Origin of the sequence: Aliivibrio sp. 1S175 (genome assembly GCF_001690985.1) — a bacterium.
Taxonomy (GTDB): Bacteria; Pseudomonadota; Gammaproteobacteria; order Enterobacterales; family Vibrionaceae; genus Aliivibrio.
Genome location: NZ_MAJS01000006.1, coordinates 20,145 through 250,830 on the forward strand (window position 1 = coordinate 20,145; position 230,686 = coordinate 250,830).

Below are 230,686 nucleotides of genomic sequence, written 5' to 3' on the forward strand. Positions count from 1 at the left end.
CCCTAGACCCTAGACCCTAGTTATGCGTATTAAATAATGCTAATTTGCCATTCTCTTTAAATGCCACTACTTGGTATATATCTTTCTTATCACCATACTCCATGCCTGGTGAGCCCATAGGCATTCCTGGAACGGCTAAACCTTTAAAATCACGAGGTTCAGCTAAAAACTGTTTAATATCATCGGCAGGGATATGGCCTTCAAATACATAATCATTGATAACGGCAGTATGGCAAGAAGCAAGACTAGGATCGACTCCTAGTCTTTCTTTAATTGGATTCATGTTTTCATGGTCTTCAATTTTTACGGTGAAACCATTTTCTTCCATATGTTCTACCCACTCAGTACAACAACCGCAGTAAGGTGATTTGTAAACCACTACTTCAGTTGAGGCAAATGCTGAAGTACTTAATAAAACAAACGAAATAAAAGCAAATTTAAGGTTTTTCATAGTGGGTATTTCCAAAGGTTATTTTGAATGGGGTGATAGCCAAAACCAGTAGATTATGGCAATGATTAGAGCGAAACCGAATAAATTAATCATGTGATGCTCCTTTTGTTTTTTCGTATGAATCTTGTTGAGAACGTGGGTTGAAAAGTCTTAATCGATTGGCATTAGTGACTACGGTAATTGAAGACAGTGCCATTGCTGCCCCTGCAACAACAGGGCTTAATAACATGCCTGTAAGCGGGAATAAGATGCCTGCGGCAATAGGTATCCCAATGGTGTTATAAACAAAGGCACCAAATAGGTTCTGTTTCATATTTTTCATCGTAGCTTTAGAAAGTTCAATGGCACTTACTGCGGTTTGCAATGAGTGATTCATTAATGTGAGATGCGCACTTTCAATCGCCACATCGCTGCCATTACCCATCGCAATACCTACCTCAGCTTGCGCGAGTGCTGGTGCATCATTAATACCATCCCCAATCATGGCGACTTTATGGCCTTGTGATTGAAGATCTTTTATTACTTGTGCTTTACCATCAGGTAATACACCGGAAACAACTTGAGTAATGCCTAATTGCTTGGCGACATGTTCTGCGGTTTCTTTGCGATCACCGGTTAGCATCACGACAGTAATGCCTAATTGAGTAAATTGCTTAATTGCGAGCGCTGAATCTACACGGATGGTATCACTGACTTCAATAACACCAATACATTGCTTGTTTACCGCAACAAACAAAGGTGTTGATGAAGGTGAGAGAACGACGTGGGGTACAGCAATGTCATTTTTTAATAAATAAGCCATATTACCAATAAATACGGTATCACTATCTACTTTTGCCGAAGCGCCAAGGCCTAGCTGAGCCGTAAAATTAAGGCCAGCTATCGCTTCCCATGAATGCTGTTTAAAATAAGCCATTACAGCCTTGGCAAGTGGGTGTTCTGAATGACTCTCAACGGCGGCGGCCAACGTAATTACCTGTTGTTCAGTATAGTTATTAAAGGTCGAGATCTTACTGACCGTTGGTTTTCCTTCCGTCAGCGTCCCTGTTTTATCAACAACAACAGTATCTATCGTGCTTGCAGTTTGAAGTACATCAGCATCTTTTATTAAAGCGCCAAATTCAGCCGCTTTACCAATCCCTACGGTAACTGACATTGGAGTAGCAAGCCCCAAAGCACAAGGGCACGCAATGATAAGTACCGTAGTGGCAACAACCAACATATAACTTGATGTAGGTTCTGGGCCAAAGTTATACCAAATGAGCGCTGAGAAAATAGCAATAATCATAACGCTTGGCACAAATACCGATGATATTTTATCGGCCAATTTTGCAATGTTGGGCTTACTGCTCTGTGCATTTCGTACCATGGTAATAATTCGAGCTAGCATGGTGTGCTCACCAACGTTGGTTGCTTTAAAAGTAAAGCTACCTTGTTGATTAATCGTTCCTGCATGGACAGTATCATTCGTTGTTTTTAAGCTAGGGAGAGGCTCTCCAGTTAGCATTGCTTCATCAAGGTAGCTTTCACCGCTAATTAATACACCATCAACCGGAATTTTTTCACCGGGTTTAATTTTGATGATCATTCCCTGAAGCACTTGAGATATTGGTAACTCAACTTCTTTACCATCCAGAATAATCATTGCGGTTTGTGGTTGAAGGTTTAATAGTTTTTCAATGGCACTAGACGTTCTATTTCGTGCTTTGGTTTCAATCAAATTACCAAGCGTGATTAAACCTAAGATCATTGCTGTTGCTTCAAAATAAACATGGCGTGCTTGTTCGGGGAAGAAGTCCGGTGAAATAACCAGAGCCATGGAATAAAGCCAAGCGGATCCTGTTCCTAGAGCCACAAGCGTATCCATTGTTGCTCTGTGGTGGGTGAAAGCTTTCCATGCATTAACAAAAAAATGTCTACCAGCAGTGAGTAACAATCCTAAACAAATTAATCCAACCAAACCCCAAGCAAGTTGATCGCTTGTCGTGTTGATTTGCATATTGCCACCAAATACGCCCCATAACATTAGTGGTGCCCCAATCGTTAATGAGACAATGGTGTTTTTCTTATGTGCAGCGGTCGTTTTTAGATATAGTTCTTTTTGTTTTTCCCGGCGCTGCTCTTCACTTAGACTAATTTCTGCACCATAACCGCCTTTTTCTATTGCTTGGATTACATCTATTTCATTTATATCACCAGTAACTAAAGCGGTACGTTCGGCTAGGTTCACGCGAACAGATTGAACGTTATTAGTGTCTGAAATGATTTTCTCAACAGAAGCAACACAACTGGCGCAAGTCATTCCGGATAAAATTAGCTGAGTGGTTCTTTTTGTATTTGGTTCTCGTTTTTCAGTGGTTTTAATCACTTCTTTATTACTTAATTCGGATGATGTGTCTTCAAGAATAAACGGAACGGAAGAGGCTTGAAATCCAATAGATTCAATGAGTGTGATTACACTTTTTATCGTGTGTGTTGTACTGAAACTAAGCTCTGTTTTTGAAATTGAAAGAACCGTGGAGTGAGACAGTGCTTTTAATGTCTCTGTGGTTTTCTTGACGCACTTACCGCAATTTAATCCTGCTAAATAAAGCGTTATTACTTTTTCTTGAGGGACAGAATAACCAAGCTGAGAAATTATCTCGATAATATCTGTTTTAGAAAAGCTAGTGGTAAGAGTCAATTCTGTTTTGGTAACAGAATATTGAGAGATACCAGTGTGGGTAGAAAGTGCTTGTTCTACTTTAGCGACACAGCGGCCGCAATTTAATCCTGATAAAGGAAGGGTGAATTCCTGACTCATAATAACCTCATTAACTATTCTTGATATTGCTAAGAATAAACCTTACAGTAAATGGAAGGTCAAGCAGTTAAATGAGTAAATTAAAATGAATATTAGCGAAGTGGCGAATTTAACCGGATTAACATCGAAAGCGATTCGCTTTTATGAAAGTAAAGGTGTGATCAGAGAGGCAAATCGAGGTGCGAATGGATACCGTCAGTACACAACAGCTCAAGTAGAAGAGTTACAGTTGATCCGACGTTCAAGGTTAGTCGGATTTAGTTTAGAAGAGTGCCAAGAACTATTAAGTTTATCAAATAATCCAAATCGCCGTAGTGCGGATGTAAAAAAGAAAACGCTAGAGAAAGTCACTGAGATAGAAGCCAAGATCCAAGAATTAGAAGGGATGAAGCAAACATTACTAGAACTAGCGAGTGCCTGTCCTGGAGATGAAAGTAATGACTGTCCTATTATTAAAGGGCTAACCTGTTGTCACGATAAAAAGTAACAACAGGGTTAATCCTAATTTTTATTTTTTAGTAAAGTAGAGAATACAACTGGCGACGGTATTTACCCGCAATAGGATTTCCTTGGCCAAGAGCAGAAAGAATATCCATCATTGTTTTCTTTACTTGTCCATCTTGAGCATTTAGATTTTTTAATAGAATAACCATTAAGATTTCGAGAGCTTCTTCTTGGCGATTTACTTGGCTATATTGAATAGCAAGTTCTAAAGCCAACCCATTGTTGCTTTTATCTGCATTATATTTATCTTCTAATGCTTGGATTTCAGGCGTATTTCCTGCTTGTTTATGAAGCTCTAGTTTTGCTATTAATTCTTTGTATTTACTGTCTTGATCTTGCATTAAAATTTCAGACAACATTGCTTCTGCTTGATCGTAAGCTTGAGTTTCAATATAGCATTGAGCAATATGAAGTTTAATTTGGCCATTACCACCAAAGTGTTCAAGTAAGGCAAGCAGGGTAGGAAGCGCAGCTTGAAACTCACCTTCTTCAACTAATTTAAATGCTTGACCTAATTGAAGTTCTTCTTGGCTAGGTAAATGCTTATTTAGCATGGTTTGAATAGCCTCTATAGTTTGAGGTCCACCCATTCCATCAACCGCTTGACCATTTTTAAATAACGCAATTGTAGGCAATGTTTGAACACCAAACTGTTGAGCAAGACCTTGTTGTTCTTCACAGTTAAGTAGTGCAAGAGTAACGGCATCGCCGTATTGCTGCGCTAACTGTTGTAATGTTGGGATAACAGCAAGGCTTTCTTGACTCATTGGTGCCCAGAAGTGAATTAGTACTGGGGTTTGCATTGAGCCTTCGAGTACTTGTTGGAAGTTTTGTTCGTTCAGTTCAACGCTATGTTCTGGCTGCATGGTCTTTTCCTAAAATCAGTATTGTCTCTGTATATATACAGTTATATGGGGTATTGCATTGATTTTCAAGGAGCCAGAGACGAAGAAAGCCACTATGCATAACATAATGGCTTTACTATCGTAAGCGAAAACAACCGTTAGATCAGTATGAATACCGCAACAGCAACACTCACACAGATCCAGTTGATTTTTCCTAGTGTCATATTATCTCCTAAAAAACACTTTCTACCAGATGTGAATAAATATACTTATTCAATATGACACTAATATTACATTTTTAGTCTTTTCTCATATTTCTTAATTATTACACTCAATCAACATGATAAAGATAAGTTAATCGCTCTTATTTAAGATCTTATCTAGGTACTTTGTTGGTAATAACCGTTTTAGAATAGCAAAGAGGTGAGTTGGAAAGGTGACTCGATAGCGAGCTTTTGGTCTTGATGAATTGAGAGCATGTAATAATGGAGGAATGATAGATTCAGGCGGTAAAACAAAGGCGCTTCCAGAGGTTTTATTTTCTAATCTTTTCTGTTGAGCTAAATACTTTTCTTTATGTGGACTATTATCAATACTTACCCATTTTTTGAATGATTTCAATGCATTGTATCGAAAATTCGTTTCGATTGGACCTGGTTCAATTAAACTTATTTTTATATCTGTATCGGATAACTCCAAGCGTAAGGTATCTGTCCAGCCTTCGATTGCAAATTTTGACGCGTTATAAGCGCCACGGTATTTCATCGCAACGATACCTAAAACAGAGCTGTTTTGAATAATGCGACCTTCACCTTGCTTTCTCATTATTGGAAGAATTTCTGTGATTAATTGATGCCATCCAAAGAAATTTGATTCAAACTGCTCTTTTAAGGCCTCCCTAGGTAGGTCTTCTAATGCTCCGGCTTGCCCATATGCTCCGTTATTGAACAATCCGTATAATTTCCCATCAGTTAAGAGAAGGAGTTGCTGAACTGCGGCAGAGATACTTTTTGGATCAGCATAATCCAGATGTAAACAAGTTAACCCTTCTTTTTGTAAGCGTTCAACATCTTTTATTTGTCGGCACGATGCGATGACTTGAAAGCCGTGTTGTTGTAATTGATGGGCTGCAGTATAACCAATGCCAGTAGAGCAGCCTGTAATAAAAATTGAACGTTGCATAATGTGACTAAGACTCTGTTTATGGATGTTATTTTATAATGGATCTAAAATAACATCATTGCAACAGAGTGGGTTAACTTAGCAGCTGTTTTAGTGCTGATTCAATTCGAGAGTAACGAAACTTAAAACCCTCATGGACTAAGCGTTTCGGGCGAATTCTTTGGCTATCTGTTAGTAAAACGGCTCCCTCTCCTAGTATGGCTTTGATTACTATTTTGGGAGTAAATAAGAAATGAGGTCGTTTGAGTGTTTTTGCTAAGGTTTGGCTAAAAATTGCATTAGTAACAGGGTGAGGAGCAACTAAATTATAAATGCCTTTACTCTCCTCGTGTTCCATTAGGTGCAATATAGCGAGCACCATGTCATCAATATGAATCCAAGACATATATTGTTTGCCATCACCTACAGGCCCTCCTAAACCGCACTGGTAAGGTAGATACATTTTTTTTAGGGCGCCTCCTAAAGGAGAAAGAACAACACCTGTTCGTAAAATACAGACGCGAGTTTGCTCACTCTCTGCTTGTAATGCTTTATTTTCCCATTGTTGACAAATTTGGTGAGCAAAGTCCGATGATAATATTTCTGTGGTTTCATCAATGTTTTGAGCACCATTATCACCATAATAGCCCACAGCAGAACCTGAAATAAAACAGCGTGGTGGGCTCGTTGATTTTAAGCAAAGTTGAACGAGTTTCTCAGTAAGTACACAGCGACTATCTGTGATGATTTTTTTTTGTTTTGTAGTCCATTTTTTGTCAGCAATAGGTTCACCTGCCAAATTAATAATTATATCTATATCATTAAAGTCGGTAAAAGAGGCGAGGTCGGGGATAAAATCAACATGAGGTAAAGCAAGGTGATTTAAGCTTGATTCTGCTTTTTTTGGGTTACGGGTTAAAAGAATTAGATTATGCCCTTTAAGGTGATCTAATAGGTGTTTTCCGATTAATCCAGTACTACCTGTAATAAGTATTTTCATCTCGTCTCCTGCAAGATATTAATCATATCTGATTAACTAAGTATAAATTGACTTCATTGATTGGCAACTTTGATGCTGTTTTTCCTTTATACTTGATGCTTGAAATATCTTTTTATAAGTTTAAGGGTTCTTCGTGAAGTTATTTTTTGCCTCAGATCTGCATGGCTCATTGCCTGCAACTCAACGTGTTATAGATACGTTTTTAGACTCTAAAGCGGATCATTTAATTCTGCTTGGTGATTTAATTAATTTTGGTCCTAGAAATCCATTACCAGAAGGGCATAACCCGATTGCGGTCGCTGAGTTATTAAATCAATACGCAGAGTCTATCATTGCAGTAAGAGGTAATTGTGACAGTGAAGTTGATCAAATGCTGTTATCGTTTCCTATTATGTCTGATTACAATATCGTGCTGTTACCTACAGGGCAAAAGCTTTTTTTAACGCACGGGCATATTTATAATGCTGAAAAACGACCTTTATTAAAAAGGGGAGATGTTATTGTTCATGGGCATACACATGTTTCAGTAGCTGAGTGGCAAGGAGAGCAAATTATTTTTAACCCGGGTTCAACTACGTTCCCTCGAAATGAAGGCGATAGAGCAAGCTATGGTTTACTTGATGAGACTCATTTATCCGTTCTAGACTTTGAAGGAAATATACTGAACTCAATTGATTTATAATTACCGAGTGATAAATCATGCATAAAAAATCCGAGACGATAATTATCTCGGATTTTTTTATAACGTTATTTATCACTGGTTTAATGAGAAAATAGAATCCCTGACCCGTAATTTAGGCTAGTCAGTAATAATGTTTTATCATTAATAACATCTACACGTTTGCTTTGTTGAGCATCCATTTGGAATACTCTCATTATTAATTTCTTCTGTGATCCAGTGAATTCTTTATTGTCACTTGATGTCACATCTTTAAATTCGATAGGGTCAATAAGAAGGTAATCACCGCTATATTCCCAGTTACCTGTTTCCATAACATTAATGGTTAATGGGTGCTGAGCGTTATCTAAAACACTATAAATTGTCAATTTTGACGATTTAGAGTAGGTTTTATTGGGTAAGTAAACCACATTAGATTTAATGTCAGCTCGTTTTAATGGCCCCATATCTTCGTAATCAACATTGCTGTCGATACGAACGGTGCTCATGCTTTGCCATTCTTTAGATGTCAGTAGTTGTTCTACTTTACTGTCACTTTCCCAATAAAACCAACCGCTACCAATCATTGAAATTAGAAGAAGAATGATCGGTAAAAAACGTTTCAATAGAGGTAATTGTTCGTTATTTAACCACATACTTTATCGACCTCTTTTTGATTTATCAGTAAACGAACGCTAATGCTTTGGTCGCTGTGTATTTCATTGTGAATATAATTCAATGTAATTTGATTTGCTTGCCCACTGGTTGCAATAATCTCAATTGGTTTTAATGAGTCAGTATGCTTTGAATTATAAAAAATGGTGCATTGTTCAATCAGAGGTTGCCATTGATCAATATTTGGGTGATTAATAGGAACTAATACCGGGGTCTCATCGTAAATTGCGACTTGAGTAAACGCGTCCGATTTTGGTGTGTGATTGAAATAAGCAATAACAGGTAAAATAAAAGCAATAATAAGAATGATTGTCCCTAGCAGAGATAGGTGTGCTTTAGGTTTATTTATACTGTTATTTTCTTTGAGAGTACCTTTCGATGCTTTTTCTATGTTAAGAGTATCACTAGCTGCATCTGGGGTAATATCTTCGTGGTTATTTAATGCCGTAGTTTCTAATTCTTCAACTAGATTTACTGTCATATCTTCTTCAAAAGCAGATTCCTGAGCAATGGCTGTTGAAATGAATTGGTATCCACGCTTAGGCACTGTTTTAACATAAACAGGGAGTTTTGTTGGATCTTGTAGCATTTTTCGTAGTGTCGAAATAGCCTGTGTTAAACTAGAATCATCGACTTCAAATCCTTGATCTCGCCATACATATTCATGCAATTCATGACGACTAACAACCTTCCCTGGCTCTTGAATAAGTAGGCTTAAAACTCGGCTTTCATTACCACCTAAACGAATGATTTCGTCATCATCTAATGTATCAATGAGACTGTTATCGTTTGGATCGAATAGAAACCGGTTGCCAATAATGATTTTGTTATTTTCTATATTCATTGGTTGTTAACTCAGTTGTAGTGATTCTTATTTATGATATCCAAGTATCATTTTAGAATGTCTATTCTATGTCAAAATTTCTAATAACGCATTTTATAGTATAAAAAAAGCAAAAAAACAGGATTTTTTACATAGCTTTACCTTGAATTGCCATTTTAAGACCTCATTTTAATTAATAAGTTAAAAATATTATACTAATTCGGAGTTTATTGATGAGCGAGCAAACAATTAATAATAAAGAAACACGCGGCTTCCAATCAGAAGTAAAGCAACTACTTCACCTAATGATTCATTCTTTATATTCAAATAAAGAGATATTTTTACGTGAATTAATATCAAATGCTTCAGACGCATCAGATAAATTACGTTTTAAGGCGCTATCAAATGGTGACTTATATGAAGGTAATGCAGATCTTGGCGTAAAGCTGTCTTTTAATGAAGAAGCGAACACGTTAACGATTTCAGATAACGGCATTGGTATGAGTCGTGACAGTGTTATTGAACATTTAGGTACGATAGCAAAATCTGGCACTGCGGATTTCTTTTCTAAATTATCAGACGACCAAAGTAAAGACTCTCAACTCATTGGTCAATTTGGTGTTGGTTTTTATTCTGCGTTCATCGTTGCTGATGCGGTAACGGTACGTACTCGTGAAGCAGGCGCTGCGAAAGACGAAGCGGTTCAATGGCATTCTGAAGGTGAAGGTGATTACACAATAGAAGATGTGACTAAAGAAACTCGCGGTACAGATATCATTCTTCATATGCGTGAAGAAGGTAAAGAGTTTTTAAGTGAGTGGCGTCTAAAAGAAGTGATTGGCAAATACTCTGATCATATCGGTATTCCTGTTTCTCTTTGGAGTGTTGAAAAAGACGAAGAAGGAAAAGATAAGGAAGGTAAGTGGGAGCAAATTAATAAAGCTCAAGCACTTTGGACTCGTAATAAGTCAGAGATTGAAGACGCGGAATACCAAGAGTTTTATAAGCATGTATCGCATGATTTTGCTGATCCACTAACGTGGAGTCATAATAAAGTAGAAGGTAAGAACGATTACACAAGCCTTTTATATATTCCAACAAAAGCCCCATTTGATATGATGAATCGTGATCATAAAAGTGGTTTGAAGCTCTATGTTCAACGTGTCTTTATTATGGATGATGCTGAGCAATTTATGCCGAGTTACTTACGTTTTGTTAAGGGTTTGATTGACTCAAATGATCTACCATTAAACGTATCTCGTGAAATTCTTCAAGATAATAAAGTGACTCAATCATTACGTGGTGCATGCACCAAACGTGTACTAGGTATGCTTGAGAAAACGGCGAAGAAAGACGATGAAAAATACCTAACTTTCTGGAAAGAGTTTGGCCAAGTATTAAAAGAAGGCTTGGCTGAAGATTTTGCTAATAAAGATAAAATTGCGGGTCTTCTGCGTTTTGCTACAACAGAAAAAGACAGTTCAGAGCAAGCAATAAGCTTAGCGAGTTATGTTGAGCGTATGAAAGAAGAGCAAGATAAGATCTTCTATCTAACGGCTGATAGCTATGCCGCGGCGAAGAACAGCCCACACCTAGAGCAATTTAAGGCAAAAGGCATTGAAGTCGTTCTAATGTTCGACCGTATTGATGAGTGGCTAATGAGCTACTTAACAGAATTTGATGGCAAGCAATTCCAATCAATTACAAAAGCAGGTTTAGACTTAAGTAAGTTTGAAGATGATGCAGAAAAAGAGAAACAAAAAGAGACGGTAGAAGAGTTTAAATCTGTTGTTGAACGCACTAAATCTTACTTAGGCGATCGAGTTAAAGAAGTTCGTACTACGTTTAAATTAGCAACAACACCAGCCGTTGTCGTTACTGATGACTTTGAAATGGGTACACAAATGGCGAAACTTTTAGAAGCAGCAGGTCAAGCGGCTCCGGAAGTGAAATACATTTTTGAAATTAACCCAGAGCATGCGCTTATCAAGCAAATGGCTGATGAAGCGGATGAAGAAGCGTTTGGCCGTTGGGTTGAAATGTTACTTGGTCAAGCAATGTTAGCAGAGCGTGGCTCTTTAGATGATCCATCACAATTCTTAAATGCGATGAATCAGTTATTATCAAAGTAATTGAGTCACAGCTGTAAAAATAAAATGAATGAGATCTTGGGTGGCAATCGTACACTAAGGTCTCATTGTTTTTTATTGGGATCCGTTACATTCTAGAACGGTTAGATTTCGCTATTTTCATCTCAAACTTGATAGCGTTAACAGTTACGTGTATCTTCACGGCTTATTTTTAGAAATAAAACTTATACCTAAATTTATAAATAGGAAAGTCATTCTATTTGTAAGGTTTGGTATAAATTCCAAGATTAAATTTTAAGGGGAAAACAATGCGTATCATCCTTTTAGGTGCACCTGGTGCGGGTAAAGGTACTCAAGCTCAGTTCATCATGGATAAATTTGGTATTCCACAAATATCTACAGGTGACATGTTACGTGCTGCGATTAAAGCAGGCACTGAAATGGGCAAACAAGCTAAATCTGTAATTGATGCTGGTCAACTTGTATCTGATGAGATCATCCTTGGTCTTGTTAAAGAGCGTATTGCTCAAGAAGATTGCGCTAAAGGTTTCCTATTAGATGGTTTCCCTCGTACAATTCCTCAAGCTGATGGCTTGAAAGAGAATGGTGTATCAATTGATTACGTTCTTGAATTTGACGTTGCTGATGAAGTAATCGTTGAGCGTATGTCTGGTCGTCGTGCTCATCTTCCTTCTGGTCGCACATACCACGTTACGTTTAATCCTTCTAAAGTTGAAGGTCAAGATGATGTAACTGGCGAGCCTCTTGTAATTCGTGAAGATGACAAACCAGAAACTGTTCTTGCTCGTTTAGGTGTTTACCATGAGCAAACAGCACCGCTTATTGCTTATTACACAAAAGAAGCAGAAGCAGGTAAAACTCAGTACCTGAAATTTGATGGTACTAAGTTAGTTGCTGAAGTTAGCGCAGAGATCGAAAAAGCACTTTCGTAATCTTACCTAACGAACAATTTATTGTTATATTGAAGGCGACCTTATTGGTCGCCTTTTTTTATCAAACATAATGGATAATGACAGTGAATAATAAAAAAGCAGGGGTGCTATTAGTTAACCTTGGAACACCCACAGCGCCAACGGCATCGGCAGTAAAAACGTTCTTGTCAGAATTTTTGCATGATAAACGTGTTGTCGATATGACTCGTTTTATTTGGTGCCCTTTGCTTCATGGTGTGATCCTTCCTATTCGAGCGCCTAAAGTAGCAAAGTTATACCAAAGTGTTTGGATGGATGAAGGCTCTCCCCTGATGGTTTATTCACAACGCCAAGTTCGAGCTTTAAAAGAACGTCTTTCAATGCCAGTTGAATTAAGCATGACGTATGGTGAACCAAGAATTAAATCAGGTATTGAGTCATTAGAGCAGCAAGGGTGTGAAGAGATTATTATTTTACCTTTATATCCGCAATATTCTAGAACGACGACAGCAGCGGTCTTTGACCAAATTGCTAAGCAATATAAAACCACACCAGTATTGCCAAACTTCACTTTAGTTCATAATTATCACGATCATCCTCTTTATATAAAAGCACTTGCAGAATCCATCCGTCGTTCATGGGAAAAGAAGGGAAAAGGTGATTTTGTATTATGTTCATATCATGGGATCCCTCAACGTTTTGTTGATAATGGAGATATCTATGCTGCACACTGCGAGCGAACTACAGAGTTACTTGCTCAAGAATTAGATTTAACACCTGAACAGATAGGTATGAGTTATCAATCTCGCTTTGGGCGAGAAGCTTGGTTGCAGCCTTATACGTCAGAGACCTTAAAAGAGCTGGCTCCAAAGGGCATTAAATCTCTCGATATTATTAGTCCTGCATTTTCTTCAGATTGTTTAGAAACTTTAGAAGAGCTATCAGAAGAGTGTAAAGAGATATTTATGGAATTTGGTGGTCAAAAATACACCTTTATTCCATGCCTGAATGATGATGAATTACACATTGATATGATGGCAGATATTGTGAACCAAAAGATTTCGCATTAATTAGGTGTGTTTTTTAGAAAAAAAGTATTTATAAGGGTTGAAAAGTACAACTCATTGCCCAATTTCTTATTAAAGATTATCAACGTGTGTAGTGAACCTCGACATAGATGAGTCAGGTCGCTACAATATCGCGTCTTATTTTGCCACTTGGCTAAATGTCGTGTTTTATTCAATGAAATGCGCGATCTGCTTATTTTTTAAATAAGTAGATAAAAGAAGGTACCCAATTGGTACCACGAATCATAGGGGTTACTGTTTCTATCTTATTAGGACTGTAACACAAGGATGCGACACGTATTTTTTGTCGCAAACTCAGATAACCTGAGTCGATTTTGAGGTTTATATAAACATGCAAGTTACTGTTGAAACTAAAGAAGGCCTAGAGCGCGTTCTAACTATTACTGTTCCTGCTGCAAACATTGAAGCAGAAGTAAACAAAGAGCTTCTTAATATCGCTAAAAATCGTCGCTTCGATGGCTTCCGTAAAGGAAAAGTACCAATGAAGATGGTTGCTAAAATGTACGGCAGCGCAGTTCGTCACGACAAAATGGGTGAAGTTATGCAACGTCACTTCATTGAAGCGATCGTTAAAGACAAAATCAACCCAGCAGGCGCACCAACATTTGCTCCAGTAGAATTTGCTGAAGGCCAAGATTTAGTATTCACTGCATCATTTGAAATCTACCCAGAAGTTACACTTCAAGGTCTAGACAAAGTTGTTGTTGAAAAGCCACAAGTTGAAGTTAAAGACGAAGACGTAGCTGAAATGCTAGAAACACTACGTAAGCAACAATCTACTTGGACTGACGCTGATGTTGCTGCTGAAGATGGTACTCGCGCTACAATCAACTTTGTTGGTTCTATCGACGGTGAGCTATTTGAAGGCGGAAAAGCAGATAACTTCCCTCTAGAAATGGGCCAAGGTCGCATGATCCCTGGTTTTGAAGATGGAATCAAAGGTAAGAAAGCGGGTGACGAATTAACTATCGATGTTAACTTCCCTGAAGATTACCACGCTGAAAACCTAAAAGGTAAAGCAGCACAATTTGCTATCACAGTAGTTAAAGTTGAAGCTCGTGAACTTCCAGAAATGAACGACGAGTTCGTAACTAAGTTTGGTGCTCAAGGTGGCGTTGAAGGTCTTAAAGCTGAAGTTCGTAAGAACATGGAGCGTGAACTAGCTCAAGCTGTTAAAAACAAGATCAAAGAACAAGCGATCAACGGTTTAGTTGAGCAAAATGACATCGACGTACCTTCTGCTCTTATCGATCAAGAAGTTCAAGTTTTACGTCAACAAGCTGTTCAACGTTTTGGTGGCAACGCTGATTCTGCTCCTGAACTTCCACGTGAATTGTTTGAAGAGCAAGCTAAACGTCGCGTAGTTGTTGGTCTTCTTCTTGGTGAAGTAATCAAGACTGAAGAGCTAAAAGCTGATGATGAGAAAGTAAAAGCACTTATCAATGAAATGGCTTCTGCTTATGAAGATCCAACTGAAGTTGTTGCTTACTACGAAGGTAATGAGCAAATGATGAACAACATGCGTAACGTTGCTCTAGAAGAACAAGCAGTTGAAGCAATTCTTGCTAAAGCACAAGTTTCTGAGAAAGCAGTAGGCTTTAACGAACTAATGAATCAACAACCAGCTTAATTTTAAATTAATTAAGTAGTTGACTTAGTTTCAAAAGATCTGCTAATAATGGTTCGAATGAAGCGTCATTCGGACCATTTATTTTATAAGGGATACGGTTATGAGCTATCAAGAAAACAATGCAATACCTTCTATTATGGATGCACTTGTTCCTATGGTTGTTGAACAAACTTCACGTGGTGAGCGTTCGTATGATATTTATTCCCGTCTGTTAAAAGAGCGCGTTATCTTTTTAACAGGTCAAGTTGAAGATCACATGGCCAACCTAGTTGTGGCACAGTTGCTTTTCCTTGAGTCTGAAAATCCTGATAAGGATATCTTCCTATACATTAACTCTCCAGGCGGCTCAGTTACTGCAGGTATGTCAATCTATGACACAATGCAGTTCATTAAGCCAAATGTAAGTACAGTATGTATGGGTCAAGCATGTTCAATGGGTGCTTTCTTACTTGCAGGTGGCGCACCAGGTAAACGTTATGTATTACCTAATTCCCGTGTGATGATTCACCAACCACTTGGTGGTTTCCAAGGCCAAGCATCTGATATTCAAATTCATGCTCAAGAAATCTTAACGATTAAGAAGAAATTGAATACATTACTTGCTGAGCATACTGGTCAACCATTAGAAGTAATCGAAAAAGATACAGATCGTGATAACTTTATGGCAGCAGATGATGCAGTGAAATACGGTCTTGTAGATGCTGTGTTAAATAAGCGTGACTAATTAATAAAAAAGCAGTAACGTTTACAGCAAAGAAGGTAAGTTAGTATAAACTTACAGCATAAGGCAACGTTTAAGAGGTTAGCAAATGACAGACAAGCGTAAAGACGAAAATAGTGGAAAGTTACTATATTGCTCTTTTTGCGGAAAAAGCCAGCATGAAGTTCGTAAGCTAATTGCTGGTCCTTCTGTTTATGTTTGTGATGAATGCGTTGATTTATGTAACGACATTATTCGCGAAGAGCTAAAAGATAATACTCTGTCTCCAAAAGAGAGCAGTGAAGAACTACCAACGCCGCAAAATATTCGTGGTCATTTAGATGAATACGTTATTGGGCAAGAACATGCTAAAAAAGTATTAGCGGTAGCGGTATATAATCACTACAAGCGTTTACGTAATGGCGATACTACAAAAGATGGCGTTGAATTAGGTAAGAGTAATATTCTACTTATCGGTCCAACAGGTAGTGGTAAAACATTACTTGCTGAAACGCTAGCTCGTTTCTTGGATGTTCCGTTTACTATGGCGGATGCAACCACGTTAACAGAAGCAGGCTATGTAGGTGAAGATGTAGAAAACATCATTCAAAAGCTACTACAAAAATGCGATTACGATCCAGCGAAAGCGGAACGTGGCATTGTATATATCGATGAAATTGACAAGATTTCTCGTAAGTCTGAAAACCCATCTATCACTCGTGATGTATCAGGTGAAGGTGTTCAGCAAGCATTATTGAAATTGATTGAAGGTACAATTGCATCAGTACCACCTCAAGGTGGACGTAAGCACCCACAGCAAGAGTTCTTACAAGTAGATACTTCTAAGATCTTATTTATTTGTGGTGGTGCATTTGCAGGCTTAGATAAAGTAATCGAGCAACGCGTTGCAATAGGAACGGGTATTGGCTTTGCTGCTGATGTTCGCTCTCAAGATGATAAAGCAACGATTGGAGATTTATTGAAGCAAATTGAACCTGAAGATTTAATTAAATTCGGTTTAATTCCTGAGTTTATTGGTCGTCTACCAGTAACCACGACATTAACTGAATTAGATGAAGATGCGTTAATCCAAATTCTAAGCAAGCCTAAAAATGCATTAACTAAGCAATACGCTGCGTTATTTGATTTAGAAGGCGCTGAATTAGAATTTCGTGAAGACGCGTTGAGAGCCATTGCTAAAAAAGCAATGAACCGTAAAACGGGTGCTCGTGGTCTTCGTTCAATTTTAGAAGCGATATTATTAGATACTATGTATGAATTACCATCAAAAGAAGGTGTTTCTAAGGTAGTTATCGATGAGTCTGTAATTAATGGTGAGTCAGAGCCACTATTAATATTTGAAAATACAGAAACGAAAGCAATATCAGCAGAATAGTCAATATCAGCTAATAAACAGTATAAAAAGGAGGCATTGGCCTCCTTTTTTATTTTTAATTGAAAATAATGTTGAATCTTAGCGACTTGCCCCCATATTATTTCTAAAGATACTGACGGAAAGAGAGAAGAATATGAACCTGGAGCGTTCCGAGCGCATTGAGATACCAGTTCTACCATTACGTGATGTAGTGGTGTATCCGCATATGGTTATTCCACTGTTTGTGGGCCGTGAAAAATCCATCCGTTGCTTAGAAGCAGCGATGGAGCAGAATAAACAAGTCCTACTTGTGGCACAAAAAGAAGCCGCTAAAGAAGAGCCGCAATTAGATGACTTACACGGTGTTGGTACAATAGCGACAATTTTACAATTATTAAAATTGCCTGATGGTACAGTTAAAGTATTAGTTGAAGGTCAACAGCGAGCTAAAATACATCAGTTTTTAGAAGCTGATTTTTTTACAGCGGATGCTGAATTTCTACTGACTCCAATTATTGATGATGCTGAACAAGAAGTGATTATGCGCTCTGCGATTAATCAATTTGAAGGCTTCATTAAATTAAATAAAAAAATCCCACCAGAAGTTTTGACTTCACTTAGCGGAATTGAAGATGCCGCTCGTCTTGCTGACACCATTGCTGCCCATATGCCGCTTAAATTGGTTGATAAGCAAGAAGTGTTAGAGTTAATAGACGTTATTGCACGTTTAGAGTTTCTAATGGGCATGATGGAATCTGAAATCGATTTATTACAAATCGAAAAACGTATCCGTGGCCGTGTTAAAAAGCAAATGGAAAAAAGTCAGCGTGAGTACTATTTGAATGAGCAAATGAAAGCTATTCAAAAAGAGCTTGGCGACTTAGACGATGCACCAGATGAATTTGAAGCGCTGCAGAAAAAAATTGCAGACGCTAAAATGCCAAAAGAAGCACAAGAAAAAGCAGAACAAGAATTACAAAAGCTGAAAATGATGTCACCGATGTCAGCAGAAGCGACGGTTGTTCGTAGCTATATTGATTGTATGGTTGCTGTGCCTTGGTATAAACGCTCTAAAGTGAAAAAAGATTTAGCCAAAGCCGAAGAGATCTTAAACTCTGACCATTATGGCTTAGAGCGTGTAAAAGAACGTATTCTTGAGTATTTAGCGGTCCAAAGTCGAGTGACAAAACTTAAAGGTCCAATCCTTTGCTTAGTCGGTCCTCCTGGAGTCGGTAAAACATCGTTAGGGCAATCTATTGCCAGAGCGACAGGCCGTAAATATACACGTATGGCACTTGGTGGCGTGCGTGATGAAGCTGAAATTCGTGGTCATAGACGTACGTATATCGGTTCTCTTCCTGGTAAATTGATCCAGAAATTATCTAAAGTTGAAGTGAAAAATCCACTTTTCCTATTAGATGAGATCGATAAAATGTCTTCTGATATGCGTGGCGATCCTGCTTCCGCACTTCTTGAAGTATTAGACCCAGAGCAAAATAATAAATTTAGCGACCATTACTTAGAGGTTGATTATGACCTTTCTGATGTAATGTTTGTTGCAACGTCTAACTCAATGAATATCCCAGGTCCATTGCTTGACCGTATGGAAGTGATTCGTCTATCTGGTTATACCGAAGATGAAAAATTGAACATTGCTAAAAATCACTTGTTAATGAAACAAATAAAACGCAATGGTCTAAAAGAACATGAGATTGAAATTGATGACTCGGCTATCATGGGGATCATTCGTTACTATACCCGCGAAGCAGGTGTTCGTAGCTTAGAGCGTGAAATTTCTAAACTATGTCGTAAGGCAGTTAAGCAAATCCTATTAGATAAATCGATTAAGAAAGTAACAATTAATCAAGATAACTTAAAAGATTTCTTAGGTGTTCAACGTTGTGATTACGGTAAAGTTGATGACGAAAACCGAGTAGGCCAGGTTGTTGGTTTAGCATGGACTGAAGTCGGCGGTGACTTATTGACGATTGAAGCAGAATCAATGATTGGTAAAGGCAAACTTGCTTATACTGGTTCTCTTGGTGATGTGATGAAAGAATCAATTCAAGCGGCAATGACTGTTGTACGAACGCGCGCAGATAAGTTAGGTATTAACCCTGATTTCTATGAAAAGCGTGATATTCATGTACACGTTCCTGAAGGTGCAACACCAAAAGATGGTCCAAGTGCAGGTGTTGGTATGTGTACTGCACTTGTATCAAGCTTAACGGGTAATCCGGTTCGTTCTGATGTTGCAATGACAGGTGAAATTACATTACGTGGTGAAGTACTGCCAATTGGTGGTTTGAAAGAAAAACTATTAGCAGCTCATCGTGGCGGTATTAAAACTGTCATCATTCCAAAGGATAATGAACGTGATTTGGAAGAGATCCCTGCAAATGTAATTGCAGATCTATCTGTTCATCCAGTTAAATGGATTGATGAAGTATTAACCTTAGCGCTTCAAAATGATCCACAAGGCTTTAGTCTTGAGCAATCTAAAAAGTGATGTGTAGCAAAAAACGTTGATATAACAGGGCTGACAGGTAGAAATGACTTGTCAGTTCATATTGATGTCGCTAAGTTAAGCTTTATTGCGTGATCATAACTTCACACATTTATTATCAAAATATGGACTCGTTCATTAATCATTGAATGAATAATTTAAAGGGGAATACCGTGAATAAATCTCAATTAGTTGATCAAATTGCTGAAAATGCAGATATCTCAAAGGCAGCAGCAGGTCGTGCTCTGGATGCATTAGTTGAAACAGTAACTGAGACACTAAAAAGTGGCGATCAAGTAACGCTTGTTGGTTTTGGTTCATTTGTTGTTCGTGAGCGTGCTGCTCGCACTGGTCGTAATCCTAAAACTGGTGAAGCGATTGAGATTTCTGCGGCAAAAGTACCTGCATTTAAAGCGGGCAAAGCTCTTAAAGATGCGTGTAACTAAGCGAAATATAGATAAAACTCTACACAAGCTCACGTAAGGCTAGTAGACTAGAGTTATGAGTCATAGGCGCATCCAATGATGCGCTTTTTTATTGTTAAAATTTTCTTTTATTGAACTATTTTACATTTTCACTATCAATAGAAATTGACACGCTATTTATATAAATAGTGTTATTCCACTTGGTGATTAGGAGTTAAAACATATTATGATGGATCGAATTCGCGAAGGCTCAACAGGCCTCGTAGTTAAGATCATTCTCGGTCTAATTATTTTCTCATTTGTATTTGCAGGTGTAGGTAGTTATTTAGTCGGTGGAGGTCAACCCCTAGCGGCTAAAGTTGGTGAGCGTGAAATAACGCGGAATGATTTTGAACAAGTTTACCAAAATGAACGTAATCGCATGCAATCTCAGCTTGGCGAGTATTTTTCAACATTACTTGGTGACCCTGCATACGTAGAGCAATTTCGTAAATCAGTTTTAGACCGTATGGTGAACGATGCGTTATTGGATAATCAAGCTCAAGATCTAGGTCTTCGCGTTGGTGATGAACAGATCCGTCAAGCTATCTTATCTATGCCTCAGTTCCAGAAAGACGGCAAGTTTGATGAAGAAATCTTTAATATTTCACTTCGTCGCGCAGGTTTCAGTTCAGACAGTTTTGCAGAATATTTACGACAAGATTTAGTGCGTAATCAACTTATTCTTGCTCTTGAATCAACAGAATTTACGTTGGATAACGAAGTAAAAGCACAAGGTGCTTTAGAAGCTCAACAACGTGAAATTCGTACAATCACTCTTGATACTGCAGCATTCTCAAAAGATGCGACAGTAACTGATGAAGAAGTTGAAGAGTATTACAATGCAAATAAACAACAATTTGTTCGCCCTGAGCAAGTAAAAGTTTCTTATGTTGAATTATCTGGCGATTCTCTAAAGGCTCAAGCCCCAATTACGGATGAAGAAATTCAAACGTATTATAATGAAAACCAAGATAAGTATTCTACTCAAGAAAAACGCGAAGTAAGTCATATCTTGATTAAAGGTGATGAAGCTGATGCTCAAGCGGTTCTTGCTCGCTTAGATTCGGGTGATGATTTCGCTACAGTAGCAAAAGAAGATTCACAAGATATCCCTACAGCGAAAGAAGGTGGTTCTTTAGGTTGGATTGAACGTGGTGTTATTGATCCTGATTTTGAAGATGCCGCTTTCCAACTGGTTAATGTAGGCGACCATTCGGGTTTGGTTAAATCAACATTTGGTTATCATATTATCCAACTTGACGGTATTGAAGCTCCAAAAACAAAAGCATTAGCAAAAGTAAGTGCTGAAATTAAAGCCTTTCTTGTTGATGAGCATGCTGCAGATGCATTCTATAGCTTACAAACAGAGTTAGCAGAAAAAGCATTTGAATCACCAGATTCTTTGGATGATGCGGCTGAAAGCGTGAATGTTAAGGTGATGACATCAGATTTCTTCTCTGAAACTGATGCTCCAAAGCTATTATCTAATCCATCAGTGTTACAAGCTATTTATAGCCCTGAAGTAAAAGAGGATGGTTTGAATTCAGATGTGATTGAAATCGCACCTGAGCACATTATTGTTGTTCGTGTTGAAGATGTTCGTGATGAAATAGTTCAACCGTTAAACGAAGTTAAAGAATCTGTAATTGCACGTTTATCTCAATCAAAAGGTGAGCAGAAAGCACTTGAGTTAGCTCAAGGGGCAATAAGCGCTTTAAACAAAGGTGAAATGAGCTATTTAACTGACAATGGTTTGAATTTTACTCAAGCAAGAATGATTACTCGAGCTGATGAGCTAGCAAATAATGTGTATCGTCTGCAAAAACCAGAGCAAGGTAAATCAACTTACGCCCAAATGATGGATCGTCAAGGTAACAACGTTATTGTTGCTCTTGATGGTGTATTAGAGCTAAGTAATGATGCAATGGCAGAACAAGTATCAACGCGTTTACTCAGAAGTCAGACTCAACAAGATCTAACTGCTACTTTAGATACCTTAAAAGTAAGTACTGATATTAGTTATCCATTATTAGAACAATAATCAATTTATTTGTAATTGATAAATAAGATAGACGGGCCCCTAATTGGGGCCCGTCGTGTTTTTAATGGAAGTATGTGTGTATCTATAGGATTTTTTGTTCATATTACTTATTATTTTTTGATGACAGATAGAGATCGTATTTCTGAAGTATCTGACATACTTATTTTAATAATGAACAAGGGATGGTCATGAAACGTATAATAGGTTTACTTAGTTCTGTTTTATTTGCTGTGATTCTATTTTCGAGCAGTGTAGTTAATGCTAAGGAAGAAAGCGTCGACAAGCATGAAGGAATAGAAGTTATTGTTAATATTAACGAGGCGCAAGCAGAAGAGCTTAAAACATTACTCATAGGTGTTGGTGACTCAAAGGCAAAAGCCATTGTTGATTATCGAAAAGAAAATGGGAAGTTTGTAGCAGTAGATGATTTATCTAACGTGAAAGGCATTGGTGATAAGTTATTAGAAAAGAATCGACATAGAATTGTATTGTAGATAATTACTTTATATGAAAAAGGCTGCCTTAATTAGTTAAGGCAGCCTTTTTATTTTTGTACATTTAAATTAATGTGCTTTCTCAGCTCCGTGCATCCAACGGATAAGAGTTCCAGAGATTGTTAGCAATAAAACACCAGAAATTGTTGCTGCAATTGCAATTCCGGCAAAAATATCTAATGCGCCAAGGCTTTCAACATGAGAGCCTACAACACCTGCGATGTAGTTGGATATTGCATTAAAACCAAACCATGTTCCCATCATTAATGATGCTAAACGGAGTGGAGCTAGTTTAGTTACTAATGATAGTCCAATTGGAGATAAACATAATTCCCCTAATGTATGGAAAAAGTAAGCACCAACTAACCAGTACATAGATGTTTTTATCGTTAAATCGCCACCTTGTTCCATAACGGCACCTACCATGCATAAAAAGCCGATAGCTAAGAAGAAAAGAGCGAATGCAAACTTAACCGGTGAACTTGGTTCTTTAGGACCTAGTTTTATCCATAGCATTGCAATGAGCGGGGCAAGTGTAATGATAAAGAATGGGTTTAATGATTGAAACCAAGCCGCAGGAACTTCAAATGAACCGATCATTCTGTCGGTATATTGTTGGGAATAAATGTTCATTAATCCACCAGCTTGTTCAAAGCCAGCCCAGAATACGATAACAAATAAACCCATAACCATGATTACTTTAAGGCGGTCGATTTCTATTTTACTTAATACATGGTGAGATGTACCTTTAGCTTCAGCATTTTCTTTTGCAATATGTGCTGCAGGGCGAACTCCAATATCACCTAAGAAGCGTTGAGCAAATAAAGTTTGGATGATTAAGCTAATAACCATACCAATACCAGCGGCAGCAAAGCCTGCTTTCCAGCCCCAAATCCCTGTTACAGAACCAGAAACGACACCAGCAAGTAATGAACCTAAATTGATACCCATATAAAAGATAGTGAAAGCGCCATCACGACGATTGTCACCTTCTTTGTACAAGTCTCCAACCATTGTTGATACGTTTGGTTTGAATAAACCGTTACCTGCAATAAGGAATCCTAAACCAACATAGAAAAGGGTCTCAATCGAAAATGGTAAAATATTATGAGGAAGGGCCAGTGTAAATTGACCTATGACCATTAAAAAACCACCAATTAACAATGATTTTCGTTGGCCTAAATAGTTATCAGCTAGCCAGCCACCAATTAAAGGCGTTATGTACATAAGGGCAGTATAAGTACCATAAAGGCTAAGAGCGTCTTTAACTGTCCAGCCTAATCCACCGTTAATCGTTCTGTCGGTTAAATATAAGACTAAAATTGCTCTCATTGCATAATAAGAGAAGCGCTCCCACAATTCAGTCCCAAAAAGTAAGAACAACCCCTGAGGGTGCCCCATAAGTGTTTTGTTGTTGTTTGGCATAATGCTCTCTTTTAAATAGAATTTTATTCTTTTTATATAAGATAAATTTATACCCTTCGAATTTACATACTGCAACGTTGTACAATTTTATGTGATTTACTTAACATTTTAAGCTGTTGAAATATTTAGAAACATTTATTTCATGTTACATATCTAGGTTCTGTTTATTTCACTTTATTTGGATTTTTATTTTGATTTTTAATTAACTGGGAGTTTTTAATTTTAATTTAGTCCTTATTTTTAATATTTAGTATTTCTTTTGTCTGTTTTTTGTCATTTAACATTCTAGGTAGATAGCTGTTGAGTTATTTAACCTATTTATTTAGTTGTGGTTTATGGCGTGCTATGCTTCTGTGTTGGTTAGCTAGGTATATAAATAATGAAAGAATGGTATTTACTCTACTGTAAGCGTGGGGAGCAACAGCGAGCAAAAGCACATTTAGAAAATCAAAATGTAGAGTGCTTTTACCCTGAAATAGAAGTTGAGAAAATAATAAGAGGTAAGAAAAAGGCAATTAAAGAACCTTTATTCCCTTGTTACATGTTTGTGCGGTTTGATTTTGAGGAAGGACCGACGTTTACAACTGTTCGCTCAACTCGTGGCGTAAGTGATTTTATTCGTTTTGGTGGAGAGCCTAAAGTCTTGTCAGGAGATCTGATTTATTCATTAAAATTGATTAAGGAAGATTGTATGAAAAGTAAGAGCTTAGCTGAATTCTTGCCTGAAATTGGCCAAAAAGTATCAATTAAAGAGGGGCCTTTTGTGGGGGTGGACGCTATTTATAAAGAAGCGGATGGTGAAAAACGTTCAATTTTATTGATTACTCTGATTAATCAAAAGGTTGAAATTAAAGTAGATAATAGTGAAATTGAATACTAAATAAAAAAGCGCCAAAAATGGCGCTTTTTTATTATGAACAATTTAGTTAATCATACGCTTCATTGTGAACCGCTTGTACCGCTCGACCTGATGGGTCAACACAGTTTTTGAATGATTCATCCCACTCTATTGCTTTTGCTGAAGAACACGCCACTGATGGGCCACCAGGAACACATTTAGCGGCATCTTCAAGAGGGAATAGCTCTTCAAAGATTTCACGGTATACATAGCCTTCTTTTGTTACAGGCGTATTGTAAGGGAAGCGGAATTTAGCTGATTCCATCTGTTGGTCTGTCACTTTCGCTTCAGCTGTTTCTCGTAATGTATCAATCCAGCTATAACCAACTCCATCAGAAAACTGCTCTTTCTGTCTCCATGCAATTGCGGGTGGTAAATCATCTTCAAAACATTCACGAAGGATATGCTTTTCCATTTTACCGTTACCACACATTTTATCTTGTGGATTTAAGCGCATAGCAATATCGATAAACTCTTTATCTAGGAAAGGTACTCGGCCTTCTACGCCCCAAGCTGCTAATGACTTATTTGCTCTAGCGCAATCAAACATATTTAAAGCCAGTAGCTTACGTACTGTTTCTTCATGAAATTCTTTTTTATTTGGTGCTTTATGGAAATATAAGTAACCACCAAAGATTTCATCAGCACCTTCACCAGAAAGTACCATTTTAATACCCATAGCCTTGATCTTACGACCCAGTAAGTACATTGGTGTAGAAGCACGAATCGTTGTTACGTCATAAGTTTCAATGTGATAAATAACATCACGAATAGCATCAAGACCTTCTTGAATAGTGTAAGTCATCTCATGGTGTACAGTACCAATTTGGTTAGCAACTTCACGAGCCGCTTTTAGATCAGGTGCACCTTCTAACCCTACAGCAAATGAATGCAGTTGTGGCCACCATGCTTGAGATTGTTCGTTATCTTCAATACGCATTGCAGCAAACTTTTTCGCAACTGCTGATGTGATTGATGAGTCAAGACCACCAGAAAGAAGCACACCATAAGGAACATCTGTCATCAGTTGACGTTTTACCGCGTCCTCTAATGCTTGTTTAAGTTCTTCTTTACTTGTTGGATTATCTTTAACTGCATCATATTCCATCCAGTCACGTACATAATAACGTGTTGGTTCTGCATCTTTTGATGAGTAAAAATGACCAGGAGGAAATTCACTGATTGATTTACAAACCGGTACCAGAGCTTTCATTTCAGAGGCAACATAATAGTTACCATGCTCGTCATATCCGTGATACATAGGAATAATACCGATATGATCACGACCGACTAAATACTCGTCTTTTTCTTCATCATAAAGAATAAAGGCAAAAATCCCGTTTAAGTCTTCTAATAAATCAGCCCCTTTCTCGCGATACAGAGCTAAAATAACTTCACAATCAGAATCTGTTTGGAAAGCGTAATCATCAGCGTATTTTTCACGTAATTCTTTATGGTTATAAATTTCACCATTAACCGCTAAGATGTGCTTCTTATCTTCGCTATAAAGAGGTTGAGCACCACTGTTTACACCAACAATAGCCAAACGTTCATGCGCTAAAATTGCTTTATCTGATGAATAAATACCAGACCAATCAGGTCCACGGTGGCGAAGTTTTTTTGACATTTCTAGTGCGGATTTACGCAGTGGTGTTGGATCGGTTTTAATATCCAGTATTCCAAAAATTGAGCACATAAGTTCCCTCTATCTCTTCTTAATTTTTATCATAAATTATTGTCTTGAATACAATTTGCCATCATCCCTAAAAAAATCAACCCAGAAATACAAATAAAATCACAAATAGATAACCTGAATAGATAATATTTAATATTTATGCTGTTTTGGTATGAGATCGTTAGTTGAAGATGTTTTTTGAACAGAAATGATGAGAAATTATGGGATATAAATAAACATCAGATTAGAACACTTTTAGATTCTAACCTGATTTATTTATCATACAGATGATTAATTAAGCATTATTATTTCATGTTTTCATTTTGTGGATTGAATTTCGGATTTAATTGTTCACTTACATGACGAGCAAAACCACTACCTGCTTCATGGTAAATATTAAATGCAGCATCAACACCTTGTTCGAGTAGCCCTTCAATTTGGTCATTATAAGCCGCAATTGCTGCGGTTTGGCCTTGATAATTTCGTGATTGTAATTGTTCTAATGCAAATTGATTACCTTGGTGGTTGGGCATGGCTAATAGCACGAGTTTCACGTGTGAAGTTGATAAAATACGTTCCCAAAAATCGGGGTCGGTAGCATCGCCAAGAATAACATTTCGCCCTAGCTCTTGATGGCGCTTAGCTGATTCTTCGCGTAGTTCTATCCCTAAAATAATATCGCCATATTTATCTTTTAATTCATCATAAGCGCCGCTACCAATTCGACCCATACCAAGAATTAAAATTTGTGCTCTACCTGGATTAATTAATTTATCCATTGGGTTTAAGCGTTCAGCGGTGTGTTCTTTTAACCAATGGCGTGACCGCTGATAAATTGAGTGTCCAAAATTATTTAAAGGCGCTGAAATAATGAAGGAAATGGATACAGCAATAGCAATGGCAACGAGAGTATCTCCTGGTAACCAACCCATTTTAAATGCTAATCCACCCACAATTAATCCAAACTCACTGTAATTAAATAAGGTCAGAGAGGTGAGTAAGGAGGTTCGAACGCGGAACTTAAATTTATTAATGATAATGAAGTATAAAAAACCTTTTACCGGTAGCAGTAAAATTAAAAATAGAGCCAGTGTTAACCCTGCAAATGTCGGTGCTGCTGATAGCCCTATATTTAAGAAAAAACAAATGAGTAAAATTTCTTTTAAATTAAATAAGGATTTTGATAATTCAGAGGCTTTAGAGTGACCAGCTAATAACATGCCTAGGATAAGAGCGCCAAGATCTGGCTTCATTCCAACGAGTTCGAAGGTACCAGCACCAGCGACCAAGGCTAAGAATATGCCATAAAGAACCAGCATTTCTCCGTGACCAGCCCAGTCTAATAGTTTAAAGAATAAAGGTCTAAAGAGTGGGAGTGCAAATAAAGCTAAGGCGGTAATTTCAGGTATTTTACCAGTAGATACGGTTAAGAAAACAACGGCAAAGATATCTTGCATAACAAGAATGCCAATCGCTAAAGTACCGTAAGTCGCGTTCATTTCGCCTTTTTCTTGCAATGCTTTAACTGCAAAAACGGTACTAGAAAAAGAGAGGGCAAAACCAAATAAGACTAATTGTGCAGTATCTATATCTGCAAGTATTGTTATCCCGAGAAGTTTGAGACCAAGTAGAGCAAATGTGAAGAACAGTGTTGAGAATACGTTATGGAGTGTAGCACCTAGCCAAATTTCTTTAGCTAATAAGGTTTTTATATCTAATTTTAAGCCAATAGAAAAAAGGAGCAGGGTAACGCCAAGATCTGCAAAGGTAGAAAGTGCATCATTAGATTGAAAGCCAAGCGCGTGCAAACCAAATCCAGCTAATAAAAAACCAACCAACGGCGGTAAGTTGATCTTTAATGCAATAAAACCCATTACAAACGCTGCAATGATAAAAAGTAACTCCATATACTATTGTCCTGAAAGTGTTAAAAAAAAGGCTGCAAAAGCAGCCTTAGAGTAACATGTTAAAAATTATTTATGATTATTCATCTAATAATTTTTGTAACAATACACCATTAAGCATAGCGCGCTTCACCATTGAAAATGCACCAATTGTTGGTTGTTCATGGAGTTCTGATGCAACAATAGGAAGATCTTTATGGAAAGCGGTCAATGATTGATTTTTGATACAATTACGAATAGCAGCAAATAGAATTTTATCTGATTGAGTAATAGCACCCGAGATAACAATTTTTTGTGGATTAAATAGGTTAATTGTCATTGCAATGGCTTTACCAAGTTGGTTACCTACTCGCAGCAATGTTTGTGTTGCAAGTTCATCACCATGATTTGCAGCATGACAAATATCTGCCATTGTGATGTTTTCTAGCGGTGAAAGGCTTGAAGGGTAACCTTGTTCAAGTAAAGACTTGATGCGTGCGATAATTGCAGGGTTTGCTGCTACGGTTTCTAAACAACCAAAATTACCACATTGGCATTTATCGCCAATCGGATCGATCTGAATATGACCAATTTCACCTACGTTTCTATTATGGCCTAAGAAAACTTTACCATTAACGATAATGCCTGCACCAGTACCACGGTGAACACTGACTAATATAGAATCATAGCAATCTTTAGACGCACCAAAATAATGTTCGGCTAGAGCTAAACCGCGCACATCATTGCCAACAAAACATTGAGTGTTGAAAGTGTCTCTAATGAAATCGGCTAGTGCCAATTTATCTATATCGGTATTTGGCATGTACTCTACAACGCCGGTCTCTGGGTTAACTAGACCAGGAAGGGTGATGCCGATAGCAATTAATTGCTTAATGGTATCTTGATTTTGAGTGATGAAATTTTGGAGTAATTTATTTAAGCCATCTAAAAGGTGTTCTTGATTACTATAATGAAATTCTTGATATTCACTGGCTAATTCTTTTGTGGAAAGGTCAAAAAGACTTAACTGGATATAATCACGGCCTAAACGCACTGCGATAGAGTGAAAAGGTTCCGTTTCGGTGGTCAAAGAGATCGCTCTTCGTCCACCAGTTGACGCTTGTTGCGCGACTTCTTTAATTAAGCCGCGCTCCAATAATTGACGGGTTATTTTGGTAACACTTGCTGGGGCAAGTTGACTAACATCTGCGATTTGAATTCGAGATATCGGTCCTTTTTGGTCGATTAAACGATAAACAGCCGCACTGTTTAATTGTTTTACTAGATCTACATTACCAATTTGTCCGTCAGTCATATTAACTTTGCTCGTATTGTCCGTTAACAACAGTCGCTTTTACATTAAAGTCACGATCAAAAATAGCAAGGTTAGCAACCATGTTCTTTTTAATTCGGCCTAGTTTATTATCCACGCCAATTGCTTGAGCTGGATATAACGTAGCCATACGTAGTGCTTCGTCTAAAGCGATTCCAACGTGCTCAACTGTATTCTGAACTGCTTCAATCATAGTCAGAGCTGAGCCGCCTAATGTGCCATTCTCATCAACACATTTACCTTCCTTGTAATATACTTTCTTACCAACAAAAATAAAGTATTCCATGTCAGCACCTGCAGGAGCTGTGGCATCGGTCACTAATACTAGCTTTTCTTTCTTTATTTTGTGCGCAATTCGGATATTTGCATAGTCTACATGGAAACCATCAGCGATGATGCCAGCATAAACTTCTGGTGTATCATAGATAGCACCAACAACACCAGGTTCACGACCAACCATAGGCGTCATCGCGTTAAATAGATGAGTTGCGAAAGTGATACCTGATTCAAAACCTTGGCGAGCTTCTGCATACGTAGCATTAGTGTGGCCAATTGATACAACAATACCTGCTTTACATAAACGTTCGATGTGTTCTGGATCATTTTGCTCTGGAGCAAGAGTTACTTTTGCAATTAAATCCGCGTTATCACACATTAATTGGATCATATCAGAGTCTGAATGACGGATATGGTCAACGCTATGAATGCCTTTTTTCATTACGTTTAGGTATGGACCTTCAAGGTGTAGACCTAAAGATTGGTTTTGATATTTATTGTGATATTCACGAGCAGCTTCAATCGAAGTTCGCATATCTTGGTCTGAAGAGGTAATTAGCGTAGGTAAGAAACTAGTACAGCCTGATTTTAAGTTCGCTTCATGCATGATCTGCATTGTTTCTGCAGTGATTTCATCATTTAGCATCACACCGCCACAGCCATTTAATTGAAGGTCGATAAAACCAGGGCTTAGAATGGCACCATCTAAATCCTTTAATTCAATACCATCGGGTAATTCTGATGTTGGGCAAACGGCTTCGATTTCTGTTCCATTAATGATGACAGAATGGTTAACAAGAACATCGTTACCAGTATAAACCTTACAGTTAGTTAGTGCATACATAGCTTGAATCCTTTAGTTATAATTTATGATACGAAAAAAGTGTAAACTTTTTTTCGTTTAAATTTTTAAGCAAGTAAAAATAGAACTGCTTACTGAGCGGTACACTCAGTTACCTAAATGTTACGTTCAGTAATGACAAAGTTTGGTCTTTTATAGACCAAATTTTATTCCGTATGTTTTATTCTTTCGAATGATAAAATAAGTTTTATGATCTCGCTAGCAAAATACCTTAAATATTCCCTCCGCAGGTGATAATGATCACAATTAGCTCGCTTTTAATTTGCGGGGCGAAATTAATCCCTTACACTGACCCTGTTAATAACGAGTAGCGAAATAAGTTTATAACGGACAAATTAAGCTATTCAAAAAAATCTAAAATCCTTATAGGGGGAATCTAAAGGTGAATATTTTAGGATATTTTCAAAAAGTAGGTAAAGCACTGATGGTACCAGTTGCTACATTACCTGCAGCAGCAATTTTAATGGGTATTGGTTACTGGATTGACCCGGTAGCTTGGGGCGGTAATAGTGCATTAGCAGCGTTTTTAATCAAAGCTGGTGCGTCTATCATTGATAACATGTCTGTACTATTCGCAATTGGTGTTGCTTATGGTATGTCTAAAGATAAAGATGGTGCAGCGGCACTTTCTGGTTTTGTTGGTTTCCTTGTTGTAACTAATCTTCTTTCTCCAGGCGCAGTAGCTCAGATTCAAGGTATTGATCCTGCAGCTGTACCTGCGGCTTTTGGTAAGATCAACAACCAATTTGTTGGTATTTTAGTTGGTATCGTATCTGCTGAAATCTACAACCGTTTCTCTGCTGTTGAATTGCATAAAACACTTGCATTCTTCTCTGGTAAACGTCTTGTTCCTATCTTAACGTCATTTGCGGGTATCTTAATTGCCTTCATTCTTATGTACGTTTGGCCTGCTATTTACGGTGGCCTTGTACACTTTGGTGAATCAATCCAAGGTATGGGTTCTGTTGGTGCTGGTATTTATGCATTCTTCAACCGTCTACTTATTCCTGTAGGTCTTCACCATGCACTTAACTCTGTGTTCTGGTTTGACGTTGCTGGTATTAACGACATCCCTAACTTCCTAGGTGGCGCTAAGTCTATCGCTGAAGGTACTGCAACTGTAGGTGTTACAGGTATGTACCAAGCTGGTTTCTTCCCAATCATGATGTTTGGTCTACCAGGTGCAGCACTAGCTATCTACCACACTGCAAAAGTTGAGAATAAAGAAAAAGTAGCGTCTATTATGATCGCTGCAGGTTTCGCATCATTCTTTACAGGTGTGACAGAACCACTAGAATTCTCATTCATGTTCCTTGCTCCTGCATTGTATGTAGTTCACGCGGCATTAACGGGTATCTCTGTATTCATCGCAGCATCTATGCAATGGATTGCAGGTTTCGGTTTCTCTGCTGGTCTAGTTGATATGGTTCTTTCTAGCCGTAACCCACTAGCAGTTAACTGGTACATGCTAATTATCCAAGGTATCGTATTCTTCGCAATTTACTACTTCGTATTCCGCGCTGTAATCATTAAGTTTAATCTTAAGACTCCAGGCCGTGAAGAAGATGAAGAAGAAGAAAGCTCAATCCGTGGTTCTAAAGAAACAAGTGAACTAGCTAAGCAGTATCTTAAAGCGCTTGGTGGTCATGAAAATATCGAAAATATCGATGCTTGTATTACTCGTTTACGCTTAACTCTTAAAGACACTAGCGTAATTAGTGAGAAGCAACTTAAAGGCCTTGGTGCAATGGGTGTAGTTAAACTTGGTTCAAACAATGTTCAAGTTATTCTAGGTCCTCTTGCTGAAATCGTTGCTGGCGAAATGAAAAAAATCCCAGCGTCGGAAGACCTAACAGCAGTTGCATTACCATAATTATTGAGTAAATTAACTCGATTTAATAAGCCGCTCTAATTAGAGCGGCTTTTTTTATGGAAATAAAGCAACTATTTGATTCTATATATTGAGTATTGCCCCATAATTGTGGATCATAGGGAGATATGAACAATCTGTTCTTTCTCTTAATACCAATGAGGTGCTTTAGATGAGTGAAACTGAAACTCGTCCTACCAACTTTATCCGTCAAATTATTGATGAAGACCTAAAGTCAGGTAAACATTCCAGTGTCCATACTCGTTTCCCGCCAGAGCCAAACGGTTATCTGCATATCGGTCACGCAAAATCTATCTGTTTGAATTTTGGTATTGCTCAAGATTACCAGGGACAGTGTAATCTACGTTTTGATGATACTAACCCTGAAAAAGAAGATATTGAATACGTTGAATCAATCAAAAATGACGTTAAATGGTTAGGTTTTGATTGGAGTGGTGATATTCATTATTCTTCAAACTATTTCGATCAGTTGTATGGTTACGCGGTTGAATTGATTGAGAAGGGCTTGGCTTATGTTGATGAGCTAACGTCTGATCAAATCCGTGAATACCGTGGTTCTCTTAAAGAGCCAGGTAAAAATAGCCCATACCGCGATCGTAGTGTCGAAGATAACCTTGCGCTATTTGAACAAATGCGCGATGGTAAATTTAAAGAAGGCACTATTTGCTTACGTGCAAAGATTGATATGGCTTCTTCATTTATCGTTATGCGTGATCCAGTTATTTATCGTATTCGTTTTGCTTCTCATCACCAAACTGGTGATAAGTGGTGCATTTACCCAATGTACGATTTTACTCACTGTATCTCGGATGCGCTTGAAGGCATTACACATTCAATCTGTACGCTAGAATTCCAAGATAACCGTCGTTTGTACGATTGGGTATTAGAAAATATTACGATTGACTGCCAACCACATCAGTATGAATTCAGCCGCCTAAACTTAGAATATACGATTATGTCTAAGCGTAAGCTGAATGAACTTGTGACTGAGAAGTTAGTAAATGGTTGGGATGATCCACGTATGCCTACTGTTTCTGGTTTACGTCGTCGCGGTTTTACTGCTGGCTCTATTCGTGAATTCTGTAAACGTATTGGTGTAACTAAACAAGAAAACATGATTGAATTTGGTTCATTAGAATCATGTATTCGTGATGATCTGAATGAGAATGCACCTCGTGCGATGGCTGTACTTGAGCCTGTAAAAGTAGTGATTGAAAACTACGAAGAAGGTAAGGTAGAAACGTTAAACGTTGCAAATCATCCTAACAAGCCTGAAATGGGCACGCGCGAAGTACCATTTACTCGTGAAGTTTATATCGAGCAAGATGATTTCCGTGAAGAAGCAAACAAGAAATACAAACGTTTAGTTCTTGGTAAAGAAGTACGTTTACGTGGTGCTTATGTTATTCAAGCAAATCGAATTGAAAAAGACGAAGCAGGTAACATTACGACTATTTTCTGTAGCTATGATGCAGAAACGTTAGGTAAGAACCCAGCAGATGGCCGTAAAGTTAAAGGTGTTATTCACTGGGTATCAGCAGATAAAGCGGTACCAGCGGAAATTCGTTTGTATGATCGTCTATTCACAGTGCCAAATCCTGCTACTTTAGAGGATTTCTCAGAGAGTATTAACCCTGAGTCGTTGGTTGTTAAAAATGGTTTTGTAGAACCAAGTTTAGCAACAGCAGAAGTTGAAGCAGGCTATCAATTTGAACGTACAGGCTATTTCTGTATTGATAATAAAGACTCTACACCAGAAGCTCTTGTATTCAACCGTACAGTAGGTTTACGTGATACTTGGGAAGGTTAATCCAGACTAAGTATTTACTGAATTGATAATAAAAAACCAGCAGAAATGCTGGTTTTTTTATGACTAAAATCTGTTAAATTGATGATTAACCGTTATGAGCATCATCATTATCAATGCAGTCATTAGTAATACAGTGGCCGTATAGATATAAACTGTGGTTAGTAAGTCGAACATTGTATTTTTTAGCGATATCTCGTTGACGTTCTTCAATCATTTCATCAGAGAATTCGATAACTTTACCGCAATCTAAGCACACAAGGTGATCATGGTGGTGTTGAGTTGCTAGTTCAAAAACAGATTTACCACCTTCAAAATGGTGACGGGTCACAATGCCGGCATCATCAAATTGGTTTAATACGCGGTATACGGTAGCAAGACCAATCTCTTCACCAATATCGATTAATTTTTTATATAAATCTTCTGCACTGATGTGTTGGCAATCTGGTTGTTGAAGTACTTCTAAAATCTTCAAACGCGGAAGAGTAACTTTTAAACCGGCTTTTTTTAGTGCTTGGTTGTTATCTGACATCGACTTTTCCTGTATTGACATTCTGCATCGATTTTTTGTGCAGTTTTAATAACTTAATTATAGGGAACATTCAATCTAGTTGATACCCTATCTGTACGATCTCTTACAAAAAAATAGATGTTGATCTTATGTTAAGAAAACATTTATTATGAGGTCAGACCAGATTTAAGGATGATAAATATGTATAAGTACTTTACCCCAAAAATAGTTAGAAGGGCATTGAATATTTGGCCACCATTTTGGGGGGCTGGGATCTCGATCCAAACTATTTCATCTGACTTTCAAGAAGTGAATGTTATATTGAAAGATCGGTTTTGGAATAGAAATGCCAATCGAACTCAATATGGAGGAAGTATTTTCTCTATGACTGATCCTGTATTTTCATTAATGCTAATGGGTATTTTGCGTGATGAGTACTTTGTATGGGATAAACAATCTGAGATTGACTTTATTTCACCGGGAACGACAGATTTACAGGCACACTTCTTGATTTCAAATGAGACGATTCAGGAGATAAAATGTCATACAGAAAATGGGGACAAGTATTTTCCAAAATTTGAAGTGTATATTTATGATAAAAAAGGAAAGGTGGTTGCGAGGGTGAATAGAACGTTATATGTGAGAAAAAAACCAGAATTTAGATGATGCTCTCAAAGAACAGAGAGCATCATAAATCAAAATTAGTCTTCTAATTCTGCAAGGCACATTTCTTCATGGATTTGGTTAACCCATTTAGTTACACGCTCTTCTGTAAGCTCTGGCTGGCGATCTTCATCAATACAAAGACCGACAAAGTTATTTTCATCAACTAAGGCTTTAGATGCTTCAAATTCATAACCTTCAGTTGGCCAATAGCCGATCACTGTACCACCTTTCGCTTCTACGATATCACGGATATTACCCATAGCATCACAAAAGTACTCAGCGTAATCTTCTTGATCACCACAGCCAAAGATAGCAACAAGTTTAGTTGAGAAATCAATGCCTTCTAGTTCAGGGAAGAAATCATCCCAATCACATTGAGCTTCACCGTAGTACCATGTAGGGATACCTAAAAGAAGAAGATCGAAATTATCAATATCTTCTTTACTGCTTTTCGCAATGTCTTGAACGTGAACGAGCTTTTTACCAAGCTGTTTTTGAATCATCTTGCCAATAGCTTCAGTATTACCTGTGTCGCTACCAAAGAAGAGTCCTACACTTGCCATATGATGAATACCTGTATTTGTCTGTATTAATTAAAAATAGATGTTATTAGATCAGTGGCTTAGCCTAGACCTGCACCTTCCCAGCTTAGCTGAATAATTCCTTTTGCAATGAAACCAGTACAGCCTAAAAAGAGTACTAGCCAAACTATTTTTCGGCCAAAAGTAGGTACATTTGCTTGCTTTAGTACATCTTTAATTGCCATACCGATAAAGAAGAATATCGAGGCAAACAGAAAATCTAATCCAATAGATTCAATGAGGTCAAAATGTTCATATAGCATAAATCAGCCTTATTTTAGTTAAGCGACTTAAATCTGATCGAATAATTTTGCAAAACTATATCATAGCTTTGACGTTGTTGATATGGATTATCGAGTACCAACTTTCTCTAAAAATCGATTTATTACTCGATATATGGTTTCAGGCTTTTCTGCATGAAGCCAATGACCTGTGCCACTTACAATATGTGCTTTAGCTTTTGGAAATTGCATCATAATTTCTTTTTGATGCGAAGCCTGAATGTAATCGGAGTTTTCTCCTTTTATAAATAAGGCATCTCCCATAAATGGCGAAATTTGATCCCAACCAATGATCTGATGATAGTTACTAAGTAAAGCCGGGACATTAAAACGCAAAGCTAAATGATCGCCTTCTTTATAGAGTGATTTACTTAAAAATTGTCGTACTCCTGGTTCGAGTATCGAGGTTGCAAGTAAATTATCGGCTTCTTTTCGGGTCTTTGGTGGTGTATTTATTATATGTTGCAGTCCAGAAAAAACGGTATCGTGTCTGCGTTCAGGGTAGGCAACAGGCGCCATATCTAACACAATTAATGAAGGTATTATTTCAGGCTTTTGAGAGGCGATAGCCATCGCAACTTTACCCCCCATAGAGTGACCGATAATAGCCTTAGGCTTAATTGCTAAATGTTCAATTAAATGAACGACATCGGAAGCGAGGGCTTGATAGCTATGATCGTCAGAATGAAAAGAGTGACCGTGATTTCGAAGATCAACACTGATCACTCGATACGATGATTCAAGTTGCCTAGCAAGAAGACCTAGGTTATCTAAATTCCCAAATAAGCCATGAATTAGGATCAAAGGATCCCCATTTCCTTGTTCTTTATAGTTAAGTAGCTTCATTTTTCTACGTTGTGTTAGGTTTGTCGTAGAGTATCACGATTATACAATGTATAATCGTGCCTTCATAAATAGATTATAGAATACGAACCATATAATGAAGACAATTGAAGTAGACGAAGAACTATACCGCTTTATTGCGAGCCAAACTCAACACATCGGTGAAAGTGCCTCTGATATTTTGCGTCGTCTCTTAATGCAGTCATCACCTTTAGACTCTGTTATTTCTGTTTCTGCTCCTGTTGAAGTACAGAAAAAAGGCATTGTAGTCAGTAAAGATGCAGGTAAAGAGATATCAATAGATCGTGTTAAAGCGGTGCGTACTTTATTAATCTCTGATGAATTCTCAGTATTGGATAAAGCAATCGATCGTTTTTTAACGGTACTTTCAGAATTATATAAAATTGACTCAAAAGCATTCTCTGAAGCGACGGAAGTGAAGGGAAGAACTCGAGTTTATTTTGCAGACAATCAAGATACATTGATTGCAAGTGGTAAAACAACCAAGCCAAGAGAAATCAATGGCACTCCATTTTGGGTTATCACGAATACAAATACTAATCGCAAGCGCCACATGGTTGAATTGTTAATGGAGCGTATGGGTTTCCATCATGATTTGACAGAAAAAGTGTGTGCGGCGATTTAAATTTTTGAGTTACGGCTCAAATAATAATTTGTCACAAGGAATCGTCAAATGGCTATACATCCTCGCGCTGGGCAGAAAGCTCAGCAAGAAGATTTACACAACATCCCAGCATTAGTTGCTAATTATTTTTTATTAGAACCTGATGCAACTAATCCAGATCAAAAAGTTCAGTTTGGTACCTCAGGGCACCGAGGAACGTCTGATAAAGCAACGTTTAATCAGCATCACATTTGGGCGATTGCTCAAGCTGTGGCTGATGTTCGTAAAGAGACTGGAGTAACAGGCCCACTTTTCTTAGGTAAAGACACACACGCTTTATCTGAACCTGCATTTACTTCTACCATTGAAGTGCTTGTGGCTAATGGTGTTGAAGTGATTATCCAAGAGGATAATGGCTATACACCAACGCCTGGTATATCTCATGCAATTTTAACGCATAATGTTAAATTTGATAATAAAGCAGATGGTCTCGTCATTACCCCTTCGCATAACCCTCCTCAAGATGGCGGGATCAAATATAACCCGACACATGGTGGTCCAGCGGAAGGTGAGTTAACTACGGCGATTGAAAACCAAGCCAATGCTTATATCGCGAATGAGTTAAGTGGTGTGAAGCGCATTGCGATCAATGAAGCAATGAAGTCTGATCTGGTTAAGCAAGTGGATTTAGTGAAGCCATATATTGATGACCTTAAAAACGTTATTAATATTGACGCGATTCAAAAAGCAAATCTTAAATTAGGTGTCGATCCACTTGGTGGTTCTGGTATCGAATACTGGCGTCAAATAGGTCAAGTATTTGATCTGGATTTAACTCTAGTAAGTGAAGCAATTGATCCTTCATTCCAATTTATGTCGTTAGATAAAGACGGTGTAATACGTATGGATTGTTCTTCACCTTACGCAATGGCAGGTTTGTTATCATTAAAAGATGATTACGATTTAGCGTTTGGTAATGATCCTGATTATGATCGTCATGGCATTGTTACGCCATCAGGCTTAATGAATCCAAACCATTATCTAGCCGTATGTATTGATTATTTATATCGTAATCGTCCTGATTGGAAGCCAGAGGTTGCTGTAGGTAAAACTCTAGTGTCCTCAGCGATTATTGATAAAGTCGTTGCTGATTTAGGCCGCGATCTATGCGAAGTACCGGTTGGCTTTAAATGGTTTGTTGATGGACTGTACAATGGCAGTTTAGGCTTTGGTGGTGAAGAGAGTGCAGGGGCTTCTTTCTTGCGTTTTGATGGCACACCTTGGTCAACGGATAAAGATGGTATCCTGTTATGTCTACTTGCTGCTGAAATCACAGCAATTACAGGCATGAACCCTCAAGAGTACTATAATAAACTTGCAGCTCAGCATGGCGAATCTAGCTATAACCGAATTCAAGCGGTTGCTAATAAAGCACAAAAATCAGTATTAAGTAAATTATCTCCTGAAATGGTCTCAGCAACAACACTTGCTGGTGATGAGATCACGGCTCGTTTAACGCATGCTCCAGGTAATGGTGCGGCGATTGGCGGCCTGAAAGTGACTACTGCGAATGGTTGGTTTGCTGCTCGTCCATCAGGAACAGAAGAGATCTACAAGATTTACTGTGAAAGTTTTAAAGGTGCTGAACATTTAGCATTAATTGAACAAGAAGCACAAGAAATTGTAAGCAATGTATTTAAAGACGCGGGCTTATAATTTAAACCCGTTAATTCTTTAATAAAAGCAGCGCATGTCGCTGCTTTTTTATTATTTAAAATGGACAGTAATAATGAATAATTTTCAGTTGGAACAGCTATTAAACCAAGAATTAAAACCTCAACTTATCAAAGATTACTGCCCAAATGGATTACAAATCGAAGGCAAATCTGAAGTCACAAAAATCATTACAGGTGTAACCGCTTCACAAGCATTAATTGATGTGGCTATTGAAAAAAACGCAGATGCTTTGCTCGTTCACCATGGATATTTTTGGAAGGGTGAAAGTGAATCAATTAAAGGAATGAAGGGTAATCGTATTCGTTCTTTAATTAAAAGTGATATTAATCTATTGGCTTATCATCTTCCTTTAGATATTCACCCTATATTAGGTAACAATGCAGAATTAGCTCGTTTATTCTCTATTTCAAATGTGGAAGGATTAGAAGTGACACCTCAATCTATTGCAATGAAAGGAGAGTTTGACGTTGCGTTATCTGGTAAAGAGTTAAGTGCACGAATTCATCAAGTATTGAATAGAGCCCCTCTACATATAGCACCTGATGTTGATAAAGAGATAAAAACGGTAGCTTGGTGTTCTGGTGGTGGGCAAGATTATATTGAATTAGCTGCACAGCAAGGGATTGATGCGTTTATTTCTGGTGAAGTATCTGAAAGAACGACGTATATCGCGCGTGAATTAGGTATTCACTATTTTGCTGCTGGTCATCATGCGACCGAGCGCTATGGTGTTAAGGCTCTGGGTGAGTGGTTAGCAAAAGAACATGGCTTTGATGTGGAATTTATTGATATTGATAATCCAGTTTAAGCTATTTTAAATAGTTATTGTTATTAATTAATACGTAATAAAAAAGGTTGATGCATGAGCATCAACCTTTTTTGTTTACATGTCTAATTACGTAAACTAGTTCTATTCACGCTCATGAAGAGGCTTGAATTCACGAAGCTCTTCACCAGTGTAAAGTTGACGCGGACGGCCGATACGGTTATTTGGATCACTGTGCATTTCGCTCCAGTGTGCAATCCAACCGACAGTACGAGACAGCGCGAAGATAACAGTAAACATAGAAACCGGAATACCAATCGCTTTTAAGATAATACCAGAGTAAAAATCTACGTTTGGATACAGTTTCTTAGAGACAAAGTATTCGTCAGAAAGTGCAATACGCTCAAGTTCCATTGCTACATCCAATAATGGATCTTTAATGTTAAGCTCTTTTAGTACTTCATGACACGCTTCGCGCATTACCGTTGCACGTGGATCATAATTTTTATAAACACGGTGACCAAAGCCCATTAGGCGGAATGGGTCATCTTTGTCTTTTGCTTTTTCAACGTATTCATCAATGTTGTCAAGAGAGCCAATCTCTTCAAGCATACGTAGACAAGCTTCATTTGCGCCACCATGGGCAGGACCCCATAGAGAAGCTATGCCTGCTGCGATACACGCAAATGGATTTGCGCCAGAAGAACCCGCTAGACGAACGGTTGATGTCGATGCATTTTGTTCGTGATCAGCATGAAGTGTGAAAATTTTATCCATAGCGCGAGCGACAACAGGATTTACTTCATACTCTTCACATGGGTTTGCAAACATCATGTGTAAGAAATTTTCTGCGTACGTTAAGTCATTACGTGGATAGATAAACGGCTGACCAATAGAGTACTTATAACACATGGCAGAAAGTGTTGGCATTTTTGACAACAGTCGGAATGCCGCGATTTCACGGTGTTCATCATTACTAACGTCTAATGAGTCGTGATAAAAGGCAGCTAAAGCACCTACAACACCACACATAACAGCCATTGGGTGAGCATCACGGCGGAAGCCGTGGAAGAAACTAGAAATCTGCTCATGAACCATGGTATGACGAGTAACAATATCTTTAAATGCCTCGTATTCTTCACGGCTTGGAGCTTGGCCATTTAGCAGTATGTAACAGACTTCTAAATAATCGGCATTATTTGCTAATTGATCTATTGGAAAACCGCGATGTAATAAAACACCTTTATCACCATCGATATAAGTTATTTGGGACTCACAAGATGCAGTGGCAAGAAAACCAGGGTCAAAAGTAAAGTAGCCACTTGCGCCTAATTTTCGCACATCGATCACTTCAGGACCGATAGTTCCATCCATGATCGGCATGTCTACTGGGGCTTGACCTTCGATGTGAAGGGTTGCCTTTTTATCAGCCATAACATTCTCCTTTTGTTATATTTTTATATTATCCCGGATATGAGAGTGACAACTTTGTACCCATTACGCGGGCTAATGTCAATTTTTGTGCGCTTATGTGTGCACTTGTTTATATTTTTAATCAAAAAAAAGTTAATTTTCTGTGGTGTGATGTAGGTATTATTTAACCGTTTGTAATCAGATGTTTCACATCGTATACTGCGGCTGAGTTTCTGTTCTGTCCCTTATATTATATAGGGTTAACGAGATATTCATCTACTTAAAAATAGAGTTTTATTTGTTAAATTACTCACATAAAGAGATGTTGCTCACAATGAAAGTTATTAAAATGTTAAATTTACATAGCTTTTGATAGATCAGAGGTATCTATAACAATAAAATGCTCAATGGAGCTGAGTGAGCCCCTTGTGAAAGTTAAAAAGTCTAGACCTGTCAACTTAGATCTACAAACGATCCGTTTTCCTTTAACGGCTATCGCCTCAATATTGCATCGCGTAAGTGGTGTGATTACTTTTGTTTCTATTGGAATACTACTTTGGTTGCTCAACCTATCACTTTCTTCACCTATTGGATTCGCACAAGCCGCTGATTATATCGATGGTTTTTTTGTGACGTTCATTATGTGGGGAATTCTGACTGCGCTTGCTTATCATATTGTGGTCGGTGTTCGTCATTTATTGATGGATATGGGCTATTTTGAAGAGCTTGAGTCAGGTACTCAAAGTGCTAAGGTTGCGTTTGCAATTACAGCGGTATTATCTCTTTTAGCAGGAGTATTGGTATGGTAGCTAACGTATCTTCCTTTGGTCGTAATGGCGTACACGATTTTATCTTAATTCGTGCTAGCGCGATCATTCTTACCCTCTACACATTCTATATTGTTGGTTTCTGTGCCTTTGGCCCAGATCTGACGTACCTATCATGGACAAACTTCTTTGGTGGTTTGTTCACAAAAGTATTTACGATGCTAGCGTTACTTTCCATATTAATCCATGCATGGATTGGTTTATGGCAAGTACTTACTGATTACATTAAACCTATGCTGTTGCGTGCTCTGCTTCAATTAGGTTTGGTGAGTGTTCTTTTGGGATATTTCTTTTCTGGTTTAGTTATAGTGTGGGGTGTGTAGTGAGTATTGCTGTTAGAGAATTTGACACCGTAGTGATCGGTGCTGGTGGTGCGGGTATGCGAGCCGCACTGCAAATTTCAGAGCAAGGCTTATCATGTGCCTTGTTATCAAAAGTATTTCCAACTCGCTCTCATACTGTATCTGCTCAAGGTGGTATTACCGTCGCTCTTGGTAATGCGCATGAAGATCATTGGGAACAGCATATGTACGATACCGTAAAAGGGTCTGATTATATTGGTGACCAAGATGCGATTGAGTACATGTGTAAAAATGGGCCTGAATCGGTTATCGAATTAGAAAAAATGGGTTTACCGTTTTCTCGTTTTGATGATGGCACAATTTATCAACGTCCATTTGGTGGTCAATCTAAGAATTTTGGTGGTGAACAAGCAGCACGAACCGCAGCAGCAGCAGACCGTACCGGTCATGCTTTGCTTCATACCTTATACCAACAAAACATTAAGCATAAAACGACCATCTTTTCAGAGTGGTATGCGCTTGATTTAGTTAAAAATGAAGACGGTGCAATTTTAGGTTGTACGGCACTTTGTATGGAAACCGGCGAAGTTTGTTACTTTAAATCGAAAGCAACCATCCTTGCTACAGGTGGTGCTGGTCGTATTTATGCGTCAACAACCAATGCACACATCAATACTGGTGATGGTGTTGGTATGGCTATTCGTGCTGGTGTTCCAATGCAAGATATTGAAATGTGGCAATTCCACCCAACGGGTATCGCAGGAGCCGGTGTTCTTGTAACTGAAGGTTGTCGTGGCGAGGGTGGTTACCTACTGAACAAAGATGGTGAGCGCTTCATGGAGCGCTATGCTCCAAACGCGAAAGACTTAGCGGGCCGTGATGTTGTTGCGCGTTCAATGATGGTCGAAATCCGTGAAGGTCGTGGTTGTGATGGTCCTTGGGGTCCTCATATTAAGCTTAAATTGGATCACCTAGGTAAAGAAACGCTTGAATCTCGTCTGCCTGGTGTGTGTGAGCTATCTCGTACCTTTGCTCATGTTGATCCAGTAAAAGAACCAATTCCTGTGATCCCTACTTGTCATTACATGATGGGTGGTGTGCCAACACAAGTGTCTGGTCAAGCAATTAAGCAAGATGACGCAGGTGCAGATGTTGAAATCCAAGGCTTATTTGCTTGTGGTGAGATTGCCTCAGTGTCAGTACATGGTGCTAACCGCTTAGGTGGTAACTCTCTACTTGATTTAGTGGTATTTGGTCGTGCAACAGGGCTTCATTTAGGTGAAACACTGAAGAAGCAAGCCGAAGCTAAGCCTGCTACTGATGCTGATATTGAAGCTTCTCTTGAGCGTTACAATCGTTGGGAAAACAGTACGGGTGGTGAAGATCCAGTTCAAATCCGTAAAGATTTACAACAATGTATGCAAAACAACTTCTCGGTATTCCGCGAAGGTGATGCAATGGCAAAAGGCCTTGAAGAGCTTAAAGTGATCCGTGAACGCCTTAAAAATGCTTACCTTGCTGATAAATCAACAGAATTCAACACACAACGTATTGAATGTCTAGAGTTAGAAAATTTGATGGAAACCGCATTTGCAACGGCGGTCGCTGCAAACTTCCGAACAGAGAGCCGTGGAGCTCATGCTCGTTTTGACTTCCCTGACCGTGATGATGCGAATTGGTTATGCCACTCAGTATATAACCCTGAGACAGAGTCGATGACTAAGCGTGGTGTGAACATGGAGCCAATCCATCGTGAAGCATTCCCACCTAAAGCACGTACGTACTAAGAGAGGGCAGAAAGATGAAATTGAATTTTTCAATCTATCGTTACAATCCAGACGTAGATAATGCCCCTCACATGAAGGCGTATACGTTAGAAGTAGAAGAAGGTTCTGATATGATGGTGTTAGATGCACTTATCTTATTGAAAGAACAAGATCCTACACTATCTTTCCGTCGCTCATGTCGTGAAGGCGTATGTGGTTCTGATGGTTTAAATATGAACGGTAAAAATGGATTGGCTTGTATCACTCCATTATCAGAGCTAATAGGTAAAGGCGATCTTGTTATTCGTCCATTACCTGGTCTGCCTGTCGTTCGAGATTTGATCGTCGATATGGCACAATTCTATGAAAATTATGAGAAGGTAAAACCTTTCTTAATCAGTGATGGTGCAACTCCTCCTTCAAGAGAGAACCTGCAATCTCCAGAAGAACGTGAGCACTTAGATGGGCTGTATGAGTGCATTATGTGTGCGTGTTGTACGACATCGTGCCCATCATTCTGGTGGAACCCTGATAAATTCATTGGACCTGCTGGCCTACTTGCCGCTTATCGTTGGTTAATTGATAGCCGTGATACCGCGACAAATGAACGTTTATCTAATTTAGATGATGCTTTCAGTGTTTTTCGTTGCCATGGCATAATGAATTGTGTAAGTGTATGTCCTAAGGGGTTAAATCCAACAAAAGCAATTGGTCATATAAAGACAATGCTATTGAAAAGAGCGGTATAACCTATATCACCTCAACTGATATGCAGAACTAATGTGTATTAGTTGAGTCTTATAAGCCCGGCACAAAAGACCGGGATAGACGTGAAACTACTGGATTAAGGGAAAATAATGCAGAATAGCGTGATGAAGACATGGTTTGAGTCTTCACATTTAGCTGGCGCTAATGCAACGTACGTAGAAGATCTCTACGAACTCTATCTCAGTGACCCGGAAATCGTTAGCGATGAATGGAGAGAAGTTTTTGATACGCTTCCAGTCGAAAATACTGGCGCATCAGAGCAAGCTCATTCCCCTGTACGAGATTATTTCCGTCGTCTTGCGAAAGAAACAAAGCAAGTTAGTGCTCAAGTTAATGATCCAGATGTAGATGCTAAACAAGTAAGAGTATTGCAGTTAATCAATGCATACCGTTTTCGTGGTCACCAAAATGCAAATTTAGACCCATTAGCACTGCAACAGCATGAATATGTTGCTGAATTAGAACCTTCTTTTCATAATTTAAATGACGAAGATTTTTCAGAAACATTTAACGTTGGTTCTTTTGCTTCAGGGCAAGAGACAATGAAACTGTCTGATTTGTATAACGCATTACGTGGCACTTATTGTGGCTCTGTCGGTGCGGAATACATGCATATTACTAATACAGAAGAAAAGCGTTGGATCCAACAGCGTTTAGAATCTGTAGCGGGTAATCCTGTTTTTACTGCACAAGAAAAATTAACGTTCCTTGAAGAGCTAACGGCTGCCGAAGGCTTAGAACGTTATTTAGGCGCTAAATTCCCAGGTGCGAAGCGATTCTCATTGGAAGGTGGCGATGCCATGGTTCCAATGGTAAAAGAAATTATCCGCCGTGCTGGTGAAAATGGTGGTCGCGAAGTTGTTATCGGAATGGCTCACCGTGGCCGATTGAACATGCTTATTAATGTTCTAGGGAAAAAACCGCAAGACCTCTTCGATGAATTTGCAGGTAAACATGGCGAATCATGGGGTACTGGTGATGTTAAATACCACCAAGGCTTCTCTTCAGATTTTGCTACCTCTGGTGGTAATGTTCACTTAGCCCTTGCGTTTAACCCGTCTCACCTTGAAATTGTTAACCCAGTTGTTATTGGTTCTGTTCGAGCTCGACAAGACCGTTTAAATGATTCTGCGGGTAATAAAGTTATTCCTATTACTATTCATGGTGATTCTGCAATTGCGGGTCAAGGTGTTGTAGCTGAAACATTCAATATGTCTCAGGCTCGTGCATTCCATGTAGGTGGTACGATTCGTATCGTTATTAATAACCAAGTTGGTTTTACGACATCGAATCCAAAAGATATGCGTTCAACGCAGTATTGTACTGATATTGCTAAAATGGTTCAGGCTCCGATTTTCCATGTGAATGCGGATGATCCTGAAGCCGTTGCTTTCGTTACTCGTATTGCTTTGGATTACAGAAATGAATTCAAACGTGATGTCGTGATTGATTTAGTTTGTTACCGCCGCCATGGTCATAACGAAGCTGATGAACCAAATGCAACGCAGCCATTGATGTATCAAAAAATCAAGAAGCACCCAACGCCTCGTAAGCTATATGCTGATACATTGATTGAGCGTCAAGATCTTGAATTGGAAACAGCAACTCAATTAATTAATGAGTATCGTGATGCACTTGATCATGGTGAAGTTGTAGTAAAAGAGTGGCGTCCTATGCAATTGCATAACGTTGACTGGACTCCATTTCTTGGCCATGACTGGAATATTGAATGGGACAACAAATTCGATAAAACTCGTTTAGTTGAGCTTGGTCAGCGTGTTTGTCAGTATCCAGAGAGTCATAAATTACACAGTCGTGTAAATAAGATGTGTAATGACCGTATTTCTATGGTCGCTGGTGAAAAAGCCATTGATTGGGGCATGGCTGAAACATTAGCTTATGCAACATTGGTTGACGAAGGTCAGCGAATCCGTATTACTGGACAAGATTCAGGCCGCGGTACTTTCTTCCACCGTCATGCTGTTCTTCATAATCAATCTGATGCAAGTACTTACGTACCATTAGCAAATATTCATGATAAACAAGGCCCATTTGAAGTGCATGATTCTGTACTATCAGAAGCGGCAGTACTTGCTTTTGAATATGGCTATGCAACAGCAGAACCAAGCGGCTTAACTATTTGGGAAGCACAATTTGGTGATTTTGCGAACTGTGCACAAGTAGTAATTGACCAGTTTATCTCGTCAGGAGAGCAAAAGTGGGGCCGTATGTGTGGTCTGACTATGTTGTTACCTCATGGTTATGAAGGTCAAGGCCCTGAGCATTCATCAGCAAGACTAGAACGATTTTTACAAATGTGTGCTGAACAAAACATGCAAGTGGTGGTTCCATCGACCCCTGCACAGGTTTACCACATGTTGCGTCGTCAAGTTGTACGCCCAATGCGTCGTCCACTGATTGTTATGTCGCCGAAATCGTTATTACGTCATCCACTGTGTACGTCATCACTAGAAGAATTAGCGGAAGGGAACTTCCAACCAGCAATTCCTGAAATTGATGACTTAGATCCTACACAAGTGAAACGTGTCGTATTTTGTTCTGGTAAAGTTTATTTTGATCTATTAGAGCAACGCCGCACTAATGAACAAAATGACATTGCAATTGTTCGTATTGAACAGCTCTACCCATTCCCGAAAGAAGACGTAGAAGCGGCAATTGCACAATACACGAATGTTGAAGATTACGTTTGGTGTCAAGAAGAGCCACAGAACCAAGGTGCTTGGTATTCAAGCCAACATAACTTCCGTTCGGCACTACCAAACAATGCAATCTTAAATTATGCAGGACGTCCGGCGTCTGCCTCTCCGGCAGTTGGCTATATGTCAGTGCACGTGAAACAACAAAAAGCGTTAGTTGAAGACGCTCTGACCCTAAATAAGAACTAGAAAGTATAGGAAAACGGATATGACAATCGAAATTCTGGTTCCAGATTTACCTGAATCTGTAGCAGACGCTACTGTAGCAACATGGCATAAAAAACCTGGTGATGCAGTTGAGCGTGACGAAATACTTGTAGACATTGAAACGGATAAAGTTGTTCTTGAAGTGCCAGCGCCTGAAGCTGGTGTATTAGAGGCTATTTTAGAAGAAGACGGTGCAACGGTTCTTTCTAAGCAATTACTTGCACGTCTTAAGCCGGGTGCAGTTGTTGGAGAACCAACGAAAGACGTAACAAGTGATACTCAACCTTCACCTGATAAGCGCCATACTGCTTCTTTATCTGAAGAGAGTAATGATGCGTTAAGCCCTGCAGTACGTCGTCTATTGGGTGAGCATGATATTGCTTCTTCTGATGTGAAAGGCACTGGTGTTGGTGGTCGTATTACTCGTGAAGATGTAGATGCCCACGTTGCAGCATTAAAAGCGGCACCAAAAGCAGAAAAAGCAGCGGAAGTGCCAGCAGAAGCGTTAGCACATCGCAGTCAAAAACGCGTGCCAATGACGCGTCTTCGTAAAACAGTAGCAAGACGTCTGTTAGAAGCGAAAAACAACACAGCAATGCTAACAACGTTTAATGAAGTCAACATGAAGCCAATCATGGAACTTCGTAAGCAATATCAAGAGCAGTTTGAAAAGCGTCACGGTACACGCTTAGGCTTCATGTCTTTCTATGTGAAAGCGGTAACTGAAGCACTTAAGCGTTACCCTGAAGTGAATGCATCAATTGATGGTGATGATATTGTTTATCATAACTATTTTGATATCAGCATGGCGGTATCTACACCGCGCGGTTTGGTAACTCCAGTACTAAAAGACTGTGATGCACTTGGCTTTGCTGATATAGAGAAAGGCATTAAAGAGCTTGCAATCAAAGGTCGTGACGGAAAGTTAGCGGTTGAAGATTTGATTGGTGGTAACTTTACTATCACAAATGGTGGTGTATTTGGTTCGCTTATGTCGACACCAATTATTAACCCACCACAAGCAGCAATTTTAGGTATGCATAAAATCCAAGACCGTCCAATGGCGGTTAACGGAAAGGTAGAAATACTGCCAATGATGTATCTTGCTTTATCTTATGACCACCGTTTAATCGATGGTCGTGAATCAGTAGGTTTCCTAGTAACGATTAAAGAGTTACTTGAAGATCCTGCTCGCTTACTACTAGACGTTTAATCGTAAACCTCTCGTAATAAACAAAGGCTACTATGCTCACGGTAGCCTCTTATTCAACTTCATTATTGGATAAAAATAGAAAGATGCCTTAGAGCGTCTTAGGACATTAAAAATTCCCATTAAAGGGAATAACTAAAATGGATAGAACATAATGAACCTACATGAATATCAAGCAAAGCAACTCTTTGCAGAATACGGCCTTCCTGTACCTGAAGGTTATGCTTGTGATACCGCTCAAGAGGCTTTTGAAGCTGCTGGACGTATTAGCACAGCGAAAAAAGTTGTAAAGTGTCAAGTCCATGCCGGTGGCCGTGGTAAAGCGGGCGGTGTTGAACTGCATGATACAAAAGAAGGCGTTAAAGAATTCGCACAAAAGTGGCTAGGTAAAAATCTAGTGACTTTCCAAACGGATGCTAACGGCCAACCAGTAACTAAAGTCTTGGTTGAAGAAGCATCAAACATTGCAAACGAATTATACTTAGGTGCGGTTGTTGACCGTGCGACTCAACGTATTGTATTCATGGCATCAACTGAAGGTGGTGTGGATATCGAGAAGATTGCTGAAGAAACGCCAGAGTTAATTCACCAAGCGGCGATTGACCCATTAGTTGGTCCTCAAGCTTTCCAAGGTCGTGAGTTAGCATTTAAGCTTGGCCTTGAAGGCGATCAAATTAAGCAATTTGTTAAGATCTTTTTGGGTCTTGGCAATATGTTTGCTGAGTACGACTTAGCTCTACTGGAAATTAACCCTCTTGTTGTGACAGCAGAAGGCAATCTTCTATGTCTAGATGGTAAAATTAACATTGATTCAAACGCAATGTACCGTCAACCAAAACTGCGTGAAATGCATGATCCATCTCAAGAAGATGAGCGCGAAGCACATGCTGCACAGTGGGAACTAAACTATGTTGCCCTAGATGGAAGCATTGGTTGTATGGTTAATGGTGCTGGTCTTGCTATGGGCACAATGGACATCGTAAATCTACACGGTGGTCAACCTGCTAACTTCCTTGATGTTGGCGGCGGTGCGACAAAAGAGCGTGTCACTGAAGCGTTCAAAATCATTCTATCAGACAGCAATGTTAAAGCCGTTCTAGTAAACATCTTTGGTGGTATTGTACGTTGTGACCTAATTGCAGATGGCATCATTGGTGCTGTTGAAGAAGTGGGTGTAAAAGTTCCTGTCGTTGTTCGCCTTGAAGGTAACAACGCACCACTTGGTTCACAAAAACTGGCTGAAAGTGGCCTAAATATCATTGCGGCTACTTCATTAACTGAAGCGGCTGAAAAAGTTGTTGCTGCTGCGGAGGGCAAATAATGTCTGTACTAATTAATAAAGATACAAAAGTTATCTGCCAAGGTTTCACTGGTGGCCAAGGAACATTCCACTCAGAGCAAGCAATTGATTACGGAACAAAAATGGTTGGTGGCGTATCACCAGGCAAAGGCGGTCAAGTTCATTTAGGCCTTCCTGTATTTAATACCGTTCGTGATGCAGTTGAAGCAACTGGCGCAACCGCTTCTGTTATTTATGTACCAGCACCTTTCTGTAAAGATGCAATTCTTGAAGCAATCGATGCAGGCATTAAGCTTATCGTAACGATTACAGAAGGCATTCCAACACTTGATCTTCTTGACGTTAAAGTTCGTCTAGATGCTGAAGGCGTAGTAATGATTGGCCCTAACTGCCCGGGTGTTATCACTCCTGATGAATGTAAGATTGGTATCATGCCAGGTCACATTCATAAGAAAGGTAAAGTTGGTATCGTATCTCGTTCAGGTACGCTGACTTATGAAGCCGTTAAGCAAACAACAGATGAAGGCTTTGGCCAATCAACGTGTGTTGGTATCGGTGGTGATCCAATTCCTGGTTCAAACTTTATCGATATCTTAAAACTGTTCCAAGAAGATCCAGAAACAGAAGCAATTGTAATGATTGGTGAGATCGGCGGAACAGCGGAAGAAGAAGCGGCTGAGTTTATTAAGCACAATGTAACAAAGCCTGTTGTCTCTTATATTGCAGGTGTTACCGCTCCTCCAGGTAAGCGTATGGGTCATGCTGGTGCGATTATCTCTGGTGGTAAAGGTACTGCTGAAGATAAGTTTGCAGCACTTGAAGCCGCAGGCGTTAAAACCGTTAAGAGCCTTGCTGATATCGGTAAAGGTTTACGAGAAGTGACTGGTTGGTAATGATTTAAACCAATACATGAATAAAGCAAAAGCCATTTATAGAAATATGAATGGCTTTTTTGTATTTGTAACGATTGGAAATATTTTCTTACATATAGGTAGACAGAAAAAAGTATAGGCAATAATCAATCCTTTGATAAGATTTGCCGCTTTTCTTTCTAAGGACATATCTAATAGAACTCAAAGAATGACTAGCACTATTATTAATGGTTATTTAATTTGAGAATACACATGCAACTTAATACTAAATCTAAGTATGTCATCATCTATTTAATTTTTTCTACAGCAATGTTTGGGTCTATTGTTATGGGCGCATACAATGTTAGATATACATTAGAAACAAATAACGTAACAAGGTTAGAAAACTTATTAACAAATGCTAAAAATACGATTTCAACCTTAGAGCAAAAAGTAGTTTCTGGCGAGTTAGATGAGATTAAAGCAAAAAAATTAGCTAGTGAGTTAATGCAAAGCTATGCATATTCAGATAATGAGTATATCTGGATGACGGATGAAAACTTGGTTTTCTTAGCTGCCCCCTTAGACCCGCAAATTATTGGTAAGTCGTTTGAAAGTATAGTTAGTCCTGAAGCAAAGAGTCATATTCTAAGTAACCTTACTGTTGCTGGACAGGTGATTACTTATTCTTGGTTTACTACTCGAGAAAGAATTACAACAGAAGTTAAATCTATAGCAGTAAAAACTAAATATTGGAATTGGTATTTAGGCAGCGGTGTTCAAGAGAAAAAAGTAAATGATACCTTCCGTTCATTTCTTATTGAAGGCTTAACTATTGGCTTTATTGTTAACCTATTTATTGGTTTTGTTATGTTTTTTGCCGTACAAAAATACAATAAAACGCTAGGCAATGAACCTGATATTATTTTAAATGTGGTTGATCGTATTTCTCGTGGCGATTTAACTCATATTAATGATACAAGCTTTAATCATGTTGGTATCTATGGGCGAATTCTTGACATGGCAAGAAATATTAAAGAATTAGTGACAGATATTAATCAATTAACTCTTGAGCTAAGTGAGTCATCACACCACCTATCGTCATCTGCTCATACAATGAATATAAGTATGAAAGCTCAAACTGATCAACTTGGACAAGCGGCAGTTGCAACAGATCAAGTGGTTGTTAGTATTGATGAAGTAACAAAAAGTGCGATTCAAGCAACGAATTCAGCTTTGGAAGTAAACAGTACGTCTGCGCATTGTATTGACACCATTGGTCACATGAATTGTGATATGCAAACCTTAGCGCTTAATATTAAAGATGTTGCGAAGGTTATTGGTAATTTACAAATCAAAACAGAAAATATAGGTAGTATTTTAGATGTGATCCGTAGCATTGCTGATCAAACAAATTTATTAGCTTTAAATGCAGCGATTGAAGCGGCAAGAGCCGGTGAAAGTGGTAGAGGCTTTGCCGTTGTTGCAGATGAAGTTCGATTATTAGCGAGTAGAACTCAAGATAGTACGACTCAAATATCTAATATGATTATAGAGCTGCAAGATGAAGCAATAAAGTCAGTTACCTTGATGCAAAGTAATTCGGATGATGCTCATCAAATTGCAGAGCAGACGATTGCCACTCAAAATACAGTGAGTTCTATTTTTGAATCTGTTGCTATTATACAAACAATGAACAGTCAAATCTCCGCGTCGACAGAAGAGCAATTAGTCGCTACATCTAGTGTTAACCAACTCATTACAGAGATTAATATTTTTGCGAATGAGAACGCGTCAGATGTTGATGCAACGGAAAGACAGTCAGAGAGACTAGGTTTGATGGCCGATAACTTAACTGCGATAGTGAATCGATTTAAGCTTTAAGTTAACGATAGATAAAGCAATACTACGATATGCAGTATTGCTTTACTTTATCACTCTAATTATGTGCTTTCTTTAGCTGACTTAGCATAAAGATAGCAGCACCAGAAACCACCACAGAAGGTCCCGCTGGAGTATCGTAGTGCCATGACAGAGCTAAACCTGCAATAACAGCAATACAACCAAAAATAGAAGCCAGTAAAACCATTTGCTCTGGAGAACGAGAAAAACGCCTCGCAGTGGCTGCAGGAATGATCAGTAATGAAGTAATGATCAACGCCCCAACAAATTTCATCGAAATAGCAATAACCAACCCAACCATTAGCATTAAGACTAAACGCATTAAATCTACATTTACTCCCTCAACTTGAGCCAACTCTTCACTAATCGTTGATGAAAGTAGTGGTCGCCATACGATGTATATCAAGCCTAAAACAATGATAACGCCAGTATAGATATAAATTAAGTCGTCATAAGTAACGGCAAGTAAATCACCAAATAAATAAGACATTAAATCGACTCGGACATTATCTAAAAAGCTGACAGCAACCAAGCCTAGCGATAGCGAACTGTGAGCTAAAATTCCGAGCAAAGTATCTGTTGCGACTAAACGCTGTTTTTGTAGGGTTACTAGCAGTAATGCTATTGCCACACAACACACAATTAAAGCTAAATTTAAGTTAATATCGAACAGAAATCCAAGAGATAACCCTAACAAAGAAGCGTGAGCCAGAGTGTCACCAAAATACGCCATTTTTCGCCATACAACGAAAGAACCGAGAGGCCCTGCAAGTAATGCAATGCCTAATCCAGCTAAAAGAGCCGGAAGTAAAAACTCAATCATGATGATGCCTTTTTATTTTTATTGCAGCACGAACCGCCACTCGGTTCACCAGATAAGTCATGGTCATGGCGATGGTCATGATGATAAAACGCTAATTGTTGGTCTCGTTGCTGACCAAATAATGCAATATATTTTGGGTGTTGAGAAATGGATGCAGGGGCACCAGAACAACAAATGTGATGCTGTAGACAAATCACTTCATCCGTTTTTGCCATTACAAGATGCAGATCATGAGAAACCATAAATACAGCACAATTGAAACGATGGCGAATAGATTCAATTAACGTATATAAACTGATTTGACCTTGAATATCGACACCTTGAGCAGGTTCATCAAGAACGAGTAAATCAGGGCGTTGCAATAGAGCTCTAGCAAGAAGCACTCGTTGTGATTCACCACCAGATAATTTATGCATATTTGAATTCAGCAAATGCTCAGCTTCAACTAATTTCAAAGCATCAAGATGTTCCTGCTGACTGTATTTTCCAGCTAATTTTAAAAAACCTTGTACCGTTAACGGAAGAGAGTCATTTAAATGTAACTTTTGCGGTACGTAGCCAATTCGTAATTTTCTTTCTCTTTTAATTTGACCGCTGGTTGGTTTTTGTAATCCGAGGATTGCTTTCACTAATGTGGATTTACCTGCACCATTAGGGCCAATCAGAGTAATAATCTTATTTGGTTCAATCGATAATGAAATATTATCGAGAACATGGCGGCCATCGAAGACCACACAGACATCTTGTAAAGTGAGTAAAGGAGTCATTTTTAAATAAGAGTCGTTTGCAATTAGTAAGTGTTATAATGTAACATTTTAGAAATCCAATCGCCATCACATTTTTTAAGAGAAGCAAATGAATAAAAAAACTCAATTTATCGTCTTATGTTTATGTTCCCTTTTTGGGATTCAAGCCCAAGCAATGACGGTCTTATCTTCAGTGAAACCAATTCATTTAATCGTACAAGAGCTTACGGATGGTGTCTCTGATTCGACCTATTTAGTCCCACAAAGTGCGTCGCCTCATGATTATGCATTACGTCCTTCTGATATTAAGAAAGTAAAAAAAGCAGATATGATCATCTGGTATGGAAATGACTTAGAACCTTTTTTAAGTAAAATATTAGAAGACCAAAAAAATGTCATCACCATAAGTCAGTTTAGTTCGGTCGATTTTTATCATTTTGATGAGCATGGGCATGATGATCATGCAGAAGAGGCGGGGCATCACCATAATACAGACCCGCATTTTTGGTTAGGTCCAAAGGAAGCATTAGGCGTCGCAAAAGAGATAACCGTACAGCTGATTAAAAAGGATCCATTGAATAAAGAGCAATATCAGTCTAATCTTGCCGTGTTTGAAAATAAGTTAACACAGGCAGTGAAGACGATTTCAGACCAATTAAAGCCTGTGCAAGATAAGGGATATTTTGTATTCCATGATGCATATGGCTATTTTGAACGTTATTTTGAAATGAATAACTTGGGGCACTTTACGGTGAGTCCGGATAGAAAACCGGGTGCAAAAACTTTGATTAATATAAAAAAATCACTTTTAAATCAGCAAGCGGTATGTGTTTTTTCTGAGCCTCAATTTGAGCCAGCAATTGTGACAACAATTACAAGAGGCACAGGGGTACATAAAGGTGAATTAGACCCTTTAGCTATACAGCAGAATGATGAAGAGGGTGCTTATTTTATATTTTTATCAACCATCAGTAATGAGTTATCACGTTGTCTAAGTCAATAAAATATAAAGAAATTATCGCAGCTAAAGTAGGTACATTATCCAAAAGACATAAATTTATGTTGTTGTCTTTATTTCTATTTACGTGTGGTATTTTCATTTGGAATCCAACACATAGTTTGCATACGTCATCTTCTGCTCAAAACAGGAATGAAGTTTCTCTATCGAGTGAAAATCTTCAAACATTAGCCGATCAAAATAGTGAACCTGTTGGGACTATTTTTGAACCTAATGATCCTGAATTTAATGCACCAAAGGATGAATTAGATCAGCAGTTAGATGCTAAGGATATTCTTCATTCACACACTGTTGCTTCTGGTGAGACATTAGGTGCTATTTTTAATCAATATGCACTGCCGATGTCAGACATGTATTCATTGCTTGATGTGAATAAATCGGCTGCGAATATGCGGGTGGGTGTTGGTCTTGAGTGGCAACAAGATGAAGATGGAAAATTAACAGAGCTTAAAATTCATCGAAATATTAAAAATACAGATGTGTATTCTTGGGTTGATGATAAATATAAATTCAGCCAGTTAGAGGAAAAAGGTGAAATTAAACCTGTTTTCCTTTCAGGAAGAGTATCGAGTAATTTTTATAATTCAGCGCGTTCTTCAGGATTAACGCCGGGTCAAATCCAGACATTGGCAAAGCAACTACAATGGAAGTTTGATTTTGGTAAAGAAGCGCGTAAAGGTGATAAATTTGCAGTAGAAATTGATAAAGAATTTATTGATGGCAAATCAGTATCATCTGGTGAAGTTAAAGCGGTTCTTTATGAAAATGGTAATAGAGACATTACTTTAATTAAGCATACTGATGATCATTATTATGATGTTCAAGGTCGTAGTTTAAACCGTGCTTTAGAGCGTTTTCCTACGCACCAACGTTTCAGAATTAGTTCTCCATTTGATCCTTATCGAAAGCACCCAATAACAGGGCGTATTTCACCACATAATGGAACTGATTTTGCAGCACCAGTTGGCACTTCTGTTTATGCAACAGGTGATGGTGTGGTTGTTCGAGCATTACATCATCCTCTTGCTGGTAATTATGTAATTATCAAGCATGGGCGAGAATATATGACTCGTTACTTACATTTGAGTAAGATTTTGGTTAAAAAAGGCCAAAAAGTGTCGATGGGAGATAAGATTGCTTTAAGCGGAAATACGGGTCGTTCAACAGGGCCTCATTTACATTACGAATTGATCAAAAATGGTCGAGCCGTTAATTCAATGAAGGTTCCTTTACCTCAAGCATCGCCAGTAAAAGAGTCGGAGCTAGCTCATTTTAAGCAACAAGCTAAATTAACAATTGAGGCGTTAAGAGATCAAATTTAAACTTGATTATTAACGTCTGCCTAAGCCCTTTTTATTGTAGATAATAAAAAGGGCTTTTTTCTTTTATTTCATCTCTTATTATATTTTTTGTTCGTTGCTATATAGACTGAGTTTTTCTATCATGTTGATACTTTTTCTCTTTTTATACTAAGGCGAGTAGATGTTTCATTTTAGAATACTTATTTTAAGTATCTTCCTTTCATTTTCTACTTACACTTATTCCTTATCCGATAATACTATTTTTTACCCAATGCCTATTCATGCTGATGGACAGTATATTACAGCACAGCAGCTATTTTTACGTAATGATGGTGCTCTTTGGATGTACGATATTTATGGACAAGTGCACCTATTTGATGGCTCTAATATATTTACTATTGGAAATAAATCAGACAAAGAACTACCAAAGAAAATTTCATTTCTTGATGATAAATTCTGGTTCATTAGGGACGGACAGATTAAATCGTGGTCTAACGTAGACGGTTTTAACATCGAATATATATTACCCAAAGAAACAGACCTTATTAATATAAATCAAAGTTCAGGGATGTTTTGGGGAAGTAATACTGAACAATTTTTTATTTATGAACCAAAAAATCATTCTTTTTATACTGCTAATATAAATGAAGCAAATACCAGTGCAATTCATGATGAGATAGAAATCACTAGTGCTATTTATGTTGATAACCGTTGGATTGTATCTACTTCTGAAGGGCTTTTTGAATTTGATATAACGACAGAAAGCTTTACGCCATTATATCTTGGTCAATATATTGATGCGATTTTTTATTCTAATGAAACAGATCAAATAATTTTAGGGACGCATGACAGTATTTGGCTAGCTAAGCTAAATGGCAATCAATTAGAGGTACATCATAAAATAGCAAATGTTCTGACCTTATTGTCTTTTGCTGAAACAGAACATTCTTTCTGGTTGGGGACGGAACATGGCTTGTATCAATGGGGTTTAGAAGAACAAAAATTAGAGTATTTTGAATCAGTTGTAAGAGATGATTATTCACTTGAAGGAAATAAGATTTATGCCTTATTAGCAGACAATAATGATGGTATATGGGTTTCAACTGATAATGGCGTGAGTTACTACTCTGACGGAAATCGTTTATTTTCACGTATCAAATATAAAGAGGCAAATGGTAGTTTAGATATACATGAAATATCAGCGGTGTTACAGACGTCTGGTGGAAATTCATGGATAGGAACGTCTTCTGGTTTATTTCAATTAAATAGCGTTGATTTAACCTCAGATCTGGTTGAGGTTATGCCTTATAACGTTAACGATCTTGCTAGTGATCAGCGCTTTGTATGGGTAGCAACAACATCTGGAATTTATAAAGTAGAGAATGAGACGAACAAGGTCAATAAGATCGCTGGACTCGAATCAGTAGCAAAAGAAAGCATTGAACATATATTAATGGACCGTTCTGGAACATTATGGTTTTCAAGCCATAAAGGGCTATATAAATATGATTCCGGTACAGATACATTAAGTTATTTAGGTTTTTCTTGGGCGTTAGAACAGAAATATTCAACAAAAATAACGCACATTTATGAACATGAAAATGGACAAATATCGATTGGGACTAATATGGGATTATATCGATATGAAAATGGCGCTTTAACCTTTGATTATGCATACATAAGATCGGGCAGTATTCTTGATATAGTTGATACCGAATATGGAGACTCTTGGATTGTAAGTAATTACGGCTTACAGATAAGTGACTCAAAAGGCAGTAGGAAAGACGTTGTTTTACCTGCTGAATATACAACACCTCATTGTGTTATATCTACAAGTCATGGGGTATGGTTATCATCAAGTAAAGGGCTATCTTTATATACACATCAAGGCCGATTAACAAAGCACTTTGGCAGTCAAAGGGGGCTAATTAATAATGAATTACTAACTGATTTATGCTCTATTTCTGATGATGGGACCATGATGTTTGTAAGTAAGGACGGATTGTTTTTTACGAATGAGCAAGAATTAATAGAATATCAAATTACCAAACCATATGCGGTTATTGGCCAAATCACAGTAGATCACAAGACGGTTGGTTCTGGTTCAGAAAAAAGACTAAAAGAGCCAGTTCCTTACGGCGCAAACATTTCATTTTTGTTTGGCATTCTCCCTGAATTTCAAAATAAATCATTATCTTATCAATTGGTCGGTTTAAATGATGAATCATGGCGATTCTTTAATGGCCGTTCATTAACATTTGATTCTTTGCAACCTGGTAGGTACATATTACGTATCAAACCTCGTAATAATGGTCAAAGAAGCAGTAATGTCACGGAGTTTTTATTTTATGTTGAAGTTCCTTGGTTTTTTTCTCCATGGTTTGTTTTGATATTGTGTAGCTTTGCTATTTTGATCATTCTTGCGGTGTATTCTTGGCGTTCAAAAGAAATTAAAAAAAGTAATGAAAAGCTTAAGAAGAGTGTCGAAATTAAAACACAGCAATTAAGAAATCAAGGTAAGGTTTTAGTCTCGAGTAATCGTCAATTACAAAAGTTACTGACAGTAAGGCAGCATGTGATATCTGAAATGGCAGAACAAGCACAACAGCCGATAAGAGATATTCAGCATAATTTACAAAAGAAAGGATCATTAACTAATCTATCATTAGCAAATCAATGTGAATATAGCCTGACTCTATTAAAGCAATTAACTCATATTGAACCGCTTGTAATGCACCAAAAAAACAATCGAATTAATCAGGTATTATCTACTTTATTAAGGGCCGCTGTGAAAGGGTGGGAAGCTGAATACCATTTCAAAGGTGTCAATATTAATTTAGAAGATGATTCTAAAAATTGTTCTATTTTTGTTCAGCCTTTACTTATTGATGCCATTTTTAATAATGTACTTTTGGATTTATTAAAAAGAAGTAAATTTGGCGAGCAAGTAGTTATAAAAACTCATAGTGACGAAGCGAGAGTAACTATCTGTTTTATTAGTGATGGTGAAAGTATTATAGAGAGTGATCTTGATAATCTAAACAGAGTCGATTTAACCCAAACGGTTGAGGTCATTCACCATGCTTTGGGACTTTCTTCTGTTAAGCAACTAACAATACAAAATGGAGGGCATTTCGATATAAAAAGAAATACGTTAAATAATAATGAGCTTGTATTGTCATGGCCGATAGCTATGGACAGTCAGAATGATAAAGTTCCATTGGCTAAATTTGGCGATCATATAAATGATGACGCCTATTTACATCAACGTTGGTTAATTGGTGTTTATAAAATAGTGGAAGATAACTATCACGATCCAGCCTTTGGTACGAGTGCTGCGGCAAAAGCATTATTTATTTCAGAAAGAAACTTTCAAAGAAAATTTAAGCAATTAACACAGCGTTCATTCATGGAATATTTAATTGAAGTTAAATTAGAAAAAGCGTGTGAATTATTGATTTCAGGCCATAAAGTAGCAGATGTTGCTTTTGAATCTGGTTTTAATGACCCATCTTATTTTAGTAAGCGATTTAAGCGTCACTATGGGTTGTCACCAACTCAATTTGTAAGTGAAAATGAAGATAAAGAAAGTGATGAATTGTAGTTACTAAGAAGAGAGTAAAAAAAGAAAAAAGATCGTGACGTAGCCGGGGGGACTACGCCACGGGTGTCAATGACACCTTCGCTTGCTGCCGAGGTAAGAAGATTACTCTTATTACCTCTATTAGAATAAAAGATTAAGAGGTCTCCCTCTCGATGAAATAACTATACCGTTACCATTCTTATTTCACATATCAAAATAACGACAAAGTATTAGTACAAAAGCGACATTCTTCAATTTTAAAATTAAGCTGTTGATATTAATCGTATTTTTGTTTCGTGTCGCTTTTGTTGCACTCCCTTCTTATTTTGACGTCAAATTTGACGTTTCATTAATTGACGTGATTGACGTTGGTTTGGAATGAGTCTCACAGAAAGTTTTTTCATTAAAATCTCTTATATCGCAAGAGTTTTGTCAATTTACTGACAAAAATTGATTTAGCGCAAGATAAAAGTAACAGTTAGTTATAAAATGAAACGAAATAATAATGATTCTCACTATCGTGGAGCTTTTAATGAACTTAGCGCAATTAGAAAGCGGCCAAAAAGCCGTTGTAACAGATATGTCTCTATTACCAACAGATACAAGAAAAAAGTTGATGGTAATGGGAATGCTTCCTCATACTGAAATATCTATATTGCGTAAAGCTCCAATGGGTGACCCATTACAAATTAGTGTAAGAGGGACTTCTCTTGCTATTCGTAAAAATCTAGCTGAACAAATTACAGTTAAGGAGTTATAGATGCAGTATCACGTATTAACTGTAGGTAATCCAAACAGTGGTAAAACAACTTTATTCAATGGGCTTACTGGCGCGAAACAACAAGTCGGTAACTGGGCTGGTGTAACCGTTGAGAAAAAAACAGGCCGTTATACTTGTTCGGGTGATGAGTTCTTATTAACCGATTTACCCGGTATCTATGCACTAGACAGTGGTAATGATGTAAATAGTCTTGATGAAACGATCGCGTCTCGTGCAGTATTAACACACGATGCTGATGTGATAATTAATGTTGTTGATGCATCGTGTTTAGAACGCAGTTTATACATGACATTGCAATTACGTGAGTTGGGTCGACCAATGATCGTAGTTTTAAATAAAATGGATGTATTAAAACGCCAACGACAAGTTCTCGATATTAAAGGATTAGAGAAAAAGCTAGGTTGTCCTGTACTCGCGCTTTCGGCTAATAACAATGGTCAAGTCCATAAGTTTAAAGAGAAGCTACATAAGTCTATTGCTCAAGGCATAAAAATGGTTCCGCTTGAGTTGACGTATGGTGAGAAAGTAGAGGCGGCAATAAAAGAAGCGTCATCATTATTTACAAGTGATTATGCATCAAGTCGTTCATTGGCAATTCGTGCATTAGAAAATGACGCATTAGTCCTAAATACATTGGAAGCAGATAAACGTAATTTAATTGCAAATATCGCAAATGTATTAACGACGCAAGTAGAAGCCGATTTTCATATTGCGGATTGTCGATACACATTTTTACATCAATTATGTCAGCAATTACGTCGCCAAGAAGGCGGTTTAAGCCACAGTGTTAGTGAGAAAATTGACCGTGTAATTTTGAATAAATGGATCGGTATTCCTTTCTTTTTCTTTGTCATGTACCTGATGTTTATGTTCTCTATTAACATTGGTAGTGCATTCATTGATTTCTTTGATATTGGTGTTGGTGCATTACTGGTTGATGGCAGCCATTATTTATTAGATGGTCATTTGCCGGTTTGGTTAGTCACACTTATCGCTGATGGTGTTGGTGGTGGTATTCAAACCGTAGCGACATTTATTCCAGTGATCGGTTGTTTATATTTATTCTTATCTTTACTTGAAAGCTCTGGCTATATGGCTCGTGCCGCTTTTGTGCTTGATAAAGTGATGCAGAAGATTGGTTTACCAGGTAAAGCGTTTGTTCCTTTGGTTCTAGGCTTTGGTTGTAACGTTCCTGCTATCATGGCAACTCGTACGCTAGAGCAAGAGCGTGAACGTAAACTAGCGGCTTCAATGGCGCCATTTATGTCATGTGGTGCACGTCTTCCTGTGTATGCTTTATTTGCTGCGGCTTTCTTCCCTGAAAATGGTCAGAACGTAGTCTTTGGTTTGTACTTCCTTGGTATTTTAGCTGCGGTATTTACAGGTTTATTGCTAAAACACACTATTTACCCGGGTCGTAGTGATACGTTTATCATGGAAATTCCAGATTATGAATTTCCAACAATGCGTAACATCATGATCAAAACCTGGCAAAAGCTGAAGCGCTTTGTTCTTGGTGCAGGTAAAACGATTGTTGTTGTTGTAACTATTTTAAGCTTTTTTAACTCATTGGGTATGGATGGTTCATTTGGTAATGAAGACAGTGAAAACTCTGTGTTATCAAAAGCGGCTCAAATCGTGACTCCAGTATTAGCACCAATTGGTATCCAAGAAGATAACTGGCCAGCAACGGTAGGTATTATTACCGGTATTTTTGCAAAAGAAGCCGTTGTCGGTACATTAAACAGCTTATATTCAGATCCTGCTGATGAAGGTGCTGAGTTTGATTTAATGGCAAGCCTTGAAGAAGCAGTGATGTCTATTCCTGATAACCTATCAGGCTTAAGCTACTCAGATCCACTAGGTGTAGAAGTTGGTGATTTAACAAACACGAGTGCGGTTGCTGAAGACCAGGGTGTGGCTGATTCAATCTTTGGTAATCTACAAGCTCACTTTGTAACAAGTGCAAGCGCAATGGCTTACTTAATATTTATCTTGCTATATACACCGTGTGTTGCTGCTATGGGAGCCTATATGCGTGAGTTTGGTCGTCAGTACTCTTACTTTATTGCTGGCTGGACGATGTTATTAGCTTACGTATCGTCAACGTTGTACTACCAAATTGCAAACTTCTCTAATGCTCCAATGACAAGCAGCATGTGGATTGCGATTTCATTAATTGTAATGGCCGTTACTTACCTTGCATTAAAACGTAAGAGTAGAGAAGTAGAACAACAAGAGGTTGCTTTAGTATGATCTTAACAGAGCTTAAACAGTACATTGATGAAGAAGGTCGAGTTGAACGTATTACTTTAGCTAAGAAGTTCAGTATGAGTGAAGATGGTGTCGATGCAATGCTTGAGCTCTGGGTGAAGAAAGGGAAGTTAACTCGTGAATTGATAGGGTGTGATAAAACTCAGTGCTGCCAAGAAGCAGAGCGTGTTTGGTATCGTCCGGTGTATAAAGATGAGTTAATGACCACTTACATACGATAGTCGCTTAACTTAGATTACAGTGATAAATAAAAGCGAGAGCCAATTGGTTCTCGTTTTTTTATGGGCGAAAGGGGGCTAGGGACGAGGATTTAGGGACTAGTCCCTATCTTATAAGCACAAAAAAAGACACGCAATTTGCATCGCGTGTCTTTCTATTTTCGTTAACTAAACTCTATGACTAGAGCATTAAATTAGTTAATTACTTTTTCAGCTTTCTCTGCTTCTTCAGCTTGAGATGCTTGGATAGCCGTTAGAGCTACTGTGTAAACGATATCGTCTACTAGAGCGCCACGAGACAAGTCATTTACAGGCTTGCGCATACCTTGAAGCATTGGACCGATAGATACTAGGTCAGCAGAACGTTGAACGGCTTTGTATGTTGTGTTACCAGTGTTTAGGTCTGGGAATACAAATACAGTCGCTTTACCCGCAACAGGAGAGTTAGGTGCTTTAGAAGCAGCTACGTTTTCCATGATTGCAGCATCGTACTGAAGAGGACCATCGATCATTAGATCAGGACGTTTTGCTTGAGCAAGTTTTGTTGCTTCACGTACTTTATCAACGTCTGCGCCTTTACCAGATTCACCAGTAGAGTAAGAGATCATTGCAACGCGAGGGTCGATACCAAATGCCGCTGCAGAGTCAGCAGATTGGATAGCGATTTCAGCAAGTTGCTCAGCTGTTGGATCAGGGTTGATCGCACAGTCACCGTATACAAGAACTTGATCAGGCAGAAGCATGAAGAAGATTGAAGATACGATAGAAGCATCAGGAGCTGTTTTGATGATTTGGAATGGAGGAACAATCGTGTTTGCTGTGGTATGAACCGCACCAGAAACAAGACCATCAACTTCACCCGCTTCAAGCATCATAGTACCAAGGAATACAGAATCTTGTAGTTTCTCACGAGCCACAACTTCAGTCATGCCTTTCGCGCCACGTAGCTCAACTAAACGAGCAACGTAGTTTTCACGTACAGATTCAGAATCGATGATCTCAACGCCAGCACCAAGTTCAACACCTTGTTGCGCTGCAACACGGCGGATTTCTTCAGGGTTACCAAGAAGAACACAAGTCGCGATACCACGCTCAGCACAGATAGCCGCAGCTTTAACTGTACGAGGCTCATCACCTTCAGGAAGAACGATACGTTTAGCCGCTTTACGAGCAAATTCAGTTAACTGGTAACGGAATGCTGGTGGGCTTAGACGACGGATGCCTTCAGTACCTTCAGATAAAGAATCAATCCAAGGGCCATCAATGTGGCTAGCAACGTGTTCGTTAACAAACTCAATACGCTCTTTATCATCTGCAGGAACTTCAAGGCTGAAGCTTTGTAGATTTAGAGAAGTCTGCCAAGTGTTACCTTGAGCTGTGAAGATTGGAAGACCAGCATCTAGTGCAGGCTTACAAAGTTCAGCGATTGATTGAGGGATCTCGTAACCACCAGTTAGTAAGATTGCACCGATTTCAACGCCGTTCATTGCAGCAAGACATGCAGCAACGATAACGTCAGGACGGTCAGCAGAAGTTACTAATAAAGAACCTGGTTTGAAATGCTCAATCATGTGCGGTAAAGAACGTGCACAGAAAGTGATGCTCTTAATACGACGAGTCGAGATTTCACCTTCGTTGATGATTTCAGCATTAAGGTGCTTAGCCATATCGATAGCACGCGTAGCGATTAGATCGATTTTCCAAGGCACGCAACCAAGAACACGAATAGGGCTAGAGTTGAAGATTTGCATTACTTCAAGATTAGTCTTAGTCGTAGCATCTGCATCATCAAAGATTTCAGATAGGTCAGGGCGAGTACGGCCCGCTTCATCAACAGGTGCGTTTAGCTTGTTGATGATAACGCCAGCGATTTGTTTGTTCTTAGTGCCGCCGAAGTTAGAACATGCTACTTCGATACGCTCTTTAAGTTGAGAAGGATTATCTGTACCAGGAGTAGCTACAAACACAATCTCAGCGCCCAGAGTTTTTGCAATTTCACCATTTAATTGGTTAGCAAATGGGTGCTTACGAGTAGGAACAAGACCTTCGATAAGCGTCACATCAGTGTCTTCACTGATAGACTTATAACGAGCAACGATTTCTTCTAAAAGAACATCAGTTTGATCGTTACGTAGAAGTTCTTCTGCACGAGAAACTGTAGTAGGTTCTGCTGCTTTAATATCGCTACTGCTAGTCACAATTGAAGTAGTTAGATCAGGTTGATCACCACCGTGACGAGGTTGAGAGATAGGTTTGTAAAAAGAAACGCTTACGCCTTTACGTTCCATAGAACGTAAAACACCCAAACTTGCGCTAGTTAGACCAACACCAGCACTGATTGGAACAAGCATAATAGTACGAGACATGGAAGATTCCTCTACACTATTGGGGCAAGAGACTTTAAATTTTTAAAGTCACAGAAAGAAAAAAGGCTAACCTAATGGCTAGCCTCTTAGGAGATATTATAGACCAGTAAGTTTCGCTGTGTCTTCTGCGATAACTAGCTCTTCGTTGGTAGAGATAACCATTGCAGGGATGCGGCTGTTTGCTGTAGTGATAGTACCTTCACCACCGAAACGCGCTTTAAGGTTAGCTTCGCCATCAACTTCGATACCGAAGATGCCTAGACGGTTAAGAACCATTTCACGGATTGGAGCAGAGTTTTCACCGATGCCGCCAGTGAAAGTGATTGCGTCTAGACGACCTTCTAGCGTTGCTGTGTAACCTGCAACGTATTTAGCTAGACGGTGACAGAATACATCCATTGCACGAGTTGCTTCTTCTTTCTCACCGTAGTTGTCTTCAACGAAACGACAGTCAGAAGTCACTTGAGTAAGACCTTGTAGGCCAGACTCTTTAGTTAGCATGTTGTTGATTGCTTCAACAGAGTAACCTAGTGCGTCATGTAGGTGGAAAATGATAGCAGGATCGATATCGCCACAACGTGTACCCATTACTAGGCCTTCAAGAGGAGTAAGACCCATAGAAGTATCTACAGATTGACCGTTCTTGATTGCACATACAGATGCGCCGTTACCTAGGTGACAGTTGATGATGTTAACTTCTTCAACAGGCTTGTTTAATAGACCAGCTACTTCACGAGTGATGAATAGGTGAGAAGTACCGTGCATACCGTAACGACGAATACCGTGATCTGTGTATAGGTTGTATGGTAGAGCGTATAGGTAAGACTCTTCAGGCATTGTTTGGTGGAATGCAGTATCAAACACAGCAACGTTTTTAAGTTCAGGGAAGTTGTGTTTAGCCGCTTCGATACCAGTGATGTGAGCTGGGTTATGAAGAGGTGCAAAAGTTGCAGCGTCTTGAATACCTTTAAGCACTTCGTCAGTAATAAGAGCTGATGAAGTGAATTGCTCACCACCGTGTACGATACGGTGACCGATTGCGCCTAGGTTAGCTTTAAGCTCTGGCTTAGAAGCAAGAATAGAATCAACCATAAACGATAGAGCTTCTTCGTGAGCTGCACCTTCACCTAGTTGAGCTTCGTGCTTGCCATCAAGTTTCCACTTGATACGAGCTTCAGGAAGACCAAGACACTCAGCAAGACCAGTTAAGTGCTCTGCACCAGATTCTGCGTCGATAACCGCAAACTTAAGAGAAGAACTACCGCAGTTTAAAACTAAAACCAGCTTAGACATGTATAAATACCTATTTATTCATCAGTAATTAAAGTTATATCGTAATGACATAACATGACAAATGTAGTCGTTTAATTGATAAAAACCACATTTGTACAAAAAAATTGGCTATCCTTAGAAAGAGCATTACAGCAGTCCTTGCCGATTTATCCTTTTTTAGCTTATAGTAGAACTACAGCAAAAAATAAATCAGCGCATAGGATAACGATTGTGCGCTAAGATAACAAAAATATTTTAAGATAATATTAATTCTAATCAAGTTTATTCTGTGTTTTTTTGAATATTTAAACTTTTGTTTAGAAATTAAGGGGGCAATATGAGTGAAAGCGGTTTTCTATTCCGATTTCGAGATGGCCAAGCCTACATGGACACGTGGCCAGAGCGAAAAGAGTTAGCTCCAATGTTCCCAGAGCAACGAGTGATTAAAGCCACTAAGTTTGCAGTTAAGGTTATGCCAGCAGTTGCTGTGATTAGTGTTCTGACACAAATGGCGTTTAATAACACCGCTGGTTTACCTCAAGCGATTATCATTGCATTGTTTGCGTTAAGCATGCCACTGCAGGGATTTTGGTGGTTAGGCAATCGAGCGAATACGATATTGCCACCAGCACTTGCAAACTGGTATCGAGAGCTTTATCAGAAAATTATTGAAACAGGGGCTGCATTAGAGCCAATGAAGAGTCAACCTCGCTATAAAGAGCTGGCTAACATTTTAAATAAAGCGTTTAAACAGTTGGATAAATCCGCGTTAGAACGTTGGTTTTAATAGTTTGTAACACAAATTTGTCATAATAAAAAAGGAGCTAAAATTAGCTCCTTTTTTGATCTTTATTTTTCAATATTCTGAATAAACAAGTATCAGAATATTGAAATAGGAATTACATACGCTCTAGCGTTTCAATACCTAATAAATCTAGACCTTGCTTGATTGTCTTAGCGGTTAATGCAGCTAGTTTCAGGCGGCTTTGCTTAACAGTTTCGTCTTCATTGTTAAGAATAGGGCACGCTTCGTAGAAGCTAGAGAATTGACCTGCAAGTTCAAATAGGTAAGCACACATTAAGTGAGGTTGGCCTTCACTTGCTACTGCTTGAACGGCTTCTTCAAATTGCATTAACTTAGAAACAAGTGCTTTTTCTTTCTCATCAGTAATCTTAATTTCGCCAGTTAACTCATCCATAGACAAGCCAGCTTTACTGAAGATAGAAGCAACACGAGTATAAGCATATTGCATATAAGGCGCTGTGTTGCCCTCAAATGCAAGCATGTTGTCCCAATCGAAGATGTAATCGGTCGTACGGTGCTTAGAAAGATCAGAGTACTTAACCGCAGCCATTGCAACAGTCGTCGCAATCTTCGCTTTTTCTTCAGCAGAGAGATCTTTATTTTTCTCTTCGATTAGCGTAGTTGCACGTTGTTCTGCTTCATCAAGAAGATCAGCAAGACGAACCGTACCACCGGCACGAGTTTTAAATGGACGACCATCTTTACCTAGCATCATACCAAACGCGTGGTGCTCTAAAGATACGCTTTCAGGAACATAGCCCGCTTTACGAACAATAGTCCACGCTTGCATTAGATGCTGGTGTTGACGTGAATCGATGAAGTAAAGAACACGATCAGCATTCAGTTCTTCGAAACGGTATTTAGCACAAGCGATGTCAGTGGTGGTGTATAAGAAGCCACCATCACGTTTTTGAACGATAACACCCATTGGGTCGCCATCTTTGTTCTTATATTCGTCAAGGTAAACCACTTGAGCACCATCACTCTCAACCGCTAGACCTTGTTTTTGAAGATCAGCAACGATTGGTGCAAGCATGCTGTTATACATACTTTCGCCCATCACGTTATCACGAGTAAGTGATACATTTAGACGATCATAGTTGCGTTGGTTTTGAATCATAGTTACGTCAACAAGCTTCTTCCACATTTCTGCACAGAACTCATCGCCGCCTTGAAGTTTAACTACATAACCACGTGCAGTTACGGCAAACTCTTCATCTTCATCGTATAATTTTTTAGATTCACGGTAGAAACCTTCAAGATCAGACAGTTCCATAGAAACTTCGCCTTTCTCTTTTTGTACACGTTCAAGGTTTGCGATAAGCATACCAAACTGAGTACCCCAGTCACCGATGTGGTTAGCACGAGTCACGTTGTGGCCTAAAAACTCAAGAGTACGAACAACAGCATCACCAATGATGGTTGAACGTAAGTGACCCACGTGCATTTCTTTTGCTACGTTTGGTGCAGAGTAGTCAGCAACAATGTTTTGTTGTTTTTCTTTAGCAACACCTAAGCGTTTGTCAGCTAATGCCGTTTCAGCTTGTTTTGCTAGAAATTCTTCAGATAAGAAAATGTTAATAAAGCCAGGGCCTGCAATTTCAGTTTTGCTAGCGATGCCATCAAGATCTAAAACATCCAGTACTTTCTGAGCAAATTCTCGAGGGTTTGTACCTAGTCGCTTAGCTACGCCCATTACGCCGTTAGCTTGGTAGTCACCAAATTGAGCTTTTGCAGATTGACGAACTGCGGCAGGGCTGCCCGCTGGCGCGCCGGCTGCTTCTAAGGCTTGAGAAACTTTGTCGTTAATAAGTGATTGAATATTCAAAGAGTTATCCTTCATATCGCTGTTAAACAGGAATGCTGTTGCATGGAAAGCAAAATAGTCGCTAATAATAGCAATAAAATAAGGGATATTTAATAGTTTCTGCTATTTTTTCTTTAGAGTCTAAACATCAAGTGAAGAGGTTGCTACAATTCGGTTTCTTTTCTTCAATCGTTAGGTTGCTTTCATGTCATTGGTATTATTAAAAGAACAACAATTAGAGCCTCAACAGTTAATTAATGCGTTACCTGCGTTTATGGATAGAATTCAAAGCTTACTTGATGTGTTGGGGTTAGATCTTACTGACTATCAAGCGGATCATATTGCATTACGAATTAATGATCGCGGTGTGGCTGAAGCCGCTCATAAAGTGTGGTTACAACAAGCTGAAGAGTGGTCAAATAATGAGATTAATGGACGCCCAATTATTGCTCTAGGCTTTAATCAACCTATAGAGGTTAGCGGTTGGTCAATTGAATGTTTAGAGCTACCGTACCCTGGAGAGAAAACTTACCCTAAACAGGGTTGGGAACATATTGAATGGGTGATCCCATGTGAGGTTAATTCACAAGAAGAGTTTCTTACGTATTTGTTTTCACTTTTCCCTGTATTAAAGGATAAGTGGGTAGAACTATCTTCTCTTGGAATTAAAGTAAAGCAAAGCTGCCCATCAGGAGAGGCTGAGCGTATTGCCAATTATACGGTTGCATTGAAATACCAAGGCGTGTGTATCAAATTACATCCACACAGTTTAAAAGCAGTTATTGAGAGTGAACAAGCATAAGTAGGCTTGATATCTAAAAATAGAAAAGGCATCCAATATAGAATTAGGATGCCTTTTTGGTCTTTAGCTATATATTATTTAGTCAATGGCTTGCATAGCTCCGAAATGACTTTTAAACGACGGTCTGGTTCAGCAACAAATGGATTCTCTTCATCCCATGCGTAACCCGCTAGAATTGCACTGATCATCTGCTTAATTTTTGGGTTCGGATTTTCGTGGAAAATGACATTTTGGAATGATCCTTCGTACCATCCCTCGACATAACAACGGAATGCATTAACCCCCGTCATTAGTTTATCTGAATAATCGGTTTGCCAATTAACGTCTTCGTGGTTGAATTGCTTAATTAATAGATCGACTGCTAACTCAGCAGACTTCATCGCAATGGTAACGCCAGAAGAGAAAACAGGGTCAAGAAATTCGCCCGCATTGCCTAATAAAGCAAAATTACGATCAAACAACCTAGTTACATTAGCCGAATAGCCCATTATCTCACCACATGAGTTTGGATATTCAGCATCACTAAGTAATATTTTAAGGTTATCTTCTTCAGCCGCTAATTGTTTTAATGCTGAGATGCTGTCTTTGGGATAGCTTTCAAAAAACTCAGGCTCACCAACCACACCAAAAGAGCAAGTTCCATTACTGAATGGAATTAACCAATACCAGACTTTTGTATTTTTTGGATGGACAGAAATTAATATTTTATCCCTGTCGTAATGGTCGTCTGAAATATTATCTGTAATATGAGTAAAAATAGCTTTTCGTGGTGGAAGACAAGAAGGCTCTTCTAAATTAAGTAATTTTGGTAATACGCGCCCAAACCCACTTGCATCTAATACAAAATCAGCTTCAATTTGGTAAGGGTTACCATTGGGATCTAAAACAGAAAGTAGAGCTTTAGTCTGAGAAATATCAACATCAGTAATTTCGTGTTGGTAACGAATGTCCACCCCTTGATCTTGGGCACTATCAGCAAGTACTTTATCAAAAGTACCACGCTGAACTTGAAAAGTGGTGCCAGCCCCTTCGGAAAACTTATCTGTGAAATCAAATGCCGTAAATATTCCATTGAAATGAAATGCAGCGCCATTTTTATATTGAAACCCCGCGCTTTCTACAGCGTCTAACATCCCTGCTTTTTTAATTGATTCCATACAGGCAGGAAGCAAACTCTCACCAATTGAAAAGCGAGGAAAGGTCGATTTCTCCAAGATTATGCAATCAATATTGTGTTTTTTTAATAACGCAGCAGCAATCGAACCCGACGGACCGGCACCAATAATAGCAACCTGAGTTGATTCTACGTTGATTGATTGTTTTGATAGCACAAGTGGCTCCTATTTAGCTCTAAGCTCAAGCAGCGTATGACCTAAACCAATATTATTAGTTTGTTCAGCAACCGCAAAGCCAGCTTCTTCAATAATTTCTAAGAAATCGCTGCAACGATAGAAACGGCTGTTACCGTTAGCTAAACACGTGAAGTACAGTGATGTTGCATTTAGGCTGTATGACGCGGCATCGTATTTTTGCTCATCCCAAAATAGTTCAAGAATATAAACTTTTGCATCAGCAGACATAGCAGCGCGTACACGTTTTAAAATACTTAAAATTTCCATTGGCGAGAAGCAATCTAAAAATTGGCTCATCCACCACACATCAGCGCCTTGAGGTAAGGGCAGTGTTTTATCCAGCATGTTGGTTGGATGACCACTAATACGATCAGCAAAGCCTTGTTGCTCTGCATTTATTAGTGCCATTTCGATCTGTTGTGGCAAATCAATAATCGTGACATTCACATCTTGATCGTATTTACAGCACTGCAGCGCCCATTTACCAGTGTTACCACCAATATCAAAAAGACGCTTAGGTTTTTTGCTTAATACTTTTTCTAATAAAATAGGGAATGAACGGTCAGAATAGAAATGATCAAACTTAAACCAGCTCTCTTTTGCTTTTTCTGGCAGTCGAGATAAGCCTTCATAAATAGTCGGCCAATCACCCAGTTCTTTCAAACCCGCAGGGGTGCCTTCTTGAATTGATTCTGTTAAGTGCATCATTGCTGCATAACAAACATCAGCAGTGAAATCTAAATTCGCATTAGTCATGCCATCGTGTAATAAAAAGTGCCCAAGATTAGCAAGTACGTAATTTGGCTCGTCCCATGTCACAATATGTGCGCTCAGTGCCATATCAAGAAGAACTTTAACGCCATATTCAGAAACGCCAGTATCTCGAGATAATTGAACGGCATCTAAGCCTTGATCATTTGCTTTATCTAGCGCGGCAAGAATACCAAGATCTCTGAGAGTACGAGCGGTTTGAAAAACGATAGGGGCAAAAGAGAGTTTCTGTGCTTCTGTTTTTGCTTCTAGTGCATTAAAAGGGTCATTTTTATATTGAGTCACGAAATTAGCCATATTATAAGAAGATGAAAATGATCATATCAGCGGTTGTGAGTGAAACTTTGTTCAAAAGCAAGAAACCACTGATATTTACTAAAGATCAATAGATTAGTCTATGATATTGGAAACGGTATTATCTTTGAATTCGACTTTAAACGTATTAAATCTATTCTTCCAATATAGCCATTCACTGTTATTTAAGTCAGGTGTCTTATGCTCTGGTGGGAAGCCGATCGCATATTTTACACCTTCCTTAGTCATTCCTTTTTTCACAACACCGTCTTTAATTCCTTGCTGATCTAAAGTACTGAGTTTTTTAATTTTTGAGCTATTACATTCAGTGCCAAAATAATTACTTAGATATTTTGAAAAATCAGGAGAAGACTTATGCTTAGTCAAAGTATATTGCTTATCTGTGCTGCTAATTTTAAAGGTTAAATTTTTATTAGTTACATCAACAATATTAACTTGAGTACAAAGTGGGATTAAACCATCCTGTTGAAAATTAACGGAATAAAGCTTCATTCTTTTTTCATCAGGGTGGAGGTTAACCAAGGTATAAACGGGTTTATTGGTTTGAAATAAATCTTCACCTGTTACTTTGTCGGTAAGGGGAATTACACTTGCACAGCCGGATAATATAAGAACGCTAGCGGAGAGTAAAAGTGGTTTGTAAAATGACATGTTTAGTCCCTTATTATCTGTTTTTATATTTATTTACCGTATGGCTTGTCGCATTTGTATTTGCGCCAAGTCACTGAATTCATATATCCTATACGAGTAGGGTAACAAATTGTAATGTTTTTACTACTAGATGGATATCATGGCATACGCAAATTTTAATATTATCGATTGGCACGCAATTTCTGCTGGAATAGCTACCAAAGCGGCTTGGCTACAGTGGCAAGAAACTAATTTCACTTGGCCTGAGGGAGAAAAAGCCCCTGTCGATAAAATTCCCGCGATGGCTCGAAGAAGAATGAGCTCATTAAGTAAATTAGCAGTGCAAACAGCCTTAGTGTTAATTGAAGAGCAAGAGGTTAATTATCTTGTATTTGCAAGCCGTCATGGTGAATTAACAAGAACCAGTGCCTTATTAGAAGATGTATTAACAGGGAATGATGCTTCCCCAATGGCATTTTCACAGTCAGTGCATAATACCGCCGCAGGGCTATTTACCATTACAGCGAAACAAGCCCTTCCTGTTACCTCAATTGCGGCAGGCGAGAATACATTTCACTCTGCATTAATAGAAGCCTCTGTTTATTTAAATGAAAATCCGACCCATAACGTATTAGTGATTGATTTTGATGAACCACTCTCCTCACATTATGAACAATTTGAAACTGAGACATATCAAGGTTATGCGTTAGGTGTAATATTAAGCGCAGGCGAAGAAATTCGGCTTGAGTGGAACAATAAACCATCAATCAGTTCTGAAGTTTTACCTCATGGGTTGCAATGTATTGCTAACTTAGTAGGATCACAATCTCACTGGAAAGTAGATAGCAAATCAACGCAATGGACATGGACTTATAATAAATAGAATGACGGTATTTTCACGGATAGATAAATATTGGCGAATAGTAGCAACAGGGCTTTGCTTCTCTCTTTTTGGCATTGGCGCGCTGTGTTTAACGTTTATTATTTTTCCTACGCTTACGTTTACCGCAAAAAATGCGCAACAACGAGAAATGCGTGTGCAATTAATTATTCAACGTAGCTTTTTATTGTTTTGTAAAACGATGCATTACAGCCGAGCTATTCGTTATCAATTTGACGGTGCTGAGCTATTAAAAGAGGATAAAAGTTGCTTAATTATCGCGAACCATCCTAGCTTGATTGATTATGTTTTAATTGCTTCACAATTACCGCAATGTGACTGCATTGTAAAAGCGGCCTTATGGCATAATCCGTTTATTCGCGGAATAGTGAGGGCTGCGGGTTATATTCCGAACCGTGAACCAGAAGCATTTCTAGAAGAGTGTTCAGATAAGTTAAATTCAGGAAATGTATTATTAGTTTTCCCTGAAGGAACACGGACAACACCTGGTATTAAATCTAAACTCCAGCGTGGCGCGGCACAAATAGCCGTTCGTAGTGAAAGTGATTTACGCATTATTCATGTCACGGTAACGCCAAGCTTCTTAACTAAAGAAGCCAAATGGTATCAAGTTCCAGATGTTAGACCGTTCTTTCATGTACAAGTGAAAGATAAGGTAGCGATAACGCCATACATTGAAGACGCTGATTCGTCATCATCGGCGGCTCGAAACGTAAATCGATTTTTAGATACAGCTTTGTATCCGCAAAATGAATTTAAATCATCAAAAGAAAATAAGTAGGTTATTGATGGAAGTATTACACAACGAAATTAAGCAATTAATTATTGAAGCGCTTAACCTAGAAGATATCTCAGTTGATGATATTGAAACGGATGCACCATTGTTTGGTGATGGATTAGGTTTAGATTCTATTGATGCTTTAGAATTAGGTTTGGCAATTAAGAAAAAGTACAACCTTGTATTGGATGCTGACGATACGCAAACTCGTGAACATTTTGCGTCAGTGGCAAACTTGGCTACTTATATTACTGAAAATAAAGCGTAAGAGAGTAAGTCATGACAGATGTAAATAGAGAACAAGTATTAGAGCAAGTAACGGCAGCATTGGTTGAGTTATTTGAGATTGATGAAGCTGATATTACCCTTGATGCTAAATTGTATACCGATCTTGATTTAGACAGTATTGATGCCGTTGATTTAGTCGTTCACTTACAAAAAGTAACAGGTAAAAAAATTAAACCAGAAGAATTTAAAGAAGTTCGCACTGTTGAAGACGTTGTTAACTCTGTCGCTGCCCTTCTAAAATAATGCGTTGGCTGACGGTATTGTCAGCCATTGCACTGCTTGCTTATCCGCTGGCGGTTTACTACGGTCTCCACTTTGGTGGGGTTACGACAGTAGCAGGCGTGCTAGCGGTGTTGTTTGTAGTGCGAATGGTCGGAGGCAAACAGGTTCCAATTCAAGAACTTAAATACATTGCAGTGATCAGTGGAGCAGCAGGGCTCATTCTTGCAGGCTTAGGCTGGTTATTTCGATCAGAAGGGTGGTTTACGTTTTACCCTGTGATCGTTAACGTAGTGATGTTTACTGTCTTTTTTTGGACGCTATCTCAACCTCAAAGTATGATTGAACGCTTTGCTCGCCTTCAAGAACCAGATCTTCCGCCGAGTGGCGTTGCCTACACGAGAACCGTAACCAAAGTGTGGTGTGTTTTTTTTGTAATAAACGGTTCGATTTCACTCTCTACTTGTTTTTTAGAGATGAAAGTATGGATGTTGTATAACGGTTTTATTAGCTATTTATTGATAGGGACTTTATTTGTCACTGAATGGCTAGTGCGTCAATGGATAAAGAGAAAAGAAGCATGAGCTACACAGCACTTTCCCATCTTATCAATCAAAAAGACCTAACTCATAATGTGTGTTTTGATGAGCAGCATACTTACGTGAGTTATGAGCAGTTTCAGCATGACGTGCAACGAGTGTGTGGTTATTTATCTCATCAACCAGAAAAAAAATGGGCGTTATGTTTTGACGACAGCTATCAGTTTGCCGTCTCTTTTCTTGCTTTAGCTCATGCTGGTAAGCACATTATTTTACCCGGTAATCATCAACCTGCGGCACTAACTGAATTATCTGAACATTTTGATGCCTTGTTGCATGATGACATAATACAAGTCATGCCTTGTGAACATCATTGCCATTATCAAACCATTACCGATAATGTTATAAGCGTATTATCCCCATTAGTGTTAAATGATATTCGCCTTACTTTATTCACCTCTGGTTCTACGGACACTCCAAAACCAATCGAAAAAACGTTGCAGTTACTGAGTAACGAAATCCAGCAATTGGAGCAGTTATGGGGTGACAAGCTAGACGCGACTGAAATTTACAGTACCGTTTCTCATCAACATATTTATGGGTTGTTATTTCGAGTGTTGTGGCCATTGTGTACTGGTCGTGCGTTTAGTCGAACAAATTTTATTTACCCTGAGCAAATTTTATCTCATCAACCTGAGCATAAAAAAACACTTATTTGCAGTCCTGCATTATTAAAGCGCCTTGCTGATCATGAAGGCTACAATCCCTATCAAATGGTTTTTTCTTCAGGTGGTCCTCTTGCTATTGAAGGGGCAGAGCAGAGTGAAATCAAACTCTCTTTACGTCCATTTGAAGTCTATGGAAGCACCGAAACCGGTGGGGTTGGTTATCGCCAGCAAATGGAGCCCACGTCGCTTTGGACATTCTTCCCATCTCATCAAACTCGCTTAAATATTGAGCATTGCCTAGAGTTGTTGTCTCCTTTTATTGATGAATCATTATGGTATCCGACCAGTGATTACTGTGATTTGTTGGATAATGGACAATTCATGCTAAAAGGGCGAGTCGATAGAGTCATTAAAATTGAAGAAAAACGCCTTTCACTCACTGAAGTTGAAAAGCGTTTGATGCAACTAGAGTGGATAGATGAAGCGGCTGTGATCCCAATGGAAGAAGTTAAACGTACCGTGTTGGGTGCGGTTATTGTTCTTTCAGATGCAGGGAACAAATCAATACAACAAGGCTCTAAAGGTAAGTTTTGGTTAAAGTTACGCTCTGAATTAAGAGAGTGGTTAGAACCTGTCGGTATTCCTCGACGCTTTAGAACGGTTAAAGAAATTCCATTGAATAGCCAAGGTAAGCGTCAAATGCACGACTTACAGCAGCTATTTAATGATGTTAATGATTAAAAGAAGTACTCATGACAAAACGTAAACCGACAATTATTTCCACTGAAATCTCGACTCTAGATGATAATCAATCTAGTGTGATTATCACTATGCACGTGGATGACGATATTCTTGATTTTTCTGGCCATTTCTCTGGTCATCCACTGTTACCAGGGGTAACACAAGTTGATTGGGCTATTTATTACGGTCAACAATACTTGCAAGCACAATCGAACTTTAAAGGAATGGAAGTGCTTAAATTTCAAGAACCAATCCTACCAAATACTCAAGTTGAACTAGAACTAAAGTGGGTTAAAGATAAAGAAAAACTCTATTTTTCGTTTAGTTCAATACATGGAGGCGGTGTAAGTAAACACTCTTCTGGCCGTATATTATTAGGGCAATAATTATGACTACCTTCCGTCCTTGTTTTCTTATTCCTTGTTATAACCATGGCAAAACTGTCCCTGCGGTTGTTGAGTCGTTATTAGCTTTTGGTTACCCAATGCTAATAGTAGACGACGGTAGCGAAATGGAAACGCAACAAATACTCATTGATATTGCAGCGAATAATAGCGATATAACGTTAATTACATTGGCTCAAAACCAAGGTAAAGGCGGGGCGGTTATTGCTGGTATTGAAGCGGCCTATCAACAAAGTTTTAGTCATGCAATTCAAATTGATGCCGATGGCCAGCATGATCTCAATGCACTACCTAAGTTAATTCAAGAATCACAAATCCACCCTGCGGCCTTAATTTCAGGCCAACCTGTTTATGATGAGAGTGTGCCTAAATCACGCCTATATGGTCGATATGTGACTCATGTTTGGGTATGGATAGAGACGCTTTCTTTTGCGATTAAAGACAGTATGTGTGGTTTTCGTTCTTACCCAATAGGTCCAACTATTAGCGTTCTGGAACGTGCGGTCTTAGGACGTAGAATGGATTTTGATACCGAAATCATGGTTCGTATGTACTGGAATGACACGGATATCCGATTTATCAATACTCGCGTTATTTACCCAGAAGATGGCATTTCTCATTTTGATGCTTTATGGGATAACGTCAAAATTAGTTGGATGCACACGAAGCTATTTTTTGGCATGTTGCTACGGATCCGACCATTATTAAAACGAAAACCAATACAGGATGATCATTGGTCGTCTCATGCAGAGCGTGGCACGATTTTAGGTATTCAATTCCTGCTTTGGATCTATTCAACATTTGGGCGTGGTGTTTTCTCATTATTATTAAAGCCAGTTATGGCGTATTACTACTTACGTGGTGGTCCCGTAAAACAAGCGTCTGATGATTTTATTCAACAAATAAATGCCTATGCTCGAGTAAAAAACATTACGTTGCCTGAGAAACTATCGTCATACCGTCACTTAGTTTCATTTGGTGAAACCATGTTAGATAAATTAGCAGCATGGCGTGGTGATTTTTCTGAGAAAAACTTAATAGTGCATGGTACTGAGCATTATGAAGCGTTATCCAAACGAGAAAAAGGCATCGTAATGCTAGGTTCTCATTTGGGTAATTTAGAGTTATGTCGTGCTTTAAGTCGACGACATAAGGACCTTAAAATAAATGCACTGGTATTTACTGAGCACGCAGAGCGTTTTAATGCAGTAATGAAAACGGTTAACCCTCAATCTGATGTTAATGTGATTCAAGTCAGTAAAATGGGGCCAGATACCGCTATTTTATTACAACAAAAGATAGATGCGGGAGAGTGGATTGTTATCGTAGGAGACCGTACCTCGGTAACCAAAGAAGATCGTGTTATTTGGGCTGATTTCTTAGGAAAACCAGCGCCATTTCCACAAGGGCCATTTATGTTGGCTTCTATTTTAAAGCAACCTGTTTATTTAATGTTTGGTCTGCGTGACGATACACAAAAAGAGTCACGTTTTGATGTGTATTTTGAACCGTTTTCAGAACAAATTATATTACCTCGTGGACAACGAGAAGAGGCTTTACAGGAAGTCGTGCAAAACTATGCTCGACGTTTAGAGCATTTCACACTGAAAGCACCATCGCAATGGTATAACTTTTTTAATTTTTGGCAGCTAACTGGAAAGAAAGATGACAACTAATTCAATTATATTTGGCAAGGGACGTCTGACGATTGAAGACGTTGTTGAAATCGCAAACGGTGCAGACGCACAACTTAATAATGCTGATGAATTCATTGCAAAAATTGACCGTGGTGTTGAATTCCTAGAACGTCTTTTAAAAGAAGAAGGCGTGATCTATGGAGTAACAACAGGGTACGGTGATTCTTGTACTGTCGCTATTCCAATGGATTTAGTGGATGAACTGCCATTACATTTAACTCGTTTTCATGGCTGTGGTTTAGGTGAAAACTTAGATGAACAACAATCTCGTGCGGTATTAGCTACTCGTTTGTGTTCTTTATCTCAAGGGGTTTCTGGCGTTACTCACGATTTGTTAAATCAAATTGTTACCCTAATTAATCACGGAATTTCACCGCGTATTCCTCAAGAAGGTTCAGTGGGCGCAAGTGGTGACTTAACACCGCTTTCTTACCTTGCAGCCACTCTTATTGGTGAGCGTGAAGTGATCTATAAAGGTGAAATCCGCGCAACCGCTGATGTCTTTAAAGAACTAAACATCACACCAATTAAGCTAAAACCAAAAGAAGGTTTAGCGTTAATGAATGGTACGTCAGTAATGACTGCGCTGGCGTGTTTAGCGTATAAACGTGCAGAATACTTAGCACAAATGGCAACGAAGATCACCGCAATGGTATCTGTTGGCATGCAAGGCAATGACTTCCATTTTGATGAAGCATTATTTGCGGTAAAACCGCATCCAGGCCAGCAAAAAATTGCGTCATGGTTGCGTTCTGATTTACACAATGAAACGCCACCAAGAAACAGTGATCGTCTGCAAGACCGATACTCTTTACGTTGTGCTCCTCACGTCATTGGTGTTCTTCAAGATAGCCTACCGTTCTTACGTCAAATGATTGAGAACGAACTGAACAGCGCTAACGATAACCCAATTATTGATGGTGATAATGAGCGTGTTCTTCATGGCGGTCATTTCTATGGTGGCCATATTGCGATGGCGATGGACATGCTAAAAACGGCTGTGGCAAACATTGCGGATTTATTGGATCGTCAAATGGCACAGTTAATGGATTATAAGTTCAACAACGGCCTACCATTTAACCTAACTGGGGCAACAGGCGCACGTAAACCAATTAACCATGGCTTTAAAGCGGTTCAAATTGGTATTTCAGCGTGGACAGCAGAAGCACTCAAAGGCACGATGCCAGCAAGCGTATTCTCTCGTTCAACAGAGTGTCATAACCAAGATAAAGTGAGTATGGGAACTATTGCTTCACGTGATTGTTTGCGTGTTCTTCAGTTAACCGAGCAAGTCACTTCAGCTTCTTTATTAGCGGCAACTCAAGCGTTAGTATTGCGTGAAAGACAAGGTGAACTAAGTGATAACGAACTGAGCGCTGAGTTAAAAACCATGCGTGATGCGGTATTGTCTGAGTTTGAATTTGTGAACGAAGATCGCCCACTAGAACAAGATCTACGTAATTTTATTAATAAAATTCAACAACAACATTGGACGCTATATTAATGTCAAACACTGTGATTAATGCTGATGGATCATCTAAATTGAACGTTCTGAGTTCAGAAGTGTTGATCACAACTGCTTTTCAAGATGCGGATCCAATGGGCATAATTTACCACGGAAACTATTTCCGATTTTTCGAAACCGCTCGCCACGAGATGCTAAAAAAAATCGGATATAGTTATAATGATATGGTTGACTCTGGTTATCTCTGGCCAATCATTGATGTTGGCGTGCGATACACTAAATCTATACGTTATGACCATACCATTCGAGTAGTGGCAACACTGACCGAGTGGGAAAATCGTATGCGTGTAGATTATGTTATTTATGATGCTGAATCTGGTGTCAGAATGACAAGAGGGCATACGATGCAGGTTGCTGTTGAAATGGAAAACGACGAAATGTGCTTTGTATCACCTAAAGCATTTACCGATAAAGTAGAGGCTTACCAGAATGCATAGTATCAAACGATATATCTCAACCTTGTTATTGTCATTAAGCGTCTTATTCAGTGCGAATAGTTTTGCTTTTGGTGTAAATGACTTACAGCAACAACTCGCTCAATCAACGTTAGTGCGAGGAGACTTTCAGCAAGTTAGAACCATGCAAATGTTTAGCCAACCGCTATTAACATCAGGGTCTTTTCTGTTGGATCATGAACAAGGGCTGTTATGGCAACAAACTAAGCCATTTCCAATTACGCTGACGCTAACGCAAAATAAGCTACGCCAGTTAATAAATGGCGAAGCCCAAGTAATAAATGACGCTCAAAACCCAATGGCATTCTACTTCACACGATTATTCCTTTCGTTATTTAAAGGGGATACTGACGCAATAAAAGAGAATTTTACGTTGCAGCTTTCTGGTGACAAAGAGACATGGACATTATTACTAACGCCTACGACATCACCAATTGATAGTGTATTTAAATCGATCAAAATCGAAGGTGGTACTTACTTAAATCGCGTTGTGTTAAGTGAAGTTCGTGGCGACGTAACAGAAATGCTTTTTACTAAGCAATCAACCAAACCTATGACATTAACAGAAGAAGAGTTACGTGCATTTACCTTCTAACTGGTTTAAGCCTCGACAGTTTGCTGTCAGTTGGTTATTGATAATCATAGGGTTAATCGGTCTTTTTGCTTATCAAGCTAATACAAAGGGCGTTCTCCCTGTAGAAACCAACATATTAGCGCTACTGCCTGATAATCAACAAGATAAGGTTGCCCAGCAAGCCTTTGATAGCATAGCAAATACCATGAGTGATAAAGTGGTGTTCGTTGTTCGCCAAACGGAGAATGACAATAAAAAGCTTATTAATGCCGTTGAGCAATTTAGTATTGCCTTAAAAGAACTGCCTTTGTTTGATTCAGTTACAGCAACAGTGAGCAAAGACCAACAGCAAGCGTGGGGACAATATTACTTTCCAGCTCGTGCTCAGCTATTAACGGAAAGACAACAGCAGCAATTAATCTCAGCACCAGAACAACAAGTACAACAAGTATTGCAGGCACTGTATAACCCTTTTTCTGGTGTAACAGGGGTTGAATTAGAAAATGATCCATTCCTATTATTTAGGGACTACTTGTCAGGTTTAACAAAAAGCTCCAGCAATATTAAAATAGAAAATGGTTACCTCACCGCAACGGTTGATGATGATAAATACATCGTGATTACCGCCGATCTTTCAGGATCATCTTACCAACTTTCTTTACAGCAGCAATTGCCTGATTTAATAGCATTAGAGCAAAACATACAGAAGCAATTCTCTGTTGATGTACAGCACACTGGCGTAATTTTCTATGCCGCTCATGGTACAGAAAGTGCGAAAGGAGAGATAAGTACGATTGGACTTGGTTCTCTGATCGGTATTCTTGTTTTAGTGCTTGTGGTGTATCGAAGTGCCATGCCATTAGCGCTGGCCTTATTGTCTATAACGACAGGCTTATTCTGCGCTTATGTGTTAACTATTGCCTTGTTTGGATCGATTCATCTATTCAGTTTGGTATTTGGTGCCAGCTTGATAGGCGTCTCTATTGATTATGCTTTTCATTTCTTAACTGATCGTCTAAATGCCGGCAAAAAATGGAATTCAGTTGAGGGTATAAAACAACTTTTTCCAGCAATAACTCTAGGGCTAATCACAAGCTTGATTGGTTATTTAGGTATGTTGATAGCGCCATTTCCAGGTTTACAACAATTATCGTTATTCTCAGCCATTGGATTAACTGCCGCCTACTTTACGGTCGTGTGTTGGTATCCGTTACTTGCAAGCAAACCAAGTAAATATCATGTTATTCCTGCTCAACGAGCATTAAGTCAATGGTTACTTGTATGGCAACAACCGTTGATCCGATTGGTGGTGCCGTTAAGCTTATTAGTTGCCGCTGTATTTGGGGTAACACAAGCTAAGTACGATGATGACATTCGTCAGCTTCAAGCCTTACCACAAGCGCTTCAGCAACAAGAAAGAGAGATAAAAAGCATTACAGGCGTTGGCGGTTCTCAACAGTTATTGCTAGTACGAGATAGCTCTGAAGAGGGGTTATTACAGAAATTAGAGTCAATCTCAAATGAATTAGAGCAAGGTAAGGGGTTTGGTGGTTTTCAATCCATTACCCGCTACGTGCCTTCGCAAAAAACACAGCAAGAAAATTACCAATTGGTTGATAAGTTATATAGAGATCAAGCGAGTACTTATCAAAAAGTAATACAACAAAAGCACGCTTTGTCTCAATTGCAGCCATACCATGCGCTGACCGTTGATGGGTTTTTAGCATCCCCAATCTCAGAGACAGTAGGTTTCTTGTGGCTTGGGAAAATTGATAACGTATTCGCATCGGTTATTACGTTTAACCAAGAAGTTGATAGCGCCGTGTTAAGTGAGTTTGCTCAAGATAATGGAGCAACTTATCTCAATAAAGCAGAAGAGATTTCGACTCTGTTTGCTCAATACCGCCAACGAATCACTGAACTGTTATTGATGGCTTATGCTGCGATATTTTTGCTGCTTCTGCCTCGTTATAAGCTGAAACAAGCGTTCTTAATTGTATTGCCTCCATTTATAGCGGGTTGTGCGGGGCTTGCGGTTACGGTATTAACAGGCGTACCATTAAATCTGTTCAACTTATTGGCCTTGATGTTGATACTAGGAATAGGGATTGATTACACCCTTTTCTTTGCAGAGCAGAATAAACAAAGTGACCATTCACATAAAGAGAGCACGTTACTCGCGATTTCATTATCTGCTTTAACCACGATACTTTCCTTTGGGTTATTAGCCCTAAGCGAAACTCAGGCTATTCACAGTTTTGGTATTACAGTGTTAACAGGTATTATTGTGGCTTGGTTATTAGCCCCATTAAGTCAACTACCTAAGTATAATTCACATCATAAAGGAGACAAATAATGAAGAGTCAGCCGTTAACATTACGTTATTTTTGCATCTTTATTTTGTCGTTTATCGTCATGGGATGTACATCAAAACCGATTAAGCTAGCCAATCAAGTTGAGGTTGCTCAGGGTAAATTTATTACGCTTCCTCAACCGGCACAATATGGCAGTGATTTATCATTGAGCCAATTAATCTCGGTAGAGTTTCAAGGGGGTAAACAACAGTTACCAGTTCAATTGCAACTAACGGGTAATGATCTTGTTCTCGCAGGATTTGCCTCATGGGGTTCTCGATTACTGAGTTTAGATTACGATGGTTTAACACTAGATACGTATGTTATGGCAGGGCTTTCCGATACATTACCTCCACCAGAGCAAGTATTATTTAATGTCATGATCACCCTATGGCCGATGGAAGCTTGGCAGGCATCATTAGATAATATTGGTTGGACGTTGAGCGAGAGCGATAATCATAGGGTGTTGGTTGATGAATCAGGTAAAACAGTATTAGATATTCGTTATGATTCAATCACCAATAAATTTGATGGTGATATTCTCTTAACCAGCCCTCATTTAGGTTATGTCATTACAATTAAAACGTTTTCACATTCATCAGAAGCGTAAACTCAACGAATAATGGATAAATAAAATGAGTGAATTTCCTGTATATATTCATGCCTGTGGTTCGCATTCAGCATTAGGTAAAGAGAGAAGTGATATTCATCAATCCCTCAGTGGAAATAAAAAATCATCAATGAGAGCTGAGGGTGGGTGGTTAAACGATGGTAAATCGACCGTTGTTGGTAAGGCTGAAGGTGAATTGCCTGCAGTACCACCGCGTTTATCTGCATTTAATACTCGAAATAATCAATTAGTGCTTTCCGCGCTACAGCAAATAGAGCCTAAAATCGAAGAGGCAAAAACAAAATACGGAGCAGATCGTATTGCGGTTGTTGTAGGGACGAGTACTTCAGGGATATCTGATGGGGAAATCGCACTGAGTGAGAAATTAAATTCAGGTATTTTCCCCGCTGATTACCACTATAGTAAGCAAGAGCTAGGAAACCCTGCGGAATTTATTGCCGATTACTTAAAAGTGTCAGGCCCAACGTATGCAATTTCAACGGCATGCTCATCAAGTGGCAGAGTGTTTTTATCCGCGAAGCGATTGTTGAAATCAGGCCTTGTTGATGCCGTTATTGTTGGTGGTACAGACTCTTTATGTAAGCTAACTCTTAATGGTTTTAATAGCCTAGAAGCGCTATCAAATGAACATTGCTTACCGTTCAGTCCTAATCGTAAAGGGATTAATATTGGCGAAGCCAGTGCGTATATGTTGTTAAGTGCAGACTCAAAAGACTCCGATAATCCAATTGCGTTACTTGGCGCGGGTGATAGCTCTGATGCTCATCATATCTCAGCGCCACAGCCAGAAGGAAAAGGGGCGATTGAATCGATGAATAAGGCTCTAAAAGATGCTGGCCTTGATGCCTCTGAGATTGGCTACATTAATGCACATGGTACAGCAACCCTGTTAAATGATGCGATGGAATCAAAAGCCGTTAATGCTGTTTTTGGTAGCGATACTCCTATCAGTTCCACTAAACCATTAACAGGGCATACTTTAGGTGCCGCTGGTATTATCGAAGCCTCTATCGCTTGGCATATTCTAACGTTTAATTTGCCTTTGCCAGTGCAAATTAATGATGGTGAAAAAGACAGTGAGTTAGCCGATATTAATCTTGTGACCAATCAAAACTTAGAAAAAAAAGCCATCATTAGTAATTCATTTGCTTTTGGTGGCAATAACATCAGCTTAATTTTTGGATATCAATCATGAGAACTATTCCTGATTTAATCGATCTTTTACCTCATGATATGCCTTTAGCATTAGTCGATAGGCTTATTGATGTTCAAGAACTGTCTATTCACAGCCAAGTAACGATTAGTGAGCAAAATATTTTCTTTAACCATGAAACAAAATCTATTCCCGCATGGGTTGGTATTGAGTTTATGGCTCAGAGTATTGCTGGCTGGTCAGGCTTCCATGCATGGGAAAAAGGGAATAAACCACCAATAGGTTTCTTACTTGGCAGTCGAAAATACCAAGCAGAGTGCAGTGAATTTCAGCAAGGCGACACACTCGACATTTTTGCAGAGCAAATCTTAGAGAATAATGGCATGGCGGTATTCAGTTGTTATATTGAATGTAATGGTCAAAAAATAGCGTCAAGCCAATTAAATGTATTTGTGCCAACAGAAGAAAAATTAGAAGAGCTTTTAGCTCCTAAGCAAGACAAGCAGTAGAGGGAATCATGATGAGACAAGTATTAGTGACCGGAGCCAGTAAGGGGATTGGTCGCGCAATTTCAGAACAGTTAGCAAAAGATGGTTTCTTTGTGATTGTTCACTATATGAGTGATAAAGCTGGAGCCGAACAAACATTAGCGACGATTGAAGAGAATGGCGGTTCAGGCCGATTAATTCAATTTGATATTAGTAATCGCGCACAATGTAAAGAGAAATTAGAAAGCGACATTGAAGCTCATGGTGCTTATTATGGTGTAGTGAGCAACGCCGGAATTACTCGTGATACTGCATTCCCAGCGATGACAGAAGAAGAGTGGGATGGCGTAATTCATACCAACCTTGATAGTTTCTACAATGTTCTTCACCCTTGTGTTATGCCGATGGTCCAGCTGCGTAAAGGCGGCCGTATTGTGACATTAGCGTCAGTCTCTGGCATTGTAGGCAACCGTGGACAAACCAACTACAGCGCGGCTAAAGCGGGTGTTATTGGTGCGACTAAATCGTTAGCGTTAGAATTAGCGAAGCGAAAAATCACAGTTAACTGTGTTGCTCCAGGTTTGATAGATACAGGTATGGTTGATGAACATGTAAAAGAACATGCATTACCACAAGTACCATTACGTCGCATGGGTGATCCAGAAGAAGTTGCAGGGCTTGTGAGTTACTTAATGTCAGATGTTGCGGGCTATGTGACTCGCCAAGTTATTTCTATTAATGGTGGTTTAGTATGATTCGTCGTGTTGTGGTTACAGGTATGTCAGGCGTGACAGCCTTAGGCAGCGATTGGGACACCGTCGGTGAAAACCTTCGTAAGTGTGAAAATGCAACGCAATATATGCCAAGCTTTGAAGTTTATGATGGCCTTAATACTAAGCTTGCTGCACCGATTAATGATTTTACATTACCAACGCATTATACCCGTAAGAAAATCCGTTCAATGGGGCGTGTTTCATTACTATCAACGGTTGCGTCAGAACAAGCATTAGAGCAAAGTGGCTTGATTGGTAATGATGTACTTACCAATGGTCAAACAGGTATCGCCTTTGGTTCATCAACAGGATCTACTGATGCGGTAGGCGCGTTTGGTATCATGTTGAGTGAAAAAAGTACCAAAGCAATAACCGCAACGACTTATGTAAAAATGATGCCACATACCGCCGCTGTAAACGTTGGTTTATTCTTTGGTTTACGTGGTCGTGTTATCCCAACAAGCAGTGCGTGTACTTCAGGTAGCCAAGCGATTGGTTACGCGTATGAAGCGATTAAGCACGGTTATCAAACCGTAATGGTTGCCGGTGGTGCAGAAGAGCTTTGCCCTACTGAATCGGCTGTTTTTGATACATTGTTCGCAACGAGCTTAAAAAATGATGCGCCTAAAACATCACCAAGTCCATACGATCAAGATCGAGATGGCCTCGTTATTGGTGAAGGTGCCGGTGTATTAGTACTTGAAGAGTATGAACATGCAAAAGCACGTGGTGCGACGATTTATGCAGAACTAATTGGCTTTGCAAGTAATTGTGATGCAGCTCATGTGACGCAACCTCAAATGGAAACCATGCAATTGTGTATGGAAATGTCACTACAAGATGCTAATTTATCTCCTGAACAAATTGGTTATGTATCAGCGCATGGAACAGCAACAGAGCGTGGAGATATTGCAGAGAGCACAGCAACAGAAAATGTGTTTGGCTCATCAATGCCAATCAGTTCATTAAAATCTTACTTTGGTCATACACTGGGTGCTTGTGGCGCGATTGAGGCGTGGTTATCGATAGAGATGATGCGTAACAATTGGTTTAGTCCAACCTTAAATTTAAATAAGGTTGATGAGCGTTGTGGCAAGCTTGATTACATTACAGGCACAGGTCGCGAGATTGATTGTAATTATATCATGAGCAATAACTTTGCTTTTGGTGGGATTAATACTTCGCTGATATTTAAGCGCTGGACAGAAAAATAATCCTAAATTGATATTCAAAAGCAATTAAAAGAGACAGATAATAAAAAACCGGTGAAGGGAATTCACCGGTTTTTTTGTATCTTGTGTTTAAGTGACAACAAAGATAGATAATTATGCAGGATTGATTAGTTTACCCAATCACGCAGTGTAAATGTTAACTCGTGATCTTGACCTTTAAGGATCAAGTTTTCTTTAGTAAGCGTAATGTCGCTCCATGTAGATAGAGTGCTTGATACGGCTTGTTCAGTCGTCATTGCATCGCCCATACACATTTTCATTGTCATTCCCATTTTCTCAATGCGGAATTGACCTTCTTCGTTTAGCTCACCTTGGCCAAAGAAGTTATTACAACCAGCGTTACCGTTAGCTGTCATTTTTTCGCCAATTTCAAGACGAGGCGCTTCTACTTTTTCTTCAGAAACAACATCTTTACCATCAACTTGCGTTAACTGCCAATTGTGGTGCTGAAGCATATCCGCTGAAACTTGAGCGTCAGCCATTAGATTATCGCTATTGCTTGCACATGCAGCCATTAATACCGGTAGAGATACAGCCACTAATAATTTTTTCATTTTAACTCCTAACTTGTTTATGAAGTTTAGCTTTTTTTAATACACAGAAGTATAGAAGAGAATACCCCAATATTGTCAGTAAAAAGTAAAAAACACTGTCCAATTACTGTTGTCTTATAAATTAGAATACAAAATGAGAAGGGGATCTTAGTTTTTATGCGGAAGAATATTGGGAGGTTCTATAATTGAGTACACCAGATAGATTAAAGCCCCGATACTGGTAATATCAGGGCTTTAAAGGGGTTGTTATTTCAATTGGTAAGAAAGAAATAACATAATGCAAAAAAGTAAAACAGACTCGAATTAGATGCGGATGAAGTCCATGTGCTCAACTTTAGGCTTAAACGCGTGACGTTGAACGTCTTGCGGTTTAACCTTAACAGTAGCGCCATCGATTACTAGCTCAATTGCTTCGTAAAATTCAGGCTTATCCATTTGGTTGATGATATCACTGTGGATTAGTTCGATTGATACTGGAGCTTCTGTGCCACCGTAAACGATTGCAGGGAATTTACCAGCGTGACGAAGGCGGCGGCTCGCACCCTTACCTTGTTCAGTACGTACTACTGCTTCAAATTTCATAGTCTTTACTCTCAAAATAGTAAAATAAAAAAATGCCATTAAGCTTAGCGACCTAACTTAACAGACTTTTCGTTTCGAAAAACGAGCGCGAATAGTACCATTCGATTATTTATCTAACAACCTATTTTCGTGTGTTTTTACGAGGTTTTTGTTAATGTGAAAAAACTATCGTAAAATTAAAACGATGAAAGCATAAACAATAAAATAACTGCATGGAGGCAAGTATGAAAAAAATAGGAATAGTGGCGTTATTTTCTGTTTCAGTCATTGCGGCAGATTACTCTACGGAGATTAAATCTCGTCAAAATAATTTTCAGCATCTTGATGCAACCGCTGATTTGTTAGATGACGCGTTTGATGAAGAGACGTTAGATTGGGATAAAATTATGCCGTTAGCGCAAAGTGCGCATTTAACGGTTGAAGAACAAAAGACGTTATTCCCAGAAGGCAGTGCAGACAATAGCCGGGCACGCACCAAGATCTGGGATCAAAAAGCAGAGTTTGAAGGCAAGTTTGATACGCTATCGCAGCAATTTATGTTAATCAGCGAAGCCGCAGTAGAACAAGATGAAGTAGCCGCACGAGCCGCACTTGATAAAGCTTTTTCGCAGTGCCGCTCTTGTCACATGAATTATCGTTCGCTGTGGTAATTTCCTAGATAATACCAATCATAATTCAAATTACTCTTCAAAGATCTTATCGCGAATAGACCAAAACTTACCTTGTTTACGAGCAATCACAAAACTCGGTGGACGAAAACGGTGTTGGTTATTCGCGATTTTAATTGCGGTTGTTTCTTCAAATGGACGATGTCTATCCACCAAATGAGGGCGAACAAAGTTATTTAAAAAGAGCTGCTTTTGTTTCTTTGTCACCATTTGCCACACTTCGTGTAACTCAGAATCATCATCGCCTATATAGGTTACTTTAATTTGTGGCTTATCGAATTGATTTTTTCCTGCTGTAAGCGTTAAATCAATACAGTTGAGAATACGAGCGTCTTTTAATTTGAGCGCTTCTTTTAGCTTTTTATCTGGATCAACTAAGATCGCATCACACTCATGACAGATACGTGCAGCAATATCATTATCTGCGCCACACTCGTTACAATATTTGGCTCTAAAGCGATAACCACACTCTTCACGAATGCCTTCATCATCTTCAAAATAGCCCTGACAACGACGACCAAAATGCTCAAGTAAAAAGCCATTACTGTCTAATTTACCCCAGAAGTTATTATTAAAACCGCAAGCAGGGCAGGGAATAGTAATGATTTCGCTGTTACTGTCAGGTTTAGGATCACCCACTTCAGGTTGATAGAGATCGTAGCAATTGCCTGCGTAATCCAAAATGGTACATTCCGTTTTCCCTTCCGCTAAACGTAGCCCTCGCCCAATAATTTGTTGATACAAACTGACCGATTCTGTTGGACGTAAAATAGCAATCAGATCAACATGAGGCGCATCAAATCCCGTAGTTAACACTGACACATTAACTAAAAACTTGGTTTGTTGTTTCTTGAAGCGTTGAATAATAGCATCACGTTCAATCACTTTGGTATCGCCAACCACTAACTCAGATTGCTCTGGTGGCAGTAATGACAATACCTCTTGAGCATGACGAACCGTGGCAGCAAAGATCATCACGCCTTTTCTGTCTTTTGCGTACGCTACAATTTGCTGAACAATTTGTGGCGTAGCACGTTTAGATTCTTCAATCACCAAATCCAATTCAGATTCTTTGTATTTACCTGTAGAAGCGGGTTTTAATTGCGAGAAGTCATAACTCAATACCGGAGCATCTAGCAGCTTTGCAGGGGTTAAAAAGCCCTCATCCAATAAATATTGAATAGGCAACTCAAAAATGCAATCACGGAAAAAACGAGGTGTGTCAGTTTTGACTTGACCGCGAGTGTGGTACTGGTAAATCCAACCAATACCTAAACGATAAGGTGTCGCGGTTAAACCAAGCACCTTAATGCCTGAGTTTTGGGTTTGTAGATGTTCAATCACTTTACGGTAACTGGTGTCTTTGTTATCTGGCACTCGGTGGCATTCATCAATCACTAATAATGAAAACTGATCTTTAAATGAATCAAGATTTCTAACCACAGATTGCACCGAGGCAAACACCACTTTTTTATCCGTTTCTTTACGGCCTAACCCTGCTGAAAATATAGAAGCCTCTTCACCATAGCCTTCGTATTTTTCATGGTTTTGTTCAACCAATTCTTTAACGTGAGCAAGTACCAATACACGACCTTTAGCAATACGAGCCAGTTCCGCAATCACCAAACTTTTTCCTGCACCAGTAGGTAGCACTAACACGGCCGGAGAGGCGTGCTTTCGGAAATAATGAATAACGGCTTTCACTGAATCTTGCTGATAAGGACGTAACGTATACATGGATATAAACACAGTGGTTGAGATAAGTGTGAATCATATCAGAATATAAAAGATTACTCTTCGTTTTCTTATTGCTAGTATTAAAAAAGAGAGAATGATTTAAGGATGAACATGATAATGACTCGAACGCTAATACTGCTATTTATTTCGTTGCTTTCGGGGTGCTCAAATTTCATGAACCTGTCGAATGAGATAGAGGCTATTAACTCTCTAACTAATCAATATACAGTCACTCTTTCTGAACCAGTCGTTGGTTCTGCCGTTATTATTGAGCAAATTACAGACATTAATGAGAGCGATATTGATGGTTATGATGCCATCATTGGTGGCTCTAGCATTGGGTTACAAATGTCGAATGAAATTCACTATTTACTGTTATTTGAAGATAAGAATAAGGATTTAACCTTACAGCCAGATGAAGCATTTAGTGTGATTAAACTGGATAATTATCAGGATAAAGACACGATCCAAGTGACATTACGCATAAATGAAGAAGAGATCCCCCACGCTTTTGTGAACCGCTCTCTTACCTCACTACTTAATATTGAAATTAATTTGGTTGAAATAGGGACCGTCGTGAGTTTAACCGATCCTCCTTTTGCGAAAGAAAACGCAGAATTAGGAATGTGGCAACCACTGACGTTTATGCTGAACAATAATACGGGTCTGTATTTCTTATCTGAATATGATCCTAATAAAATTCCCATTCTTTTTGTGCATGGCATTAACTCAACAGCCGCTGATTTTACTCCTTTGATAGACAAAATAGATCACTCTAAATACCAAGTATGGGTGTTTAATTATCCGACGGGTTTATCGCTCTCTTTGATATCGAAAGGGCTTGGCAATTTTCTATACACTATTACCAGTGATTATAATATTGAGCAAATGCACATTGTCGCGCACAGCATGGGTGGGTTAGTCGTTGAAAACTATATTCAACAATGCAGTGTTGGGAATTTATGTAAATCAGTGAATAGTATAGCGACAATATCCTCCCCATTTGGTGGGGTGAGTTCAGCAAGGCAAGGTGTTGAGTATTCCCCTGTAGTGATGCCAGCATGGGTTGATTTGGATCCTGATGGTCAGTTTATCCGAACCCTTTTTAATGATATTGGTAAGTATCAACCCCCTCACTTCTTATTATTTAGTTATAATTCTGGACAGTTATTTACGACAGGCAATAATGATGGCGTTATTGATTTATCAAGTCAGTTATCTCGGCCTGCTCAGTTACATGCAGAGCAAATTCGAGGGTATGATGAGAGTCATTTAAGTATTTTAGATAACGATGATCTATTTGAAGATTTATCGATTTTTTGGAAAAGTACTGAGCAGTCGCATCTTCAAGAGATAGAATTATATAATTAGTTAACATTAAAAAAGGAAGTTTAATCAATGTCTGTGCTTCAACGCATTAATATCACGCTATTTTTTGTCGCTATTCTTTCAGGGTGTGGTTCACTTCCTGATAAGGTTGATCACGCTAATGAGCCAGTAGTTACGCCATTAACAAGTACCTTATCTGAATTGAAAAACACCTCGTTACCTCAGAAATTAACACAAGAAACAAGCGCGATCCTGATACAAGATGCGGGGTGGGATGCTCTTGCTCAGCGATTAGCATTAATTGAAACCGCCGAACACACCATAGATATCCAATATTACATCTGGAACTCAGACGCATCAGGTCATTATCTTGCGAGTCGTTTATTAGCGGCAGCTGATCGAGGTGTAAAAGTTCGCGTTATGCTCGATGACATTAACTTAAACGAGCGTGAAGATCTTTTGATTGCGCTGAACTCACATCCTCAAGTCGAGATCCGTGTATTTAACCCAATTCCAACTCGTCGTGGTGTTACTAAATGGGTGAACTTCTTAGGGGACTTTTCTCGCCTAAATCGCCGTATGCACAATAAATCATTTACTGTTGATGGTGTTTTTTCGGTTGTCGGTGGACGCAATATTGGCGATGAATATTTTGATCTCTCTGATGACATTAATTTTCGTGACCGTGATGTGTTAGTCACAGGCTCTGTGGTAGCAGATATTCAAAGCAGTTTTATTCAATATTGGGACAGCACTTGGTCTTACCCGGTTGATTTATTGGGTGAGGCAACATCACCAGACCAACCCGTATTGGATGAGATAGCAGCGCCAATTTACACAAATTATCCAGCGTTACCTGAGGGCAATAAAATCGCACATCAATTCTTAAAAGACTTGATGAGTAAAATGACTTGGGTTAATGCGCGTTTTGTTTTTGATCGCCCAGTACCCGTTGATAAAAACAATACCAATGAACCGAAAGCTACCGCAAAAGAATTGGCCGAATTAGCTCGAGAATCGGATAAAGAGATCTTATTAGAATCGGCTTATTTAATATTTGATGACAACCAATTAGAAGAGTGGCAGGCGTTAAGTAATAATGGCGTTCAAATAAAAGCGCTAACTAACTCAATGGCCTCAAATGATCTGACGACCAATCACTCTGGTTATGCTGGTCGACGTCAAGAGATGCTTGAACATGGCATTCAGTTATATGAATTAAAACCAGAAACAGGCTTATGTGAAGAGTCGACCCGTGACGTGTCTAAATGTGCCCCAACACTTGCTTATGGTCTTCATGCTAAGTCTGCCGTTTTTGATGACCGTATCGCGAGTATCGGCTCTTTTAACTTCAATTTACGATCAACTTATCTGAATACTGAGTCGATTTTAATCATTGAAAATCAAAAAATAGCAGAACGTCTTGCGAGCGATATAGAAAAAGCGATGGATGAAAAGAACAGTTGGCATTTAAAGCTGCAAGAGGGCGAAGTTCGTTGGTATTCTGGTGATAAAAGCTGGGAAGATGAGCCAGAAACAGGGCGATGGGAACGTTTTGAATCCCAATTTTTGCAGTTGCTGCCAATAGAGAAGTATCTGTGATGCGAATAATCTTAATGTGCTAAGTTGTGATTTAGCACTTACTACAAATTAAGCGATAGATGCCTTATTAAACATTCAATTGCTCACATAGAAAAAGGATTGGTATTTCTACCAATCCTTTTTTAATGCCGCTTTTACTAGAGTTCGATTACTCGTAATCGGCAGTGTATGTTTCTTTATATGTATGAGAATAAAGCTCAAATAAGTTACCAAACGGGTCTTCTAGGTAAACCATTTGGCTTGTATTGTTATCATCTTCTGGGTGGTAACGCATGATATCCATACGTACCTTGCCACCAAATTCTTCTGTGCGCTTAATTACACCATGAAAGTCATCGGTTTGAAGACAAAAATGGAAGATACCAATGCGAGAGAAATCAACTTCGTGGCGCTCTTGACGCTCTTTCATTTCAAATAATTCAAAGCCAATGCCATCTTTAGTTAATAAATGCGCAATGTTAAAACCTTTAAAGCCTTCACCAAAAACAGCAATACACATACGGCCAATTGCGGTTTCACGTTCCTCTGTCACTTTTGTATTGCCCATTACAATCTCAAGGCCTAACGCTTTAGTGTAGAACTCAACAGCTTTATCCATGTTGCCAACCATGATACCAACGTGATTCATTTTCATAATGCGCTCCAAATAAGTTTTAATAATTCGTTATGTTGTTTCGATGTAAGAGAGTATAGGTAAGAATTTTGATTACGTGAAATTATCAAATTTTATTAAAATAATAATATTTTGTTATTGATATAAGAAAGGTAATAATAATTTTTATGGTTAACTTTTGATTTGAATTGAGAATTCATCGCTTACTTAGCGATTAAACAATGCCGTCTTTTTATAAAGCTTAAGAGGTTCCTATTTTTTAAACGCTTGCCAACGTTATTCTTCTAATATAATATCTCACCATAATTACCGACCGGATAGTCGGTTTGTTAATTAAAAGGGCATTGTCATGGACAAAAAACAACAAACAATAAAAGCAGCAATTGAGCTGTTTGCAGTGCAAGGTTATGAGAAAACCTCTATTGCACAAATTTGTGAGGCTGCAAAAGTATCAAAGGGTTTGGTGTTTCATCATTTTAAAAATAAAGATGATCTACTAAAAGCTGTTTTTGTTCGTATGGCAGAGATCATTAGTGACGTTGATGAAAATGCAAGTTCGCTTAGTGAAGAGGCGTCGGTAAAAGAGAAGTTTATTAATCTGTTAGAACACATCTTTTTATCAATGACAAACCCAGAGCAAAAATTATTTTATCAGTTTGACTATCAGGTGAAATGTCAGCCATCAATGAGGTTGATTCTGAAAGATTCATTAGACGAGCGTTATAAATTAATGATGGCATCTTTTGATGGGATTTTGTGCGATATACCTAACGCTAATCACTTTGTTGATAGTCATATGCTCATTGCAGAAATAGACGGTATTGCACTTAACTATTTGTTCTCAGATGAAGACTACCCATTACTGCAAATTAAAGAACGCTTTATCAAAAAATATCAGTTATTACTCGATTTATAACTGTTTTTAGAAAATTAACCATTGGCCGTGGTGTTTCTGGTTAACGAATAATAGTAGCAATACTCTATCTTAATAAAGATACAATTAAGGATTTATAAAAATGAAAACACCTTATCAAATTCAATACGACACTTTCGCAGCAGCAGGTGGTATTTATGATGAAAGACACGCAAAACTGTATGCTGAATTTGCAGATAACCTAATTGAAGACGGTAGCTTCTCTATCGTTTATGAAGGCGTCGCACATGCGTGTTATACACCTATTACTATAGATGCAGCACCACATTTAAAATGTTATGTAGTGGCTCCTTTAGCCGTATTACCAGGCTACCAACGCCAAGGCTACGCAACGAGATTAATGGAAGAGGCTGAAAAGCAGTTAGCACCAGATGTAGTGTTTATTATGGGTGAAGTCCATCATTACGCGAAACGTTACAATACACCTCATAAAGTAGGACTTCCTGTGGAATCGTTAGCACCATTAGACAATTGGTTCGCGTTAGCGCTGACAGAAGGCGCATTAGACGGTGTGGGAGAGTCGACATCAAGTATTACTGGTCCTTATTCAGAACCACTAATATGGAGTCATCCTTCCGAGCAAGTATAATTAATTGGGACGCTAAGCGTTCCAATTTTTTCAGTTGTGGCGAATAGAAAATTATCTTTAAACATGAGTTATATATGGGATCTTAGAATACGAAATAATTATTGGCATATGCTAATAATGTGGCGTTATAGTTTATCCATGAAATTAACGAACGTTACAGGTGGATAATGTCACTCTCTATACCTAAGGATCATCAACAATGTTGTGTCTGCCAGCATGCCTTTTTTTCTGAACAGCCGATAATTTTTCAAGTGAGTAATGACCAACAAATATATGCCGAGATCATACCAACAGAAAAAGTTGAGGGTTACGACGGTGTTATGCAAGGAGGGTTAATTACAGCATTGCATGACAGTGCGATGTTGCATTGTTTATATAGCCATGAAATTCATGCAATGACGGTTAGTTTGTCTACTCGTTTTCACCGACCAATAAAACTGGGAGTGAAGGTTGAAGTTCATGCGGAATGGGTAAGTAGCAGACGTAATTTACATGTATTACAAAGCAAAATTACACAAGAAGGTCACGTCTGTTCATCGGCAAAAAGTCAATTTATGGATGGTTAAGATCGTCAATAGAATCGAATCCTTAAATATCCCCAGCAAGGGATAATGAACTCGATATCCCTTCAAGAGGATATTATTTAAGATGAGCGCACTACCGCTCATCTTAGTTGAGGTATAAACCTTATTTAGCTTGTTCAAGCTGTGATGGATTATCAAACATCGCTTGTAATACCTGTATGAATTGCCCCACGTGTAAACCATCCATCAAACCATGATGCACTTCAACAGACAGTGGCATACGCCATTGATCACCGTGTTGAACCAATTTCCCAAAGGCCATTTTTGGCACACTGTCAGGGAAGTTAACGTCTCTAGCATGAGTCATACTAGTGAAATCGACCCATGGCAATACGGTTAAATGAATCGTGTTCTGCTTCATTTCTTGGCCAATGAACTGCTCAACAATAAAGGGCGTATTCTTAATCCGAGTTTCAGCGTTGGTGGCACTGATTGTAAAATTAGAAAACGTAGGCTCATGGTCTAAATCGCAAAAACGCACCGTATCATCATCGGCGAGTAGCGCCACACTGACACACATAGGCGAGTAAATGCGGACTTCTTCACCCATAAGGCGATAGCTCATCGGTTCACATTTATTTAGCGCTTGCTGAGTTAGGTAAAGATAAGCGTGGAAGAAACGGTGATTGTGCTGCTTACAATATTGGTGCAGGGCGGTTACGTCGATATTGGAACAGATGTTATACCAAGGGTGACTAAAACCTTGATAAAATTTCAAGTGTTGAGCTCGTGCCCATTGACTGACATCTAGCACTTCATACGCCATTTGATTTCCCTATAGAGTTCACTGATTTTCGTTGGGCTGATTCTATATACCTAATCGACTTTAAGATATATTTGAATGTAGAAAAGCACCGAGAAACGGTACAATGCCTGAGTTGCGAGATCGCAGCATAGAGACTCATTCACATAAAACAGTAAAGTAGCCCTATATGTCTAAAGATTTTAGTGTCACCACAGAATACACTCTCGACAAGACTTTCTTTGCCGAGTGTTATGATCAAACTAGTCACCCTGTTAAATTTCCAAAAGCCTATTTAAAAGGAATTCTTTTTCTTCTTTTTGGTGTGGTTTTATTAAGACTTGAACTATTACCTAATGGGTATGTTGGTTGGTTCTTTATTGTGCTGAGTATTATTGAGGGGCTTAGTATCTACTTTAAGAGAACGTGGTGGTTATGGCGACAAAAAATTAGCTCGCTTTCTGGCACTAAAGTGGTGTTTCAGGCTGATGCTAAAGGAGTGAGTTATAAAAGCGCTAAAATCACCCGTGATATCGCTTGGAGTGAAATTGATCAACTTGAACAAAGCGATTTAGGGTTTATTTTGCATATGGGTAAACAGCGCCAATATGTCAGTAAATCTTGCTTAAATGATAAAGAGATCGCTTTCATTGCAGTGCAGCACGCAATAGCAAAAGCAAAGTAACGTTACCGCGCGTAAATAAAAGTTTATCCAATATCAAGCCGCATTCACTGCGGCTTTTTACTGTCTATCTAACTCCTCGACTCCAATCTCAAACTCTGTTGTTTGACTTACTTTTCCCAATATTTATAACTCTAACCATATGGCGATATTTACTTATCCACCACAGTCCCACACGGTGAAATTTCAAGTGTTACTATAAATACTTTGCATTTGAAACAGCAACAGTGCTCAATATCGTTTAAGACAATGTTGACCGAAAACGTTTTTAAAGGTGTTAAATAGGAAGTTTACTTTATGCGTAAATCAGATAAGAAGATCGAAAATCAAATTAGAGATGTGTTAACCGAAGTCTGTGAAGATACGTTAAAAGGCTACGAGGGTTTTCTTTGGGTGACTCATACAGTCAAATTCTCTTCTTTTCCGCAGAGCTTAAAAATTGTCTGCGTATTCGAAACGAATCAAGATAAAGCAAACTTTTTAATGGGAGAAGACCAGTTCCATGTTTCAACAGCTATCCAAAAGGCGTTTAATAAGGTTGGGGTTCAACTAAAGAATGTAGATAAACACATCAGTTACGATACGCAGAAAAATCGTGAGTAGCGGTTATCAAAGTAAAGTGAATCGAATTGGTCGTGGGGATCTAAGGCTTTATATGACGAGTTTTGATATAAAGCCTGAAGACTACTGTCTGCCCTCTGAGTTAGGGCGACGAATAGTTTGCTTACTAAAGTCTAGGGATACCGCTATTTTCAGTCCATTCGGGTAATAAAGGTTTGCTCGTCATCCACAAACGCGACAAAGCCGCCGTGATAGATAAATACTCGACCACGCCCCTCAACTAGGCAGGCAAGCTGTGGGTTCAAATCTTCTTCATTATTCTGGCTTTGGAAAGTGCCAGTATCGGTGATTACGCCGCTGAATGTAGGCAAATATCCATAAGTGCGCTTGGCTTGATCAATCAGGCTCAATTCACTGGTGGTAGAGAAGCAAGAAGGGATCGTACCTGCTTCTTCGATAAACATCGTTTTTAGTTCTTCAAAAGCTGTAATCACTAGCCAATCGATGTCGTTAACATGATGAATAAACATAGAGTTTCTCGGTAATTCTGATGCGGCGATTGTATCACTATCAAGGGATTACGTAATAGAAATTGGTTTTGGCTTATCGTGAGCTGAATAAAACCTCTAATCGAATCACGTTTTGATGTGAATAGGTGGGTTAATCGCATCATGAAATGATTTGAATAAGTACGTTAATCACATCATACTGTGATTAGATTAAGTGAAATTGGATCAGAGGAAGGCATTATGTGGATATGGCAGCAAGATAAGTGGCCTAACTTTTATTGGGATGAACGCGTTATTGAACCGTTATTAAGGTCGGTTAGATTTAACCAAGGGCTTTTATTAGGGAAGATGACGAGTCAAGACCAAGAAAAAACCATGCTTGATACGTTACTTGCCAATATTGTTCACTCAAGCGCGATTGAAGGTGAAACGTTAAATGCGTTTTCGGTGCGTTCTTCTTTAGCGAATAAGCTAGGGGTAAGTGAAGAAAGCCCTTTTCCTACTACAGAACAGACTGATGGCCTTGCCGAGATCATGCTTGATGCGGTAGAAAACTTAGACACCTCTTTAACGCTAGATCGTATTTTACACTGGCATAATCGCTTATTTCCTCAAGGCTACACCATGTTTAACCCTGTGGTGGGTGGGCAATTTCGTGGTGATGCGCCTATGCAAGTCGTGTCAGGCCGCATTGATCGTCCTGTTGTCCATTTTGAAGCGCCAAGTCGAGATATTCTTGATGCTGAATTGAATCAGTTTATTGATTGGTTTAATACGTCAAAAAACGACACCTCATTAGATCCGCTATTAAGAGCTGCAATGACACATCTGTGGTTTGTGACGCTTCACCCACTTGATGATGGTAATGGAAGAATTACTCGTCTACTTACGGACCTCGCATTAGCTCAAGCCGAGCAGCAATCGGTTCGATTCTATGCCATGTCGGTTGGTATCTTGGCTAACCGAAAAAGCTATTATGAGATCTTAGAGCAAACCCAAAAGGGGGAGTTAGATATTACCGCTTGGCTACAATGGTTTTTTGAAACCCTTGATAGTACGTTTGCAGAAGTCTTTAACGAGATAGACAGAACCATTTTTAAAACCAATTTTTGGCGCAAGGTTGATCAAACCAAACTGACAGAAGAGCAAGCAAAAGTGCTTAATCGAATGTTAGATGGCGATTTTGAAGAGGGCATTAACACCTCTCAATACCATAAAGTTGCAAAGGTAAGTAAGCCTACTGCAACTCGGCACTTAGCAATGTTAGTTGAGCTTGGTTGTTTGGTTAAAACTGGGGCAGGTGGTCGAAGTACTCGTTATGTTTTAGGGGAGTAGGCTACTTATTAAATGGAAAAACTTTATTGTGGATAATTAATTTTAGGTATCCATTTCTAGCAGTTACTTAATAAATGATGAACTTGATAAATATGTTAAATTTTTTCAAAAATAAAAATAAGCAAGAGTCAAAGGAAAAAATAGCTTTTAACTCGCATAAAGAAACCCTTTCAGAGTGGCTTAATAGAATAGAAAAAGCTCAGATAGGGCATTATATGCGAGCTGAAAAATTAAATAAAAGGGCAGATTGGACTGGTTATTTACTTGTGTTTTGTACAGTATTTGTAACGTCAATGTCTTTCTTTTCTTATTCTGGTGAATTGGATAGTTTAGAGGCTTTAGTCATTCCTTTTTTTAATACAAAATTAAATTCAGCAAATATGCAGTACATTGTTATTTCAGTAGGTTTATTATCAGCCATTCTTTCTGGTGTAGTATCTCAAGGACGATTTGCGGCAAGAGCGGAGCAACACCGATCAGCAGCTGGTAGATATGGTAATATACGAAGAAAAATAGAAAGGCTTTTGACGAAATTAAATACTGATATGCAGAACCTTGATATTGAATACGAAATGAATACGATAGAAGTTGAATGGAATTTCATTTCGACAGATGCTCCGCTTACAAAGAAAAAAGTTATCGATAAAATTGAAATCGTTAGAAAATAGGTATTGTTATATGATAATAATTAAATTAGTGATCATATTTATCAGCTTAGAATAGATGATAAATATGAGCTATCGGTTTTGGATGATGTTAAATTTTATATTTTTAACACCATAATGCTTCTAAATTGACATCTTCGCTATCAGGTTGCTTCTCTTTCGCTAATTCGTTCACCTGTAGAACCATAGGTAAATCAAACGCGGTTCCCGTAACAACACAGCTACCACGAGATAAATTGGGAATCATGCTTCTAGACATGCTATCCAATGTGCTAATCGTGTTATCAATCAAGAACAAATCTCTATCATTGACCAAGCGATGAATGAAAAAGTTGTGTATCTGGGACACGATAGTTGGTGATATATCTGCTGGTCTTTGGCTAGAAAGAGTTAGATACATACCAAATTTACGCCCCTCTTTAATGATTTCCTCAAAGGTTTCAAGTCTGTAGTCCTTCCAGCTTTCGCTCTCACGGGTGGATTGCTGTGACAGTATGTTATGAGCCTCATCAATTATAAGATGTATAGTCTTATCTGGCGGATTGGCTACAGTTACTTTATGTGGGTTGTAATAATGCTTGGCTATCAACAAAGGAAGAACTTTCTTTACATCTTGATTGCATTTTCTTAGAGAGATAATCGTTACAGTTTTGTTCGCCACTGGGGCGTCATTAACTTGAATGACTTTGGTTAGGTTCGATAGTGATGAGTCTATGCGTTTCAATAGTGGTTGAATAAAATCAAACTGAACATATCCGCTTATCAAATCTCTTATTAGCTGTATGTGGCAACGAATGTTAAATTGGTCTAAGTCACTTAGACCTTGAGGGATAGTTATAGCATCGACATCATCTTTTAGTATGTTTCTGTAATAATTCCCGTCGGCACGAAAGTATGAGTTAGGCGCGACATAGAAGCCTTTGGTGGTTCCATTGAAAGATATAGTTTTCAATGTGTCCTTGATTGCTGCATTGTCCAGTGTGTTTGTGATTTCACGGATGAGATCTAGTAGCTCTGGATGAGGTGCAGCTGCAGTAAATACTTTTTCATAGGTCGTTTTAATGTAGTTTAAGAAATTAGCTTCGGTATCAAATTGTAGCTTGCCTTTTACGATTCGATTAATGAATGGTTTTTGTGTGTTTTGTGTAGCCTGAAAGAGCAAACTCAAAGTATCAGTGTCCCAGAACTCTGATTTGGCTAGCGGAAACTTTTGCTCAGCATTGCGAGAGTTAAGGTTGTAGACGTTTTTATATTGGTCAGTAGTAAGCTGCCCGTTTGTGTATTCGCCATTGAAGTCGATAACGATAAATTGGCTTTTTCCATTTATCTGTTCAATTTTCTTATCAAAAAGAGTGGTGTATAAGTTGGTTAGCGTGTTTGACTTACCACTCCCCGTATTTCCAAAAATCCCAATATGAGAATTGAACAACTTGTGCCATGGTAGAGAAACTGGAAATTCTTCTTTTAAAAGACTTCCAATTACAAAATCTCCGTCGGCTTTGCCATAGATGTCAGTGAGCCTATTTTCTTCGAGTAAGAAAACAGGGTCTTTGATTAAAGGAAGGTGTTTGATACCTTCAAAAAAACGATCTGATTCAAAGTAACCAATGGGTTTGAGGTCTACAGTTCGAATATAATGGAATTCATCATCAATCCATTTTTCATCTAAGTACTCTCCTTCGACGACGCAGATTATCTTCTTGAAACCACGTTCTATTTGCACATACTCGCGTATTGAAACGCCTTTGTACTTTGTACCGTCGTAGAATAATGTGTCTTTATTTGATTCTTCAAAAACTTTAATTGATACCTTAACGCCTTTTACGGCAATAACCTCGCCCACTAAAATAGCCATGTTATACCCTTAATTTGGAAGCTTGAATACTTCGTTATTGAAAGCATCAAAGTCTAAAAAACCATCTAGTTTGATGAGCTTAACGTTATTGAAGCTGCCGAACAGATCTTCCATTGCATCTACAGTGAAAGCATCAAAACAACACAGGTACATAGTGAGAGATTTATTGCCTAGTGAGCGTTTTATTAGGTTGGTAATGTGTTCATCTGCAAATGAAAAGCCAAATACAATAAGGGCTGAGTCTTGCTTTTCCAGTTCGTAACTCATTAGACGAAGCATTTGGTAATAATGTTCGTCAAAAACAGTTTCGTGAAACTTCCATTTGGTAGGGTTAACAATTGGAAGCTTTTTGTAAGTAGCCCAAAATATCTTTTCTATGTCTGAAAAAGTCCCATTAAAAGTGATTGCGTTAAAGGCACCACGTGTGGCTTCCTTATTGTTAAGAATTCCTTCTAGTCCTTCCAGTTCATCTTTGACGCTATCAAAAAATTTATCTTCGAATTTGCAGTCCTTATCATCGTAGTTAACTGCTATTCGGTTGTCATTGAGTGTCCAGAATGCTGAACCATGTAAGTGAACTAGATTGGCTTGTGGGATACTGAAACAGTTTTTGCCAAAGATGCTATGTTTGATTTCAAAAGTGTCAAAGTGTCGAGCTTCAACAAATTTTCTACGAAAACCTTTAGAACCATCATTCAGTACAAACTCTAAATTTGATTCTTCAAGCAAAAGCTCTTCATATGCGTCGGCGAAACATGAGTCATAATTTGTGGTGAAGATATTAGCTTTTTTCTGAGATTTGTTTTTAGAGGCAATTGTCTTAAGTGTTTTCAGTAATAGTTGATAGTTTTTGATGACCGATAACTTGTTAATATCTTCTTCTAAGCCTAGGTCTGCTCCTAATTTTGTGTATTCAATATTGAATGATATTACGGGTTCAATGCAGTTGACGTAGTAGTACATGAAAAGCAGCGACTTAAGCTGGGGCTTGTTTTCATCTTCGAAGTACTTACCTAGCGTTTCTATGGACTCATCTTCCATTTGGGTCGCAAGGGTAGGGAAAAGTCCAAATGATGCGCCTGAGCCTATCAATAGATTGACATTGTGTTGCCAGATGTCATTAATTTTTATTTCTTCTAGATGTTCCATGCTCTTTATCTTCAATGACTTATATTAAAACCATTTTAAACTAAAGGCTTTTTGGGGTCAGCGATTAATATGCTAATTTGTTGAGTTGATGGTACTTTTATTATTTGTATACGTAGCACCACCCACAAAAAAGGGATCCAGCCTAAACCAGATCCCCTAACATCAGCCGCATTCCCTGCGGCTTTTTACTGTCTATTATTTAAACCTAAACCAATCCCTTACGGCTCTTCAGAAATTGGCTTCGGCTTATAGTGATCCGAATTCAAACCAAAGTACTCAGGTAAACTGGTACCCACCGAGATAGAAGACCAAGTACCTGTCACGATACCGATGAACATCGCAATCGCAAAGCCTTCTAGTGGACCGCCACCTAATAACCATAAAGATCCAACCGTAATTAAGGTTGTTCCTGATGTCACCATAGTACGAGAGAAGGTTGCAGCAACTGCCTCGTTATTAATTTCTTGAATAGATAACTCAGGTTTGGCAATTAATAGCTCACGGATTCGGTCTGCAATGATAATAGAGTCATTTAACGAGTAACCTAAAATCGCCAAAATAGCGGCTAGGGTGGTTAAGTTAAACTCCATTTGAGTCGCAGCAAAGAAACCAAGCACAAACACGATATCGTGGGTTAGGGCAAACAAAGAGCCAGAAGCCAAGCGCCATTCAAAGCGGTAGCTCAAGTACGCTAAGATAACCAAAACAGACACCAATAACGCCATGCCGCCTTGCTCAGTTAGCTCTTCGCCAACTTGTGGACCAACAATACTGGTGTTTAATACTTGAATATCTGAGTGCAGCGGAGCAAGAACCTCAGTCAGTGGTGGAAGCTCAACGCCTTTTGGTGGAATCGCATAACGCAACACCCAACGACCCGGCTCACCAGAGGCAATAACCGCCACATCTTGTTTAAAGCTAGCATCTAATAACGGCGCAATTTCACTGCTTGTGATTTTGCTATCAATTTGAACTTCACTTACGATACCGCCAGTAAAATCCAAGCCCCAGTTAAGGCCTTTCATTGCTATCATGCTGAGTGCAAAAATCATTAAACCGATAGAAACCACACTCGTCATGTGACGCCATTTTGTTGCATTTTTCATATTTATAAACATAACTTAAATCCTAACATCATGACGAGAATCACGACCCCAAACTAAATTGATAATGGCACGTGACGCGAAGATGCCTGTGAACATACTGGTTAATAGACCTAAGCCTAGAGTTAATGCAAAGCCTTGGATAGGGCCGTTACCGATAGTGTATAGAACCACTGCGGTAATCATTGTGGTGAAGTTGGCATCGAAAATGGTACCAAATGCACTACTAAAGCCTCTATCAATCGCTTGTGCTAATGTTCGACCTTCTTTCTGTTTATCTTTAATACGTTCAAAAATAAGTACGTTAGTATCAACCGCCATACCAACCGTCAGTACTAAACCTGCAATACCGGGAAGGGTAAGAACCGCACCAGGAATAAGCGCAAGTAGACCAAACAGCATGATCATGTTGCCAACAAGGGCAATGTTAGCCACCCAACCTAAACGACGATACCAAAACGCCATAAACAGTAGAGTTAGACCAAGACCAAGACCTAAAGCAGCAAAACCATTTTGAATATTCTCAGCACCCAATGTTGGGCCAATAGTGCGCTCTTCAACGATAGTCACAGGCGCAGTTAGTGAGCCAGCGCGAAGAAGCAGAGCAAGCTCTTGAGATTCTTGAAGCGAGCCAGAACCTGTGATTCTAAAGCGGCTACCAAGTTGACTTTGAATTGTCGCTACACTGATGATTTTGTTACTTTGCGTGGTTTCGCCTTTGCTGTTACGACCGTACTCGTTGTACGACGTTGCCATTGGTTTACCAACATTGTGACGAGAGAACTCAGACATGATTTTGCCGCCTGAACTATCAAGAACAATGTTTACTTCTGCCATGCCCATTTCGCCTAAGCTTGCGCGAGCATCAACAATATGGTCACCACTTAGTACGGGTTTTCTACCTACACGTATTGGGCGGCCATTCTCATCAGGAACTTCCATTGTGCTGCCAGTGCCTTGTTCTTTCACGGCATAGAAAGCAAGACTCGCGGTAGCACCGATAACATTTTTTGCAGCCGCAGGATCTTGAACACCGGGTAGCTCGATACGAATTCGGTTTTCACCTTGACGTTGAACTAAGGCTTCAGTGATACCTAACTCTTCAATACGGCTACGCATGGTTTGTAAGTTTTGTTGAACGGTAAGGTTACGAACTGCAACTTTCTCTGTTTCTTTTAGCGTTAGCTTAAGATCAAAGCCGTCACCGTTTGAGATTTGCCAAGTAGGGTAGTTTTTATGGATAAACTCACGAGCCGCGTGACTTGCTTCTTCTGATGGAAGACGAACCACTAAGCTATCACTGCCTTCTTTTTGGAAGCGAACAGAGCGTATGCGTTCATCTCTCAATTCTTGTTTTAGTGAATCAGACAGTTCATTACGTTGTGCTTGGAAAACTTGGTTTACATCAACATCGAGTAAGAATTGCACACCGCCACGTAAATCCAAACCAAGTTTGATTGGCTCAAATCCCATATTTTGTAACCAAGCAGGGGCTGCTGGCGCAAGAGATAAAGCTAACGTTGTGCCTTTTTTACTGTCATCAATAACAGTAGACAGTACATTTTTTGCTGCGGCTTGCTGTGCTTCATTTTGCAAAATAACGATGGTTTTATCGCCTTTTTGTTCGATGCGTTTAACGGTTATTCCTTGGTCGGTTAGCGTATTTTGTAATTGAACAATAGAAGGAATTTGTCCGTCTTTATTGGTAATTTGAACGGCAGCATCTTCGCCATACCAAGTCGGGATAGCGCTTAATAATAAAATAATAAGGGTCGTAATAAGAACAACGTATTTCCATTTTGAATAATGGTTCAGTCGTTGTATCGGTTGTTTTCTTTGCATAATAATTTCACCTCACATACGAAGTTGCGTATGCGAAAAAGTCACAAATCTAGTTAGTTCGTAATAAACGAATAATAACTAAGTGATAAATCAATGGATTTTGAGTGTGAAATTAAGAGTGTGGGTATAACCGCTGGCTGTAGAGAAGGTTACTTTCCTTCCAAGCCGAAATTCGAGAAGTAGATGAATAGGTGTTTAATGCCCAATTGACCGTTGGTTTTGGTTTTTCTTGATAACCAATGGCTAATTGTTCAGAGGGAATAGCAGGGATCTCTAATGCCAGTTCATAAACCGGAAAGACTTCTTCAGGATCATGGCGCGCCAAGTTTGCCATGCGAGAAGCGTAGGCGATGCCTAAATTTACATCGTGGCTTTGAGAGGCGCTTTTAGAATGTAGTGTGGTTGAGTCTGTTTGAGCCCCATTGATGTTGCAAGTGACAAAATCAATAGATTGAATAGGAGAGTTATCAACGGAAATCGTTACTGGAACCGCAGAGTGCTGTTCAATTGTCAGTTCTACAAAGTGGCTGTTGTCGTTTTGATGATATGCAGATGCCTGAGCAAGCGAACTTACCCCAAAGCAAAGACAAATTATCAATAATCGAAACAGTTGCACCACGAAAAATCCAGTGATTATATTAATAGACCATCGCATCGTATTCGATGAATGACCTTACTGGCAAGTGAAATTAATGGATTCAGAAAAATTGATGTAATTTTAGTGAATTATTCAATCTTATTTCTTTCAGCTGCTGTTAATTCAAATAGCTCAAGGACATGGTCAATAAACACCCTCAGACGTTTTGGTATTAATTTATTTTGTGGAAAGACTAAGCTAATGGCAGCTTTCGGTAGATCCCAATCTGGAAGAATTTGTATTAATTCTCCATTTTTAATGTGCTTTCGACATAAAAACTCAGGTAAAGAAGCAATCCCTAAACCACTTAAGCAAGCTGATTTACAAGCGGTAATGGTATTTACTTTTAAGCGGTAGGGTAGGTTGACGCGAATGGCTTTATCTAACTGATTAAAATACAGATTAGGAACTTTTACCGCGTTAACCACTTTTATTTGATGATGAGGCGCATACAGATCTTCTGGTGTTTCAATGTTGCCATAAGTCTTTAAGTATTCAGGGCTTGCAACAATCACACGCTCGGAAAAATCAATGGTTCTTGCTACTAAAGAGGAATCATTAATTTCGCCAACTTGTACATAGAGGTCAATACCATCACCAATAATGTCGACTTCTCGATTGGTCATTTCTACGTTAATTGAGACTTCTGGATAGCGGATAAGAAAGCTATTGATGTAATCCGACATGACGTTGTGGCCGATCTCTACGGGCATCGCTAAATTAAGGTGTCCACGGATTAAGTTTTGATTTGCGGTCAGTTCTAATTCGGTTTGTTGCATAATATCAAGCACTTTTACGCTGGCTTGATAAAAAATCTCACCCTCTTGGGTTAGCCCTAATTTTCTGGTTGAACGAGTGATAAGCTTCACACCTAGATGTTCTTCAAGTTCAGCTAGCTTTCTGCTTACTGTTGATTTTGTCATTCCTAGATTAATAGCGGCTTGAGTAAAGCTTCCAGAATCAATGACTTGATTTAATATAGTGATGTTATTTAAATCCATCATTAGGTCGTCCCTTATTGATTGGTAAGATTTATGCAACAGTGTTTCCCTTTTTTCCTATCTAATCAATAAATCATTTTCGTTTTATACTGTCGTTCTCTTATTTATTACATTCATGTTTATTGCAAACGTGAATGGCTTCATTTTCAAGTGGGTACGCGTAGTGGCAGAACAACAGAAGAAAAAAAATAAAGCACCTTTGATTGCGACAATCGTTATTATTTTATGTGGCCTTGCCGGTGGTGGTTATTGGTATGGTTATGGTCAATATTTTCAATCAACAGATAATGCGTATCTGCAAGGTGACATTACGACAATCAGCCCTAAAGTTGGCGGCTACATTGCAAAAACATTTGTTGATGATAACCAAGTGGTTAAAGCTGGAGATTTATTGGCAACGATAGATAGCCGTGATTTTGTGGCTGAAAAAGAAAAAGCTGAAGCCAATGTATTAGTCAGTGCGGCTGCAATTAAAAATTTAGCGGCAGAGCGTAAGCTACAAGACATTCGTATTCGTCAGGCGGCGAGTGAGATTGAATCTGCTAAAGCTGAATATGAACGTACTCAACAACAAGTTAAACGTACTAAAGCGTTAATTAAAAAGAATTATTCATCACAAGATGAGTTAGATAACAACGTGTCTCACCTTAAAGTCGCATTAGCAAATGTTGACGCAGCAAAAGCAAATTATCAAGCATCGAAAGAGCAAATTAACGTTATTGAAAGCGAAATAGCGCAAGCGGAAGCCGCATTAAATCAAGCAAAAACAGCACTAAAACAAACAGAGCTTAATCTGTCTTATACTAATATTTACGCGCCAATTGATGGTGTGGTTGGTAAACGCAGTTTACGCAGTGGTTTATTAGTTCAAGCGGGTATGCCTTTACTGAGTTTAGTTCCAACTACAGAGGTATGGATTGAAGCGAATTTTAAAGAGACACAGCTTGGTGATATTCATAAAGGACAAAAAGTATTTGTCGATTTAGATGCGTACCCAGACCTGCACCTAAAAGGGATTGTTGATAGCTTCTCTCCTGCAACAGGCGCTAAATTTGCGTTGTTACCACCAGAGAATGCGACCGGTAATTTCACTAAAATTGTGCAACGTGTGCCCGTTAAAATCAGTATTTTGAATGCGGACTTATTAGAAGGTAAGTTGATCCCAGGCCTTTCTGTGGTTGCTACGGTTGATACTCGAGGCTAATCATGACTCAAGAATTAACTGTTGTGGATCAAGTAAAAGCTACTGATGTCCCCCTAGAAACTGAGATCCCAAGACGTAATTGGATCGCCTTATTTGGTGGTCTACTTGGTGCCTTTATGGCGATATTGGATATTCAGATCACCAACTCGTCTTTAAAAGACATTCAAGGTGCATTATCGGCCACGATGGATGAAAGTTCGTGGATCTCTACGTCTTATCTTGTGGCTGAAATGATTGCGATACCGCTGAGTGGTTGGTTGTCTGTTGCTATTGGTAAGCGTCGTTACTTAACGTGGACAACCATCATTTTTGCTGTGGCATCGGTGCTGTGTTCTTTGTCTTGGAACATGGGGTCGATGATTGTCTTTCGTGCCATTCAAGGGTTTAGTGGTGGGGCGTTAATTCCACTGGCTTTCTCTTTGGTTGTTCAGTTATTACCGTTAAATAAACGTGCGGTTGGGATGGCGTTATTTGGGGTGACAGCGACGTTTGCGCCATCAATTGGTCCTACATTAGGTGGCTGGTTAACTGAAAATTTCTCGTGGCACTATATTTTCTATATTAATATTCCACCAGCTATCGCACTGATCTGTATGGTTAACTACGGCCTTGATGATGAACCGTTAAAATTAGACAGTTTATTAAAAGCGGATTGGTTTGGTATTACGACAATGGCGATTGGTCTTGGTTGCTTAGAAGTCGTACTAGAAGAGGGGAATCGTGAAGAGTGGTTTAGCTCTAGTTTCATCGTTACCTTATCTATTATTTCAGCCGTTAGTTTGATTTATTTTGTCATTAATGAATTGCAGCATAAGAACCCCTTAGTGAATTTACGGCTACTGAAACAAAGCCAGTTTGCAATGTCATGTGTGGCGTATTTGATTTTAGGGATGGCGTTGCTGGGTTCTATTTATGTATTGCCAATGTATATGATCCAAATTCAAGGGTACAACGCATTAGAAATTGGCGAAGTATTAATGTGGATGGGGTTCCCTCAGTTATTAATCTTCCCATTAGTGCCTAAATTAACGCAAATTATTAAAGCTAAGTATTTGGTGTTCTTTGGATTTTCGATGTTCGGCATCAGTTGTTTTGTGAATACGCACATGAGTTATTTATTTGGTGGTGATCAGCTGATTTTTTCAATGCTACTGCGTGCTATTGGTAGCCCATTTATTATGGTGCCATTATCATTAGTTGCGATGGAAGAGATTAAACAACATCAAGTATCTGATGCCTCAACCATTACTAATGTGCTGCGTAATTTAGGTGGGGCATTTAGTATTGCTATCATAGCGACAATGCTTGATAACAAAACTCGTGAGCATTTAGGCCATATTAAAGAAACATTAACGACGGTAAGTACTGACGGCTGGTATCAATTACAGCAAAGTGCGGCGATGTTTGTTTCAAAAGGAAGTGATCCTGCTACGGCGATGTTGCAAGCTAAAGCTTCATTAACGATGACCATGCAGCGAGATGCGGCAATTATGGCGTATAACGATGTGTTTTTAATGATGACGTGTTTCTTAGCTTTTGCTGCATTTATGATGTTTTTTGTTAAATCTAATTCTAATCCGGGCTCAATGGCAGGTGGGGCACATTAATTTTTTATGTGCGCTCGCTTCTTTAGGTGGTTTGGGTATAATGCGGCTGAATATTGAAATGAGGTTCTCATGCGTTTAGATAAATTTTTGTGCGAAACATTAGGTGCTACCCGTAGCGAAGCTACTCGAATTGTTAAAAGTGGTAACATCACAGTTAATGGCGTAAAGACAAAAGTTACTTCAGTAAAAGTAACGGATGATTCAACCGTTGAGTTGGATGGCCGCGAGCTTAAATTTCATGGTCCTCGTTATATTATGCTATTTAAGCCAGATGGTTATGTATGTTCTCATGAAGACAGTACGCACCCATCGGCATTAACATTATTAGATGAAGTGAATGTAGAAAAACTGCATTTTGCGGGTCGCCTTGATGTTGATACTACAGGATTAGTCCTAATTACTGATGACGGCCAGTGGTCACATAAGATCACCTCACCAAAACGTAAGTGTCCAAAAACTTATCGTGTATGGTTAGATGAATCGATTGGTGCAGATTATGCTGAGCAATTAGCAGAAGGCATTCAACTTAAAAGTGAAACTGGGTTAACGATGCCAGCAGTGATGGAAATCGTTAATGAAGACGAAAACGAGCTTCTATTAACGATTCAAGAAGGCAAGTACCACCAAGTTAAACGTATGTTCGCAGCGCTTGGTAATAAAGTTGAAGGTTTACACCGTTCTCAAATTGGTGGTCTAGGTTTAGATTACTCACTTGAGCCAGGTGAATACCGTTATTTAACGGCTGAAGAAGTTGAATTGGTATTTAGTAAATAATTCATACTAATTATTAGTGATAATAAAAAGCGGTGTGGCAGTGATGTCACACCGTTTTTTTGTGTAAATTCTTGCAAAGAATTCGAATATAAAAAGCATGTTGTAATAGAGCATGATAATATTATCAATCCTATCTTGTTTCTAATTATTGCTTGGTCACTTGCCCTATGCCATCTACTGCTACCGATCAGCCTCAACCGCCTACATTAAGTATATTATTGATCATCATTTTAGGTGCTATTTCTGCGCTTACGCCTCTTGCTATTGATATGTATGTTCCTGCGATGCCTAGTATAGCGGCCGATCTTGGTGTGTCTGCGGGTTCGGTGCAAATGACATTAACGGCTTACACTGCAGGGTTTGCAATCGCCCAATTAATTCATGGACCACTCGCTGATAGTTATGGCCGACGTCCAATATTAATAATAGGTACGGTCTTATTTGCGATTTGTGCAGTGATCGGCGCGCAAGTCGATGGCATTGAATCTTTAATGTATATTCGTGTATTACAAGGTGTTGCTGGTGCGGCATCTGCGGTGGTGGTTCAAGCCATTGTTCGAGATATGTTTAATAAAGAAGACTTTGCTCGCATGATGGCGTTTATTACGCTTGTGATGACGGTAGCTCCATTGGTTGCGCCTATGATTGGCGGACACATGGCGGTCTGGTTTGGTTGGCGTTCAATTTTTTGGTTATTGGCTATTTTTGCGGTTCTTATTATTTTTGCGATTTTATGGCGCATTCCTGAAACGCTAACAGAAGAAAATCGTTCCCCGTTTAATCTGGTAACCTCATTAAGAAACTACCGTTCATTGTTTAAGAATCCGGTATCTCTTGGTTTGATTTTTTCTGGTGCTTTTTCTTTTGCTGGGATGTTTTCATTTTTAACCGCAGGCTCTTTTGTCTATATTGATATTTATGGTGTCAGTGTTTCTAACTTTGGCTACCTGTTTGGTTTGAACGTCGTTTTCTTAATTGTAATGACCACGATTAATGGTCGTATGGTTAAGAGAATGGGGTCACATAATATGATTAAATTTGGGCTTTCAATTCAGTTATTCGCTGGTGTCTTAATGATGGTAGGGCAGTTATTGAATTGGGGCTTATGGGGTACGGTTGTTCCTGTTGTTTTATTTGTTGGTTGTATTTCTACAATTGGCAGTAATACCATGGGGCTATTATTAAGCCATTACCCTAAAATGGCAGGAACGGCATCATCATTAGCAGGTACACTCAGATTTGGTACTGGTTCACTTGTCGGTGCGTGTATCGCAATGTTTCCTGCTGATTCTGCTTGGCCTATGGTGAGTTCCATGGCAGCATGCTCAATCTTATCTTTTGGTTTTTATTTTGTTTTTGGACGTAAAGCGTAAATGAGTAAAGAAACAAACACAGTGAATTATTATCAAGAAATTCAAAAAGTAGTGAATGAAGCGTTAACAGACTTACAAGAAAGTAAGGATAGCGGACGTTTACCTAAGAATCCGGTGAGCGCAAATCACTTTTTAATTCGCTGGGTGACAACTGCGATTAAGTCTCAACGTTTTTCACGTTGTGTCGCAAAAGATTTGATGACGTGGCAGAAAGAAGGCCGCACTAAAGGAACTGGCACTCAATTACCAGTTCGTTTTGAACATTATTCTCGTTTGTATGCAGCATTAGCTCCAGTTGAGACAGTAACGCCGATTACAACATCAGGATTGATGGCGTGGTGTGAGTCACTGGAAGAACAAGATTGGTGTGTAACGACAGATTATGAAGTGTTAGAAAAGGCGTCTTTATTTTCAGACGGTGATCACTCTTTAATTATTTGTGCTACGCAATTGGCTTCTTGTTTTGAAGGTGATGATGAAGAGAACCAATCTCTAGTTAAACCATTAACGTGTTATGTGCGTGGTAATCACCATGAGTTCGTTGAATCGGCTTTTGAGCATGGTTTAATGGTCCATAAACGTTCTGATTATAAATCAAAAGTGAAATATCACGGTGAGTACCTGATTTTCCCGAATAATCATGGTTTACAGTTAGGTGAAACTCCATTTTCATTTAATGTGAAAAAATAGAATTTATTTTTCTGTTGATTTATAAAAGCGAAAAGCGCAGATCTTCTGCGCTTTTTTTATGTCTGATAGTGAGCGTTTCTTAATTGCTTTTTATTCTTCAGCTTCAGCTTTTTTACAAATGGCTTTAACCATACCTTTAAAAATAAATAGGTGAGCAGGAAACATAGCAAACCAATACATTAATCCCCAGAATCCTTTTGGATGCCACCATGCTCGAACATCTAGTTGACGATGGTTACCCTCCAGTTCTTTGATCGAAAATTCTAGTCGCCCTAACCCTGGAGCGGTCATCCCAAAAAGTAGAGATAAGAATTTATTTTCTTCACAGCGGATCACTTTCCATGAATCAATATGGTCGCCTAATTGAACTTTACCTGACTCTGGTCTTCTTCTGATTGGAAATGAACCGCCGAGTAAAGGGTCTAACCATTCTCTGGTTCGCCATAATGCATTAGCAAAGAAATAACCTTCTTTACTGCCTAGGCGCTCAATTACAGTCCAAAGCTGTTGAGCTGAAGCGGTTGTGGTAAAACTTGCGCCAGCTTGTTTTGGGTAAAATCCATAGTCGGATTTCCAGCGCTTTAAAGCACTTGGGTCAAATCCCCATATCTCACTTTTGATGGTTTCATCATTGGTTTCTTGTGCTCTGTTTATGGCGTCAGATAACGAGAGTAACGGTTGGGGGAATTCACGTTGTATGTCTGTATTATCAGCAATAAGGTCATGATCAATTCCGGCTAATAAGGCTCGGCCTAAATCGGAAGGAACAGAAGTAACAATACCAAGCCATAAGCCTGCGAAAGAAGGGCTGATAAAGCGTGTAGGAATAATCTTAATCGAACGGTGATTTCGTGTAGCAATAAGCTGAAATAGGGATTGGTAACTAACCGTTTCAGGTCCACCCGCTTCAAATGTGATGGATTCGGTCAGAGGATAATCAATACATTGGATTAAGTAATAATTGAGGTTTTCTATCGCAATTGGATTGGCTTGCGAGTTAATCCAAACAGGGCAGATCAATACAGGAAAATGATTGACAAAATCGGTCATTATTTCAAAGGCGGCAGATCCCGTACCAATAATGATCCCTGAGTTTATTTCAATCGTGGGTATACCTGTTGAGCGTAATAACTCTCCTGTTTTCTTGCGAGCCAGTAAGTGTTGAGATTGATAGCCTTCAGGTTGTAATGCACTTAAATAAATGATTTTTCTAAGAGAAGATTGCTCAGCAGCGGTTTTGAAATTTTCAGCAAGAGAGACTTCATAATCAATGAAATCATGACCATGTGACATTCCGTGAACCAAAAAATAGGCAATGTCACAACTTTCCATCATAGGAAGAATAGAACCTGCGTCTTCTAAATCAAGGTAATAACATTGCAAATTTGGATGGTCAACAACCCTATCAAGTAGATAGTCAATATTACGAGCACAGGCAATGACTTGGTGCCCTTGTTGTAATAATTGTGGGATTAATTGTGAGCCAACATACCCTGAGGCACCAACGATTAGGATTGTGCTTTTTTTATTCAAGATTGCTCCTTTACCTTGTGAATATAAATATTAATTACGGTTTGATTCTAGTACAATTTGTAGGCATATACCTAATGGATCTTGTGTAGTGCAAATAGTTAATTTGTTGTTTATTTGAGGTTCTTCATGTCTGTTTTTCTTTCTAATGTCATTGGTCACACTCGAGGTGACTTTCTTAAGCGATTAATTATGATCGCAATCCCGATTGCACTGCAAAATATCATGTTCTCAAGTCGAGGACTTGTTGATGTACTCATGCTTGGCCAATTAGGCGAAGCCGAGATTGCGGCTGTTGGCGTTGCCAGCCGAGCGACGTTTGTTACGACTATTATGTTAGTGGGCGTGACTACCGGTGGTGCTTTATTAACCGCTCAATATTGGGGTGCACAAAATAAAGAAGGTGTACGTCAAAGTACAGCATTAACTTGGATGGTTAGTATGGCCATGGCAACGGTTCCTGTTGTGCTGTTTTTGCTTATCCCTCATCAAATAATGTCATTGGCGACCAATTCACAAGAAGTTATCGATTTGGGTGCAGAGTATTTATTTATCACTGCGTTAACCATGTATGTTGTGTCTTGTGGCAGTAGTATGGCTGTTGGCTTGCGATCTATCCATCAGCCAGGAGTAAGTACATTTTTTAGTGGTATTGGTATTGTCTCTAATGTCTTTTTTAACTGGGTATTAATATTTGGTAATTTAGGCGCTCCTGCTATGGGAATTAAAGGGGCAGCATTAGCGACATTGATCAGTGGCGTTATTGAGATTATTTTCCTTTATAGCTATCTCTATAGTCGCTCGCATTTATTAAGCTTTGGTTTAGAAGAAATAAAAGCAGTGTTGAATTGGCCTAAAATTTCTAAGTTCCTTTCCCTTTCTTTGCCAACAACATTTAACTTTTTAGCCTGGGCTGCGGGTATTTTTACTTACCATGCAATTATGGGTCAATCAGGTGTACAAGGTTTAGCGGCGTTATCTGTTATTTCACCTATAGAATCTATTGCGCTGAGTTTCCTTATTGGTGCTGCAGGCGCGGCATCGGTATTGATCGGTAATCAATTGGGTGCAAAAAAATATGAAGCTGTTTATTACCAAAGTTGGGGAGTACTTGCGTTAAGCGTCGCGACCAGTATGGTTATTGCGTTATTTGTTATGGTTTTCCAACACCAGATCCTAGATATGTTCCCGGCGTTAACGGAAGAAACTCGTGCGATTGCTGAGAAATTCATGGCAATTTTGGCGATTATTATTGTGATCCGCAGTGTGCCACTTACGGCTATTGTTGGGGTATTACGTGCAGGTGGAGATGTTAAATATTGCTTATATCAAGACATAGTATCTCAATGGTTTATAGGGATCCCAATAGTAGCAATTGGTGCATTAGTCTTAGGATTTCCTCCTGAGTATGTTTATGCTCTATTTGTTGTGGAAGAAATAGTGAAATGGTTTGCTTCAATTTCTCGAATGAAATCAAAAAAATGGATTAAAAATCTGGTAGATGCGTAACAAAACTTCGGTTTTTGAGTGGTATCGGTGAACCGTCCCCCCCTAAGGTATAAAAAGCTTTATGAAAGAGGGGTTATAGTGTAAGTTCTGTAACCGATATCACAAAACACCGTTTGAGAGGGGACATGTTAAAACTGACAAACCTGAATAAGGGATATTTGGATGGTGGAGAATTTCATCCAATCCTTCAAGGTGCAGAATTAACAATTGAGCAAGGCGCTCAAATTGCTTTAATGGGTGAAAGTGGCTCAGGCAAAAGTACCCTTTTAAATCTTATTGCAGGTTTAGATAGTGTGGACAGTGGAGAGATAGATCTTGCTGGTTTTGCTATGCACTCTCCAAAGCAAAGCTCTCGAACGTCTTATCGTCGAAATAATATTGGACTCGTTTTTCAACAGTTTAATTTACTTCCAACGCTAACTGTTGCTGATAATATTCGGTTTTGTCGTCAACTCAAAAGCTTGAGAGACGATGATGCTTTGTGGCGTCAAATTATTTCAGCGTTAGATCTTATGCCTCTATTAGGCCGTTATCCTGAAGAAATATCTGGTGGTCAGCAACAACGTGCTGCGATTGCTCGTGCCTTGTATATGGAACCAAAGTTATTATTGGCCGATGAACCGACTGGCAGCTTAGACGAAAAAAATGCTGAAGCAGTAATGCGTTTGTTGACTCGATTATCTCGTGATCTTCATTGTACGCTATTATTAGTGACACACAGTGAGAAAGTGGCAGGTCATATGGATGGGTTAGTGAGGCTTCAGGGAGGACAATTAAATGTTATTTCCGGTAGCTAAAGCTCTCTTTGGACACTACCGTAGACACCCATTACAAATATTTTTAGTGTGGCTTGGTTTAACCCTTGGTGTGGCACTTCTTGTTGGTGTTCTTGCTATTAATCATCACGCTAAAAGTAGTTATAGCGAGGGTGAAAAATTATTTTCAAATCCTTTTCCCCATCGTATTCGTGCGATTCAAGAAAATATCTCTGTTCCTCAGGCGTTTTATATTAACTTGCGCCGTGCAGGTTATACCTCTTGTATGCCAATTCAAACGTTGCATCTAGCAACGAAAAACGACATAGACATCTCATTGATAGGGATAGATCCGGTCGCTTTAATGCAGATATCAGCGAATAACCTGGCAAGTACCACGGATATGTTGGCATTAATGCATCCACCTTTTCCTATCATTGTTAGTCAGCCACTGGCTTCTTATTTTAACCTTGATGATGGCGATTACATTGAACTTGAAAACCAATCAAATGTAGGGCCTGTAGTTGTTGATAAGGACCAACGTTTATCTGGTTCTAACATTTTTTCTGATATAGCGTTAACAAAAATGTTAGGGCATAAACCGGGTTTCGATCTCATACTTTGCGGTGCAATGTCAGAGGCTAAAATAAAACGTCTTGAGAGAATGTTACCTAGAGGGTTGCAATTAGATACCCATAAAGAATCAGGGCTTACTGCATTAACAAGAGCATTCCATACCAATTTATTGGCGATGGGAATGCTGTCTTTTGTGGTTGGTTTATTTATTTTCTATCAAGCTATGTCACTTTCGTTTGTCCAACGACAACCATTGGTCGGCACCCTTAGACAAATTGGTGTATCGACAAAAGAACTTGTTTTTGCGATGAGTATTGAAGTGGGCTTATGGGCTATCATTGGCTGGTTAAGCGGCAATTTCTTCGGTTTACTTTTAGCCAATCAGCTCATACCTGCTGTTTCAAACAGTCTATCTTCACTATACAACGCTAATGTGGACCTTTTGATAACTTGGAGCTGGAGTTGGAGCTACCAAAGTTTATGGATGGCTGTTTTAGGTTGTATTTTAGCGTGTGGCTGGCCACTTTATCGCTTACTCAGTATTGAGCCCATTCGTTTGACTGCTCGTTTGTCTTTAGCTCGTTTTGCTGGCAAGGAATTTCAAGTTCAAGCAATCGTTGCATGCGTTTTTTGTGTGGCGGCTTATGTGGTTAATTTATTACCCCAAAATCATGAAAACGGATTTATTTTGATTGGGTTTTTAATGATCAGCGTAGGATTATTAACCCCTTATATTTTATGGACGTTTTTTGATTGGCTATCTTATCGCTTACCTTCAGCTAAAGCGCGATGGTTCTTCTCTGATTCTGCAGCAAGCTTAAGCTATCGTGGTGTTGCTGCAATGGCTTTCATGCTTGCTCTTTCTTCTAATATTGGCGTTGAGACAATGGTTGGGAGTTTTAGATCTACGACTAACAATTGGCTTGAGCAACGTCTTGCTGCTGATGTTTATATTCAGCCAAGTAAAGCATCTGCAAGTAGAATAAGTTATTGGTTAGAAAAACAACCAGAGGTTGAATCGGTTTGGAGACAGTGGACCATCGATTATCCAACCGAATATGGAAAATTAGAAATTTTAAGTACCGGTTCTACATTGGGTGAAAAAAGCGCGTTGACAATGAAGGTCGCTATCCCTGATTTTTGGTATTCACTTCACCACCAACGTAGTGTATTGATTAGTGAATCGATGGCATTAAAATGGGATTTAAAACCGGGTGATTATTTAGATTTACCGGTGCCAATGGGTGACAATTGGCAGATCTCAGGTGTGTATTATGATTATGGTAATCCTTACAATCAGCTATTACTTTCTCACCATGCTTGGCTAAAAGTATTTGGCGGGCAAGGTAAAACAGGGATAGGAATTGTTTTAACGGATAAAGATAAGCGAACAGAGCTTATCGGACGTATTTTGAAGAAGTACAGGCTGCCTATTGAGCAAATTAACGATAATAATAATATCCAAACTCAAGCAATGAAAGTCTTTGACCGTACGTTTATAGTGACTGGAACATTGGGTAATTTAACCTTAGTTATTGCGGTATTTGGTTTGTTTTTTGCTACTTTAGTTGGTGAGGTATCACGACAACGGCAAACTGCATTATTGCGTTGCCTGGGACTCTCTGGAAAAGAATTGATTTTATTGGGAGGCTTACAATTATTGATGATTGGGGTGTTTACGATGCTTATCGCTTTGCCATTAGGCCTTGTTCTTTCTCAGTTATTAATTGATATCGTAATGAAATACGCATTTGGTTGGACAATGGAAATCAATTATTTCCCTGTAGAATATATCACCACGTTCTTCTGGACGTTACTGGCATTAACGGCTGCTGGCTCTGCAACGGTGTGGAGAGTGACAAAACGACAAGCGATTGTCTCACTTAGGGAATCGTTGTAATGCAATCAAATAATTTAAATAAAAGTAGCATTAAAGTATCGCTTTTTATATTTGTGTTAATTTTGGGGTTTTCTGCTGTTTATTACATTAATTGGAAAGATGCAGATACGAAAGAATATAATGAAATTAATAACATTTTTTCTCAATCGGATTATTCATATTTTGCACCTGTCCTTCCGGATTCACCTTTAAGCTTTCCCAAAGATTTTTATGAACATGCTAATTTCCAACACGAAAAATGGGTAATGACGGTAAATGCCTTTAATCAGAAAGGGGAAAGTGTTGGAATTCAGTGGACGATATTTCGTATATCAAGTGATGATCGAGAAACAAAAGGGTGGTTAGATCCTCGTTTATATATAGCTAAAGTGATTATTACAACAAAGGATAAAAAATGGATAGCTGAGCGTTTAGCTCGTGGAGGAATTGGACAGGCAGGTATTAATCAGAGACCTTACCGGGTTTGGATTGATGACTGGCAGTGGCGAAGTTTAGGTAAGGCTCCTTTCCCTGGGATATTATCAGTTACAGCAAAGGACTTTTCTTTAACGTTATCGATGAATTCAAATAGCAAACCAGTTCCTTTAGGTGATCATGGTTACTCTAAAAAACACGATTTGCTTCCAGTTGCTTCTTATGAGTATATTTTCCCCTTTCTTACTGCTCATGGAAAGATGACCTTAGATAATGAAATGTATACGGTTTCTGGTGACGCAATTTTAGAACATGAATGGGCTAGTGGTTTTCTAGATGAATATCAACAAGGTTGGGATTGGTTTATTATTAATTTAGATAAAAACCGTAAGCTTCTTGTGGCTCAATATAGACACAAAGAACAACTTTCTTACCAGTATGGAGCTTTATTGTATAAAAATGGTAATTCAGTTGCATTAAGTGATGCTGATTTTACGTTACAAACTTTGCCAGTTAGTGAACTGAGTAACGGACGTAAACTACCGCTTCAATGGATAATAAACGCACCAAAATACAAAATTAATCTAACTACGCAAGTGGTTAGAAATGATCAATGGTTAGATACATATATACCTTATTGGCAAGGACCGATAACAACAACAGGTTCTCATCGAGTAACAGGGTTTATGCAACTAACAGGGTATTGATACAAGGATGGCATTATCGATACGAATAAATCTGAGGATATCGGTCAACACTTCGGTATTTCCGATGTTTTAACTCTGAACAAGCGATTATTCTTGGTCTTAAACAACGGTTAGACTTTATTTTTCGTTTTTCCGTAAACTATAATTATAAGTGAAGGACATCTTATGAGTGATGTTATTAAGAATTTTTTTAAACTAGAATCAGCTGGCGGCATCCTTCTTGTGATTGCTGCAGCTATAGCGATGATGATCGCGAACTCTTCTTTTGCTCCAATGTACGATACTTTTTTACATACCTATATTGGTGGTATGTCTGTTTCACATTGGATCAATGATGGCTTGATGGCTGTGTTCTTTTTATTGATTGGCTTAGAAGTAAAACGTGAACTTCTTGAAGGTGCGTTAAAGTCGAAAGAAACGGCAATTTTCCCTGCTATCGCCGCTGTTGGTGGCATGCTTGCTCCAGCTCTGGTTTATGTTGCGTTTAATATGGGTGACCCTGAAGCCTTATCTGGTTGGGCTATTCCTGCGGCAACTGATATTGCGTTTGCTTTAGGTATCATGGCATTACTTGGTAACCGAGTACCTGTAAGCTTAAAAGTATTTTTACTGGCACTTGCAATCATCGATGACTTAGGTGTTGTTGTTATTATTGCTTTCTTCTATACCAGTGATTTATCAGTGTTAGCGCTTGTGATTGGTTTTGTAATGACAGGGATTTTATTCCTACTAAACTCAAAACATGTATCTAAGATCCGTTGGTATTTACTTGTTGGCTTCATTCTATGGGTTAGTGTTTTACAGTCTGGCGTTCATGCTACGTTAGCCGGTGTTGTACTCGGTTTTGCTATTCCACTTAAAGGGAATAAAGGCGAACGTTCTCCGTTGAAACACATGGAACATGCTCTGCACCCATACGTTGCATTTGGTATATTACCGCTGTTTGCATTTGCGAATGCGGGTATCTCACTAGAAGGCGTATCATTTGATAGTTTAACAACAACGTTACCACTAGGTGTTGCGTTAGGCTTGTTCCTTGGTAAACCATTAGGTATCTTTAGTTTTAGTTATATTGCAGTAAAATCAGGAATAGCGAAGCTGCCTACCGGCGTGAACATGAAGCACATCTTTGCGGTTTCAGTTCTTTGTGGTATTGGTTTTACAATGTCGATCTTTATTTCATCACTGGCATTTGGTGGTGCGAATCCAGAGTTTGATAAGTTAGCTCGACTTGGTATCTTAATGGGGTCAACATTAGCCGCTGTTGTTGGTTATATCTTGTTAAGTATTTCACTACCAAAGAAAGCGTAATGTTAGTTTGATTTAGATTAGATACCTCGCTTAGGCGGGGTATTTTTTTGTCGGTATATTTATTTGCTCAGTGATGTTAATTTCTATTAACTTAGGTTTGTTTCAGGTAAAAAAAAGCCCAAACAAATAGATTGGGCAAAAGGAATATAGGAATTATGAAAAAGCTATGCAGTTGATGATAGAAAACTTGGCGGCCTGCTAAATTTCAATCATTAATCATCAACGGGTACTTATTCAGACTTGCGATAGTTAAGTTAGTTCAACTTTTTTCTTTTTCTTTTTTATAATGGCTAAAAAAGAAAAACCCGTTATCTATAAGCGCTAAAAGCGAGATAACGGGTTACTTGAATGAATCAAGAAAAAGCAGTGGAATTATGAACATAACATCAGACTTCACTTTATTTAGATAGTTCAAAAAAATGCGAAGAGAATGCTATTTTTTTATTGAAATATATTCTGACACCTCCAACCACTCACTATTTTGACAAAAATTGTCATAAATGGGATGCGAATTGGATAAGAACCTTTTATCCTAGAGGTAATTATTAAAAGGAAAGTTGAACATGATCATCAAACCTAGAATTCGTGGATTCATTTGTACAACCACTCACCCTGTTGGCTGTGAGAACAACGTGAAAGAACAAATTGCCCTAACTAAAGCACAAGGCCCAATTGTTAATGCTCCTAAGCGTGTATTAGTTGTTGGCTCCTCAAGTGGTTATGGTCTTTCTTCTCGCATTACTGCTGCGTTTGGTGGGGGTGCATCAACTATTGGTGTTTTCTTCGAGAAAGCACCGACAGAGAAAAAAACAGGTACTGCGGGTTGGTATAATTCAGCTGCTTTTGACAAATTAGCAAAAGAAGAAGGCCTTTACTCTAAAAGCTTGAATGGCGATGCCTTCTCTAATGAAGCAAAACAAAAAACTATCGACTTAATCAAAGAAGACCTAGGTCAGATTGATATGGTTGTTTACTCTCTGGCTTCTCCAGTACGTAAAATGCCTGAAACAGGTGAAGTGATCCGTTCTACACTAAAACCAATTGGTGAAACGTATACAGCAACAGCAGTTGATACCAATAAAGATGCAATCATTGAAGCATCAGTTGAGCCTGCAACAGAACAAGAGATCCAAGACACGATTACTGTAATGGGTGGCGAAGATTGGGAACTTTGGATGAGTGCATTATCTGATGCTGGCGTTTTAGCTGACGGTTGTAAAACGGTTGCTTATAGCTACATCGGTACTGAGTTAACTTGGCCTATCTACTGGGATGGCGCACTAGGTAAAGCTAAGATGGATTTAGATCGTGCAGCGACAGCGCTAAACGAAAAACTATCAGCGACAGGCGGCACTGCAAACGTAGCTGTTCTTAAATCAGTAGTGACTCAAGCAAGCTCTGCAATTCCGGTTATGCCTCTTTATATCGCAATGGTATTTAAGAAAATGCGTGAAGAAGGCGTACACGAAGGTTGCCAAGAGCAAATCCTGCGTATGTTCAGTCAACGTCTCTATAAAGAAGATGGATCAGTTCCTGAAGTTGATGAGCAAAACCGTCTGCGTTTAGATGATTGGGAATTACGTGAAGATATTCAAAAGCATTGTCGTGAGCTATGGCCACAAGTAACGACTGAGAATCTAAAAGACTTAACTGATTATGTTGAGTATAAAGAAGAGTTCTTGAAATTGTTTGGTTTTGGCGTTGATGGTGTTGATTACGACGCTGACGTGAACCCAATGGTTGAATTTGATGTTGCTGATATCTAATCAATAATAGCGAATAAAAATAAACCCCAGAGTGAGTGATCATTCTGGGGTTTTTATTTGCCTTTAACAAAGAAAGGCAATAACAAATCTTAATTGATTAGGCTAATAAAATCATAATAGTACCAGCGACGGTCATCAGGATATTTGCAATCGCATAAGTACCAGCATAACCAAGTGCAGGGATGGTACTACGAGCATGCTCATTCACAACATCCATTGCAGGACCACAGGTACGAGCACCAATGATAGCTCCAATCAATAATGCACGGTTCATTTTTAAAATATAAGCACCAACAAGATAAGCAAGTATTACAGGAACCACACTCACGATCAAAGCTGCGACTAATACTTTTAAACCATCTTCAGAGAAGTACTCAGTGATGTTTCCACCAGCACTAAGGCCGATACCGACCATGAACACTAATAAACCCAGGTTCTTAGTCATGTTTAGAGCTCCTTGAGGAACATAACCAAAAGTAGGGTGGTTTGCTCTTAAAAAGCCTAAGGTTATACCTGAGATCAATAAGCCAACCGCATTACCTAAACCAAAAGTAACTTGTCCAAAGCTCATTGTGATCATGCCGAACATAATGCCAAGAATAAAGAAGCTACAGAAAGCTAATAAATCTGAAACTTGACTATGGATAGAGATGAAACCAATCTTGTCGGCAATATGGTGAACTTTACTCTTTTCACCACTGACTTGAAGAATATCCCCTTTCGCTAAAACAATGTCATGTTCAATTGGCATTTCAATTTGAGCTCGAACTACGCGGTTTAAGAAACAACCATATTCAGAAAGGTTTAATTCCGAAAGACGTTTGCCCGCAATATTGTCATTTTTTACAACGATTTCTTCTTCTGCAATGCGTAAATCTAATAGGTTGCGATCAAATACTTCTTTACCGTTTCTGAAGCTTGGGTCCAAACGCGCATGGCTATCAGGATAACCCACTAACGCAATCTCATCACTTTGTTGAAGAATATAATCGCCATCAGGATTAGCAAGAATACCATTACGACGTATACGTTCAATGTGACAGCCTGTTTGACGGTGTATTCCTAGCTCACGCAGGTTTTTACCATCAGTCCAATCAATCAATTCTTGCCCAACACGATAAGCTCGAATAATAGGTAGATAGACTTTACGCTGACCTGCACTGCCAATGCCACGTTCTTGAGCAATTTGCATTGCACTGTCTTGTAGGTTTTGTTTTTGTAGCTGCGGTAGTAATCGAGCCAATAAAATTAAGCTAGTTAGACCAATTAGATAAGAGAAGGCATAACCGACACTGAGGTTATCAATGACTTTACTGAAATCGACACCTTCAGGTAAAACCGCCAGGCCAGAGTTTAAGGCATCTTTTGCACCAACTAATACGGGTGTTGCAGTAAGAGCGCCAGCCATCATTCCGGTTGAAAGACCATAATCTAACTCGAAGTAATAACCAGTTAAGAAACTGAGGGAAATAGCAGAAATTAACACAACCAATACGAGTAATAAGTAGTGCTTACCATCACGAAGGAATATGCCAAAGAAGTTTGGACCGGCTTCTATGCCGACACAAAAAATAAAAAGCATAAAGCCAATATTGAGAGAATCAGCAGTAAAGGTATAGCCGAGGCTACCCATAAAGAGGGCGGTGATAAGAACACCAATAGAACTGCCTAATTGAAAGCTACCGATTTTAACTTTAGCGATAAATAAGCCAAGAGCGAGAACAACGAATAAAAGTAATATATCGTTTTGCGATAACAAGGTCGCAACATCAATGTTCACTGTATTTTGCCTGAAATATGGAAGAAGGAAATGTGATGCAAGTCTAACTTAAAAATGGCGAATGTATAACCATATTTATAAATAAAATGAAAAAAAATCACCGCTAAAGAGCGGTGATTTAGAATACATCGGTATAGGCTATAGATTAATCAAAAAGGCCTAGGTTTTCTTTTGCATATGCTTCAAATTCTGTGCAGCCACCAATATGGTCTTGGTCGATGAAAATTTGAGGAACGGTATCAACAGGCTTACCTACGGTTTTTTCTAAATCTGCTTTTGAGATCCCTTCTGCATGAATATCTACATAACGGTAGTTAAAATCTTCACGTTTTTCTTTTAGTGTTTCAGCATGCTCTTTTGCACGAACACAGAATGGACAACCAGGACGACCAAAAATCACAACAAACATAGCTTTACTCCAAATAGTAAGGGATGCGCATTACTCGCAATCAATAGGTACACTATGCCTACTGTAAAAAATAAAGTAAAGAGGGTTTTACCTTTTTGATTAATAGTTAAAACCTATTGGTTATGTTAATTATATCTAAGGAAGTAAAATAGATGGGATGACTTGGATTTATAAAAAAAGAACCGGAAATAAAACCGGTTCTTAATATAAATTAAAGAGTTAAAAATAGATTAAAGTGAATTATCTTTTTCATAACGAGAATCTTTGAGTGCGTCTTTTACTCGTTTTAAATTATCTCTAAATCCAGCACCGCGACGTAATGTAAATCCAGTCGCTAAGACGTCAATAACGGTCATTTGTACTACACGGCTTGCCATTGGCATGTAAACGTCCGTGTCTTCTGGAACATCTAAACAAATTGCTAGTGATGCCATTCTTTCAAGAGGTGAGTCTTTTGCTGTAATAGCGATAACTGTCGCGCCGTTTGATCGAGCAAGCTCTGCTACTTCAACTAAGCTTTTTGTTCTTCCAGTGTGAGAAATTAATACGACAACATCATTTTCTGTACTGTTAATACAGCTCATTCGTTGCATAACAATGTCATCAAAACATGTGATTGGAATATTGAAGCGGAAGAATTTATTCATTGCATCATGAGCAACAGAAGCGGACGCTCCAAGGCCAAAAAATGAAATCTTTTTTGCTTGCGTTAGTAGGTCAACAGCCCGATTTATTTGCATAGGATCTAAGCTGTTCTTAGCGACATCCAAACAAGCCATTGTTGATTCGAAAATTTTATGCGTATAAGCATCTGGGCCATCATTCTCTTCAACATTACGGTTCACATAAGGTGTACCATTTGCCAAGCTTTGTGCTAGATGAAGTTTAAAATCAGGGAAACCTTTGGTATCTAATCGACGACAGAAGCGGTTAACGGTAGGTTCACTCACATCTGCCATTTTAGCTAAGGTAGCAATACTAGAGTGAATGGCTGTTTGTGGTGAAGCCATAATAACTTCAGCGACTTTGCGCTCTGACTTACTGAAGTTGTCTAAATTGTTTTGTATCTTCTCAATGGTATTCATATGCGCTCTTCATAGATTCTATTTGCAATAACCTTAACCAGAATAATTAATCGGTTACTCTGGTTAACGCTATCAATATTTAACATAAACTAAGTATATACGTTTGTGTTGCTTGCCTCTAACAAATGGCTGTTTTGATTGTATTTTTATAACAATAGTATGACAGAACTCTAAAAAAACTTTCTAAATTGAAAGTGTTTGTATTTATAAATATAAGAATATTGTCATTTTGCTTGAAATTCTGTGATTAAGTTTCAGATTTTAAGGAAAATAATTACAGAAAAGCAGATTGTTTATTTTATAAAACAATCTGCTTTAGAAGAGAAGTACGTTATTTTAGAATTGAGTCGATGAGTTTTAGAAGCTGAGGCAACGAAATTTCACTACTTGTCGCTATCTCTCTTTGTTCAATAAGAACATTGTGTAAGATTTCTTTGGTAGTAAGCGGGTTGGCTAACACTACTCTAAAAACAATCGTTGGTTGAGACTGATAGGCATCAGGCGTTAAACGAGTACGAGATACGAAGGATTTACCTGTTTCACGTTGTGTTTTTTGAATGTATTTAGTGAGGTTATCGAGATGTTCATATAATTCATCTCGTTGCTCTGGTGTGGCTAGCAATAAAGCGGCTTTTACGTTACTTGGAACGTATCGATAGGTCAGCAAGCAGAGCTCTGGTTCAGAGATTAATTCAAAGTCATCTTGTTGCTTAATTAACTCTGAAAAATATTTAGCTTTCTCAATACTTTGATTTATTAGTAGTTCATAACCTGGGCGGCTAATCACATTAAAGCAAGAGTAAAGTAGCATTGCCATACCACTACGAGAGCCTTCAAGTGTATGACGACCTAAATCTTTAGACCCTTTACGTAGAATATATTCAGCATGATGTTGAATCGATGACATTAATTCAGGATCTTTGAAGATAACCATCCCTGCACCCATCGGAACATAGAGTTGTTTATGTGCATCAATAGTGACTGAATCAGCTAAATCAATACCATCAAGCAAATGTCGATAGGTATTAGACATTAATGTCGCACCACCCCAAGCTGCATCAACATGGAAGTGACAGCCTTCGCGCTGCGCGACTTGAGCCAGTTTGCGCAGTGGATCTATCGTGCCTGTTTCTGTTGTACCAGCAACACCTATAATAGCTAATGGTTTAATGTTTTTTACTTTTACTGCGGCAATTTTTTTGTTCAAATCAGCCAAGCAAATACGATTGTTGTTGTCAGTTTTTACCGCAATAACACCGTCTTGACCGATGCCTAATACATCAGCTGCTTTTTTAACAGAATAATGGCCACGCTCAGAAACAAAGATGGCAAGTCCATTATATTTATAATGATTTAGTGCCGCAAAAAGACCTTGCTTAGCAATGCCTTCAAAATCACCTTGTGGCTGTAATAGGCGGTTTCGTGCTACCCATAATGCGGTGATGTTTGCAATTGTCCCACCAGAACAAAAAGCACCAAGAGAATGATCGGCGCTGTGCATCCAATGCGCATAAAAATGGTCTTTTTTGTCATAAATAAGGCGGTGTAACATACCTAAAACTTGGCGCTCTAATGGTGTAAAAGCCTTAGAGGTTTCAATTTTTACCAAGTTTTGGTTTAAAGCGATCATTATCTTTGATAACGGCATTAAAAAGTAAGGCAATGCCGATGTCATGTGACCAATAAAGCTGGGAGCCGAAGTATGGACAGATTGAGAGACTACCGTATCTAATAAATGCTCAGTATGTTCTGAAACATAAGTCGGATGCTCTGGCATTGAAGAATCAGTAAAATCTTTTTCAATTTCAGTGAGTGGCTTCTCTTCAGCGACGATATGTTCTCTTAAGAATTTATTCAGATTTTGAGAGAGTTCTTGTTCAATTTTACCAAGAGTCGAATCGGGAGCTTCCGGAACAGTAAAAATTCGCAACATGCTTTCTAGGTTGGCATCTGCTGTTTTGTTGTCTGTTACCATGGTATCTGTTCTATTCTGTTGATGATTGAAAAGCAAAGTGGGCGTTCTCTTTACCTGTGAATAAGGGCACAATTTAGAACAAAATCACGTAAATGTCTCGTCTAAAATGTACCACATCTATTTTTGAGAGGGGAAATAGCTATAAAACACGCAGGGCTGGTTAAATATCAGACAGCTTACAGGCAGTTTATTTCGCTAATTCCACTCATCTTTTGATTATATGCATTTAATGGAGCATCAATTTCTTTTGGATGACTTAAAATATCTGCGAATGCTGAACGTAGTTCATAATTTTGTTTGTGAGGTTGAGATTGGCGATCATCAAAAGTCACTTTTGCTACTTTTCCTAAGGCATCATTATTTGAAGCGAGTGTTTTTATTTCTTTTTGGTCTAACTGTAACCACGATTCAATAGATTGGTTCGTTTTTACTTTTGATGGGTCGTTTTTAAGGTAGAAATCTACAGCGGCACGGTTAAATTCAAAATGATGTTTACGCCCTTCTAAAAACCAATTACCAACACTTTTTAAATTTGGATCTTTTTTAACTGTAATAGAAATTAGTTCTTTATACCATGTTAAAGAAGCATCAACGTATTGGCTATATTGATTGCTTAAGCACTCTGTATTTGCGGCGTGAGCAGACGCTGTGAACAAAGTGAAAGGCAAAAGAAGGGCAGCTAGTTTCATTACAAATCCTTAGGAATGAATCATTATTATTGAATGTGATTGTAGGCATCAGATAACTAAATGCAATTGAAACAACTCACAATGTGATGTTTCCCCTTTTATCGTATTATAAGGATACAAAAAAGAGCATTAAAAAAGGAACCAACAAACTTAAAATAAAACCACTAACTATCGCGATCGGAACACAACGAATACCGCCACAGTTTTGAATTACGGGTAATGTAAAATCCATCGCTGTTGCGCCAGCATAGCCTATAGAGGTCACTGGGTAACGGTGAATAAGGGTTGGGATTAATAAAAGAGCAACCAGTTCACGCATTAATTCGTTTAAAAAAGCAGCGCCGCCATAAACAGGACCAAGAGCGTCGCCCATTAAGATCCCTGCAAGGGAATACCAACCAAATCCAGAGGCCATTGCCAAACCATGATTAAGAGGGATATCTAAAAATAGGGCAGCAATAAGCCCGCCAATTAATGATGTCGATAAAATAACACCCGCAATTATTATTCCATGCTTATTTAGAAGGATTTGGCGCAGGGACAATCCACTGTTTCGTAATTGAATACCAATAAGAAAAAGAAGAGCTAATAGAATAATTTCGCTAGCGCTTTCAACCCAAGTGAGGTCTATCCCACTAAGTAAACCAAAAGCGAGGCCAGCAGCCACGGCAAGTAATAATTTTGCCGACTCTAAGATCATTTTAAACAGAGGCAGTGTATTTTTGTTTCCTTCTGAATTTAGAGGGAAAAGTTTATCGATAATAGGAAGAACCGATAAGTTACATACACTAATTGAAATAAAGAAAACCGCAGTGATAGTTACGATCTGATTTAAATTTTGAGCGAGATTATCTAGGGCTGCGAGGCTTAGTCCCATTAGCGCAAGAATAATGGTAACCAAATGACTCGTTGCCGCATTGATATGTTGAAGAGGCTTTTGAGAATGAAGTGGAATTAAGTAGCCAAAAAGTAGCGGTAAAAAAACAAATAACATTCCAGAAAGCATGATGTAAACCTCATCCATGAAGAAGACCCAGAGAATATCAAGGCTTAGGAATGACATCAATATAAGTTATTCGTTTTACTGTAATTAAATTACAGACCACTACTTCTGAGTGTGCCTTTAATACGATTGTTAAATTGGCTATTAGACAAATTAGTCAATGTATAGAGAGCTCCAGCACCTTCAAGTGTAATTTCTATGTCATGTTCATCAATCGCATCGTCTTTATTTCTAAACATTAAAAGGTGACTAGCGATACGTGCAATATTTAAATAATCAATTGGATTGTCAGTATTTCTATATGTGTGTTCATTCTTTGCAACGGCTAAGAAATCCACATCAAATTGCCATTGATTTAACACATGGTAGCTTGTTGCATTACATTCATGATTAAAGATATAGGTGGCTAATTCGAGATCAAGGTAATTACCTTTTTCAAGATAATCATAATATTCTTTAATAAGGCAAAAAAGGCCTATGTCTGCAAGTAACCCTGTTAATAATGCCTTTTCTGGTTCAAGGTAATCGAGTGAGTTATCCTGACATTCTACAATTAACTCTTCACAGATCATTGTCATAACGGCTGCGAATTCACGTGACTTTGCCGCACTTTTACGAAGAAGTGTATTGCACTCCTTGTTTAAGTTACTTGAATGCTTTAGTTGTTCAATTGCTTGAGCAGTTACTATATCTCGAACACGGAAAATCCCTAATCGGGAAACCGCAGTAAGTACATCAGTGCAAGTTATGTTCCTACGATTAAATACAACGGAGTTTGCCATTCGTATAACAATAGCAGTTAGGCTAGGGTCTTCTAATAAAGTATCTGAGATATCTTTGATTATAGTGCCTTCAAGAGTACATAACTTCTGAATTTTAAGTACCACATCAGGGATAGGAGGCAATTGAATCTTGCCAGATGAGATGCTTTTCGAAGTTAATTGGCTAAATTCAGTTCTTAATGCAGCCAGTACTTTGTCTTTATCGTGGGATAGCCAAAAGAACGATAAATGATTCATTGTTAATTCATACTTTTAAATAATGCATTAATCATACAGCGTTTTTCTATTTTCTAAGAAAAAAGTCAAAAAAATGAGATCATTTTCGGAAAAAATACGATTTTTTAACCATAATCGTCAAAAAAGTTATTACGGATAGATAAATAAGAGTCAAATTATTGGTGTGCTAAATGATTCTTGTGAGCGTGGTCAATAAATCAATGAGTGAGTTTGTGAGACTATAATGTGATAGAAACCTGAAGAAAAACTTCGTTCGTTACATAAAACAATACTTAAAGGTGTGATCGAACTTAAGAAAAAGGTTGTAGATTCAGGAGTTAATGTAAAAAGGCTAGAAACTTATTTATTGTGTGTTTAATATTCAATTGCTTGATGTCAATTTTCTGACAGGGACGGGGGTCGTAAGTTTAAGATCAAGGAGATCAAGATGAACCATTTAGAGGAACGCTTTTTTAATTTTGTAAAAAAACTAGGTAAATTTAACAAACGCTCTATGTTTGGTGGCGTCGGTTTATTTACTGAAGATGCGATGTTTTCATTAGTTACTGAGGGACGATTATACGTTCGAGGTGGTAGATTCGTCGATCAACAGTTTGAAAAATTAGGATGCGAACGCTATAAGCACGTGAAAAAAACGACAATCGCGACCGTTAATTATTTCGACATCAGTGAGTTATTTGAGAAGCAACCAACGTTATTGAGCGATATCATTAAAGATGTGATGGAAAATTCACGTGTAGAACGAGAATTTAAAAAATCAAAAGAGAATCGTCGATTACGTGATTTGCCAAATATGCAATTAACATTAGAGAGAATGGTAAAGAAAGCGGGAGTTCCGGATGTCGATTCTTTTCTAGAGATCGGGGCTGTTGATGTATTTAAAAAAGTAAATACTACCTATGGCGGTGATGTTGATGTGAAACTTCTGTGGAAATTTGCAGGAGCGGAGTCAGGTGTTCATTGGACGTTATTACAAGAACCAATGAAAAGAGCCTTACTTCAACAAGTGTAGAGTAAATAAAAAAACCTCGTTATTCCTTGAGTTGTCTAAGGTATAACGAGGTTTTTTTTTACTAAATCTAATTAGTATTTAAAGCGAGCAGTTAATAGTAGTTGGTCGCCATAGATACCGTTAAAACGGCCTTCAGCACCGATAGAGAACAACTCTGTTGAGTGGAATCGACCGTAAACAGAGAAAAGTGTGTCGTCATTATCTTCAATAGATAAGTAACCCACTTTACCACCAACTTCTAGCTGAGGACCTAACCATTGACGCACGCCTAAGTTAAGTTCCATACCAGTGTCATTTTTGTAGTGTTTGTTATCATCAACAACACGAACTAGCATTTCACCAGTAATGTCAGCCCAGTTATTTACTGGAGCATGAAAGCCTAGACCAGCCGCTAAATCGTAGTCACCATCCAATTCTGAATCAACAGAAACAATAGCGTGAGCATTAGGGTGGATTGATGTACTAAATCCAGCACCAAATGTTGAAGGGCTGAAGCCAATGCGAGCTTCAACATAGTCATAGCTGAAGTTGCTCATGATGGCATTATTTGAATCATTATCTGCAGCCATTGATGCTGTTGAAATAAACATTAGGCTTGAAGCTAAAAGTGTCTTACGGATCATGATATTTGAAACCTATCAAATTGAGTGCTGTACCAAAATATGCTTAAATTCTAACAGAAATGTGTATTTTTGCTAGAAGGGAGTCTACAAAATTTGGAGCAGCAACTATTAGTCAAAAAATTAGCGTGCAATTTATATCTTTTTTATTAAGCAAAATATAAGCCAAGTTAAGTTATTGTATTGGTTTAAAGTTCGTTTATCTTATAAATAGAGTTGTATTGATCTTACTGTCTTAGGTAAACTGATTTAAATCGTTAATAATGGATAATGAAATGAATGAATTAAGAAAATATGCTGCTATTGGTGGTGCAATTGCCGTTGTAGCTTGTTGGCCATTTGCTACAGGGAAGATAGGCGAAGCTATTTTTAAAGATGGAATTGCATCATACAGTAATTCTATTATTGAGGTTGAATCGGTTTCTTATGATCGTGGTTATTTAAGTTCTACCGCAGAGAGCCGCATTCATGTTATTGATAAAGGTTTGAGTGCTGAGCTTAAACAAGCGGGTTACCCAACAGAACTTATTGTAGATCACGATATTTCTCATGGTTTATTTTCTATTTCTTCTACTTCAACATTTAGTAGTACCGAAGAAATATCAGAATTTGTTAAAGGGTTAACCTTAACAACAGAAAGTCAATTAACGGGCACGACGAATTTATTGTTGACCAGTAAGGATACTGATTTTGTAACAGAAGACTTAAAAGCTCAAGGCGTAGAAAAGCTATTTTTAGCGGCAAGCCAAGTTTCGGCGACAGTAGAAAAAGATGGGCAGTTTAGATTGTCTTATCAGTTACCTAAAGCAGAATTACGTCTAGATAACCAGTCTGAAATGGTTATTGATAAAGTATCAGGCCAAAGTGTTGGACATTATACTGATGATATCTTTATTGGAGAGGCAATTGTTGGTTTTGGTAATTTAGTATTGAAAGACAGTGAGAGCCAACTTAATAATGAAGTTAAAGGGTTCAAATACACAAGTACTAACCACATTAATGAAGTAAAAGATAAAGCGGAAGAAAATACGCTTTCATCTAAAAATACGGTTGAACTTGCAGAAGTAATAACAAGTTCTGGTGTGTTAAAAGATGGTGTTTTTGATATTAGCTTTGAAGATTTAAATTATGACGCACTTATTAAACTAGTTCCTTTGCTTCAAGAGCAAGAGTTAACAAATGAAAACATGGAGCAATTAATGCTGTCGTTTGATTTGTTGGCAGCAAAAGGTTTTTCATTGAATATTAATAAATTCAGTGCAAATGTGTTAGGCAGTAAAATTGATAGTAAAGTGCTGATGACATTACCTGCTGGAACAGCAAGAGCGTCACAAAATGCAGATAAATTAATTCAAACCTTACAAGGTAACAGTGAATTAGTTATAGCGAAAAAATTAGTTGATGAAACACCAGAACTTCGTATGCAAATGGATGAGCTATTAGTCAATGAGTTTGCCGTAGAAGATGGTGATAATTACCGCTTGTCGGCTAAGATTGCTGATGGACAAATTGAATTACTTAATGGACAGAAAATGCCGCTATTTATGTTACTAGGTTTTTTAAGTTACCTAGGTTAATACCGGACACATTAAGTTAAAATAGCTCACTAAGGTGAGCTATTTTTTTATTTAGTGAATTAGATCACTTTCTGATTTATTTGTAAGAGAAAAGGTGGTATTAATTTCTACACAATATTTACTGATAGCAACCTAGATAGATATTTAATCAGTGATTTATCTAGGTTGATATGATTGATTTTTATAAATAGCAGGAGCCTTTGAGAAACATGGAAAAAGTATTTAACTTTTGTGCTGGTCCAGCAATGCTGCCAGCAGACGTTCTAGCCCAAGCTCAAAAGGAATTGGTGAATTGGAACGGTTTAGGCACATCCGTAATGGAGATTAGCCACCGTAGTAAAGAATTTATTAAAGTTGCGGAGGAATCTGAACAAGATTTACGTGATTTATTATCGATTCCAGATAATTATAAAGTGTTGTTTTGCCAAGGTGGTGCTCGTGCTCAATTTGCTGCAGTACCATTAAATTTATTGGGCAATAATACTAAGGCTGATTATATTGATGCGGGTTATTGGGCTCAAAGCTCAGTGACTGAAGCAAAAAAATATTGCCAACCAAATGTTATTGATGCAATTACTGAGCTTGATGGCAAGCGAGCGGTAAAACCCGCTTCAGAATGGCCATTGAGTGACGATGCTGCTTATGTACATTTTTGTCCAAATGAAACCATTGATGGTATTGAAATTAATGATTTACCAGTAACAGATAAACCTATTGTTGCAGATATGTCTTCGACGATTTTGTCTCGTCAAATTGACGTATCTAAATATGGCGTTATTTATGCTGGTGCCCAAAAGAACATTGGTCCAGCAGGGTTAACGATTGTTATTGTACGTGATGATTTACTCGATCTCGCTGCTGAAGCACTTCCAAGTGTATTAAGCTATGGTGTGTTAGCAAATCAAGAGTCGATGTTTAATACTCCCCCTACGTATGCTTGGTATTTAGCGGGTTTAGTTTTTAAGTGGTTAAAACTAAATGGTGGTATTGAAGCGATGGAGGCGCGTAATCGCAAGAAAGCGTCTGCACTATACGATTATATCGATCAGTCTGATTTTTATCGTAACGAGGTTCATACGAATAACCGCTCTTTAATGAATGTTCCATTCCAATTAGCGAATTCAGAGCTAGATGCTCAGTTTCTTACATTAGCAGATGAAGCGGGTTTAAAAGCATTGAAAGGACATCGAGTTGTGGGTGGGATGCGAGCGTCTATCTATAATGCAATGCCACTAGAAGGTGTTCAAGCGCTAGTTGATTTTATGAAAGCATTTGAAGCGCAATACGCGTAACCTTATATTTGTCGATAAACGAAGACTAAAAAGCCGATACTGAATAAACAGTATCGGCTTTTTTATATCAATCTAAATAAGATTTTATTTAGGCTGATTATTGATTAAAAACGTTGCCATAATTGATGGTAAGCACCATTCACCGCAAGTAATTCTTCGTGCGTACCTTGCTCTACAATTTCACCATGGTCCATCAAACAGATTTGATCCATTGCTTCTAAATTTACTAAGCGATGAGTAATAAATACCACGGTTTTGTTTTGAATATGTTCATTCAATACCGACATGATCTGTTGTTCTGTTTTTTGATCTAACCCTTCAGTGGGTTCATCTAATAAAACAATAGGGGCATCGTGTAGTAGAGCTCTAGCAATACCTATTCGGCGACGTTCACCACCAGAAAGTTGGCGTCCACCATCGCCAAGCCATGCACTTAATCCGTCATCAGCGAGGAGATCATGTAAGCCTACTTTCTCAAGTATTTGGGTTAATACGTCATCGGAGGCTGAATCATTTGCAAGCTTCAAGTTATCGCGCAAAGACCCATTAAGTATATCGACTCGCTGGCTAACAACAGACATTGAACTACGTAAGCTTGATTCTTTCCATTTTGGTAATTGAACGCCATCAATAGAAATTGTTCCTGATTTTGGGTCCCATTGGCGAGTAATAAGTTGCAGTAATGTGGATTTACCCGAGCCAGTTTGCCCAACGATCGCCATTTTTTGACCAGCCACTAAATCTAATGAAATATGCTTTACGGCATCAGTTTCTGCGTCCATGTATTGGTAGCTAACATCTGAAATTGTTAGGTTACCTTTTACCTCTTGAGTCACTCCGTTTTCATCAAAGAGAGTATCAGGTTCTGCGGTAATGATTTCATTTAAGCGACGAGCTGAGCTTAATGTTTGACCGAGATACTGGAAAGCACCTGCAATAGGCATTAATAACTCAAAACTTGCCATTGTGGCAAAAGCAACCATAGCGACCATTGGGTCGGGGGTCATTCCTGCAATGCCATCGGCAGAAATCCATAACATTAATAGTAATGTCCAACCGTTAGCCAACAATAGTAAGCCATTAGCTAAACCTGTTAATGTTGCCATGTGGCGTTGATTGGAAAGTAGGGCTACTTGAGCATCAAGAATACGCTGTTGGTATTGTTCTTCTGCACCAAAGATACGTAGTTCAGCATTACCTTGTAACCAATCTAATGTTTTTATGCGTAAAGTGGCTTTATTTTGAGTTAATTCAGCACCATTTTTTTTACCAAGCTTATAGAAAAGCGTAGGCCAAATTAATAATAGAGAAAATAAAATTGCACCAAGCGTTAAACCAACTGCGACGTCAAACCACGCAAGGAAAGCGGTTAATCCGATAATGCCTAATGTACCAACAATTATTGGGCTGATAAGACGTAAATATACGTGGTCCATTGCATCAACATCAGCGACAAGACGGTTTAATAAATCGGCGTCACGCAGTTTTGAAAAACGTCCAGGGATTAACGGTATTAACTTTTTAAAGAAGAAAATACGCAGTTCAGTTAATAGCTTAAATGTTGCGTTATGACTTACAACACGCTCTCCCCATCGTCCAGCAGTACGGCCAATAGAAAAACCTCGTACCGCACCCGCGGGAAGCATGTAGTTAAAGGTTTCTCGCGCTATTGTTAATCCAGCAATGGCAGAGGCTGAAATAAACCAACCAGAAATGGTCAGTAATCCAATAGAAGCAAACAAGGTTGCGAAGCTTAATATCATGCCTAATGTTAAGCCAAACCAATGTTTCTTATATAATTTAATATACGGTAATAAATCACGCATCAAGATCACCTTGCTTTGGTTGTTTTGCAGTCAGCATGGTTGAAAATAAACCAGAGTCTTTAATTTCTTCAAACGAACCAGACTGAACGACTTGGCCTTTGTCCATAACAAGAATCGTATCCATAGCATGGAGTTGATCCAAGCGATGACTGATCATTAATGTCGTTAGACCTTGAGTTGCTTCATTAAGGCTTTTCATTACCAGACGTTCACTTTTTGCATCTAGGCTGGCTGTTGGTTCATCTAAGATCCACAAGCGACCTTGCTGCAATAATGCTCTTGCTAACGCCAATCGCTGTGCTTGCCCTACGGACAGTCCGCCAGAACGATCAGACACTTGGTGTTGATAACCCAGTTCATCAATAAACTCATTAGCAAAGGCTTGTTGGCTAACTAACTTTAATTGTTCTTGAGATATCCCTTGTTTGCCAAGAGTTATATTCTCTTCAATGGTTCCATGAACCAATGTTGGGTTTTGTCCAACCCAATTGATATCTTGATACCAGAGTTTTTTATCTAACTCAGAGAGTTCAGAGCCATTGATCTTAATGCTGCCTTGATAAGGTAAAAAACCAAGAATGGCATTAATTAAACTGGTTTTACCTGCACCACTAGGCCCAACCAGTGCGGTTTGGGAACCTTCGTGAAGATGAAAACTAACTGGTCCAAGTAATGTTTTGCCATCATGGCTTGTCACGATGAGGTCGGTGACTTCAATATCAAGCGTGGTGGATTGAGATACTTTTTGACTTTGAACTTTATCATTGTCTTGAGTGTTGCTATCAATAGCTAAGAACTCAACAATAGATTCAGCAGCACCAACGGCTTGAGCCTTTGCGTGGTAAAAAGTACCTAAATCACGTAATGGTTGATAAAACTCAGGCGCTAAAATAAGGATAAATAAACCAGTAAATAGCGTTACTGTTGTACCGTAATGACCAAAATCAAGCTCACCGATAAAAGTAAAACCAAAATACACAGCAACAATAGCAATTGAGATCGAAGTGAAGAATTCCAATACTGCAGAGGATAGGAAAGCCAATCGCAAAACTTCCATTGTACGCTTACGGAAAATCTCTGAAGCGCCATGAAGATGTTCTGTTTCTTGTGCCGTTTTATTAAATAAACGAATGGTGGTCATTGATTGTAAACGGTCATAGAAGTGGCCAGATAAACGTTGCAATGCTTTAAAATTACGACGGTTAGCATCAGCGGCTCCCATTCCTACTAGTGCCATGAACAATGGCACTAACGGTGCGGTAAGTAAAAATACTAAACCTGCTGCCCAGTTTTGAGGGAACACAACGATAAGAATGACAAATGGAATTAATACGGATAGTGACATTTGGGGCAGATAGCGAGAAAAGAAATCCTGCATATCTTCAACTTGTTCTAATAACAAGGTTGCCCAAGTACCGGCTGGCTTGCCTTTAATGTAAGCAGGGCCTAATTCTTGGAGTTTATTTAATATTAATTGGCGTATATGAATACGGATATGCTCACCGCATCGATAGCCTGCAATTTCACGGCCCCAACTGCAAGCAGCTCGGATCCCGACAATAACGAAAATGGCAATGAAATGCGAAAGAAGATCGTATTTATCAACTTGCTCAATAATTAATTGATGCAAGATATCAGCAAGCAATGCCGCTTGTATAATAAGGAAAATACTAGAAAGGAAACCAAGCCCAATAGAAAGGGTTAGCCATTTTTTTGCAAGCTTACTTTGACTCTTGAGCCATTGTCCTAACTCGCGTTGTTGTTTTTTATCCATAATATGAAGGCTTACGTTTTGTATTATTTTGCACGCACTAGAGTTTCTCTTTTTATTATCAGAATATAAGAAATCATAGGCACATCAACAAAATAAGATGAGCAAAAGAAACCCGAAGGCTGACCTCGGGTTTAACGTTAACGACAGACAGTTTAACTTTCTTTTGCTTCTAACGCATCTAAAAAGCGTTCAGCATCTAATGCAGCCATACAACCCGTGCCCGCAGAGGTGATTGCTTGACGATAATTGTGGTCCATTACATCACCTGCGGCAAAAATACCCTCAATACTTGTTTGAGTAGCATTACCTTCCAGTCCCGATTTTACTTTGATATAACCATTTTCCATATCAAGTTGATCATTGAAGATTGCCGTATTTGGTTGGTGTCCAATAGCAATGAATGCGCCCATTACTTCTAAATCTTCAGTCGCATCAGATTTTGTGTCTTTTAATCGAACACCGGTAACACCCATTTCATCACCTAGTACTTCATCTAGCGTACGGTCGGTATGAAGGATGATATTGCCGTTTTCAACTTTATCCATTAAACGGTCAATTAGGATTTTTTCAGAACGGAAGGTGTCACGACGGTGAATCAAATGCACTTCAGCCGCGATGTTTGATAAATACAATGCTTCTTCAACAGCAGTATTACCACCACCAACAACCGCTACTTTTTGATTACGATAAAAGAAACCATCACAGGTAGCACAAGCAGAAACGCCACGGCCTTTAAATGCTTCTTCAGATTCTAAACCTAAGTATTTTGCAGAAGCGCCGGTAGAAATGATTAACGCATCACAAGTATATTCCGCAGAGTCGCCTTTTAAGCGGAAAGGACGCTGGCTGAAATCAGTTTCATTGATATGGTCAAAAATCATTTCAGTATTGAAGCGTTCAGCGTGTGCTTTCATTTCTTCCATTAAGCCAGGGCCTGTCATATCTGCAGCGCCGCCAGGCCAGTTTTCAACGTCAGTTGTCGTTGTTAATTGTCCACCTTGCTGCATACCAGTGATCATCACTGGATTTAAATTTGCTCGTGCAGCATACACGGCAGCAGTATATCCAGCAGGACCTGAACCAAGGATCAATAATTTAGAATGCTTAACGTTGCTCATAGGATCTCCGAGCTAAAATCAAAAAAACAGAAGTAGGGTGGGAACAAGAAGCGTTCGTCATCCTTAGTATGGGATGATTGTAGGGAATTTATTAACGTAAAGAAAGGGCACCGCAATGGGTGCCCTCAAATGATTTTGTTATAGGATATGTATTTTACGCGCTTAGTGCAGTTTCTGGAGCAACATATTCTAAATCAAAGCTTTCTGCGACTTCTTTGCACGTTACTTTTCCGTGAATCACATTTAAGCCACCAAGAAAACCGTTGTCTTCAAGAAGTGCAGCTTTATAGCCTTTATCGGCCAATTTAATAATGTACGGTAGTGTTGCATTATTAAGAGCAAAAGTAGATGTACGAGCAACCGCACCGGGCATATTAGCGACACAGTAGTGAACCACGTCATCGACGATGTAAGTAGGGTCAGCGTGTGTTGTTGCATGAGAGGTTTCAAAACAACCGCCTTGGTCGATGGCAACATCAACAACGGCAGCGCCTGGTTTCATGCGTTTAATGTGGTCAGCGGTAACGAGTTTAGGTGCAGCGGCACCCGGAATAAGAACGGCGCCAATAACAAGGTCTGCTTCTAATACATGTTTTTCTATCGCATCTACCGTTGAATAAACGACTTTTGCACGGCCTTGAAATTCTTCATCAAGAGATCGTAGAGTATCGAGGTTACGGTCTAAAATAGTGACGTCGGCTCGCATGCCAACAGCCATACGAGCAGCATTAGCACCAACAACACCACCACCAACAATAACGACTTTTGCCGGTTCAACACCGGGTACACCACCAAGAAGTAAGCCACGACCCCCGTTTGATTTTTCAAGAGTTTGAGCGCCTGCTTGTATAGACATACGGCCTGCAACTTCAGACATTGGTGCTAATAGTGGCAGACGACCCATATAATCTGTTACAGTCTCATATGCGATGCAGACAGCTTTACTCTTGATTAGGTCTTCTGTTTGTGGAAAATCTGGTGCAAGATGTAAATACGTGAATAAAATTTGCCCTTCACGGAGCATTGCACGCTCAACTGCTTGCGGCTCTTTAACTTTAACAATCATATCAGCTTGAGCAAAAACGTCTTTAGCTGTAGGAAGAATGGATGCGCCTACCGCGATATAATCATCGTCGGTAAAACCAATGCCTGAACCCGCTTTTGTTTCGACAAAAACGTTATGGCCATGAGATATTAATTCTCGAACGCTTGCTGGGATCATACCAACGCGGTATTCGTGATTCTTTATTTCTTTAGGTACTCCAATGATCATCCTGATTTCCTTCTATGTTATAGTTATTTTGACTGCTTGTAGGGTTTTTGTTTCGAATTTTTATCTAGTATAGATTGTAATTGGCAAAATTTGATGCTAAATATTAAAAAGTTGTAGTATATTTTTTTGCAAGGAAGTAATAAGGTGGAATAAAAAATGGTAGATAATAAGAAACCATCCAAGGAACTGGATCGTATCGATCGCAATATTTTGAATGAGCTCCAAAAAGACGGACGAATTTCGAATGTTGAATTATCTAAAAGAGTAGGCTTATCGCCAACTCCATGTTTAGAACGTGTTCGTCGTTTAGAACGTCAAGGGTACATCAATGGCTATACTGCCTTGTTGAATCCGCAATATCTTGATGCATCACTCCTCGTTTTTGTTGAGATCACTCTTAATCGTGGTGCGCCAGATGTATTTGAGCAATTTAATACAGCGGTACAACTATTAGACGATATTCAAGAGTGTCACCTTGTTTCAGGTGATTTTGATTATCTTTTAAAGACACGGGTATCAGATATGAGTGCTTATCGCCGATTACTTGGTGATACACTACTACGTCTTCCTGGAGTTAATGACACTCGTACATATGTCGTAATGGAAGAAGTAAAACAGACCAATCATTTAGTGATTAAAACTCGCTAATTGGATAAAGGTTTAAATTAGAGAATTTTCATTCTTTAATTTACAAAACCTTGAAGAGCTTAAAGGCTATTAGGTATATTCTATCTATAATACGCATTTGAGCATTGACGAGCGGCGTTATGCCGCTCGACTTGTTTTTAATTTTCATAAATTTAGTGATCCTTACTTCTTTTCTCTTCAAATGCATTCATATTAAGAGGGATGACTAAATCTAAGCACTGTAATATTGGATAGTATTTTGTTTACAAAGATTAAAGAAAAAATGGCTGAACGAAAGATGCAGCTAACAACATTAAAAGTAGAATCGGTTGCAGAGCCAGAGAAGGCACGACTGAATGGTAATCAACGTTTGCAAGAGGCATTGTTTATTGTTGGTTTACTTGCCACTATTTTCATTACTATGTCTATATTTAGCTTTGATCCTGCCGATCCATCATGGACACAAACCTCTTGGGCTGGAACCGTCCAAAACGCAGGAGGTTCTTTTGGTGCATGGATAGCCGATACTCTTTTCTTTGTTTTTGGTTCATTGGCTTATTTATTACCCGTGGTTCTTCTAGGTTGTACATGGATTGCTTTTCGTAAAAAAGACGAAGACCAAGATAAAGAACTTGATTTGATGATGATTGGGACACGTATTCTTGGTTTGTTAATCTTATTCCTAACAAGCTGCGCCTTGGCTGATATTAATTTCGATGATCTTTGGTACTTCTCATCTGGTGGGGTTGTTGGTGATGTACTCACTAGCATTACAACACCTGTTTTGAATTTACTGGGCTCAACACTTATCTTTATGTTTTTATGGGGCGCAGGATTTACGCTTTTTACTGGGGTATCTTGGCTGACAATTGTTGATAATTTGGGTGACTTTACTTTAGAAACAGTCAGAAAATTAGTTAATAAACTCAGAAAAACAGAAGATGAAACATACCAAGTAGAACATAAAAGTGTCTCTAGTGATCCGGCGACTTCTTTTGAAACGGTTGTAAGTGAGCATCAAGATATCGCGGTAGATATAGATGTCGACCCGTTTGCAACGCCAAAAATTTCTTCTCGTGAACTGTCAATGTTTGCTAATTCGCCAAATGCAGCGAAAGAAAGTCACATTAATACGTTTGAAGTGAATGAGCATTATGATAATGATCCTTTGTTTTCAATGTCTAGTCTAGATACTGTTGAACCGCAAGTGACAGAACCTCAATTAAATAAATTTGCACCTATACAAGAAGATCCGCTAGTAGAAATACGAGACCAATCTGAGGTGATTAACAAACCAACGGTTTCTGAATTACTTAAAGAAATAGATGAACCTGAAGAATTAGAAGATGGCCTTGATTTGGCGATGCGTAGCAATGCAACAATTTCAGAGTTAGATACAGAAGCATTGGACCAAGACCCGTTATTGAACCAAATTGATGCAGAACAAGCTTTTGTTCATACCTCCACTATTGCCACAGTCGCAGTAGGTGCTGAAGATATTGGTATTATTGATTTACCTGAATTTGAAGCGCCTTCAGAGACCACATTAGAGGCTCAGAATCTTGAATCACTAAGTGCGCAATATAATGAACAACAAAATGACCAGTATGAAGACCTAGGTTCTGATATTTTATCTGAAGATACCTTGCCTTCAATTGGTGATGAGGAAAAAGCGTATTTATCTCCAGAGCTTGAGTCATTAACAGAGAGCTCAGAACAAGAAATGGCAATTCAATCGACAGAAGAGCCTATATTACCAACGTTTAATGCCATTGAAGAAACCGTTGAACTTGCAGATGCCGAAGAGTTACACATGAGTGCGGTTGACGTTTCTTTTGAGGATGATGAAACAGCTCAAGATATAAAAGAGATACCTTTCAACCGTGAGGTTGTGATTGAAGAGGTTTTTGCAGAAGATGAACCAACGCATTCAGATGCAGATATAGCGGCATTCCAAGCGTTAGTCGCAAAAGAGAAAGCGACACAAGCGGCATTGCAAAATCCATTTTTAGTTAACTCTGAACCTAATTTACCAAAACCAACGTCACCAATGCCGACTCTGGAGCTATTGTATTCTCCAAACACTCGCGCTGAAATGGAATCTCGTGAATCACTAGAGCATACTGCTCGCTTAGTTGAAGCAAAATTAGCTGATTATAAGATCAAAGCTCGCGTGGTAGATATTTTCCCTGGTCCTGTAATCACTCGTTTTGAATTGGATTTAGCGCCGGGTGTTAAAGTTAGCCGTATCTCAGGCCTTGCAACCGATTTAGCGCGTTCTTTATCGGCAATGGCGGTACGTGTTGTTGAAGTTATTCCGGGTAAACCTTATGTAGGTTTAGAGCTTCCTAACTTTAATCGTCAAACTGTTTTCTTCTCTGACGTTGTTGGCAGTGAAATATTTCAAAATGCTAAATCGCCAACCACGGTAGTGATGGGGCTTGATATTGCTGGTGAAGCGGTTATTGCTGATTTAGCTAAAATGCCTCATGTATTAGTTGCTGGTACGACGGGTTCTGGTAAATCGGTTGGTGTAAACGTCATGATTTTGAGTGTGTTGTATAAAGCGACCCCAGAAGATGTACGTTTTATCATGATCGATCCAAAAATGTTGGAACTTTCTATCTATGAAGGAATCCCACATCTATTAACTGAAGTTGTAACTGACATGAAAGATGCGGGTAATGCATTGCGTTGGTGTGTTGGTGAAATGGAACGTCGTTATAAATTAATGTCAGCGTTAGGGGTTCGTAACCTGCAAGGCTTTAATGATAAGTTAAAAATGGCAGCAGCAGCAGGTCACCCAATCCATGATCCGTTATGGAAACCGGGTGACAGTATGGATGAGATGCCGCCGTTGCTAGAAAAATTACCCTCTATTATTGTTATCGTTGATGAATTTGCCGATCTAATGATGGTGGTGGGTAAAAAAGTAGAAGAGTTGATTGCTCGTTTGGCTCAAAAAGCCCGTGCGGCAGGTATTCACTTAATTCTTGCAACACAGCGTCCTTCTGTTGATGTTATTACTGGCTTGATAAAAGCAAACATCCCAACACGTGTTGCATTTACGGTATCAACGAAAGTCGATTCTAGAACCATTCTTGATCAAGGTGGTGCAGAGTCACTACTTGGTATGGGTGACATGCTTTACTTAGCTCCGGGTTCTAATCATACGGTTCGTGTTCATGGTGCGTTTGCATCTGATGATGATGTACATGCGGTTGTAAATGACTGGAAAGCACGAGGTCGTCCAAATTACATTGAAGCAATTACGAAAAGTGAACAAGGTGCTGAATCATTACTGCCGGGAGAAAAATCGGACAGCGAAGAAGAGCTTGATCAATTGTTTGACCAAGTGGTTGAGTTTGTAACGACGTCTCGAAGAGGCTCAGTATCTGGGGTTCAACGTCAATTTAGAATTGGTTATAACCGTGCCGCTCGTATTGTTGAGCAATTAGAAGCGCATGGAATCGTAAGTACTCCGGGCCATAATGGTAACCGTGAAGTGATAGCCCCACCTCCAGTAGGCAGTGGCGATTAATCGAATTGGCATTATTTCTATTTAGATAAGTGAAAATTATTGATGAAAAAGTTTTTAGTTTCTATGTGTTTGTTAAGTTCTGGCGTATTTAGCGCAGCAGCGTTGGCGTCTCCTCAAAGTGAATTGACTGAGCGTTTGAATCAAAATGCTGGCTTTGAAGCGGTATTTACTCAAAAAGTAGTGAGCCCTGAAGGGGATGTATTAATGCAAGGCGAAGGGGATGTGAAAATTCTACGTCCTAATTTGTTTCGTTGGCATACACAGACTCCCGATGAGAATTTGTTAGTCACTGATGGCGAAACACTATGGTATTACAATCCATTTGTTGAACAAGTTACCTTGATGGGACTTGAAAAAGCGACGACACAGACCCCATTTGTATTATTAACACGTAATAAGTCTTCTGATTGGGATGATTATTCTGTGACACAAAACGGTGATGCGTTTACGGTGTCTCCAAAGTCTGATTCAGCAGTAAAAAGCGACTTTATTGTGAATATACAGTCATCAGGCAGTGTCACTGGCTTCTCTGTTGTAGAGCAAGATGGACAACGTAGTGACTTTAGCTTTACGAAATTTGAAGCGAAAAAACCAGCACAAAGTAATTTTAGTTTTACTGTGCCAGCGGGTGTTGATATTGATGATCAACGCTAATGATAGATAAAGGATAAACGTGAGTAACTTCAGTTTAGATTTTTCAGCAGGGGACGATTTTCGTCCCCTTGCTGCTAGAATGCGCCCTCAAAATATTGAGCAATACATTGGTCAGCAACATCTATTAGGTGTTGGTAAACCGCTACGTCGTGCGCTAGAAGCTGGTCAAATCCACTCAATGATTTTATGGGGGCCTCCAGGTACCGGTAAAACAACATTAGCGGAAGTGGCTGCTAATTACACCAACGCAGAAGTGGAACGAGTATCGGCGGTCACTTCTGGCGTAAAAGACATCCGTGCTGCAATCGAAAAAGCGAAAGAGAATCAAACCACAGGCCTCAGAACTATCCTGTTTGTGGATGAGGTCCATCGCTTTAATAAAAGCCAACAAGATGCTTTTTTACCGCATATTGAAGATGGCACGATTACTTTTATTGGCGCAACGACGGAAAATCCTTCTTTTGAGCTCAATAACGCATTGCTATCGCGAGCGCGAGTATACAAATTAAAATCATTAGAAAAACAAGATATCGTTCAGATAATAGACCAAGCGCTTTTAGATAAAGATCGTGGCTTAAATGATGATAATTTTGTACTTCCTGATGATGTGAAGTCACAACTGGCAGGCTTAGTGTCAGGTGATGCTCGTATGTCACTCAATTACCTTGAGCTTTTGCATGATATGGCAGAAGAAAATCACGAAGGTAAAAAAGTGGTGGGTTTACCTTTATTAGCGGAAGTTGCGGGTGAAAAGCTAGCGCGTTTCGATAATAAAGGGGACATGTGGTATGACTTAATCTCTGCCGTTCATAAATCAATTCGTGGTTCAAATCCAGATGCAGCACTGTATTGGACTGCTCGTATAATCGCGGCTGGTGGCGATCCACTGTATGTCGTTCGTCGTTTACTAGCGATAGCCTCCGAAGATATTGGTAATGCTGACCCGCGAGCAATGGAAGTCGCTTTGAATGCATGGGATTGTTTTACTCGAATTGGTCCTGCCGAAGGCGAAAGGGCAATAGCTCAAGCGGTCGTCTATTTAGCCTGTGCCCCGAAAAGTAATGCAGTGTATACGGCATGGAAACAAGCACAAATGGATGCGATTAACTCGCCAGATTACGATGTGCCGAATCACCTGCGCAATGCACCAACGTCATTAATGAAAGATATGGGCTATGGCGCTGACTATCGTTACGCGCATGACGAACCTAACGCGTATGCATCAGGAGAGAATTATTTTCCGCCTGAAATGCAGGATCGTAAGTACTACTTTCCAACAAAACGTGGTCTAGAAACCAAAATTAGCGAAAAGCTAGAGTATTTAGCCAAATTAGATCAAAACAGTACCTTAAAACGCTACCAATAAAAGGGCATTTTCGGTATCTTATTCAAATCGCAGTTTAGAATTAAAAACTGCACAAAATTTTATTATTAAGTGAGTTCGTTTACTTTGAACGCACAATGACCATAAGGCATAGGATTACAAATGCTTGATTCAAAATTACTTCGTACAGAGCTGGATGAAACAGCAGAGAAACTGGCACGTCGTGGCTTTAAGCTAGACGTAGAGACACTTCGCAATCTTGAAGAACAACGTAAGTCCCTTCAGGTAAAAACTGAAGAGCTTCAAGCGCAGCGTAATTCCCGTTCGAAGTCCATTGGTCAAGCAAAAGCGAAGGGCGATCACGAGGAAGCCGATCGCATTATGGCTGACGTTGCAACACTTGGTTCTGATCTAGATGAAGCAAAAGCAGCTCTTACTGATCTTCAACAACAAATCGAAACTATCGCTTTGTCTGTACCAAACCTTCCAGATGATTCTGTACCTTACGGTAAAGATGAAGAAGAAAACGTTGAAGTATTGCGTTGGGGTAATCCTCTAGCGTATGACTTTGAAGTGAAAGATCACGTTGAGCTGGGTGAAATGGCTGATGGTCTTGATTTTGCAAGCGCAGTTAAAATCTCAGGCTCTCGCTTTATCGTAATGAAAGGTCAATTTGCTCGTCTTCACCGTGCTTTATCACAATTCATGCTTGATCTTCATACTGAAGAGCACGGTTACATGGAAATGTATGTACCGTACTTAGTAAACCACGATAGCTTATATGGCACAGGTCAATTACCAAAATTTGGTGAAGATCTATTCCACACAAGCCCATTAACAGAGCAAGTAAGTGATGTTCCTCTTAAGATGCTATCACTTATCCCAACAGCTGAAGTTCCAGTAACAAACATGGTGCGTGATACCATTACTGAAGAAGCTGATCTACCTCTGAAAATGACAGCTCACACACCATGTTTCCGTTCTGAAGCGGGTTCTTACGGTCGTGATACTCGTGGTCTTATTCGTATGCACCAATTCGACAAAGTTGAATTAGTTCAAATTACGAAACCAGAAGATTCAATGGCAGCACTTGAAGAACTAACAGGTCATGCTGAGAAAGTACTTCAACTACTAGAACTTCCATACCGTAAAGTGGTACTTTGTACTGGTGATATGGGCTTCGGTTCTCGTAAAACTTACGATTTAGAAGTGTGGGTTCCAGCACAAGAAACGTACCGTGAAATTTCTTCTTGTTCAAACATGTGGGATTTCCAAGCTCGTCGTATGCAAGCGCGTTTCCGTCGTCAAGGCGAGAAGAAACCAGAATTGGTTCACACACTGAACGGTTCAGGTCTTGCTGTAGGTCGTACAATGGTTGCTATCCTAGAGAACTTCCAACAAGCTGATGGTAAGATTGCTATCCCTGAAGTACTACGTAAGTACATGAACGGTGTAGAATTCATCGGTTAATCTGTTCTATAACATAGACTAGATAAACACTAAAAAGCCGCTTTATGTTAAGTCATAAAGCGGCTTTTGTTTGTCTGCTGTTTAAGTTTTATATTGGCTATTTAAGCAGTGCTTGATTTAGCCACTGATCAAATTGACCTTTTGGTAATGCACCATTAATCATATCTACACGCTGGCCGTTCTTAAAGACCATAATCGTAGGGATAGAGCGGATCTGATATTGTGCAGCAATTTGTTGTTGAGCTTCCGTATTTACTTTTACACAACGAACTTGGCCATTGCGTTCAGCTGCAACGTCTTCAAATACCGGAGAGAATCCAACACATGGATTACACCACGGGGCCCAAAAATCAATAACAACAGGTTTATCACTGTTCATTAAAGCGGCGAGATTATCAGACGTTCCCTCTAGTGGTTTTCCATCTAATAGTTGTTCTTTACAACGACCACACGTAGCTGTGTCATTAATACGTTCAATAGGAAGGCGATTGAGTCCATTACACGATGGGCATCGAGATTGAAATTGAGACATGGTATTCCTTTATTATTTTCTGCTATCAGCAGTTTGTGAGCATAAAGAAATAATGGGGGTGCTAAGTGAGATATTCAATTAGAAAGAGTAATAAAAAAGGAGCAAATAAATGCTCCTTAGTATGAAATGCTAAGCTTCGTGAAATTAATCACGCTTCCATAACATGTGGCAGAACTTGTGTTCAGGATCACGACTTACTAGCATACGAGCAAATACATCATCCAATACGTCAGACTCTTCATTGACTAAGCCAATTAGAACTTCTGCGTATACTTCGCCATCAACATCAAAGCCAACGTGCTCAGCCCAATCATCACGAGTATCTACAACTTCAGCGGCACCGCGGTCATCAAATTGAAGAGTGAATAGTGCAACATCTGCAGGTTCAAGATTGTCTTGAGCCATTTCAAGGAAAATATCGTAAGCGACTTCAATTACATCATCGTAGCTAATTAGTTCAGTTGTCATGGTGGTTACCTTTAAAAAATACGCTCATAAATTATCACGAATGTCCTCTATAAGGCTAGAGCTATCAACAAATAGAAAGAGCAAACGTTTGCCTTTCGTTGAGGCTAATATCAGTAGTTGCGGCAGAGTTATTCAGCGGCTAAACTTCGCACTTCTTCCATTAGCCAGTTGAATGATTATTTTATGAAATTTCCAGGTCAGCGTAAATCCAAGCATTATTTCCCAGTTCACGCTCGTGATCCATTAGTTAGCCAAGCTCAAGAAACCAAAAAAATGTCGCGTACGCACATTATCGGTATTGATCAAACGTTAGTGGATATTGAAGCTCGAATTGACGATGCTTTTATTGAAAAGTATGGCTTGAGTAAAGGACACTCACTGGTTATCGATAATGATAAAGCGGAAATGCTTTATAACGAGCTTAAAGATAACAACATGATCACCAATGAATTTGCTGGTGGTACAATTGGTAACACACTTCACAACTATTCAGTATTAGCGGATGATAAATCGACACTGTTAGGTGTGATGAGTGAAGACATTCATATTGGTAGCTATTCGTACCGTTACCTATGTAATACGTCTAGCCGAATGGATCTGAACTATCTTCAACCCGTTCCTGGTGCAATTGGTCGTTGCTTTGCGCTTATTAGCCAAGACGGTGAGCGTACGTTTGCGATCAGCGAAGGTGACATGAACCAACTTCGTGCAGAAAGCATTCCAGAGAAAATCTTTAAAAATGCGTCTGCATTAGTACTGACTGCTTATTTAGTTCGTTGTAAAGATGGCGACCCAATGCCAGCTGCTACGATGCAAGCTATTGAGTACGCGAAAAAGCATGACGTACCAGTAGTATTGACTATGGGCACTAAGTTTGTTGTTCAAGATGACCCACAATACTGGCGTGACTTTCTAAAAAATCATGTATCAGTGGTTGCTATGAATGAAGAGGAAGGAGAGGCGCTTACTGGCGCTTCAGATCCTCTAGAAGCAGCAGATAAGGCTCTTGAATGGGTTGATCTTGTATTGTGCACAGCAGGCCCTGTAGGGCTGTATATGGCGGGTTATACTGAAGACGAAGCAAAGCGTGAAACTTCTTTGCCATTGCTTCCTGGTACGATTGCGGAATTCAACCAATATGAATTTAGTCGTCCTGCGATTAAAGAAAGCTGTGAAAATCCAATGAAGGTGTATTCTCATATTTCACCATACATGGGTGGCCCAGAAAAAATCAAGAATACCAATGGGGCAGGTGATGGGGCATTGTCGGCTTTATTACACGATATGGCAGCAAACCATTATCACCGTAATAATGTACCTAACTCAAGTAAGCATCAGCACTCATACCTAACATACTCTTCGTTCTCTCAGGTATGTAAGTACTCAAACCGCGTAAGTTTTGAAGTATTAGCTCAGCATTCACCACGTTTATCTCGTGGTTTACCAGAGCGTGAAGATTCGTTAGAAGAGTCGTACTGGGAAAGATAATTTCAGCATCGACTTATTATTAAAATAGATGATATAAAAAACGGAAGCCAAGTGCTTCCGTTTTTGTTTCTGGCGTCTAAGTATATTATCTTAAGCTTTAATTTTAGTTGTTAATATAAACGACTCATTAGGCGGGATAACTTTAGCGGTTTCAAGACTTGTTGCATGATAGGTTGATTCCACACACACCATAGTTTGATAACCATCATTGTTCATGTCACCCATAGATTCAGCGCCTTCAATCCATGGATTCCAGATAACCGCTGCATTGTGCCCTGAATTAGTAACAGACAATGTACGTTGTGTATCAGAGACTAGGACTGTGTTTTCTGGCTGAGTGTAAACACGGTCAACAGCCGCATCAATCGATAATATATCACCGCCCGAACATACTTTTCCTTCCAGTAAGCCATCAATATAGCTTGATCCCATACCGGTAATTGTTGTCGTGTTAATATCAGCAACATTTAAATAAGTATGAAGTGCACCAGAACAATTCCATGCTTTATCATCTGTATTTTTTGCATCTAGAGTAATAAGTAATTCATCGCTAATTTCGATAGTTAAGCGTGCTTCAAACTCAAAAGGCCAAATAGCTTTAGTTTCTTCTGATGCTTTTAAACCAAGAACCACAATAACACCGTGTTCATTCTCACGATGTTCGATTAATGCCCAAGCACTATTACGAGCAAAACCATGAGCTGGATTTTCAATACGGCCAAACCAAGGCCAACATACTGGAACGCCGCCACGGATCGCTTTATCAGGATTAAAAATAGCGTCTTTACTCATCCAAATCAGGTCATCTTGACCTTTTGGTGTGAAAGATAATACGTGCCCACCGTGTAATGAAATAGCGGCTTCTGCTTTATTGTGAATGATGCGTACGATCTTTACATCATCAAGTTGGGCAATCGTAACGCTATCAGATAATACACTGATGGTTGGAAGGTGAGTAAGGTTCATAGGTAACTCCTAAAATAATAAATACATATTCTTTTTTAGATAGTTTATACAAGCTAATTGTAAACATTAGTGATAGTCGATTATCGAAAAGGAATAGATACTTAGTTCAAGGTAATAATGCACAGGTAATTATGGCATTGGTACAAATTACAGATACAAAAAAGGCGACAATTAAGTCGCCTTTCATTCTTAAAAGATGTTGAAACCTTTTAAGTTAGCTTTCAAAGAAAGTCTAAACTAATGCTTACTTAGAAACGTGAGCGATTAGGTCAAGAACTTTGTTTGAGTAACCGATTTCGTTGTCGTACCAAGATACAAGCTTAACGAATTTGTCAGTTAGAGCAACACCAGCAGCAGCATCAAATACTGAAGTTTGTGTTTCGCCGATGAAGTCTTGAGAAACAACAGCTTCTTCTGTGTAACCTAGAACGCCAGCGTATTCGTTTTCAGAAGCACGCTTCATTTCAGCACAGATTTCTGCGTAAGTTGCAGCAGTTTTTAGGTTAACTGTAAGGTCAACAACAGAAACGTTTGCAGTTGGTACGCGGAAAGCCATACCAGTTAGAAGACCGTCAAGCTCAGGAATTACTTTACCTACTGCTTTAGCTGCACCAGTTGAAGATGGGATGATGTTTTGAGAAGCACCACGACCACCACGCCAGTCTTTCGCAGAAGGACCATCTACAGTTTTTTGAGTTGCTGTAGTTGCGTGAACTGTAGTCATAAGACCAGACTCAATGCCCCACTTGTCGTTAAGAACTTTAGCCATTGGTGCAAGACAGTTAGTAGTACAAGAAGCGTTAGAAACGATATCTTGACCAGCGTATTCTGCAGCGTTAACACCCATAACGAACATTGGAACGTCACCAGAAGGGCCAGTAAGAACTACTTTCTTAGCGCCAGCTGTGATGTGTTTACGAGCAGTTTCGTCAGTAAGGAAAAGACCAGTAGCTTCAGCAACAACGTCAACGTTGATTGCATCCCACTTAAGATCTTCTGGATTACGTTCAGCAGTTACACGTACTGTGTTACCGTTTACTACTAGGTTACCGTCAACTACTTCAACAGTACCGTTGAAACGACCGTGAGTTGAGTCGTACTTAAGCATGTAAGCCATGTATTCAACGTCGATAAGATCGTTAATACCAACAACTTCGATGTCGTTGCGCTCTACAGATGCACGGAAAACAAAACGTCCAATACGGCCAAAACCGTTAATACCTACTTTGATAGTCATTATATGTTGCTCCACAACTTAATTTGATTTTCAGGTTTAAATTAACTGGTAGTAAAATTACAAAATCCTGAGCCAACCTGCAAGCAAAAATGCCATTTATCTTGTTTAAAATCAAAAAAAACACCATATTCTGTTAACATAAAGAAAAAATCTTACGTAATTAATAGAAAAGTCGGTTATTTAATGACCTTAATGACATGTTATGAAAAAAAGCTACATAACTATTAATGTTATTTTGCACGGCTGCTGTAAAATTACTTCAGCAAATTATGTGCTACAAAGGTGATCGTTAGCAAGGTTTAATTTAAATAAGTATTAAGGGGTAGATGGACAGATGGATAAATCAAAATCGTTTTCTGATCTGACAGAAGCAGATTGGCGAGATAAATTGACTCAAGAAGAGTTTGATATTTGCAGAAAACAAGGCACAGAAGCCCCTTTTTCTGGCAAGCTATTGCATAATAAATCGACAGGTACTTATGCATGTACCTGCTGTCAGGCTGTTTTATTTGAATCTGATAATAAATATGATTCAGGGTGTGGTTGGCCAAGTTTTGATGCTCCAGCGAATGATCAGGCTATTTTATATATAGAAGATAATAGTCATGGTATGCAAAGAACAGAGATCCGTTGTCGTCAGTGCGGTAGTCATTTAGGTCATGTATTTAATGATGGTCCTAAAACGACAGGCGAACGTTTTTGTGTGAATTCAATTTCATTACGCTTCAGTGATGAACAATAATGAACATTTAAAATAGTATAAAGGAGTAATTGTGCTCCTTTATACTGTATGTAAATGAATGCCTTTAAATTGAATTGTTTATTTCAAATTTGGTAGTAATGAGGATTTGAATGTTTGTTTTTCAATATTCTCTGTTATTACCTCACTGATTAGTTTTAGTTGTGTTTTTTCGGTATCAGAAAATTGATATAACAAATCCAGTTGTTTTTTAGAGGCAACTTGTAACTTGAAATCTTTACCAACTAAAGCCCACACATAAGCAAGTTTCTTATTCTCTTGTCTATGGTTAATACTAGCCAATGATTTTATTATCATGGTATGTAATCCATCTTTGAAATTTTGGTCAGTTAATAATTCTAATGAGTGATTCAAAATTAAAATGGTTTTATTACCATCACGCTGCGCATAAAAGGTCGCAAGCGCATATTGCATTTCGGTTGATTCGAGATCTTTACTGCCTTCTAATTGCAAAAACTCACGTAAGGCATTTTTATCACCAGTAGTCCAAAGGTAGAAAAGCACTTTAGGTTCTTTAGAATGTTGTAGATCTAACGATAGGGCATCAATAGCATCGTAAGAGTGAAGTAATGCTTCGCTGCGTTTAGATTTAATTTCTTTTGCTGTGATAGGTTCAATTTGTGCCGCAGACGTTAAGCAAATTTGATACACATGAGTTGCTTTAATTGTATTAAGTTTATTTAAATCACTGTCATTTTTTAATTGATCAAAACGGCTGAAAATAAGAGCATCACGCTGGTGTCGGCATTGACCATCTCGCATATTTAATTGATTACATTCTAATCCTGTATGTGCTTCACACAATTTTTCTGTTGTTGGTGTTGAATCAAAACATGCTGATAGTAAAAGAGTGGAAATAATAAGCAGAGAAAGTCTTTGAATAATTAAAAACATGATGATCCTATAGATTGAAAAAAGTAAACGTGATCCATTACTCCTATTTATCGGCACTTTGTTGACTAACATTAATGAAAAGATATCGTTTGAGAGTAGCCAACACTGAGAGAGAATAATGGACATTAATAAATTATTAGAATCAATGACACCTGAGGTCTTCGAAAACTTGCAATATGCCGTCGAGACAGGGAAATGGCATAACGGCACTCCATTGTCTACTGAGCAGAGAAGTACTTGCATGCAAGCAATGATGTTATACCAATCAAAGCATAATAAAGAAGCTCAGCATATGACAGTAGCAGAAGGTGGAGAGATTAGTTTTAAATCAAAAACTGAATTAAAAAAGCAATTTACTAAAGGGCAAGAAGATATTGTTCGTGTAAATGTATCATCTGACTGATTTAATCTTTTTTAGTTTAATATCTCAATAATAAGATTTTTAATGCCACATTGATCCCAAAAAGAATCTATAAAATTGTCGATAAGGCTTTACTCGCGTAAATTATCGACAATTTGATAAATTAAGAAAACGATAATGAAAATGAAGAAGACTAAAGGACAAGTCCTTACTAAATTTGCAGCCGTTGCTGCGGTATTTGTATTACTTGCTGTCATTGCAGCACCAAAGTTTCTTGGAAACGGTACTGAAAACACGACAGCACAAGGTTCGTTAACGCTCTATTCAGAATAAGTATTCTCTCTTATTCCTAATAAATTAATGCGGACTTGTGTTTACAATTCTTTTATCTGGTTCTGGAAGTTCGCCACCACAATACTTGCAATGTATTGCATCTGATTCATGCCCGCCTTTTGCACAATTTGGACAAAGTACTAAATCTCTGTGCGCGCTCATTTCTTGACTTAATTCCGCGGTAATAATCCCTGTTGGAACCGCTAAAATTGAATAACCAAGTAGCATAGTCAAAGAAGCAACTGCTTTTCCTAATGCAGTATGAGGTACCAAATCCCCATATCCAACCGTTGTGATTGTCACAATTGCCCAATAAATACTTTGTGGGATACTAGTAAACCCATTATCTGGCCCTTCTATTACAAACATCATAGAACCAAATACGCAAACAAGAATAGCAACGGTGCTAAAAAAGATAAGAATTTTTCTTTTTGCCATTAATAAGGATCGTAAAAGTATGTTTGAATCTTGTAGGTAGCGAACGAGTTTCAATACTCTAAAAATTCTCATTACACGAAGTAATCGAATGATAGCGATGTAGCTGGCACTAGGGAAAAACAAAGCGAGGTAAGTCGGTAGTATTGCTAATAAATCAATAACACCATAAAAACTTTTTGCATACGAGCTTGGTCTTGGTGAGCAATAAAGTCGCAACAAATACTCAAGAGTAAAAATTGCAGTAAAAATATATTCTAAGCGCCACAATAAATCCCCATATTCGGCTTTGACAGAACTCATGGAGTCTAAAATTAATGTCGCTTGTGAGGTAAGGATTAATGCGATTAATGCGATATCAAATCTCTTACCACCTTTGGTATGTGTTCCAAAAATAGTGGTATACAAGTAATGTTTTAAACGTTTTGTTTTCATGGCTATCGTTACACTGTCAACTTATTGGTCTTAAATAAGAATAATGAAAAAAAGGATGACTCTCCACTATATATTTACAATTTGGCTCATCTCTTTTTTATGAAACACGAAAAGAATAATAATAAAGTGATCTAGAGCAGGTTATTTTAATGATAAAAGATGTAAATATGATTCGAGTTATACTACTCTTTAGTGGCACGATTATTTCGCCACAACTTGTCATTTTTAGCCTCGCTTGTGTAACTTTATTACAACTTTTATTTAGTGTGGTTATGGTTATATTATTGCTAGTGATTTTGAACTAGATCATAACTCGGCATAACTATGTGATTTAAATCACATTTATATTGAGGTGTTTATGCAGTGTAAGACGAAAGTGGTAAATAAATTATCATAACTGATCTGAATCAATACTTTTCAAATTGTGAAAGAATATAATCAGTTTTGAAAGCAATTTACTAAGAAAGTAAAGCAAGGTAACCAAGGAAATGGTTAAGCTTAACTGCCAATAAGGATATAAAGCAGAGTCCTTACTAAATAGTTTTTAATGAATTTTATAATTTTTATTTTTAGGAGAAACAATATGCCTGTAACGAATTTAGCTGAACTTGATGCTCTAGTAGCACGTGTTAAAGCGGCGCAAAAAGAATTTGCAAGCTTTTCACAAGAACAAGTTGATACAATATTTCGTGCTGCGTCTCTAGCTGCTTCAACTGCTCGTATCGAACTTGCAAAAATGGCTGCAGAAGAGTCTGGTATGGGTATCATGGAAGACAAAGTAATCAAAAACCACTTTGCTTCTGAGTTCATTTACAATAAATACAAAGACGAACTAACGTGTGGCATCATCGATCGTAACGATGAAGGCGGCACGATCACAATCGCTGAACCTCTAGGTATTGTTTGTGCAATCGTTCCAACAACAAACCCTACTTCAACAGCAATCTTTAAAGCACTAATCTGTCTTAAAACACGTAATGGTTGTATCTTCTCGCCGCACCCACGTGCTAAAAATGCAACTAACTACGCCGCTAAAGTCGTATTAGAAGCTGCAATTAAAGCTGGCGCACCAAAAGACATCATTGGTTGGATTGACCAACCATCTGTTGAACTATCAAATGCACTAATGAAACATGAACACATCAACATGATCCTTGCTACTGGTGGTCCAGGCATGGTGAAAGCGGCTTATTCATCAGGTAAACCAGCAATCGGTGTTGGTGCGGGTAATACGCCTGTAGTTATCGACGAAACTGCTGATATCAAACGTGCTGTTTCTTCTATCTTAATGTCTAAAACATTCGATAACGGTGTTATCTGTGCTTCTGAGCAAGCTGCAATTGTTGTTGAGTCAATCTACGACGAAGTTAAAGCACGTTTCGCTAAATATGGCGCTGTTGTTTTAAGCAAAGAAGACGCAAATAAAGTACGTAAAGTACTGCTTATTGATGGTGCACTTAACGCTAACATCGTTGGCCAACCAGCATACAAAATCGCTGAGCTAGCAAATGTTAAAGTACCTACTTCTACTAAGATTCTTATCGGTGAAGGCTTAGAAGCTTCATGGGATGACGAATTTGCTCATGAAAAACTATCTCCTACATTAGGTCTATTCAAAGCGAAAGACTTTGAAGATGCAGTGCGTCAAGCTGGTATCGTATTAGACATAGGCGGTGTTGGTCATACGTCAGTACTTTACACAGACCAAGATAACAACGAAGAGCGTATTGCGTACTTCGGTGACAAAATGAAAACCGCTCGTATTCTTGTAAACACGCCAGCATCTCAAGGTGGTATTGGCGACCTTTACAACTTCGAATTGGCTCCTTCATTAACATTAGGTTGTGGTTCTTGGGGTGGTAACGCTATCTCTGAAAACGTAGGTCCTAAGCACCTTATCAACAAGAAAATTGTAGCTAAGCGAGCAGAAAATATGTTGTGGCATAAACTACCAAAATCTATCTACTTCCGTCGCGGCTGTTTGCCAATCGCAATGAGCGATCTTGAAGGTAAAAAACGTGCACTAATCGTGACTGACCGTTTCTTATTCAACAACGGTTACATCGACGACCTACGTTCAATCTTGAAAGAGAAAGGCATGGAAGTTGAAGTGTTCCATGAAGTAGAAGCGGATCCAACATTAGCAGTAGTTAAAGCGGGTGCAGAAGCATGTGCAAGCTACCAACCTGATGTTATCTTAGCGGTTGGTGGTGGTTCACCAATGGATGCTGCGAAAATTATGTGGGTGATGTACGAACATCCAGAAACTGATTTCGAAGATCTATCTATGCGCTTTATGGATATCCGTAAACGTATTTACAAGTTCCCTAAAATGGGTTCAAAAGCTGAGCTAGTATGTATTACAACTACTTCAGGTACTGGTTCTGAAGTTACACCATTCGCTGTTGTAACCGATGAAAAAACAGGTCAAAAATACCCATTAGCAGATTACGAGCTAACGCCAAACATGGCTGTTGTTGATGCTAACTTAGTAATGGATATGCCTAAGTCTTTATGTGCATTCGGTGGTTACGATGCAGTAACGCACGCATTAGAAGCTTATGTTTCTGTACTTGCAAACGAATACTCAGACGGCCACGCTCTGCAATCACTTAAGATGCTTAAAGAGTACTTACCAAGCTCTTACGCTAACGGTAAGAAAGATCCAATTGCTCGTGAGAAAGTTCACAATGCAGCAACTATCGCTGGTATGTCTTTTGCGCAGTCTTTCCTTGGTGTGTGTCACTCAATGGCGCATAAATTAGGCGCAGAATTCCACATTCCACACGGTCTTGCGAATGCGTTATTAATCTCGAATACTGTTCGTTTTAATGCGACTAACAACCCAACTAAACAAGCTGCGTTCTCTCAGTACGACCGTCCTAAAGCACGTGCTCGTTACGCTGAGATTGCAGAGCATTTAGGTTACCGTGACGGTAATACTGAAACTAAAGTTAATGCATTACTTAACTGGTTAGAAGAGCTTAAAGTTTCATTGGATATTCCACTGTCAATTCAAGCCGCTGGTGTTGATGAAGCAGCATTCATGGCTAAAGTAGACAAATTAGCTGAAGATGCATTTGATGACCAATGTACTGGTGCTAACCCACGTTACCCATTGATCAAAGAGCTTAAAGAAGTATTAATCGCTTCTTACTACGGTAAAGCATTTGTTGAAGGCGAATCTGTAGTAGCTGAAAAAACAAAAACGAAAAAAGCAAAGAAGTAATTCGATGCTAATTCGTTAAGGTATTTTCATTCATAGTTTGAAAATATTGAAATAATAAAAAACCACCTTATTGATAAGGTGGTTTTTTTATGTCTGAGTCTTTTTGCTTTTAAGATTTAGAGCTTAAGAAAATTAAGCAGTGGCTTCAATTATCCGACCATTAAAAGATTCATTTTGAAGAATATATTCTGTATTTTTGATGAGCTCTTGATTGATTAAGTTAGTATTTGGTTCGGAATTTTCGTTAGAAAGGCGAGGAGTAACACCTCCAACTCTAATATTAAATGGGTTTAATTCTTTAGCCCAGCTTTTAGTTAACCCCGCGAGTAAGGGGGTTGAGGTGTCTTGGCATTGCTCTTGGGTTGAATGTTGGTGATAACCCAAGTTGATAATGACTCCCTCTTTACAATGGTCTCTCATATTTTGAGCTGCGTATTGACCATAAGTAAATAAAGTGGCTGCTAATTCCGTTAATTGAAATGGGCACTCTTTATTATATGGAGCCAATAAACTTGGCAGTGCTACGTCAGTATAATTGTTGATCAATACATCAATTCCACGACTAAATTTTTTATCAATAGTCAGAAATAAGTGATGAATGCTTTCCAAGGAACGATCTTTTTGTGGAAAACAAACGACATTAGAATTGATTCTATCGCATAATCGGTAGGTTTCATTAAGGTCGTCTTGATTTGAGTCTGTAATAATGAGAGAAGCTCCAAGGGAGGCAAAATGATATGCAATGTCTCGACCCATAAAGTTGCCAGCCGATGTAATAAGAATCGTTGAATGTTCAATTTGCATAGCATTCCTTCCCTAAAGCGTTGGTTATTATTGTTGAGTAAGGTGCTTTAATAATGGGATAGAAATATGACATCTGCTGTGAGCTTGACGAGAAATGCGGATTAATTTGTATTCAATTGCAGGATTTATGCACTAACTCACATAATCATTATGAATGAGTGATACGTAAAATTAGGAATGTTGATAACGCATAAATAGAGGGTAGAAAGCGTATGATTCGGCTTAAACGTACAAATTCATTTCTGAATGACGTTTAGCTGTGACTAGTTCATTGTAAAGATCTTGAGGGATAGCATTAAAGATCTCGTTACCTGATTCTAATTGACGGCGTTGGTGCCCAGATAGATTGTGGTAAACATCTTCTGGTAAATCACACGTATCTTGAGGCATATAAGCCATTGCATCAGGCGCTAAGCCATATTGCAATTTAGCACTAGCTAAACCACCGTTATGAAATTGGTTGGCTTGTGAAGCTGCTCGAGAATAACTTTCTTCATTGCTACGTAGTATTTGAGCGTCTGCAAGTTGAAAGCGTTGACGAAGTAGATCTTCGGTTACTTTTTTCTCGTCTATTTTTTCAACGGGTGTATTTTCACGTAAGTCATTAGATAGTAAAGACATCATTAAGGCGAAATCTGCACGGCGACCTGCTTCCATTGCATGGTTTAGGTTTGAACCGTATTGAATTTCACTGATTAACTCGGCTTTATCTAAAGTATGTACTTTCATGAATCAATTCCTCTTGATGATAAATACTTATCGGAAAAGAATTGAAAACCTTTAGCTTTTTTAGGAAATTAATTGCCGTTTTTGAAAATATGTTAGAAGTAGGGCAAAGTGTTACCGCAAAATTGAGTGAATAAAAAAGGTCAGTACAAATACTGACCTTCTTGCTTTGATAATGACTGTTATAAAACAGTCATTCAAAGGATATGATTATTTAGCTAGGTTTTCTTCTACGAAAGACCAGTTTACTAATTCCCAGAACGCACCCATGTAATCAGGACGAACGTTACGGAAATCGATGTAGTAAGCGTGCTCCCATAGGTCAACAGTTAGAAGTGGGGTAACGCCTTCATCTGTTAGAGGAGTAGCTGCGTTAGATGTATTAACGATAGCTAGAGAACCGTCAGCGTTTTTAACAAGCCAAGTCCAAGAAGAACCGAAGTTGTTGATTGCTGAATCTGTAAATTTAGCTTTGAATTCTTCGAAAGAACCAAATGCAGCATCGATTGCAGCAGCAACAGCGCCAGTTGGTTGGCCGCCAGCGTTTGGAGCTAGACAGTTCCAGTAGAACGTGTGGTTCCAGATTTGAGCTGCGTTATTGAAAACACCGCCAGTAGAAGTTTTAATGATCTCTTCTAATGTTTTACCTTCAAATTCTGTACCAGGGATAAGGCCATTTAGCTTAACAACGTAAGTGTTGTGGTGTTTACCGTGGTGAAAATCTAAAGTCTCAGCTGAGATGTGTGGTTCTAATGCGTCTTTTGCGAACGGTAGAGCTGGTAATTCAAATGACATTGCTCATGTCTCCATTTAATAAGAGGTCTACGCCTCACTAAATTCCAAAAATATTTGCTCTATTGAACGTAGAGCTTTATCTGACTTCGATTTGATTCTAGCAAGTTTTGATTTTATTAAAAGAAAAAGTGGTGAATTTTCAATAAATAATACCACTACAAATATTAGGTATTTTTTTCTGAGAGCATAACAAGTAGAATGGATACAACTTAGTGTCGACCCATTAGAGGATACAATGGAAACTATCGATAAGATCAAGCAACAAATTGCTGAAAATCACATCATTCTATACATGAAAGGTTCACCTAAGCTTCCAAGCTGTGGCTTTTCATCTCAAGCATCTCAAGCATTAATGAACTGCGGTGAGAAATTTGCTTATGTAGATATCCTACAAAACCCAGACATTCGTGCTGAACTTCCAGCATACGCACAATGGCCTACCTTCCCACAACTTTGGGTAGAAGGTGAGTTAATTGGCGGTTGTGACATCATTCTTGAAATGTTCCAAAAGGGCGAATTAAAGCCGTTAGTTCAAGAAGCAGCACAACGCAATGCGCCTGAAGCTGAGTAAGAATTAAAACAGTCATAATTTATTTATGATTTGTTTAATTAAAAAGCCACGTATTTTGATAATACGTGGCTTTTTTAATCGCTATAGATTTAATACTCATCTTAAGAGTAAATAAATTATCTATCCGGATGCCTTAGCTTTTTCAAAGGCAAGAGTTTGGAGCTTTGCGAGGGTTGATTTCCCTTGTTGTAATCTAGCGAGCCATTTTGTTTCAATATACTCTCTTTCATCATCTAGCTTCATCTCACAATACACTAAGTAAACGATATAAGCGGTTTCATAATCTGTAATATCAGCATGTTGAATATCAGAGATTAATCGATTTGCTTCACCATAACGGTTCATTCTTAGTTGAAATAAAGCGGATAATGCTCGTTGTGCTGAGATGCATGGAATACCACGCAGTCGTCCTTTTAATTTAGCACTCACTCGTTGCCATGCACTTTCTGGTGACCATTCCTGCAGAACGTCTTCTGGGGCAAGAAAGAGATCTCCCCAAGCAGCCATTGAGCGTTTTCCTGCAGAATCAAAAGCCGAGTTTGGCAGTAAATAAGCGTACTTTGTTAGTAGATCAAATGCGTCATAACGATCGCCTTTTGCTATCAATGACCAAGTATAATAACTAAAGCGTAAGTAGGAATAAGGAGCGAGTTCAAAGCCTTTTTTCCAATAGCGAGTGGCAATAGATAAATTATTTCGACGAAAGGCAATATCGGCTTTTAGATCGAGAAGATGAAGATTACTGGTTTCATGTTTTGGCAGTAATAAGTCGGTAAGTTGATTTGCAGTATCAAAATCTTCTTGAGCGATATAGATTTCGATCTGCTGCAGTTCCGCTTCTAGCGATTCTTTGATGATAGACAGCAATGCTTTATTTACACTCAGAGCTTCCGCTAATCGATTTACTCTTATTAAACGAGCCGCCAGTTTAAGCATTGAATCTTTAAGAATGATTTTATTTGGAGATTTAAAGATCAGAGGTTTTACACCCGCTAGCCCATCTTTTGTGTAGGCCGCAATCATTCCCATTGAGAATTTACGTTTAATTAAATCATAATTAATAACGGTAATAATTTCTTCTGGTCGGATTGGTTTTTGTATGTATTTAGCAGGCTTGTAATCACTGTAAGCTAATTCGATTTGTGGGTCTTCATTGCCCGTAATGATATAAACAAGTGTATTGTCGTTTATTAATTTAAGTAATCGCAATTGTTCTAGCATTTGAAGCCCTGTACTTCCATGACCTAAATTGTGGTCAACAAAAAGCACATCAAACTTTTTTTGTTTGCAATTACCTACAGCGGCTCCAGCTGTTGGACAGCAGACAATGTTGTTAGTTAGCACCCCAATACGGCTAAGCAATGCTCTAATAGCATTTTGAATGACAGTACTATCGTCAATAATGAGATAAGAAGAGAGCTTAATTAATTTCATGCAAGCAGTAGGCGGTAATAAAACAGCGCTCGAGTATAGCAATTGTCTTAATTAAATATAGATAAAACTAACAATAGAAGAGCTGAAATATATGATCTTAATACAAAAAGCGACAGGATATCCCGTCGCTTTTATATAAATGTTAGTTAAGAAACTAATATAATTGGTTAATCGCCAGTATGTTAATTGACTAAAGAACCATTGCGGCTATCCAGCCAAATACAATTAATGGCAGGTTATAATGCAGGAATGTTGGAACTACCGTTTCCCAGACATGCTCATGCTGACCATCGGCATTAAGACCTGACGTTGGACCTAATGTTGAATCTGAAGCTGGAGAACCTGCGTCACCGAGTGCGGCTGCGGTACCGACTAGCGCAATGGTAGCCATTGGTGAGAAACCAAAAGCGACGGCAAGAGGAACATAAATAGTAGCTATGATTGGGATCGTTGAGAACGATGAACCGATACCCATTGTTACTAATAAACCGACGATAAGCATTAATAGAGCGGCAAGAGGCTTATTGTCACCAATGGAGGTGGATAATGCTTGAACGAGGGTTTCAACGCCACCAGTTGCTTTCATTACTGCAGCAAAACCCGCGGCAGAAATCATAATGAAGCCAATCATCGCCATCATATGAACACCACGAGTAAAGACGTCTTGAGTCTCTTTCCATGCAATAACACCACCAAAAGTAAATACCATAAAGCCGGCTAATGCACCAACAATCATTGATCCTGTTGCTAACTGGACAGAAAGAGCAGCAACAATAGCAACAATAGATATTTGGATATGACGTTTATTGAATGTAGGCGTCGCATTTGTCGCTTGCATTTCAGCATTATCAATATCCGCGTAAGTACGTGGCTTACGGTAAGAGATAAATACAGCAATAAGAAGACCCGTTAGCATTCCTAGAGCAGGCAGAGCCATCGCTAGAGGAACTTGGCTTGCTACTACATCTAAGTTGTTATCATGAAGATTTTTTAACAAAATGTTGTTTAAAAAGATACCACCAAAACCGACTGGAAGGATCATGTATGGTGTAACTAAACCAAACGTCAATACACATGCAACCAAACGACGGTCCAATTTTAATTTATTAAACACTTGGATTAGTGGTGGGATCAAAATTGGAATAAACGCGATGTGTACAGGTACGACGTTTTGAGATGAAATAGTGATCAACAAGATTAAGCAAAGTAAAAGGTATTTTAGACCTGTGGCAGCGTGTAAATTTTCTTGGCCATTAATGCGTTTTATTACACTGTGAGCCAGTAAATCAGTCACACCTGATTTTGAAATGGCAACAGCAAAAGCGCCTAGCATGGCATAGCTTAATGCGATGGTAGCACCTCCGCCTAAACCACCTTCGAACGCAGAAATTGTATCAGATAATGATAAACCTCCTACTAATCCACCGATTAGTGCACTGAACGTTAAGGCAACGACAACGTTAACTCTAAGCAAAGCGAGGATAAGCATTACTGAAACAGAAAGAATGATTGGATTCATTTTGTTTAGTTTCCCTGTAAATATTGTGTTGTTAGTAAAGTAGCCTGTTATTTATTATTAGTATCATTTTCTGGTTCTGGCGCTAGAGGCCAACCACCAAGATCTTTCCATTTATTCACGATATGGCAGAACAGTTCCGCTGTTTTTTCCGTATCATAAAGAGCAGAGTGCGCTTCTTTGCCATCAAAATCCATTCCTGCCGTTTTACACGCTTTCGCTAATACGGTTTGACCAAGAGCTAGGCCACTGATAGCAGCGGTATCAAAAGTACAGAATGGGTGAAAAGGAATGCGTTTTAATTTTGTTCGCGAAGCCGCTTCCATTACAAAACTGTGATCAAAATTGGCATTATGAGCCACCATGATAGCGCGTCGGCAATCATGTTGCTTTTGTTCTTTACGAATGAGTTTAAAAATTTCTTTTAAAGCCACATCTTCTGTTACTGCACCACGTAAAGGACTGAATGGGTCGCGAATACCGATGAAGTCTAATGCTTCTTGTTCAAGGTTAGCGCCTTCAAAAGGAGCTACGTGAAAGTGGATTGTTGTTGCGGGTTTTAAGTAACCCTGATCATCCATTGCTAATGTCACTGCACATATCTCAAGCAGCGCATCTGTTTTGGCATTAAAACCAGCGGTTTCAACGTCAATAACGACAGGGAAATAGCCACGAAAACGTTGTTTCAGTTGATTATGTAATTCTACTTCGCTCATTATTCGGTACGTAAGAAAATGTTGCAGCTATTATTACAGATTATCCATAGCATAAAAACTGCAAATAAGGTGTGATATGGATATATTTTTAGTGATGAAGCCTTTATTTCATTGCTGACTGACTTATAACACTTATTATTGGTCCAGTTTTTGCTTTGTAATAGCTTATCGTCAACGGCATGACCCACAGATTTAGGTATTATGAAAAAAACACTTATCACTTCAGCTTTGCTAGTCAGTTCATTGTTAACAACACCAGCATTAGCAAATCGAAATTATGTTGCTAAGCCTGATCAATCAAAATGGGTGATGCTACAAAATTCACCATTGGAGTGTCGTTTATCTCATAATATTCCAAACTATGGCTCTGGAGAATTCTCTTCGTATGCCAATAAAAAGATGAATTTAGATTTTGAATTGAAGATGAATCGGCCAATGGGGGAAACTCGTTCTGTTAATTTAGTCTCAATGCCAGCTCGTTGGATGCCAGGCGACAGTGCTGATTCAATGATGAATTTAAAATTCTTTAAGCAGTTCGATGGTTATGTGGGAGGTTCAACTGCATGGTCAATGTTAGCTGAATTAGAGAATGGTCGTTTTCCTACATTTACTTATGCTGACTGGCAAAGCCCTAAACAGTTAATTGAAGTAGCTTTATCACCAGTCGTATTTCAAGAACAATATAATGTTTTTAGCATGTGCATTGCTAATTTATTACCTTATAGTTTTGAAGATATATCTTTTACTATTTTACATTTTGATAAAAATAGTGATGAGTTAAATAAAGCGTCGAAAAAGCGTTTAGCACAAATTGCCGATTTTATTAAATACACAAAGGATGTCGATTTAGTGCTTGTTGCTACTTATACCGATTCAAGTGGCGCAAAAAATGTGAATCAACAAGTCTCAGAAAGACGCGCTGTAAAACTTCAGAATTATTTTGAATCAATAGGATTGCCTGCGGATAGGATCCGAGTGCATTCTTATGGTGAACGTCGACCAATTGCCGATAACTCAACACCAATTGGTAAGAATAAAAACCGAAGAGTGGTTATTTCTTTAGGTAGAACTATTATTTAGTCATTATTTTAAGGCGTCCAAATTGGATGCCTTTTTTATTGTAATTTAAAACTAGCGATAAGTTCACATTGAACGGTAGTGTCAATATGTTGGATATGACGGGCGATCTTTGAATTAGGGTGACGTTTCATAAAATCCAGTAATGCACTTTTACAACAACCTAAGTTAGATATAAAAGATTCACAATCACTACGTGGGCATTGAGGTACAAGAGTAAGGATCTTTTCAGAGGCTAATTCTAGGTATTTTAACTCAAAGCGGCTGTCATTTTGACTTCGCCAAAATTGGGCTAAGTTGTGGCATGAAATGACAGATATTGTCGTTTGCTCAATGAGGCTAATGTCATTTTTTTTTGTGATCTCTTCAGCAATTGCAAACGCTTGTTGATAATGTAGAATCGTGCGCCAAGAGTCATCATTCTTAAAGGATTGCTCTGCCAATATTGTGTGTTTTTCCCAAAGCTCTATCATGATATTTCCGCGAGAAGGTGAGTGAGATAATAGATTAATTGAGAATCATTATCATTAAAAGTATTTGGTATAAAAAAACCTGCACAGATCGCAGGTTTTTAAATAGTTTGCCCATGATTTTAATCAGAGTTGAAAGTATTAACCTTCTAAGCCTGCAGAAGCACTGCTATTTTGAATCAGTTCAATCATGTAGCCATCAGGATCTTTAACAAAAGCAATGTGCGTAGATCCGCCTTTTACTGGGCCTGCTTCACGAGTGACATTCCCGCCTGCTGCTTTAATCACATCACAAGTTTGGTAGACATCGTCGACACCAATAGCAACATGACCAAAAGCATTACCCATATCATATTCCTCTGTGCCCCAGTTATAAGTCAATTCAATAACGGCACCTTGAGATTCATCACCATAACCAAGAAAAGCTAAGGTGTATTTGTATTCTTCATTTGTGTTTTGACGAAGAAGATCCATTCCCATTACTTTTGTATAGAACTCAATTGATTTATCTAAGTTACCTACACGGATCATCGTGTGTAAAATGCGTCCATTAGCCATTGTTTTGCTCCAGTTTTTAATTTAATTATTCAGATCAGTATTAAACTTCTGTTTTTTCTTTAAATTCGCATAGGTCTTCAATCATACAGCTACCACAACGTGGTTTGCGAGCGATACAAGTATAACGTCCGTGGAGAATTAACCAGTGGTGAACATCTAATTTGAATTCTTTTGGCACCACTTTAACCAGTTTTTTCTCAACATCATTAACGGTTTTACCCATTGCGAGTTTGGTTCGATTAGAGACACGATAGATATGAGTATCAACAGCAATGGTTGGCCAACCAAAGGCTGTATTCAGTACTACGTTTGCAGTTTTATGCCCAACCCCCGGAAGTGCTTCTAATGCTTCTTGATCTTCTGGGATCTCACTATTATGAAGTTCAATCAACATACGGCAGGTTTTAATGACATTTTCAGCTTTGGTATTAAATAACCCAATGGTTTTGATGTATGTTTTTAATCCATCAACGCCTAAATCTAAAATAGATTGAGGCGTGTTAGCTACAGGGTAAAGTTTACGTGTCGCTTTGTTAACACTAACATCAGTAGCTTGAGCAGATAATAAAACAGCAATTAATAACTCAAATGGTGTAGACCACTCAAGTTCCGTTTGTGGATGCGGATTATCAGCTCGTAAGCGTTCTAATATTTCTCGTCGTTTTATATTATTCATACTGCTTTTTATGTCCTTATCTATGAAACTCGTGCGCGTTCGATTTTTTCTTTTTCTTGCTTAGGTTTTCGGTCTGCTAATCTCTTATCAATCACGTTTTTTAATGCGATAAGAAAACCTACGCCTAAAAATGCTCCCGGTGGCAGCATCGCTAATAAGAAATGGCTATCCACTTGGAATAACTCAATTCGCAATACGGTTGCCCAATCACCAAGTAATAAGTCAGCGCCATCAAATAAGGTACCATTGCCTAAAGCTTCGCGCATTGCACCCAGTAAGACTAAAACGGCGGTCATACCCAAGCCCATCCACAATCCATCTAATATTGCAGGGATAGGATCATTTTTTGATGCGAATGCTTCGGCACGACCAATAATGATGCAATTTGTTACGATCAATGGAATGAAGATACCAAGGGACAGATATAAACCATAAGCGTAAGCATTCATTAATAATTGAACACAAGTTACTAGTGAGGCAATGATCATCACAAATACGGGAATACGAACTTCTTGTGGGATCCATTGACGGACAAGTGAAACAATTAAATTTGAGCCAATAAGGACTAAAGTCGTCGCGATCCCTAAACCTAAGGCATTGGTCACGGTTGCTGAAACAGCAAGTAGAGGACACAACCCTAATAGTTGCACTAGGGCAGGGTTGTTATCCCATAATCCATTTTTTAGTAATTCTTTATGTGTTGTCATTAGTTAGCCTCACAATTAAGTGGAAGAGTTTGCAGTTCATCTTGGTGTGTTTTATAAAACCAAACTGCTTTTTTTACGGCTTTAACTACGGCTCTTGGTGTAATTGTCGCGCCAGTGAATTGATCAAATTGACCACCGTCCTTTTGAACGGCCCAGCTACTGTCATCGGCAGAATCAACACTTTTTCCTAGGAATCCATCAACCCAGCGGGTAATTCGAGTATCAATTTTATCGCCCAATCCAGGTGTTTCTTGATGTGATAGTACACGAACCCCCGTTACCATTGAACCTGCATCAACGCCGACAATAATCTTAATCGCACCGCTATATCCATCAGGAGCGATAGCTTCAATTGCAGCACCTGAATGTTTGCCATTTAATGAGGCTAAATAGATCGGCATTGCTTCTTCTGTGCCTAATGCGTCTACATTTGATATTAGGATACAAGCTTTAAATAATTCATTATCATGTTGCTTCTTTGGAACGACTTGGTTCAAGACTGACAATAATTGCTGTTGTTGTTGATAAGCAATCTGATCTTTAGTTAATGCATAAGTGATGGTAACTAATGCGGTTGAAGCAATAGCAAATAAGACCAAAACAAGGCTGCTTTTTTTCATTGTCTGTAGCATAGAATTACCCTTTTTTATGGCCGTAGGTTCTTGGTTTTGTGTAGTAGTCAATTAAAGGTACACACATGTTGGTTAGGAGAACCGCAAAAGCAACCCCGTCTGGGAAACCACCCCAAGTACGAATAATATAAACGAGAGCACCAATAAGAGCGCCATAATATAAACGGCCTTTAGGTGTTGTTGCCGCAGAAACCGGATCGGTAGCAATAAAGAAAGCACCGAGCATGGTTGCACCAGAGAAGAGATTAAACAACGGTGATGTTGCTGTATCTGGCGAGAAAAGAGCAAATAAGCTGCTTATGACAAACAAGCTTGCTAAAAAACTCACCGGAATATGCCAATGAATAAGACGTTGTTGTAGTAAGAAAAGGCCACCAAGTAAGAAACCAATATTTACCCATAACCAGCCTAAACCAGCAATGCTATTAAAAATGGGCGCGGTTAAAATTTCATTCGTTGTTAGTCCTGCTTTAAGACCTGTTTTTACTGTATCTAATGGCGTTGCCATTGTCATGCCATCAACATTCATGGTGAGTTGATGGACAGAAAAACCGTCTTGGCTTAACCCATTAAGTATTAACCATATGGAATCAGAGAAGCTGATACTTTCGGTAAGCAATTCTTTTACTGGCAACCAAGTTGTCATTTGAACAGGAAAAGAGATTAGCAGCACGACATAAGCCGCCATTGCAGGATTAAAGAGGTTTTGTCCTAATCCTCCATATAAATGCTTAGCAATGACGATGGCAAATATCACACCAATAACCGTTATCCACCAAGGAGATAGTGGTGGAATAGCAAGAGCAAGTAATACTCCTGTTAGCAAGGCGCTATTGTCACTGATATAAGGTCTAAGTGGTCTTTTTCGACACTTTAAGACCAATGCTTCTGCTGAAATTGCAGTAATAATAGCAATCAAAACTTGTAGGAAGGTGCCCCAACCAAAAAAGTAAGTTTGAGCGAGTAGACCTGGTATTGTCGCTAAGGCAACCAGTTTCATGATGGTTCTTGTGCTCTTTTTACTGTGAGCGTGTGGTGAGCTAGTGATAAAAAAGGCCACTGTTACTCTTCCTTATTCTTTTCAATTTGTTGAGCTGCCTTGCGTGCTTTTGCTCGCGCTATTGCAGCGGCTACCGCTGCTTTTTTAGGGTCTGTTGGTTCAGAAGCTTCATTATTTTCAACGGTCGTTTCAGTGACAGGTTGATCTGATTCAGTTTCTTTTTCAGCTTGAGCTGCTTTGCGTGCTTTTGCTCGCGCTATTGCAGCGGCTACCGCTGCTTTTTTAGGGTCCGCAGTTTCAGAGGTATCATCATTTTCAATAGTCGTTTCAGTGACAGGTTGATCTGATTCAGTTTCTTTTTCAGCTTGAGTTGCCTTGCGTGCTTTTGCTCGCGCTATTGCAGCCGCTACCGCTGCTTTTTTAGGCTCCGCTGGTTCAGAAGTTTCATCATTTTCAACAACCGTTTTAGTGACAGGTTGATCTGATTCAGTTTCTTTTTCGACTTGTGCCGCTTTGCGTGCTTTTGCACGAGCGATAGCAGCAGCTACAGCGTCTTTCTTGTTAGCACTATCTGCGCTTTTTTCAGACTCTGTATTATTTGATTCTGCAGCAAGATTTGCTTTTCGTTCACGAGCTTGTTGTTTGCGCTCTTCACGTAATTTTGCCATTTCAGAATTATCAGGTTCAGCAGTATTAGCTTTTGCCGCTTCTGCTTGTTTCGCTTTAGCGCGAGCAATTGCAGCGGCTACAGCAGGTTTAGGACTAGCTATACCAGACTCTTCCGCTGCTTTTTGAGCTTTGACTCTCGCAATTGCTGCAGCAATTGCATCATTGCCAGAACCAGTAGAGGCTTCTGTTTTCATTTCTTTACGTCGATTTTCTGCAGCCAGTTTGAATTTGTTTTCACGTTCTGCTTTGTCACGTTCCATCCGCGCATTTTTTTCTTCAAAACGAACTTTGGCACGATCAGCAGCTTGCGCGTCTTGCTTGCGAGCGTAAATTTCTGATTTAGCTTGGCGATAATATTGAACCAGAGGGATCTCACTTGGGCAAACATAGGCACAAGCACCACATTCAATACAATCAGATAAATGATATTCTTCGCATTTGTCGAACTCTTCTGATTTTGCGTACCAATATAATTGTTGAGGCAATAAAGCCGCAGGGCAGGCATCAGCGCAGCTACTACAACGAATACAAGCCATTTCATGATTATAAAGAGGCAGCTCTTTTCTATCTGGCGTAATAATACAGTTAGTAATTTTCGTTATAGGGATCTGTTTATGTGGGAGAGTAAATCCCATTAACGAACCCCCCATAATAATTCTAGGGTGTTTTTTATCGGCTTTATAACCCGCTAATGTCATTAAATGATCAACGGTAGTACCTAAACGAACCCAAAAATTACCCGGAACATCAAGGCTGTTTCCAGTCAATGTGACGACTCGTTCAATTAGAGGTTCAGCGTCACAGATCGCACGTTTAACCGCAAGAATGGTTCCTACGTTTTGTACGATAACGCCTATATCAGTAGAGCGACCACTTGCAGGCACTTCTTTACCAGTTAAAATTTTAACTAATTGTCGAGAACCACCCGATGGGTATTTTGTTGGGATTACTCGGATCACGATATTATCATGATCAGTAATTACCTTATTTAATGCTTTTATTGCTTCTGGTTTATTATCTTCAATACCAATAACTGCCAATTTAGGCGATAGGATATGTTGAAGGATCTTAATACCAATAATTACTTCTTCAGCATGATCCTGCATTAAACGATCATCGGCAGTGATATAAGGTTCACATTCTGCGGCATTGATAATTAATATATCTGCTTTGCCAATACCACTTTGTAGTTTTCTACTGGTAGGGAAACCGGCACCACCCATGCCTGAAATGCCAGATTGACGAATGCGCTCAATCAGATCTATTGGGTCTTGATTGGAAAAATCAGAGATAGGGTTTCGATCTGCAATCCATTGATCTTGATTATCTGATTCAATAACAATACAAAGATCAGTTAAACCCGAAGGATGAGCAACGGTTCTTGGTTCTATTGCCGTTACAGTGCCAGACGTTGGTGCATGAATAGGAACACACATGGCAATATTACCTTGCGTGAGTGGTTGGCCTTTTAATACAGTCTCACCAACAGTGACTAGAATGTCCCCTTTACTACCAATATGTTGTTTTAATGGCAAAATAAGTTCACTTGGAACACCGGCTTGCTGAATTCTGTTTTGAGTTGAAATTCTTTTGTTTTCTGGCGGATGAATGCCACCATGAAAATCCCACAGTTGACCTTGTTTAATTTGTTCGATAATGGACAACATGGGTTACAGCTCCGATGCTTGAGATGGCTTATCTGCCGGAATATTAACAACAGGGATTGTATTCAAATCCCATTTCCAATTATCAGGTGTCGTGTTCACAGGGATCATTTCAATACAATCAGTTGGGCAAGGGGCAACACATAAATCACAACCAGTACATTCCGCCTCGATGACGGTATGTAATGCTTTTGTACCACCAACAATGGCATCTACAGGGCAAGCTTGAATACATTTAGTACAACCAATGCACATATCTTCATGGATAAACGCGATTGTTTTTATGTTTACGACGTCATCGTCAGAACTTGGTACATCGACACCCATAAGGTCAGCTAATTTTTCAATAGTGGCTTGACCACCTGGAGGGCATTTATTAATGATGTCTCCGTTGGCAATTGCTGTTGCGTAGGGCTTACATCCAGGATAGCCACACTGACCACATTGCGTCTGTGGCAAGATGGCATCAATTTGCTCAACAATGGGGTCTGATTCAACTTTAAATTTAATTGATGCAAAGCCGAGAATTAACCCAAAGATTAAGGCAAGTGCAGCAATAGCAATAACAGCGATTAGAATTGAACTCATGTTTATAATTTCACTAAACCAGTAAAGCCCATGAAGGCTAAAGACATTAAGCCTGCGGTGATCATAGCAATAGACGCACCTTTAAAAGGCAAAGGAACATCAGCAGCAGCGATACGTTCACGCATAGCAGAGAAGAGAATGAGAACTAATGAAAAACCAACGGCAGCACCAAAACCATAAATGATGGACTCGATGAAATTATGATTCTCAGTAACATTAAGTAATGCCACGCCGAGAACAGCGCAGTTCGTCGTGATTAAAGGTAAAAATATACCAAGAACACGATATAAAGTGGGACTTGTTTTGTGTACGACCATTTCTGTGAATTGAACAACAACCGCGATCACAAGGATGAAACTCATGGTACGTAAATACTCAATGCCAAGAGGGGCTAAAATATAGGTTTCAACAAGGTATGAACATACAGAAGCAAGGGTAAGGACAAATGTTGTCGCAAGGCCCATTCCGATTGCACTTTCTAGTTTTTTAGATACGCCCATAAATGGACAAAGACCTAAAAATTTAACCAGTACAAAGTTGTTCACTAAAACAGTACCAACAAGCAGTAATAGATACTCAGTCATGCCAATGATTTTTATGATAATAGATGATCTGGTTATTATCGGACTTTAAGAGCCTGATAACAACCTTAGAAAGAATAGGTTTTTACTCTTTAAGCAAAAAAAAGACAAAAAAAAGCCTCGTCATTTAGACAAGGCTTTAAAATATGGCTCCCTTTGCTGGACTTGAACCAGCGACATACGGATTAACAGTCCGGCGTTCTACCAACTGAACTAAAAGGGAATCGGTTTTAGGCGGACGATATTAACGAGTCTAAAATAAACTGTCAAGCGTAAAAAGAGAGAAAAGTGACTTGATTATTTCGCCATCAATTGAGTCTATTTTCCATAAAAAATCATTGACAGCACCTCTAAGCTATATTTATCAATGCTTGTGGGTAGTTATCCACTAAAACTGTGGATAAGTATGTTAATGAAACTAGATTAACTCTCTTTAAGCTAGCTGTGGCGTGGCCTCTGGAGTATAAGTGTTCTTACTTTGAGTGTTTTGTATGCATAAAATCAATGCGTTATAGCTTTGCTGCTGTTTGAATACACTATATGTATATTTTCCGTGCAAATTGTAGAGCAAAGACTAAAGTTGAGTGTATTTTGACCGCTATTGGGGAAAACTTTTATAATTAATAGTTTCTATAAAAATAAGAGTGGATTTGATAGTGTGTATATCCTAAATAAGATGAGTCCATGTGGAGTGTTATAAATGGCCAACGCGTATGAATTAATTTCTAACTATCAACCAGCAGGTGATCAACCTCAAGCCATTAAAATGCTTAATGAAGGATTAGAGAATGGTCTTGCTCATCAAACGCTTCTTGGTGTTACCGGCTCAGGTAAAACATTTACGCTAGCTAACGTAATTGCTGAATCTGGCCGCCCAACGGTTATCATGGCTCACAATAAAACGTTAGCAGCCCAGTTGTATGGGGAAATGAAAGCGTTTTTCCCTAATAATGCGGTTGAATATTTTGTTTCGTACTTTGATTATTATCAACCAGAAGCTTATGTACCAACGACTGATACCTTTATAGAAAAAGATTCTTCGGTTAATGAACATATTGAACAAATGCGCCTTTCTGCAACAAAGGCATTATTAGAACGTAAAGACGCCATTATTATTGCTTCAGTGTCTGCGATTTATGGTCTTGGTGATCCTCAAGCTTATTTAAGTATGATGCTCCATTTAAGTCGAGGAGATATCGTTAACCAACGTGATATTTTACGCCGATTAGCTGAACTACAATATAAGCGTAATGACATGGCTTTTGAACGAGGCACATTTCGTGTTCGTGGTGAAGTTCTAGATGTTTTTCCTGCTGAATCAGAGCATGAGGCTATCCGAATTGAGCTTTTTGATGATGAAGTGGAACGTATTAGCAAGTTCGATCCATTAACGGGTTCAATTATAACTAAAGACATGCCGCGTTGTACTATTTACCCGAAAACTCACTATGTAACACCACGAGAAAAAGTACTTGATGCCATTGAGCAGATTAAAGTGGATTTGGCTGAACGGAAAAAAGAATTATTAGCCAATAATAAATTAGTTGAAGAACAAAGGATCTCACAACGAACTCAATTCGATATTGAAATGATGAATGAGCTTGGTTTTTGCTCTGGTATTGAAAACTATTCTCGTTATTTGAGTGGGCGACCTCAAGGAGAAGCGCCACCTACGTTATTTGATTATCTGCCTAAAGATGGTTTATTGATCATCGATGAATCGCATATTACCGTGTCTCAAATTGGGGCAATGTATAAAGGTGATCGTTCACGTAAAGAGAATTTAGTTGAATACGGTTTTCGCTTGCCTTCTGCATTAGATAATCGACCTATGCGTTTTGACGAATTTGAAGCTCGTGCCCCACAAACGATTTATGTTTCTGCGACCCCTGGTAAATATGAAATCGAAAAATCAGGTTCTGATATTGCAGAACAACTAGTAAGGCCGACGGGTTTACTTGACCCGATTATTGAAGTACGTCCCGTTGGAACTCAAGTTGATGATTTACTCTCTGAGATCAGAATTCGTACGAAAGTGGGTGAGAGAGTGTTAGTCACGACCCTTACCAAGCGTATGTCTGAAGATTTGACGGAATATCTTGCCGAGCATGGGGTGAAAGTTCGTTATTTGCATTCTGATATTGATACGGTTGAGCGTGTTGAGATTATCCGTGATTTACGCTTAGGCAAGTTTGATGTGTTAGTCGGTATTAACTTATTGCGTGAAGGCTTAGATATGCCTGAAGTGTCTTTAGTCGCGATTTTAGATGCAGATAAAGAAGGCTTCTTGCGTTCCGAGCGATCATTAATTCAAACGATAGGTCGTGCAGCTCGTAATCTAGAAGGTAAAGCCATTCTATATGCAGATAGAATTACGGGGTCTATGGAAAAAGCCATTGGAGAAACAGAAAGAAGACGTGAAAAGCAGATATTGCACAACGAAGCATTAGGAATCGTACCAACCGCATTGAAAAAAGAGGTGGCGGATATTCTTGAGTTAGGAGATATGACTAAGAATAAACGTAAAATAGTAGCATCCAAAATGAAGTTATCCGAAGTGGCGGAGGAAAGCGCTAATTATCAATCGATGACGCCGCAAAAGTTAGAAAAAGAAGTGCAACGATTAGAAGCAAAAATGTATCAACATGCGAGAGATTTAGAGTTTGAACAGGCTGCTCAAGTTAGGGATGAGGTAGAAAAGCTAAGACATCAATTTATAACGAATAGTTAATGACTATTTTGTAAATTATTGATTTAAGGAAAAAAAGAAGCCAACCGTAATATACCGGTTGGCTTTATTGTTCATGTGAAAGTAAATTTCACTAACAACGTCAGTTGGCTAGGTGACCCTTTGGCTTAAAGGGTCACTATACATATAGCAGGTAGTGTGCCAACTTTTTAAAGCACCAAAATAAGGTAATTAAGCATAAAAAGTGTTCAAAATGGCTTTTTATTTGCAATTTGCAATTTGCAATTTGCGTTTTGCAATTGCATAATGCGAATTCACATATTTTTGACAAGTGGTATATTTTAATAATGCAAAAGAAATACTTATTGATGGTAGAAGATACCGCTTCGGTTGCTGCGTTGTATCGTTCGTATCTGAATCCGCTTGGTGTTGAAATTAATGTTGTAGCTAAAGGAAGCGAAGCGATAGAAACAGTGGCTAAACGGGCTCCCGATTTGGTATTGCTTGATTTACGTTTACCAGACATGACTGGTTTTGATGTTTTAGCTGAAATAAGAAAATTTAACAAAGAAGTCCCTGTTGTTTTAATGACCGCTCATGGGTCAATTGATGCAGCAGTTGAAGCTATGCAGCTTGGGGCTCAAGATTTTTTAATAAAACCGTGTGAAGCCGATAGGTTAAGAGTTACTGTCAATAATGCATTGCGTCGAGCTCAAAAAGACCTCGACGAAATAAAAGAAAATCCTGAAAATTCTGAAAAATCGAATAAACAATATCAAGGGTTTATTGGTAGTAGCTCTCAAATGAATCAGGTATATCGAACTATTGATTCTGCAGCACCAAGTAAAGCCACGGTATTTATTACTGGAGAGTCGGGAACGGGTAAAGAAGTGTGTGCAGAGGCCATTCATGCTGCAAGTAAGCGAGGTCAAGCTCCATTTATTGCGATTAACTGTGCTGCGATACCAAAAGATTTAATTGAAAGTGAGTTGTTTGGTCATGTAAAAGGAGCATTTACGGGCGCTTCGGTTGATAGAAAGGGAGCAGCGGAACAGGCTGATGGGGGGACTCTATTTCTTGATGAATTGTGTGAAATGGATTTGGATTTACAAACTAAATTATTACGATTTATTCAAACGGGAACATTTCAAAAAGTAGGATCTTCAAAAATGAGTCGTGTAGATGTGAGGTTTGTATGTGCGACAAATCGTGATCCCTGGATAGAAGTTCAAGCCGGACGTTTTCGTGAGGATTTGTATTATCGACTACATGTAATTCCGTTAGTCTTACCTCCTTTACGTGAACGTGGTAATGATATTATAGAAATCGCCCATTCAATATTAGGCCATTTTTCGCATGAAGAAGGTCGTGAATTTATTACTTTTAATCCAGAAGTAACAGAACGTTTTTTGCACTATGATTGGCCTGGTAATGTTCGTCAGTTACAAAATGTAATTAGAAATGTGGTGGTATTAAATAGGGGAAAGGAAGTGATTCTTTCTATGTTGCCTCAGCCATTGTCCATAGAACATAACTTTGGTTCAGATATTGCATCTGAAGATAAAGTAAATCGTTATGTTTTATCTAACGATAACGCAATTAATGAAAGTACCGACTTAAAAAAAGAGACAATTATTCCACTTTGGAAATCAGAAAAGAAGCTTATTGAAGCTGCAATTACGTTATGTGATGGAAATATTCCACAAGCCGCTAAAAAATTAGAGGTGAGTCCATCGACACTATATAGAAAATTACAATCATGGGATGATAAATAGCAGAGGGTATTACTGTGAGCCAGTATATAAACCAAATAGCAGTGAATCAATTAGTCCAAGAAGTAGGGGATGAGAATGTTCCTTTTCTTTTTGGCATTTTTTGCGATGAGTTAGATGAGTTTATTGATACACTTTCGACTCACCCTGAAATTGATAAAGTAAGGGAAATTAGCCATTGCCTTAAAAGTAGTGCCGGTAGTTTTGGTGCAGATAAATTAGCGACAATGGCGATTAATATTGAAGAGAAAGCAAAACTACTTCAGCAAGAATGGGTTGAGCGCAATATCTCTGAATTTGTAAATATTGCGCGCGGTACTGAGCTTGCTTATCGTAAGTTGTTAATCAAGTAAATTCATAATTTCTTGCTTTAATTTATCTCTATCATGGCGCCAATCGTGATTTAATGAAGCAAGATCGGTGGTTTTACAATTATATTCTGGTTGTAATTCCACTAACTCTTTATCTGTTAAGATAATATCAACTTTTCTTCCTGAGCATGCTCGCTCGCACCATTCAAGCATCATTCGATGGTCCATTTTCCCAGCAGGCCCAAATTCTTTTGATAAGTTATCAATAAAAACCAGCTTAGCTTTTTTATTTGCACCAATTGCTTTACCTAAACCAGGAAGCAGTAATGGAGGCATAATACTCGTTAAGAAGCTGCCCGGGCCTAGTAAAATTAAATCTGCATTTCTAACGGCTTGAATCGCTTCTTGAGTGGCTGGTACTTCTGGGTCTAAAAATAGGCGTAAAGGCAATTCATCCATATCATCGATATTTGTTTCGCCTGAAATTTTACGTAAATCAGTCGTTAGTGCCCCTAAATCGGATGGATGTTCTGACATCGGAATAATATTCGTTTCTACTTTAAGCATGTTACGAATGAGATTAATCGCATCAAGTGGACGAACACTCAGGTTATCGAGTGCCGTTAGCATCAAATTACCAAGGTTATGCCCGTGTAGTTCGCCTTGGCCTTTAAAGCGGTATTCAAACATCATTGAACTGATTGATGGGTCTGTGATTAATTGGTTTATACAATTACGAGTATCTCCCCAGGCGATTCCTCCTTGGCACTCTCTTATACGCCCCGTAGAGCCACCATTGTCAGTTGTAGCGACTATTCCTGTTGCATTACTACCAAAATCACTTAGCGCAGCGAGAACACGGCCTAAGCCGTGTCCACCGCCAATAGCTACAATTTGATGCTTATACATAATATTCATACTTAACGTCACATTATAATTAATAATAGTTTGGGTGATATGGAAAGTGACGACAAGCAATGATTAGTGAAATGTTGAATTCATCACAGTTTGCAGATTGAATGACGGCAAAAGCGTCACATTTATTAAACAATATTGAGTAATTTAGCTGAAATAACAAAAAAATTGGAAAATAGCAGGAATATTGAGTATTTTAATAAGAGCACCAATTTAATCAGTGTGGATTAAGTTTGGTTGCCATAACTCCGAGCTTAAGTTACTAAGTTGTTTTTAAGAAACACTCAATATGTAGCGTAAGCCAGTGACAATTCGGTCACAAGGGTTTGTTTGGAAATGAACAAGCCTCCCGTGTTTGGAAAGGTGTTCCGTGGCGAAACAATTTGAAGATAACTATAATCGCAAGTTTTATTACTTACGATTGTCGATTACAGACGTCTGTAATTTTAAATGTACTTATTGCTTACCTGATGGTTATAGGCCTGAAAATGGTAAACGAGAGTCCTTCCTAGAACTTGATGAAATCAAACGTACAGTCAGTGCGTTTGCGCGTTGTGGTACGTCAAAAGTACGTATTACTGGTGGTGAGCCAAGTCTGCGTAAAGATTTTACAGAAGTCATCCGTACCGTAGCTTCTCAACCTGGTATTACTAAAGTCGCAACCACGACGAATGGGTATCGTATGGAGAAGCATGTCGCTGAATGGCGAGAAGCGGGTCTTACCGATATCAATGTGAGTGTTGATAGTTTAAACCCAAATATGTTTTATCAGATCACAGGTGAAAATAAATTTGCCGAAGTTATGGCTGGTATTGATAAAGCAATTGAAGTGGGATTTAAGCAGGTAAAAGTCAATACCGTTCTACTCAAAGATCTCAATAGCACCGAATTACCTCTATTTTTAAAGTGGATTCAAACTCGTCCAATTCAATTGCGTTTTATTGAATTAATGCAAACGGGTGAAATGAACGACCTCTTTAAAAATCATCATCAGTCTGGTGTGTCTATTCGTAATCATTTAATTGCTAATAATTGGATATTAAAACCACGCGGTGAAAGTGACGGCCCTGCTCAAGTTTTTACTCATCCAGATTATGTGGGTGAGATTGGTTTGATCATGCCTTACGAGAAAGATTTTTGTCAAAGTTGCAATCGACTTCGAGTATCAGCAAAAGGCAAATTGCATATGTGTCTATTTGGTGATTATGGTGTTGATTTACGCGAACTATTGCAAGAAGACACACAGCAGGATGAATTAATTCAGTGTATTCAAACTCAGTTAGATAATAAAGCTGAAGGCCACTTTCTACATGATGGCCATGCAGGTATGACCCCACATTTAGCCTCTATTGGCGGATAATAAAGAAGAATTATGTCAAATTTTACTCATATTAATGCCTCTGGTGAGGCGAACATGGTTGATGTATCAGCTAAGCAAGAAACAGTACGTGAAGCGCGTGCAGAAGCGTTTGTTCACATGGCTCCAGAAACACTAAAGTTGATTGTTTCTGGTTCTCACCATAAAGGTGATGTGTTTGCGACAGCACGTATTGCTGGTATTCAAGCCGCGAAGAAAACATGGGATCTTATTCCTCTGTGTCATCCATTATTGTTAACTAAAGTTGAAGTACAATTAGAAGCGATTGAAGCTGAAAATATGGTTCGTATTGAATCAGTATGTAAACTAACAGGTAAAACAGGTGTAGAAATGGAAGCATTAACTGCTGCGTCTGTTGCTGCATTAACTATCTATGACATGTGTAAAGCCGTTCAAAAAGACATGGTTATTAGTCAAGTTCGTTTATTAGAAAAGACTGGCGGTAAATCTGGACACTTTAAGGCAGACGCATGATCACAGTATTATTTTTCGCTCAAACCAAAGAGTTAGTAGGTACTGGTAAACTGGAACTTACTGGCGATTACGCAACAGCAGAAGCGATTCGTGAAGAGTTAAGTAAAAAAGAAGGTAAATGGGATTTAGCCCTAGAGAAAGGCAAATTACTGGTTGCTATCAACCAAACTATTTCAAGTTTAGATTCAGCCGTTTCTGATGGTGATGAAGTTGCCTTCTTCCCACCTGTAACAGGCGGTTAATATGATTTCTGTTCAAGAGCATGATTTTAATGTCGGCGATGAGTATCAATTACTAGCAGAAGGTACTGCCGCAGGTGCAGTGGTTACCTTTATCGGTAAAGTTCGAGACATGAATCTTGGTGATGATGTTACCGGGCTTTCTCTAGAGCATTACCCAGGAATGACGGAAAAGTCTCTGAATGATATCGTTGCTCAAGCAAAATCGCGTTGGCCACTGCTTAAAGTGAAAGTGATTCATCGAGTCGGTGATTTAGAGCTTGGCGATCAAATTGTATTTGTCGGTGTATCAAGTGCGCATCGTGGTGCAGCGTTTGATTCTTGTGAGTTCATCATGGACTATTTAAAAACCAATGCCCCATTTTGGAAAAAAGAACGTACAACGAAAGAAGTTCGCTGGGTAGAATCAAGAGATACGGATAAATCAGCGGCACAACGTTGGGAAAAGTAATTATCTGAATAGCGGCTATCTGGATCGGTACTCGAGTTGGAAAGCAACGATAGAAGATAAAAAAAGGGAAGAGAGCATTAAGCTGTCTTCCCTTTTTTTATTTATTTATCCAGAGTGCTATTTATTATAAATACCAAACTGTTCCATAGCATAAGCAACACGAGCTTCAGGAGTCGGGTATGGAACCGTCTCCTCTAAGCTTTCAATGTGCTTTAAGCGGGGTAATAAACCCGTACCGTTAGCGATTTGAATGGCTAAACCGGGACGAGCGTTAAGCTCAAGTACCATTGGGCCGTATTTCTTATCTAGCACCATATCAGTCCCCATGTAGCCTAAACCTGTCATTTCCCAAGCACTTGATGCAAGAGTTAACAATTTATGCCAATGTGGAACTTCTAATGTACTTAATAATTTTCCAGTATCAGGGTGCTTTTCAACGGGTAAGTCAAACTGTACTGCACGTACGGCTTTACCTGTACCAATATCAATCCCCACACCAACAGCGCCTTGGTGTAAATTTGCTTTACCATCTGAGTTTGTGGTTGATAAGCGCATCATTGCCATTACAGGGTAGCCCTTAAATACAATAATACGAACATCTGGCACTCCTTCATAACTGAAGCCGTCAAAGACATCATCAAACTCGATCAAATTCTCTATCATAGCGACATCGTTTTTTCCACCAAGGGAGAAAAGACCTGCTAATGTATTAGTAATATGACGTTCGACGTCTTGTTTATTCGCTTCTGCACCAGATGGTTTGTAATAAATTCCATCTTTATGAGATGTGACAACCAAAATCCCTTTACCGCCACTGCCTTGAGCTGGTTTGATTACAAAACCAGGCCAATCTTTAACGATATCGTGAATGTTCTTTACTTCAGCTTGGCTATCAATCACACCGATAAGCTTAGGAACGGTTGCCCCAGCTTTCTCAGCAATGATTTTTGTTTTTAATTTATCATCAACCAATGGGTACTTGCTTCGGTCATTGTAACGGCCAATATAGCCACCGTTACGCTGATTCATTCCCATGATCCCTTTTGCTTTTAGTTTTGAAGGAGACGTAAATCGACTAAACATAGATTAGTCCTCCGCTAAAGGCTTAAAGCGACGAAGCTCACTTAAACGGTAACCTGTATAATTACCAAGCATTAGGATAAGCGCTAAGATAATTAATTGAATACCAATAAAGTTAAAGGTTAAGTGCTGTACAAATGGATTCGTCATTGCTATGTAGATTAATACTGCAGTCAACAATGAACCACCGCCTTGAGTTGCCACTTCTTTCCAACCTTCCTCTTCCCATAGGATAGACATACGTTCTACCGTCCAAGAAAGGATGATCATAGGGAAGAAAGTAATACTTAACCCAGCAGTTAAGCCAATCTTAAAGGCTACAATCGTAAAGACTGAGATAATCATAATAACGGCGATGATAACCGCTGAGATCCTGGCCACTAAGAGTAGATTGAGTTTGGATAAGTAACTACGGATGACTAAACCTGTACCTACAATCAGTAAGAAACCGACAATCCCTGTGACTAGCTGAGTCTGAACAAAGGCAACGGCAATAAGTACAGGCATGAAAGTACCAGACGTTTTTAAACCGACAATGACTCGTAAGAAAACAACCATTAGCGCACCGATAGGAATAAGCATGATGGTTTTAAACATCGACTGCTCTTCAAGCGGTAGGCTGTGAATAGAGAAGTTTAACAGGTTATCTGCTTCTACTTTCTTTTCTGTTGCGGCTGTTGGCGAAATCTCTTGTGCAATCATTGAGAAGTTAATTTGGCTGTTCTTTCCACCAACAACATCTAATAAAGAAACATTAGTTTCATCCCAAAGTAGTAAGTTAGCGGGCTGGCCCTGCTCTCCAGTTTCTGGATTGAATAACTGCCACTTTTCACCGCTCCATACTTCAACCATGTGCTGAACAGATTGACGACGACGACCATCTTCTAACCAAAGTGTCCCAACAACTTTGTTATGAATTGCTTCATAGCTTAGTAATTTAGAAACGGCTTGAACTTTAGTTAAGTCGTTTAAAAGTAAAGAGGCATTCTGATTATCAGGATCGTTGAATTGTTTAATTAATTCACGGGTTAAGGTGATGTCATCAGAAGAACGTGCTCTTGCTTGCTCTAATAATGAAATCGCTGCAGCTTCATGCGGGCCTTCAAAAGTCACAGCTTCTGGTTTATCAGATTTTGGTGGTTCCACTGTAGCCTGAGCTTGGGGATCAACTAAAATTTGAGTCTTGTAATACAACGTTTGTGGGCCATTTGCTTGACGAATAGTCCATTCTGCGCGACGTCCATGATCAGTCGTTAGATAAGCAATACCATAACCTGGAGATGAAGCACTCTCATCAACAATGGTAAAACCGGCTTGAGTTTGTGGTGCAGCCATTGATACCTTGACAGGTTTATTTACTGCATCAAATTGAATTCGGGCTTCTACGTCCCAAACTTGGCTTCTTTCTCCTGGTGTCCAAGGCACTCCGTATGAGTCATGGCGTAGCCAGCTCAGTGTAAGTCCAGCGACAACTAATAGTGAGATAAGAAAATAAAAAGGCACTCTTGATGGCATAACGTCCTCATTGTAATGGCATAAGTGGAAGATAAGTATAATTGTAATTCAAGCGGTAATTTTTGCTACTAAGAGATTGAATAAATTACCGCTTATTTGAAGTCGGGTGTTATTTTTTGCTTTGAACAAATTCTTTACTGACATCAATAACAGCAATGTCTTGTATAAACTCACGACCTAATAAAACAGAATGGGTCATGTGAGAACGATCCGCAAGAGTAAATTGTACTTTTTCATGAATTGCTCCAAGTTTGATCCACAGTTCAACAACAGGGCGACGTTCTGCTTCTTCAGTTGTCGATTGACGAATTTTAACATTGCGGATTACAGGAGCAGTAATCCATTCCAATTTGCCATCTTCTTGCGCATCTTGGTTTATTAAATGGAATCGCACCCATTGGGTGCCATTACGTTCAAATTCTTGAAGATCAACGGCATTAAGAGAAGAGGTTGTTGCTCCAGTATCAATACGAGCACTGAATTTTTGCTGTATATCAGCAATTTCTACGTTTTCAATCGCACCTAAAATAAGAGTGTCTTTTAATGATTGGGTTTGCATCGAAATAGGAATAGGTGCTAGGCGGGTTTTCTGTGAAGTTGCTTGCTTTATACTCGATTGAATTTTGGTTTGCTCAGTGCGAACCATTGAAAGCTCTTCTGATACATTCGACAGTTCTTTTTCTAATGTCGAAATATAATCATTTTGTGTCTCAATTTTTGTTTCCATACCACCTAAACGAGTATTTAGATTGGTTTCCATAGACTTAATGGCTGCAACTGTTTCTGTATTATCTGAAGCGACTGGCGTTGTTTGTTGAGTCAGTGCGCATCCTGAAAGGCTTAGGATAGCAACCAATGGTAGAATTCGTTGGATCATTTTATGTTCCGTTGAGTTAAATTAACATGTGCATAATAACGAAAATAAATAGGGGCTGATAGCCCCACAATGTTAGCGTTTAGTCAGGTTTTTTTGCAATTAAGATCGCACGCTTAGGCGCTGGGTGACCTTCAATTGTTTTTGTTGGATCATTTTGGTCTAAGTATTCTGGTAGAGAATTGTGTTTCATCCATTCCGTTGAACGTTGTTCTCCTGTTGTAGTAACGCATTCATCCACAATGTTAACGTCTACAAATCCCACGCTTTCTAGCCATACTTTTAATGCTCGAGCAGATGGGAAAAAGAAAACATTACGCATTTGAGCATAACGATCAACAGGCATTAATACTGCGTTTTCATCGCCATCAATAACCAGTGTTTCTAGCACTAATTCACCGCCAGCGACTAATTGGTTTTTCAATTGAATTAAATGGTCAAGTGGAGAGCGGCGGTGATAAAGAACCCCCATGCTAAATACAGTATCAAATGCATTTAATTCTGGAAGCTGTTCAATGCCTAAGGGTAATAAATGAGCTCGTTGGTCATTGCCCATTAATTTACGAATGGCTTCGAATTGAATTAAGAATAAGTGTGATGGGTCAATACCTACACACAGACGAGCTTCTTCACCTAGCATACGCCACATGTGGTAGCCATTACCGCAACCTACATCTAAAATTGAGCGGTTTTTAAGTGGAGTAATGTGGGGCAGTAATCGGTCCCATTTCCAATCAGAGCGCCATTCAGTATCAATATGAATTTCATGGACACTAAACGGACCTTTACGCCAAGGGTGAAAGGTTTGTAATAAGTTTTCTAACTTTTTACGTTCACCATCAATTAAAGGGGTGTTATTTGAAAGGGTAACTGATGATTTTAAATCAATATTATCAGCACAGCCCTCAGGGATTTTTTTAAGCGCTTTTGTCCAACGCTCAATGTCACCATGCTCTGCATTTTGCCAATCAGTTAATTGCTGAGGTAAAGTATTTAACCAAGGCTGAAGAATGGTATCTTGAGAAACGAGCGTATAAAAATTAGCAAAATTTAACATGAGATATCTTTAGTTAATAAATTTAGGTAAAAAATAGAAAGAAACAAAACCAGTTACTTTATCGCAAACATAGATCCAAAGTTGAAGCATTGGAACCATACTTCTGCACTTTTAAAACCAATGTCTTTAAAACGTTCTTTATGAGTATCAATTGGGTCAGGTAGCATTACATGTTCAATCGCGCTACGTTTTTGACTTATTTCTAATTCACTGTAACCATTAGCACGTTTGAAATCATGGTGTAAATCGATAAGTAATTCGTTAGCAGTGTTATCTTCAAAAATGTATTTTTCGGATAAAATAAGAATGCCACCAGGGCGTAGGCCCGCATAGATTTTTTCTAATAACGTTCGACGATCGACTGGGGCTAAAAATTGCAGTGTGAAATTCAACACCACAACAGAAGCATCTTGTATTTCTACATCACGGATATCTGCTTCTATAATCGATACTGGGGTATCTGAACGATAAGCGTTAATAAGCAGGCGACATCGTTCAACCATTGCTGATGAGTTATCGACCCCAATGATTTGACACCCTTCTTGATTGATATGGCGACGCATAGATAACGTTGCTGCGCCTAGAGAGCAGCCTAAATCATAAACTGTTGAATGAGGCTTGGCATAGCGCTCGGCTAGCATTCCGATTGCTGAAATTATATTACTGTAACCTGGGATAGATCGTTGAATCATATCCGGGAAGACTTCAGCAACTCGTTCATCAAAGGTAAAGTCACCAATTTTATCAATAGGTGTTGAAAAAATAGTATCAGGGTTAGCCATGTTATTCTCACAAAGGCACGTTGTTTATCCGTACTTATTTATATCAATTCTAGGTAAATATTGGTTTGTTCTACTTACCTAGAATTGCATACATCCGTGCTCTCCTGCACATGATGACACCATTGTAGTTAATTCTTATCTTAAAGTCTTTAGGCCAATGATAATTGAAAGTGAACTTTTTTTACTCCGTGCTATGTCGTTAGAATGTTTTTCCTTTATAATGGCGCTATATTTTTGCGTTTTGTATATTAATACAGCAAAGTAGCTGTTTTATTAGTCATTTTAGCAAGCGTAAATAGGTTTATGAAAAATGCAGTAAGGCTTTTTATTGCATTTACTATTGATATGTATATTAGATTGGGAAAATCATCATGCGCACCCATTACTGTGGTAACCTGAACAAGTCCCTTGCAGGGCAAACTGTAGAACTTTGCGGCTGGGTAAACCGTCGCCGTGACTTAGGCGGTCTTATCTTTATTGATATGCGAGATCGTGAAGGTGTCGTTCAGGTAGTTGTTGATCCAGATATGAAAGATATCTTTTCAATCGCTAACCAACTGCGTAATGAGTTCTGTATCAAATTTACTGGTGAAGTACGTGTTCGTCCTGACAGCCAAGTAAATAAAGATATGTCGACGGGTGAAGTTGAACTTTACGCGACTGGTCTTGAGATCATCAACCGTTCAGAAGCACTTCCACTGGATTTCAATCAAACGAACTCAGAAGAGCAACGCCTGAAGTACCGTTATATTGATTTACGTCGTCCAGAAATGAGTGACCGTATCAAGTTACGTGCTCGTGCATCTAGCTTTGTTCGTCGTTTCTTAGATGAGAACCTATTCTTAGACATCGAAACACCAGTACTAACGAAAGCAACGCCAGAAGGCGCTCGTGATTACCTAGTACCAAGCCGTGTTCATAAAGGCAGCTTTTACGCACTTCCACAATCACCACAGTTGTTTAAACAACTTCTGATGATGTCTGGTTTTGATCGCTACTACCAAATCGTTAAATGTTTCCGTGATGAAGATTTACGTGCTGACCGTCAACCTGAATTTACTCAAATCGATATTGAAACGTCTTTCTTATCATCTAGCCAAGTTCGTGAAATTACTGAACGTCTAGTTCATGATATGTGGAAAGAGCTTCTTGATGTAGAGCTTGGTCAATTCCCTATAATGAAGTTCTCTGAAGCGATTCGTCGTTTTGGTTCTGATAAACCAGATCTACGTAACCCACTAGAATTAGTTGATGTTGCTGATCTTCTTAAAGAAGTAGAATTCCAAGTATTCGCTGGTCCTGCCAATGACGAAAAAGGCCGTGTTGCGGTTATTCGTGTTCCTGGTGGTGCATCGCTATCTCGTAAACAAATTGATGAATACGGTAAGTTCGTAGGTATCTACGGCGCGAAAGGCCTTGCTTGGATGAAAGTAAACGATCGTGCTGCTGGCCTTGAAGGTGTTCAATCTCCTGTTGCTAAATTCCTAAACGCAGACGTTGTAAATGGTATTTTAGAACGTACCGAAGCTGAAACGGGCGATATCATTCTATTTGGTGCAGATAAAGCAAACATTGTTTCTGAAGCAATGGGTGCATTACGTATCAAGCTTGGTGATGACTTAGAATTAACAGATAAGAAAGCATGGGCACCGCTTTGGGTTATCGATTTCCCAATGTTTGAAGAAGATGGCGAAGGTAACTTGCATGCAATGCACCACCCATTCACTTCTCCATTAGGAATGACAGCGGAAGAACTTAAAGTAAACCCTGCTGCTGCAAATTCTGATGCGTACGACATGGTTATCAACGGCTATGAAGTGGGTGGTGGTTCTGTTCGTATTCACAATGCTGAAATGCAAACTGCAGTATTCGGCATCCTAGGTATCGAAGCGAAAGAGCAACAAGAGAAATTTGGTTTCTTACTTGAAGCGCTTAAATACGGCACGCCGCCACACGCAGGTCTTGCTTTCGGTCTTGACCGTCTTGCGATGCTACTTTGTGGTACAGAAAACATTCGTGACGTTATTGCATTCCCGAAAACGACAGCAGCAGCGTGTCTACTTACGAATGCGCCAAGCCTAGCGAATCCTGATTCTCTTGCAGAATTATCAATTGCAGTAAAACTTGCTGAGAAAAAAGACGCTTAATTAAGTTTTCTTTTTATTAAAAAATGCCCGCCTTATGCGGGCATTTTTGTATCTGCGTTATCTTAAATGAGATAGTAGCACATGACGAATACCTTGAGTTTATGGGGATATCTAGCTAATATACATGTATAAATAATCAGTGGTTTTACTATGTCTATCATTTTAGGGATTGATCCCGGCTCTCGCATTACTGGCTACGGCGTTATTCGTCAAAATGGCCGACACTTGCAATATTTAGGTAGCGGTTGTATCCGTATGTCAGAAAAAGAACTTCCTGGTCGTTTAAAACAAATCTATGCAGGTGTTTCTGAAATAATTACTCAGTTTCAACCTGACGTATTCGCTATCGAACAAGTATTCATGTCTAAAAATGCAGATTCAGCATTAAAGTTAGGTCAAGCGCGAGGCAGTGCAATAGTGGCAGCAGTCAATGCCGATCTCCCTGTTTATGAATATGCTGCACGTTTAATTAAGCAAGCGGTAACAGGAACGGGTGGGGCAGATAAAGCACAAGTTCAGCATATGGTGATGACGATGTTAAAACTTCCAGCAAAACCACAAGCCGATGCCGCTGATGGGTTAGGGGTTGCGATTTGTCATGCTAATACCAATAAGACCTTAATCGCATTAGCGGGTAAAGCAACCAGTGCTCGACGTGGACGATATCGTTAAAGCACACTTAAATTATCATTTCTTTTACTGGATATCTATCCAGTTCTTTATTACTATTCGATGTAGTTAATTATTTTAAAGAGTATCTATTGTGATCGGACGCCTTCGTGGAAATTTATTAGAAAAACAACCTCCAGAATTATTAATTGAGGTAAGTGGTGTTGGCTATGAAGTCCAAATGCCAATGAGTTGTTTTTATGAGTTACCTGAAATTGGCACAGAAGCGATCATTTATATTCACTATGTAGTACGTGAAGATGCCCAATTATTATATGGTTTTAACACAAAAAAAGAGCGTGCGTTATTTAGAGAAGTCATTAAAGCGAATGGTGTTGGTCCTAAATTAGGGCTAGCGATTTTATCTGGTATGACAGCGTCGCAATTTGTTCAAAGTGTAGAGCGTGAAGATATTTCGACTTTAGTTAAATTACCAGGTGTTGGTAAAAAAACGGCAGAGCGTTTAGTCGTAGAGATGAAAGACCGCCTTAAAGGGTGGGGCGCGGGTGATTTATTTACTCCAGCAACGGATTCAGTTCCAATGGATAATGGCTCTGATTTGATAACGTCCCCACAAAGTGCACAAGATGAAGCCGTCAGTGCGCTTATTTCTTTAGGTTATAAACCAGTGCAAGCATCGAAAATCGTTTCTCAAGTTGCTAAACCAGACATGACCAGTGAAACGTTAATTCGTGAATCACTGAAATCAATGATCTAATACCACCTTAGTCCTTTTTACCTATTGAATTTTTGAGTGCTTTTTTATGATTGAAGCTGATCGCCTTATTGCCGCAGATAGTCCTGTTTTTCGTGAAGAAGAAGTTATTGATCGAGCAATTCGCCCTAAAAAGCTAGAAGACTACCGTGGTCAAGATCATGTTCGCAGCCAGATGGAAATTTTCATTAAAGCTGCACAAATGCGTAATGAACCTCTCGATCATTTGCTTATCTTTGGCCCTCCAGGCTTAGGTAAAACGACATTAGCGAATATCGTTGCTAACGAGATGGAAGTAAATATTCGGACTACTTCAGGGCCTGTTCTTGAAAAGGCAGGGGATCTAGCTGCGCTTCTAACAAACTTAGAAGAAAATGACATTTTATTTATTGATGAGATCCACCGATTAAGCCCTGTGGTTGAAGAAATACTGTATCCAGCAATGGAAGATTATCAATTAGATATTATGATTGGTGAAGGCCCTGCAGCACGCTCAATAAAAATTGATTTGCCTCCTTTTACCTTAATCGGAGCAACAACAAGGGCGGGATCATTAACATCACCACTACGTGACCGTTTCGGTATTGTGCAACGGCTAGAATATTACAATGTAGATGACCTTCAATATATAGTTAAACGCAGTGCGGATTGTTTGAATCTGTCTATGGAATCTGATGGGGCACTTGAAGTTGCACGACGAGCACGCGGTACGCCACGAATAGCGAATAGATTATTGCGCCGAGTACGTGATTATGCGGATGTAATGAGTGATAGTCATATTTCTTCTGAAATTGCAGACAAAGCGTTGAATATGCTTGATGTTGATGTTCGTGGTTTTGATTATATGGATAGAAAATTATTATTAGCCATTATGGAAAAATTTAATGGTGGGCCTGTAGGTCTTGATAATGTTGCCGCAGCCATTGGTGAAGAAAGAGATACCATTGAAGATGTCATTGAACCTTATTTAATTCAACAAGGCTACCTGCAACGCACACCAAGAGGTCGAATTGTCTCCGATCGAGCGTATACTCATTTTGGTATTGATAGACCAGATAAATAAACTAGGGACAATTATTCATAATTTGTCATATTTTATTAATAAAATTATAAGTAGAATGAAAGCGGGTGATCAAAATTACCCGCTTTTTTGTATAAGAAATGTGTAAAATGTGAAAAATAAGAGATTATGTAAAAAAAACTGTAATTAACTTTCAAATTTTAGACAAATCTTTTGAAAGATATCGTGTTTCCTATTAATATTAGCAGGTTCTATATTAGGTTATGCTTAACATTAAGCTAACGTTTTGATTACAATCATGTAACACTTTGTGGTTATTAATACGGTATAAATATTAAAACCAATACAAAGTATTACGCTCACCCAAAAGTGTGAAAGCACTGTGTCATTCAGCCTGACACAAAGGAGTTCTCATGATCTTTGATGTAGTGGAGTTATCGCGATTGCAGTTTGCAATGACAGCGATGTATCACTTCCTATTCGTTCCCCTGACTTTAGGTATGGCCTTTCTATTGGCTATCATGGAGTCGTTATATGTAATGACCGACAAACAAATCTACAAGGACATGACTAAGTTCTGGGGTAAGTTGTTCGGTATTAATTTCGCATTAGGTGTTGCTACAGGCCTAACGATGGAATTCCAGTTTGGTACTAACTGGTCTTACTACTCTCACTATGTTGGTGATATTTTCGGTGCGCCTCTCGCGATCGAAGCACTAATGGCTTTTTTCTTAGAATCTACTTTTGTTGGTTTATTCTTCTTTGGTTGGGATCGTTTATCAAAACGTCAGCACCTTACTGTAACTTGGTTAGTGGCGTTAGGGTCAAACTTCTCTGCTCTTTGGATTCTAGTAGCGAATGGCTGGATGCAAAACCCAGTAGGCGCCGAATTTAACTTTGAAACCATGCGTATGGAAATGGTAAGTTTTGCTGAAGTGGTATTGAACCCAGTAGCTCAAGTTAAGTTCGTACATACAGTAGCATCAGGCTACACCTGTGGTGCAATGTTCGTTCTTGGTATCAGTTCTTACTACCTATTAAAAGGTCGTGATGTTGCCTTTGCACGTCGTTCATTCGCAATTGCTGCATCTTTCGGCATGGCATCAATTTTATCTGTAATGGTACTTGGTGATGAATCTGGTTATGAACTGGGTGAAGTTCAACAAGTTAAGCTAGCAGCAATCGAAGCTGAATGGCATACAGAAGAAGCACCGGCGGCATTTACTGTATTTGGTTTACCAAACCAAGAGTCAATGGAAACGGATTACGCAATTAAGATCCCTTATGTTATGGGTATTATTGCAACGCGTTCATTAGATAAACAAGTAACAGGCTTACGTGATCTAAAAGAGCAACACGAAGTACGTATCCGTAATGGTATGATTGCTTATGAATTGCTAGAAAAATTACGTAATGGTGATAAAACACCTGAAAATATCGCAGCATTTGATGATGTTAAACATGACCTAGGTTACGGCTTATTACTTAAGCGCTATACCGACAATGTCGTTGATGCAACAGAAGAGCAAATTAAAGCCGCTGCGGATGATTCAATCCCAACAGTTTGGCCTCTATTCTTCTCGTTCCGTATCATGGTTGCTTGTGGTGTAGCAATGCTACTTATCTTCGGTTTTGCCTTTGTTCAGACGTGTCGTCAGAAAATTGGTCAAAAATCATGGTTACTTAAGGCGGCCTTATTTGGTATGCCACTACCATGGATCGCAATTGAAGCTGGTTGGTTTGTCGCAGAATATGGTCGTCAACCATGGGCAGTTGGTGAAATATTACCAGTAAATGTTGCTGCGTCTGCATTGACAGTGCCTGAGATTTTAACCTCAATGGCAATGATTATTGGTCTGTACACGATATTCTTGATTGCTGAAGTTTACCTAATGGTGAAATTCGCACGCAAAGGTCCTAGCAGCTTGAAAACTGGCCGTTATCACTTTGAGCAAGATGGTCAAGATTCAGAAGCGAAATTATCTCGCCAAGTAGAAGCATAACAACGGAGATTTGAGTAATGTTTGATTACGAAGTATTGCGATTTGTTTGGTGGGCATTGATCGGTGTATTACTGATTGGTTTCGCTGTAACAGATGGCTTTGATATGGGTGTAGGTGCATTAGTGCCTATCATCGGTAAAACAGATACAGAACGTCGAGTGATGATTAACTCAATCGCTCCTCACTGGGAAGGTAACCAGGTTTGGTTAGTAACTGCTGGTGGTGCATTGTTTGCTGCATGGCCTTTAGTCTACGCAGCGTCATTCTCTGGTTTCTATTTAGCGATGATGCTGACGTTAGCGGCATTATGGTTTCGTCCAGTAGGTTTCGATTACCGTTCTAAAATTGAAGATAAGCGCTGGCGTTCGGCATGGGATGCTGCAATCTTCATTGGTAGCTTTGTTCCACCAATTATTTTTGGTGTTGCATTTGGTAACCTTCTTCAAGGGGTTCCATTTGAACTGAATAACCTAATGATGCTTAAGTATCATGGTGGATTTTTTGACCTACTAAATCCGTTTGCATTAATTTGTGGTTTGGTAAGCTCTGCAATGTTTGTATTGCAGGGTGCTACTTGGTTACAAATGAAAACAACCGATCAAATTCATGCACGAGCAAGTCAAGTTTCAATGATTTGTTCAGCATTGATTATCGTATTGTTTACCGTTGCCGGTTTTTGGGCTCAAAGCATTGAAGGCTTCGTGATTACAAGTGTTATGGATCATAACGCGCCATCAGATCCTTTAAATAAAGATGTTATCCGTCAAGTAGGCGCTTTATTCTTAAACTTTAAAGAATACCCACTACTATGGATTGCACCAGCTCTTGCGGTTGTTATGCCTGTAATTGCTATGATTGCGACTAAGCTGAAAAAAGCATGGGTTGCGTTTATTGCATCAAGCCTAACCAATGCAGGTGTTATTTTAACATCTGGCTTTGCACTGTTCCCATTTGTAATGCCATCAAGCTTAAACCCAGATCATAGTTTGACTATGTGGGATTCAACATCAAGTGAGCTAACATTGAATATTATGACAGTAGTTGCAGTAGTAATGGTTCCGACTATTCTTGCTTATACTGCATGGACTTATTACAAAATGTTTGGCCGTATCGACACTAAGTTTGTTGAAGAAAACAAAAATTCGCTTTATTAAGGAGCATAACAATGTGGTATTTTGCATGGATCCTAGGCGTGCTACTAGCATGTTCATTTGCAATCATTAATGCTCTTTGGCTAGAGCATTCAGAAATGATGGACAAAGACAGTGAGTAATCTCGCTGACAAAATAGACAATGTTCAACGCCCAATCAATAATATTATCGTACGATTATTATTAGTTGGGGCGGCTATTTTCCACATGGCAATGCTAATGTGGGAGCCAACAGTATATTCTGAACAAATTGGTGGCTTTGGTGGGTTGTTAGCCCCTAGCTTGATTTATTCGGTCTGTACGGCATTCATTTTTGCTGTTGGATTTGTTCCGCAAAAATGGATTTGGAAGTTGTTATTTAGTCCGTATTTTTCAATATTGTTTTTAGGCTACTTTAGTTACCTGTATTTTATGTAACTTTAAGCGCCTCATATAATTCGTATATTGGAACATCATACTAAGCGGTTTATTATTTTTTTAAGTAATGAACCGCTTTTTTTTTGACGATTTAGCTCCAAAATCCAGATTTCATATAGTGAAAATAGTAAGTTATCAGTTATAGTTACCCTATTATTTTTCAATAAAAAGAGAAATGTTGTAGTGAATAAAAGCGCATTTAGATGGCCTATAACCATTTATTATGAAGATACCGATGCCGGTGGCGTTGTTTATCATTCCAATTACCTTAAATTTTTTGAGCGAGCACGTACAGAATTATTACGTCATCATGGTGTTTCTCAAAAAGTGTTATTAGAAAAATCAGTAGGATTTGTCGTTAAAAATGTAACGATGGACTTCATTCAAGGGGCTCGCCTAGATGAGCAACTTATTGTTGAAACATTCATAACAGAAATTAAAAGGGTATCACTGACCTTTTGTCAGTTATTGGTTAATTTTGAAGGGAAAGTATTGTGCAAAGCTACAGTTAAGGTAGCCTGTATTGATAACGCTAAAATGAAACCAACAGCGATACCATTATTTATACTATCGGAGATATCTTGTGACAGGTGAACTATCAATTCTCGATCTATTTTTACAAGCTAGTTTATTAGTTAAGATCGTGATGCTTATTTTATTGAGCTTATCTGTAATGTCATGGGCAATGATTTTTAAACGCTCAAAAGTATTAGCGGTTGCTAGGAGTGATGCAGAGCGTTTTGAAGATAAATTTTGGTCAGGAATGGACTTAGCTCAATTATTTAATGAAGTTAAAGTACGTAAAGAGAGAATTAGTGGAACCGAGAAGATTTTTTACTCAGGTTTTAATGAGTTTTCTCGTTTATCTCGTGTAAATGGCTCGTCATCAGAAGCGGTGATGGATGGTTCAATTCGTTCAATGCGTGTCACTGTATCTCGTGAAGTTGACAGTCTTGAAACAAATTTACCATTTTTAGCAACCGTAGGTTCAATTACACCATACATTGGTTTGTTTGGTACGGTATGGGGCATCATGCATGCATTCATTGCGTTAGGTGCAGTGAAACAAGCAACGCTAGCGATGGTTGCTCCAGGTATTGCAGAAGCTCTCGTTGCTACAGCAATGGGCTTGTTTGCTGCAATTCCAGCGGTAATTGCATATAACCGTTTAAGTGTGAAAGTAGGTAAGCTTGAACATAACTATGCTGCATTTATGGATGAATTTACAAGTATTTTACACCGACAAGCAATGACAAGTCAGGAGAAGTAATGTCTGGCTATCAACCGAAGAAAAGAAAATTAACAGCTGAGATTAATGTCGTTCCATATATTGATGTCATGTTAGTACTACTAATTATCTTTATGGTAACCGCTCCGTTTGTAACTCAAGGCGTAGATGTTGAGTTGCCAGAGATGACGAATACGAAATCAGCACAAGCGATGGCAGGAGAAGATCCAAATGCTACGTTTATTATTGTTGAAGTAGATAAAGACGGCAATCTCGGTTTAAGTGTTGATAATCAAGAAGTGCGTCGTCCAATGTCTATGCAAGAAATGATCACTAACGTTAAAGCTGAATTGAGTATTAAACCAAATTCACCCGTTGCGGTTGGTGGTGATGCTAGCACGCCATATTCAGAGATAGTTCTAGTGCTTGATGAACTAAGCCGTGCAGGGGTAAGTAAAGTTGGATTACTTACCGATCTCAAGGAATAGAGTGAATAATCATTGATGAAATCGGATAATAATTACACTTTTGCCATCATTGTTTCTGTCGTATTGCATTTGCTACTCGTTGCTGCATTGCTTTTGGGTAGTGATTTTTCTATGGATGAAAAAAAACAACCTAATACCATTCAAGCGGTTGTTATCGACCCGAACACGATTGCAAAACAAGCTTCGCAAATTCGTCAAGAAAGAGACAGAGCGGAACGTGCAGAGAACGAGCGATTAAAACGATTAAAACAACAATCGGATCAATTGGAAAAAAATCGTAAAGCCGAAGAAGATCGAATTCGTAAACTTAAAGAGCAGCAAGTCAAAGAGAAAAAAGCAGCTCGTAAAGCAGAAGATGACAGAAAAAAAGCAGCCGTAGCTGAAAATGACCGAAAACGTAAAGCAGAGACTGCGGCTAAGGTTGAAGCCGCAAGAGTTGCTAAAGTAAAAGCAGATAAAGAAAAAGCGGCGAAAGCGTCAGCAGAAAAAGCGAGAGTAGATAAAGAACGAGCAGCTAAAGCAGAAAAAGAACGTTTGGCTAAAGAAAAAATAGCCAAAGAAAAAGCGGCTAAAGCAGACGCTGATAAAAAAGCGAAGGCTGAAGCTGAACGAGTTGCAAAAGCGAAAGCCGCAACAGAAAAAGCACGACAAGATAAAGCTCGAGCAGCGAAAGCAGAAGCTGAGCGCAAACAAAAAGAAGCCGCGTTGAATGATATTTTTGCGGGTTTAGAAGATGAAACGGTTCAAAATAGCTCTGCGAAACAACAGCATATTGATGATGAAGTTAATCGATATGGCGCTATTTATACTCAAATGATCCAGCAAAACTTATTAATAGATGAGGCTTATATAGGTAAAAGCTGTCGCGTGAAAATTAAATTAGCATCATCAGGGTTATTGCTATCAGTGACAACATTAAGTGGTGATGCACAAGTATGCCGTTCAGCGAAGACGGCAGTAACAAAAGTAAATGTATTCCCAATGCCAACTGACGGTGATGTTGTTGCTAAACTAACAAACATAAACCTTACGGTAGAGCCAGAATAAGGAAGAACAAGTGTTTAAACGATGGATATTAACTCTCTTTGTCGTCTGTTTAAGTTTTAGTCAGATCGCAAGAGCAGAATTAGAACTGGTTATTACAGAAGGCGTAGATTCAGCAAGACCAATTGGCATTGTGCCTTTTAAATGGCATGGCGAAGGCAAGTTACCACAAGATATTTCCGCTATCATTTCATCTGATTTGCAGCGCAGTGGTAAGTTTAGTCCAGTTGCTACCAATAAAATGCCACAAACACCATATAAAGATTCGGATATTAATTACGAAGCTTGGACGAAAATGGGGGTAGACGCGATTGTTACCGGTGAAGTGAAGCTTAATGCTCAAGGTAAATATGAAGTAACTTATAAGTTAATTGACGTTGTAAGAGGTCAATTAACAAAAGGTAACTCAAAGGCATTAAATAACGCAGGTGAACTGGTTTCAACGAAAGACCATATTCTTGTTAATAAAGTCGCGACATTATCAACTAAGCAACTTCGTAAATACGCACACCGTATTTCTGATGTAGTCTATGAGAAATTAACCGGTGAGAGAGGGGCTTTTTTAACTCGTATTGCCTATGTTGTGGTGAGTGATAAAGCACAATATCCATACCAGTTAAGAATCGCAGATTATGATGGTTATAATGAACGTTTGGTATTGAAATCTAAACAACCAATTATGTCTCCAGCGTGGTCTCCTAATGGTAAGAGATTGGCTTATGTGAGTTTTGAAAATAGAAAATCACAAGTATTCATTATGAATATCTATACGGGTAAGAGAGAACTAATCGCTTCTTATCCTCGTCATAATGGAGCCCCTCGCTTCTCACATGATGGCAAAGAGCTTGCGATAGTATTATCAAAAACTGGGAGTTTGCAGGTTTATATCGTCAATTTACAGACGAAGAAAATGCGTCAAATAACTCGCGGAAGATCAAATAATACAGAACCTTTTTGGGCTCCTGATAACAAGTCTTTAATATTTACTTCAGATCGGGGTGGTAAACCTCAGATTTATAGAGTAAATTTAGAAGACGGTTTAACAAAACGTTTAACCTGGCAAGGCAGTCAAAATCTTGGTGGGCAGATTACTCCAGACGGTAAATTTATTGTTATGGTTAATCGCTCAGAGACTGGATTTAATCTAGCGAAACAAGATTTAGAAACAGGTGCCGTTCAGGTCTTAACTAAGACACTACTGGATGAGTCACCGAGTATTGCGCCTAATGGCGGCATGGTGATTTACAGTTCCATTTATAGAAAACAGAATGTACTTTCAATGGTTTCTATAGATGGCCGTTTCAAAGCTCGCTTACCAGCGACAAACGGACGTGTAAGGGCACCAGCGTGGTCGCCATTTTTATAGCTACTAAATATTTAGGAAATAAGGAAAATATAATGCAACTAAATAAACTTCTTAAGAGTCTTTTAATCGCGCTGCCTGTGGTTGCTCTTTCTGCTTGTAGTTCTAGCGACAGCGCAACTGACAGTACTGCTGGCCAAGAATCAACAAATGCTGCAGAAACTCAAACAACTGGCGCTGAAGGCCAAACTGATACAACAGTTGTTTCAGCTATCGACGCTGATGCTCAAATGACAGAAGAAGAAGTTCGTGCTCAAGCAGAGCAAGAGCTTCGTAAAGTTCAAACAGTTTACTTCGCGTTTGATAACTCAACAATCTCTTCTGAATACGAAGATATGCTTGCAGCTCACGCGGCTTTCTTAAGCGCTAATGCAGACGTTAAAGTAACAGTAGAAGGTCATGCTGATGAGCGTGGTACTCCTGAGTACAACATCGCACTAGGCGAGCGCCGTGCTAAAGCAGTTTCTAAATACCTACAAGCTCTAGGTGTTTCAGCTGATCAAATCTCTATCGTAAGCTACGGTGAAGAGAAGCCTCTAGTATTAGGTCAATCTGCTGAAGATTACGCTAAAAACCGTCGCGCAGTATTAGTATACTAATCGACAGTTTATAAGGCAGACTTATATGAAATACAGTAACCTTAAGCGATTAATTCCGCTTACGTTGCTGGCGAGTGCGGCGACCCTTGTGGTCGCCGCTCCTGCTCCAGTCACTGATTTAAATGCGACTTCGACTTCTTCTACTCCTGCATCTTCTTCAAGTATTGAGCGTTTAGAACGCTTAATTCAAAGTCGTAACCAAATTCAACTCCAACTTCAACAACAACTTGATGGTTTATCTGAAGAATTATCAGAGATGCGTGGAATGGTTGAACGTAATACTTACGACCTTGAACAAATGCTAGAGCGCCAACGTCAGTTGTATATTGAAATCGACACACTGAGAACAGCAAAGCCAGTTCCTGTAGCAACACCGACCGATGCTACAGACGCTTCATCTTCAGGTGCATATGCTACTGATACTAACGAAAATGAAGCATATCAAAACGCGGTAGATTTGATTTTAAAGAAAAAAGATTATGCAGGTGCAACTAAAGCATTCCAAGATTTTGTTGCTGCCTATCCTGATTCGGTTTACAACTCGAATGCACATTATTGGCTAGGTCAGCTTTATTTTGCGCAAAAGAACGATATTGAAGCCGCTAAGAGTTTTGCAAAGGTAGTAAGCTACTCTGACTCTAATAAACGCGCAGATGCGTTATTGAAATTAGGTGAGCTTGCTAAACGTAACAATAACAATGCAGCTGCAACTAAATACTATCAAAAAGTACTGAAAGAGTACCCTGATAGCACCACCGCTAAAACAGCGGATAAGCAGTTGAAGTCGTTATAAATCCAATGTAAAAAGGAGCTCATGAGCTCCTTTTTTATTACCACTGTCTTGCCGCTTATACCATAAGGGGTATAATGCTCAGATTATTTTTAAAAATTAATGAGCTGAGCAATGGGCCATATTTTAGATCACGTCGACACGGTATATCCTTTTCCACCAAAACCTACGAAGCTAAGTGCTGATGAAAAAGCACAATACATAGCTAAAATTAAGCAGTTACTGAATGATAAAAATGCGGTACTAATTGCTCACTACTATACCGATCCTGAAATTCAAGCATTGGCTGAAGAAACGGGTGGTTTTGTTGGTGATTCATTAGAAATGGCTAAGTTTGGTAACCGTCATGAGGCACAAATATTAGTGATTGCTGGTGTTCGCTTTATGGGGGAGTCTGCAAAAATTCTAACGCCTGAAAAAACCATCTTAATGCCAACATTAGAAGCTGAATGTTCTCTGGATTTAGGCTGTCCTGCTGACAAGTTTACTGAGTTCTGTGATGCTCACCCTGATCATACTGTTGTTGTATATGCGAATACATCAGCAGCAGTGAAAGCCCGTGCTGATTGGGTAGTAACGTCAAGTATTGCTCTTGAAATTGTTGAACATCTTGATGATGAAGATAAAAAAATCATCTGGGGACCAGACCGCCATTTAGGTTCGTACATTGCTAATAAAACAGGCGCTGATATGCTGTTATGGCAGGGCGAATGTATTGTTCATGATGAGTTCTCAGCAAAAGCATTAAAAGACGCAAAGGCACTTCATCCTGATGCTGCGGTATTAGTTCACCCTGAGTCACCAGCCAGTGTGGTTGAGTTAGCTGATGCGGTTGGTTCTACTAGCCAATTAATTAAAGCTGCTAAAGAATTACCGCAACAAAAAATGATAGTGGCAACTGATAAAGGTATCTTTTTTAAGATGCAACAAATGGTGCCAGACAAAGAGTTATTAGAAGCGCCAACTGCTGGTGCTGGTGCAACTTGCCGTAGTTGTGCGCATTGCCCTTGGATGGCGATGAATGGTCTTGTTGCGATTGAGAAAGCCTTAAATGAAGGTGGTGCAGATCATGAAATTTTCGTTGATGAAGAGATCCGCGTAAAATCACTTATTCCACTAAATCGTATGTTAGATTTTGCGGAGCAGCTAAACGCAAATAAGTAATTGAATAAACGATTTGATAAAAAATGGCGACCTCTATGTGGTCGCCATTTTTATTTATTAAGCATTCTTATTTTATAAAGGTTTTAATTATTTTTCTTTCTCACTCAAAGCAAAGTAAATTTTAGATACGGTGATTTCTGCAATTAAGATAGTAAACACTACAGCGAAGAAAGCCACTACACCATTCAATGGACCATCAAACGATACCTTGTCACCAAATAGAATATTAATAGCTTCTAACATAATAAACTTACTACCAACTAAAATCACATAGCTACTTAACCCTCGGTATATTTTTGGTGCTGTACCTGGTTTATTTTTAAAGTAATCTGCAATTCGGTGTTCTGCATTGATCGATAACTTCAATAATAACTGCAATAAAATCGCAGCAGCGAATGATATAGTAAATGATTCTATGTTTACAAAATCCCAATATTCGTCAAAAAAATTCAATACTGTTAAATCAACAAGAACTGCTAGTGTATAGCCGACAAATAAACGTTGAGGAGTATTAAAACCATATTCTTTTTCTACTGAGCTCATAATAATTCCTGATTGCTAATTAAATTGATGTAATGTTTTTATGTTTATTATATTGCCTAAATATTATTTAAATTAAAAGTGAAAGAAAATTGATTGGCGTATAATGGTAAATTCATTCCACCAGTCCCAAAATAGACTTTTTATATATTTTTGGTGTTAACCCACTAATGCGTTTAAATGCTCGTGAAAAATGAGAAATATTATTATAACCAAGTTGGCTTGATATATGGGTCAATGAGTGACCTTCTTCCATTAATTCACATGATATTGATAAGGTAAGACTTTCTTTTAGTTGCCTAAATGACGTTCGTTCTTCTTTTAGTCGACGTTGGAAAGTCCTTGGTGTCATTTGTAATAACTTAGCGGCTTGCTTAATATTTAAAGAGTGCTCCCGAACATAAGGAAGTAATGAGGTAAAAACACTATCACTGAAGCTAGAATGCCACTCAACGAGTGGTTCTTTATGCTTAGTGTCTGATGGAATAAATTTAACGGTAGAGTTAAGAATTTTTTCATCAATCAATAATGCACTTTTACTTTGAGATATAAAAAATTGTGTTTTTTGATTTAGTGCTGAACGAATTATCTCATCATCAACGTGTTGTATCTTTACTTGTTCGGGAAACCAATCTGATTTTGTTAATGCTTGAATGAGTTCAATAATATATAAGACTGCAAAAACTTCGCCCCAAATAAAATAAATCGTATCTTCATAAGAGGCAGAGCGGCAGAGCCAGTATTTATCATATTCATTTTCAAAAGTAATCTCGCTGCCTGGCGAATCATGGTTGAATATGATGTTCACTTTTTCGAGTGCTTCCTTTACGGTTACGGTGCTATCAAATTGTTTAAGTATCTGAGGTATTATTCTTTGACGAAATGCAGTGCGTAATAATTCACTAAAACTATTTACACCAACCTGTGAAGACAGTAGATATACAAGGCGTTTAACCGGTTCTACTGGTAAATAATCTTTATCTGTTTCAAATAAGTCTGGTGGTAAGCCTGAATCATTTAATAGTTCTTGTACGTTGATACCATGCTTTGAAAACACGTCTAAAAGAATCTTTGTATATCCAGTGCGGATCATTGGTAATGGTTTTGAGGCTATTTTCTGCATAGATAGCGATCCTTTTTATTGCACATTTACTTGTAAGATTAATTATTGGCGCAAAATGGTAAGTTTTCATCCTATCTAGCCTGATATATTTGTTTTTATATTCTCTTTGCGACACAACCCCCAAATTTAATGCGTAAGGGTATTCCCGTCGTTATAAAGTTTTATATAAATAAACTATTAAATAATAAGTGAATTTTGACAAGCATTACTCGATTTATCTCAAAAAACAACTATACATATATATGAATGGAATCAATTAGTAGTAGGTTAAATTATGACGGAAAAAATAGACGTGAATAAAAAAGAAAATGAAGTAGAACAAGCAGTTGAAGCGCCTAAAAAAGTAAATAAAGTTCGAAAAATTACGAATTACTTATTAATTACGGTCTCTGTTTTATTATTGTTTAGCATTATTTCAGATCGAGTGATTCCATTAACAGATAATGCCAGAGTAAAAGGTTATGTTGTCCCAATTAAACCCCAAGTATCTGGACAGGTTCTTGATATTTTAGTTCAGCCTAATCAGTTAGTTAAGCAAGGGGATGTGCTTGCTAAATTAAATCCAGTTGATTATCAAATTGCGGTAAAACAAGCAGAACAAAGTTTAGAAATTGCAGGGCAAAATGTAGGGGCTCAAACTGCAGCGATTGCGTCTTCACAAGCAAGATTAACAAGTGCAAACGTTGAATTAGAAAATGAGAAGTTGCAATCTGCACGGATTCTTGAAATGGCTGAACGAGGTGTCGTTTCTCAATCAGATGCCGATCAGGCTCGTGCAAAGATAGCAACAGCACGAGCTAATGTGACTAACGCTCGAGCCGATCTTGAAAAATCGAAAAGCCAACTGGGTGCAGATGGTGAAGACAACAGTCAAATTAAAGCGGCATTGTTAGCTTTAGAACAAGCTCAAATTAATTTAGAGCGAACAGAAGTAAAAGCACCTACTGCAGGAGGGGTCTCTAATTTTAGTCTTTCTGAAGGTTTCTATGCCTCTGCTGGACAACCAATCATGACCTTTGTATCAACGGAAAGTATATGGATTGAAGCTTATTTTCGTGAGAACAGTTTAGGCAATATTAAAGTGGGCGATGAAGTTGATATTGCACTTGATTTTGCGCCAGGAAAGGTGATTAAAGGAACGGTTTCTAGCGTTGATTGGGGCGTTGATTGGGGACAAAACAATCAAGCTGGGAAATTAGCACAAGCCAATAATCAAACTGGCTGGCTTCGCCAAACTCAAATGCTACCGATAGCTATTGAATTTGAACATTCACAAACCACAGGATTATTACGTATTGGCGGGCAAGCTGATGTGATTGTTTATAGTGGTGATAATATTGTTTTCAATACGATTGGTAAGTTGTGGATCCGTTTCGTGAGCTTGATGTCTTATGTTCGATAGCCTTATCGAGAATACTCGAATTCAAACGAAGATAATTCGATATACCGTTGGTGTTGGCTTAGCTGTATTTTTGGCCGCTTGGATTGATTGGCCACTTGCTTTTGTTGCGCCTGTATTTGTCGCTAAATTTTTAGTAGATAAACCAGAATTAAACAAAGAAACTATTTATGAACTAATGGTCGCAATGGTAATGACTATCGCGCTCGGATTGTTTTTAGCAAACGGTATTACTCAATACCCAATCCCAATGTTAATTATTATCGGGTTAATGATGTTATGGGGCTATTATTTATTTACTGACCCTAAGTGGAATTTGTTTGCAACAATATTGATTATTGCTGTATTAATGTTGCCTTTTATGGCGATATCAAATCCTGGAGTCTCTGTCTTTTTAGCGACAGGATTAAGTAGTTCAGGGGTTGTTGCAGTACTGATTTTTGCTTTTGTTCATATTTACTTCCCTGAGCCAGAATCAACGTTCTCAGGTTATCAACCTTCTCCATTATCAAAACAACAACGATGGCATGCGGCTTTTAGAGCGATGATTATTTCTTTTCCTGTTGTTTGTTTTTTCTTTATTTTTCAAATATCTGAAGCATTATTAACTATGATGTTTATTGCTTTATTATCACTAATGATCACGGGTGAAAAGTCCGTTAAGTTAAGTGCATTTTTAATTATTAGTAATAGCATTGGCGGCTTGTTGGCAATAGGCGTTTTTTCTGTCTTAACTCTTGCACCAAATATTGTGTTTTACACTTTGTTTATTTCATTTGTGGCTATCATTATTGCAACGCAAATTTACACTAAACCAGATAAGGCACCAATATATACAACGGCATTTAGCACGGTACTTGTCTTGTTAGGCAGTACTTTAATGAGCTCAGGTGATATTGATAACAATATGTTGATACGCATATTTCAATTATTTTTAATTGGAATTTATATGATAGTTGTTTCTTTTTTCTTAGAAACTCGTCATTGGAAATTTTTAAATATGCAGACTTAAGTGTGCATGTAAATAACAAGGAATGTTTATGAAATTTGAAACTGACTTTTCGAAACAGGCTATCGATGCATTTATTAAAATTGCAGCGATTGCGGTTTTAGTTTATTGGTGTTTTTCCATATTACGACCTTTTATTTTGCTTGTTGTATGGGGTGGGATTATCGCCACGGCTTTATATCCAGTCGTAGTGTGGGGGAATAAGAAATTTGGATTTAGTAAAGGTAAAATGAGTGGAGGGTTGGCGTTTATTGGCGTTGTGCTTTTACTTATTCCACTGATTGCTATTTCTACAGGGTTGTATACTAGTGGGTCGGAGTTAATTACGGGTTATCAAGATGGAACCATTTCTATTCCTAAGCCAGATGCAAGCATGGCTGATTGGCCCGTTATTGGTGAAAAAGCGTATGCATTTGGTATTCAAGCATCATCTAATTTAGAAAGTGTATTTTTGAAGTATGGAGAGGAAGTTAAAGCGATTGTAAGCAAGCTAGCTTCACTTGTCGGGTCACTTGGTGGTGGATTCATTCAATTTATAATCTCAACTATTATCGCAGGTGCTTTCATGGCAAATGCAGATAAATGTGAACGTGCATTTATTTTAATCGCGGACAGATTAACGGGTGAACATGGCGAAGCATTAACCACACTGTCGAAAACGACAGTTAGAGGGGTTGTGCAAGGCGTAATTGGTGTTGCTGTCATACAATCAATTATGGCAGGTATAGGAATGGCTTTTGTTGGCGTTCCTGCGCTTGGTTTATGGATGCTGCTTGTTATGCTTGTGGCTATAATTCAACTTCCTCCTATCTTAGCTTTACTTCCGGTAATTTTTTACGTGTTCAGTGTAGATACAACGACAACGGCGGTTATTTTTCTTATTTGGTGCATTATTGTCAGTGGTAGTGATGCAGTATTAAAACCAATGTTATTAAGCCGTGGTTCTGATATTCCAATGTTGGTTATTTTATTAGGAGCATTAGGAGGAATGGCAATGTCAGGTATTGTAGGTTTATTTGTTGGCGCAGTTGTTCTGAGTTTAACGTATCAGCTATTTACGGTTTGGTTAGACAGTGAAGCAAAAGAGGATTAAAGATGAAGAAAGTGTCAAGAGATGACAATTTTTACTTCTTATTTTTTGCTTTATTAGGCTTGTTATTTACTAGCGCAATGATGCAACAATTATTTGAAGAGGGGCAAAAGATGATTTTGGCTCTGATCATTGTCTGCTTAGCACTTTCAATTGTCGGTGTAAATCATAAACAAACCTTTTATCGTAGCTGGTATGGGTTTCTATTAACTCTTGCTGGTATTTCAGGAGCCTTTTCATTTTTTGAAGGTTATGATTTGTCATTAGTGACGTTAATAGCGCTGTTATTTTTTCTACTCTCTCATACTTACGCAGCATTAAAACAAGTTATGTTAACTGATTATGTTAGCCGAAATCAGATTGTAGGTTCGGTTTGTGTTTATCTTTTACTTGGGGTGTCGTGGGCAATTATTTATCTTATTCAAATAGAGCTTTTTCCGCAGTCATTCTATGGGATTGAAGATAAAGCTTGGATTGATAACCTCTTTGAAGTTATTTATTTTAGTTTTATAACACTAACAACGGTGGGGTATGGTGATATTTCTCCTGTACTACCTATACCTAAGTTTTTTGTTTTTCTTGAGTCACTTACTGGAAGTTTTTATCTTGCGATAATGGTTGCAAGCCTAGTGAGCAGTCGATTAAATCAATCAGATAATCACCGTTAATTCAATTCTTATCTTATAAGATGCACCGCGTTATTTTTATAAGGTAACGTGATGCATACAGTATTTATATTATTAACTCATCACATAGCTATACGTTTTCTTACTTGCCCAAACAATCCCTTTAAAAATATTTAAGCATGATCTTATTACGAACTGTGAGATAGAAAGACTTAACTCTTTAGCAACTTTTAATATGTGATAGAAATCAGAGTGTTTAAAATCATTGATTGTCATTTTAGTATCCAACGTAAGTGGCATCCGAACCAGGGTAGAAGTCATTTGATTGAGAGAATAATACGTTGAAAATGGAAATAATAATTACCATTTAGCGCCAATGACGAAAGATTTAGTCAGTTAATATGAAAGTGCATGTAACAAAAATGGCGACCGCATAGGACGCCATTTTCATTATTACTCTTATTTCGATCTCTAGGTTTATATATTACGCTTCTCTGTTTGCTTCGGCTTCTGCAAGCTCATAACCACGCATAGTTAAACCACAAAGCATCATAGGAACGGCATTGTAGATTTCTACAAATTCATCCAAGCCTTCAATGCCTTGTTCTTTTAGTGTATTTAGTGCTGTTTCTGGATCAAAAAGCATACTTATTGATAATAATACACCACCAAGTAGAGCGTTATTTTCACTCTCTTCAGGCATTAATGTTTCCCAATCATCACGAGTTAATTGCCAACCTTGTAATAAACCTTCAGAAAACTGGCGAGTATGCGTAGTTATAATTTCTTCGTCATCAAGTTGACAAGCTTCAGGCCATTGCCATTTACCAGCAAGGAAACCTTCGCGGTAGTCATTCCATAAATTAACAACAGCATTAGCATATGCTTCTAATTCTTCAGCGGTGGTGAAAGGAGATACTTCTTCTCCACCCCATAAAAAAGCTAACCATTCATTTGGGTTAATAAGGTTTGGAGCTGCTGCCATCGCAGCAACAAATCCTTGCGTTTGCGCTTCAGTAAGTAGTTTGTTTTCTAATTCAGGGTTTGAAAGAATTGCCGTAAGTGATAAAGACATAATGTTCTCATTTCATTCAAAGTTTCCACTATTGTATCAAGAACTTTTAACATTGTCTGAACAGAAATATTGCCTTAATTTTTAGTCATCAATTAAGTTATTTTTTTGTGAAAGTTAATTACGAATTCTAACAAGTAGCTGATTAAACTGATTTTAAATTAAAAATTAGCTGTAAATTTACTACATCGTGTTAACTTCGAGATCTAATTCTAATTAAGTTGTGGTTTAATAGTGATAATTACTGCTCCGTTGGATTGCTGTAGTTCGTATGACTGTAATTTGCAACTTAACTAGTGTTATTAACCTTAAATTTTTTGGAGATGGACTGAAATGTCTAGAAAAGGGCCATTTAGTATTCGCAATGCTGCGGCTGATACATTTGCAATGGTGATTTTTTGTTTTATTACGGGCATGTTTATTGAAATGTTAGTTTCTGGGATGACATTTGAGCAATCATTAGCTTCTCGAACCTTATCTATACCAGTGAATATTGCTATCGCATGGCCTTATGGTGTGTTTCGGGATTTTATGTTGCGTCAAGGCTCTCGAGTATCGTCAGCCTCTTTCATGAAAAATCTTTCAGACTTAACTGCATACGTCTTATTTCAGTCTCCAGCTTATGCTGCAATTTTATTTACGGTAGGGGCTAGTACAGATCAAATTATTACTGCCGTTTCAAGTAATGCCGTTGTTTCGTGCGTGATGGGTGTTTTCTATGGCTATTTCCTTGATGCTTGTCGTAAAGCGTTTAAAGTTCCTGGATATACCCGAAAAGCACATTAATGAGTTCGGTATCTAACTTTTAAAGCCAGCAACTTTTTGTTGGCTTTTCATCTTTAAATTTTTAGATTAGATAATGTAAATCCTAAGTTTAATTGGTTTGATTGGTATATCGACAGTTTCTGCATATCGTTATCTTCAGAAAAAGAGTAGAAACAAGAAACAAGAGGCTAGTGACGGTGGTTAAAGCCTAATATGTAGGCTTTAATGCTTATATTCCGACCAAGAAGAGTGAAAATAGAGCAAACAGGAAGGCGAAAGAAAGAAAGGCCTTGACCATTCCCTGCTAAATCATTAAATTAGCGCTCGTTGTCTCGAAAAGAACAACAATTTGGTGAGTTGTCCGAGTGGCTGAAGGAGCACGCCTGGAAAGTGTGTGTATGGCAACGTACCGAGAGTTCGAATCTCTCACTCACCACCACATTTGAAACCCTAGCAGAAATGCTGGGGTTTTTTCGTTTTAAGCCCCTAGAAACCTTTGTTTATACTTCCTCGCAATAAATACTTTTCAAACATTAATCTTTTATTTTGATCTAAAAAGCAGCGAATAACGTAGAATTTCGTAATATTCAAAAAATAGAGAATGGTATGTATCAGTTAACGATTTTTTATGATGGTACTTGCCCGTTGTGTGTCAAAGAGATGAATGCACTTATTGCGCAAGATAATAAACAAAAGATTAAAACAATTGATATCTATAGCGAAGAGTTTTCTGCTTATCCGCAAATTGACGCTAACGCTGCAAACACCGTTTTGCATGGGTTAAATGCAAATGGTGAGCTCTTTCTTGGATTAGATGTAACGTATAAAGCGTGGAGTTTAGTAGGGAAAGGTTGGCTCTATGCTCCATTACGTTGGCCTGCTATCAAGCCAGTTGCGGATTGGTGTTATCTTCGTTTTGCCAAAAATCGTTATCGCGTTTCATACTGGTTAACGGGATCCTCGAGTTGCAATAAAAACAGTTGCTTAAAATAGTATTGTGAATTTGGCGTAACTCATGTGAGGGGATGTGATGAAAATCTTGATTGTTGGGGGAAATGGAGGAATTGGGTTCGCGATGCTGCAAGAGAGTCTTACCAGATTTTCTGATGCTCAGGTCCATGCAACTTACCGACAAACTAAGCCACAGTGGCACCATGCACGAGTGGTTTGGCACAAAATTGATGCGAGCAGTAATGAAGACGTGAAATCATTGAGTGAGCGATTCGATGATATTGATTGGGTTATTAATTGTGTTGGCATGCTACATACTCCAGATAAAGGGCCAGAGAAAAATCTTAGTGCAATAGATGAGGCGTTTTTTCAACAGATGATGACCATTAATACGCTGCCTACCTTATTATTAGCAAAGTACTTTACACCAAAATTGAAACGGGCAGATAAACCTAAGTTTGCGGTTATTTCAGCTAAGGTTGGTAGTATTTCAGATAATCAATTGGGTGGATGGTACAGTTACAGAGTATCAAAGGCCGCTTTAAATATGTTCATCAAAACCATGTCAATTGAATGGCAGAGAATGATAAGAGAAGGGGTGGTATTAGCCCTTCATCCTGGAACGACAGATACCGCATTATCTGAACCTTTCCATAGGAATGTCCCTAAAGGGAAATTATTTACTCCAGAGAGGGTCGCACATGATCTGATCGGTTTGATAGAATCAAGTACACCGCAAAAGAGTGGTTCATTTTTGGCTTATAACGGAGAACAATTACCTTGGTAGTGTTAAATGATCGATAAGACTGTTTTCATTGCAGTGATATACCGATGATTTATCACTAATTAAAGTAATATATGTATTTAGTTTTTTATTTCGCTATAAAGCTTATCCAGAACAGCGTAGGATCAAGGTAACTTTAGATAATAATTAGGTTTGGGTTTCGGCTCACTAAGATAAAAACCATGAAATTAACAGAGAAACCATCACTTAACCACGCGTTACTTATTTCTATTTGCACACCGCAATTCAAAGGTGATGAAGCAAAAGAATCCCTTGCAGAGCTTGGACGATTAGTGACAACTTTAGGATTTAAAGTTGTTGGTACACAATCACAAAAACAAAGCTCAACCCAACGAGTGAATGTATTGGGTGCAGGTAAACTGGCTGAAATCGCGCACATTACGGGTAATCAAGGCGAAAATGATGACGCAGACACTGAAGACTTCTTTGATGAAACAGACTTTGGTGATGTCCCGTCGGAAAATTTACCTTTTGGTTGTGCTGATGTGGTGGTTTTTGACTGCGATTTAAGCCCGTCACAGTTACGTAATGTAGAAAACCAATTAGGTGTAAAAGTCTTTGACCGCACCGGTATCATCATTGAAATATTCAGTCGCCACGCTCGTACTCGAACCGCTCGATTACAAGTTGAAATGGCTCGCCTTAATTATGTAGCTCCACGATTAAGAGAATCTACCATTGGTGATAACGAACGCCAAATGGGTAAAGGCGCAGGTGAAACAGATCTAGAATTAGATCGCCGTAAAGTGCGAGATCAATTAGCTGAATTACGTCGAGAGTTAGAAAGTGTTCAAAGTGAGCTGAAGGGCCGCCGTAAACAGCGTTCAGAGCTTTTCTGTGTTGCTTTAGTTGGATATACCAATGCCGGCAAATCATCCATGATGCGAGCGCTTACAGGAAGTGAAGTACTAGTAGAAGACAAACTTTTTGCCACCCTTGATACTACTGTACGTGCACTATATCCAGTTACTCAGCCTCGTATTTTAGTATCAGATACTGTTGGGTTTATTAAAAAACTACCTCACGATTTGGTTGCATCATTCCACTCAACACTAGCGGAAGCACATGATGCTTCATTATTGTTGTATGTTGTAGATGCGTCTGATGCGTCTTTCCGCACACAACTTGATGTTGTGCATGAAGTATTAAAAGAAGTAGGCGTAGAAGACGTTAAGAAGCTACTTGTGCTTAATAAGTCAGATCAATTGACGGTTGAGCAACAAGAAGAGTTAATGGAAGAATTTCCCGATGCGATGATGACATCAACTCGAAATCCTCTTGATATTGCGGAACTGCATAAGTATATCGTTGACGTTTCTCAACATGAAATGATTGAGGAAGACATCATTGTTCCTTATACCGCAAAAGGTATCATTGGTGAAATTCGTTCAAGCATGAGTGTCGTTAAAGAAGAATATGAATACAGCCATATTAAACTGACGGTACGTTCAAGTGCGATTGACTTAGCAAGGCTGAACAAACTGATGTCTAATTTATCAGAAGATAATGATAGCGAGTAATTCCATGTTTGAAGTTAAAAATGTTGAATATCTAGGTGATAATAAAAATGCCATTCGTGAAGTTCGTGATACGGTCTTTATTAAAGAGCAACAAATAGACCCGGAGATTGAGTTTGATGGGTTAGATGAGGTGGCAGTGCATGCACTTGTTTTATTTGATGGTAAAGCGGTGGGTACTGGACGAATTTTAGACGATGGTCATATTGGTCGCATTGCAATTATTAAAGAGTTTCGTGCAAAAGGCTTAGGCTCTAAAATTGTACTGTCATTAATAGATGAAGCAATAGAAAAGGGCTATGATCGAGTGTATTTAGGCTCTCAAAAGCACGCTATCGACTTCTATACTAAATTAGGTTTTCAACCCTACGGTGAAGAGTTTATTGAAGCGGATATTCCTCATTTATCGATGGAAAAGCGATTAAATAATTAACATCATGTGTGGATTCATTCGAATAATAGGCTCATTGTCATTAAATGAATATTAATGGTGGGAATAGGTTTTTATAGTAATAAAAAAGCGCATTATGTTGAATGCGCTTTATATAAATAGATACTAACTTAGTAATCGCTGTCGCTTGGTTCAATAAAAAACTCACCATCGATGGTTTCAGCAATTTCTAGAATTTTCACAATCTCACCATTAATCGTGATGTTTGCTAGGCGGACAGGATCTTCATCATAAGGATGGAAGGGCGCCATTTGTAATTCGATACGGTATTCTTCGTCATCAGGACCTTGGAACCAACCTTCACCAAACTCAAGATCAATTTCATCGCCTTCTTCTGGACAAGTATGATAAGCCGAAACAATTAGGGCACCTTCAAAATTAAGGGTGATTGTTTCGCCCCATTCAACAACGTATTGTGCATCTTCCATTGTAATTACTCATAAAGAATTCTTAGGGTGTATTGTATCGCTATGAACCCTAAGAACCTAATGTTAATACAAGATAGAACTAATTACTCTCCAGCAACCATTGGTCGATGTTGACGCAAACTTGCTAGTAACATATAAATTGCTGTTGCTAGCAAAATAGCAAATAAGTAGCTCATTAAGCCTTCAGCAGTATTCATTAAGGTATTTGCGAGTACTGGGCCACATACAGAGCCAATACTGTAACTAAATAACATAACTTGTGTTGCAGATACAATGTAAGACTCATCTAGCGTATCGCAGCCTAAAGAAATGGCAATTGGATATAACGCAAACGCAGCCATACCTAATAATACCAATGCAGTCGCTAAGACCGCAGTGCTATCACTTAATGTGGTTAAACCAATTGCAAATACACCTAGCACACAAAATAACGCCATTAACAAGGTTTTGCCTAAATGCTTAGATAAGTAAGACACAAGAGGTTGAACGGCCATGCCACCAAGAACAACCAGTGCCATTAAGCTGCCAATTTGAGTGATATTAATGTTTCTGTGCTTTAGCTCTAAAGGCATTAACCCATACACTGCGCCAAGCAATAAACCAGAAACAACACATCCCATGATAGACGCTTTGTTTAATTTTAAAATTTGTTTTAGGTTTAATACATTGTGGTGTTTAACTTGTGGTTGAGCGCCTTTACCAAATAGTAAGCAAGCAATTGCCATCATGATTAAGCCAATGATCATGTAATAAGGAAGTAATCCGTCAATACCGATAAAGCCAATTCCTAGCTGTCCTAGAGATGAACCACCATAAAGTGCACCCATATATAAACCAAGGCGTTTTGGACGACTTTCAGCATCGCCAATTAATAACCAAGATTCAACGACAACAAATACGCCAGCTACAGCAATACCAGCAATAAAACGAACCGTCATCCATACCCATTCCACAGGAGCTGCAGGTAGAATGATGATCGTTACCGCTAATAAGCCTAAAAAGAGAACAAAAGCATTTTTATGGCCAAGACGAGCCACAAAAGGTTCGATAAGTCCTGCCCCAACAAGTAAACCGGCATAGAAAGCACTGGCTAACCAACTGGCATATTTTGCCTCCATTCCGTACTGACTTAACATCAATGGGATAAGACTCATTAGGTATCCTGATGCTATAGCAAATAAAGAAAGAGCAACCACAGGGGTCAGTAGACCAGCTTGTGATTGAGTTGATGTAGTTGTGTTCACCGCAGTGCCTCAGAGTTATGAATAGGAAGTAGATTTTCCGCGACTATGAGGCTAAAAAGAAAGCAAGTAAAACGAGCAATTTTTCTTGTAAGGATAAAATTTACTCATCAATAACGACGGTAATTTAAAGAAAGTGAATCAATGAATATTGGCTTGAAATTATAGAAGAAAGAGAGGGGAATAAGACAGTTTATAGCAATTTATATCAGGAAAATAAGGCAAACATAGGGCATCATCTATGATTAAGAAGTAATGCCCATTTTACATCGAACCAAAGTTGGTTATTGGTTACGTTTTTTTTCTAATTGTTGGTTGACGATTAAAGCAATAAGAATCAATCCGCCGCCCAGACTTAAACGTAAGATATCCGCATCACGATTCCAAATTAATAGATTTACAAGAATGCCCGCAGGGATCAATAGATTATTCATTACCGCTAATACACCGACATTGACCAACGTTGCCCCTTTATTCCACATGAAATAACCAATCCCAGAAGCTATAGTGCCTAAATAAACCAACACACCCCATTGAGTTGTTGTTGTCGGGAGTTTTTCGCTATTACCAAACAGGGCGTAACAAACACAAGCGACGATCAAGGCACCAATAAAGAAGAATCCAAATACGGTCTTTTGCTCAATTTGTTGATCTTTCATTAGCCTCTTATAGCAAACTTGGCCAGTAGCAAAACAAAGATTGGCCGCCTGAACGGTTGCAAAGCCTAATAGAAATCCTGAATCGATACCATTGTAGCGAATGGCTACGGCACCAAGGGTGGCAATAACTGCGCTGATCATAAAGTGAGGATGAAATTTACCTTCAAAAGCATCATTTAATAGCGTGATATAAATAGGCGTCATCACCGTAAATAATAAAACTTCTGGAACGGTGAGATAGAGAAAAGATTGGTAATAAAACACATACATCAAGCCGAGCTGAATTGCTCCAATCGCCATTAGTTTAATCGCGATAGGCAGTGGCACTTGTTTAGGGCGTAAAAAAGGAAGAAAAACGACTGTTGCTAACCCAATACGCATCAAAACAGAGAACCAAGCATCAACTTGGCCTGCTAAGTACACGCCGATTAAGCTAAAAGAGAACGCCCAAAGTAGGGTGATAGAAAGTAAATATGACATGATTCATCCATTAATATAAGCAATAGATGCATTCTAAATGAGATTAACTATCAGTAAAGTAAAAGGTAACAAAAAAGGCCGAAAAACAGCCTTAATATATTGATAACAGTTATAGATAATGTAATGCAGATTCTATACGAATGTTATTTTTGACTGCTACGGTAGAAATCCCATGCATTAACTACTTCACCTGTCTTTAATGTACAGTCACTACTATCTAAGTTGTAAGCACCTTCTTGCTCAATACAATAGGCCGCTGCTGGATTCGGTTTTCCGACAGGCTTTGTCATGGTATGTTTTTGGCTTCGGTAGTATTCCCACGCATTAATAACATCACCATTATTTAATGTGCAGTTACCTGAGTCTAGGTCGTAGGTACCACGCTCTGCACAAAATTCTGCAGCAGGGTTTGCCATGTCAACCTTTGCTGGTTCTTTAGGTTCCGTTGAGCTGCAAGCAGCAAGAGAAAGAAGTAGGCCAAAAGCAATGATTGTTTTCTTAAACATAAAAAATCCTCGTAAATATAATGGTATTACTGACAGTCTTGACTGAAGCTGCCATGTTGGGCTGGTTGAGTCATTTTAAATTTACCTTTTAAGCTTCTGAACACTTTAGTATTCCAGATTTGACCATCATCTAATTCAAAATCAATTGCGTAATTAATGCCGTTAACCATTTGAGTTTTTACATCTAGGATTTGTTTCAGTTTTGCTGACGTATTCATCATACTTAGTACGTGATCTAATGCGGCTTTAACGTCAGGCGTGACAGAAGAGGTTACCCAACCTCCTGCCATTCCATTGTCAACATTGCACAGTGGATTGGTATTATCAGAAGAGAGTGTTGGAGTTTGTTCTGTTTGCTGAGAGCATCCTGCTGTGAATAGTAAAATTGAAGATAGTGTAAGTATCGTAAATCGTTTCATTTAATACCTCAGAAGAATGCATGAATAAATGGTGATAAATAAGAGTAATAATTTAGTACGGAAGGGGAGAGGATTCCAAAGGAAATTATTGTTTTATGCTTTACTTCTCATAATCAAAGCAATTTCTCATCTTAAATAATGCGTTCTTTCAGTACTTTTTCTTTTTTGTTTCAGTGAATAGGCGATGTATTTTTTGCAGAGCTCACGGCTATCATGGCTATTTATATTATTAACAGTAATAAAGATGTTATTTGAGTGTAAATTTATTTACTATTAGATGTTTGTTTTATAGTTGTGAATGAGAGTATGCCACGTAGATCTGATAAAAAATTATTAACCTTGATCTCCCTTATGCCAGTAGTCTTGATCGGTATTTTTACTTTTATCTTGAATGCGGTGGTTATTCATGAAAATAAAACAAAGGTTGAAACGTTAATTACTTCTCTACACAGTGAGTCGATAGAGAAAGAAAAAGATCAGATTGAACATCAAGTTGATACCATTCTTCAACAGATCAGTTATCAACAAAATTTAACGGAAGAAACCTTAAAGCGTTCCATTAAATTGCGGGTTGATGATGCCTATTCTACGTTAAGCTTTATCTACCAAAAAAATAAAAACAAACCTAAAAGTGAAATTATTGCTTTAATTTCTGATGCATTAAGGCAATCTCGCTTTAATGATGGTCGCGGCTACTTCTTTATTTATGGTATGGATGGAATTAATTTAATGCATCCTATTTTTCCCCATTTAGAAGGGGAGAACTTGTTGCAAACTAAAGACGTTCGCGGAGCCTACCCAGTTAAAAATTATATAAAAATGATGAAAGATAAAGGCGAAGGATTTAGTCGTTGGTGGTATCCAAAACCCGATGTAAAAAACGTCGAATTTGAAAAAATTGGTTATGCAAAATGGTTTAAACCATTAGATTTCTATATTGGTACCGGTGAATACATCGTTAATATTGAAGAAGATATTAAACAAAAACTGTTAGCTTGGATTTCAGAAGTCCGCTTTGGTGATCATGGTTATATCTTTTTACTTGATCAATATGGCAATACATTAGCCCATTACAATAAATTGAAAATTGCGCCTAATAAATACACGAAGGAATCACCTAATCAAGGGCCACTTACTCAACGTATACTTGCCTTAGCTAATCGTGGTGGTGGTTTTATGCAATATATCAGTGCATTTAAACCGGGGACATCAGAACAAGCAGAAAAACTCAGCTTTATTAAAGAATATCATGAATGGGGTTGGGTTCTTGGTGCTGGAGTTTATACCGATGAAAACAAACTACTTTTAGAAAAAAAAGAGGCGCTGTTACTAAAGCAGAATAAGATGGAGTTAACAAAAATACTGTTACTTACCTTAAGCTTAGCTCTTGTTCTTACCATGCTATCTTTGGGCGTGAGTAAATACATAGGAATGCGTTTTAATCAGTTTAAACGACGAATTAAAAGTGATTTTACCCTATTAGAAAAAACAAAAAATAAGATGCAATACATGGCGCTGCATGATGAATTAACGCAGTTGCCTAATCGTGTTTTATTAGAATCAAAAATAGAGCAAGCTATCCAACAAGCCAAAGAAGCAAAGCAATATTTAGCGGTAATGTTTGTTGATTTGGATGACTTTAAAAAAATAAATGACCGTTTTGGCCACGAAGTTGGGGATCTTTTATTAAAGTCGATTAGTCATAAATTTGATGAATTACTTTATAACGATGAAATAGTCTCGCGATTTGGTGGCGATGAATTTGTTTTTTGTATTCCATCGCTTAACTCAAAAGAAGAAGCGGAGCAAAAAGTAAAGACAATACAATCTGTATTTAAAGAAAGCTTTGCTATTAATGGGAAATCGATTAACACCAGTTGCAGTATCGGTGTCGCCATGTACCCAAGTGACGCAGATACCTCACTCGATTTGATTTCTAAAGCTGATATTGTGCTATATAAGTCAAAAGCTAAGCGAAAGGGTTCGGCTTTGTTTTTTGATCATACGATTGATGCACAAGTAAATTATGAGTTTAGTCTAGAAGAAGAGCTTCGCACGGCACTCAGTAATAATGAAATATCGGTTATGTATCAGCCTCAAATTGATATTGAGACGGGTGAACTATATGGGGTAGAAGCATTATCTCGTTGGCATAATAAAACGTTAGGCTTTGTCTCTCCTGTCGATTTTATAGCGGTTGCTGAAGAGATTGGTGGCATTGATGCGATAGGTGATTTTGTATTACAACGAGCCTGTGAAGACATTTTAACACTGATGGCTAATGGACTCGGTGCTGTGATGGTCTCTGTGAATCTGTCACCTAAACAACTTATTCAGCCTGATTTTATTCAAAGAGTAACAGCGATTGTCGATACCACCGGCATTGATATCTCCAGAGTTACTTTAGAGATAACAGAGAATATTCTCATCAGTGATTTAGAGGAAGTATCCCCAATACTTACACAATTACAACAGCTTGGGTTTGGGATCTCATTAGATGATTTTGGCACGGGTTATTCATCTTTAAGTTACTTAAATATATTACCGATCACTGAGATAAAAATTGACCGCAGTTTTATTAATAGTTTGTTTATCAATCAACAAAGTGAAACCTTAGTCAAAGCGATCATTGCAATCGGCGCATCGTGCCATATGAAAGTGGTTGCTGAAGGCGTTGAAACAAAAGAACAGTTGAATAAGTTAATTGAATATAAATGCGATTTGGTTCAAGGCTATTATTTTGATAAACCACTTTCTATTCATGACCTTTGTATTAAATACTCGGTGAATTCATTGGTATAACTAAAAAAGAGCAGCGTATTATGGCTGCTCTTTTAGTTTCTATTACTTAACGCTTAACGGAATTAAAGGTTACACACCTTTGTCCAGCTTCCATCACTGCCAGGAGCAGCCGCTGTCCACCAATTCGCTTGGTAGATCACATTGTTGTTGATCACTTTGTCACCCGTGTTTGCATGGCTTGGATTACCTGCCCAATCTTTTTGTGGAAGATCTGGATAAGTCACTAAGCCTGTTGCATCACAGCCCGCATCAGGTGTTCCTCCACTATCACCATCACCTGGATTTCCACCAGTAGAGAGGTCAGCCAATGGTAGATCTGGTTGCTCAAACTTAAAGGCATAATCAACATTATTGATTGTCACTGTATAGTTTGCAGGACCGGAAATAGGTAGGTAATAAACCATATCTAATTCATACACGCCGCCCGCAGGCAGAGCTTTCCAAGCGGGTAGCGTAAAGGCAACACGGTGCATGGTGCCATCGAAGCCACCGATGTTATCTGCACGAGTATGACCAGAAGCAATTACCTGTAAACCACCACCTGATTGATCTTTTGCATTATCAGGTGCCGAGACTGGAATATCGAATTGGAACTCAGTTCCTCCAGGAATATCTTGTCCAGTATTGTTGGTAAAGTTGATTTTTGGATTGATTGGGTAGTTTTTATCGCCTACTTTAAATCCACCGACACTTACCGCAATATCAACGGTTTCGGATGGAATTGCTCCAGTAGCTACCGTATTACCATATGGCGTTGCAGATTTAAATTTCTCATAAATTGCTTTTGTCATGGTGTTACCCATGTGGTACTCACCATTACCCGTTTGACAAGCCGCTTCTGTTGCATCAACAGACGTTCGGTTACCATTAGCATCTAGAACATAACAGCTGTAATCGCCCGCGAGTTCCCAGAACATGATACCACCGATTTCTTGGTCAATAACATAGTCAGCTTTTACGTTAATAGAGTCTTTATCTTCGGTAGATAGGAATACTTTTTTCTCTGCATTCCATAACCATGGGGCTACAGCGACATTATCGTAATGACGAGTGTAAGTACCTACTAGTTGGTCTGCTGGATCGTTCGCAGGATCTAAACCATAGATATTGGCGTAAGAACCAAAGATGCCTTCTTGAAGGTTTTTAGCATGCCACATAGGGTTAGAACCTGCGCCCATTTCTTGACCGTATGAGTTCTTATCGTGCCACATGTTATCGATACCTAACGCACCGTAACCACAATTGTTTTTCTCACCCTCACCAGTACCCGCATCACATTGAGCTTGATCTGGTAATGGAGCTCGACCCCATAAACCATTCTCACCGCCAGTCACGCCTTGCCAACCACGAGTATAATAAGGAACACCAATATTGATACGACCTGCAGGCATTGAACCGCGGAAGTAGTGATAAGCCCAGTCAGTATTTAAGTAACCAATACCACCATAAGCTTCAGTATCATAAACGTTCCACTGAGCTAATTCTGAATCTTTACCTGTATCATACAATGCCGCATTATGGCCAACATGGTCATTCCAAGCACCGTGTAAGTCATAAGACATGATATTTACGTAATCTAAGTATTGAGTAACATCAAAGGTTTCCATACCACGCAATAAATAACCTGAAGATGGTGCAGCAATGGTCAGCATATAATGTTGTCCATCTTGGGCTGAAACAGCATCCAGTTTTTCACGAAGTGTTTTCATTAATATTTGGTACGATGCCCATAAATATTGACGACGAGGTTCCATGAATGCTTTATCGTCTGGATTGCCAGCACCAGCCATAGAAGTAGGGTATTCGTAATCAATATCTAAGCCATCAAATTTGTATTTAAGCATCATTTCAACAGCAGAGGCTGCAAATTTCTCAATACCTGCGTGGTTGATGCTGCCATCAGCATTGGTTGTCATGCTATAGAAGCCACCATCAGCAACACGATTACCGTCAGCACCAAAATGACCACCAGTTTCAGCCCAACCACCAATAGAGATAAGTGTTTTAACGCCGTGTTTTTCTTTCGCCGTTGCTAATGCACCAAAGTGGCCTTTAAAGCCAAGTGTAGGGTCAATTTCAACTCCTGCCCACTCTTTACCTGTTGCCGCATTATTTGGATCGGTAACATCACCAACATTAACCTTGCCATCAGAACCAATACTCACAAATGCATAATTGATGTGAGTTAATTGCTCCCAAGGGATATCTTTAACTAGGTAGCTGTTTTGTTCATCGCCACCATCTCGCCAGCTTGTGAAGTAACCAATAACACGACGAGGGTGGTCAGCTCCCATTAACTCACGACCTTCTTTGTCATAAGTAGTACAGTAAGGAACGGTAATACCTTCTGTTTGGTATAAACCATCAGGGCGGCAATTATCCGCAATAGGAAGAGAGCTAGTTACAGTTAACGTAGATGAGGCTGAATTAGTAGAAGCCCCTAAGTTATCAGTTGCTTTTGCATAAACAGACAGTGAACCTGCGGCAGTTGTTTTATATTGTAGTGTGTAAGGTGCAGTAGCGGCAGTACCAACAAGAGCGTTGTTGATATAGAAATCAACTTTATCGATTGTGCCGTCAGAATCTGTTGCGTTAGCCGTTAGTGTTACTGTTGCACCAAGTTCTACACTTGATGCAGATAAGCTTAAACTTGCTGTTGGTGCAATATTGTCAGTTGGAGTCCCTGTTACTGCTACCACAACAGAGCTTGTCGTGCTGACTGCACCTTTATCATCATAAGATTGAGCACTGAAGGTATGAGATCCTTCAAGAGCAGTCCAAGCAGCACTATAAGGGGAGTTAGTTGATGAAGCAATTACAGAGCCATCAACAGAAAAATCAACGCGAGATACTGAACCATCACTGTCAGATGCGGAAGCGGTTAACGTAACGACATCACCAGTTACGATATTGTCAGTAGAACTAGGGGAGGTTAAATCAACGATTGGTGCAACGTTTACTGCTTCACCAGAACAAGCGCCTAAATCTTGCCATGCACCCCATTCGCCAGCTGTCGCTGGGTCATTATTTTGAGTCCAATATTTAGCTTTGTAAGCGTTAGTGCCTTTTTTAACTTCTTCTCCACCGTTGTAAACTTTACTCGAATCCCATGTATCAAGAGGTGTGCAATCTACAGCCGCTTGAGCATTAAATGCCATTAAACAAGAAAGAGTTAAGGTAGAGAGGGTAAATTTATAATTATGTTTTCTTTTTAACTTTGAATGTTCCATTTCATATCCTTAAAGGTAATTCAAAACACCAATCAACTTTTTAATTGATGTAAATTAAGATTAGAATAGAAATAAATATGTGCTAGGAACCATTTATAAATTACAGGGCAGGTCTCAATAAACCTTATTTTAATATGAGTAATTACATTTATTTTTGTATCAATATTGTCTATTTATTGTGCGGGCATGCGATTAACAGCTTGTACTGATAAATTCAAAGATAGGTGGCCTATTCACGTTTATTACTACGTTATATTTGATGTGGCAATTGTCTTGACTGTATTTTTTGCTTTTATGCATAAATGTAATAAAAGGTTTACCAGTATCATTATGAAAATACCCGTCAGATGGCGTTGTATCGTTAAATTGCGACTCAATGAAGGTTTGAGTCATTAAGTGATTCCACGCGTTAGCGGCATCGGCTTTTGGGTAACCATAAACAATGTGAATGTTATCACCTTCAATGGTGATAGCACTGCTCACTTGAGTATCTATACCAGCAAGAATGGTTTTAGGATGAAGTTGATTTGCTGCACCTGCATCTCTCCTTTTTAGACCTTGAAGCGCTGAAATACGAGCATCACGTTGCAGGTTAAGAGACTTACTGGCTGCTGTTACCGATAAAATACCGAGAATAACAATGACAATGAACAGTTCAATAGAGTAAAACCTTCTTGCTTCATGAATAGGTATCTTAGATAAGAGCACATATACTAGATTTAGAATGGCTTACAGTAAAGTGTAGATTTATAGGATTAATCAAGGATGAGAGATAAAACGAGAGGTTGGACTTTAAAAGCTTCAGATAGTAAAACGCCGCTAATAAAAGCGGCGTTTTAAATAGTGATGCTTGCAACATAAGTCTGCATAGCCCTCATCTAAAAATCAAGAGCTTAATTTTGAGTTTGCAGCATAAGATTACATAGCTTTGCAGTGATAGTCTGCAAAATGTTTTACCTTAAAATATGACTGTAATTTTAGTATGTAATTAAATTTCACTTATTGTTAACAAATTTAATTAATATTTAGACATGAACGTGCTACTTCTGGTTCTAATACGGCAGTTATGTATATTTGATAACTACTAAATTTAGATATCAATATCAACAGGATCACCTTTATTTTAATCTATTTACCTACTTAATTATCTGTTTTTATTGTAATGTATTTTTATACTCGATATTTCAACGACTGATTTACATAATCTTGAATTACATCATAGACCTTAAGCACAATAAAAATATAATATCTGTCGCAATCCAACCAATCACCATGGCATCGCAATGAAATCAATCGAATTAGATTTAAGTAAACCTGAATATGATGAACTGTTTTCCTCTCAAGAACTATGGCAGCAACAATCAGCGACACTCTTGTTAAAGCACCTAGAGTATTTTGGTTTAGAAGCCAAGAGCTACAAAAAATCATCGTGCGGTCCAGTATATGGCCAACATGTACATAATGCGATCTTAATAAGTGGTGGGAGAGGGACTGGTAAATCTGTATTCCTGAAAAATGCACAAGCTCTTTGGGGGGAACATCGCAAGAAAAAACAAAATCTTCCTTCTCTTTACTTCGCTCCAATTATTGACCCTACGTTACTGCAAG

209 protein-coding genes, 2 tRNA genes, 1 pseudogene and 1 riboswitch (1 of these 213 running past the window's edge) are annotated in these 230,686 nt (G+C 38.7%); of the genes and pseudogenes, 124 read left to right on the top strand and 88 right to left on the bottom strand.

The genetic code is table 11. The features are described 5' to 3' along the window. Positions 1 to 16: 16 nt before the first annotated feature. Together A6E06_RS02100 and A6E06_RS02105 are read right to left on the bottom strand one after the other, a co-directional pair. Positions 17 to 451 (bottom strand): DUF411 domain-containing protein, encoded by a 435-nt coding sequence (locus tag A6E06_RS02100; protein WP_065591406.1) that lies wholly within the window; start codon positions 449 to 451, stop codon positions 17 to 19. 85 nt (positions 452 to 536) lie between these two features. Then, positions 537 to 3,254, bottom strand: coding sequence for a cation transporter (locus A6E06_RS02105; protein ID WP_065591407.1), 2,718 nt, complete (start codon positions 3,252 to 3,254; stop codon positions 537 to 539). Between the two features lie 85 nt (positions 3,255 to 3,339). Here A6E06_RS02105 and cueR point away from each other — a divergent pair, with 85 nt between their 5' ends. Continuing rightward, the gene (gene cueR, locus A6E06_RS02110; protein WP_065591408.1) at positions 3,340 to 3,741 is read left to right on the top strand and encodes a Cu(I)-responsive transcriptional regulator; all 402 of its coding nucleotides are present in this window, start codon (positions 3,340 to 3,342) and stop codon (positions 3,739 to 3,741) included. Positions 3,742 to 3,769: 28 nt separating this feature from the next. Here cueR and A6E06_RS02115 read toward each other — a convergent pair whose 3' ends face one another. The 3 genes from A6E06_RS02115 to A6E06_RS02125 all read right to left on the bottom strand — a co-directional run bounded on the left by A6E06_RS02115 (position 3,770) and on the right by A6E06_RS02125 (position 6,764). Next, positions 3,770 to 4,624, bottom strand: coding sequence for a co-chaperone YbbN (locus A6E06_RS02115; protein ID WP_065591409.1), 855 nt, complete (start codon positions 4,622 to 4,624; stop codon positions 3,770 to 3,772). 333 nt (positions 4,625 to 4,957) lie between these two features. Next, positions 4,958 to 5,785, bottom strand: coding sequence for an SDR family oxidoreductase (locus A6E06_RS02120; protein WP_065591410.1), 828 nt, complete (start codon positions 5,783 to 5,785; stop codon positions 4,958 to 4,960). 73 nt (positions 5,786 to 5,858) lie between these two features. After that, positions 5,859 to 6,764 carry a TIGR01777 family oxidoreductase gene (locus A6E06_RS02125; protein ID WP_065591411.1) on the bottom strand — a complete coding sequence of 302 codons (906 nt, stop codon included), beginning with the start codon at positions 6,762 to 6,764 and terminating at the stop codon, positions 5,859 to 5,861. A gap of 133 nt (positions 6,765 to 6,897) precedes the next feature. Between A6E06_RS02125 and yfcE the strand changes: the two genes are divergently transcribed. Further along, entirely contained in the window at positions 6,898 to 7,446 is a 549-nt protein-coding gene (gene yfcE / locus A6E06_RS02130) for a phosphodiesterase (protein ID WP_065591412.1), read from the top strand. Between the two features lie 80 nt (positions 7,447 to 7,526). Here yfcE and A6E06_RS02135 read toward each other — a convergent pair whose 3' ends face one another. Further along, positions 7,527 to 8,078 (bottom strand): regulatory protein ToxS, encoded by a 552-nt coding sequence (locus tag A6E06_RS02135; RefSeq protein ID WP_065591413.1) that lies wholly within the window; start codon positions 8,076 to 8,078, stop codon positions 7,527 to 7,529. Then, positions 8,069 to 8,941, bottom strand: coding sequence for a transcriptional regulator (locus A6E06_RS02140; protein ID WP_065591414.1), 873 nt, complete (start codon positions 8,939 to 8,941; stop codon positions 8,069 to 8,071). Before A6E06_RS02140 ends, A6E06_RS02135 begins: the two co-directional genes overlap by 10 nt. A gap of 212 nt (positions 8,942 to 9,153) precedes the next feature. Between A6E06_RS02140 and htpG the strand changes: the two genes are divergently transcribed. The 10 genes from htpG (at position 9,154) to A6E06_RS02190 (ending at position 22,243) form a co-directional block, all read left to right on the top strand. After that, entirely contained in the window at positions 9,154 to 11,052 is a 1,899-nt protein-coding gene (gene htpG, locus A6E06_RS02145) for a molecular chaperone HtpG (protein ID WP_065591415.1), read from the top strand. Between the two features lie 266 nt (positions 11,053 to 11,318). After that, a complete protein-coding gene (gene adk, locus A6E06_RS02150) occupies positions 11,319 to 11,963 on the top strand; it encodes an adenylate kinase (protein WP_065591416.1) in 645 nt (214 codons plus the stop codon). An 83-nt stretch (positions 11,964 to 12,046) separates the two neighbouring features. After that, complete coding sequence (hemH, locus tag A6E06_RS02155) at positions 12,047 to 13,012, top strand: ferrochelatase (protein ID WP_065591417.1); 966 nt, start codon at positions 12,047 to 12,049, stop codon at positions 13,010 to 13,012. A 349-nt stretch (positions 13,013 to 13,361) separates the two neighbouring features. Beyond that, positions 13,362 to 14,660, top strand: a complete 1,299-nt coding sequence (gene tig, locus A6E06_RS02160) for a trigger factor (protein ID WP_065591418.1) — start codon at positions 13,362 to 13,364, stop codon at positions 14,658 to 14,660. A gap of 100 nt (positions 14,661 to 14,760) precedes the next feature. Next, a complete protein-coding gene (gene clpP, locus A6E06_RS02165; protein WP_065591419.1) occupies positions 14,761 to 15,384 on the top strand; it encodes an ATP-dependent Clp endopeptidase proteolytic subunit ClpP in 624 nt (207 codons plus the stop codon). An 85-nt stretch (positions 15,385 to 15,469) separates the two neighbouring features. After that, on the top strand, positions 15,470 to 16,756 hold the full coding sequence (gene clpX, locus A6E06_RS02170; protein WP_065591420.1) for an ATP-dependent protease ATP-binding subunit ClpX: 1,287 nt from the start codon (positions 15,470 to 15,472) through the stop codon (positions 16,754 to 16,756). A 133-nt stretch (positions 16,757 to 16,889) separates the two neighbouring features. Beyond that, a complete protein-coding gene (gene lon / locus A6E06_RS02175; RefSeq protein WP_065591421.1) occupies positions 16,890 to 19,244 on the top strand; it encodes an endopeptidase La in 2,355 nt (784 codons plus the stop codon). A 170-nt stretch (positions 19,245 to 19,414) separates the two neighbouring features. After that, positions 19,415 to 19,687, top strand: a complete 273-nt coding sequence (locus A6E06_RS02180) for an HU family DNA-binding protein (RefSeq protein ID WP_065591422.1) — start codon at positions 19,415 to 19,417, stop codon at positions 19,685 to 19,687. A 205-nt stretch (positions 19,688 to 19,892) separates the two neighbouring features. Next, positions 19,893 to 21,749: a peptidylprolyl isomerase gene (gene ppiD, locus A6E06_RS02185; RefSeq protein WP_065591423.1), complete on the top strand. Its 1,857-nt coding sequence runs from the start codon at positions 19,893 to 19,895 to the stop codon at positions 21,747 to 21,749. Positions 21,750 to 21,937: 188 nt separating this feature from the next. Then, positions 21,938 to 22,243 (top strand): ComEA family DNA-binding protein, encoded by a 306-nt coding sequence (locus tag A6E06_RS02190; protein ID WP_083190265.1) that lies wholly within the window; start codon positions 21,938 to 21,940, stop codon positions 22,241 to 22,243. A gap of 69 nt (positions 22,244 to 22,312) precedes the next feature. On the opposite strand, the gene A6E06_RS02195 is transcribed toward A6E06_RS02190, so the two are convergent. Then, positions 22,313 to 23,668, bottom strand: a complete 1,356-nt coding sequence (locus A6E06_RS02195) for a peptide MFS transporter (RefSeq protein ID WP_065591425.1) — start codon at positions 23,666 to 23,668, stop codon at positions 22,313 to 22,315. 379 nt (positions 23,669 to 24,047) lie between these two features. Here A6E06_RS02195 and rfaH point away from each other — a divergent pair, with 379 nt between their 5' ends. Further along, positions 24,048 to 24,548 carry a transcription/translation regulatory transformer protein RfaH gene (rfaH, locus tag A6E06_RS02200; RefSeq protein ID WP_065591426.1) on the top strand — a complete coding sequence of 167 codons (501 nt, stop codon included), beginning with the start codon at positions 24,048 to 24,050 and terminating at the stop codon, positions 24,546 to 24,548. Between the two features lie 46 nt (positions 24,549 to 24,594). Here the strand turns inward: rfaH and asnB are convergent, their stop codons facing one another. From asnB to nagA, 4 genes are all read right to left on the bottom strand, one after another. Next, positions 24,595 to 26,262: an asparagine synthase B gene (gene asnB, locus A6E06_RS02205; RefSeq protein WP_065591427.1), complete on the bottom strand. Its 1,668-nt coding sequence runs from the start codon at positions 26,260 to 26,262 to the stop codon at positions 24,595 to 24,597. A 284-nt stretch (positions 26,263 to 26,546) separates the two neighbouring features. Next, entirely contained in the window at positions 26,547 to 28,148 is a 1,602-nt protein-coding gene (locus A6E06_RS02210; RefSeq protein WP_065591428.1) for a cation:proton antiporter family protein, read from the bottom strand. 76 nt (positions 28,149 to 28,224) lie between these two features. After that, a complete protein-coding gene (locus A6E06_RS02215) occupies positions 28,225 to 29,439 on the bottom strand; it encodes an ROK family protein (protein WP_065591429.1) in 1,215 nt (404 codons plus the stop codon). A 1-nt stretch (position 29,440) separates the two neighbouring features. Then, positions 29,441 to 30,577 carry an N-acetylglucosamine-6-phosphate deacetylase gene (gene nagA, locus A6E06_RS02220; RefSeq protein ID WP_065591430.1) on the bottom strand — a complete coding sequence of 379 codons (1,137 nt, stop codon included), beginning with the start codon at positions 30,575 to 30,577 and terminating at the stop codon, positions 29,441 to 29,443. Positions 30,578 to 30,977: 400 nt separating this feature from the next. Between nagA and nagE the strand changes: the two genes are divergently transcribed. Beyond that, a complete protein-coding gene (gene nagE, locus A6E06_RS02225; RefSeq protein WP_065591431.1) occupies positions 30,978 to 32,468 on the top strand; it encodes an N-acetylglucosamine-specific PTS transporter subunit IIBC in 1,491 nt (496 codons plus the stop codon). Between the two features lie 169 nt (positions 32,469 to 32,637). Beyond that, a complete protein-coding gene (gene glnS / locus A6E06_RS02230; protein ID WP_065591432.1) occupies positions 32,638 to 34,296 on the top strand; it encodes a glutamine--tRNA ligase in 1,659 nt (552 codons plus the stop codon). Positions 34,297 to 34,381: 85 nt separating this feature from the next. On the opposite strand, the gene fcrX is transcribed toward glnS, so the two are convergent. Next, a complete protein-coding gene (fcrX, locus tag A6E06_RS02235; RefSeq protein WP_065591433.1) occupies positions 34,382 to 34,825 on the bottom strand; it encodes a ferric iron uptake transcriptional regulator FcrX in 444 nt (147 codons plus the stop codon). Between the two features lie 180 nt (positions 34,826 to 35,005). Between fcrX and A6E06_RS02240 the strand changes: the two genes are divergently transcribed. Then, a complete protein-coding gene (locus A6E06_RS02240) occupies positions 35,006 to 35,470 on the top strand; it encodes a hotdog fold domain-containing protein (protein ID WP_065591434.1) in 465 nt (154 codons plus the stop codon). Positions 35,471 to 35,505: 35 nt separating this feature from the next. Here A6E06_RS02240 and fldA read toward each other — a convergent pair whose 3' ends face one another. From fldA to A6E06_RS02255, 3 genes are all read right to left on the bottom strand, one after another. Continuing rightward, positions 35,506 to 36,033: a flavodoxin FldA gene (fldA, locus tag A6E06_RS02245; RefSeq protein WP_065591435.1), complete on the bottom strand. Its 528-nt coding sequence runs from the start codon at positions 36,031 to 36,033 to the stop codon at positions 35,506 to 35,508. A gap of 59 nt (positions 36,034 to 36,092) precedes the next feature. Then, the gene (locus A6E06_RS02250) at positions 36,093 to 36,314 is read right to left on the bottom strand and encodes a DUF2788 domain-containing protein (RefSeq protein WP_065591436.1); all 222 of its coding nucleotides are present in this window, start codon (positions 36,312 to 36,314) and stop codon (positions 36,093 to 36,095) included. 87 nt (positions 36,315 to 36,401) lie between these two features. Further along, positions 36,402 to 37,178 carry an alpha/beta fold hydrolase gene (locus tag A6E06_RS02255; protein WP_065591437.1) on the bottom strand — a complete coding sequence of 259 codons (777 nt, stop codon included), beginning with the start codon at positions 37,176 to 37,178 and terminating at the stop codon, positions 36,402 to 36,404. A gap of 94 nt (positions 37,179 to 37,272) precedes the next feature. Between A6E06_RS02255 and seqA the strand changes: the two genes are divergently transcribed. The 3 genes from seqA (at position 37,273) to A6E06_RS02270 (ending at position 40,345) form a co-directional block, all read left to right on the top strand. After that, a complete protein-coding gene (gene seqA / locus A6E06_RS02260; RefSeq protein WP_065591438.1) occupies positions 37,273 to 37,821 on the top strand; it encodes a replication initiation negative regulator SeqA in 549 nt (182 codons plus the stop codon). Positions 37,822 to 37,869: 48 nt separating this feature from the next. Next, positions 37,870 to 39,516: a phosphoglucomutase (alpha-D-glucose-1,6-bisphosphate-dependent) gene (gene pgm, locus A6E06_RS02265; RefSeq protein WP_065591439.1), complete on the top strand. Its 1,647-nt coding sequence runs from the start codon at positions 37,870 to 37,872 to the stop codon at positions 39,514 to 39,516. A gap of 73 nt (positions 39,517 to 39,589) precedes the next feature. Beyond that, complete coding sequence (locus A6E06_RS02270) at positions 39,590 to 40,345, top strand: Nif3-like dinuclear metal center hexameric protein (RefSeq protein WP_065591440.1); 756 nt, start codon at positions 39,590 to 39,592, stop codon at positions 40,343 to 40,345. 102 nt (positions 40,346 to 40,447) lie between these two features. Here the strand turns inward: A6E06_RS02270 and A6E06_RS02275 are convergent, their stop codons facing one another. Beyond that, positions 40,448 to 41,737 carry a citrate synthase gene (locus tag A6E06_RS02275; RefSeq protein WP_060990440.1) on the bottom strand — a complete coding sequence of 430 codons (1,290 nt, stop codon included), beginning with the start codon at positions 41,735 to 41,737 and terminating at the stop codon, positions 40,448 to 40,450. 392 nt (positions 41,738 to 42,129) lie between these two features. Here A6E06_RS02275 and sdhC point away from each other — a divergent pair, with 392 nt between their 5' ends. The 9 genes from sdhC to A6E06_RS02320 all read left to right on the top strand — a co-directional run bounded on the left by sdhC (position 42,130) and on the right by A6E06_RS02320 (position 53,548). After that, a complete protein-coding gene (sdhC, locus tag A6E06_RS02280; RefSeq protein WP_065591812.1) occupies positions 42,130 to 42,525 on the top strand; it encodes a succinate dehydrogenase cytochrome b556 subunit in 396 nt (131 codons plus the stop codon). After that, positions 42,519 to 42,866, top strand: coding sequence for a succinate dehydrogenase, hydrophobic membrane anchor protein (gene sdhD / locus A6E06_RS02285; protein ID WP_065591441.1), 348 nt, complete (start codon positions 42,519 to 42,521; stop codon positions 42,864 to 42,866). Before sdhC ends, sdhD begins: the two co-directional genes overlap by 7 nt. Beyond that, entirely contained in the window at positions 42,866 to 44,632 is a 1,767-nt protein-coding gene (gene sdhA / locus A6E06_RS02290; protein WP_065591442.1) for a succinate dehydrogenase flavoprotein subunit, read from the top strand. The genes sdhD and sdhA overlap by 1 nt, the downstream gene beginning before the upstream one ends. A 14-nt stretch (positions 44,633 to 44,646) precedes the next feature. Beyond that, positions 44,647 to 45,360: a succinate dehydrogenase iron-sulfur subunit gene (locus tag A6E06_RS02295; RefSeq protein WP_065591443.1), complete on the top strand. Its 714-nt coding sequence runs from the start codon at positions 44,647 to 44,649 to the stop codon at positions 45,358 to 45,360. 108 nt (positions 45,361 to 45,468) lie between these two features. Beyond that, positions 45,469 to 48,285, top strand: a complete 2,817-nt coding sequence (gene sucA, locus A6E06_RS02300; protein ID WP_065591444.1) for a 2-oxoglutarate dehydrogenase E1 component — start codon at positions 45,469 to 45,471, stop codon at positions 48,283 to 48,285. Positions 48,286 to 48,304: 19 nt separating this feature from the next. Continuing rightward, positions 48,305 to 49,516 (top strand): 2-oxoglutarate dehydrogenase complex dihydrolipoyllysine-residue succinyltransferase, encoded by a 1,212-nt coding sequence (gene odhB / locus A6E06_RS02305; protein WP_065591445.1) that lies wholly within the window; start codon positions 48,305 to 48,307, stop codon positions 49,514 to 49,516. 151 nt (positions 49,517 to 49,667) lie between these two features. Further along, positions 49,668 to 50,834 carry an ADP-forming succinate--CoA ligase subunit beta gene (gene sucC, locus A6E06_RS02310; protein ID WP_065591446.1) on the top strand — a complete coding sequence of 389 codons (1,167 nt, stop codon included), beginning with the start codon at positions 49,668 to 49,670 and terminating at the stop codon, positions 50,832 to 50,834. Then, complete coding sequence (gene sucD / locus A6E06_RS02315) at positions 50,834 to 51,706, top strand: succinate--CoA ligase subunit alpha (RefSeq protein WP_065591447.1); 873 nt, start codon at positions 50,834 to 50,836, stop codon at positions 51,704 to 51,706. The genes sucC and sucD overlap by 1 nt, the downstream gene beginning before the upstream one ends. Before the next feature lie 231 nt (positions 51,707 to 51,937). After that, positions 51,938 to 53,548: a methyl-accepting chemotaxis protein gene (locus A6E06_RS02320; RefSeq protein ID WP_065591448.1), complete on the top strand. Its 1,611-nt coding sequence runs from the start codon at positions 51,938 to 51,940 to the stop codon at positions 53,546 to 53,548. 55 nt (positions 53,549 to 53,603) lie between these two features. Here the strand turns inward: A6E06_RS02320 and znuB are convergent, their stop codons facing one another. Both znuB and znuC read right to left on the bottom strand, forming a co-directional pair. Further along, a complete protein-coding gene (gene znuB, locus A6E06_RS02325) occupies positions 53,604 to 54,389 on the bottom strand; it encodes a zinc ABC transporter permease subunit ZnuB (RefSeq protein WP_065591449.1) in 786 nt (261 codons plus the stop codon). After that, the gene (gene znuC / locus A6E06_RS02330; protein WP_065591450.1) at positions 54,386 to 55,156 is read right to left on the bottom strand and encodes a zinc ABC transporter ATP-binding protein ZnuC; all 771 of its coding nucleotides are present in this window, start codon (positions 55,154 to 55,156) and stop codon (positions 54,386 to 54,388) included. The genes znuB and znuC overlap by 4 nt, the downstream gene beginning before the upstream one ends. A gap of 88 nt (positions 55,157 to 55,244) precedes the next feature. On the opposite strand from znuC, the gene znuA reads away from it, so the two are divergent. The 6 genes from znuA (at position 55,245) to A6E06_RS02360 (ending at position 64,313) form a co-directional block, all read left to right on the top strand. Further along, the gene (gene znuA / locus A6E06_RS02335) at positions 55,245 to 56,138 is read left to right on the top strand and encodes a zinc ABC transporter substrate-binding protein ZnuA (protein ID WP_065591451.1); all 894 of its coding nucleotides are present in this window, start codon (positions 55,245 to 55,247) and stop codon (positions 56,136 to 56,138) included. Then, complete coding sequence (mepM, locus tag A6E06_RS02340) at positions 56,135 to 57,475, top strand: murein DD-endopeptidase MepM (RefSeq protein WP_065591813.1); 1,341 nt, start codon at positions 56,135 to 56,137, stop codon at positions 57,473 to 57,475. The genes znuA and mepM overlap by 4 nt, the downstream gene beginning before the upstream one ends. Before the next feature lie 160 nt (positions 57,476 to 57,635). Continuing rightward, positions 57,636 to 61,058, top strand: coding sequence for a helix-turn-helix domain-containing protein (locus tag A6E06_RS02345; RefSeq protein WP_065591452.1), 3,423 nt, complete (start codon positions 57,636 to 57,638; stop codon positions 61,056 to 61,058). Positions 61,059 to 61,569: 511 nt separating this feature from the next. Then, entirely contained in the window at positions 61,570 to 61,797 is a 228-nt protein-coding gene (locus A6E06_RS02350; RefSeq protein ID WP_065591453.1) for a FeoA family protein, read from the top strand. Next, on the top strand, positions 61,798 to 64,074 hold the full coding sequence (gene feoB / locus A6E06_RS02355; protein WP_065591454.1) for a Fe(2+) transporter permease subunit FeoB: 2,277 nt from the start codon (positions 61,798 to 61,800) through the stop codon (positions 64,072 to 64,074). Further along, the gene (locus A6E06_RS02360; RefSeq protein WP_061001856.1) at positions 64,071 to 64,313 is read left to right on the top strand and encodes a FeoC-like transcriptional regulator; all 243 of its coding nucleotides are present in this window, start codon (positions 64,071 to 64,073) and stop codon (positions 64,311 to 64,313) included. The genes feoB and A6E06_RS02360 overlap by 4 nt, the downstream gene beginning before the upstream one ends. 191 nt (positions 64,314 to 64,504) lie before the next feature. On the opposite strand, the gene pta is transcribed toward A6E06_RS02360, so the two are convergent. Together pta and A6E06_RS02370 are read right to left on the bottom strand one after the other, a co-directional pair. After that, positions 64,505 to 66,676, bottom strand: coding sequence for a phosphate acetyltransferase (gene pta / locus A6E06_RS02365; protein WP_065591455.1), 2,172 nt, complete (start codon positions 66,674 to 66,676; stop codon positions 64,505 to 64,507). A 96-nt stretch (positions 66,677 to 66,772) separates the two neighbouring features. Next, the gene (locus tag A6E06_RS02370; protein ID WP_065591456.1) at positions 66,773 to 67,969 is read right to left on the bottom strand and encodes an acetate kinase; all 1,197 of its coding nucleotides are present in this window, start codon (positions 67,967 to 67,969) and stop codon (positions 66,773 to 66,775) included. A gap of 316 nt (positions 67,970 to 68,285) precedes the next feature. On the opposite strand from A6E06_RS02370, the gene yfbV reads away from it, so the two are divergent. After that, positions 68,286 to 68,735, top strand: coding sequence for a terminus macrodomain insulation protein YfbV (gene yfbV / locus A6E06_RS02375; RefSeq protein WP_065591457.1), 450 nt, complete (start codon positions 68,286 to 68,288; stop codon positions 68,733 to 68,735). Between the two features lie 112 nt (positions 68,736 to 68,847). Here the strand turns inward: yfbV and argS are convergent, their stop codons facing one another. Further along, positions 68,848 to 70,581 carry an arginine--tRNA ligase gene (argS, locus tag A6E06_RS02380; protein ID WP_065591458.1) on the bottom strand — a complete coding sequence of 578 codons (1,734 nt, stop codon included), beginning with the start codon at positions 70,579 to 70,581 and terminating at the stop codon, positions 68,848 to 68,850. A gap of 184 nt (positions 70,582 to 70,765) precedes the next feature. Between argS and A6E06_RS02385 the strand changes: the two genes are divergently transcribed. Next, complete coding sequence (locus tag A6E06_RS02385) at positions 70,766 to 71,362, top strand: VOC family protein (protein WP_065591459.1); 597 nt, start codon at positions 70,766 to 70,768, stop codon at positions 71,360 to 71,362. Positions 71,363 to 71,436: 74 nt separating this feature from the next. On the opposite strand, the gene A6E06_RS02390 is transcribed toward A6E06_RS02385, so the two are convergent. The 3 genes from A6E06_RS02390 to A6E06_RS02400 form a co-directional block, all read right to left on the bottom strand. Continuing rightward, positions 71,437 to 72,693: an NAD(P)/FAD-dependent oxidoreductase gene (locus A6E06_RS02390; RefSeq protein WP_255312044.1), complete on the bottom strand. Its 1,257-nt coding sequence runs from the start codon at positions 72,691 to 72,693 to the stop codon at positions 71,437 to 71,439. Between the two features lie 9 nt (positions 72,694 to 72,702). Then, positions 72,703 to 73,770: a methyltransferase gene (locus A6E06_RS02395; RefSeq protein ID WP_065591460.1), complete on the bottom strand. Its 1,068-nt coding sequence runs from the start codon at positions 73,768 to 73,770 to the stop codon at positions 72,703 to 72,705. Positions 73,771 to 73,875: 105 nt separating this feature from the next. Further along, positions 73,876 to 74,451: a hypothetical protein gene (locus A6E06_RS02400; protein WP_065591461.1), complete on the bottom strand. Its 576-nt coding sequence runs from the start codon at positions 74,449 to 74,451 to the stop codon at positions 73,876 to 73,878. Positions 74,452 to 74,590: 139 nt separating this feature from the next. On the opposite strand from A6E06_RS02400, the gene A6E06_RS02405 reads away from it, so the two are divergent. From A6E06_RS02405 to A6E06_RS02485, 17 genes are read left to right on the top strand one after another with little or no spacing between them, the layout of a single operon-like run. Continuing rightward, entirely contained in the window at positions 74,591 to 75,313 is a 723-nt protein-coding gene (locus A6E06_RS02405) for a beta-ketoacyl synthase chain length factor (RefSeq protein WP_141676866.1), read from the top strand. Between the two features lies 1 nt (position 75,314). Further along, entirely contained in the window at positions 75,315 to 76,112 is a 798-nt protein-coding gene (locus A6E06_RS02410) for a 1-acyl-sn-glycerol-3-phosphate acyltransferase (RefSeq protein WP_065591463.1), read from the top strand. 7 nt (positions 76,113 to 76,119) lie between these two features. After that, positions 76,120 to 76,377 (top strand): phosphopantetheine-binding protein, encoded by a 258-nt coding sequence (locus A6E06_RS02415; protein WP_065591464.1) that lies wholly within the window; start codon positions 76,120 to 76,122, stop codon positions 76,375 to 76,377. Positions 76,378 to 76,388: 11 nt separating this feature from the next. Further along, positions 76,389 to 76,640, top strand: a complete 252-nt coding sequence (locus A6E06_RS02420; protein WP_065591465.1) for an acyl carrier protein — start codon at positions 76,389 to 76,391, stop codon at positions 76,638 to 76,640. Next, positions 76,640 to 77,200 carry a hypothetical protein gene (locus A6E06_RS02425; RefSeq protein WP_065591466.1) on the top strand — a complete coding sequence of 187 codons (561 nt, stop codon included), beginning with the start codon at positions 76,640 to 76,642 and terminating at the stop codon, positions 77,198 to 77,200. The genes A6E06_RS02420 and A6E06_RS02425 overlap by 1 nt, the downstream gene beginning before the upstream one ends. Continuing rightward, positions 77,176 to 78,564 (top strand): AMP-binding protein, encoded by a 1,389-nt coding sequence (locus A6E06_RS02430; protein ID WP_065591467.1) that lies wholly within the window; start codon positions 77,176 to 77,178, stop codon positions 78,562 to 78,564. Before A6E06_RS02425 ends, A6E06_RS02430 begins: the two co-directional genes overlap by 25 nt. A gap of 11 nt (positions 78,565 to 78,575) precedes the next feature. Continuing rightward, positions 78,576 to 78,950, top strand: coding sequence for a 3-hydroxyacyl-ACP dehydratase (locus A6E06_RS02435; protein WP_065591468.1), 375 nt, complete (start codon positions 78,576 to 78,578; stop codon positions 78,948 to 78,950). 2 nt (positions 78,951 to 78,952) lie between these two features. After that, on the top strand, positions 78,953 to 80,644 hold the full coding sequence (locus tag A6E06_RS02440) for a glycosyltransferase (RefSeq protein ID WP_065591469.1): 1,692 nt from the start codon (positions 78,953 to 78,955) through the stop codon (positions 80,642 to 80,644). Beyond that, on the top strand, positions 80,634 to 82,169 hold the full coding sequence (hutH, locus tag A6E06_RS02445) for a histidine ammonia-lyase (RefSeq protein WP_065591470.1): 1,536 nt from the start codon (positions 80,634 to 80,636) through the stop codon (positions 82,167 to 82,169). The genes A6E06_RS02440 and hutH overlap by 11 nt, the downstream gene beginning before the upstream one ends. Beyond that, the gene (locus A6E06_RS02450; RefSeq protein ID WP_065591471.1) at positions 82,169 to 82,627 is read left to right on the top strand and encodes a thioesterase family protein; all 459 of its coding nucleotides are present in this window, start codon (positions 82,169 to 82,171) and stop codon (positions 82,625 to 82,627) included. The genes hutH and A6E06_RS02450 overlap by 1 nt, the downstream gene beginning before the upstream one ends. Continuing rightward, positions 82,620 to 83,240: an outer membrane lipoprotein carrier protein LolA gene (locus A6E06_RS02455; protein ID WP_065591472.1), complete on the top strand. Its 621-nt coding sequence runs from the start codon at positions 82,620 to 82,622 to the stop codon at positions 83,238 to 83,240. Before A6E06_RS02450 ends, A6E06_RS02455 begins: the two co-directional genes overlap by 8 nt. After that, the gene (locus A6E06_RS02460; protein WP_065591473.1) at positions 83,224 to 85,575 is read left to right on the top strand and encodes an MMPL family transporter; all 2,352 of its coding nucleotides are present in this window, start codon (positions 83,224 to 83,226) and stop codon (positions 85,573 to 85,575) included. The genes A6E06_RS02455 and A6E06_RS02460 overlap by 17 nt, the downstream gene beginning before the upstream one ends. Further along, positions 85,575 to 86,183 carry a DUF3261 domain-containing protein gene (locus A6E06_RS02465; protein WP_065591474.1) on the top strand — a complete coding sequence of 203 codons (609 nt, stop codon included), beginning with the start codon at positions 85,575 to 85,577 and terminating at the stop codon, positions 86,181 to 86,183. Before A6E06_RS02460 ends, A6E06_RS02465 begins: the two co-directional genes overlap by 1 nt. Before the next feature lie 25 nt (positions 86,184 to 86,208). Next, positions 86,209 to 87,399: a beta-ketoacyl-[acyl-carrier-protein] synthase family protein gene (locus tag A6E06_RS02470; RefSeq protein WP_065591475.1), complete on the top strand. Its 1,191-nt coding sequence runs from the start codon at positions 86,209 to 86,211 to the stop codon at positions 87,397 to 87,399. Continuing rightward, positions 87,396 to 87,866 (top strand): hotdog family protein, encoded by a 471-nt coding sequence (locus A6E06_RS02475; RefSeq protein WP_065591476.1) that lies wholly within the window; start codon positions 87,396 to 87,398, stop codon positions 87,864 to 87,866. Before A6E06_RS02470 ends, A6E06_RS02475 begins: the two co-directional genes overlap by 4 nt. 8 nt (positions 87,867 to 87,874) lie before the next feature. Beyond that, positions 87,875 to 88,600 (top strand): 3-ketoacyl-ACP reductase FabG2, encoded by a 726-nt coding sequence (locus A6E06_RS02480; RefSeq protein ID WP_065591477.1) that lies wholly within the window; start codon positions 87,875 to 87,877, stop codon positions 88,598 to 88,600. Next, positions 88,597 to 89,832: a beta-ketoacyl-ACP synthase gene (locus A6E06_RS02485; RefSeq protein WP_065591478.1), complete on the top strand. Its 1,236-nt coding sequence runs from the start codon at positions 88,597 to 88,599 to the stop codon at positions 89,830 to 89,832. Before A6E06_RS02480 ends, A6E06_RS02485 begins: the two co-directional genes overlap by 4 nt. 125 nt (positions 89,833 to 89,957) lie before the next feature. Here A6E06_RS02485 and A6E06_RS02490 read toward each other — a convergent pair whose 3' ends face one another. Together A6E06_RS02490 and rplY are read right to left on the bottom strand one after the other, a co-directional pair. After that, complete coding sequence (locus A6E06_RS02490) at positions 89,958 to 90,404, bottom strand: META domain-containing protein (protein WP_065591479.1); 447 nt, start codon at positions 90,402 to 90,404, stop codon at positions 89,958 to 89,960. A 303-nt stretch (positions 90,405 to 90,707) separates the two neighbouring features. Continuing rightward, a complete protein-coding gene (rplY, locus tag A6E06_RS02495) occupies positions 90,708 to 90,986 on the bottom strand; it encodes a 50S ribosomal protein L25 (protein WP_060990479.1) in 279 nt (92 codons plus the stop codon). Between the two features lie 224 nt (positions 90,987 to 91,210). Between rplY and A6E06_RS02500 the strand changes: the two genes are divergently transcribed. Next, positions 91,211 to 91,636 carry a cytochrome c gene (locus A6E06_RS02500; RefSeq protein ID WP_065591480.1) on the top strand — a complete coding sequence of 142 codons (426 nt, stop codon included), beginning with the start codon at positions 91,211 to 91,213 and terminating at the stop codon, positions 91,634 to 91,636. A 30-nt stretch (positions 91,637 to 91,666) separates the two neighbouring features. On the opposite strand, the gene A6E06_RS02505 is transcribed toward A6E06_RS02500, so the two are convergent. Next, positions 91,667 to 93,391, bottom strand: a complete 1,725-nt coding sequence (locus tag A6E06_RS02505; protein WP_065591481.1) for a DEAD/DEAH box helicase — start codon at positions 93,389 to 93,391, stop codon at positions 91,667 to 91,669. A 174-nt stretch (positions 93,392 to 93,565) separates the two neighbouring features. Here A6E06_RS02505 and A6E06_RS02510 point away from each other — a divergent pair, with 174 nt between their 5' ends. Both A6E06_RS02510 and A6E06_RS02515 read left to right on the top strand, forming a co-directional pair. After that, positions 93,566 to 94,762, top strand: coding sequence for a triacylglycerol lipase (locus A6E06_RS02510; RefSeq protein WP_255312045.1), 1,197 nt, complete (start codon positions 93,566 to 93,568; stop codon positions 94,760 to 94,762). Between the two features lie 27 nt (positions 94,763 to 94,789). Then, positions 94,790 to 96,322 (top strand): phospholipase D family protein, encoded by a 1,533-nt coding sequence (locus A6E06_RS02515; protein ID WP_065591483.1) that lies wholly within the window; start codon positions 94,790 to 94,792, stop codon positions 96,320 to 96,322. A 148-nt stretch (positions 96,323 to 96,470) separates the two neighbouring features. Here the strand turns inward: A6E06_RS02515 and A6E06_RS02520 are convergent, their stop codons facing one another. Then, positions 96,471 to 96,956: a VOC family protein gene (locus A6E06_RS02520; RefSeq protein WP_045101602.1), complete on the bottom strand. Its 486-nt coding sequence runs from the start codon at positions 96,954 to 96,956 to the stop codon at positions 96,471 to 96,473. 328 nt (positions 96,957 to 97,284) lie between these two features. Here A6E06_RS02520 and A6E06_RS02525 point away from each other — a divergent pair, with 328 nt between their 5' ends. The 3 genes from A6E06_RS02525 to A6E06_RS02535 all read left to right on the top strand — a co-directional run bounded on the left by A6E06_RS02525 (position 97,285) and on the right by A6E06_RS02535 (position 99,024). Beyond that, a complete protein-coding gene (locus tag A6E06_RS02525; protein WP_065591484.1) occupies positions 97,285 to 97,851 on the top strand; it encodes a TetR/AcrR family transcriptional regulator in 567 nt (188 codons plus the stop codon). 100 nt (positions 97,852 to 97,951) lie between these two features. Then, the gene (locus A6E06_RS02530; RefSeq protein ID WP_065591485.1) at positions 97,952 to 98,458 is read left to right on the top strand and encodes a GNAT family N-acetyltransferase; all 507 of its coding nucleotides are present in this window, start codon (positions 97,952 to 97,954) and stop codon (positions 98,456 to 98,458) included. 167 nt (positions 98,459 to 98,625) lie between these two features. Next, positions 98,626 to 99,024, top strand: coding sequence for a PaaI family thioesterase (locus A6E06_RS02535; RefSeq protein WP_065591486.1), 399 nt, complete (start codon positions 98,626 to 98,628; stop codon positions 99,022 to 99,024). Positions 99,025 to 99,145: 121 nt separating this feature from the next. Here the strand turns inward: A6E06_RS02535 and A6E06_RS02540 are convergent, their stop codons facing one another. Next, positions 99,146 to 99,808 (bottom strand): CatA-like O-acetyltransferase, encoded by a 663-nt coding sequence (locus tag A6E06_RS02540; protein WP_065591487.1) that lies wholly within the window; start codon positions 99,806 to 99,808, stop codon positions 99,146 to 99,148. 166 nt (positions 99,809 to 99,974) lie between these two features. On the opposite strand from A6E06_RS02540, the gene A6E06_RS02545 reads away from it, so the two are divergent. Continuing rightward, entirely contained in the window at positions 99,975 to 100,469 is a 495-nt protein-coding gene (locus tag A6E06_RS02545) for a YcxB family protein (protein ID WP_065591488.1), read from the top strand. Positions 100,470 to 100,763: 294 nt separating this feature from the next. Continuing rightward, positions 100,764 to 101,069 (top strand): Fis family transcriptional regulator, encoded by a 306-nt coding sequence (locus A6E06_RS02550; RefSeq protein WP_065591489.1) that lies wholly within the window; start codon positions 100,764 to 100,766, stop codon positions 101,067 to 101,069. 149 nt (positions 101,070 to 101,218) lie between these two features. Here the strand turns inward: A6E06_RS02550 and A6E06_RS02555 are convergent, their stop codons facing one another. Then, positions 101,219 to 101,557 (bottom strand): cytosolic protein, encoded by a 339-nt coding sequence (locus A6E06_RS02555; RefSeq protein ID WP_065591490.1) that lies wholly within the window; start codon positions 101,555 to 101,557, stop codon positions 101,219 to 101,221. A gap of 219 nt (positions 101,558 to 101,776) precedes the next feature. Here A6E06_RS02555 and A6E06_RS02560 point away from each other — a divergent pair, with 219 nt between their 5' ends. Beyond that, positions 101,777 to 102,871 carry a Fic family protein gene (locus A6E06_RS02560; RefSeq protein WP_065591491.1) on the top strand — a complete coding sequence of 365 codons (1,095 nt, stop codon included), beginning with the start codon at positions 101,777 to 101,779 and terminating at the stop codon, positions 102,869 to 102,871. A gap of 92 nt (positions 102,872 to 102,963) precedes the next feature. Beyond that, positions 102,964 to 103,539: an SLATT domain-containing protein gene (locus A6E06_RS02565; RefSeq protein WP_176713268.1), complete on the top strand. Its 576-nt coding sequence runs from the start codon at positions 102,964 to 102,966 to the stop codon at positions 103,537 to 103,539. A 103-nt stretch (positions 103,540 to 103,642) separates the two neighbouring features. On the opposite strand, the gene A6E06_RS02570 is transcribed toward A6E06_RS02565, so the two are convergent. The 6 genes from A6E06_RS02570 to A6E06_RS02595 form a co-directional block, all read right to left on the bottom strand. Further along, complete coding sequence (locus tag A6E06_RS02570) at positions 103,643 to 105,391, bottom strand: ATP-binding protein (protein WP_065591493.1); 1,749 nt, start codon at positions 105,389 to 105,391, stop codon at positions 103,643 to 103,645. Positions 105,392 to 105,400: 9 nt separating this feature from the next. Beyond that, positions 105,401 to 106,540 carry an SIR2 family protein gene (locus A6E06_RS02575; RefSeq protein WP_065591494.1) on the bottom strand — a complete coding sequence of 380 codons (1,140 nt, stop codon included), beginning with the start codon at positions 106,538 to 106,540 and terminating at the stop codon, positions 105,401 to 105,403. A 218-nt stretch (positions 106,541 to 106,758) separates the two neighbouring features. Next, positions 106,759 to 107,658 carry a protein translocase subunit SecF gene (gene secF / locus A6E06_RS02580; protein ID WP_065591495.1) on the bottom strand — a complete coding sequence of 300 codons (900 nt, stop codon included), beginning with the start codon at positions 107,656 to 107,658 and terminating at the stop codon, positions 106,759 to 106,761. A gap of 3 nt (positions 107,659 to 107,661) precedes the next feature. After that, positions 107,662 to 109,485, bottom strand: a complete 1,824-nt coding sequence (gene secD / locus A6E06_RS02585) for a protein translocase subunit SecD (RefSeq protein ID WP_065591496.1) — start codon at positions 109,483 to 109,485, stop codon at positions 107,662 to 107,664. 112 nt (positions 109,486 to 109,597) lie between these two features. Beyond that, entirely contained in the window at positions 109,598 to 110,104 is a 507-nt protein-coding gene (locus tag A6E06_RS02590; protein WP_065591497.1) for a hypothetical protein, read from the bottom strand. A gap of 107 nt (positions 110,105 to 110,211) precedes the next feature. Beyond that, complete coding sequence (locus A6E06_RS02595; RefSeq protein WP_065591498.1) at positions 110,212 to 111,126, bottom strand: LysR family transcriptional regulator; 915 nt, start codon at positions 111,124 to 111,126, stop codon at positions 110,212 to 110,214. A gap of 160 nt (positions 111,127 to 111,286) precedes the next feature. Between A6E06_RS02595 and A6E06_RS02600 the strand changes: the two genes are divergently transcribed. The 5 genes from A6E06_RS02600 to A6E06_RS02620 all read left to right on the top strand — a co-directional run bounded on the left by A6E06_RS02600 (position 111,287) and on the right by A6E06_RS02620 (position 116,771). After that, positions 111,287 to 112,327, top strand: a complete 1,041-nt coding sequence (locus A6E06_RS02600; RefSeq protein WP_065591499.1) for an HlyD family secretion protein — start codon at positions 111,287 to 111,289, stop codon at positions 112,325 to 112,327. Positions 112,328 to 112,329: 2 nt separating this feature from the next. After that, positions 112,330 to 113,934 (top strand): DHA2 family efflux MFS transporter permease subunit, encoded by a 1,605-nt coding sequence (locus A6E06_RS02605; protein ID WP_065591500.1) that lies wholly within the window; start codon positions 112,330 to 112,332, stop codon positions 113,932 to 113,934. A gap of 69 nt (positions 113,935 to 114,003) precedes the next feature. After that, on the top strand, positions 114,004 to 114,708 hold the full coding sequence (gene rsuA, locus A6E06_RS02610; RefSeq protein ID WP_065591501.1) for a 16S rRNA pseudouridine(516) synthase RsuA: 705 nt from the start codon (positions 114,004 to 114,006) through the stop codon (positions 114,706 to 114,708). Positions 114,709 to 114,875: 167 nt separating this feature from the next. After that, positions 114,876 to 116,081, top strand: coding sequence for a Bcr/CflA family multidrug efflux MFS transporter (locus tag A6E06_RS02615; protein ID WP_065591502.1), 1,206 nt, complete (start codon positions 114,876 to 114,878; stop codon positions 116,079 to 116,081). Continuing rightward, on the top strand, positions 116,082 to 116,771 hold the full coding sequence (locus A6E06_RS02620; RefSeq protein ID WP_065591503.1) for a DUF2913 family protein: 690 nt from the start codon (positions 116,082 to 116,084) through the stop codon (positions 116,769 to 116,771). A gap of 90 nt (positions 116,772 to 116,861) precedes the next feature. Here A6E06_RS02620 and A6E06_RS02625 read toward each other — a convergent pair whose 3' ends face one another. Further along, entirely contained in the window at positions 116,862 to 118,304 is a 1,443-nt protein-coding gene (locus tag A6E06_RS02625; protein WP_065591504.1) for a DUF2867 domain-containing protein, read from the bottom strand. A 126-nt stretch (positions 118,305 to 118,430) separates the two neighbouring features. Between A6E06_RS02625 and A6E06_RS02630 the strand changes: the two genes are divergently transcribed. The 6 genes from A6E06_RS02630 (at position 118,431) to fabV (ending at position 127,239) form a co-directional block, all read left to right on the top strand. Further along, on the top strand, positions 118,431 to 119,810 hold the full coding sequence (locus A6E06_RS02630; protein WP_065591505.1) for an MATE family efflux transporter: 1,380 nt from the start codon (positions 118,431 to 118,433) through the stop codon (positions 119,808 to 119,810). Positions 119,811 to 119,935: 125 nt separating this feature from the next. Then, a complete protein-coding gene (locus A6E06_RS02635) occupies positions 119,936 to 120,607 on the top strand; it encodes an ABC transporter ATP-binding protein (RefSeq protein WP_065591506.1) in 672 nt (223 codons plus the stop codon). Beyond that, complete coding sequence (locus A6E06_RS02640) at positions 120,588 to 123,041, top strand: FtsX-like permease family protein (RefSeq protein ID WP_065591507.1); 2,454 nt, start codon at positions 120,588 to 120,590, stop codon at positions 123,039 to 123,041. The genes A6E06_RS02635 and A6E06_RS02640 overlap by 20 nt, the downstream gene beginning before the upstream one ends. Then, on the top strand, positions 123,041 to 124,162 hold the full coding sequence (locus A6E06_RS02645) for a lipocalin-like domain-containing protein (RefSeq protein WP_065591508.1): 1,122 nt from the start codon (positions 123,041 to 123,043) through the stop codon (positions 124,160 to 124,162). The genes A6E06_RS02640 and A6E06_RS02645 overlap by 1 nt, the downstream gene beginning before the upstream one ends. A gap of 165 nt (positions 124,163 to 124,327) precedes the next feature. Next, positions 124,328 to 125,473: a Na+/H+ antiporter NhaA gene (gene nhaA, locus A6E06_RS02650; protein ID WP_065591509.1), complete on the top strand. Its 1,146-nt coding sequence runs from the start codon at positions 124,328 to 124,330 to the stop codon at positions 125,471 to 125,473. Positions 125,474 to 126,036: 563 nt separating this feature from the next. Beyond that, a complete protein-coding gene (gene fabV / locus A6E06_RS02655) occupies positions 126,037 to 127,239 on the top strand; it encodes an enoyl-ACP reductase FabV (protein ID WP_065591510.1) in 1,203 nt (400 codons plus the stop codon). Positions 127,240 to 127,336: 97 nt separating this feature from the next. Here fabV and A6E06_RS02660 read toward each other — a convergent pair whose 3' ends face one another. The 7 genes from A6E06_RS02660 to A6E06_RS02690 form a co-directional block, all read right to left on the bottom strand. Beyond that, positions 127,337 to 129,019: an aspartate:alanine antiporter gene (locus A6E06_RS02660; protein WP_065591511.1), complete on the bottom strand. Its 1,683-nt coding sequence runs from the start codon at positions 129,017 to 129,019 to the stop codon at positions 127,337 to 127,339. A gap of 145 nt (positions 129,020 to 129,164) precedes the next feature. Beyond that, the gene (locus A6E06_RS02665) at positions 129,165 to 129,428 is read right to left on the bottom strand and encodes a GrxA family glutaredoxin (protein ID WP_060990515.1); all 264 of its coding nucleotides are present in this window, start codon (positions 129,426 to 129,428) and stop codon (positions 129,165 to 129,167) included. A 230-nt stretch (positions 129,429 to 129,658) separates the two neighbouring features. Next, positions 129,659 to 130,513, bottom strand: a complete 855-nt coding sequence (locus tag A6E06_RS02670; RefSeq protein ID WP_065591512.1) for a MurR/RpiR family transcriptional regulator — start codon at positions 130,511 to 130,513, stop codon at positions 129,659 to 129,661. 331 nt (positions 130,514 to 130,844) lie between these two features. Then, positions 130,845 to 132,488, bottom strand: a complete 1,644-nt coding sequence (gene panP / locus A6E06_RS02675) for a pyridoxal-dependent aspartate 1-decarboxylase PanP (protein WP_065591513.1) — start codon at positions 132,486 to 132,488, stop codon at positions 130,845 to 130,847. 176 nt (positions 132,489 to 132,664) lie between these two features. Beyond that, a complete protein-coding gene (locus tag A6E06_RS02680) occupies positions 132,665 to 133,177 on the bottom strand; it encodes a hypothetical protein (protein WP_065591514.1) in 513 nt (170 codons plus the stop codon). A 106-nt stretch (positions 133,178 to 133,283) separates the two neighbouring features. Next, a complete protein-coding gene (locus tag A6E06_RS02685) occupies positions 133,284 to 134,183 on the bottom strand; it encodes a lysine exporter LysO family protein (protein WP_065591815.1) in 900 nt (299 codons plus the stop codon). A gap of 89 nt (positions 134,184 to 134,272) precedes the next feature. Continuing rightward, entirely contained in the window at positions 134,273 to 135,199 is a 927-nt protein-coding gene (locus A6E06_RS02690; RefSeq protein ID WP_065591515.1) for an HDOD domain-containing protein, read from the bottom strand. 427 nt (positions 135,200 to 135,626) lie between these two features. Between A6E06_RS02690 and A6E06_RS02695 the strand changes: the two genes are divergently transcribed. Beyond that, positions 135,627 to 136,211: a TfoX/Sxy family DNA transformation protein gene (locus tag A6E06_RS02695; protein WP_065591516.1), complete on the top strand. Its 585-nt coding sequence runs from the start codon at positions 135,627 to 135,629 to the stop codon at positions 136,209 to 136,211. Between the two features lie 71 nt (positions 136,212 to 136,282). On the opposite strand, the gene A6E06_RS02700 is transcribed toward A6E06_RS02695, so the two are convergent. Further along, positions 136,283 to 136,831 (bottom strand): hypothetical protein, encoded by a 549-nt coding sequence (locus A6E06_RS02700; protein ID WP_176703482.1) that lies wholly within the window; start codon positions 136,829 to 136,831, stop codon positions 136,283 to 136,285. Between the two features lie 275 nt (positions 136,832 to 137,106). Here A6E06_RS02700 and A6E06_RS02705 point away from each other — a divergent pair, with 275 nt between their 5' ends. Continuing rightward, entirely contained in the window at positions 137,107 to 138,408 is a 1,302-nt protein-coding gene (locus A6E06_RS02705; RefSeq protein WP_065591518.1) for a DUF945 family protein, read from the top strand. Between the two features lie 209 nt (positions 138,409 to 138,617). Continuing rightward, entirely contained in the window at positions 138,618 to 139,700 is a 1,083-nt protein-coding gene (serC, locus tag A6E06_RS02710) for a 3-phosphoserine/phosphohydroxythreonine transaminase (protein WP_065591519.1), read from the top strand. 104 nt (positions 139,701 to 139,804) lie between these two features. Here serC and cydC read toward each other — a convergent pair whose 3' ends face one another. From cydC to ald, 4 genes are all read right to left on the bottom strand, one after another. Further along, entirely contained in the window at positions 139,805 to 141,526 is a 1,722-nt protein-coding gene (gene cydC, locus A6E06_RS02715; protein WP_065591520.1) for a cysteine/glutathione ABC transporter ATP-binding protein/permease CydC, read from the bottom strand. Beyond that, positions 141,519 to 143,300: a cysteine/glutathione ABC transporter permease/ATP-binding protein CydD gene (gene cydD / locus A6E06_RS02720; protein WP_065591521.1), complete on the bottom strand. Its 1,782-nt coding sequence runs from the start codon at positions 143,298 to 143,300 to the stop codon at positions 141,519 to 141,521. Before cydD ends, cydC begins: the two co-directional genes overlap by 8 nt. A gap of 152 nt (positions 143,301 to 143,452) precedes the next feature. Continuing rightward, a complete protein-coding gene (gene trxB, locus A6E06_RS02725; protein ID WP_065591522.1) occupies positions 143,453 to 144,418 on the bottom strand; it encodes a thioredoxin-disulfide reductase in 966 nt (321 codons plus the stop codon). Positions 144,419 to 144,572: 154 nt separating this feature from the next. Continuing rightward, positions 144,573 to 145,691, bottom strand: a complete 1,119-nt coding sequence (ald, locus tag A6E06_RS02730) for an alanine dehydrogenase (protein WP_065591523.1) — start codon at positions 145,689 to 145,691, stop codon at positions 144,573 to 144,575. Positions 145,692 to 145,847: 156 nt separating this feature from the next. Here ald and lrp point away from each other — a divergent pair, with 156 nt between their 5' ends. The 5 genes from lrp to serS all read left to right on the top strand — a co-directional run bounded on the left by lrp (position 145,848) and on the right by serS (position 153,307). Next, a complete protein-coding gene (lrp, locus tag A6E06_RS02735; RefSeq protein WP_045101653.1) occupies positions 145,848 to 146,339 on the top strand; it encodes a leucine-responsive transcriptional regulator Lrp in 492 nt (163 codons plus the stop codon). Between the two features lie 262 nt (positions 146,340 to 146,601). Continuing rightward, on the top strand, positions 146,602 to 149,859 hold the full coding sequence (locus A6E06_RS02740) for a DNA translocase FtsK 4TM domain-containing protein (RefSeq protein ID WP_176713269.1): 3,258 nt from the start codon (positions 146,602 to 146,604) through the stop codon (positions 149,857 to 149,859). A gap of 42 nt (positions 149,860 to 149,901) precedes the next feature. After that, complete coding sequence (lolA, locus tag A6E06_RS02745) at positions 149,902 to 150,513, top strand: outer membrane lipoprotein chaperone LolA (protein WP_065591525.1); 612 nt, start codon at positions 149,902 to 149,904, stop codon at positions 150,511 to 150,513. Between the two features lie 13 nt (positions 150,514 to 150,526). After that, complete coding sequence (locus A6E06_RS02750) at positions 150,527 to 151,879, top strand: replication-associated recombination protein A (RefSeq protein WP_304362654.1); 1,353 nt, start codon at positions 150,527 to 150,529, stop codon at positions 151,877 to 151,879. 120 nt (positions 151,880 to 151,999) lie between these two features. Further along, positions 152,000 to 153,307: a serine--tRNA ligase gene (serS, locus tag A6E06_RS02755; RefSeq protein ID WP_065591527.1), complete on the top strand. Its 1,308-nt coding sequence runs from the start codon at positions 152,000 to 152,002 to the stop codon at positions 153,305 to 153,307. A 97-nt stretch (positions 153,308 to 153,404) separates the two neighbouring features. Here serS and trxC read toward each other — a convergent pair whose 3' ends face one another. Beyond that, entirely contained in the window at positions 153,405 to 153,839 is a 435-nt protein-coding gene (gene trxC / locus A6E06_RS02760; RefSeq protein WP_045101658.1) for a thioredoxin TrxC, read from the bottom strand. Positions 153,840 to 153,983: 144 nt separating this feature from the next. Further along, a complete protein-coding gene (locus A6E06_RS02765; RefSeq protein WP_065591528.1) occupies positions 153,984 to 154,307 on the bottom strand; it encodes an HI1450 family dsDNA-mimic protein in 324 nt (107 codons plus the stop codon). A gap of 183 nt (positions 154,308 to 154,490) precedes the next feature. On the opposite strand from A6E06_RS02765, the gene A6E06_RS02770 reads away from it, so the two are divergent. After that, positions 154,491 to 155,795, top strand: a complete 1,305-nt coding sequence (locus tag A6E06_RS02770) for an inosine/guanosine kinase (protein ID WP_065591529.1) — start codon at positions 154,491 to 154,493, stop codon at positions 155,793 to 155,795. Positions 155,796 to 155,885: 90 nt separating this feature from the next. Here the strand turns inward: A6E06_RS02770 and A6E06_RS02775 are convergent, their stop codons facing one another. Next, entirely contained in the window at positions 155,886 to 156,761 is an 876-nt protein-coding gene (locus tag A6E06_RS02775; protein ID WP_065591530.1) for a D-hexose-6-phosphate mutarotase, read from the bottom strand. Positions 156,762 to 157,005: 244 nt separating this feature from the next. Continuing rightward, a complete protein-coding gene (gene gap / locus A6E06_RS02780; RefSeq protein ID WP_065591531.1) occupies positions 157,006 to 157,998 on the bottom strand; it encodes a type I glyceraldehyde-3-phosphate dehydrogenase in 993 nt (330 codons plus the stop codon). Positions 157,999 to 158,332: 334 nt separating this feature from the next. Here gap and msrB point away from each other — a divergent pair, with 334 nt between their 5' ends. Then, positions 158,333 to 158,740 carry a peptide-methionine (R)-S-oxide reductase MsrB gene (gene msrB, locus A6E06_RS02785; RefSeq protein WP_065591532.1) on the top strand — a complete coding sequence of 136 codons (408 nt, stop codon included), beginning with the start codon at positions 158,333 to 158,335 and terminating at the stop codon, positions 158,738 to 158,740. A gap of 78 nt (positions 158,741 to 158,818) precedes the next feature. On the opposite strand, the gene A6E06_RS02790 is transcribed toward msrB, so the two are convergent. Beyond that, a complete protein-coding gene (locus tag A6E06_RS02790; RefSeq protein WP_065591533.1) occupies positions 158,819 to 159,652 on the bottom strand; it encodes a DUF2989 domain-containing protein in 834 nt (277 codons plus the stop codon). 118 nt (positions 159,653 to 159,770) lie between these two features. Between A6E06_RS02790 and A6E06_RS02795 the strand changes: the two genes are divergently transcribed. Continuing rightward, the gene (locus A6E06_RS02795) at positions 159,771 to 160,055 is read left to right on the top strand and encodes a YeaC family protein (RefSeq protein ID WP_065591534.1); all 285 of its coding nucleotides are present in this window, start codon (positions 159,771 to 159,773) and stop codon (positions 160,053 to 160,055) included. 141 nt (positions 160,056 to 160,196) lie between these two features. Further along, positions 160,197 to 160,346 carry a hypothetical protein gene (locus A6E06_RS19930; protein WP_176703479.1) on the top strand — a complete coding sequence of 50 codons (150 nt, stop codon included), beginning with the start codon at positions 160,197 to 160,199 and terminating at the stop codon, positions 160,344 to 160,346. 24 nt (positions 160,347 to 160,370) lie between these two features. On the opposite strand, the gene A6E06_RS02800 is transcribed toward A6E06_RS19930, so the two are convergent. Next, the gene (locus A6E06_RS02800; protein WP_065591535.1) at positions 160,371 to 161,216 is read right to left on the bottom strand and encodes an ion transporter; all 846 of its coding nucleotides are present in this window, start codon (positions 161,214 to 161,216) and stop codon (positions 160,371 to 160,373) included. Between the two features lie 583 nt (positions 161,217 to 161,799). Between A6E06_RS02800 and adhE the strand changes: the two are divergent. Beyond that, a pseudogene (adhE, locus tag A6E06_RS02805) lies at positions 161,800 to 164,400 on the top strand (bifunctional acetaldehyde-CoA/alcohol dehydrogenase); the annotation flags it as partial. A 177-nt stretch (positions 164,401 to 164,577) separates the two neighbouring features. Here adhE and A6E06_RS02810 read toward each other — a convergent pair. From A6E06_RS02810 to sodB, 3 genes are all read right to left on the bottom strand, one after another. Then, a complete protein-coding gene (locus A6E06_RS02810; RefSeq protein WP_065591537.1) occupies positions 164,578 to 165,249 on the bottom strand; it encodes an SDR family oxidoreductase in 672 nt (223 codons plus the stop codon). 222 nt (positions 165,250 to 165,471) lie between these two features. Beyond that, positions 165,472 to 165,978: a VC2046/SO_2500 family protein gene (locus tag A6E06_RS02815; protein ID WP_065591538.1), complete on the bottom strand. Its 507-nt coding sequence runs from the start codon at positions 165,976 to 165,978 to the stop codon at positions 165,472 to 165,474. A gap of 207 nt (positions 165,979 to 166,185) precedes the next feature. After that, the gene (gene sodB / locus A6E06_RS02820; protein WP_065591539.1) at positions 166,186 to 166,770 is read right to left on the bottom strand and encodes a superoxide dismutase [Fe]; all 585 of its coding nucleotides are present in this window, start codon (positions 166,768 to 166,770) and stop codon (positions 166,186 to 166,188) included. 235 nt (positions 166,771 to 167,005) lie between these two features. On the opposite strand from sodB, the gene grxD reads away from it, so the two are divergent. Further along, positions 167,006 to 167,341 (top strand): Grx4 family monothiol glutaredoxin, encoded by a 336-nt coding sequence (grxD, locus tag A6E06_RS02825; protein ID WP_060990545.1) that lies wholly within the window; start codon positions 167,006 to 167,008, stop codon positions 167,339 to 167,341. A gap of 120 nt (positions 167,342 to 167,461) precedes the next feature. Here the strand turns inward: grxD and A6E06_RS02830 are convergent, their stop codons facing one another. From A6E06_RS02830 to rnt, 3 genes are all read right to left on the bottom strand, one after another. Then, complete coding sequence (locus tag A6E06_RS02830; RefSeq protein ID WP_065591540.1) at positions 167,462 to 168,775, bottom strand: response regulator; 1,314 nt, start codon at positions 168,773 to 168,775, stop codon at positions 167,462 to 167,464. A gap of 190 nt (positions 168,776 to 168,965) precedes the next feature. Beyond that, positions 168,966 to 170,294, bottom strand: a complete 1,329-nt coding sequence (locus A6E06_RS02835; protein WP_065591541.1) for a Na+/H+ antiporter family protein — start codon at positions 170,292 to 170,294, stop codon at positions 168,966 to 168,968. A gap of 47 nt (positions 170,295 to 170,341) precedes the next feature. Continuing rightward, positions 170,342 to 171,007 (bottom strand): ribonuclease T, encoded by a 666-nt coding sequence (rnt, locus tag A6E06_RS02840; protein WP_065591542.1) that lies wholly within the window; start codon positions 171,005 to 171,007, stop codon positions 170,342 to 170,344. Positions 171,008 to 171,208: 201 nt separating this feature from the next. Here rnt and A6E06_RS02845 point away from each other — a divergent pair, with 201 nt between their 5' ends. Continuing rightward, entirely contained in the window at positions 171,209 to 172,087 is an 879-nt protein-coding gene (locus tag A6E06_RS02845; protein ID WP_065591543.1) for an OmpA family protein, read from the top strand. Between the two features lie 35 nt (positions 172,088 to 172,122). On the opposite strand, the gene A6E06_RS02850 is transcribed toward A6E06_RS02845, so the two are convergent. The 10 genes from A6E06_RS02850 to A6E06_RS02895 all read right to left on the bottom strand — a co-directional run bounded on the left by A6E06_RS02850 (position 172,123) and on the right by A6E06_RS02895 (position 179,852). Then, positions 172,123 to 172,557: a DUF2753 domain-containing protein gene (locus A6E06_RS02850; RefSeq protein ID WP_065591544.1), complete on the bottom strand. Its 435-nt coding sequence runs from the start codon at positions 172,555 to 172,557 to the stop codon at positions 172,123 to 172,125. Between the two features lie 138 nt (positions 172,558 to 172,695). Then, on the bottom strand, positions 172,696 to 173,112 hold the full coding sequence (gene gloA / locus A6E06_RS02855; RefSeq protein WP_060990551.1) for a lactoylglutathione lyase: 417 nt from the start codon (positions 173,110 to 173,112) through the stop codon (positions 172,696 to 172,698). A gap of 40 nt (positions 173,113 to 173,152) precedes the next feature. Next, on the bottom strand, positions 173,153 to 173,788 hold the full coding sequence (gene nth / locus A6E06_RS02860) for an endonuclease III (protein ID WP_065591545.1): 636 nt from the start codon (positions 173,786 to 173,788) through the stop codon (positions 173,153 to 173,155). Positions 173,789 to 173,808: 20 nt separating this feature from the next. Continuing rightward, entirely contained in the window at positions 173,809 to 174,495 is a 687-nt protein-coding gene (locus A6E06_RS02865) for an electron transport complex subunit E (protein ID WP_065591546.1), read from the bottom strand. After that, positions 174,495 to 175,127, bottom strand: a complete 633-nt coding sequence (gene rsxG / locus A6E06_RS02870) for an electron transport complex subunit RsxG (protein WP_065591547.1) — start codon at positions 175,125 to 175,127, stop codon at positions 174,495 to 174,497. The genes A6E06_RS02865 and rsxG overlap by 1 nt, the downstream gene beginning before the upstream one ends. Before the next feature lie 4 nt (positions 175,128 to 175,131). Continuing rightward, a complete protein-coding gene (gene rsxD, locus A6E06_RS02875; protein ID WP_065591548.1) occupies positions 175,132 to 176,187 on the bottom strand; it encodes an electron transport complex subunit RsxD in 1,056 nt (351 codons plus the stop codon). Between the two features lie 2 nt (positions 176,188 to 176,189). After that, positions 176,190 to 178,463 carry an electron transport complex subunit RsxC gene (gene rsxC / locus A6E06_RS02880; RefSeq protein ID WP_065591549.1) on the bottom strand — a complete coding sequence of 758 codons (2,274 nt, stop codon included), beginning with the start codon at positions 178,461 to 178,463 and terminating at the stop codon, positions 176,190 to 176,192. A 3-nt stretch (positions 178,464 to 178,466) separates the two neighbouring features. Further along, positions 178,467 to 179,048 (bottom strand): electron transport complex subunit RsxB, encoded by a 582-nt coding sequence (gene rsxB, locus A6E06_RS02885; RefSeq protein ID WP_065591550.1) that lies wholly within the window; start codon positions 179,046 to 179,048, stop codon positions 178,467 to 178,469. Positions 179,049 to 179,050: 2 nt separating this feature from the next. Next, a complete protein-coding gene (gene rsxA / locus A6E06_RS02890; RefSeq protein WP_065591551.1) occupies positions 179,051 to 179,632 on the bottom strand; it encodes an electron transport complex subunit RsxA in 582 nt (193 codons plus the stop codon). A 144-nt stretch (positions 179,633 to 179,776) separates the two neighbouring features. Then, positions 179,777 to 179,852 (bottom strand) — tRNA-Asn (locus A6E06_RS02895). A 477-nt stretch (positions 179,853 to 180,329) separates the two neighbouring features. Here A6E06_RS02895 and uvrB point away from each other — a divergent pair. From uvrB to A6E06_RS02910, 3 genes are all read left to right on the top strand, one after another. Beyond that, the gene (gene uvrB / locus A6E06_RS02900) at positions 180,330 to 182,360 is read left to right on the top strand and encodes an excinuclease ABC subunit UvrB (RefSeq protein WP_065591552.1); all 2,031 of its coding nucleotides are present in this window, start codon (positions 180,330 to 180,332) and stop codon (positions 182,358 to 182,360) included. 305 nt (positions 182,361 to 182,665) lie between these two features. Further along, on the top strand, positions 182,666 to 184,093 hold the full coding sequence (gene luxO / locus A6E06_RS02905; RefSeq protein WP_255310634.1) for a quorum-sensing sigma-54 dependent transcriptional regulator LuxO: 1,428 nt from the start codon (positions 182,666 to 182,668) through the stop codon (positions 184,091 to 184,093). 14 nt (positions 184,094 to 184,107) lie between these two features. Then, a complete protein-coding gene (locus A6E06_RS02910; protein ID WP_065591553.1) occupies positions 184,108 to 184,443 on the top strand; it encodes an Hpt domain-containing protein in 336 nt (111 codons plus the stop codon). On the opposite strand, the gene yvcK is transcribed toward A6E06_RS02910, so the two are convergent. Continuing rightward, the gene (gene yvcK / locus A6E06_RS02915) at positions 184,432 to 185,310 is read right to left on the bottom strand and encodes a uridine diphosphate-N-acetylglucosamine-binding protein YvcK (protein ID WP_065591816.1); all 879 of its coding nucleotides are present in this window, start codon (positions 185,308 to 185,310) and stop codon (positions 184,432 to 184,434) included. The genes A6E06_RS02910 and yvcK overlap by 12 nt on opposite strands. Positions 185,311 to 185,550: 240 nt before the next feature. Beyond that, positions 185,551 to 185,698: riboswitch (molybdenum cofactor riboswitch) on the top strand. Here yvcK and moaA point away from each other — a divergent pair. From moaA to moaE, 4 genes are all read left to right on the top strand, one after another. Continuing rightward, entirely contained in the window at positions 185,687 to 186,676 is a 990-nt protein-coding gene (moaA, locus tag A6E06_RS02920) for a GTP 3',8-cyclase MoaA (RefSeq protein WP_065591554.1), read from the top strand. (Overlaps the previous riboswitch by 12 nt.) Before the next feature lie 12 nt (positions 186,677 to 186,688). Continuing rightward, positions 186,689 to 187,168 (top strand): cyclic pyranopterin monophosphate synthase MoaC, encoded by a 480-nt coding sequence (gene moaC, locus A6E06_RS02925; RefSeq protein WP_012550453.1) that lies wholly within the window; start codon positions 186,689 to 186,691, stop codon positions 187,166 to 187,168. Next, positions 187,165 to 187,410 carry a molybdopterin synthase sulfur carrier subunit gene (gene moaD, locus A6E06_RS02930; RefSeq protein ID WP_065591555.1) on the top strand — a complete coding sequence of 82 codons (246 nt, stop codon included), beginning with the start codon at positions 187,165 to 187,167 and terminating at the stop codon, positions 187,408 to 187,410. The genes moaC and moaD overlap by 4 nt, the downstream gene beginning before the upstream one ends. A gap of 1 nt (position 187,411) precedes the next feature. Continuing rightward, positions 187,412 to 187,858, top strand: coding sequence for a molybdopterin synthase catalytic subunit MoaE (moaE, locus tag A6E06_RS02935; protein ID WP_065591556.1), 447 nt, complete (start codon positions 187,412 to 187,414; stop codon positions 187,856 to 187,858). Between the two features lie 117 nt (positions 187,859 to 187,975). Here moaE and A6E06_RS02940 read toward each other — a convergent pair whose 3' ends face one another. The 5 genes from A6E06_RS02940 to cmoA all read right to left on the bottom strand — a co-directional run bounded on the left by A6E06_RS02940 (position 187,976) and on the right by cmoA (position 193,166). Further along, positions 187,976 to 188,941: an alpha-L-glutamate ligase-like protein gene (locus A6E06_RS02940; protein WP_065591557.1), complete on the bottom strand. Its 966-nt coding sequence runs from the start codon at positions 188,939 to 188,941 to the stop codon at positions 187,976 to 187,978. 3 nt (positions 188,942 to 188,944) lie between these two features. Then, positions 188,945 to 190,453 (bottom strand): inactive transglutaminase family protein, encoded by a 1,509-nt coding sequence (locus A6E06_RS02945; protein WP_065591558.1) that lies wholly within the window; start codon positions 190,451 to 190,453, stop codon positions 188,945 to 188,947. A 109-nt stretch (positions 190,454 to 190,562) separates the two neighbouring features. Next, positions 190,563 to 191,330 (bottom strand): ATP-dependent zinc protease, encoded by a 768-nt coding sequence (locus A6E06_RS02950; protein WP_065591559.1) that lies wholly within the window; start codon positions 191,328 to 191,330, stop codon positions 190,563 to 190,565. 79 nt (positions 191,331 to 191,409) lie between these two features. Further along, complete coding sequence (gene cmoB, locus A6E06_RS02955; protein WP_065591560.1) at positions 191,410 to 192,384, bottom strand: tRNA 5-methoxyuridine(34)/uridine 5-oxyacetic acid(34) synthase CmoB; 975 nt, start codon at positions 192,382 to 192,384, stop codon at positions 191,410 to 191,412. A 53-nt stretch (positions 192,385 to 192,437) separates the two neighbouring features. Continuing rightward, on the bottom strand, positions 192,438 to 193,166 hold the full coding sequence (cmoA, locus tag A6E06_RS02960; protein ID WP_065591561.1) for a carboxy-S-adenosyl-L-methionine synthase CmoA: 729 nt from the start codon (positions 193,164 to 193,166) through the stop codon (positions 192,438 to 192,440). Between the two features lie 371 nt (positions 193,167 to 193,537). On the opposite strand from cmoA, the gene aspS reads away from it, so the two are divergent. The 16 genes from aspS (at position 193,538) to nadA (ending at position 207,965) form a co-directional block, all read left to right on the top strand. Then, positions 193,538 to 195,313, top strand: a complete 1,776-nt coding sequence (gene aspS, locus A6E06_RS02965) for an aspartate--tRNA ligase (RefSeq protein ID WP_065591562.1) — start codon at positions 193,538 to 193,540, stop codon at positions 195,311 to 195,313. Between the two features lie 150 nt (positions 195,314 to 195,463). Next, entirely contained in the window at positions 195,464 to 195,985 is a 522-nt protein-coding gene (gene ruvC / locus A6E06_RS02970; RefSeq protein ID WP_060990573.1) for a crossover junction endodeoxyribonuclease RuvC, read from the top strand. Positions 195,986 to 196,076: 91 nt separating this feature from the next. Beyond that, the gene (ruvA, locus tag A6E06_RS02975) at positions 196,077 to 196,700 is read left to right on the top strand and encodes a Holliday junction branch migration protein RuvA (RefSeq protein ID WP_065591563.1); all 624 of its coding nucleotides are present in this window, start codon (positions 196,077 to 196,079) and stop codon (positions 196,698 to 196,700) included. Between the two features lie 46 nt (positions 196,701 to 196,746). Beyond that, entirely contained in the window at positions 196,747 to 197,760 is a 1,014-nt protein-coding gene (gene ruvB, locus A6E06_RS02980) for a Holliday junction branch migration DNA helicase RuvB (protein WP_065591564.1), read from the top strand. 374 nt (positions 197,761 to 198,134) lie between these two features. Further along, the gene (gene cydA / locus A6E06_RS02985) at positions 198,135 to 199,721 is read left to right on the top strand and encodes a cytochrome ubiquinol oxidase subunit I (RefSeq protein WP_065591818.1); all 1,587 of its coding nucleotides are present in this window, start codon (positions 198,135 to 198,137) and stop codon (positions 199,719 to 199,721) included. A 17-nt stretch (positions 199,722 to 199,738) separates the two neighbouring features. Beyond that, positions 199,739 to 200,875: a cytochrome d ubiquinol oxidase subunit II gene (gene cydB, locus A6E06_RS02990; RefSeq protein ID WP_045101700.1), complete on the top strand. Its 1,137-nt coding sequence runs from the start codon at positions 199,739 to 199,741 to the stop codon at positions 200,873 to 200,875. An 11-nt stretch (positions 200,876 to 200,886) separates the two neighbouring features. Beyond that, the gene (gene cydX / locus A6E06_RS02995) at positions 200,887 to 200,994 is read left to right on the top strand and encodes a cytochrome bd-I oxidase subunit CydX (RefSeq protein WP_012550467.1); all 108 of its coding nucleotides are present in this window, start codon (positions 200,887 to 200,889) and stop codon (positions 200,992 to 200,994) included. Further along, positions 200,987 to 201,289 (top strand): cyd operon YbgE family protein, encoded by a 303-nt coding sequence (locus A6E06_RS03000; protein WP_065591565.1) that lies wholly within the window; start codon positions 200,987 to 200,989, stop codon positions 201,287 to 201,289. Before cydX ends, A6E06_RS03000 begins: the two co-directional genes overlap by 8 nt. Before the next feature lie 183 nt (positions 201,290 to 201,472). Beyond that, positions 201,473 to 201,883 carry a tol-pal system-associated acyl-CoA thioesterase gene (ybgC, locus tag A6E06_RS03005; protein WP_065591566.1) on the top strand — a complete coding sequence of 137 codons (411 nt, stop codon included), beginning with the start codon at positions 201,473 to 201,475 and terminating at the stop codon, positions 201,881 to 201,883. After that, positions 201,873 to 202,559: a protein TolQ gene (gene tolQ / locus A6E06_RS03010; protein ID WP_065591567.1), complete on the top strand. Its 687-nt coding sequence runs from the start codon at positions 201,873 to 201,875 to the stop codon at positions 202,557 to 202,559. The genes ybgC and tolQ overlap by 11 nt, the downstream gene beginning before the upstream one ends. Next, complete coding sequence (gene tolR / locus A6E06_RS03015; protein ID WP_060990580.1) at positions 202,559 to 203,005, top strand: protein TolR; 447 nt, start codon at positions 202,559 to 202,561, stop codon at positions 203,003 to 203,005. Before tolQ ends, tolR begins: the two co-directional genes overlap by 1 nt. Positions 203,006 to 203,020: 15 nt before the next feature. After that, positions 203,021 to 204,052, top strand: a complete 1,032-nt coding sequence (gene tolA / locus A6E06_RS03020) for a cell envelope integrity protein TolA (protein WP_065591568.1) — start codon at positions 203,021 to 203,023, stop codon at positions 204,050 to 204,052. A 10-nt stretch (positions 204,053 to 204,062) separates the two neighbouring features. Beyond that, positions 204,063 to 205,415 carry a Tol-Pal system beta propeller repeat protein TolB gene (gene tolB, locus A6E06_RS03025; protein WP_065591569.1) on the top strand — a complete coding sequence of 451 codons (1,353 nt, stop codon included), beginning with the start codon at positions 204,063 to 204,065 and terminating at the stop codon, positions 205,413 to 205,415. A 32-nt stretch (positions 205,416 to 205,447) separates the two neighbouring features. Continuing rightward, positions 205,448 to 206,011, top strand: a complete 564-nt coding sequence (pal, locus tag A6E06_RS03030) for a peptidoglycan-associated lipoprotein Pal (RefSeq protein WP_060990583.1) — start codon at positions 205,448 to 205,450, stop codon at positions 206,009 to 206,011. Positions 206,012 to 206,036: 25 nt separating this feature from the next. Next, positions 206,037 to 206,804, top strand: a complete 768-nt coding sequence (ybgF, locus tag A6E06_RS03035) for a tol-pal system protein YbgF (protein ID WP_065591570.1) — start codon at positions 206,037 to 206,039, stop codon at positions 206,802 to 206,804. Between the two features lie 111 nt (positions 206,805 to 206,915). Further along, positions 206,916 to 207,965 carry a quinolinate synthase NadA gene (gene nadA, locus A6E06_RS03040; RefSeq protein ID WP_065591571.1) on the top strand — a complete coding sequence of 350 codons (1,050 nt, stop codon included), beginning with the start codon at positions 206,916 to 206,918 and terminating at the stop codon, positions 207,963 to 207,965. Positions 207,966 to 208,052: 87 nt separating this feature from the next. Here nadA and A6E06_RS03045 read toward each other — a convergent pair whose 3' ends face one another. Together A6E06_RS03045 and A6E06_RS03050 are read right to left on the bottom strand one after the other, a co-directional pair. After that, positions 208,053 to 208,508, bottom strand: coding sequence for a hypothetical protein (locus tag A6E06_RS03045; RefSeq protein ID WP_065591572.1), 456 nt, complete (start codon positions 208,506 to 208,508; stop codon positions 208,053 to 208,055). A gap of 112 nt (positions 208,509 to 208,620) precedes the next feature. Then, entirely contained in the window at positions 208,621 to 209,628 is a 1,008-nt protein-coding gene (locus tag A6E06_RS03050; protein ID WP_065591573.1) for an AraC family transcriptional regulator, read from the bottom strand. A gap of 274 nt (positions 209,629 to 209,902) precedes the next feature. Between A6E06_RS03050 and A6E06_RS03055 the strand changes: the two genes are divergently transcribed. Genes A6E06_RS03055 through A6E06_RS03070 form a run of 4 tightly spaced genes read left to right on the top strand, consistent with a single transcriptional unit; the run spans position 209,903 to position 213,794 of the window. After that, a complete protein-coding gene (locus tag A6E06_RS03055; RefSeq protein WP_065591574.1) occupies positions 209,903 to 211,030 on the top strand; it encodes an HlyD family secretion protein in 1,128 nt (375 codons plus the stop codon). After that, positions 211,020 to 212,039: a DUF2955 domain-containing protein gene (locus A6E06_RS03060; protein WP_065591575.1), complete on the top strand. Its 1,020-nt coding sequence runs from the start codon at positions 211,020 to 211,022 to the stop codon at positions 212,037 to 212,039. The genes A6E06_RS03055 and A6E06_RS03060 overlap by 11 nt, the downstream gene beginning before the upstream one ends. A gap of 28 nt (positions 212,040 to 212,067) precedes the next feature. Beyond that, positions 212,068 to 213,129 carry an AI-2E family transporter gene (locus A6E06_RS03065; protein WP_065591576.1) on the top strand — a complete coding sequence of 354 codons (1,062 nt, stop codon included), beginning with the start codon at positions 212,068 to 212,070 and terminating at the stop codon, positions 213,127 to 213,129. Positions 213,130 to 213,131: 2 nt separating this feature from the next. After that, entirely contained in the window at positions 213,132 to 213,794 is a 663-nt protein-coding gene (locus A6E06_RS03070; protein WP_065591577.1) for a potassium channel family protein, read from the top strand. Between the two features lie 442 nt (positions 213,795 to 214,236). Here A6E06_RS03070 and A6E06_RS03075 read toward each other — a convergent pair whose 3' ends face one another. Then, positions 214,237 to 214,827: a UPF0149 family protein gene (locus tag A6E06_RS03075; RefSeq protein ID WP_065591578.1), complete on the bottom strand. Its 591-nt coding sequence runs from the start codon at positions 214,825 to 214,827 to the stop codon at positions 214,237 to 214,239. 330 nt (positions 214,828 to 215,157) lie between these two features. Between A6E06_RS03075 and A6E06_RS03080 the strand changes: the two genes are divergently transcribed. The 6 genes from A6E06_RS03080 to A6E06_RS03105 all read left to right on the top strand — a co-directional run bounded on the left by A6E06_RS03080 (position 215,158) and on the right by A6E06_RS03105 (position 219,295). After that, positions 215,158 to 215,610: an L-alanine exporter AlaE gene (locus A6E06_RS03080; RefSeq protein WP_065591579.1), complete on the top strand. Its 453-nt coding sequence runs from the start codon at positions 215,158 to 215,160 to the stop codon at positions 215,608 to 215,610. A 330-nt stretch (positions 215,611 to 215,940) separates the two neighbouring features. Next, a tRNA-Ser gene (locus tag A6E06_RS03085) sits at positions 215,941 to 216,028 on the top strand. 167 nt (positions 216,029 to 216,195) lie between these two features. Further along, on the top strand, positions 216,196 to 216,582 hold the full coding sequence (locus A6E06_RS03090; protein WP_065591580.1) for a thiol-disulfide oxidoreductase DCC family protein: 387 nt from the start codon (positions 216,196 to 216,198) through the stop codon (positions 216,580 to 216,582). Between the two features lie 37 nt (positions 216,583 to 216,619). Next, positions 216,620 to 217,327, top strand: coding sequence for an SDR family oxidoreductase (locus A6E06_RS03095; RefSeq protein WP_065591581.1), 708 nt, complete (start codon positions 216,620 to 216,622; stop codon positions 217,325 to 217,327). A gap of 179 nt (positions 217,328 to 217,506) precedes the next feature. Further along, positions 217,507 to 218,865 carry a GTPase HflX gene (hflX, locus tag A6E06_RS03100; RefSeq protein WP_065591582.1) on the top strand — a complete coding sequence of 453 codons (1,359 nt, stop codon included), beginning with the start codon at positions 217,507 to 217,509 and terminating at the stop codon, positions 218,863 to 218,865. Between the two features lie 4 nt (positions 218,866 to 218,869). Continuing rightward, the gene (locus A6E06_RS03105; protein ID WP_065591583.1) at positions 218,870 to 219,295 is read left to right on the top strand and encodes a GNAT family N-acetyltransferase; all 426 of its coding nucleotides are present in this window, start codon (positions 218,870 to 218,872) and stop codon (positions 219,293 to 219,295) included. A 128-nt stretch (positions 219,296 to 219,423) separates the two neighbouring features. Here the strand turns inward: A6E06_RS03105 and A6E06_RS03110 are convergent, their stop codons facing one another. From A6E06_RS03110 to A6E06_RS03130, 5 genes are all read right to left on the bottom strand, one after another. Beyond that, a complete protein-coding gene (locus tag A6E06_RS03110) occupies positions 219,424 to 219,741 on the bottom strand; it encodes a hypothetical protein (RefSeq protein ID WP_065591584.1) in 318 nt (105 codons plus the stop codon). A gap of 83 nt (positions 219,742 to 219,824) precedes the next feature. After that, a complete protein-coding gene (locus A6E06_RS03115) occupies positions 219,825 to 220,985 on the bottom strand; it encodes an MFS transporter (protein WP_065591585.1) in 1,161 nt (386 codons plus the stop codon). A 281-nt stretch (positions 220,986 to 221,266) separates the two neighbouring features. After that, positions 221,267 to 222,121 (bottom strand): carboxylate/amino acid/amine transporter, encoded by an 855-nt coding sequence (locus A6E06_RS03120; protein ID WP_065591586.1) that lies wholly within the window; start codon positions 222,119 to 222,121, stop codon positions 221,267 to 221,269. A 143-nt stretch (positions 222,122 to 222,264) separates the two neighbouring features. Then, the gene (locus tag A6E06_RS03125; protein ID WP_065591587.1) at positions 222,265 to 222,627 is read right to left on the bottom strand and encodes a DUF333 domain-containing protein; all 363 of its coding nucleotides are present in this window, start codon (positions 222,625 to 222,627) and stop codon (positions 222,265 to 222,267) included. Between the two features lie 26 nt (positions 222,628 to 222,653). After that, positions 222,654 to 223,046: a cystatin domain-containing protein gene (locus tag A6E06_RS03130; protein WP_065591588.1), complete on the bottom strand. Its 393-nt coding sequence runs from the start codon at positions 223,044 to 223,046 to the stop codon at positions 222,654 to 222,656. A gap of 306 nt (positions 223,047 to 223,352) precedes the next feature. Between A6E06_RS03130 and A6E06_RS03135 the strand changes: the two genes are divergently transcribed. Then, the gene (locus tag A6E06_RS03135; RefSeq protein ID WP_141676873.1) at positions 223,353 to 225,848 is read left to right on the top strand and encodes a cache domain-containing protein; all 2,496 of its coding nucleotides are present in this window, start codon (positions 223,353 to 223,355) and stop codon (positions 225,846 to 225,848) included. A 62-nt stretch (positions 225,849 to 225,910) separates the two neighbouring features. On the opposite strand, the gene A6E06_RS03140 is transcribed toward A6E06_RS03135, so the two are convergent. Together A6E06_RS03140 and A6E06_RS20190 are read right to left on the bottom strand one after the other, a co-directional pair. After that, the gene (locus tag A6E06_RS03140) at positions 225,911 to 229,078 is read right to left on the bottom strand and encodes a glycosyl hydrolase family 18 protein (protein WP_065591589.1); all 3,168 of its coding nucleotides are present in this window, start codon (positions 229,076 to 229,078) and stop codon (positions 225,911 to 225,913) included. Positions 229,079 to 229,270: 192 nt separating this feature from the next. After that, the gene (locus tag A6E06_RS20190; protein ID WP_304362653.1) at positions 229,271 to 229,786 is read right to left on the bottom strand and encodes a type II secretion system protein; all 516 of its coding nucleotides are present in this window, start codon (positions 229,784 to 229,786) and stop codon (positions 229,271 to 229,273) included. A gap of 575 nt (positions 229,787 to 230,361) precedes the next feature. Here A6E06_RS20190 and A6E06_RS03150 point away from each other — a divergent pair. After that, positions 230,362 to 230,686: the 5' end (the start) of a hypothetical protein gene (locus A6E06_RS03150; RefSeq protein ID WP_065591590.1), read on the top strand. Its footprint extends 2,240 nt past the window's final position; only the first 325 of its 2,565 coding nucleotides appear in the window; its start codon is at positions 230,362 to 230,364; the stop codon falls past the right edge of the window.

Coding starts and splice junctions, on each gene's coding strand:
- ybgF (WP_065591570.1), top strand. CDS start 206,037: ATGAAATACAGTAACCTTAAGCGATTAATTCCGCTTACGTTGCTGGCG.
- fabV (WP_065591510.1), top strand. CDS start 126,037: ATGATCATCAAACCTAGAATTCGTGGATTCATTTGTACAACCACTCAC.
- ruvC (WP_060990573.1), top strand. CDS start 195,464: ATGTCTATCATTTTAGGGATTGATCCCGGCTCTCGCATTACTGGCTAC.
- A6E06_RS02740 (WP_176713269.1), top strand. CDS start 146,602: ATGGCTGAACGAAAGATGCAGCTAACAACATTAAAAGTAGAATCGGTT.
- feoB (WP_065591454.1), top strand. CDS start 61,798: ATGCAGTATCACGTATTAACTGTAGGTAATCCAAACAGTGGTAAAACA.
- A6E06_RS02705 (WP_065591518.1), top strand. CDS start 137,107: ATGAATGAATTAAGAAAATATGCTGCTATTGGTGGTGCAATTGCCGTT.
- A6E06_RS02140 (WP_065591414.1), bottom strand. CDS start 8,941: ATGAATATAGAAAATAACAAAATCATTATTGGCAACCGGTTTCTATTC.
- fldA (WP_065591435.1), bottom strand. CDS start 36,033: ATGGCAAGTGTAGGACTCTTCTTTGGTAGCGACACAGGTAATACTGAA.
- A6E06_RS02835 (WP_065591541.1), bottom strand. CDS start 170,294: ATGAATCCAATCATTCTTTCTGTTTCAGTAATGCTTATCCTCGCTTTG.
- uvrB (WP_065591552.1), top strand. CDS start 180,330: ATGGCCAACGCGTATGAATTAATTTCTAACTATCAACCAGCAGGTGAT.
- cmoA (WP_065591561.1), bottom strand. CDS start 193,166: ATGGCTAACCCTGATACTATTTTTTCAACACCTATTGATAAAATTGGT.
- rsxB (WP_065591550.1), bottom strand. CDS start 179,048: ATGAGTTCAATTCTAATCGCTGTTATTGCTATTGCTGCACTTGCCTTA.
- A6E06_RS03060 (WP_065591575.1), top strand. CDS start 211,020: ATGTTCGATAGCCTTATCGAGAATACTCGAATTCAAACGAAGATAATT.
- A6E06_RS02405 (WP_141676866.1), top strand. CDS start 74,591: ATGGCATACGCAAATTTTAATATTATCGATTGGCACGCAATTTCTGCT.
- clpP (WP_065591419.1), top strand. CDS start 14,761: ATGAGCTATCAAGAAAACAATGCAATACCTTCTATTATGGATGCACTT.
- A6E06_RS02115 (WP_065591409.1), bottom strand. CDS start 4,624: ATGCAGCCAGAACATAGCGTTGAACTGAACGAACAAAACTTCCAACAA.
- fcrX (WP_065591433.1), bottom strand. CDS start 34,825: ATGTCAGATAACAACCAAGCACTAAAAAAAGCCGGTTTAAAAGTTACT.
- glnS (WP_065591432.1), top strand. CDS start 32,638: ATGAGTGAAACTGAAACTCGTCCTACCAACTTTATCCGTCAAATTATT.
- trxC (WP_045101658.1), bottom strand. CDS start 153,839: ATGTCTCAATTTCAATCTCGATGCCCATCGTGTAATGGACTCAATCGC.
- A6E06_RS02410 (WP_065591463.1), top strand. CDS start 75,315: ATGACGGTATTTTCACGGATAGATAAATATTGGCGAATAGTAGCAACA.
- A6E06_RS02255 (WP_065591437.1), bottom strand. CDS start 37,178: ATGAAGCTACTTAACTATAAAGAACAAGGAAATGGGGATCCTTTGATC.
- A6E06_RS02540 (WP_065591487.1), bottom strand. CDS start 99,808: ATGGCGTATGAAGTGCTAGATGTCAGTCAATGGGCACGAGCTCAACAC.
- odhB (WP_065591445.1), top strand. CDS start 48,305: ATGACAATCGAAATTCTGGTTCCAGATTTACCTGAATCTGTAGCAGAC.
- lolA (WP_065591525.1), top strand. CDS start 149,902: ATGAAAAAGTTTTTAGTTTCTATGTGTTTGTTAAGTTCTGGCGTATTT.
- A6E06_RS02670 (WP_065591512.1), bottom strand. CDS start 130,513: ATGAATACCATTGAGAAGATACAAAACAATTTAGACAACTTCAGTAAG.
- A6E06_RS02470 (WP_065591475.1), top strand. CDS start 86,209: ATGAGTGAATTTCCTGTATATATTCATGCCTGTGGTTCGCATTCAGCA.
- A6E06_RS02615 (WP_065591502.1), top strand. CDS start 114,876: ATGCCATCTACTGCTACCGATCAGCCTCAACCGCCTACATTAAGTATA.
- A6E06_RS02515 (WP_065591483.1), top strand. CDS start 94,790: ATGTCTGTGCTTCAACGCATTAATATCACGCTATTTTTTGTCGCTATT.
- A6E06_RS02450 (WP_065591471.1), top strand. CDS start 82,169: ATGTCAAACACTGTGATTAATGCTGATGGATCATCTAAATTGAACGTT.
- moaD (WP_065591555.1), top strand. CDS start 187,165: ATGATCACAGTATTATTTTTCGCTCAAACCAAAGAGTTAGTAGGTACT.
- cydC (WP_065591520.1), bottom strand. CDS start 141,526: ATGCGTGATTTATTACCGTATATTAAATTATATAAGAAACATTGGTTT.
- A6E06_RS02795 (WP_065591534.1), top strand. CDS start 159,771: ATGGACATTAATAAATTATTAGAATCAATGACACCTGAGGTCTTCGAA.
- A6E06_RS02490 (WP_065591479.1), bottom strand. CDS start 90,404: ATGAAAAAATTATTAGTGGCTGTATCTCTACCGGTATTAATGGCTGCA.
- A6E06_RS02775 (WP_065591530.1), bottom strand. CDS start 156,761: ATGAACCTTACTCACCTTCCAACCATCAGTGTATTATCTGATAGCGTT.
- A6E06_RS03135 (WP_141676873.1), top strand. CDS start 223,353: ATGCCACGTAGATCTGATAAAAAATTATTAACCTTGATCTCCCTTATG.
- A6E06_RS03055 (WP_065591574.1), top strand. CDS start 209,903: ATGACGGAAAAAATAGACGTGAATAAAAAAGAAAATGAAGTAGAACAA.
- rplY (WP_060990479.1), bottom strand. CDS start 90,986: ATGAAATTTGAAGCAGTAGTACGTACTGAACAAGGTAAGGGTGCGAGC.
- ald (WP_065591523.1), bottom strand. CDS start 145,691: ATGATCATTGGAGTACCTAAAGAAATAAAGAATCACGAATACCGCGTT.
- A6E06_RS02105 (WP_065591407.1), bottom strand. CDS start 3,254: ATGAGTCAGGAATTCACCCTTCCTTTATCAGGATTAAATTGCGGCCGC.
- A6E06_RS03075 (WP_065591578.1), bottom strand. CDS start 214,827: ATGTCTTTATCACTTACGGCAATTCTTTCAAACCCTGAATTAGAAAAC.
- A6E06_RS02415 (WP_065591464.1), top strand. CDS start 76,120: ATGGAAGTATTACACAACGAAATTAAGCAATTAATTATTGAAGCGCTT.
- pta (WP_065591455.1), bottom strand. CDS start 66,676: ATGTCTCGTACTATTATGCTTGTTCCAATCAGTGCTGGTGTTGGTCTA.
- nadA (WP_065591571.1), top strand. CDS start 206,916: ATGGGCCATATTTTAGATCACGTCGACACGGTATATCCTTTTCCACCA.
- A6E06_RS02400 (WP_065591461.1), bottom strand. CDS start 74,451: ATGTCATTTTACAAACCACTTTTACTCTCCGCTAGCGTTCTTATATTA.
- A6E06_RS02550 (WP_065591489.1), top strand. CDS start 100,764: ATGCGTAAATCAGATAAGAAGATCGAAAATCAAATTAGAGATGTGTTA.
- A6E06_RS03095 (WP_065591581.1), top strand. CDS start 216,620: ATGAAAATCTTGATTGTTGGGGGAAATGGAGGAATTGGGTTCGCGATG.
- moaC (WP_012550453.1), top strand. CDS start 186,689: ATGTCAAATTTTACTCATATTAATGCCTCTGGTGAGGCGAACATGGTT.
- A6E06_RS02695 (WP_065591516.1), top strand. CDS start 135,627: ATGAACCATTTAGAGGAACGCTTTTTTAATTTTGTAAAAAAACTAGGT.
- A6E06_RS02125 (WP_065591411.1), bottom strand. CDS start 6,764: ATGAAAATACTTATTACAGGTAGTACTGGATTAATCGGAAAACACCTA.
- sdhD (WP_065591441.1), top strand. CDS start 42,519: ATGGTAGCTAACGTATCTTCCTTTGGTCGTAATGGCGTACACGATTTT.
- A6E06_RS02360 (WP_061001856.1), top strand. CDS start 64,071: ATGATCTTAACAGAGCTTAAACAGTACATTGATGAAGAAGGTCGAGTT.
- A6E06_RS02485 (WP_065591478.1), top strand. CDS start 88,597: ATGATTCGTCGTGTTGTGGTTACAGGTATGTCAGGCGTGACAGCCTTA.
- A6E06_RS03080 (WP_065591579.1), top strand. CDS start 215,158: ATGTCTAGAAAAGGGCCATTTAGTATTCGCAATGCTGCGGCTGATACA.
- hflX (WP_065591582.1), top strand. CDS start 217,507: ATGAAATTAACAGAGAAACCATCACTTAACCACGCGTTACTTATTTCT.
- A6E06_RS02215 (WP_065591429.1), bottom strand. CDS start 29,439: ATGACTGACGGACAAATTGGTAATGTAGATCTAGTAAAACAATTAAAC.
- grxD (WP_060990545.1), top strand. CDS start 167,006: ATGGAAACTATCGATAAGATCAAGCAACAAATTGCTGAAAATCACATC.
- A6E06_RS03120 (WP_065591586.1), bottom strand. CDS start 222,121: ATGTCATATTTACTTTCTATCACCCTACTTTGGGCGTTCTCTTTTAGC.
- A6E06_RS03105 (WP_065591583.1), top strand. CDS start 218,870: ATGTTTGAAGTTAAAAATGTTGAATATCTAGGTGATAATAAAAATGCC.
- tig (WP_065591418.1), top strand. CDS start 13,362: ATGCAAGTTACTGTTGAAACTAAAGAAGGCCTAGAGCGCGTTCTAACT.
- tolR (WP_060990580.1), top strand. CDS start 202,559: ATGTCTGGCTATCAACCGAAGAAAAGAAAATTAACAGCTGAGATTAAT.
- A6E06_RS02135 (WP_065591413.1), bottom strand. CDS start 8,078: ATGTGGTTAAATAACGAACAATTACCTCTATTGAAACGTTTTTTACCG.
- A6E06_RS02430 (WP_065591467.1), top strand. CDS start 77,176: ATGGATAAAGAGAAAAGAAGCATGAGCTACACAGCACTTTCCCATCTT.
- seqA (WP_065591438.1), top strand. CDS start 37,273: ATGAAGACAATTGAAGTAGACGAAGAACTATACCGCTTTATTGCGAGC.
- A6E06_RS03090 (WP_065591580.1), top strand. CDS start 216,196: ATGTATCAGTTAACGATTTTTTATGATGGTACTTGCCCGTTGTGTGTC.
- A6E06_RS02845 (WP_065591543.1), top strand. CDS start 171,209: ATGAAAAAAACACTTATCACTTCAGCTTTGCTAGTCAGTTCATTGTTA.
- nagA (WP_065591430.1), bottom strand. CDS start 30,577: ATGTATGCACTAACTAACTGTAAGGTTTATACTGGTAACGATGTTCTT.
- A6E06_RS03110 (WP_065591584.1), bottom strand. CDS start 219,741: ATGGAAGATGCACAATACGTTGTTGAATGGGGCGAAACAATCACCCTT.
- A6E06_RS03125 (WP_065591587.1), bottom strand. CDS start 222,627: ATGTTTAAGAAAACAATCATTGCTTTTGGCCTACTTCTTTCTCTTGCT.
- A6E06_RS02765 (WP_065591528.1), bottom strand. CDS start 154,307: ATGACAACTGAACTAATTAGCTACGATGATGTAATTGAAGTCGCTTAC.
- A6E06_RS02525 (WP_065591484.1), top strand. CDS start 97,285: ATGGACAAAAAACAACAAACAATAAAAGCAGCAATTGAGCTGTTTGCA.
- A6E06_RS02190 (WP_083190265.1), top strand. CDS start 21,938: ATGAAACGTATAATAGGTTTACTTAGTTCTGTTTTATTTGCTGTGATT.
- A6E06_RS02950 (WP_065591559.1), bottom strand. CDS start 191,330: ATGATCCAACGAATTCTACCATTGGTTGCTATCCTAAGCCTTTCAGGA.
- A6E06_RS03130 (WP_065591588.1), bottom strand. CDS start 223,046: ATGAAACGATTTACGATACTTACACTATCTTCAATTTTACTATTCACA.
- tolA (WP_065591568.1), top strand. CDS start 203,021: ATGAAATCGGATAATAATTACACTTTTGCCATCATTGTTTCTGTCGTA.
- A6E06_RS03045 (WP_065591572.1), bottom strand. CDS start 208,508: ATGAGCTCAGTAGAAAAAGAATATGGTTTTAATACTCCTCAACGTTTA.
- A6E06_RS02620 (WP_065591503.1), top strand. CDS start 116,082: ATGAGTAAAGAAACAAACACAGTGAATTATTATCAAGAAATTCAAAAA.
- panP (WP_065591513.1), bottom strand. CDS start 132,488: ATGGTAACAGACAACAAAACAGCAGATGCCAACCTAGAAAGCATGTTG.
- A6E06_RS02345 (WP_065591452.1), top strand. CDS start 57,636: ATGTTTCATTTTAGAATACTTATTTTAAGTATCTTCCTTTCATTTTCT.
- A6E06_RS02500 (WP_065591480.1), top strand. CDS start 91,211: ATGAAAAAAATAGGAATAGTGGCGTTATTTTCTGTTTCAGTCATTGCG.
- A6E06_RS02570 (WP_065591493.1), bottom strand. CDS start 105,391: ATGGCTATTTTAGTGGGCGAGGTTATTGCCGTAAAAGGCGTTAAGGTA.
- rnt (WP_065591542.1), bottom strand. CDS start 171,007: ATGAGCGAAGTAGAATTACATAATCAACTGAAACAACGTTTTCGTGGC.
- A6E06_RS02770 (WP_065591529.1), top strand. CDS start 154,491: ATGAAATTTCCAGGTCAGCGTAAATCCAAGCATTATTTCCCAGTTCAC.
- A6E06_RS02645 (WP_065591508.1), top strand. CDS start 123,041: ATGCAATCAAATAATTTAAATAAAAGTAGCATTAAAGTATCGCTTTTT.
- cueR (WP_065591408.1), top strand. CDS start 3,340: ATGAATATTAGCGAAGTGGCGAATTTAACCGGATTAACATCGAAAGCG.
- luxO (WP_255310634.1), top strand. CDS start 182,666: ATGCAAAAGAAATACTTATTGATGGTAGAAGATACCGCTTCGGTTGCT.
- znuC (WP_065591450.1), bottom strand. CDS start 55,156: ATGACTCCTTTACTCACTTTACAAGATGTCTGTGTGGTCTTCGATGGC.
- sucD (WP_065591447.1), top strand. CDS start 50,834: ATGTCTGTACTAATTAATAAAGATACAAAAGTTATCTGCCAAGGTTTC.
- A6E06_RS02420 (WP_065591465.1), top strand. CDS start 76,389: ATGACAGATGTAAATAGAGAACAAGTATTAGAGCAAGTAACGGCAGCA.
- A6E06_RS02545 (WP_065591488.1), top strand. CDS start 99,975: ATGTCTAAAGATTTTAGTGTCACCACAGAATACACTCTCGACAAGACT.
- serC (WP_065591519.1), top strand. CDS start 138,618: ATGGAAAAAGTATTTAACTTTTGTGCTGGTCCAGCAATGCTGCCAGCA.
- msrB (WP_065591532.1), top strand. CDS start 158,333: ATGGATAAATCAAAATCGTTTTCTGATCTGACAGAAGCAGATTGGCGA.
- A6E06_RS02865 (WP_065591546.1), bottom strand. CDS start 174,495: ATGACAACACATAAAGAATTACTAAAAAATGGATTATGGGATAACAAC.
- A6E06_RS02440 (WP_065591469.1), top strand. CDS start 78,953: ATGACTACCTTCCGTCCTTGTTTTCTTATTCCTTGTTATAACCATGGC.
- trxB (WP_065591522.1), bottom strand. CDS start 144,418: ATGAGCAACGTTAAGCATTCTAAATTATTGATCCTTGGTTCAGGTCCT.
- yvcK (WP_065591816.1), bottom strand. CDS start 185,310: ATGTATAAGCATCAAATTGTAGCTATTGGCGGTGGACACGGCTTAGGC.
- A6E06_RS02640 (WP_065591507.1), top strand. CDS start 120,588: ATGTTATTTCCGGTAGCTAAAGCTCTCTTTGGACACTACCGTAGACAC.
- A6E06_RS02120 (WP_065591410.1), bottom strand. CDS start 5,785: ATGCAACGTTCAATTTTTATTACAGGCTGCTCTACTGGCATTGGTTAT.
- znuB (WP_065591449.1), bottom strand. CDS start 54,389: ATGATTGAGTTTTTACTTCCGGCTCTTTTAGCTGGATTAGGCATTGCA.
- lrp (WP_045101653.1), top strand. CDS start 145,848: ATGGTAGATAATAAGAAACCATCCAAGGAACTGGATCGTATCGATCGC.
- A6E06_RS02505 (WP_065591481.1), bottom strand. CDS start 93,391: ATGTATACGTTACGTCCTTATCAGCAAGATTCAGTGAAAGCCGTTATT.
- A6E06_RS19930 (WP_176703479.1), top strand. CDS start 160,197: ATGAAGAAGACTAAAGGACAAGTCCTTACTAAATTTGCAGCCGTTGCT.
- rsxA (WP_065591551.1), bottom strand. CDS start 179,632: ATGACTGAGTATCTATTACTGCTTGTTGGTACTGTTTTAGTGAACAAC.
- secD (WP_065591496.1), bottom strand. CDS start 109,485: ATGCAAAGAAAACAACCGATACAACGACTGAACCATTATTCAAAATGG.
- A6E06_RS03070 (WP_065591577.1), top strand. CDS start 213,132: ATGAAGAAAGTGTCAAGAGATGACAATTTTTACTTCTTATTTTTTGCT.
- ppiD (WP_065591423.1), top strand. CDS start 19,893: ATGATGGATCGAATTCGCGAAGGCTCAACAGGCCTCGTAGTTAAGATC.
- A6E06_RS02385 (WP_065591459.1), top strand. CDS start 70,766: ATGTCATTGGTATTATTAAAAGAACAACAATTAGAGCCTCAACAGTTA.
- A6E06_RS02295 (WP_065591443.1), top strand. CDS start 44,647: ATGAAATTGAATTTTTCAATCTATCGTTACAATCCAGACGTAGATAAT.
- sodB (WP_065591539.1), bottom strand. CDS start 166,770: ATGTCATTTGAATTACCAGCTCTACCGTTCGCAAAAGACGCATTAGAA.
- A6E06_RS02575 (WP_065591494.1), bottom strand. CDS start 106,540: ATGGAACATCTAGAAGAAATAAAAATTAATGACATCTGGCAACACAAT.
- A6E06_RS03050 (WP_065591573.1), bottom strand. CDS start 209,628: ATGCAGAAAATAGCCTCAAAACCATTACCAATGATCCGCACTGGATAT.
- A6E06_RS02195 (WP_065591425.1), bottom strand. CDS start 23,668: ATGCCAAACAACAACAAAACACTTATGGGGCACCCTCAGGGGTTGTTC.
- gap (WP_065591531.1), bottom strand. CDS start 157,998: ATGACTATCAAAGTAGGTATTAACGGTTTTGGCCGTATTGGACGTTTT.
- A6E06_RS02555 (WP_065591490.1), bottom strand. CDS start 101,557: ATGTTTATTCATCATGTTAACGACATCGATTGGCTAGTGATTACAGCT.
- cydD (WP_065591521.1), bottom strand. CDS start 143,300: ATGGATAAAAAACAACAACGCGAGTTAGGACAATGGCTCAAGAGTCAA.
- htpG (WP_065591415.1), top strand. CDS start 9,154: ATGAGCGAGCAAACAATTAATAATAAAGAAACACGCGGCTTCCAATCA.
- A6E06_RS02630 (WP_065591505.1), top strand. CDS start 118,431: ATGTCTGTTTTTCTTTCTAATGTCATTGGTCACACTCGAGGTGACTTT.
- A6E06_RS02520 (WP_045101602.1), bottom strand. CDS start 96,956: ATGAAAATGAATCACGTTGGTATCATGGTTGGCAACATGGATAAAGCT.
- gloA (WP_060990551.1), bottom strand. CDS start 173,112: ATGGCTAATGGACGCATTTTACACACGATGATCCGTGTAGGTAACTTA.
- A6E06_RS02685 (WP_065591815.1), bottom strand. CDS start 134,183: ATGCTTTCTGGAATGTTATTTGTTTTTTTACCGCTACTTTTTGGCTAC.
- A6E06_RS02560 (WP_065591491.1), top strand. CDS start 101,777: ATGTGGATATGGCAGCAAGATAAGTGGCCTAACTTTTATTGGGATGAA.
- A6E06_RS02350 (WP_065591453.1), top strand. CDS start 61,570: ATGAACTTAGCGCAATTAGAAAGCGGCCAAAAAGCCGTTGTAACAGAT.
- A6E06_RS02455 (WP_065591472.1), top strand. CDS start 82,620: ATGCATAGTATCAAACGATATATCTCAACCTTGTTATTGTCATTAAGC.
- A6E06_RS02425 (WP_065591466.1), top strand. CDS start 76,640: ATGCGTTGGCTGACGGTATTGTCAGCCATTGCACTGCTTGCTTATCCG.
- cmoB (WP_065591560.1), bottom strand. CDS start 192,384: ATGTTAAATTTTGCTAATTTTTATACGCTCGTTTCTCAAGATACCATT.
- A6E06_RS02810 (WP_065591537.1), bottom strand. CDS start 165,249: ATGCAAATTGAACATTCAACGATTCTTATTACATCGGCTGGCAACTTT.
- A6E06_RS02940 (WP_065591557.1), bottom strand. CDS start 188,941: ATGTTTAGTCGATTTACGTCTCCTTCAAAACTAAAAGCAAAAGGGATC.
- cydX (WP_012550467.1), top strand. CDS start 200,887: ATGTGGTATTTTGCATGGATCCTAGGCGTGCTACTAGCATGTTCATTT.
- A6E06_RS02275 (WP_060990440.1), bottom strand. CDS start 41,737: ATGGCTGATAAAAAGGCAACCCTTCACATCGAAGGTCAAGCCCCAGTA.
- A6E06_RS02100 (WP_065591406.1), bottom strand. CDS start 451: ATGAAAAACCTTAAATTTGCTTTTATTTCGTTTGTTTTATTAAGTACT.
- secF (WP_065591495.1), bottom strand. CDS start 107,658: ATGTTTATAAATATGAAAAATGCAACAAAATGGCGTCACATGACGAGT.
- A6E06_RS03140 (WP_065591589.1), bottom strand. CDS start 229,078: ATGGAACATTCAAAGTTAAAAAGAAAACATAATTATAAATTTACCCTC.
- yfbV (WP_065591457.1), top strand. CDS start 68,286: ATGAGTGAAAGCGGTTTTCTATTCCGATTTCGAGATGGCCAAGCCTAC.
- rsxG (WP_065591547.1), bottom strand. CDS start 175,127: ATGCTACAGACAATGAAAAAAAGCAGCCTTGTTTTGGTCTTATTTGCT.
- A6E06_RS02480 (WP_065591477.1), top strand. CDS start 87,875: ATGATGAGACAAGTATTAGTGACCGGAGCCAGTAAGGGGATTGGTCGC.
- clpX (WP_065591420.1), top strand. CDS start 15,470: ATGACAGACAAGCGTAAAGACGAAAATAGTGGAAAGTTACTATATTGC.
- A6E06_RS02435 (WP_065591468.1), top strand. CDS start 78,576: ATGACAAAACGTAAACCGACAATTATTTCCACTGAAATCTCGACTCTA.
- A6E06_RS02475 (WP_065591476.1), top strand. CDS start 87,396: ATGAGAACTATTCCTGATTTAATCGATCTTTTACCTCATGATATGCCT.
- nhaA (WP_065591509.1), top strand. CDS start 124,328: ATGAGTGATGTTATTAAGAATTTTTTTAAACTAGAATCAGCTGGCGGC.
- A6E06_RS02530 (WP_065591485.1), top strand. CDS start 97,952: ATGAAAACACCTTATCAAATTCAATACGACACTTTCGCAGCAGCAGGT.
- A6E06_RS02635 (WP_065591506.1), top strand. CDS start 119,936: ATGTTAAAACTGACAAACCTGAATAAGGGATATTTGGATGGTGGAGAA.
- sucA (WP_065591444.1), top strand. CDS start 45,469: ATGCAGAATAGCGTGATGAAGACATGGTTTGAGTCTTCACATTTAGCT.
- A6E06_RS03065 (WP_065591576.1), top strand. CDS start 212,068: ATGAAATTTGAAACTGACTTTTCGAAACAGGCTATCGATGCATTTATT.
- A6E06_RS02680 (WP_065591514.1), bottom strand. CDS start 133,177: ATGAAACTAGCTGCCCTTCTTTTGCCTTTCACTTTGTTCACAGCGTCT.
- nth (WP_065591545.1), bottom strand. CDS start 173,788: ATGAATAATATAAAACGACGAGAAATATTAGAACGCTTACGAGCTGAT.
- rfaH (WP_065591426.1), top strand. CDS start 24,048: ATGAAAGAATGGTATTTACTCTACTGTAAGCGTGGGGAGCAACAGCGA.
- A6E06_RS02270 (WP_065591440.1), top strand. CDS start 39,590: ATGAATAATTTTCAGTTGGAACAGCTATTAAACCAAGAATTAAAACCT.
- cydB (WP_045101700.1), top strand. CDS start 199,739: ATGTTTGATTACGAAGTATTGCGATTTGTTTGGTGGGCATTGATCGGT.
- A6E06_RS02800 (WP_065591535.1), bottom strand. CDS start 161,216: ATGAAAACAAAACGTTTAAAACATTACTTGTATACCACTATTTTTGGA.
- A6E06_RS02565 (WP_176713268.1), top strand. CDS start 102,964: ATGTTAAATTTTTTCAAAAATAAAAATAAGCAAGAGTCAAAGGAAAAA.
- A6E06_RS02945 (WP_065591558.1), bottom strand. CDS start 190,453: ATGCCATCAAGAGTGCCTTTTTATTTTCTTATCTCACTATTAGTTGTC.
- aspS (WP_065591562.1), top strand. CDS start 193,538: ATGCGCACCCATTACTGTGGTAACCTGAACAAGTCCCTTGCAGGGCAA.
- pal (WP_060990583.1), top strand. CDS start 205,448: ATGCAACTAAATAAACTTCTTAAGAGTCTTTTAATCGCGCTGCCTGTG.
- A6E06_RS02665 (WP_060990515.1), bottom strand. CDS start 129,428: ATGTTTGTTGTGATTTTTGGTCGTCCTGGTTGTCCATTCTGTGTTCGT.
- A6E06_RS02210 (WP_065591428.1), bottom strand. CDS start 28,148: ATGGAGTTACTTTTTATCATTGCAGCGTTTGTAATGGGTTTTATTGCA.
- A6E06_RS02690 (WP_065591515.1), bottom strand. CDS start 135,199: ATGAATCATTTATCGTTCTTTTGGCTATCCCACGATAAAGACAAAGTA.
- A6E06_RS02370 (WP_065591456.1), bottom strand. CDS start 67,969: ATGTCTAAGCTGGTTTTAGTTTTAAACTGCGGTAGTTCTTCTCTTAAG.
- A6E06_RS02830 (WP_065591540.1), bottom strand. CDS start 168,775: ATGAAATTAATTAAGCTCTCTTCTTATCTCATTATTGACGATAGTACT.
- A6E06_RS02240 (WP_065591434.1), top strand. CDS start 35,006: ATGTATAAGTACTTTACCCCAAAAATAGTTAGAAGGGCATTGAATATT.
- rsxC (WP_065591549.1), bottom strand. CDS start 178,463: ATGTTGTCCATTATCGAACAAATTAAACAAGGTCAACTGTGGGATTTT.
- znuA (WP_065591451.1), top strand. CDS start 55,245: ATGAATAAAAAAACTCAATTTATCGTCTTATGTTTATGTTCCCTTTTT.
- A6E06_RS02465 (WP_065591474.1), top strand. CDS start 85,575: ATGAAGAGTCAGCCGTTAACATTACGTTATTTTTGCATCTTTATTTTG.
- A6E06_RS02790 (WP_065591533.1), bottom strand. CDS start 159,652: ATGTTTTTAATTATTCAAAGACTTTCTCTGCTTATTATTTCCACTCTT.
- A6E06_RS02510 (WP_255312045.1), top strand. CDS start 93,566: ATGAACCTGTCGAATGAGATAGAGGCTATTAACTCTCTAACTAATCAA.
- ruvB (WP_065591564.1), top strand. CDS start 196,747: ATGATTGAAGCTGATCGCCTTATTGCCGCAGATAGTCCTGTTTTTCGT.
- A6E06_RS02320 (WP_065591448.1), top strand. CDS start 51,938: ATGCAACTTAATACTAAATCTAAGTATGTCATCATCTATTTAATTTTT.
- rsuA (WP_065591501.1), top strand. CDS start 114,004: ATGCGTTTAGATAAATTTTTGTGCGAAACATTAGGTGCTACCCGTAGC.
- asnB (WP_065591427.1), bottom strand. CDS start 26,262: ATGTGCTCAATTTTTGGAATACTGGATATTAAAACCGATCCAACACCA.
- lon (WP_065591421.1), top strand. CDS start 16,890: ATGAACCTGGAGCGTTCCGAGCGCATTGAGATACCAGTTCTACCATTA.
- pgm (WP_065591439.1), top strand. CDS start 37,870: ATGGCTATACATCCTCGCGCTGGGCAGAAAGCTCAGCAAGAAGATTTA.
- A6E06_RS02850 (WP_065591544.1), bottom strand. CDS start 172,557: ATGATAGAGCTTTGGGAAAAACACACAATATTGGCAGAGCAATCCTTT.
- A6E06_RS02595 (WP_065591498.1), bottom strand. CDS start 111,126: ATGATGGATTTAAATAACATCACTATATTAAATCAAGTCATTGATTCT.
- A6E06_RS02815 (WP_065591538.1), bottom strand. CDS start 165,978: ATGAAAGTACATACTTTAGATAAAGCCGAGTTAATCAGTGAAATTCAA.
- sucC (WP_065591446.1), top strand. CDS start 49,668: ATGAACCTACATGAATATCAAGCAAAGCAACTCTTTGCAGAATACGGC.
- moaE (WP_065591556.1), top strand. CDS start 187,412: ATGATTTCTGTTCAAGAGCATGATTTTAATGTCGGCGATGAGTATCAA.
- A6E06_RS02250 (WP_065591436.1), bottom strand. CDS start 36,314: ATGCTATATGAACATTTTGACCTCATTGAATCTATTGGATTAGATTTT.
- A6E06_RS02605 (WP_065591500.1), top strand. CDS start 112,330: ATGACTCAAGAATTAACTGTTGTGGATCAAGTAAAAGCTACTGATGTC.
- A6E06_RS02535 (WP_065591486.1), top strand. CDS start 98,626: ATGTCACTCTCTATACCTAAGGATCATCAACAATGTTGTGTCTGCCAG.
- adk (WP_065591416.1), top strand. CDS start 11,319: ATGCGTATCATCCTTTTAGGTGCACCTGGTGCGGGTAAAGGTACTCAA.
- hutH (WP_065591470.1), top strand. CDS start 80,634: ATGACAACTAATTCAATTATATTTGGCAAGGGACGTCTGACGATTGAA.
- serS (WP_065591527.1), top strand. CDS start 152,000: ATGCTTGATTCAAAATTACTTCGTACAGAGCTGGATGAAACAGCAGAG.